170 protein-coding genes (1 of these 170 only partly in view) are annotated in these 190706 nt (G+C 66.3%); 69 read left to right on the top strand and 101 right to left on the bottom strand.

Annotated features, from left to right (window positions below; translation table 11 throughout):
- Window positions 1–96 precede the first annotated feature (96 nt).
- The 11 genes from U858_RS0110950 to U858_RS0110900 all read left to right on the top strand — a co-directional run bounded on the left by U858_RS0110950 (window position 97) and on the right by U858_RS0110900 (window position 10507).
- Window positions 97–525: a CopD family protein gene (locus tag U858_RS0110950; protein ID WP_175191078.1), complete on the top strand. Its 429-nt coding sequence runs from the start codon at window positions 97–99 to the stop codon at window positions 523–525.
- A 467-nt stretch (window positions 526–992) separates the two neighbouring features.
- Window positions 993–2378 (top strand): class I SAM-dependent RNA methyltransferase, encoded by a 1386-nt coding sequence (locus tag U858_RS33650; protein ID WP_369797656.1) that lies wholly within the window; start codon window positions 993–995, stop codon window positions 2376–2378.
- A gap of 251 nt (window positions 2379–2629) precedes the next feature.
- Window positions 2630–2818 (top strand): hypothetical protein, encoded by a 189-nt coding sequence (locus U858_RS0110940; RefSeq protein WP_006393542.1) that lies wholly within the window; start codon window positions 2630–2632, stop codon window positions 2816–2818.
- A gap of 124 nt (window positions 2819–2942) precedes the next feature.
- Window positions 2943–3458, top strand: a complete 516-nt coding sequence (locus U858_RS0110935) for an RDD family protein (RefSeq protein WP_025137197.1) — start codon at window positions 2943–2945, stop codon at window positions 3456–3458.
- Between the two features lie 149 nt (window positions 3459–3607).
- Window positions 3608–4516: a DUF2167 domain-containing protein gene (locus tag U858_RS0110930; RefSeq protein ID WP_025137196.1), complete on the top strand. Its 909-nt coding sequence runs from the start codon at window positions 3608–3610 to the stop codon at window positions 4514–4516.
- Window positions 4517–4536: 20 nt separating this feature from the next.
- Entirely contained in the window at window positions 4537–5262 is a 726-nt protein-coding gene (locus U858_RS0110925; RefSeq protein WP_025137195.1) for a site-2 protease family protein, read from the top strand.
- Window positions 5263–5401: 139 nt separating this feature from the next.
- A complete protein-coding gene (locus U858_RS0110920; RefSeq protein ID WP_025137194.1) occupies window positions 5402–6274 on the top strand; it encodes a UDP-2,3-diacylglucosamine diphosphatase in 873 nt (290 codons plus the stop codon).
- 128 nt (window positions 6275–6402) lie between these two features.
- Complete coding sequence (locus tag U858_RS0110915; protein ID WP_025137193.1) at window positions 6403–8070, top strand: acyl-CoA synthetase; 1668 nt, start codon at window positions 6403–6405, stop codon at window positions 8068–8070.
- 46 nt (window positions 8071–8116) lie between these two features.
- Window positions 8117–8638: a gamma carbonic anhydrase family protein gene (locus U858_RS0110910; protein ID WP_025137192.1), complete on the top strand. Its 522-nt coding sequence runs from the start codon at window positions 8117–8119 to the stop codon at window positions 8636–8638.
- 86 nt (window positions 8639–8724) lie between these two features.
- On the top strand, window positions 8725–9654 hold the full coding sequence (hslO, locus tag U858_RS0110905) for an Hsp33 family molecular chaperone HslO (protein ID WP_025137191.1): 930 nt from the start codon (window positions 8725–8727) through the stop codon (window positions 9652–9654).
- Window positions 9655–9763: 109 nt separating this feature from the next.
- A complete protein-coding gene (locus U858_RS0110900; RefSeq protein ID WP_025137190.1) occupies window positions 9764–10507 on the top strand; it encodes a TadE/TadG family type IV pilus assembly protein in 744 nt (247 codons plus the stop codon).
- Window positions 10508–10568: 61 nt separating this feature from the next.
- Here U858_RS0110900 and ftsB read toward each other — a convergent pair whose 3' ends face one another.
- From ftsB to U858_RS0110880, 4 genes are all read right to left on the bottom strand, one after another.
- A complete protein-coding gene (gene ftsB, locus U858_RS0110895) occupies window positions 10569–11045 on the bottom strand; it encodes a cell division protein FtsB (RefSeq protein WP_025137189.1) in 477 nt (158 codons plus the stop codon).
- Window positions 11046–11109: 64 nt separating this feature from the next.
- A complete protein-coding gene (gene eno / locus U858_RS0110890) occupies window positions 11110–12396 on the bottom strand; it encodes a phosphopyruvate hydratase (protein ID WP_006218107.1) in 1287 nt (428 codons plus the stop codon).
- 4 nt (window positions 12397–12400) lie between these two features.
- Complete coding sequence (locus U858_RS0110885; protein ID WP_025137188.1) at window positions 12401–12685, bottom strand: DUF1330 domain-containing protein; 285 nt, start codon at window positions 12683–12685, stop codon at window positions 12401–12403.
- A gap of 203 nt (window positions 12686–12888) precedes the next feature.
- Window positions 12889–14541 carry a CTP synthase gene (locus tag U858_RS0110880; protein WP_025137187.1) on the bottom strand — a complete coding sequence of 551 codons (1653 nt, stop codon included), beginning with the start codon at window positions 14539–14541 and terminating at the stop codon, window positions 12889–12891.
- A gap of 204 nt (window positions 14542–14745) precedes the next feature.
- Here U858_RS0110880 and U858_RS0110875 point away from each other — a divergent pair, with 204 nt between their 5' ends.
- The gene (locus U858_RS0110875; RefSeq protein ID WP_025137186.1) at window positions 14746–15768 is read left to right on the top strand and encodes a hypothetical protein; all 1023 of its coding nucleotides are present in this window, start codon (window positions 14746–14748) and stop codon (window positions 15766–15768) included.
- Window positions 15769–15858: 90 nt separating this feature from the next.
- Here the strand turns inward: U858_RS0110875 and U858_RS0110870 are convergent, their stop codons facing one another.
- The 9 genes from U858_RS0110870 to U858_RS0110830 form a co-directional block, all read right to left on the bottom strand.
- Complete coding sequence (locus U858_RS0110870; protein WP_025137185.1) at window positions 15859–17649, bottom strand: aminopeptidase P family protein; 1791 nt, start codon at window positions 17647–17649, stop codon at window positions 15859–15861.
- A gap of 8 nt (window positions 17650–17657) precedes the next feature.
- Entirely contained in the window at window positions 17658–18476 is an 819-nt protein-coding gene (locus tag U858_RS0110865; protein ID WP_025137184.1) for a M55 family metallopeptidase, read from the bottom strand.
- A gap of 20 nt (window positions 18477–18496) precedes the next feature.
- Window positions 18497–19591 (bottom strand): P1 family peptidase, encoded by a 1095-nt coding sequence (locus tag U858_RS0110860; protein ID WP_025137183.1) that lies wholly within the window; start codon window positions 19589–19591, stop codon window positions 18497–18499.
- A gap of 183 nt (window positions 19592–19774) precedes the next feature.
- A complete protein-coding gene (gsiD, locus tag U858_RS0110855) occupies window positions 19775–20674 on the bottom strand; it encodes a glutathione ABC transporter permease GsiD (RefSeq protein ID WP_025137182.1) in 900 nt (299 codons plus the stop codon).
- Between the two features lie 7 nt (window positions 20675–20681).
- Window positions 20682–21602: a glutathione ABC transporter permease GsiC gene (gene gsiC, locus U858_RS0110850; protein WP_025137181.1), complete on the bottom strand. Its 921-nt coding sequence runs from the start codon at window positions 21600–21602 to the stop codon at window positions 20682–20684.
- Window positions 21603–21690: 88 nt separating this feature from the next.
- Entirely contained in the window at window positions 21691–23244 is a 1554-nt protein-coding gene (gene gsiB, locus U858_RS0110845; RefSeq protein WP_025137180.1) for a glutathione ABC transporter substrate-binding protein GsiB, read from the bottom strand.
- Between the two features lie 66 nt (window positions 23245–23310).
- Complete coding sequence (locus tag U858_RS0110840; RefSeq protein WP_025137179.1) at window positions 23311–25197, bottom strand: dipeptide ABC transporter ATP-binding protein; 1887 nt, start codon at window positions 25195–25197, stop codon at window positions 23311–23313.
- Window positions 25198–25243: 46 nt separating this feature from the next.
- Entirely contained in the window at window positions 25244–26224 is a 981-nt protein-coding gene (locus tag U858_RS0110835) for an isoaspartyl peptidase/L-asparaginase family protein (RefSeq protein WP_025137178.1), read from the bottom strand.
- Window positions 26221–27096, bottom strand: a complete 876-nt coding sequence (locus U858_RS0110830) for a MurR/RpiR family transcriptional regulator (protein ID WP_025137177.1) — start codon at window positions 27094–27096, stop codon at window positions 26221–26223. Before U858_RS0110830 ends, U858_RS0110835 begins: the two co-directional genes overlap by 4 nt.
- 189 nt (window positions 27097–27285) lie before the next feature.
- Between U858_RS0110830 and U858_RS0110825 the strand changes: the two genes are divergently transcribed.
- A complete protein-coding gene (locus tag U858_RS0110825) occupies window positions 27286–27744 on the top strand; it encodes a GNAT family N-acetyltransferase (RefSeq protein WP_025137176.1) in 459 nt (152 codons plus the stop codon).
- A gap of 82 nt (window positions 27745–27826) precedes the next feature.
- On the opposite strand, the gene U858_RS0110820 is transcribed toward U858_RS0110825, so the two are convergent.
- The 3 genes from U858_RS0110820 to U858_RS0110810 all read right to left on the bottom strand — a co-directional run bounded on the left by U858_RS0110820 (window position 27827) and on the right by U858_RS0110810 (window position 29899).
- On the bottom strand, window positions 27827–28480 hold the full coding sequence (locus U858_RS0110820) for a CoA transferase subunit B (RefSeq protein WP_025137175.1): 654 nt from the start codon (window positions 28478–28480) through the stop codon (window positions 27827–27829).
- A 12-nt stretch (window positions 28481–28492) separates the two neighbouring features.
- Window positions 28493–29191 (bottom strand): CoA transferase subunit A, encoded by a 699-nt coding sequence (locus tag U858_RS0110815; RefSeq protein ID WP_025137174.1) that lies wholly within the window; start codon window positions 29189–29191, stop codon window positions 28493–28495.
- 258 nt (window positions 29192–29449) lie between these two features.
- Entirely contained in the window at window positions 29450–29899 is a 450-nt protein-coding gene (locus tag U858_RS0110810) for a thioesterase family protein (RefSeq protein ID WP_025137173.1), read from the bottom strand.
- Window positions 29900–30011: 112 nt separating this feature from the next.
- Here U858_RS0110810 and U858_RS0110805 point away from each other — a divergent pair, with 112 nt between their 5' ends.
- From U858_RS0110805 to U858_RS0110795, 3 genes are all read left to right on the top strand, one after another.
- Window positions 30012–31658: an electron transfer flavoprotein-ubiquinone oxidoreductase gene (locus U858_RS0110805; RefSeq protein WP_029953725.1), complete on the top strand. Its 1647-nt coding sequence runs from the start codon at window positions 30012–30014 to the stop codon at window positions 31656–31658.
- A 15-nt stretch (window positions 31659–31673) separates the two neighbouring features.
- Window positions 31674–32519, top strand: coding sequence for an NAD(P)H-binding protein (locus U858_RS0110800; RefSeq protein ID WP_025137171.1), 846 nt, complete (start codon window positions 31674–31676; stop codon window positions 32517–32519).
- A 71-nt stretch (window positions 32520–32590) separates the two neighbouring features.
- Window positions 32591–32935: an antibiotic biosynthesis monooxygenase gene (locus tag U858_RS0110795; RefSeq protein ID WP_025137170.1), complete on the top strand. Its 345-nt coding sequence runs from the start codon at window positions 32591–32593 to the stop codon at window positions 32933–32935.
- Between the two features lie 60 nt (window positions 32936–32995).
- Here the strand turns inward: U858_RS0110795 and U858_RS0110790 are convergent, their stop codons facing one another.
- Window positions 32996–33694 (bottom strand): response regulator transcription factor, encoded by a 699-nt coding sequence (locus tag U858_RS0110790; RefSeq protein ID WP_025137169.1) that lies wholly within the window; start codon window positions 33692–33694, stop codon window positions 32996–32998.
- Between the two features lie 66 nt (window positions 33695–33760).
- Between U858_RS0110790 and U858_RS0110785 the strand changes: the two genes are divergently transcribed.
- The 4 genes from U858_RS0110785 (at window position 33761) to U858_RS0110770 (ending at window position 40930) form a co-directional block, all read left to right on the top strand.
- Window positions 33761–35797, top strand: coding sequence for a sensor histidine kinase (locus U858_RS0110785; protein ID WP_029953724.1), 2037 nt, complete (start codon window positions 33761–33763; stop codon window positions 35795–35797).
- 242 nt (window positions 35798–36039) lie between these two features.
- The gene (locus U858_RS0110780) at window positions 36040–38466 is read left to right on the top strand and encodes an autotransporter outer membrane beta-barrel domain-containing protein (protein WP_025137167.1); all 2427 of its coding nucleotides are present in this window, start codon (window positions 36040–36042) and stop codon (window positions 38464–38466) included.
- A gap of 158 nt (window positions 38467–38624) precedes the next feature.
- Window positions 38625–39506 (top strand): GntR family transcriptional regulator, encoded by an 882-nt coding sequence (locus U858_RS0110775; protein WP_025137166.1) that lies wholly within the window; start codon window positions 38625–38627, stop codon window positions 39504–39506.
- 89 nt (window positions 39507–39595) lie between these two features.
- Window positions 39596–40930: an aspartate aminotransferase family protein gene (locus U858_RS0110770; protein ID WP_025137165.1), complete on the top strand. Its 1335-nt coding sequence runs from the start codon at window positions 39596–39598 to the stop codon at window positions 40928–40930.
- Between the two features lie 10 nt (window positions 40931–40940).
- Here U858_RS0110770 and ltaE read toward each other — a convergent pair whose 3' ends face one another.
- From ltaE to U858_RS0110740, 6 genes are all read right to left on the bottom strand, one after another.
- Window positions 40941–41951 carry a low-specificity L-threonine aldolase gene (ltaE, locus tag U858_RS0110765; RefSeq protein ID WP_025137164.1) on the bottom strand — a complete coding sequence of 337 codons (1011 nt, stop codon included), beginning with the start codon at window positions 41949–41951 and terminating at the stop codon, window positions 40941–40943.
- A 46-nt stretch (window positions 41952–41997) separates the two neighbouring features.
- Complete coding sequence (locus U858_RS0110760) at window positions 41998–42885, bottom strand: DMT family transporter (RefSeq protein WP_025137163.1); 888 nt, start codon at window positions 42883–42885, stop codon at window positions 41998–42000.
- Between the two features lie 139 nt (window positions 42886–43024).
- On the bottom strand, window positions 43025–45004 hold the full coding sequence (gene acs, locus U858_RS0110755) for an acetate--CoA ligase (RefSeq protein WP_025137162.1): 1980 nt from the start codon (window positions 45002–45004) through the stop codon (window positions 43025–43027).
- 271 nt (window positions 45005–45275) lie between these two features.
- On the bottom strand, window positions 45276–46499 hold the full coding sequence (locus U858_RS0110750; protein WP_232786526.1) for an MFS transporter: 1224 nt from the start codon (window positions 46497–46499) through the stop codon (window positions 45276–45278).
- Window positions 46500–46627: 128 nt separating this feature from the next.
- Complete coding sequence (locus U858_RS0110745) at window positions 46628–47035, bottom strand: heme-binding protein (RefSeq protein ID WP_025137160.1); 408 nt, start codon at window positions 47033–47035, stop codon at window positions 46628–46630.
- A complete protein-coding gene (locus U858_RS0110740; RefSeq protein WP_025137159.1) occupies window positions 47032–48921 on the bottom strand; it encodes a propionate--CoA ligase in 1890 nt (629 codons plus the stop codon). The genes U858_RS0110745 and U858_RS0110740 overlap by 4 nt, the downstream gene beginning before the upstream one ends.
- Before the next feature lie 312 nt (window positions 48922–49233).
- On the opposite strand from U858_RS0110740, the gene U858_RS0110735 reads away from it, so the two are divergent.
- Window positions 49234–49893 carry a C40 family peptidase gene (locus tag U858_RS0110735; protein ID WP_025137158.1) on the top strand — a complete coding sequence of 220 codons (660 nt, stop codon included), beginning with the start codon at window positions 49234–49236 and terminating at the stop codon, window positions 49891–49893.
- 172 nt (window positions 49894–50065) lie between these two features.
- Here U858_RS0110735 and U858_RS0110730 read toward each other — a convergent pair whose 3' ends face one another.
- The 4 genes from U858_RS0110730 to U858_RS0110715 all read right to left on the bottom strand — a co-directional run bounded on the left by U858_RS0110730 (window position 50066) and on the right by U858_RS0110715 (window position 54465).
- The gene (locus U858_RS0110730) at window positions 50066–50386 is read right to left on the bottom strand and encodes a DUF2325 domain-containing protein (RefSeq protein WP_025137157.1); all 321 of its coding nucleotides are present in this window, start codon (window positions 50384–50386) and stop codon (window positions 50066–50068) included.
- Between the two features lie 220 nt (window positions 50387–50606).
- A complete protein-coding gene (locus U858_RS0110725) occupies window positions 50607–51551 on the bottom strand; it encodes a CysB family HTH-type transcriptional regulator (protein WP_025137156.1) in 945 nt (314 codons plus the stop codon).
- A gap of 94 nt (window positions 51552–51645) precedes the next feature.
- On the bottom strand, window positions 51646–53139 hold the full coding sequence (locus U858_RS0110720; RefSeq protein ID WP_025137155.1) for a CoA-acylating methylmalonate-semialdehyde dehydrogenase: 1494 nt from the start codon (window positions 53137–53139) through the stop codon (window positions 51646–51648).
- 108 nt (window positions 53140–53247) lie between these two features.
- Window positions 53248–54465, bottom strand: coding sequence for an ABC transporter substrate-binding protein (locus U858_RS0110715; protein WP_025137154.1), 1218 nt, complete (start codon window positions 54463–54465; stop codon window positions 53248–53250).
- A 173-nt stretch (window positions 54466–54638) separates the two neighbouring features.
- On the opposite strand from U858_RS0110715, the gene U858_RS0110710 reads away from it, so the two are divergent.
- Window positions 54639–55559: a LysR family transcriptional regulator gene (locus U858_RS0110710; RefSeq protein ID WP_025137153.1), complete on the top strand. Its 921-nt coding sequence runs from the start codon at window positions 54639–54641 to the stop codon at window positions 55557–55559.
- Between the two features lie 74 nt (window positions 55560–55633).
- Here the strand turns inward: U858_RS0110710 and lptF are convergent, their stop codons facing one another.
- Complete coding sequence (gene lptF / locus U858_RS0110705) at window positions 55634–56737, bottom strand: LPS export ABC transporter permease LptF (protein WP_025137152.1); 1104 nt, start codon at window positions 56735–56737, stop codon at window positions 55634–55636.
- Between the two features lie 55 nt (window positions 56738–56792).
- Here lptF and U858_RS0110700 point away from each other — a divergent pair, with 55 nt between their 5' ends.
- From U858_RS0110700 to U858_RS0110660, 9 genes are all read left to right on the top strand, one after another.
- Complete coding sequence (locus U858_RS0110700) at window positions 56793–58301, top strand: leucyl aminopeptidase (RefSeq protein WP_025137151.1); 1509 nt, start codon at window positions 56793–56795, stop codon at window positions 58299–58301.
- A gap of 22 nt (window positions 58302–58323) precedes the next feature.
- A complete protein-coding gene (locus tag U858_RS0110695) occupies window positions 58324–58782 on the top strand; it encodes a DNA polymerase III subunit chi (RefSeq protein WP_025137150.1) in 459 nt (152 codons plus the stop codon).
- Between the two features lie 55 nt (window positions 58783–58837).
- Window positions 58838–59350, top strand: coding sequence for a hypothetical protein (locus U858_RS34215; protein WP_025137149.1), 513 nt, complete (start codon window positions 58838–58840; stop codon window positions 59348–59350).
- A 149-nt stretch (window positions 59351–59499) separates the two neighbouring features.
- A complete protein-coding gene (locus tag U858_RS0110685) occupies window positions 59500–60210 on the top strand; it encodes a Bax inhibitor-1/YccA family protein (protein ID WP_025137148.1) in 711 nt (236 codons plus the stop codon).
- Window positions 60211–60279: 69 nt separating this feature from the next.
- Entirely contained in the window at window positions 60280–61197 is a 918-nt protein-coding gene (locus U858_RS0110680) for an aldo/keto reductase (protein WP_025137147.1), read from the top strand.
- A 4-nt stretch (window positions 61198–61201) separates the two neighbouring features.
- Window positions 61202–62512 carry an NTP/NDP exchange transporter gene (locus tag U858_RS0110675; RefSeq protein WP_025137146.1) on the top strand — a complete coding sequence of 437 codons (1311 nt, stop codon included), beginning with the start codon at window positions 61202–61204 and terminating at the stop codon, window positions 62510–62512.
- A 91-nt stretch (window positions 62513–62603) separates the two neighbouring features.
- Window positions 62604–63566: a tripartite tricarboxylate transporter substrate binding protein gene (locus U858_RS0110670; protein ID WP_025137145.1), complete on the top strand. Its 963-nt coding sequence runs from the start codon at window positions 62604–62606 to the stop codon at window positions 63564–63566.
- A gap of 31 nt (window positions 63567–63597) precedes the next feature.
- A complete protein-coding gene (locus U858_RS0110665) occupies window positions 63598–64575 on the top strand; it encodes a succinylglutamate desuccinylase/aspartoacylase family protein (protein WP_025137144.1) in 978 nt (325 codons plus the stop codon).
- Window positions 64576–64578: 3 nt separating this feature from the next.
- On the top strand, window positions 64579–65679 hold the full coding sequence (locus tag U858_RS0110660; protein WP_025137143.1) for a pyridoxal-phosphate dependent enzyme: 1101 nt from the start codon (window positions 64579–64581) through the stop codon (window positions 65677–65679).
- A 52-nt stretch (window positions 65680–65731) separates the two neighbouring features.
- Here the strand turns inward: U858_RS0110660 and U858_RS0110655 are convergent, their stop codons facing one another.
- The 18 genes from U858_RS0110655 to U858_RS0110565 all read right to left on the bottom strand — a co-directional run bounded on the left by U858_RS0110655 (window position 65732) and on the right by U858_RS0110565 (window position 82640).
- Window positions 65732–66649, bottom strand: a complete 918-nt coding sequence (locus tag U858_RS0110655; RefSeq protein WP_025137142.1) for a LysR family transcriptional regulator — start codon at window positions 66647–66649, stop codon at window positions 65732–65734.
- A 19-nt stretch (window positions 66650–66668) separates the two neighbouring features.
- Complete coding sequence (gene recO, locus U858_RS0110650) at window positions 66669–67256, bottom strand: DNA repair protein RecO (RefSeq protein ID WP_025137141.1); 588 nt, start codon at window positions 67254–67256, stop codon at window positions 66669–66671.
- Window positions 67249–68139 (bottom strand): GTPase Era, encoded by an 891-nt coding sequence (gene era, locus U858_RS0110645; RefSeq protein WP_025137140.1) that lies wholly within the window; start codon window positions 68137–68139, stop codon window positions 67249–67251. Before era ends, recO begins: the two co-directional genes overlap by 8 nt.
- On the bottom strand, window positions 68136–68897 hold the full coding sequence (gene rnc, locus U858_RS0110640) for a ribonuclease III (protein ID WP_029953720.1): 762 nt from the start codon (window positions 68895–68897) through the stop codon (window positions 68136–68138). The genes era and rnc overlap by 4 nt, the downstream gene beginning before the upstream one ends.
- 2 nt (window positions 68898–68899) lie before the next feature.
- Window positions 68900–69787 (bottom strand): signal peptidase I, encoded by an 888-nt coding sequence (lepB, locus tag U858_RS0110635; protein WP_025137138.1) that lies wholly within the window; start codon window positions 69785–69787, stop codon window positions 68900–68902.
- Between the two features lie 22 nt (window positions 69788–69809).
- On the bottom strand, window positions 69810–71603 hold the full coding sequence (gene lepA / locus U858_RS0110630) for a translation elongation factor 4 (protein ID WP_025137137.1): 1794 nt from the start codon (window positions 71601–71603) through the stop codon (window positions 69810–69812).
- Window positions 71604–71814: 211 nt separating this feature from the next.
- Entirely contained in the window at window positions 71815–73308 is a 1494-nt protein-coding gene (locus U858_RS0110625; RefSeq protein ID WP_025137136.1) for a DegQ family serine endoprotease, read from the bottom strand.
- Window positions 73309–73345: 37 nt separating this feature from the next.
- Window positions 73346–74422 carry a MucB/RseB C-terminal domain-containing protein gene (locus U858_RS0110620; protein WP_025137135.1) on the bottom strand — a complete coding sequence of 359 codons (1077 nt, stop codon included), beginning with the start codon at window positions 74420–74422 and terminating at the stop codon, window positions 73346–73348.
- Window positions 74422–74928: a sigma-E factor negative regulatory protein gene (locus U858_RS0110615; RefSeq protein WP_025137134.1), complete on the bottom strand. Its 507-nt coding sequence runs from the start codon at window positions 74926–74928 to the stop codon at window positions 74422–74424. The genes U858_RS0110620 and U858_RS0110615 overlap by 1 nt, the downstream gene beginning before the upstream one ends.
- Before the next feature lie 12 nt (window positions 74929–74940).
- The gene (gene rpoE, locus U858_RS0110610; protein ID WP_006223829.1) at window positions 74941–75540 is read right to left on the bottom strand and encodes an RNA polymerase sigma factor RpoE; all 600 of its coding nucleotides are present in this window, start codon (window positions 75538–75540) and stop codon (window positions 74941–74943) included.
- A gap of 492 nt (window positions 75541–76032) precedes the next feature.
- Window positions 76033–77262, bottom strand: coding sequence for a beta-ketoacyl-ACP synthase II (fabF, locus tag U858_RS0110600; protein ID WP_025137132.1), 1230 nt, complete (start codon window positions 77260–77262; stop codon window positions 76033–76035).
- A gap of 189 nt (window positions 77263–77451) precedes the next feature.
- The gene (acpP, locus tag U858_RS0110595) at window positions 77452–77691 is read right to left on the bottom strand and encodes an acyl carrier protein (protein WP_005012191.1); all 240 of its coding nucleotides are present in this window, start codon (window positions 77689–77691) and stop codon (window positions 77452–77454) included.
- Between the two features lie 213 nt (window positions 77692–77904).
- Window positions 77905–78657: a 3-oxoacyl-ACP reductase FabG gene (fabG, locus tag U858_RS0110590; RefSeq protein WP_025137131.1), complete on the bottom strand. Its 753-nt coding sequence runs from the start codon at window positions 78655–78657 to the stop codon at window positions 77905–77907.
- A gap of 4 nt (window positions 78658–78661) precedes the next feature.
- Window positions 78662–79597: an ACP S-malonyltransferase gene (gene fabD, locus U858_RS0110585; protein ID WP_025137130.1), complete on the bottom strand. Its 936-nt coding sequence runs from the start codon at window positions 79595–79597 to the stop codon at window positions 78662–78664.
- A 92-nt stretch (window positions 79598–79689) separates the two neighbouring features.
- Window positions 79690–80676, bottom strand: a complete 987-nt coding sequence (locus U858_RS0110580; protein WP_025137129.1) for a beta-ketoacyl-ACP synthase III — start codon at window positions 80674–80676, stop codon at window positions 79690–79692.
- Window positions 80676–81743 carry a phosphate acyltransferase PlsX gene (gene plsX, locus U858_RS0110575; protein ID WP_025137128.1) on the bottom strand — a complete coding sequence of 356 codons (1068 nt, stop codon included), beginning with the start codon at window positions 81741–81743 and terminating at the stop codon, window positions 80676–80678. Before plsX ends, U858_RS0110580 begins: the two co-directional genes overlap by 1 nt.
- Before the next feature lie 59 nt (window positions 81744–81802).
- On the bottom strand, window positions 81803–81985 hold the full coding sequence (gene rpmF, locus U858_RS0110570) for a 50S ribosomal protein L32 (RefSeq protein WP_025137127.1): 183 nt from the start codon (window positions 81983–81985) through the stop codon (window positions 81803–81805).
- Between the two features lie 52 nt (window positions 81986–82037).
- Window positions 82038–82640 carry a DUF177 domain-containing protein gene (locus U858_RS0110565; RefSeq protein ID WP_025137126.1) on the bottom strand — a complete coding sequence of 201 codons (603 nt, stop codon included), beginning with the start codon at window positions 82638–82640 and terminating at the stop codon, window positions 82038–82040.
- A 185-nt stretch (window positions 82641–82825) separates the two neighbouring features.
- Between U858_RS0110565 and U858_RS0110560 the strand changes: the two genes are divergently transcribed.
- The 3 genes from U858_RS0110560 to U858_RS0110550 are packed head-to-tail and all read left to right on the top strand — an operon-like array spanning window position 82826 to window position 84922.
- Window positions 82826–83428: a Maf-like protein gene (locus U858_RS0110560; RefSeq protein WP_025137125.1), complete on the top strand. Its 603-nt coding sequence runs from the start codon at window positions 82826–82828 to the stop codon at window positions 83426–83428.
- Window positions 83425–84135 carry an SAM-dependent methyltransferase gene (locus U858_RS0110555; RefSeq protein WP_025137124.1) on the top strand — a complete coding sequence of 237 codons (711 nt, stop codon included), beginning with the start codon at window positions 83425–83427 and terminating at the stop codon, window positions 84133–84135. The genes U858_RS0110560 and U858_RS0110555 overlap by 4 nt, the downstream gene beginning before the upstream one ends.
- 1 nt (window position 84136) lies before the next feature.
- The gene (locus U858_RS0110550; protein WP_025137123.1) at window positions 84137–84922 is read left to right on the top strand and encodes an N-acetylmuramoyl-L-alanine amidase; all 786 of its coding nucleotides are present in this window, start codon (window positions 84137–84139) and stop codon (window positions 84920–84922) included.
- Between the two features lie 64 nt (window positions 84923–84986).
- Here the strand turns inward: U858_RS0110550 and msrQ are convergent, their stop codons facing one another.
- The 4 genes from msrQ to U858_RS0110530 all read right to left on the bottom strand — a co-directional run bounded on the left by msrQ (window position 84987) and on the right by U858_RS0110530 (window position 88430).
- Window positions 84987–85628 (bottom strand): protein-methionine-sulfoxide reductase heme-binding subunit MsrQ, encoded by a 642-nt coding sequence (msrQ, locus tag U858_RS0110545; protein ID WP_025137122.1) that lies wholly within the window; start codon window positions 85626–85628, stop codon window positions 84987–84989.
- A gap of 8 nt (window positions 85629–85636) precedes the next feature.
- Window positions 85637–86599, bottom strand: a complete 963-nt coding sequence (gene msrP, locus U858_RS0110540; RefSeq protein WP_025137121.1) for a protein-methionine-sulfoxide reductase catalytic subunit MsrP — start codon at window positions 86597–86599, stop codon at window positions 85637–85639.
- A gap of 198 nt (window positions 86600–86797) precedes the next feature.
- The gene (locus tag U858_RS0110535) at window positions 86798–87463 is read right to left on the bottom strand and encodes an HAD family hydrolase (RefSeq protein WP_025137120.1); all 666 of its coding nucleotides are present in this window, start codon (window positions 87461–87463) and stop codon (window positions 86798–86800) included.
- Window position 87464: 1 nt separating this feature from the next.
- A complete protein-coding gene (locus U858_RS0110530) occupies window positions 87465–88430 on the bottom strand; it encodes an RluA family pseudouridine synthase (RefSeq protein WP_025137119.1) in 966 nt (321 codons plus the stop codon).
- A gap of 508 nt (window positions 88431–88938) precedes the next feature.
- On the opposite strand from U858_RS0110530, the gene U858_RS0110525 reads away from it, so the two are divergent.
- Complete coding sequence (locus U858_RS0110525) at window positions 88939–92040, top strand: Rne/Rng family ribonuclease (protein ID WP_025137118.1); 3102 nt, start codon at window positions 88939–88941, stop codon at window positions 92038–92040.
- A 199-nt stretch (window positions 92041–92239) separates the two neighbouring features.
- Here the strand turns inward: U858_RS0110525 and U858_RS0110520 are convergent, their stop codons facing one another.
- The 5 genes from U858_RS0110520 to argE form a co-directional block, all read right to left on the bottom strand.
- On the bottom strand, window positions 92240–92788 hold the full coding sequence (locus U858_RS0110520) for an acyloxyacyl hydrolase (RefSeq protein WP_025137117.1): 549 nt from the start codon (window positions 92786–92788) through the stop codon (window positions 92240–92242).
- A 284-nt stretch (window positions 92789–93072) separates the two neighbouring features.
- Window positions 93073–93951, bottom strand: coding sequence for an acetyl-CoA carboxylase, carboxyltransferase subunit beta (accD, locus tag U858_RS0110515; RefSeq protein WP_025137116.1), 879 nt, complete (start codon window positions 93949–93951; stop codon window positions 93073–93075).
- Window positions 93952–93988: 37 nt separating this feature from the next.
- Window positions 93989–94855: a tryptophan synthase subunit alpha gene (gene trpA / locus U858_RS0110510; protein ID WP_025137115.1), complete on the bottom strand. Its 867-nt coding sequence runs from the start codon at window positions 94853–94855 to the stop codon at window positions 93989–93991.
- A 1-nt stretch (window position 94856) separates the two neighbouring features.
- Window positions 94857–96056 carry a tryptophan synthase subunit beta gene (trpB, locus tag U858_RS0110505; RefSeq protein WP_025137114.1) on the bottom strand — a complete coding sequence of 400 codons (1200 nt, stop codon included), beginning with the start codon at window positions 96054–96056 and terminating at the stop codon, window positions 94857–94859.
- Between the two features lie 116 nt (window positions 96057–96172).
- A complete protein-coding gene (gene argE, locus U858_RS0110500) occupies window positions 96173–97324 on the bottom strand; it encodes an acetylornithine deacetylase (RefSeq protein ID WP_025137113.1) in 1152 nt (383 codons plus the stop codon).
- Window positions 97325–97446: 122 nt separating this feature from the next.
- Here argE and U858_RS0110495 point away from each other — a divergent pair, with 122 nt between their 5' ends.
- The gene (locus tag U858_RS0110495) at window positions 97447–98760 is read left to right on the top strand and encodes an MFS transporter (RefSeq protein ID WP_025137112.1); all 1314 of its coding nucleotides are present in this window, start codon (window positions 97447–97449) and stop codon (window positions 98758–98760) included.
- An 82-nt stretch (window positions 98761–98842) separates the two neighbouring features.
- Here U858_RS0110495 and U858_RS0110490 read toward each other — a convergent pair whose 3' ends face one another.
- The gene (locus U858_RS0110490) at window positions 98843–101164 is read right to left on the bottom strand and encodes a bifunctional (p)ppGpp synthetase/guanosine-3',5'-bis(diphosphate) 3'-pyrophosphohydrolase (protein WP_025137111.1); all 2322 of its coding nucleotides are present in this window, start codon (window positions 101162–101164) and stop codon (window positions 98843–98845) included.
- Between the two features lie 107 nt (window positions 101165–101271).
- Here U858_RS0110490 and U858_RS0110485 point away from each other — a divergent pair, with 107 nt between their 5' ends.
- Together U858_RS0110485 and U858_RS0110480 are read left to right on the top strand one after the other, a co-directional pair.
- Window positions 101272–102105 carry a zinc-dependent peptidase gene (locus U858_RS0110485; RefSeq protein ID WP_025137110.1) on the top strand — a complete coding sequence of 278 codons (834 nt, stop codon included), beginning with the start codon at window positions 101272–101274 and terminating at the stop codon, window positions 102103–102105.
- Window positions 102102–102611, top strand: coding sequence for an NAD(P)H-dependent oxidoreductase (locus U858_RS0110480; RefSeq protein WP_025137109.1), 510 nt, complete (start codon window positions 102102–102104; stop codon window positions 102609–102611). The genes U858_RS0110485 and U858_RS0110480 overlap by 4 nt, the downstream gene beginning before the upstream one ends.
- A gap of 123 nt (window positions 102612–102734) precedes the next feature.
- Here the strand turns inward: U858_RS0110480 and U858_RS0110475 are convergent, their stop codons facing one another.
- Window positions 102735–103088, bottom strand: a complete 354-nt coding sequence (locus tag U858_RS0110475; RefSeq protein ID WP_025137108.1) for a RidA family protein — start codon at window positions 103086–103088, stop codon at window positions 102735–102737.
- A 69-nt stretch (window positions 103089–103157) separates the two neighbouring features.
- Window positions 103158–104333 (bottom strand): nicotinate phosphoribosyltransferase, encoded by a 1176-nt coding sequence (gene pncB, locus U858_RS0110470; protein WP_025137107.1) that lies wholly within the window; start codon window positions 104331–104333, stop codon window positions 103158–103160.
- A 155-nt stretch (window positions 104334–104488) separates the two neighbouring features.
- On the opposite strand from pncB, the gene fdxA reads away from it, so the two are divergent.
- From fdxA to U858_RS0110400, 14 genes are all read left to right on the top strand, one after another.
- Window positions 104489–104812 (top strand): ferredoxin FdxA, encoded by a 324-nt coding sequence (gene fdxA / locus U858_RS0110465; RefSeq protein ID WP_006218015.1) that lies wholly within the window; start codon window positions 104489–104491, stop codon window positions 104810–104812.
- A gap of 46 nt (window positions 104813–104858) precedes the next feature.
- Window positions 104859–105659, top strand: coding sequence for a ferredoxin--NADP reductase (locus U858_RS0110460; protein ID WP_025137106.1), 801 nt, complete (start codon window positions 104859–104861; stop codon window positions 105657–105659).
- A 224-nt stretch (window positions 105660–105883) separates the two neighbouring features.
- Window positions 105884–107110, top strand: coding sequence for a polyhydroxyalkanoate depolymerase (locus U858_RS0110455; protein ID WP_025137105.1), 1227 nt, complete (start codon window positions 105884–105886; stop codon window positions 107108–107110).
- 91 nt (window positions 107111–107201) lie between these two features.
- Window positions 107202–107843, top strand: a complete 642-nt coding sequence (rsxB, locus tag U858_RS0110450; protein ID WP_025137104.1) for an electron transport complex subunit RsxB — start codon at window positions 107202–107204, stop codon at window positions 107841–107843.
- The gene (gene nth, locus U858_RS0110445) at window positions 107840–108475 is read left to right on the top strand and encodes an endonuclease III (RefSeq protein WP_025137103.1); all 636 of its coding nucleotides are present in this window, start codon (window positions 107840–107842) and stop codon (window positions 108473–108475) included. Before rsxB ends, nth begins: the two co-directional genes overlap by 4 nt.
- A gap of 365 nt (window positions 108476–108840) precedes the next feature.
- A complete protein-coding gene (locus U858_RS0110440; RefSeq protein WP_025137102.1) occupies window positions 108841–109614 on the top strand; it encodes an ABC transporter ATP-binding protein in 774 nt (257 codons plus the stop codon).
- Window positions 109611–110321 carry an ABC transporter ATP-binding protein gene (locus U858_RS0110435; protein WP_025137101.1) on the top strand — a complete coding sequence of 237 codons (711 nt, stop codon included), beginning with the start codon at window positions 109611–109613 and terminating at the stop codon, window positions 110319–110321. The genes U858_RS0110440 and U858_RS0110435 overlap by 4 nt, the downstream gene beginning before the upstream one ends.
- A gap of 76 nt (window positions 110322–110397) precedes the next feature.
- A complete protein-coding gene (locus U858_RS0110430) occupies window positions 110398–111612 on the top strand; it encodes an ABC transporter substrate-binding protein (protein WP_025137100.1) in 1215 nt (404 codons plus the stop codon).
- A 98-nt stretch (window positions 111613–111710) separates the two neighbouring features.
- Window positions 111711–112598 carry a branched-chain amino acid ABC transporter permease gene (locus tag U858_RS0110425; protein WP_025137099.1) on the top strand — a complete coding sequence of 296 codons (888 nt, stop codon included), beginning with the start codon at window positions 111711–111713 and terminating at the stop codon, window positions 112596–112598.
- Entirely contained in the window at window positions 112595–113578 is a 984-nt protein-coding gene (locus U858_RS0110420; RefSeq protein ID WP_025137098.1) for a branched-chain amino acid ABC transporter permease, read from the top strand. Before U858_RS0110425 ends, U858_RS0110420 begins: the two co-directional genes overlap by 4 nt.
- A 109-nt stretch (window positions 113579–113687) precedes the next feature.
- Complete coding sequence (locus tag U858_RS0110415) at window positions 113688–114707, top strand: ABC transporter substrate-binding protein (protein WP_025137097.1); 1020 nt, start codon at window positions 113688–113690, stop codon at window positions 114705–114707.
- Between the two features lie 74 nt (window positions 114708–114781).
- Window positions 114782–115627, top strand: a complete 846-nt coding sequence (locus U858_RS0110410; RefSeq protein ID WP_025137096.1) for a branched-chain amino acid aminotransferase — start codon at window positions 114782–114784, stop codon at window positions 115625–115627.
- A 92-nt stretch (window positions 115628–115719) separates the two neighbouring features.
- On the top strand, window positions 115720–117870 hold the full coding sequence (locus U858_RS0110405; protein ID WP_025137095.1) for a phosphocholine-specific phospholipase C: 2151 nt from the start codon (window positions 115720–115722) through the stop codon (window positions 117868–117870).
- Window positions 117867–118274, top strand: a complete 408-nt coding sequence (locus U858_RS0110400; protein WP_025137094.1) for an ASCH domain-containing protein — start codon at window positions 117867–117869, stop codon at window positions 118272–118274. Before U858_RS0110405 ends, U858_RS0110400 begins: the two co-directional genes overlap by 4 nt.
- Before the next feature lie 46 nt (window positions 118275–118320).
- Here the strand turns inward: U858_RS0110400 and U858_RS0110395 are convergent, their stop codons facing one another.
- From U858_RS0110395 to U858_RS0110365, 7 genes are all read right to left on the bottom strand, one after another.
- Window positions 118321–119085: an ABC transporter ATP-binding protein gene (locus U858_RS0110395; protein WP_025137093.1), complete on the bottom strand. Its 765-nt coding sequence runs from the start codon at window positions 119083–119085 to the stop codon at window positions 118321–118323.
- Window positions 119082–120920 carry an ATP-binding cassette domain-containing protein gene (locus tag U858_RS0110390; RefSeq protein WP_025137092.1) on the bottom strand — a complete coding sequence of 613 codons (1839 nt, stop codon included), beginning with the start codon at window positions 120918–120920 and terminating at the stop codon, window positions 119082–119084. Before U858_RS0110390 ends, U858_RS0110395 begins: the two co-directional genes overlap by 4 nt.
- Window positions 120921–120925: 5 nt before the next feature.
- The gene (locus U858_RS0110385) at window positions 120926–121963 is read right to left on the bottom strand and encodes a branched-chain amino acid ABC transporter permease (protein WP_025137091.1); all 1038 of its coding nucleotides are present in this window, start codon (window positions 121961–121963) and stop codon (window positions 120926–120928) included.
- A gap of 133 nt (window positions 121964–122096) precedes the next feature.
- Window positions 122097–123260, bottom strand: coding sequence for an ABC transporter substrate-binding protein (locus tag U858_RS0110380; RefSeq protein ID WP_025137090.1), 1164 nt, complete (start codon window positions 123258–123260; stop codon window positions 122097–122099).
- Window positions 123261–123508: 248 nt separating this feature from the next.
- On the bottom strand, window positions 123509–124066 hold the full coding sequence (locus U858_RS0110375) for a biotin transporter BioY (protein ID WP_025137089.1): 558 nt from the start codon (window positions 124064–124066) through the stop codon (window positions 123509–123511).
- Window positions 124067–124095: 29 nt separating this feature from the next.
- Window positions 124096–124692 (bottom strand): energy-coupling factor transporter transmembrane component T, encoded by a 597-nt coding sequence (locus U858_RS0110370; protein WP_025137088.1) that lies wholly within the window; start codon window positions 124690–124692, stop codon window positions 124096–124098.
- Complete coding sequence (locus U858_RS0110365) at window positions 124689–125366, bottom strand: energy-coupling factor ABC transporter ATP-binding protein (RefSeq protein WP_025137087.1); 678 nt, start codon at window positions 125364–125366, stop codon at window positions 124689–124691. Before U858_RS0110365 ends, U858_RS0110370 begins: the two co-directional genes overlap by 4 nt.
- Window positions 125367–125418: 52 nt before the next feature.
- On the opposite strand from U858_RS0110365, the gene msrB reads away from it, so the two are divergent.
- From msrB to U858_RS0110345, 4 genes are all read left to right on the top strand, one after another.
- Complete coding sequence (gene msrB, locus U858_RS0110360) at window positions 125419–125817, top strand: peptide-methionine (R)-S-oxide reductase MsrB (protein WP_025137086.1); 399 nt, start codon at window positions 125419–125421, stop codon at window positions 125815–125817.
- Entirely contained in the window at window positions 125814–126392 is a 579-nt protein-coding gene (locus tag U858_RS0110355) for a septation protein A (RefSeq protein WP_025137085.1), read from the top strand. The genes msrB and U858_RS0110355 overlap by 4 nt, the downstream gene beginning before the upstream one ends.
- 84 nt (window positions 126393–126476) lie before the next feature.
- Window positions 126477–126746: a BolA family transcriptional regulator gene (locus U858_RS34765; RefSeq protein WP_081821588.1), complete on the top strand. Its 270-nt coding sequence runs from the start codon at window positions 126477–126479 to the stop codon at window positions 126744–126746.
- Between the two features lie 17 nt (window positions 126747–126763).
- Window positions 126764–127540: a peptidylprolyl isomerase gene (locus U858_RS0110345; RefSeq protein ID WP_025137083.1), complete on the top strand. Its 777-nt coding sequence runs from the start codon at window positions 126764–126766 to the stop codon at window positions 127538–127540.
- A 96-nt stretch (window positions 127541–127636) separates the two neighbouring features.
- On the opposite strand, the gene ligA is transcribed toward U858_RS0110345, so the two are convergent.
- From ligA to smc, 3 genes are read right to left on the bottom strand one after another with little or no spacing between them, the layout of a single operon-like run.
- Window positions 127637–129736 carry an NAD-dependent DNA ligase LigA gene (ligA, locus tag U858_RS0110340; protein ID WP_025137082.1) on the bottom strand — a complete coding sequence of 700 codons (2100 nt, stop codon included), beginning with the start codon at window positions 129734–129736 and terminating at the stop codon, window positions 127637–127639.
- Window positions 129736–130815, bottom strand: coding sequence for a cell division protein ZipA C-terminal FtsZ-binding domain-containing protein (locus U858_RS0110335; protein WP_025137081.1), 1080 nt, complete (start codon window positions 130813–130815; stop codon window positions 129736–129738). Before U858_RS0110335 ends, ligA begins: the two co-directional genes overlap by 1 nt.
- A 45-nt stretch (window positions 130816–130860) precedes the next feature.
- On the bottom strand, window positions 130861–134394 hold the full coding sequence (smc, locus tag U858_RS0110330; RefSeq protein ID WP_025137080.1) for a chromosome segregation protein SMC: 3534 nt from the start codon (window positions 134392–134394) through the stop codon (window positions 130861–130863).
- 313 nt (window positions 134395–134707) lie between these two features.
- Between smc and lplT the strand changes: the two genes are divergently transcribed.
- Window positions 134708–136027: a lysophospholipid transporter LplT gene (gene lplT, locus U858_RS0110325; RefSeq protein ID WP_025137079.1), complete on the top strand. Its 1320-nt coding sequence runs from the start codon at window positions 134708–134710 to the stop codon at window positions 136025–136027.
- A gap of 100 nt (window positions 136028–136127) precedes the next feature.
- Here lplT and U858_RS0110320 read toward each other — a convergent pair whose 3' ends face one another.
- Both U858_RS0110320 and U858_RS0110315 read right to left on the bottom strand, forming a co-directional pair.
- Window positions 136128–137138, bottom strand: a complete 1011-nt coding sequence (locus tag U858_RS0110320) for a uracil-DNA glycosylase (RefSeq protein WP_025137078.1) — start codon at window positions 137136–137138, stop codon at window positions 136128–136130.
- On the bottom strand, window positions 137135–138400 hold the full coding sequence (locus U858_RS0110315; protein ID WP_025137077.1) for a bifunctional tRNA (adenosine(37)-N6)-threonylcarbamoyltransferase complex dimerization subunit type 1 TsaB/ribosomal protein alanine acetyltransferase RimI: 1266 nt from the start codon (window positions 138398–138400) through the stop codon (window positions 137135–137137). The genes U858_RS0110320 and U858_RS0110315 overlap by 4 nt, the downstream gene beginning before the upstream one ends.
- 130 nt (window positions 138401–138530) lie before the next feature.
- Here U858_RS0110315 and ompR point away from each other — a divergent pair, with 130 nt between their 5' ends.
- From ompR to U858_RS0110295, 4 genes are all read left to right on the top strand, one after another.
- Window positions 138531–139265, top strand: coding sequence for a two-component system response regulator OmpR (gene ompR / locus U858_RS0110310; RefSeq protein ID WP_003813882.1), 735 nt, complete (start codon window positions 138531–138533; stop codon window positions 139263–139265).
- Between the two features lie 34 nt (window positions 139266–139299).
- Window positions 139300–140694, top strand: coding sequence for an ATP-binding protein (locus U858_RS0110305; RefSeq protein ID WP_025137076.1), 1395 nt, complete (start codon window positions 139300–139302; stop codon window positions 140692–140694).
- Window positions 140695–140753: 59 nt separating this feature from the next.
- Window positions 140754–141302, top strand: coding sequence for a peroxiredoxin (locus tag U858_RS0110300; RefSeq protein WP_006389231.1), 549 nt, complete (start codon window positions 140754–140756; stop codon window positions 141300–141302).
- A 74-nt stretch (window positions 141303–141376) separates the two neighbouring features.
- Complete coding sequence (locus U858_RS0110295) at window positions 141377–141895, top strand: carboxymuconolactone decarboxylase family protein (protein WP_025137075.1); 519 nt, start codon at window positions 141377–141379, stop codon at window positions 141893–141895.
- Between the two features lie 104 nt (window positions 141896–141999).
- On the opposite strand, the gene U858_RS0110290 is transcribed toward U858_RS0110295, so the two are convergent.
- From U858_RS0110290 to ispD, 3 genes are all read right to left on the bottom strand, one after another.
- Window positions 142000–144012: a DUF4344 domain-containing metallopeptidase gene (locus tag U858_RS0110290; protein WP_232786524.1), complete on the bottom strand. Its 2013-nt coding sequence runs from the start codon at window positions 144010–144012 to the stop codon at window positions 142000–142002.
- Between the two features lie 318 nt (window positions 144013–144330).
- On the bottom strand, window positions 144331–144816 hold the full coding sequence (gene ispF, locus U858_RS0110285) for a 2-C-methyl-D-erythritol 2,4-cyclodiphosphate synthase (RefSeq protein WP_025137073.1): 486 nt from the start codon (window positions 144814–144816) through the stop codon (window positions 144331–144333).
- On the bottom strand, window positions 144813–145496 hold the full coding sequence (ispD, locus tag U858_RS0110280; protein ID WP_025137072.1) for a 2-C-methyl-D-erythritol 4-phosphate cytidylyltransferase: 684 nt from the start codon (window positions 145494–145496) through the stop codon (window positions 144813–144815). Before ispD ends, ispF begins: the two co-directional genes overlap by 4 nt.
- 29 nt (window positions 145497–145525) lie before the next feature.
- Between ispD and mfd the strand changes: the two genes are divergently transcribed.
- Window positions 145526–149008 carry a transcription-repair coupling factor gene (gene mfd, locus U858_RS0110275; RefSeq protein ID WP_042884746.1) on the top strand — a complete coding sequence of 1161 codons (3483 nt, stop codon included), beginning with the start codon at window positions 145526–145528 and terminating at the stop codon, window positions 149006–149008.
- A 23-nt stretch (window positions 149009–149031) separates the two neighbouring features.
- The gene (gene serB / locus U858_RS0110270; RefSeq protein ID WP_025137070.1) at window positions 149032–149889 is read left to right on the top strand and encodes a phosphoserine phosphatase SerB; all 858 of its coding nucleotides are present in this window, start codon (window positions 149032–149034) and stop codon (window positions 149887–149889) included.
- A gap of 74 nt (window positions 149890–149963) precedes the next feature.
- On the opposite strand, the gene U858_RS0110265 is transcribed toward serB, so the two are convergent.
- From U858_RS0110265 to U858_RS0110185, 17 genes are all read right to left on the bottom strand, one after another.
- Entirely contained in the window at window positions 149964–152234 is a 2271-nt protein-coding gene (locus U858_RS0110265) for a TonB-dependent siderophore receptor (protein ID WP_025137069.1), read from the bottom strand.
- Window positions 152235–152564: 330 nt separating this feature from the next.
- Window positions 152565–152894 (bottom strand): DUF2818 family protein, encoded by a 330-nt coding sequence (locus U858_RS0110260; protein ID WP_024068076.1) that lies wholly within the window; start codon window positions 152892–152894, stop codon window positions 152565–152567.
- A gap of 12 nt (window positions 152895–152906) precedes the next feature.
- Window positions 152907–154391, bottom strand: coding sequence for an NADH-quinone oxidoreductase subunit NuoN (gene nuoN, locus U858_RS0110255; RefSeq protein WP_025137068.1), 1485 nt, complete (start codon window positions 154389–154391; stop codon window positions 152907–152909).
- 9 nt (window positions 154392–154400) lie between these two features.
- On the bottom strand, window positions 154401–155903 hold the full coding sequence (locus U858_RS0110250; RefSeq protein WP_025137067.1) for an NADH-quinone oxidoreductase subunit M: 1503 nt from the start codon (window positions 155901–155903) through the stop codon (window positions 154401–154403).
- Window positions 155900–157936: an NADH-quinone oxidoreductase subunit L gene (gene nuoL, locus U858_RS0110245; RefSeq protein ID WP_025137066.1), complete on the bottom strand. Its 2037-nt coding sequence runs from the start codon at window positions 157934–157936 to the stop codon at window positions 155900–155902. Before nuoL ends, U858_RS0110250 begins: the two co-directional genes overlap by 4 nt.
- 17 nt (window positions 157937–157953) lie before the next feature.
- Window positions 157954–158262 (bottom strand): NADH-quinone oxidoreductase subunit NuoK, encoded by a 309-nt coding sequence (gene nuoK, locus U858_RS0110240; protein WP_025137065.1) that lies wholly within the window; start codon window positions 158260–158262, stop codon window positions 157954–157956.
- A complete protein-coding gene (locus U858_RS0110235) occupies window positions 158259–158915 on the bottom strand; it encodes an NADH-quinone oxidoreductase subunit J (RefSeq protein WP_025137064.1) in 657 nt (218 codons plus the stop codon). The genes nuoK and U858_RS0110235 overlap by 4 nt, the downstream gene beginning before the upstream one ends.
- A 17-nt stretch (window positions 158916–158932) precedes the next feature.
- The gene (nuoI, locus tag U858_RS0110230; protein WP_025137063.1) at window positions 158933–159421 is read right to left on the bottom strand and encodes an NADH-quinone oxidoreductase subunit NuoI; all 489 of its coding nucleotides are present in this window, start codon (window positions 159419–159421) and stop codon (window positions 158933–158935) included.
- A 21-nt stretch (window positions 159422–159442) separates the two neighbouring features.
- On the bottom strand, window positions 159443–160516 hold the full coding sequence (gene nuoH, locus U858_RS0110225) for an NADH-quinone oxidoreductase subunit NuoH (RefSeq protein ID WP_025137062.1): 1074 nt from the start codon (window positions 160514–160516) through the stop codon (window positions 159443–159445).
- Window positions 160516–162843 carry an NADH-quinone oxidoreductase subunit NuoG gene (nuoG, locus tag U858_RS0110220; protein ID WP_025137061.1) on the bottom strand — a complete coding sequence of 776 codons (2328 nt, stop codon included), beginning with the start codon at window positions 162841–162843 and terminating at the stop codon, window positions 160516–160518. Before nuoG ends, nuoH begins: the two co-directional genes overlap by 1 nt.
- 15 nt (window positions 162844–162858) lie before the next feature.
- Window positions 162859–164226, bottom strand: coding sequence for an NADH-quinone oxidoreductase subunit NuoF (nuoF, locus tag U858_RS0110215; protein WP_025137060.1), 1368 nt, complete (start codon window positions 164224–164226; stop codon window positions 162859–162861).
- Window positions 164223–164717, bottom strand: coding sequence for an NADH-quinone oxidoreductase subunit NuoE (nuoE, locus tag U858_RS0110210; RefSeq protein ID WP_025137059.1), 495 nt, complete (start codon window positions 164715–164717; stop codon window positions 164223–164225). The genes nuoF and nuoE overlap by 4 nt, the downstream gene beginning before the upstream one ends.
- Before the next feature lie 47 nt (window positions 164718–164764).
- Complete coding sequence (locus tag U858_RS0110205) at window positions 164765–166021, bottom strand: NADH-quinone oxidoreductase subunit D (protein WP_025137058.1); 1257 nt, start codon at window positions 166019–166021, stop codon at window positions 164765–164767.
- A gap of 3 nt (window positions 166022–166024) precedes the next feature.
- On the bottom strand, window positions 166025–166651 hold the full coding sequence (locus U858_RS0110200) for an NADH-quinone oxidoreductase subunit C (RefSeq protein WP_025137057.1): 627 nt from the start codon (window positions 166649–166651) through the stop codon (window positions 166025–166027).
- Window positions 166652–166732: 81 nt separating this feature from the next.
- Window positions 166733–167209, bottom strand: coding sequence for an NADH-quinone oxidoreductase subunit B family protein (locus U858_RS0110195; RefSeq protein WP_006217960.1), 477 nt, complete (start codon window positions 167207–167209; stop codon window positions 166733–166735).
- 51 nt (window positions 167210–167260) lie between these two features.
- Window positions 167261–167620: an NADH-quinone oxidoreductase subunit A gene (locus tag U858_RS0110190; RefSeq protein WP_006217959.1), complete on the bottom strand. Its 360-nt coding sequence runs from the start codon at window positions 167618–167620 to the stop codon at window positions 167261–167263.
- Between the two features lie 313 nt (window positions 167621–167933).
- Window positions 167934–169046, bottom strand: coding sequence for a porin (locus U858_RS0110185; protein WP_025137056.1), 1113 nt, complete (start codon window positions 169044–169046; stop codon window positions 167934–167936).
- A gap of 455 nt (window positions 169047–169501) precedes the next feature.
- Here U858_RS0110185 and U858_RS0110180 point away from each other — a divergent pair, with 455 nt between their 5' ends.
- From U858_RS0110180 to U858_RS0110170, 3 genes are read left to right on the top strand one after another with little or no spacing between them, the layout of a single operon-like run.
- Window positions 169502–170116: a TetR/AcrR family transcriptional regulator gene (locus tag U858_RS0110180; RefSeq protein WP_025137055.1), complete on the top strand. Its 615-nt coding sequence runs from the start codon at window positions 169502–169504 to the stop codon at window positions 170114–170116.
- On the top strand, window positions 170113–170559 hold the full coding sequence (locus U858_RS0110175) for a PaaI family thioesterase (RefSeq protein WP_029953715.1): 447 nt from the start codon (window positions 170113–170115) through the stop codon (window positions 170557–170559). Before U858_RS0110180 ends, U858_RS0110175 begins: the two co-directional genes overlap by 4 nt.
- On the top strand, window positions 170556–170990 hold the full coding sequence (locus tag U858_RS0110170) for an NAD(P)-binding domain-containing protein (protein ID WP_025137053.1): 435 nt from the start codon (window positions 170556–170558) through the stop codon (window positions 170988–170990). The genes U858_RS0110175 and U858_RS0110170 overlap by 4 nt, the downstream gene beginning before the upstream one ends.
- Here the strand turns inward: U858_RS0110170 and U858_RS0110165 are convergent.
- The 7 genes from U858_RS0110165 to axyZ form a co-directional block, all read right to left on the bottom strand.
- Complete coding sequence (locus U858_RS0110165) at window positions 170961–171728, bottom strand: phosphatase PAP2 family protein (protein WP_025137052.1); 768 nt, start codon at window positions 171726–171728, stop codon at window positions 170961–170963. The genes U858_RS0110170 and U858_RS0110165 overlap by 30 nt on opposite strands.
- Before the next feature lie 10 nt (window positions 171729–171738).
- Window positions 171739–172533, bottom strand: coding sequence for a metallophosphoesterase (locus tag U858_RS0110160; RefSeq protein ID WP_025137051.1), 795 nt, complete (start codon window positions 172531–172533; stop codon window positions 171739–171741).
- On the bottom strand, window positions 172530–173522 hold the full coding sequence (locus U858_RS0110155; RefSeq protein WP_025137050.1) for a diacylglycerol kinase family protein: 993 nt from the start codon (window positions 173520–173522) through the stop codon (window positions 172530–172532). The genes U858_RS0110160 and U858_RS0110155 overlap by 4 nt, the downstream gene beginning before the upstream one ends.
- 73 nt (window positions 173523–173595) lie before the next feature.
- Entirely contained in the window at window positions 173596–175395 is a 1800-nt protein-coding gene (locus U858_RS0110150; protein WP_025137049.1) for a gamma-glutamyltransferase family protein, read from the bottom strand.
- Between the two features lie 88 nt (window positions 175396–175483).
- A complete protein-coding gene (locus U858_RS0110145; RefSeq protein ID WP_025137048.1) occupies window positions 175484–176986 on the bottom strand; it encodes an ABC transporter substrate-binding protein in 1503 nt (500 codons plus the stop codon).
- A 255-nt stretch (window positions 176987–177241) separates the two neighbouring features.
- Entirely contained in the window at window positions 177242–178138 is an 897-nt protein-coding gene (locus U858_RS0110140; protein WP_025137047.1) for a LysR family transcriptional regulator, read from the bottom strand.
- Window positions 178139–178202: 64 nt separating this feature from the next.
- The gene (axyZ, locus tag U858_RS0110135; protein WP_025137046.1) at window positions 178203–178841 is read right to left on the bottom strand and encodes a multidrug efflux transcriptional repressor AxyZ; all 639 of its coding nucleotides are present in this window, start codon (window positions 178839–178841) and stop codon (window positions 178203–178205) included.
- 231 nt (window positions 178842–179072) lie between these two features.
- Here axyZ and U858_RS0110130 point away from each other — a divergent pair, with 231 nt between their 5' ends.
- Genes U858_RS0110130 through oprZ form a run of 3 tightly spaced genes read left to right on the top strand, consistent with a single transcriptional unit; the run spans window position 179073 to window position 184779 of the window.
- Window positions 179073–180248: a MexX/AxyX family multidrug efflux RND transporter periplasmic adaptor subunit gene (locus tag U858_RS0110130; protein WP_025137045.1), complete on the top strand. Its 1176-nt coding sequence runs from the start codon at window positions 179073–179075 to the stop codon at window positions 180246–180248.
- 5 nt (window positions 180249–180253) lie between these two features.
- Window positions 180254–183391, top strand: a complete 3138-nt coding sequence (gene axyY, locus U858_RS0110125) for a multidrug efflux RND transporter permease subunit AxyY (protein WP_025137044.1) — start codon at window positions 180254–180256, stop codon at window positions 183389–183391.
- Window positions 183388–184779 carry a multidrug efflux RND transporter outer membrane subunit OprZ gene (gene oprZ, locus U858_RS0110120; protein WP_025137043.1) on the top strand — a complete coding sequence of 464 codons (1392 nt, stop codon included), beginning with the start codon at window positions 183388–183390 and terminating at the stop codon, window positions 184777–184779. The genes axyY and oprZ overlap by 4 nt, the downstream gene beginning before the upstream one ends.
- A gap of 12 nt (window positions 184780–184791) precedes the next feature.
- Here oprZ and U858_RS0110115 read toward each other — a convergent pair whose 3' ends face one another.
- The 4 genes in view from U858_RS0110115 to U858_RS0110100 are tightly spaced (at most 54 nt apart) and all read right to left on the bottom strand, a layout consistent with a single transcriptional unit that may run on beyond the window.
- On the bottom strand, window positions 184792–185451 hold the full coding sequence (locus U858_RS0110115; RefSeq protein ID WP_025137042.1) for a metalloregulator ArsR/SmtB family transcription factor: 660 nt from the start codon (window positions 185449–185451) through the stop codon (window positions 184792–184794).
- Window positions 185452–185505: 54 nt separating this feature from the next.
- Window positions 185506–186975 carry an efflux transporter outer membrane subunit gene (locus U858_RS0110110; protein WP_025137041.1) on the bottom strand — a complete coding sequence of 490 codons (1470 nt, stop codon included), beginning with the start codon at window positions 186973–186975 and terminating at the stop codon, window positions 185506–185508.
- Window positions 186976–186993: 18 nt separating this feature from the next.
- A complete protein-coding gene (locus U858_RS0110105; protein ID WP_025137040.1) occupies window positions 186994–190095 on the bottom strand; it encodes a MexW/MexI family multidrug efflux RND transporter permease subunit in 3102 nt (1033 codons plus the stop codon).
- Window positions 190096–190111: 16 nt separating this feature from the next.
- Window positions 190112–190706, bottom strand: partial view of an efflux RND transporter periplasmic adaptor subunit gene (locus tag U858_RS0110100; protein ID WP_025137039.1) — the 3' portion only. It continues 536 nt past the right edge of the window; the window shows 595 of its 1131 coding nt (coding positions 537–1131); its start codon lies beyond the right edge, outside the window; it ends in the stop codon at window positions 190112–190114.

Genomic DNA, 190706 nt, shown 5'->3' with positions numbered 1-190706 from the left:
AGGGGCGACCTACGAAGAAGAACAACGCCCCAAAAGAATGCCCTCCCCCCAGCATTACAATGCCAGCTCCCCCAAAACAACCACCGGACCCCAACCATGGCAATGCTCTGGGTAAAGACCTTCCACATCGTCTTCATCGCCTCCTGGTTCGCCGGCCTGTTCTACCTGCCCAGAATCTTCGTCAACCTCGCCCAGCAATCCGACTCTGCCGTCCAGGTCACCCTGCTGGGCATGGCCCGCCGCCTGTACCGCTTCACCACCATCCTGGCCGTCATCGCCGTCATCCTCGGCATGTGGCTCTACCTGGGCTACGGCATCGGTGTCGGCCCCGGCAATGGCTGGATGCACGCCAAGCTCTTTTTCGTCCTGCTCGTCATCGGCTACCATCACGCCTGTGGCGTCATGCTGCGAAAATTCGAACAGGGCAAGAACACCCGTTCGCACAAGTTCTATCGCTGGTTCAACGAAGTTCCCGTCTTGCTGCTCTTGGTGGTGGTGGCGCTGGTCGTCGTCAAACCCTTCTGATTCCCCCTACCCTTTGCACATTCGCCAGGATTCGTATGTCCGCTGATGACCAGGACCGCCCGCGCAAGACGCTGACGATCAAGAAAACCGCGCGCGACGCGCACGCCGAAGAGGCGCCCAAGCGCGTGCGCACCGGCGCCCGCGCCCGCCTGGTCGCCCAGAACGAGCGCACCAAGGAAAGCATCGAACGCCAGAAGGACCCGGAAGGCTATCAACGCCGCCAGCAAGAAGAAGCCGCGCGAGAAGCCGCACGCTACGCCCGCAAGCCCGCTGCCGGCGGCCGCGGTTCCGCGGACCGCGGCGCTTCCGACCGTAGCCCGTCCGGTCGCGGCCCGGCCTCGCGCGGCCAGGAGGCTCGAGGCCCCGGCAGCCGTGGCCCGTCGTCCGACCGCAACCGCGACGACAACCCGCGCCGCGACGCCGCGCCCAGCCCCCGTTCCGGCCGCCCGCAGCAGCGTGCGCCCCGCCTGGACGACCAGTACATCGCGCCTGCCACCCCGGCCGGCCGCTTCTACGACCCGTTTGAAGACGACGGCCCCGCCCCCGAATTCGCGCCCGAACCCGACTACGATGACGCCGCCGACGCGAGCCACGCCTCGGCCGGCCGCCACGACGACGCACACGACCACGGCCACGATCACGATCATCGCGACCGCGAGTCCGTCGCCGACGTGCGCAGCCGCCGTCCGCGCGAAACCCGCCAGGCCGAAATCTTCAAAGTGTTCGCGCCCTGCCCGCAGGGCCTCGAAGAAGCCCTGACCGCCGAAATGCAGGCGCTGGGCTACGAAGACGCCCAGGCCGGCCGCGCCGGCTGCTCGTTCACCGCCGACTGGTCCGGCGTGCAGCGCGCCAACCTGTATTCGCGCCTGGCGACCCGCATCCTGGTGCAGGTCGCCCACGCCGAGATCTCGCACGAAGACGACATCCTCGACCTGGCCCGCGACACCCCCTGGGAACGCTGGTTCGGCGCCGAACAGACCCTGCGCGTCGACACCTCCGCCATCAAGAGCCCCGTGCAGAGCCTGCAGTACTGCAACCTGCGCGCCAAGGACGGCATCTGCGACCGGTTGCGCGAACTGGAAGGCGAACGCCCCAGCATCGACACCGTGCGCCCCGATGCCCGCGTGCACCTGTTCCTGACCGGCCACACCGCCACCCTGTACCTGGACACCTCAGGCGAATCGCTGTTCAAGCGCGGCTGGCGCCTGGACAAGGGCGAAGCGCCCCTGCGCGAAAACCTGGCCGCCGGCATGCTGGCGCTGGCGGGCTGGGATCCGGCCGCGCCGCTCCTGGACCCCTTCTGCGGGTCCGGCACCATCCTGATCGAAGCGGCCTGGATCGCCCTGGGCGTGCCCCCCGGCATTTCGCGCCCGTTCGGCTTCGAGCGCCTGCGTGACCACGACGCCTACCGCTGGCGCGACCTCAAGGACGACGCCCGCTCGCGCATCCTGCCGCAGCTGGACGCGCCCCTGGTCGGCTACGACCTGGACCCCCAGGCCGTGGAATTCGCCCGCAACAACGCCGAGCGCGCCTGGCTGACGGCCGATTCCATCCGTTTCGAAGTGGGTGACGCCCGCCAGATCGAGGCCCCCGCCGACCACGGCTGGATCGTCACCAACCCGCCCTACGGCGAGCGCATGCTGACCGAGCCGGACGCCGACCTGTGGCGCGACTGGGCCACCTGCCTGAAGCGCAACTTCGCCGGCTGGCAATTGCACGTCATCACCAGCGACATGACCCTGCCCAACCAGATGCGCCTGAAACCCAAGCGCCGCGTGCCCCTGCACAACGGCGCCCTGGACTGCCGCCTGTTCGGCTTCGAGCTGGTCGCCGCCGGCTACCGCGACGCCTGACCTTTCCCTACCCCGCCCGGGGGCTTGCCCCTGGGCGGCGGCCTGCCTGACCCCGCTCCCTGCTCGTTGTAAAAGCGCCGCAACATGGCGCCCGTATCTTTGCTTATGGTGCCCCGCAGCGCCGATTTGGGGCATCATCAGCACCATGGTGTTGCCGAAATGCACCGGACGCTTGCACAGTTTCAGGGTTAACCCTATAATTCGGGTAATCCCTAGTAGCTAAACAACTGAGCAAGCCCGTGGAGGCTATTGTGATCAACCCGAACAACACCATCCGCCTGACCGACGAACTCGAGCGTCAACTGATGCTCCAGGCCATCGAAGAACAATTCCGCCCGCATCCGATGCGTGCGTTGGCCGCAGGCCTGCGTAAGCTGGCCCACGGCGTCCGTGCCCTGGCTGGCAAGACGAGCGCCAAGAACGCGCACTCCGCCGCCTGAGCATGGCCCCAGGCCCTCGGGCCTGACCGTTTTCCCCTTGGGGGCTGCATAGCCCCTTTTATAGACCCGCCCTTACCGGCGGGTTTTTTTTATGGTCGGCCGCTTTGTCGGATAATACCGGCCCATGACCGACACCCTCCTTGACCAGACTCCCAACCGGCTGCGCCGGTTTGCCTGCATGATGTACGAAGCCGTGCTGCTGTTTGGCGTGGTGTTCCTGGCAGGCTACTTGATGGACACGCTGACCCAGAGCAAGAATGCGCTGGAACTGCGATCGGCCCGCCAGGCCTGGCTGTTCGTGGCCATCGGCGCCTATTTCGTGCTGTGCTGGCGCCGCCGTGGGCAGACCTTGCCCATGAAGACCTGGAACATCCGGCTGGTCGACCGCGACGGCAACACGCCGTCCACCCCGCGCCTGGTGTTGCGCTACGTGCTGGCCTGGCCGCTGGTGCTGGCGGGCGCCGCGCTGGTCAAGCTGGCCGCCATGGCCACGGGCTGGGCGTCGGTGGACATGTTCATCGTCGCGGCCCCCTTCGCGATCTTCGTCTGGTCCTGGTTCGACCCCGACGGCCAGTTCCTGCACGACCGCATCCTGGGCACCCGCCTGCGCAATGCGCCGCAACGCAAGAAAGCGCGCTGATATCGCACCAACGCGGGCGCTGACCGCCCGCTGAACATACCTGCTTACAAATAGCAAAATCGTGCGCCGAATTCGACGCATGCTTTCAGAAAGTTGAAAGTCAGTCGCAAAGACAATGAGGCCCCTTTCACAGACGCCTCAAAAAAATCATGCGCGCTTTCCTTTCCCGCCTGTCGCTGGCCGCCGCCAGCGTGCTGTTGTTCCTGCCGCTGGGCGCCTCCGCCCAGAACGCCGCCGCGCAGCAGGAAATCGAAGCGGCCATGAAAGCCGCCTTCGCCGCCGCCCAGGAAGGCCCGGCCGACGTCAAGCTGGGCGACCAGGCCGTGGTGCACCTGCCTGAATCCATGTTCTTCGTACCGCGCGCCCAGGCCGACCGCCTGATGGCCGCCTACGGCAACGGCAAGGATCCCTCGCTGCTGGGCGTGGTCATGCCCAAGAGCGACGATGACGACTGGGTCATCACCGTGAACTTCGACAAGGCCGGCTATATCAAGGACGACGACGCCAAGAACTGGAACGTCAACGAGCTGCTGGACAGCCTGCGTGAAGGCACCGACCAGTCCAACGAAGAACGCAAGAAACGCGGCTTTCCCGAACTGGTGATGGACGGCTGGGTCGAATCGCCCAAGTACGACAGCAACTCGCAGCGCCTGGTCTGGTCGGTGGCCGTCAAGCACAAGGGCGACACCGCCAACGACAACCCCACGGTCAACTACAACACCTATGCGCTGGGCCGTGACGGCTACATCACGCTGGACCTGATCACCCAGAAGAGCCTGGTGCCCAAGGACAAGACCGCCGTGCTGACGCTGCTGGACAACCTGAAGTACGTCGAAGGCAAGCGCTACGCCGATTTCAATTCGTCGACCGACAAGGTGGCCGAATACGGCCTGGCCGCGCTGGTGGCCGGCGTGGCCGCCAAGAAGCTGGGCCTGTTCGCGGTCATCGCCGCCTTCCTGGCCAAGTTCGCCAAGGTCGGCATCCTGGCGGCCGCGGCCCTGGGTGGCGGTCTGTGGAAGCGCATGCGCGGCAAGAAGGCCGATCAGGCCCAACCCTGAGCCGGCTGGCGTCCTGAACGATGAAGCTGATCCTGTTGTTGCTGTCTGGCTTCAAGTACCTGAAGTTCGGCAAGCTGCTGGCCACCGGCGGCACCATGCTGCTGTCGGTGGCCGCGTATGCCCTGGTGTTCGGCTGGCGCTACGCGGCGGGCTTTGTCCTCTTGCTGTTGCTGCACGAAATGGGGCACTACATTGCGGCGCGCCAGCGTGGCCTGGATGTGGGCGCGCCGGTATTCATTCCCTTCGTGGGCGCCTGGATCCAGCTCAAGGACATGCCGCATGACGCGGCCACCGAGGCCTATGTGGGCCTGGGTGGCCCGCTGGCGGGCACCGTGGCGTCGCTGGCCTGCTATTTTGCCGCGCGCAGCACCGGCAGTGACCTGCTGCTGGCGCTGTCGTATGCGGGCTTCTTCATCAATCTGTTCAACCTGATCCCGCTGTCACCCTTTGACGGCGGCCGCATCACCGCGGTGCTGTCGCCGCGCATCTGGCTGGTGGGCGTGCCGGTGCTGGTGGCGCTGTTCTTCTGGCGTCCCAGCCCCATCCTGATCCTGGTGGCCGTGCTGGCCTTTCCCAATGTGCTGCGGGCCTTCAAGTACGATCCCACGCTGCCCGAGAACCAGGCCTATTACGGCACCACGCTGGAAAGCAAGCTGACCTACACCTGCGCCTACCTGGGCCTGGTGTGCGTGCTGGCCATCATGGCCCACGACGTGCACGAGATGCTGGGGCATCTGCGCGGCTGATTGGCGCATGGCGCCTGCCTGACGCCCCCCCCACGCACCCATTGAACGACACTTCGGCGCGCATAAATGGCGCCGCGGTCACAACAGCGTCACGGATTCTTCATGTCCCCGTCATCGCGGGATGGTCTCATTCCCAGGCATGACGACAGCCCACATGGATACGACCGTGAACGAAATCCGCCCCACGCACTGGCGCGCTCTCTGGATTTCCGACATTCACCTGGGTACCGCCGGGTGCAAGGCAGAATTCCTGCTGGATTTCCTTGAGCACAACGACTCCGACACCCTCTACCTGGTGGGCGACATCGTCGACGGCTGGCAGTTGCGCAAGCACTGGCACTGGCCGCGCGCCCACAACGACGTGATCCAGCGCATCCTGCGCAAGGCGCGCAACGGCACCCGGGTAGTGTTCATCCCCGGCAACCACGACGAATTCGCCCGCGAATTCGCGGGCTTCGCCTTCGGCGACATCGAGATTCTGGACGAAGACGTGCACGTGACCGCCAAGGGCCTGCGCCTGCTGGTGCTGCACGGCGACCAGTTCGACGGCGTGATCCAGCACAGCCGCTGGCTGGCGCACCTGGGCGACGGCCTCTACCAATTGGCGTTGTGGATCAATCACCACTTCAACCGCCTGCGCCACCGCATGGGCCTGCACTACTGGTCGCTGTCGCAGTACCTGAAGCACAAGGTCAAGAATGCGGTGTCGTTCATCACCGACTTCGAGGAAGCGCTGGCTGGCGAAGCCCGCCGCCGCGGCCTGGACGGGGTGGTCTGCGGCCACATCCACAAGGCCGAACTGCGCGACGTGGGCGGCATCCTCTACTGCAACGACGGCGACTGGGTGGAAAGCCTGTCGGCGCTGGCCGAGACCCACGACGGCCAGTTGCAGCTGCTGGACTGGGCCGCCATCCAGGCCGAACGGCAGGCCGACCCGACCCAGCGCAAGCCGCGTTCCCTGTCGCTGCCCGCGCTGCCCTCCGCCCTGCGCCGTCAGGGCAAACACCCGTGATAACCCTTATACGTCCCCGTTACGCAACGGGGATATTGCAGTTCACGGCCCTCTAGGTCATGCTTGCAGTTGGGGCAACGGGCAAAAACTGACCCGTTCACGCTGCAACATGCTTACAACATAGGGCCATGAACGACCAATATCAGGCGCTCTACCAATCATTCCGCTGGCTGGTTCCCACCCAGTTCAACATTGCGGAAGCGTGCTGCCACCGCTGGGCATCCAGTAGTCCGGATGCGCGGCGCATCGCCATCTACTACGAAGATGAAGCCGGCAACCGCGAGGTCTGGACCTATGCGCGGCTGGCCGAGGCCGCCAATCAACTGGCCAACGGCCTGGTGAAGATGGGCGTAGGCCGTGGCGACCGGGTCGGTGTGGTTTTGGGACAACGTCCGGAAACCGTCGTTGCCCACATGGCCATCTACAGCGTGGGCGGCGTGGTGCTGCCGTTGTCCACCCTGTTCGGCCCCGAAGCCCTGCAAAGCCGCCTGTGCGACTCGGACACCCGCGTCGCCATCGTCGACCACGCCTCCAGCGCCAACCTGCTGGCCGTCAGCGATCATTGCCCCGCCCTGCAGCAGATCATCGGCATCGGTTTCGCCGACGAGCGCGTGCTGCCCTGGCGCAGCCTGCTGGCGCGCCAACCCAGTGAATTCAAGCCGGTGCCCACCCGCTCGTCGGACCCGGCCATCCTGCTCTATACGTCCGGCACCACCGGCGCGCCCAAGGGTGCCCTGCTGCCCCACAGCGTGCTGATCGGCAACCTGCCGGGCTTCGTGGCCTCGCAAGACTGGTTCCCGCGGCCCGCCGACGTGTTCTGGTCGCCCGCCGACTGGGCCTGGACCGGCGGCATGATGGACGCGCTGCTGCCCACACTGTATTTCGGCCACCCCATCGTCGGCACCCGCGGACGCTTCTCGGTCGAACGCGCCTTCGAACTGATGGAGCGCTACCAGGTCACCAACACCTTCCTCTTCCCCACCGCGCTGAAGATGATGATGAAAACGGTGCCGGAACCCCGCAATCATTACCAACTGGCCTTGCGTTCCATCATGAGCGCGGGCGAGAGCGTGGGCGAGACCGTCTTCGAGTGGTGCCAGTCCGCGCTGGGCGTCACGCCCAACGAGATGTTCGGCCAGACCGAAATGAACTATGTGGTGGGCAACAGCCAGAAGCGCTGGCCGGCCAAGCCGGGCAGCATGGGCCGCCCTTACCCGGGCCACCGCGTCGCCGTGCTGGACGATGCGGGCCAGCCCGTGGCGGCCGGCGAAACCGGCGAAATCGCGGTCAACCGCAACGACATCCACGGCTACCCCGACCCGATCCTGTTCCTGGGCTACTGGCGCAACGACGCCGCCACCCAGGCCAAGTTCAAGGGCGACTGGTGCCTGACGGGCGATCTGGCCCGGGTGGATGCCGACGGCTACCTCTGGTACGCGGGCAGGGCCGACGACGTCTTCAAGTCATCGGGCTACCGTATCGGCCCCGGTGAAATCGAAAGCTGCCTGATCGGCCATCCGGCCGTGGCGAACGCCGCCGTGGTGCCCAAGCCGGACGCCGAGCGTGGCGCGGTGGTCAAGGCCTATGTGGTACTGACCCCGGAATTCGCGCAACGCGATCGCAGCGACATCATCGAAAACCTGCAGGAACACGTGCGCGAGCGCCTGGCGCCGTACGAATACCCCAAGGAAATCGAATTCGTCGAAGAATTGCCCATGACCACCACCGGTAAAATCCAGCGTCGCATCCTGCGCCTGCGCGAAGAAGAACGCGCGCAGGCCGCCAAGCCACACTGACGGCAGGCAGGGCCGCCTGGTCCGCCGCCGCATCCGGAGACACGGCATGCCCATTTACCAGCTCGACGACCTCATTCCCCGCATCGATCCCGCCGCCTACGTGGCCGACAGCGCCGACATCATCGGCAACGTCACCCTGGAGGCCGGCGTCAGCATCTGGTCGCACGTGTCCATTCGCGGCGACAACGACGCGATCCTGATCCGCCAGGGCACCAACATCCAGGAAGGCAGCGTGCTGCACGTGGATACCGGCTGTCCCATGACCATCGGCCCCAACGTCACCGTGGGCCACCAGGCCATGCTGCACGGCTGTACCATCCATGAAGGCGCGCTGGTGGGCATGCAGGCCATCGTGCTGAACAACGCCGTGATCGGGCGCAACTGCCTGATCGGCGCCGGCGCCATCATCCCCGAAGACCGGGTCATTCCCGACAATTCCCTGGTCATCGGCATCGGCAAGATCGTGCGCGAGCTGTCGCCCGACGAGATCGCCAATCTGCACAAGAACACGGCCCATTACGTGGCGCGCGGCCAACACTACAAGACGGCGCTCAAGCGGCTGGCCTGAAGCCCCCTGGGGCAAGCGTGCGCCGGCCCCAACGCCCCTGCTGCCGGCAGGGGAAATCGGGGCGCCTGATCGGCTAACATTCCCCTATGACCGATCAGCTTAAAAAATACCTCCTCGAAGACCGTAGCGTCCGCGTTCAAGCGGTGCGCCTGACGGATACGTGGAAGGCCGTCCAGGCCAACCACGACTACCCGCCCGCCATCACCCACCTGCTGGGTGAACTGGTCGCGGCATCGACCCTGCTCGCCGCCAACATCAAGTTCGACGGCTCGCTGGTGCTGCAGATCCAGGGCGACGGCCCGATCGCCTTGCTGGTGGTCGAATGCCGTTCCGACCTGAGCCTGCGGGCCACCGTCAAGGTGCGCGAAGGCCATGAAGTCCCGGCCGACGGCACCATGCAAAGCCTGCTGAACCCCGGTGGCAACGGCCGTTTCATCGTGGTGCTGGACCCGCAGCGCAAGGTGCCAGGCCAGCAGACCTACCAGGGCATCGTGCCGCTGGAAGGCGACACCGTGGCCGAGGCGCTGCAGCACTACATGAAGGCGTCCGAACAGCTGGACACCCGCCTGTGGCTGGGTGCCGACGCCGAGCACGCGGCCGGCATGCTGATCCAGCGCCTGCCGTACCATGGCGGCTCGGATGCCCCCATCCTGAGCGAACAGGCCGCGGCCGAGACCTGGGACCGCGCCGTGGCGCTGGCCAGCACGCTCAAGCGCGACGAACTGCTCGCCACCGACATCGACACGCTGATCCACCGCCTGTACTGGGAAGAGACCCTGGTGGCCTTCGACCCGCAGCCGGTGCGCTGGCACTGTCCCTGCACCCGCGAGCGCGTCGCCAGCATGCTGCGTTCGCTGGGGGAAGACGAAGTGAACGACATCCTGGCCGAACGCGGCCAGGTCGACGTGTCCTGCGACTTCTGCGGCAAGCCCTACGCCTTTGACGCAGTCGACTGCGCAGCCCTCTTCTCGCCCAACACGTCTCCCACGGGCGACGCCCCGCCGACGGTGCATTGATCCGGCTGTCGCCCTCAGGCGACAGCTCGCTATCGCGCCGCGTGCAGGGCCGGTGCCCTCGGTATTCACGGATCGACAGGCGGTCATGCCCGCGCCACACTGGCCGGCCATGACCGCCTTTTTTCTTGCCCACCCGGGCGCCGCGCGCCCGCGTCAATGCGGGGCCGCCGCCATCGAATTCGCCGTCGCCGCAATGGCCGTGCTGCTGGCGGGCCTATTGACGGTCGAGGCGGCCCGCTGGCAGGGCGTGCGCCAGATCGCCCACCTGGCCCTGATGGAAGGCGCACGCGCCGGGGCGACATCGCATGGCGATCCCGCCCGCATCCGCAGCGCCTTCCTGCAAGCGCTGCTGCCGCTGCACGCCGACGCCCGGGGCCAGACTGGCGCCCGCCAGCAGCAGTCGCGGCAACTGGACCGGCTTGCCGCCCTGATGGGCAGCGCCCCCTGGCGCATCGAAATCCTGCAGCCCGACGCCCAGGCCTTTCGCGACCACGCCCGTCCGGGGCTGGACACGACCGCCCCGCGCGGACTGCGCGCCATCGACCACAACTACCAGGATCTGCAGCAGGCGCGCCGTCCGCTGCCAGAACAGCGCGACATCTTTCGCGCCAACACGCTCAAGCTGCGGCTGACCTACCTGTACCAGCCCATGCTGCCGCCGCTGCGTGCGCTGCTGGCAGCCCTTTCCGAGGCCGACGGCAGCTATGCGTCGGCCGCGCGGGCGCGGGGGCTGGCGCCCATCGGCATGGAACTTGAAATGGAAATGCAGTCGCACCCGGTGGATTGGGCGGCTGGCAAGGCCTATCCGGCGGGCATGGTGGCGGGGGCATGCCGCAGCTTGCGCTGCCCTTGACGCACGCAACAATGCGGCCGCGACGGTCGGCGCAGACCCGCGGGCTACCGCTGACGCGGCCTTATTGCTGGCGTGCTGGGGACGTGTTGGCCGGCTTGGCATTGCCCGGGCGGGCAGCGGCCGGTTGCGCCGTGGCGGGCTTGGGCGTGGCCGGCTTGGCAGCCGCCGGCCTGGCGCCCCCCGCCGGTGCGCTGGCGCGCGTGGCGGTGGCAGGTTTGGTCGCAGCGTCGGTCGCCAACGTGGCGCCGCCAGCGGGCGGCTGGGTGTTCTGCGGCAGGATGTGCACGAAAACTTCGCCGTCGCGCATCATGCCCAATTCGCCGCGGGCGCGTTCTTCGATGGCGCCCGAACCGTTTTCCAGATCGCGCACCTCGGCCTCGAGCGCCGCATTGCGCGCGCGCAGGCCATCGTTGGTTTCGCGCTGGGCCGACACCTGGCGTTGCAGGTCCCAGACCTTGAACCACCCACCCTTACCCAGCCAAAGCGGGTATTGGATCAGGCCTAGCAGCACGAACAGCACCAGGAACAACAGGCGCATACGCGGGAACCCTCAGCAGTCGTGGCGTGAAAGAGGCTGCGGCGCCTGCCGCAGCCTGCTTACATTAACGCAGGTTGTAGAAGGCTTCCAGGCCCGGGTACGAGGCAACTTCAGCCAGTTCTTCTTCGATGCGCAGCAGTTGGTTGTACTTGGCCATGCGGTCCGAACGCGACAGCGAACCGGTCTTGATCTGCATGGCGTTGGTGGCCACGGCGATGTCGGCAATGGTCGAATCTTCGGTTTCGCCCGAACGGTGCGACACGACGGCGGTGTAGCCGGCGCGCTTGGCCATTTCGATGGCGGCGAAGGTTTCGGTCAGGGTGCCGATCTGGTTGATCTTGATCAGGATCGAGTTGGCGACGCCCTTCTGGATGCCTTCGCGCAGGATCTTGGTGTTGGTGACGAACAGGTCATCGCCCACCAGTTGCACCTTCTTGCCGAGCTGGTCGGTCAGCAGCTTCCAGCCGTCCCAGTCGTTTTCGGCCATGCCGTCTTCGATCGAGATGATCGGGTACTTGTCGCACCAGGTGGCCAGCAGGTTGGTGAATTCCTGCGAGGACAGCGAGATGCCGCCTTCACCGGCCAGGGTGTACTTGCCGTCGCGGTAGAACTCAGAGCTGGCGCAATCCAGGCCCAGGGCGATCTGCGTGCCCGGCTCGTAGCCGGCTTCGGTGATGGCCTTGAGGATCAGCTGGATGGCCGCTTCGTGGCTGGGCACGTTGGGCGCGAAACCGCCCTCGTCGCCCACTGCCGTGGACATGCCCTGGCCGTGAATCAGCTTCTTGAGCATGTGGAACACTTCGGCGCCCCAGCGCAGGGCTTCGCGGAAGCTGCCCGCGCCCACCGGCAGAATCATCAATTCCTGCAGGTCGAGCGTGTTGTTGGCGTGCGCGCCGCCGTTGATGACGTTCATCATCGGCACGGGCATGCTCATGGGGCCGCTGCCGCCGAAGTAGCGGTACAGCGACAGGCCGGATTCGTCGGCGGCGGCGCGGGCTACGGCCATGCTGGCGGCCAGGATGGCGTTGGCGCCCAGGCGTTCCTTGGACTCGGTGCCGTCCAGTTCGATCAGGGTACGGTCGACGAAGGTCTGTTCCTGGGCGTCCAGGCCCATCAGCGCTTCGGAGATTTCGGTGTTGAGGTTTTCAACGGCGCGCAGCACGCCCTTGCCCAGATAACGGCTCTTGTCGCCGTCGCGCAGCTCGATAGCTTCGCGGGCGCCGGTGGACGCGCCCGACGGCACGGCCGCACGGCCCATGGCGCCGGATTCCAGCAGCACATCGCATTCCACGGTGGGGTTGCCGCGCGAATCCAGAATCTCGCGGCCGATGATGTCGACGATTGCACTCATGACTTTACATTCCCTGAACGATAAACATATTCATGACGGCCGCGCCTTCGCGGGCATTGCGGGCACGGCGGTACTGCCAGGAGTCGTAGAAGGCCTGGGCGGCGGCCATGGACGGAAACTCCATGACGACGGTGCGGCCAGGTTCACGGCCCTCAAGGTGCTTGGATTGTCCGCCTCGCACCAGGATCTTGGCATCGTACGCACGCATGGCGAGCGTGGACAGACGCTTGTAGTCCTCGTACTGCGCGGGCTTGGTCACCGTGACATCGGCGATCAGGTAAGCACTCATGGGGTTCCTTCAGGGCAGTGGGGTTGACGGGTATCAGCGGGCGGATACGGTAAAGCAGCCAGTGTCGCTCAAGGCGGCCCGGCGACGCATATCCGATGCTAATTGGTTGTATCCGAAAGCAGCGCCGCCGTACAGGGCGGCGCCAGGTCGACGGCCTGCGGCCGCGAGCATCCGCATGCGGAACTCGCGGCCGCAGGCGCGCATCAGGCCTCCTGGCCGCGGCGAGCCTTTTGCTCGATGGCGGCGCGGATGTAGCTGGAGAACAGCGGGTGGCCATCGCGCGGAGTCGACGTGAATTCCGGGTGGAACTGGACGCCGACGAACCAGGGGTGGTCGGGCAGTTCCATCATTTCCGGCAGATTCTCGGTCGGGGTGCGCGCGCTGATCACCATGCCGGCCTCTTCCAGGCGCGGCACGTAGACGTTGTTGACCTCGTAGCGGTGACGATGGCGTTCGTTGACTTCGTCGCCGTAGATGGTCTGGGCGCGGGTGCCCGGCTTGATCGGCACGCGTTGCGCGCCCTTGCGCATGGTGCCGCCCAGGTCGGACGAATTGTCACGCTTTTCGACCTTGCCTTCGCGGTCCATCCATTCGGTGATCAGGGCCACCACGGGGTGCGGCGCCGACGGATCGAATTCGGTGCTGTTGGCGCCGCCCAGGCCGGCCACGTGGCGCGCGAATTCGATCACGGCCAGCTGCATGCCCAGGCAGATGCCCAGGTAAGGCACGCCGTTTTCACGGGCGTAGCGGATGGCGGCGATCTTGCCCTCGGTGCCGCGCTTGCCGAAGCCGCCCGGCACCAGAATGGCGTCCAGGTGCTTGAGCTGGTCGGTGCCGCGGGTTTCGATGTCTTCCGAGTCGATGTACTCGATGTTGATCTTCGAGCGCGTATGGATGCCGGCGTGAACCAGGGCTTCGGTCAGCGACTTGTACGACTCGGTCAGGTCGACGTACTTGCCGACCATGCCGATGGTGAGCTGATGCTGCGGATGCTCGAGCGCGTCGACCAGGTTGTCCCACATGGACAGGTCGGCCGGCGGCGGGGTCAGGCCCAGGGCTTCGCAGACGATGTTGTCCACGCCTTGCTTGTGCAGCATGGCCGGGATCTTGTAGATCGAGTCGGCGTCCCAGACGGAAATGACCGCGTCCAGGGGCACGTTCGAGAACATCGAGATCTTGGCGCGCTCGTCGTCCGGGATGGGACGGTCGGCGCGGCACAGCAGCGCGTTCGGGTAGATGCCGATTTCGCGCAGCTTCTGCACCGAGTGCTGGGTCGGCTTGGTCTTGAGTTCGCCGGCGGACGCGATGAACGGCACCAGCGTCAGGTGCACGAAGGCAGCGTTGTTGCGGCCCATGCGCAGGCTCATCTGGCGCGCGGCTTCCAGGAACGGCAGCGATTCGATATCGCCCACGGTGCCGCCGATTTCCACGATGGCGACATCGGTATTGCCGTTCCAGGCGGCATCGGCGCCACGGGCGATGAAGTCCTGGATTTCGTTGGTGATGTGCGGGATGACCTGGACAGTCTTGCCCAGGTAGTCGCCGCGGCGCTCTTTGCGCAGCACCGATTCGTAGATCTGGCCGGTGGTGAAGTTGTTCACCTTGTGCATGCGGGCGGAAACGAAACGCTCGTAGTGGCCAAGGTCCAGATCGGTTTCGGCGCCGTCTTCCGTGACGAACACTTCACCGTGCTGGAACGGGCTCATGGTGCCCGGATCGACGTTGATGTAGGGGTCGAGCTTGAGCATGGTGACCTGCAGACCACGCGACTCGAGGATGGCGGCAAGCGACGCAGCGGCGATGCCCTTGCCCAGGGAAGACACCACTCCGCCGGTGACAAATACGTATTTGGTCATCGTAATAAGCGCCCGGGACGAGCGGGCGCGTGCGGGAAATTTGGATTATAGCCGGGAGGCGAAACTTGTCTGGGTTTTCCCCTAGCGACGAGGAGTAACATTTGCCGGCCCCGGCCCGGACCCGCCCGCGCCGGGGGCGGTCGCGCGCTTCGTGCTATGTTCGTCCCCGATTTTCTCCCCCTGACCGGAAACCCGCCCGACCCGATGACCGCCCTGCCCGACCGTTCCCCCTCCCTGCCCTGGCGCCTGGCCATTGCCGCGGCCTGCCTGAACCTTGTCTACGCCATCCTGCTGCAAGCCTACATCGTGCTGGCGTCGCCATTTGCCGAGCGGATGCGCGAGATCTATGAACGCCCCGGGATGCTGGCGCCGACCGTGGCGCAGATGTTCGCCGGCGCCGTCCTGGGCGGCCTGGTGGCCTGGTGCACCGCGCAGCGCTGGCTGGCCCGCCAGGGCGCGGGCGGCGTGGACCGCCCGGGCAAGATGGTGGCCGTGCTGCTGGCGGTATTGCTGGCCTACAACGTGCTCCATTCCGCCGCCCTGACGCTGCTGCAGCAAGGCATGTTCTGGCTGATCACGACATACCGGGAATGGCTGGACGAGAACCTGGGCTTTTACCGCGATATCACGCGTGCGCTGGTGATGGGCGTGCCGCTCAAGCTGGTCGGCATCCTGCTGGGGGGCCTGGGCAGCTGGCTGGCCGTGCGCGTGGCCGCCTGGAGCGTGACGCCCGCCGTCGGCGCCGGGGCGCGGCCCTACCTGGCGCGCCATGCCGCCTGGATCGCCGGGGCCACGCTCTTGCTGTGGCAAGTGCACGTGTCCCTGGCGCTGGGCGCTTTCCTGCAGATGCAGACGCTGTCGGCCGACCTGATCCAGTATGCATTCGGCTACTGGGTGCTGCCGGTGGTGGTGATGGCCGCGGCGGTGCTGGCCTGCCGCAAGGCGGTGCCCCAGGCGCTGGGCGCGGCGGGCGTCGGCCGCGCCGTCGCGCACGGCAGTTTTGCTTTCTGGATGGCCCAGGTGCTGGGCGTCGGCCTGGCGATCCTGGCCCTGCGGGCCATGAGCTGGAGCCAATTGGCCCGCGCGTCGTCCTCGAACAGTGCCGCCGTGTTCTCGCTGGCGGTGTACATCGCGCTGCTGGTGCTGGGCTGCGTCATTGGCGCGCGGCTGTTCTACCGTCGCCGCAATGCCGAGCGCGACACCCTGATCGACGCCGGACGCGTGTGAACGGCTGATGCGCCGCCGGGCGATCTGCCCGGCCACGACCAATAAAAAAGGCGCCTGACGGCGCCTTTTTTTAATCGCGCGACGGCAAGGTCAGATCGCCGCGGTACGGCGTTCCAGCCAGGCCAGGGCCTCGCCCTGCACCAGCGGCGACAGGCGCTCGAACACGGTCTTGTGGTACTCGTTGAGCCAGGCGATCTCGTCGGCGCGCAACAGCGTCGGCTCGATGCAGCGGGTGTCGATCGGGCACAGCGTCAGGGTCTCGAAGCACAGGAACTCGCCCAGTTCCGAGGTCAGCCAGCTGCGGTTGGCCACCAGGTTCTCGATGCGCACGCCCCAGCGGCCAGGACGGTAGATGCCCGGTTCGTTCGAGGTGATCATGCCGGGTTCCATGGCGGTGTGCGGGCCCGGGGCCGCACGGTACGAGATGACTTGCGGGCCTTCGTGCACGTTCAGGAAGTAGCCCACGCCGTGGCCGGTGCCGTGGCCGTATTCGGCGCCGCCTTCCCAGATCGGGGCGCGGGCGATGGCGTCCAGCATCGGCGACGGCGTGCCGCGGGGGAACGCAGCGCGCGACAGCGCGATCATGCCCTTGAGCACCAGCGTGAAATCGACCTTCTGGTCGGCGTTGGGCGTGCCCACGGCGACGACCCGGGTGATGTCGGTGGTGCCGCCCAGGTACTGGCCGCCCGAATCGATCAGCAGCAGGCCGTCGCCTTCGATCACCGAATGCGATTCGCGCGTGGCGCGGTAATGCGGCATGGCGCCATTGGCGTTGAAGCCGGCGATGGTGGCAAAGCTGGGGCAGACGTAATCGGGCCGGCGCGCGCGGGCGGCGGTGATCTGTTCGTCGATGGTCAGTTCGGTGATCGGGTCGCGGCCCAGCGCGCCTTCGAACCAGGCGAAGAACTCACAGAGCGCCGCGCCGTCCTGCGCCATGGCCTGGCGCACGTTGGCCAGTTCGGCGTCGGTCTTGCGCGACTTGAGCAGCGTGGACGGGTTGATGGCTTCGACGCGGGGCACGGCCGGGTCCATCGCGTGGAACACGCCGCAGGTGACGCGGGCCGGGTCGATCAGGAGCTTCTGGTCCCGTTCCAGCGAGGCCAGCGCGTCGACAGCCTGGGCGTAGCCCGCGACCTCGACGCCATCGGCGGCCAGGACGGCGCGCAAGGCGTCATCGACCTTGCCGTCGGCGACAAACAGTGTGGCGTGATCGAGGCCGATCAGGGCATGGCCGACGAATACGGGGTTGTAGTCGACGTCGGCGCCGCGCAGGTTGAACAGCCAGGCAATGTCGTCCAGCGTGCTGACGAAGTGCACGTCGGCGCCATGGCCGCGCATGGCATGGCGCACCTGGGCCAGCTTGTCGGCGCGCGACACGCACGCCTGCGGCGCCACGTGTTCGTAGATGGCGGCCGTGGGCAGGCCGGCCCGATCGGACCAGACGTCGTCCAGCAGGTCAGCGCGGATTTCCAGCGTGGCGCCCGACGTGGCAGCGGCCACCGACAAGGCGCGGAACGCCGCCAGGCCCAGCACCTGGCCGTCGACGCCGATGACGTCACCCGCGCGGGTGTTGGCGGCCAGCCAGTCCACATGCCCCGGCGTGGTGGCCACGGCGATCTTCATCAGCTGCACGCCCGTGCCGGCCAGTTGCGCCTCGGCCTGCACCCAGTAGCGGCTGTCGACCCACAAGCCGGCGAAATCGGCCGTGACGACCAGCGTGCCCACCGACCCCGTGAAGCCCGACAGCCAGCGCCGGCCCTGCCAGCGCGCGGGCAGGTATTCGGACAGGTGCGGATCCGAAGACGGAACGATATAGGCGGACAGACCGCGGCGGCTCATGGCCTGCCGCAGTTGGGCGATACGGGCGTCGGTGCTAGACATGGGTTTCCTTAGCGCAACATGAAAGACATGGCGGCCAGACTGTTCAGCGTGCGGATGGCGGCCTGCATGCTGTCCGTGGTGAACCGCAGCGTCACGCCGTCCACGCGCTCGAGCGTGGGCCACATGCAGAACAGGTCGGCCAGCGCCGAGGTCTGCGTCTGCAACCGGCATTCTATAGGGGCGGGGATGCGGAAAGGAACGGCCTTCTTGATGTTTCTGACGGCGGTTTCGGCGGCGGCGGTGATGGCGCGGCGCGAGGCGGCCGGCGACAAGGTCACGCCGCTGCCCTGGCCGTGGGCCACCTTGGTCTGCACCCATTGGGCGCCGGGGAACAGGTCGGTGGTTTCCGAGATGAAGACATCATCGCCCGTCGCCAGGATGACCGGCACGCCCATCTCGCCGGCCAGGGCGCCGTACAGGCCGGCCTCGCCCAGCTCCATGCCGTTGATGAAGACGCGGGCAAAGGCAAAGCTGTTGATCGTGTGCGCCAGGACGCCGCGGCCTTGCGAACGCGAGTGGTAGCCGATCATGAAGACGGCGTCGCAGCCCTCTTCCAGGCCGCCCATCATGCCCAGGTAGCGCGGCTTGCCCAGTACCAGGCGGGCGCGCTCGTCCAGACCGTCCGGCAGCAGGTTGCGAAAGCCGCCGTGCGAATCGTTGACCAGGATCTCTTCGGCGCCGCCCGCGATGGCGCCTTGCACCGCGGCGTTGGCCTCGGCGGTCATCCAGGCGCGGGCGCGCTCGTATTCGCCGTTGCCGGCGCGGATCTGTTCAGCATGAAAGACGCCGGCGACGCCTTCGATATCGGTGGAAATGAGGATCTTCATGGGAGTGCCTTGGTGAGATTCTAGAATTCGGTGTCGGCCAGCCACTGCCGCCAGTCGGGCGCAGCGTCGCGGATGGCAGTGCGGACATGGCCGTCGCGGCCCAGCACGCTGTCGGCGCGCCACAGCGCGGCAATGATGGCCTGCTCGCAGGCCTCGGCCGCGGCTTCGAACAGCGGATCGATACGGGCTTCGTGCAGCATGGCGATGGCCGGCATCGGGCGTTCGGCTTCCTGCGGCACCGTGTAGGCCGTGGAAAACGCCAGCGCGATGTCGCCGCTGCCGTGGCCGAACACCGAGCCGGTGCGCGCCAGGCCCGCGCCCGCGCGCAGTGACAGGCGCCGCAATTGGCGTGCATCCAGCGGCGCATCGGTCGCTACCAACAAGATGATGGAACCCTTTTCCGGCACGATGGCGGCGTTTTCGCCTGCCTGCGCCAGGTTGCCTTCGAGTTGGCCCGCCAGCCGGCGGCCGAACGGCCGGCCTGCCACGATCAGGTTGGGCAGGCGGCCAAAGTTGGACAACACCAGCGCGCCGACCGTGTAGCGCTGATCCGGCTGAATCGTCGCCACTCGCGAGGCCGAACCAATACCGCCCTTGAACGAAAAGCAGGACATGCCGCGGCCCGCGCCCACCGCGCCTTGCGCCGGGAGCTTGTCCGAGGCGGCCAGCGCGTCGGCGTAGTGCGATTCCTGCACCGCCAGCGCCTGGATGTCGTTCAGGTAGCCGTCGTTGCATTCGAAGACCAGCGGATTGACCGTCGCCATGCCGCGGCCGATGCCGGGGTTGGCCGCCACCGCGGCGCGGATCTGGGCATTGGCCACCGTGCCCACGCCAAAGGTGTTGGTCAGCGCGATGGGCGTTTCCAGCACGCCCAGTTCCTGCACCTGGACCAGCCCGGTGCTCTTGCCGAAACCGTTCAGCACGGTGGCGGCCGCCGGCACCTTGTCCAGGTAGGGGTCGCCGGCATGCGGCTTGACCACCGTCACGCCGGTCTGCCGCGCGCCGTCCGCCAGCGTGCTGTGGCCGACGGTGATGTCACCCACGTCACAGATCGAATCCAGCGGGCCCGACGGCAAGGTGCCGATGCGAGGAAGGTCCTGCGTTTGTTTGTCCATGAATCAATGCCTGTCGAGAGGTCCTGAAAAAGCGGGCCCCAGAATGCGAAACGCCGCCGTCCTGCGTGGCCGGTGCGCCTGCCGGATGGCGGGCGCCCGAACGCGGGCGGCGGCGAGATGGGCGACCGCCGCGCCAGGCCCGGAACCGATGGGGCGAGGCGAGCGGGCAGCCATTGCGTGTGCCTACTTGCGGTCGATCTTGGGATCGAGCGCGTCGCGCAGGCCGTCGCCCAGCAGGTTGAACGCCAGCACGGTCAGGAAGATCGCCAGCGCCGGGAAGATCGCCACATGCGGCGCGATCACCATATCGGCGCGCGCTTCGTTCAGCATCGCGCCCCACTCCGGCGTGGGGGGCGATGCGCCCATGCCCAGGAACGACAGGCTGGCCGCGGTGATGATCGAGGTGCCGATACGCATCGTGCCGTACACCACGATCGGCGAGATCGTGCCGGGCAGGATGTGGCGCATGATGATCGTCCAGTCGGACGCGCCCACGCTCTTGACGGCTTCGACGTAGGTCATCTGCTTGATCGACAGCGTGTTGCCGCGCACCAGGCGGGCAAACGCCGGCACGCTGAACACGGCCACGGCCACGATCACGTTGACCATGCTGGAACCCAGGATGGCCACCACGCCGATGGCCAGCAGCATGCCGGGGAACGCCAGCAGCACGTCGGAAATACGCATCGTGATGCGTTCCCACCAGCCTTCGTAGTAACCGGCCATCAGGCCCATGAAGGTGCCGACGATGGCGCCCATGGCGACAGACAGGAAGCCCGCGGCCAGCGAAATGCGCGCGCCCATGATGATGCGGCTGAAGATATCGCGGCCCAGCGAATCCACACCCAGCCAGTGGGTCAGCGACGGACCGGCGTTGAGCGCGTCGTAGTCGAAGAAGTTCTCGGCGTCGAACGGCACGATCCAGGGGGCGAAGATCGCCACCACGACCAGCAGCAGGACGAAGAGGCCGGCGCCCAGCGCCAGCTTCTGCTTCTTGAATTTGCGCCAGAACTCGGTGGCGGGCGTGCGCACGTCGTTCTTGGGAACGGCGGCGATGGTCGCGGCGGGGGTCGTATTGCTCATGGCCGCCTCACTTGTAACGGATGCTGGGATTGATGACGCCGTAGAGCACGTCGACAATCAGGTTGATCAGGATGAATTCGAACGAGAACAGCAGCACCAGGCCCTGGATCACCGGGTAGTCGCGCTGGGTCACGGCATCGACCAGCAAGCGGCCCAGGCCGGGCCAGTTGAACACCGTCTCGACCACGATCGAGCCGCCCAGCAGGAAGCCGAACTGCAGGCCCATCATGGTGACGACCGGGATCAACGCATTGCGCAGCGCATGCTTGATGACCACGCGGCGCTCGGTCAGGCCCTTGGCGCGGGCCGTCCGCACGAAGTCTTCCTGGATGACTTCCACGAACGAAGCGCGGGTAAAGCGCGCCATCACCGCGGCCACCGCCGCGCCCAATGTGATGGACGGAAGGATGTAGTGTTGCCAGGTCGAGGCGCCCACGGTCGGCAGCCAGCCCAGGTTCACGGAAAACACCTGCATCAGCATCATCCCCAGCGCGAAGGCAGGAAACGAGATGCCGGACACCGCGAGCGTCATGCCCAGGCGGTCGGGCCAGCGGTTGCGCCACACGGCGGACACGATCCCGATGATCATGCCGAACGTGACGGACCAGGCCATACTGGCGATCGTCAGCCACAGTGTGGGCATGAAGCGATCGGAGATTTCGGTCAAGACGGGACGCTTGGTACGCAGCGAGGTACCCAGGTCACCTTGCAGCATGTGGCTGAAGTAGCGCACGAATTGCTGCGGCAGGGGCAGATCCAGCCCCAGTTCCTTGCGCACCAGTTCAACGGTTTGCTGGTCGGCCTCCTGGCCCGCGGCCAGTCGCGCCGGGTCGCCCGGAAGCATGTGCACGAACAGGAACACGACCACGGCTACCAGCAGCAGCGTGGGGATCATGCCCAAAAGACGTTTGACGATGTAGGTCAGCATTGAAATTCCTGCAACATCGGCGGGGACACCGCGTCCCCGCCGTATGTGGCCTTACAAGGGCCTTGCGGCCCCGAGAGTTACTGCCGGATTACTGCTTCAGGTCGATGTCGCCGAACCAGAACGAGGTGTCCGGTTCCACGTACACGCCCGACAGGTTCTTCGACTTGACGTACAGGTTGTTCTGGGTCACAAGGAAGGCCCACGGGGCATCCTTCCAGATGGTTTCCTGAACGTTCTTGTAGATCTCGGTCTTCTTGGCGCGGTCCGTCGTGGCCAGGGCCAGCTGGATGCCGTCGTCAACCGACTTGTTCGAGTAGTACGACACGTTGTTGAGCACCGGCGGGAAAGCGGCGGTGGTCAGCAAGGGACGCAGGCCCCAGTCGGCTTCGCCGGTCGAGGACGACCAGCCGGCGTAGTACATGCGGACCTTGGCGTCTTCAGGCTTTTGCACCTGTTGCACGCGCTGCACGCGTTGGCCCGATTCCAGCACTTCGACCGAGACCTTGATGCCGACTTGCGCCAGCTGCTGCTGCAGGAACTGAACCACCTTCACCGAGGTGCCGTCGTTGTAGGCGGACCAGAGCTGGCTTTCGAAGCCGTTGGGGTAGCCGGCTTCGGCCAGCAGGGCCTTGGCCTTCTTGATGTCGTACGGCCACGGGCCGGTCTTGTGGGCGAAGTCCACGCCGGTCGGCACGACGCCGTCGACGATGGTGGCGTAGCCCGAGAAAGCGACCTTGGCCAGGGCTTCCTTGTTGATGGCGTAGTTGATGGCCTCACGCACCTTGACGTTGTCGAACGGCTTTTGCTGCACGTTCATCGACAGGTAGCGGGCCATGATCGAGTTCTTGTGATCGACCACGTCCAGCTTGTCGTTCTTTTGCAGCACGGCGGCCTGCTCGAACGGCACCGGGAAGGCGAATTGCGCTTCGCCCGTCTGCACCACGGCGGCGCGGGTGTTGTTGTCGGTGACGGTGCGGAACGTCAGGGTGTCGACCTTGGGGTAGCCCTTCTTCCAGTAGCCGTCGAACTTCTTGACCTTCAGGTATTCAGCCGGCTTCCATTCGACGAATTCGAACGGGCCCGTGCCCACCGGGTGGAAACCGATTTCCTTGCCGTACTTGGTCAGCGCGGCCGGCGAGATCATCATGGCGGCCGGGTGGGCCAGCGCGTTGATGAAGGCCGAGAACGGCTTTTTCAGGGTGATCTTGACGGTCAGCGGGTCGATCACGTCGATCTTTTCGATGACGCTGAACTGGATGTAGCGCGACAGGCGATTGTCCGGATTGGCCGGGCGGTCGAAGTTGATCTTGACGGCTTCGGCGTTGAACGGGGTGCCGTCATGGAACTTGACGCCATCGCGCAGCTTGAAGGTGTACACCAGGCCGTCTTCGCTGACGGTGTAGTCGGTGGCCAGGACCTTCTGGACCTTCAGGTCCTTGTCGAATTCGAACAGGCCTTCGTAGTAGGCCTTGCCGGCCGCCTGGTTCAGCGTGCTGTTGGTGTTGTACGGGTCGAGCGTTTCCAGAGCGATGGAGACGGCAAACGTCACGTCCTTGGCAGCATGCGCCAGCGGCGAAGTGAGCACGCCGAAGGCCACCGCAGCGGCGGCCATCAGTTTGGTGGGGCGCAGAACTTTCATCATTGCAACTCCTGGTTCCTGTAAGGAATTAGGGGGTTTGGTGGAAGAAAAACAAGTACAACAACTGACTCAATACGCTCCGCCGACCGCATGGCGGGCAACGAAGTGATCGGTTCCTACCTGCACCAGCGGCTGCACCACCGGCTCGTCGTCGAGCCTGCGGATCGGGCTGGGAATCTCGTCGGACAGCAAGGTGCGCTTGAGATGGCGGCGCGCCGGATCGGCGATCGGCACGGCCGACATCAGCTTCTTGGTGTACGGGTGCTGCGGGTTCTCGAAGATCGCGCGGCGCGGGCCGATCTCGACGATCTGACCCAGGTACATGACGGCCACGCGATGGCTGACGCGTTCGACCACGGCCATGTCGTGCGAAATGAACAGGAACGAAATGCCCATGTCGCGCTGCAGGTCGATCAGGAGGTTCACGATCTGCGCCTGGATCGACACGTCCAGCGCCGATACCGATTCGTCGGCGATCACGACCTTGGGGTTCAGGGCCAGGGCGCGCGCGATGCAGATGCGCTGGCGCTGGCCGCCCGAGAACTCATGCGGATAGCGCTGCGCCATTTCGGGCGGCATGCCGACGCGCTCGAGCAGCTCGGACACGCGGCGCTCGGCCTCGCGGCCCTTGGCCACGCCGTGCACCAGCAGCGGTTCCATGATCGAGAAGCCGACGGTCACGCGCGGGTCCAGCGAGGCAAACGGGTCCTGGAACACGAACTGGATGTCGCGGCGCAGGGATTGCAGTTCGCTGTTCTTCAGGCGCACGATGTCGCGGCCGCCGAAGCGGATTTCGCCGCCCTGGCTTTCCACCAGGCGCAGCAGCGAGCGGCCGGTGGTGGACTTGCCGCAACCGGACTCGCCCACCAGCGACAGCGTTTCGCCGGGGTACAGGTCGAAGCTGACCTTTTCCACGGCGTGCACGCGGCGCTGCACGCGGCTGAGGATGCCGCCGCGCAGGTCGAAACGGGTCACCAGGTTGCGCACGCTCAGGATCGGCTCGCGGCGCTCAGCCGGCACTTCCTGGGTGCTGGTCGCGCCGGGCTCGGCCACGGGCTGGGCCTTTCCGTCCACTTGCAGCAGGGGGAAACGGGCCGGCAGGTCGGTGCCCTGCATCGCGCCCAGCTTCGGCACGGCCGACAGCAGCGCCTTGGTATAGGCATGCTGGGGCGCGGCGAAGACCGATTCCGACGGGCCTTCCTCGACCTTGTCGCCGCGGTACATGACCAGCACGCGGTCGGCCACTTCGGCCACCACGCCCATGTCGTGGGTGATGAACACCACGCCCATGTGCATTTCTTCCTGAAGCTGACGGATCAGTTGCAGGATCTGGGCCTGGATGGTGACGTCCAGCGCGGTGGTGGGTTCGTCGGCAATCAGCAGCGCCGGCTTGCAGGCCAGCGCCATCGCGATCATGACGCGCTGGCGCATGCCGCCCGACAGCTGGTGCGGGTAGCGGTCCAGCACCGACTTGGCTTCCGGAATGCGCACCTGTTCCAGCATGCGCAGCGCTTCGGCGCGCGCGGCCGCGGCGTCCTTGCCCTGGTGCTGGCGGATGGACTCGGCGATCTGGTCGCCGGCCGTGAACACCGGGTTCAAGGAGGTCATCGGCTCCTGGAAAATCATGGCCATGTCGGCGCCGCGCACATTGCGCATGACGCGTTGGCTGGAGCCGGCCAGGTCGATCACCGAGCCGTTGCGCCGGCGCAGGGCCATCTGGCCCTGGGCGATGCGTCCGCCGCCGTGTTCCACCAGGCGCATGAGCGCCAGCGAGGTCACCGACTTGCCCGAACCCGATTCGCCCACGATGGCCAGGGTCTCGCCCCGGTCCACATGGAACGACAGGTTGCGCACGGCTTCGACCGTGCGCTCCGAACCCACGAAGCGCACCGTCAGGTCGTTGACCTGGACCACGCGGTTATCCGGCAGCGCCAGGCTGTTTGCGCGATCAACCATATCTTTAGTAATCCCCAAAACTGACAAAAACGAAACGCGGCGCCGCTCAGCGATAGATCGCGGCGACCGGCTTCTCGCCAACGCGGGCGTAACCGCGGTACATGCCTTCCGTGTTGAACGGCAAGGCCACATTGCCCTGGGCGTCGACGGCCACCAGGCCGCCCTTGCCGCCGATGGTGGGCAGTTTTTCCATGACAACGCGGTCCGCCGCCGTTTCCATCGAAGCGCCGCAATATTCCATCTGGGCCGCCACGTCATAGGCGGCGACCATGCGGATGAACATCTCGCCGGTGCCCGTGGTGGACACGGCGCAGGTCTTGTTGCTGGCGTAGGTGCCAGCGCCGATCAACGGCGCATCGCCGACGCGGCCGACCTGCTTGTTGGTGATGCCGCCGGTGGACGTGGCCGCGGCCAGGTTGCCCTGGGCGTCCAGCGCCACCGCGCCGACCGTGCCGAACTTCTTGTCCGAATCCAGCGGATCGGCCGGGGCCGGCTGGCCGCGCGCGACCATGGCCTGGCCGTCGTGGTCCAGCACCGCGGCTTCGGGCGTTTCGCGCTGCACGCGCAGCAGTTGCTCGCGGCGCGCTTCGGTCGAGAAATACGACGGATCGACCAGTTCCAGGCCCGCGTCCTTGGCGAAGGCTTCGGCGCCCTCGCCCACGAAGAACACGTGCTTGCTGGTTTCCATGACGGCACGCGCGGCGAACACCGGGTTGCGCACGCAATTGACGTTGGCGATGGCGCCCGAACGCAGCGTGGCGCCGTCCATGATGGCGGCGTCCAGTTCGTGGGTGCCGGCGCTGGTGAACACGGCGCCATGGCCGGCGTTGAACAGCGGGCAGTCTTCCAGCAGGCGCACGGCTTCGGTGACGGCGTCCAGGGCGCTGCCGCCACGGGCTAGCACGGCCTGGCCGGCGGCCAGGATGGATTCGAGGGCGCTCAGGTATTCCTGTTCTTTCTCGGGCGACATGGCCGCGCGGGACATTGCGCCGGCGCCACCGTGAATGGCAATCACGGGTTGAATCATCGTTTACCTACTCCATGGATGAGCCACGGCATGACGGACTGGGTCACCCCAGCGGCGGCCGCGACGGAATTCTTGGCCCGATAGGCCACCGCGGCCGACAGGGCTTCGATCAGCCCCAGCGCGGCGGTTTCGGAATTGGGGATCAGCTGGCGCGCGGAAAACGCGTACAGGACGACGGATGCCGTGGGCGCCAGCGGAGATGTGGGTTTGTCGGTCAGCACCAGCACCGGCACGCCGGCTTGCTGCGCGGCGCCCGCCAGGGTCACGGTGTCGGCCAGATAACGCGGGAAGCCGATGGCGATCACCAGGTCTTTGCTGGTCATGCGCGACATCTGGCGTGCGGCGTGCGACACGCCGCCGGGGCCGGCCAGCGATTCGACCGAGTGCAAGTGCATGCACAGGCCCCGCTGCAGCAGCCCGGCCAGAAAACCGCTGGCGCCGAAGCCGATGATGAAGACGCGCTCGGCGGCCAGAATCGCTTCCACCGCCTGATCACAGGCGGCCGAGTCCAGCGATTGCAGATTGCGCTGGGCGTTGCGGATGTCTTCTTCGAGCGTAGCGGCAAAGATCTGCACGGCGCTGGCCGAATGCGCCAATTCCGTGCGCAGCTTTTCAACGGGTTCCAGCGCGGCTTCGAAACCGCGTGCCAATTCGGCGCGAAATTGCGGGTAGCCCGGCAGGTCCAGGGCGCGCGCGAAACGGTTGGCCGTGGCCACCGAGACGCCCACCGCCACCGCGAATTCGTCGATGGTCATCGTGGCGACGCGAAACTGGTGCGCCAGGACGTATTCGGCCATCTTGTGCTGCGTGCGGCTCAGCGCGGGCTGGGCCCGGGCGATCCGATCAGCGATCGTGAGTACGGCCTTGTTCATCGGGGTGGGGAGCGGGAGAGTAGCGGGCGATTGTGTAAATCTGTTTACACATAAATTTTAGATAAGAAAATTCATTTTCATACTAAGGGTATACCCGTGAATTTATGTAACAGTGCACCAAAAGAAACGGGGCCGGTTTGAGGTACGCTATTTGCCCCGCCTTCACTCCCGATTTCCGGAACCTTCCGCATGCCCGCCTGGATCTGCAAACCCCACGCCGAACTCACCCCCGCCGAGCTTTACGCCATCCTGCGCCTGCGCTCGGAAGTCTTCGTGGTGGAACAGAATTGCGTCTTCCTGGACATGGACGGCAAGGACCTGCTGGGGCAGACCGAGCACCTGATGGCCTGGCAGGACGGCGCCCTGCTGGCCTACAGCCGCCTGCTGGAACCCGCACTGAACGACGGCCAGGCCGTCATCGGCCGCGTGATCACCGCCCCGGCGGCCCGCGGCACCGGGCTGGGCCACGAGCTGATGCGCCGGGCCAAGGCCGAAGTGGCGCGCCTGTGGCCCGGCCAGCCGGTGTACCTGGGCGCGCAGGCGCGGCTCAAGGGCTACTACGGTGGCCACGGCTTCGTGCCGGTCACCGAGGAATACATCGAAGACGGCATCCCGCACGTGGGCATGCTGCTGCAAGAGGCCGCCTGACACGGCACACCGCCTTTTTTTTGCGCAGGCCCCAATGAAAAACGCCCCTTGCGGGGCGTTTTCGTTTTCGGGGCAGCGGCGTTTACTTGACCGCCGACACGTCCAGCTTGGCCTGCGTCTTGGACTGGATTTCGTCCACCGTCACGCCCGGCGCCGTTTCCAGCAGCTTCAGGCCGTTTTCGGTGACTTCCATCACGCCCAGGTCGGTGATGATCAGATCGACCACCCCCACGCCGGTCAGCGGCAGGTTGCATTCGGGCAGCAGCTTGATGTCTTCGGTGCCGTCTTTCTTCTTGGCCACGTGTTCCATCAGGACCACGACGCGGCCGACGCCGGCCACCAGGTCCATTGCGCCGCCCATGCCCTTGACCATCTTGCCCGGGATCATCCAGTTGGCCAGGTCGCCCTTTTCGGACACCTGCATCGCACCCAGGATGGCCAGGTTGATCTTGCCGCCGCGGATCATCGCGAACGAGTCGGCCGACGAGAAGATCGACGAGCCAGGCAGCGTCGTGACCGTCTGCTTGCCGGCGTTGATCAGGTCGGCGTCGACTTCGGCGTCGGTCGGGAACGGACCGATGCCGAGCAGGCCGTTTTCGGATTGCAGCCACACTTCCACGCCCTTGGGCACGTGGTTGGCAACCAGGGTCGGCAGGCCGATACCCAGGTTCACGTAAAAACCGTCTTGCAGCTCGCGCGCGGCGCGCGCCGCCATTTCATCGCGGGACCATGCCATGTCGTGTTCTCCTTAGGCCGGGCGAGTGGTGCGTTGTTCGATGCGCTTTTCCGGCGTGGCGTTCAGCACGATCCGGTGCACATAGATGCCGGGCAGGTGGATCTGGTCGGGGTCCAGGCTGCCGGTGTCGACGATTTCTTCGACCTCGACCACCGTGAACTTGCCGGCCATGGCCACGTTCGGATTGAAGTTGCGCGCCGTCTTGCGGAACACCAGATTGCCGCTGCGGTCGGCGATGTGCGCCTTGACCAGCGACACGTCCGGCACCAGCGAACGTTCCATCACGTATTGCTGGCCGTCGAATTCGCGGATTTCCTTGCCGTCGGCGACGATGGTGCCCACGCCGGTGCGGGTGAAGAAGGCCGGGATGCCGGCGCCGCCCGCGCGCAGCTTTTCAGCCAGCGTGCCCTGCGGCGTGAATTCAAGTTCGAGTTCGCCCGACAGGTACTGCCGTTCGAATTCCTTGTTTTCGCCCACGTACGACGCGATCATCTTGCGGACCTGGCGCGTATTGAGCAGCTGGCCCAGGCCGAAGCCGTCGACGCCTGCGTTATTGCTGATGCAAGTGAGATCCTTCACGCCCGAATCGCGCAGCGCGGCGATCAGGGCTTCGGGAATGCCGCAAAGGCCGAAACCGCCCACGGCGATCATCTGGCCGTCTTTGACGATGCCTGCCAGCGCCTCTTGGGCGCTTGCAAAAACCTTGTCCATCGCTCCAACTCCTAATTAAGGTCGAACTGAAGAGAGTCTCGCACGGCGGCGAGCCCTGTTTTTCCTTAAGGCGCGGCTGCCGGTGGCGCTTGCCGGCAGCATCGCAGCGGGGCCCGATGCCTGCCGGGTCGCGTCGCCGAGGGTGGCGCGCCCTTTTATTTCTATTATGGTTTGCGCTTGATTTTAACGGCATGCCCGGCAAATGCGTGCGCTGTTTCAAACACCGCCACAAAGCCGGACCGACCGCCAGGCGCGGCGCTACGCCGCCGGCTGGAACTGCGTGGCCATCTTGGCCAGCACTTCGGGCGGCCACGGTGCGGACGTATTGGCCACGTAATCCATCCAGACCAGCACGTTGCGGCCGCGCGCGTAGGGGCCGGCATCGTCGCCGACCTTCTCGAGCAGCAGTTCGAATTCGGCGCTGGAGCGGCCGATGCGGGTGACCTTGTGCGTGACCCGCACGGTCGCCGGATAGGTCAAGGGGCGCAGGAAATCGCAGGACGCATGCGCCAGGATGGCGCCGTCATTGGCCGGCAATTCGAAGCCCGCGTCGTACAGGATCTGCATGCGGGCCTCTTCCATGAGGCGAAAGTACAGCGTGTTGTTGAGATGGTTCAAGGCGTCGGAGTCGCCCCAACGCAAGGGCAAATCCACATGATGGGTATCGCCCACCGCCAGAATCCGCGCAGACTGAGTGTCCGGGTTCACCAATTACTCCTGATGGCTGAAAGAAATGCGAAGACGTGCAAGGCCTCCGCCTGCAATACAATCGCCGATAATACTTCCAGCCATATATGGAATACATACGGGGAGCTTTGCAATGTCTGAACGCGAGTCGATGGAATATGACGTGGTCGTGGTTGGCGGGGGACCCGCCGGCCTGGCCACTGCCATCCGTCTGAAGCAGCTGGCCGCTGAGAAAAACCAGGAGATCGGCGTCTGCGTCCTTGAAAAGGGCGCCGAGCTGGGCGCGCACATCCTGTCCGGCGCCGTCATGGACCCGCTGGCGCTGACCGAACTGATCCCCGACTGGAAAGAAAAAGGCGCGCCGCTGAACGTGCCCGTGACGCAGGACAAGTTCCTGTTCCTGTCGCAAAACGGCGCGCGCGCCACGCCGAACTGGCTCTTGCCGCCCTGTTTCCACAATGACGGCAACTACATCGTCCGCCTGGGCGACGTCGTCAAGTGGCTGGGCGAACAGGCCGAAGCGCTGGGCGTGGAGATCTTCCCGGGCTTTGCTGCGGTCGAAGTGCTGTACGACGAAAACGGCGCCGTGCGCGGCGTGGCCACCGGCGACATGGGCGTAGCCCGCGACGGCAGCCATACCGACCACTACCAGCCCGGCATGGAACTGCATGCGCGCTACACGGTGTTCGCCGAAGGCGCGCGCGGCCAGCTCGGCCGCCAGCTGATCGACCGCTACAAGCTGGACGACGGCCGCGACCCGCAGGCCTACGGCATCGGCATCAAGGAAATGTGGGAAGTCGACCCGGCCCAGTCCAAGCCCGGCCTGGTGATCCACACCGCCGGCTGGCCGCTGGACGCCGACACCTACGGCGGCTCGTTCCTCTACCACCTGGACAACAACCTGGTGGCCGTGGGCATGATCGTCGGCCTGGATTACGCCAACCCGTGGCTCTCGCCGTTCGACGAATTCCAGCGCTACAAGACCCACCCGGCCATCCGCGGCACCTTCGAAGGCGGCAAGCGCATTGCCTACGGCGCCCGCGCCATCACGGCTGGCGGCCTGCTGTCGCTGCCCAAGCTGACCTTCCCGGGCGGCGTGCTGGTGGGCTGTGAAGCCGGCTTCCTGAACGCCTCGCGCATCAAGGGCAGCCATGCCGCCATCAAGTCGGGCAAGCTGGCTGCCGAAGCCGCGTTCGACGCGCTGGTCGCCGACCGCCGCCAGGACGAACTGGCCGCCTACCCCGACGCCTTCAAGGCCTCGTGGCTGCACGACGAATTGAACAAGGCGCGCAACTTCAAGCAGTGGTTCAAGAAGGGCCGCACCGTGGCCACGCTGATGACCGGCATCGAGCAACTGGTGTTCAAGGGCAAGATGCCGTGGACCCTGCGCCACAGCAAGCCCGACCACGCCTGCCTGCAGCCGGCGTCGCAATGCGCCCGCATCGACTACCCCAAGCCCGATGGCAAGCTGACCTTCGACAAGCTCAGCTCGGTGTTCATCTCGAACACCAATCACGATGAAAACGAGCCTGTCCACCTGACGCTGAAAGACCCGTCGGTGCCGGTGCAGGTCAACCTGGCCAAGTACGGCGGCCCGGAATCGCGCTACTGTCCGGCCGGCGTGTACGAATTCGTCAAGGACGACCACGGCGACGACCGCTTGCAGATCAACGCGCAGAACTGCGTGCACTGCAAGACCTGCGACATCAAGGACCCAACCCAGAACATCGTCTGGGTGGCCCCGCAAGGCGGCGAAGGGCCCGTCTACAGCGGCATGTGACCGGCGCCGCGCGACATGGCTGAACGCGTGCTCTTCATCGGCTGCGGCGACCTCGGCCAACGCGCGGCCCGCCTGTTGCTGGCGCGCGGCGACCAGGTCTATGCGCTGCGCCGCCATCCGCCCGCGGACGACGCCAGCGGCATTCACTGGCTGCAAGGCGACATCACGCGGGCGGACGGCTTGCCCGCCCTGCCGGCCGGCATCACCCGCGTCATCCACGTTGCCACCGCCGGGGCACGCGATCCCGCCGCCTACCGCGGCGTGTTCGTCGATGGCCTGAACCGCGTGCTGGACGCGCTGGATACGTCCCGGGTCGAACGCGTGGTGTTCGTGTCGTCCAGCGCAGTCTATGGCGAGCACCACGGTGACTGGGTCACCGAAGACACACCGCCTGCGCCGCAGGGCTTCAATGGCCGCATCCTGCTCGAAGCCGAAGCGCTGCTTGCCGCACAGCCGCTGCCCCACACCACGATCCGCTTTGCCGGCCTGTACGGCCCCGGCCGCCTGCAACTGATCGAACGCCTGCGCACAGGCGCTGCCGGCGCGCCGACCCAGCCGCCGCATTGGGCCAACCGCATCCACATCGACGACGCCGCGGCCGCCATCGCCCATCTGGCGCTGCTGCCCGACGCACAATCGGTCTACATCGGCTGCGACGACACGCCGCTGCCGCTGCATGTGCTGTACGCGGACCTGGCCTGCCTGATCGGCGCCCCCGCGCCCGCCGAAGCGCCCGCGCCCGCCAACATCGGCAGCAAGAAACTCAGCAATGCCCGCCTGCGGGCCAGCGGCCTGACCTTGCAATGGCCGGATTCGCGCGCCGGCTACGCCGCGTTGCTGGCCGACGCCGCGCAGGCATAGTTCGGCCTCTGGCGAATCGTTGCCGCGCGAACGCGGGGATACTGGGGCATTCCTCTTGCCGAGTGCGCCCCATGATCGCCGTGATATTCGAAGTCGAGCCCGCCGAGGGCAACCCCGATCCCTATCTGCGCATTGCCGCCCGCCTGATCGATGAGCTCAAAGCCATCGACGGCTTCATTTCGGTCGAGCGCTTCCAGAGCCTGACCACGCCAGGCAAGCTGCTGTCGCTGTCGTTCTGGCGCGATGAAGAAGCGGTCAAGCGCTGGCGTTCGCTGGAATCGCATCGCCAGGCCCAGGAGGCCGGGCGCGGCGGGGTGTTCGCCCATTACCGCTTGCGGGTGGCGCAGGTGCTGCGCGATTACGGCATGCACGAACGCGACGAAGCGCCGGGCGACAGCCGCTTGCGGCATGGCTGAGGCCGGCTGGCCGCTCGCGGTACGGCTGCGGGGGCCCACCCGCTCGCAGCGCGGGGCGGATCAGGCCTGGACGCGCGCCGCCTGGTAGAAGCAATAGCCGCTGTTGCGCAAGGTCTTGACCGGCAGCGCCTGCCCGCAGGCCGCTTCGACGCGGCGGCGCAGTCGCCGCATCTGCGTATCCAGGCGGCGCTGGTCGTAATCGAGGTAGTCGGCCCCCAGCGCTTCGACGATCTGCCGGCGGCTGATGTTTTCGCCGGGCTGATCCATCAGGCAGCGCAGCACCGTCAGGTCTTGCTGGGACAGCGGCACGGCGGGTGCGCCAGGAATGAGCAGCCGGCGCGGGCCGACATCCAGCACCCACGGGTCAGCCGTCTGCCTGGCCGGCGCGCGCGGCAGGCCCAGGCGGCGCACCAGCGCCGCCAGCGTGGCCGCCAGTTCATCCAGATCGCAGCCCTTGCCCAAGTAGTGGTCGGCGCCCATGCCCAGCCCCATGATCCTGTCCGGGCTGGTCTGGCGTGCACTGAACACCACGATGCCCACTTGCTGGCCATCGCGGCGCAGGCGCTGGATCAAGTCCAGGCCGCAACCATCCGGCAAGCCGATGTCGATGACGGCAAGGTGGTGGCGGCTGGCGTCAAAGCCCTGGTCGAATTCCTGCAGGCTGGACACGCACAGCGGCGCGTAGCCCAACGCTTCGAGAAACTCGCCAAGCTCTTGACGCAGCACGGGTTCGTCTTCGAGAAGAATGACTTCAAGCATGTAGTGCGGCTGCGGATTCCCCCGGCCCTGATGTAATCTTGCCGGCTGCACGGGAATCATGACTTGATGAGACGGAATCATTATCCCACGGCACATGCGTGGCTGTGGCTGCTGGCATTGTTGTTGGCGGGCATGGCGGCCACAACCCCGGCTCGCGGCGACACGCTGCACCTGGATGGCCAGGTCCGCATGCTGTATGCGGGCGGTCACCTCGAACGGCTGGACGACGCCAGCGGCAAGCTCGGCGCCGCGGATGTCGCCCAGGCCAGCGGCTGGACGACGCTGCCCGACAGCCTGAGCGCCGGCTTCACGCCCGCGGCGGTGTGGCTGCGCCTGCCGGTGCAGGTGGATCGCATCCCGCAGGGCGGATGGATGCTGCGCCTGAGCAACGCGCTGCTCGATGACGTGCGGGTCTATATGGGCCAGGACGGCTATTGGACGTTGCTGGGACGCAGCGGCGAAGACCTGCCGCGCCAGGATTGGCCGGTGGACTATCGCAGCCCCGTGATCTCGTTCGAACCGCCCGCCCCCGGCAACTACGTGATCCTGGTGCGGCTGCAAAGCAAGAACGCGCTGGCGACCCGGCTGGAAATCTGGCAACGCCTGGCCTACGACAACCAGTCGCGCCGCGAAGGCCTGATGTTCGGCCTGTACTTCGGTTTCTACCTGCTGCTGATCTGCGCGCACGGTGCTTTCTGGCTCGTGACGCGCGCCTCGATGAGCGGCCTGTTCCTGGCCTACATCGGCAACTGCGTCTTCAACGAAGTGCTGTCGCTGGGCCTCGTGCAGCAATTGACGGGCCTGCCGGTGGGTTGGAGCGACCGCCTGCTGGGCGTGGGTATCGCCATCAGCCTGCCGGTAGCGCTGCGCGTCGCCTTCCGCCAGTTGAACCTGGCTGCGCTGTATCCGCGCGCGGTGCGGTGGCTGGATCGGATCTTCTGGGCCATCGCGCTGGTCTGCTCGGCGCTGGTCGTGTCCGGCCACTACGCCTGGGGCGTGCAGCCCATCCAGACGCTGGCGCTGCTGGTGATCGTCGGCTTCTCGACCCTGACCGCCTACCTGCTCAAGCGCGGCTGGCAGCCGGCGCGCTTTTTCGCGCTGGCCTTCGGCGTGTTCTACATCAGTGTGCTGATCGCCTTCCTGCGCAACCTGGGCGTGCTGCCGGTGAATACGTTCACCGAATACGTCTCGACACTGGGCACGATGCTGCACATGCTGCTGCTCAGCCTGTACATCGTGGGCCGCCATGAGCGCCAGCGGCGCATGCGCGAACGGCAGCAGGCCAACCTGGCCGCCGACCTGGCGCGCCAGCACAGCCAGCGCCTGGAAAAGGAAGTCGCGCTGCGCACGATCGAGATGCAGAACGAGATCGAGCGCCGCGTCGAACTGGAAGGCGAGCTGCGCACCTCGCTGGACAAAGAGCGGCAGGTGTTCGCGGAACAGCGCGACTTCGTGGCCATGGTGTCGCACGAATTCCGCACGCCGCTGGCGATCATCACCACATCGGCCCAGCAACTGGGCCGCAACCTGGCTGCCCCGGCCGAGAAAACCCTGGCGCGCTGCGGCAACATCCGCGATGCCGCCGTGCGCCTGCTGGCGCTGGTGGATGAATACCTGACCCACGACCGCATGCGCGAACCGCGGGCCGACCTGCGGGTGGCCCGCTGCGACGTGCCAGCCATGCTGGCCGACCTGGAACGGGACTTCGCCCCCGGCCGCATCCAGAACGAGTATGGCGCAGGCGACCATGTGCTGGATTGCGATGCCAGCATGCTGCACATCGCCCTGCGCAACCTGCTGGCGAATGCCGACCGGCATTGTGCCGAAGGAGGCAGGGTGACCGTCTCGGTATGCGCCCGGGACGACAGGCTGCACATCGAGGTCGCCAACCCCGGCCAACGCATCCCAGCCGACGACCAGGAACGCCTGTTCCAGAAATACTATCGAGGCCAGAACGCGTTGCGCCATCCGGGCGCCGGACTGGGCCTGTATCTAGTGAAGGCCATTGCCGAACGGCTGGGCGGCACGGTCGTCCTGGCTGGCGCCGGCGGCGACGAACCGGTGTGCTTTCGGCTAAGCCTGCCGCATCACGCCGCGGGGTGAGTCACCGCTTTGGCTACCCCGCCGATGTCGGCTGTCGACAATATGTTGCGCGAAAGCATCTATTTGTATCTTTACCGGGATTTCCAGGAAAGAGTAATTTCAGCCTTTGTCGTTCATTTCATCAACATTTATCATTCATTTTCTCGTTTTATTCACTGCCTTACAAAGCGCTCAGATTTGCTCAGATTTGACGATGCAATGATCGGTATATTTCAGACACGAAATTTACATGGTCGATCCACATGCATCCCCGCTTCCAACTCACCCCCCTGGCGCTCGTCCTGGCCGTCAGCTTCTCGCCCCTGGCGACGACGTCTGTTTTCGCGGTTGACCTCAACGGCACGACGCAAAGCGGCAACCTCACGAATACCGGCACCGACGTCTCCATCAACATCATCAACGGCGCCACCCTGCGGGGCAACGTCATCAACAATGGCACCGTGTGGAACTCGGCCACCGGCGGCTCGGGCATCAAGGTCGACGCGTCGACCGTGGACGGCTCGATCCGCAATGAAGACACCCGGCAGGTGACCGGCGATTCCGCCATCAGCATTCGCAATGCCAGTTCGATCACGGGTGACCTCATCAACATTGGCCGCATCTCCGGCAGCTTCGGCACGGGCGTGGGCATCGAGGTGACCGGCGGCAGCACGATCAGCGGACGCATCGGCAACAGCGGCACCATCGACGCGAGTATCGTGGTGTCGGGCGCGACAGTTCGACGCGGCATCACCAACACCGGCACCATCAACAGCAAGATCGATGGCGTCGCGGTGGATGTGTCCGGCGCCAGCACGCCCATCAGCATTGCCAACACGGGCACGATCAACGGCATCGTACGGCTGGGCTCGGGAACGCTGGACATCAACGGCGGCAGCATCACGGGCGCCGTCGAAGGCAGCGCCGGCACTGTCAACATCAACACCGACTACACCCCGCTGGCCATCATCCGCGGCCGCGACGTCACCGTGGCCAGCTACGCCACCTTGACGATGGGCGCCTTCGAAGTGAAGGGCCTGCTGTCGGTCGCCGGCACGCTGGCCGGCTCGGGCGAAGTCGGCCCCACCACGCTGTTGGCCGGCGCGACCCTGTCGCCCGGCACCGCCAGCGCGCCGGTCGGGACGCTGCAGATCAACGGCGACCTGACCTTCGACGCAAATTCGACCTACCGCGTCGACGCCACCGCCGACGGCAGAAGCGACAAAGTCCATGCGCTGGGCGTGGCCAACCTGGCCGGTTCCGTACTGCACGTGGGGTCCGGCGGTACTTACGCCGCCTCCACCGCCTACACCATCCTGACGGCGGACGGCGGCCTGAACGGCAGCAAGTTCACTGGCGTCTCCAGCAACCTGGCGTTCCTGGACCCCAAGCTTGCCTATAGCGGCAACGACGTCGTGCTGAAAGTCGATCTGAAGACCGTGCCGGTCGATCCGGGCACGCCCCCTGTCGATCCGGTCACGCCGCCGGTCGACACCGCCACGCCGCCCGCCACGCCCGGCAATTCGGGCGGCGCCACGCGCCCCATCGAGTTCGCCGACCTGGCCGTGACCGGCAACCAGCGCTCGACCGCCCGCGCCCTGCAAAGCCTGCCGACCACCAATGCCCTGTACAGCCGCGTGCTGAACCTGCCGGAAGGCGCACCGGCCGGCGTGTTTGCCGACCTGGCGGGCGAATCGCACGTCAGCACCGTTTCGGCGATGCAGAACGTGACCAACAACGTGGTGAACCTGCCGCTGGCCCACCTGCATGCCAACATGAACGCCGGCTGGGTGCCTGGTCCGGCCACGGCCCAGGTCGGCCGTGGCGACGCGTCCGCGCTGCCGCGCTCGGCGGCGCAACCCATGTGGGCCCAGGTGTTCGGCAACTGGCGCACCATGGACGGCAACGGCAACGCGGCCAAGGCACGCGAAACCGACGCCGGCCTGTTCGTCGGCGGCGACCATGGCATCGGCAACGGCTGGCGCCTGGGCGGCGCGCTGGGCTACACCAGCAGCCGCATCACCGTGAGCGACCGCTCGGCCAAGACCGACGTCGACAGCTACAGCGCCATCATCTACGGCGGCAAGGCCTTCGAAGCCGGCGCGGGCAAGCTCAATGTGAGCGGCGGCGTGGCCTACACCTGGCACGACGTCAGCAGCAAGCGCAACATCAACGCCGCAGGCCAGTTGCAAGCCCTGAAGTCGGACTACAGCGCCAGCACCGGTCAGGTCTTCACCGAGGTGGGCTACGCCATCCCCCTGAACGACCGCGTCACGCTCGAGCCGTTCGTCGGCGCCGATTTCAGCGACCTGCGCACCCGCGGCTTCTCGGAATCGGGCGGCGACGCCGCGCTCAGCGGCCGCAGCAACAGCAACAAGGTGGCCACCACCACGCTGGGCCTGCATGCGCAGACCACGTTCGACATGGGCCAGAACGCCGCCCGCCTGCGCGGCACGCTGGGTTGGCGCCATGCTTACGGCGACGTCAATCCGGAAACCACGATGTCGTTCGACGGCAGCCAGCCCTTCACCGTGGCCGGCACGCCGCTGTCGCGTGACGCGGCCGTGGTGGCGCTGGGCGTGGACATGGCCATGAGCAAGAACGCCACGCTGGGCCTGGCCTACTCCGGCCAGTTCGGCAACGGCAACCAGCAGAACACGGGCACCGTGAACGTCAGCTGGCGCTTCTAAAGGCAAGTTCGCTGGATATCCGCGCGCAAGCGCGGATATCGCTGGAGAGGCCTGGTGGGCCACCGGGTCTCTTAGGGCGTACCCACGCAAAGGGGTACGCCCTTTTTTTTCTGCGCCCGTCCGTTACCATTGCCCCACCGTCGCCCCTGCGTTCGTCCATGTCCACCGCCGCCCCTGCCCGCCCCACCCCGCTGCAAGTCGATCTGGCCCGCCTGATCGCCCAGGACATCCTGGCCCGGCGCTACACGCCCGGCACCCACCTGTCCGAAGAAGCGCTGGCCGCCGGCTATGAGGTGTCGCGGACCCCAGTGCGCGGCGCGCTCAAGCTGCTGGCCACGCAGGGCCTGATCACGCATCGGCCCAACAGCGGCTACACCGTCGCCGACACGGCCGCGCTGCCCCCACTGGCCATCACCGGCGCCGGCCCGACCCAACAAGAGCTGTACCGCCGGCTGATCGATGATCGCGCCACCCGCGTGCTGCCCGATCAATTCACCGAGAGCGACCTTTTGCAGCGCTATCCCGCGCCGCGCAGCGTGCTGGTGAAGGCCCTGCTGCAATTGTCGGCAGATGGCCTGATCGAAAAGCGCAAAGGCCACGGCTGGCAATTCGCGCCGTCGCTGGAAGGCCGCGAGGCCCTGGATGAAAGCTACCGTTTCCGCATGGCGATCGAATGCGCCGGCCTTCTGGAACCGACCTTCAAGCTGGACCGCGACGCGCTGGCCCGCATGCGCGCCGCCCACGAGGCCCTGGCGCAGCGCCAGGACGCCGACATTTCCGCCACCGAATTCTTCGCGCTGAACGCGTCGTTCCATGAAATGCTGGCGCGCTTCTCGGGCAATCGGTACATCCTGCAGGCCGTGCAGCAGCAGAACCAGCTGCGCCGGCTGGAAGAGCACGCCGCATTCCATCGCGACGCGCGCTACGTGGGGTCCACGCAGGAGCACCTGCAGATCATCGACGCCCTGCAAGCAGGCGACCAGGAACGAGCGGCGCAGTTGATGCGGCGCCATCTGCAGGCTTCGTTGCAGGCATCCTGACAAGGGGGCCAGGGTTGGCCCTGAATTGTATTTTTCATTGTATTAATACAAAATAGCCGGGCCCTGAACTTCCCGAAAACAGGATCCCCATGTCGTCGCCCGCTCCCCACTCCCCCACCGCCCTGAACGCCGAAGCCTATTGGATGCCCTTCACCGCCAACCGGCGGTACAAGCGCGATCCGGTGCTGTTCAGCGCCGCCGAAGGCATGCACTACATCCGTCCGGACGGACGCCGGGTGCTGGACGGCATCGCGGGCCTGTGGTGCGTGAACGCCGGCCACCGCCGCCCCGAGATCGTCGAGGCGATCGCGCGCACCGCCTATGAACTGGATTACGCGCCGTCGTTCCAGATGAGCCATCCGCTGGCGTTCGAGCTGGCCGAAAACCTGTGCCAGGAAGCCCCGGCCGGCTTTTCCAATGTGTTCTTTTCGAATTCCGGCTCCGAAGCCGTCGATACCGCGCTGAAGATCGCGCTGGGCTATCACCGCGCCCGCGGCCAAGGCCAGCGCGTCCGCCTGATCGGCCGCGAACGCGGGTATCACGGCGTGGGGTTCGGCGGCCTGTCGGTGTCAGGCATCGGCGGCCATCGCAAGCCCTTCGGCAACCTGCTGCCCTACGTCGATCACCTGCCGCATACGTACGACCGCGAACACATGGCCTACACCCGCGGCCAGCCCGATTGGGGCGCGCACCTGGCCGACACGCTCGAGCGCATCGTGGCGCTGCACGACGCGTCCACCATCGCCGCGGTGATCGTCGAGCCGGTGGCCGGTTCCACCGGCCTGCTGGTGCCGCCCAAGGGCTACCTGCAAAAGTTGCGGCAGATCTGCGATGCGCACGGCATCCTGCTGATCTTCGACGAAGTGATCTGTGCGTTCGGCCGCATCGACGGCGCCTTCGCATCCGCCCATTTCGGCGTCACGCCCGACATCATCACCAGCGCCAAGGGGCTGACCAACGGGGCGATCCCGATGGGCGCCACGCTGGTGCGCCAGCATGTCTACGACGCCTTCATGCAAGGCCCGGACAGCGCCATCGAACTGGCGCACGGCTACACCTATTCGGGCCACCCGGTAGCCTGCGCGGCCGGGCTGGCCACGCTGGACATCTGCCGGCGCGAAGGCCTGTTCCAGCGCAGCCGCGAATTGTGGCGCTATTGGGAAGACGCCGCGCACAGCCTGAAAGGCCTGCCCCACGTGGTGGACATCCGCAACATCGGCCTGCTGGCCGCCATCGAACTGGCGCCGCAGGACGGCAAGCCCGGGCAACGCGGCTTCGCGGTGCACCAGGCCTGCCTGGAACGCGGCTGCCTGATCCGATCGGCCGGCGACACCATGCTGCTGTCGCCGCCGCTCATCATCGAACGGGCGCAGATCGACGAATTGTTCTCGGTGCTGTCGGACGTGCTGCGCGCAGCGGCATGATTGCAGCGGCTCAGCCCAGGTGGCGCGCCACGGCCTCGACCACCCGGCGCACGTCCGCGGCGGACACGTCCAGGTGGGTCACCAGCCGCGTCGGGCCGCCATAGACGGCACGCATCAGAATGCCGTCGGCGGCCAGCGCGGCCGTCAGCTCCTCGCAGCGCGCGGGTTCGAATTGCGCGAACACCATGTTGGTGTCCTGGCTCAGCACCCGCACCCCCGCGATGCCGCGCAGGCCCTCGGCCAGTTGGCGCGCGTTGTCGTGGTCGTCGGCCAGGCGGTCGACGTTGTGCTCCAGCGCGTACAGGCAGGCCGCGGCCAGCACGCCGGACTGGCGCAGGCCGCCGCCCAGCATCTTGCGCCAGCGGCGCGCGCGGGCGATCAACTCGGCGCTGCCCACCAGCACCGACCCGACCGGCGCGCCCAATCCCTTCGAAAAGCAGATCGAGACCGAGTCGAACGACTCGCACATGTCAGCCAGCGGCTTGCCGCTGGCGACGGCAGCGTTGAAGACGCGCGCGCCATCCAGGTGCGTGCCCAGGCCGTGGCTGCGCGCCCAATCGGTGGCCGCGCGGATGTAATCGGCCGGAACCAGCTTGCCGTGGAAGGTGTTCTCCAGCGCCAGCAGACGGGTGCGGGCAAAGTGCGGATCGCCTTCCGGCTTCAAGGCCGCCGCCAGTTTTTCCAGCGGCAGCGAGCCGTCTTCGGCGTGTTCGATGGGTTGGGGCTGGATGCTGGCCAGCACGGCGGCGCCGCCGCCTTCGTACTTGTAGGTGTGCGCCAGCTGGCCCACCAGGTATTCGTCGCCACGCTCGCAATGCGCCATCAGCCCGGCCAGGTTGCTCTGGGTGCCGGACGGGAAGAACAAGCCGGCCGCCTTGCCGGCGCGCTCGGCCACGGCCTGCTGCAGGCGGTTCACGGTGGGGTCGTCGCCCATCACGTCATCGCCCAGCGGCGCGCGGGTCATGGCTTGCAACATGGCCGGGGTCGGCCGGGTAACGGTATCGCTGCGCAAATCGATCATGAGGAATCCTCGGACAGGAAACGGAATTCGTAGAAGACGGGCCGGTTCAACGGGTGCGCGCGGCCGGCGCCGCGCGGCTCACCACGAAAATGCCGGCAAGAATCAAGGCCATGCCGCCCAGTTCGGCCAGCGATGGGCGTTCGGACAGTACCGCCCACGCCATCAGCATCGCCACCACGGGTACGCCCAGGCTGGACAGGCCGGCAATCGAGGCCGGCACGCGCCGCACCACCTGGAGCCACAGCAGCCAGCCCGCCGCCGTGGCGATCAGCACGATATAGGTCATGCCGGTCCACAGCTGCCAGCCCCACTGCGCGGGAATCTGCGGCACCAGCAACGCCACCGGCGTCACCACCAGCCCGCCGAACAGCATCTGCCACGCCGTGAACGTCATCACATCGGGCGCGTGGCGGTCGAACATGCGCTTGGACAGCACCGTGCCCACGCCCCAGCACAGCCCGCTGCCCAGCCCCAGCAGCACCGGCTTCATGTCGCCCAGGCCATGCCACGGTTCGATGAACAGCACCAGGCCGAGCGCGGCAAGACCAATGCCCGCGCCGTGCCGTGCCGACGGCCGCTCGCCCAGCAGTCCCCAGGCAAACAGCACCACCCAGAACGGCATCGTGTAGGCCATCAGCGAGACCTTGCCTACACCGCCCGACACGAGCGCGGTCTGCACGAAGCCCTGGAACCCGGCCGTCTGGGTCAGGCCGATCAAGAGCGTCAGCTTCCAGGGCGGCATGGCCAGGGGCCGGCGCGTGGCGATCACCAGCGCAAACAGCACCAGAGCGCCCACCACGTAGCGCAGCGCCACGAAGTCGAAGGGGCCGATGTACGGCACGATCAGTTTCATCGCGATCCAGCTGCCTGCCCATACGAGGATGGTGCTGAACATCAGGGCAAGCCCTGCGCGATCGAAACTGCTGCGGCTCACGGCGGCGTCTCCGGTAAATGATTTATTGGGGAAAAAACGACGATGCCCATACCGGCAAACCGGTATGGGCATCTCGCATTATGCTCCCGCCGCGCGGGATCGGACCACGCCGTCCGCCGCGCGGACGGCATGCGCCGGCTTACAGCGGCTTGGACAGCTGTTCCAGGATGGCCGGGTTTTCCAGCGTCGACACGTCCTGGGTCACTTCCTCGCCCTTGGCCACCACGCGCAGCAAGCGACGCATGATCTTGCCCGAGCGGGTCTTGGGCAGGTTGTCGCCAAAGCGGATGTCCTTGGGCTTGGCGATCGGGCCAATTTCCTTGGCCACCCAGTCGCGCAGCGTCTTGGCGATGGCTTGCGCGTCGGCGCCTTCGGGGCGGGAGCCCTTGAGCACCACGAAGGCCACCACGGCCTCGCCCGTCGTGTCGTCGGGACGGCCGACCACGGCAGCTTCGGCCACCAGCTCGTGCGCCACCAGCGCCGATTCGACTTCCATGGTGCCCAGGCGGTGGCCCGACACGTTCAGCACGTCGTCGATGCGGCCCATGATCCAGAAGTAGCCGTCCGCATCACGCTGCGCGCCGTCGCCAGCCAGGTAATAACCGCGCAGTTCGGGCGGGAAGTAGCTCTTCTTGAAGCGTTCGGGGTCGCCCCAGATGTTGCGGATCATGGCCGGCCACGGACGCTTGATAACAAGGAAGCCCCCATTGCCCTGGTCGACGTCGCCGCCGGTCTCGTCCACGATGGCCGCGGCGATGCCCGGCAGCGGCAGCGTGCACGAACCCGGCTTGGTGGGCGTGGCGCCCGGCAGCGGCGTGATCATGTGGCCGCCGGTTTCGGTCTGCCACCAGGTATCGACGATGGGGCAGCGCTCGCGGCCGATGTTCTTGTGATACCAGATCCAGGCTTCGGGGTTGATGGGCTCGCCCACCGTGCCGATGATGCGCAGGCTGTCCAGGTCGTACTTGGACGGATGGGTGTCGGGCGCGGCCTCGGCGGCCTTGATCAGCGAACGGATCGCGGTGGGCGCGGTGTAGAAGGTGGTGACCTTGTGGCGCGCGATCATGTCCCAGAAGCGGCCGGCGTTGGGGAACGTGGGCACGCCTTCGAACACCACCTGCGTCAGGCCCGCGGCCAGCGGGCCATAGGAGATGTAGGTGTGGCCGGTGACCCAGCCCACGTCGGCCGTGCACCAGTAGACGTCGTCCTTGCGGGCGTCAAAGGTCCACTTCACGGTCAACAGCGCCCACAGCAGGTAACCGGCGGACGAATGCTGCACGCCCTTGGGCTTGCCGGTGGAACCGGACGTGTACAGGATGAACAGCGGATGCTCGGCGTTGACCGGCACCGGTTCGCAGGTGTCGGGCTGGCCGGCTTCGACGTCATGCATCCAGAGGTCGCGCGTGTCGTTCCATTGCACCTTGCCGCCGGTGCGGCGGTAGACGATCACCTGGCGCACGGCTTCGCAGCCGCCCATGGCGATGGCCTCTTCCACCGCCGGCTTGAGCGGAATGGTCTTGCCGCCGCGGACCTGCTCGTCGGCGGTGATGACCAGCGACGCGCCGACGTCGACGATGCGCTCCTGCAGGCTCTTGGCCGAGAAGCCGCCGAACACGACCGAGTGCGTCACGCCCAGGCGGGCGCAGGCCTGCATGGCCACCACGGCTTCGATCGACATGGGCATGTAGATGATGGCGCGGTCGCCCTTCTTGTAGCCCAGCGCGGCGATGCCGTTGGCGAAGCGGCACACGCGCGCCAGCAGTTCGCGGTAGCTGACCTTGTTGACCTTGCCGTCATCGGTTTCGAAGATGATGGCGGTCTTGTCGGCGTTGCCGTTGGTCAGGTGCACGTCCAGGCAGTTGGCCGAGACGTTCAGTTCGCCGTCGCCGAACCAGCGGTAGAACGGCGCGTTCGATTCGTCCAGCACCTCGGTGAACGGCTTGGTCCACTGCAGGTTGTCGCGGGCCTGGCCGGCCCAGAAGCCGTCGAAGTCCTTTTCGACCTGCGCACACAGCGCGTTGTAGGCATCCATGCTGGGAATCGCGGCGCCCTGCGCCGCGCGCTCGGGCGGCGGGAAGACCCGGGTTTCTACCAGTACGGACTCAATAGCATTCGACATGATCTTTGTCTCCAATCTGTGATTCTGTTGTTGATGCCGTTTTCTTTTATTGCCCACTCGCAACCGTATCGCCGCGCTCTTACGGGCACCTTACGCAAAATGCGGGCCAGAGCCCGCATCACCGCAAGCGTGCAACCGCCGGCCATGGCGGCAACGGCATCGACAACCTGACTGCGCAAACGCAAACCCACCGGACGCCGCGTGCCGCAAAGCGCGCGGGGCAACGTCCGGGACTTCATAAGAATATCAGTTGCGGCGAACGGCTGCGGCGCTAGGCGGCGCGCCGCGCCAGGCCACGCGCCATGTCCACGCGCGACAGCAGGATGAGGCCACCCACGAAGAACAGCCCGGTCACCAGGATGGCCAGGCGATGGTTGCCGTGCGTGAGCCAGGTGACCAGGCCGTAGGTCAGCGGGCCGATGACCGCAGCCAGTTGCACCGCGAAGGTCCAGAGCGAGAAGAATTCGGCCAGGCGCCCGGCCGGGGCCAGCGCGCCGGTCATCGCGCGGCCCGCGCTTTGCGTCGTGCCCATGCACAGGCCCGCGAGCGTGGCGGCCACCCAGAACACCGGCGCCGTGACGGCGGCATAGGCCACCAGCACCATCACGATCCAGCCGCACAAGGTGATGGCCAGCGCCGGCTTGTGGCCGATGCGGTCCTGCACGTAGCCGAACGAGAACGCCCCCGCGGCCGCCCCGATGTTGACGGTGAACACCAGCAGCATGATTTGCGGCGTCGTGAAGCCCATGACCTCGGACGCGTACACCGCGGCCAGGGTGATGACCACCGAGATGCCGGCCTGATAGCACGCGATGCACATCAGCAGGCGACGGAATTCGGGAAAGTGCTGGCCGGTTTCGCGCCATGCAAACGCCAGGCGCTTGAAGACGTCCAGCGCCTCTTTGGGTTCAGCCTGCGGCCTGGCGCGTTCGCGCAGCATGAAGAACGACGGCAGCGCCGCCAGCGCAAACACGGCGCAGGTCACCAGGATGACGCGCGGCACGAAATGCTGGGCGTCCAGGCCGTTGGCTTCGGACAGCGTCACTACCCACAGCGACAGGCCCAGCGTGAGCATGCCGCCGCAGTAGCCGAAGCTCCAGCCCCAGCCCGACACCCGGCCCAGCGCCGACGGCTTGGCCAGCTCGGGCAGAAAGGCCGCCACCACGGATTCACCGATGCAATAGCAGTAGTTGGATACGACAATGGCCGCCAGGGCCAGCCAGACGTCCCCTGGCCCCGCCTGGGTCAGCACCAGCGTGGCCGCCACGCAGCCGGTCGTGCTGGTGTAGAGCAGGCGCCGCTTGGCGGCGCGGGCATCGGCCCGCGCGCCCAGCGTGGGCATGGTCAGCATGATGAGCAGATAGGACAGCGACAGCGCCGCCGTCCAGGCCAGCGTGGCCCACGGCGCACGGGCGGCCACCACGCCAACGAAATAGGTGCTGAACACCGCCGTGAGAATCACGGTGGTGTAGCCGGAATTGGCGAAGTCGTACATGGCCCAGGCCCAGACTTCGCGCTTGGCCACGCCGGGGTTCAGCGGACCGGTGTCCGCTGCCCCGCCGGCCGGCGCGGCAAGGCCGGCGGGCGCCTGGCCCGCCGACGGCTGCCGCGATTCTTCCTGGCTCACAGGCCCAGCGCGGCGATGCCAGCCTGGGCGATCTGGGCGTCTTCGGTGGACTTCACGCCCGACACGCCGACTGCGCCGACCACCTGGCCGTTGGCGATCACCGGCACGCCGCCTTCCAGCATGCCTTCGATCAGCGGCGCCGACAGGAAGGAGTAGCGGCCGTTGTTGATGATCTCTTCGTAGACGCGCGATTCGCGGCGGCCCAGGGCCGCGGTCTTGGCCTTGGCCGGCGCGATGTGCGAAGAGATGGGGGCGGCGTCGTCCAGCCGCAGCATGCCCAGCAGATGGCCGCCATCGTCCGACACGGCGATGGTGACCGCCCACTTGTTCTGCAGGGCGTGTGCTTCGGCCGCGGCCAGGATTTTCTTGACGTCTTCGGCGGTCAGCACGGGTTTGGTATTCATTGCAGCGACTCCTTGATCTGTTCCAGGGCGGTGGGGTCTTCGATGGTGGTGAGGTCTCCGGGGTCGCGGCCTTCGCAGACGGCGACGATCGCGCGGCGCAACACCTTGCCGGAACGGGTCTTGGGCAAGGCGCCCACGAACCGGATCCGGGCAGGTCGCGCCACCGCGCCCAGCTGATCTTCCACCAGCCGCATGATATCCGCTTCCAGCTGCTTTGCACTCTCGGATGCGTCCGCCATCGCGGGATTCTTCAGCACGGCGAAGGCCATCGCCACCTGGCCCTTGAGCGCGTCGGCCACGCCGACCACCGCGCATTCGGCGATGCCGCTGTGGCTGTTGACCGATTCCTCGATCTCGCGCGTGCCCAGGCGGTGGCCCGCCACGTTGATCACATCGTCGGTGCGGCCCAGAATGAACCAATAGCCGTCCGGGTCGACCAGGCCCCAGTCGAAGGTGGAATAGACCTGGCGGCCGGGAATCGACGTGAAATAGGTCTGGACGAAGCGCTCGTCGTCGCCCCAGATGGTGGACATGGCGCCCGGCGGCAGCGGCGGCACGATCGCCACCACGCCCTTCTGGTTGGCGCCCAGGTCTTCGCCATTCGCCTCGCTGACGATGCGCGCATCGAAGCCATATACCGGGAACGACGGACTGCCGTAGCGGGTGGCCACCTTTTCCACGCCCGGCTGCGCCGACAGGATCGGCCAGCCGGACTCGGTCTGCCAATAGTTGTCGATGATGGGCTTGCCCAGGCCTTCCGAGATCCATTGCGCCGTCGGTTCGTCCAGCGGCTCACCCGCCAGGTACACCGCCCGCAGGCTGGACAGGTCGTGTTTCCTGAGCAGCGCCGGGTCCTGGCGCTTGAGCACCCGCACCGCCGTAGGCGCCGAAAACAGCGTGTTGACGCCGAACTGCTCGACCAGCTTCCACAGGATGGCGCCGTCCGGACGCACCGGCGTGCCCTCGTACAGCACGGTCGCCTGCCCGCCGATCAGCGGCCCATACACAATATAGGAGTGCCCCACCACCCAGCCGATATCGCTGGTGCAGAAGAACGTATCGCCCGCGCGGCCATTGAACAGGTATTCCATCGAGGAGGCCAGCGCCACGGCATAGCCGCCGGTGTCGCGCTGCACGCCCTTGGGCTTGCCGGTGGTGCCGGACGTGTACAGGATATAGCTGGGCTCGGACGATTCCAGCCAGGTCACCGGCACCTGCACCCCATGCTGGGCCGCGCGCAAGGTCGCGTAGTCCAGGTCGCGGCCCGCCACGGGCTCGAAAGGCGCCAGGCCACGGTCGAACACCACCACGGACGCCGGCGGCGTCTTGCACAGCGCCAGCGCGCGATCCAGCAGCGGCTTGTAGGGCACCACCTTGCCGCCGCGCGATCCGCCGTCGGTGCACACCACCACCTTGGGCGCGGCGTCATCGATGCGCTGCGCCAGGTTGACCGAGGCAAAGCCCCCGAACACCACCGAATGCACCGCACCGATGCGGGCGCAGGCCAGCATGGTGAACACGGCTTCGGGCACCATCGGCATATACAGCAGCACCCGGTCGCCCCGGCCCACCCCCAGGTCCCGCAGCATGGCGGCGGCGGCGTTGACCTCGTCATAGACGTCCTGGCGCGTATAGACGCGTTCGCGGTCGACTTCGGTCGACACCCAGATCAGGGCAGGCTGGTCGGCCTGGGTGGGCAGCCAGCGGTCCACCGCGTTGTAGCAGAGGTTGGTCTTGCCGCCCACGAACCACTTGGCGAACGGCGGCCGGGAAAAGTCCAGAACCGACTCGAATGGCGTCTCCCAGTGCACCCGGGTGGCCTCTTCGCGCCAGAAGGCATCGCGGTCGTGTACCGACCGGTAATGGAAATCCCTGGTTTTTTGCATTTTTGTCTCCTGTTATTGTGCATACGCCTTAAGGCTGATTGCTTTCTTTTTGAATTCTTCAGTCATTTTGGTGGGCAAACCTTGCACCAGGCTTGCCCCAGGTCAAAAAATTCTGCCACGCGTCTACGCCTCACGGGCGCCAGGCTGGTTACAGTAACGAACCAGTCTTAAAAGTTTGGTAGAATCCCCGCGAAGTTGTGACAACATATCTGTTGGTTCGCTGCTTTATTCCAGCTATTCAGGTGTTTTTTAGCGTTTTTGACGCGTTATTGCTTCTGATCTGCGAAAAAAGTGGCTGCCATCCCCAGGCGAATGCATCGACACTCCAAAAGCGCGCGACTGAATTCATCCTCTGGCCAAGCACACCGCGGTCTGCGTTTGCTGGCGCTGGTGGCGTGCGTCGCGGGTCTGGCGGGTTGTGCAGGCACCAATCAAAAATCCACCGCCTATTCGTCCGAGATCGATCCGTACGAAACGGAATGGGTCGCCACCGCCGATGACCCCATCGGCATGCTGGTGGTGCAGAAATTCAAGCGTGACCGCCAGCGCACCCAATCGGGTGTCAGCAGCGACAACGCCATGGTCAGCGAAGCCCTGAACTACCTGGGCATCCGCTACCGCTTCGGCGGCAGTTCCCCCGATACCGGTTTCGATTGCAGCGGCCTGGTGGCCTATTCCGCCGAACGTTCGCTGGGCCTGAAGCTGCCCCGCAACGCCGCCGAAATCGCCCAGCAAGGCACGTCCGTCAGCAAGAACGAGCTCAAGGCCGGCGACCTGGTCTTCTTCAACACCATGGGCCGCCGCTACTCCCACGTGGGCATCTACCTGGGCGATGACCGCTTCGTGCACTCGCCCAGCGCCGGCGGCGTGGTGCGCGTCGAAAACATGACCATGGCCTACTGGACCAAGCGCTACAACGGCGCCCGCCGCCTGGACAACAGCCTGATGGCCTCGGCCCGCGCGGCCAACTGATACGCTTTGGGGCAGCGTCGCACGGCGCCCTGCCCCGCGCCATCCCCCAAACGGCAAAACGCCGCCGGACTTTCCAGTCCGGCGGCGTTTTTCATTTCTCTTCGCGGCCTTGGGGCCGCAGGCCGTTTCGGCCTCCCCAGTTTTTCTGTATCCGCGGCAGCGCGGCAAGCCGTCAGTGGACTGCGGCTCCCGAGCACAGGCCGCACTGCTGCAGCGCCTGCTGCATGCTGCACACCGAACGGCGACAAGCCACGACACGGATGCCGCCACGCTGCGCGGCATTGCGGAACGTCTTCATGACGTTGTGGCCCAGGAAGTCGGTCAGCAAAATGACCAGCTGGGTGCCCGAGGGCAGCTGCAACGTCTTCTTCTGATGCGAAGGGTCACGGCCACTGATGTGGTGCGTGATCGAAATATTGTGTCCTTTAAGTAGATCCGGAATGTTGCCGAGCCTGTCGGCGCCCACTACCACTGCACTCAATCCTGCCGTCATGTTGATCCTCACTGGGTCGTTGAGACTGGATGTAATGATAATGATTCCTATTTTTTAGTCAACTTAAATGAGATCAGTTCTTATTTAATTATTTTTATGAGCTTATGGGAACGGATAGCGAGAGACCCGTCCCTCCTTCCTTTGACCGTGCGTGAAGTCCAAAAAACGCGGCTCCCGCAAGGGGCCGCGCTTTGTCCGATGGCATGCATGCCGTCCGTGCCTACTTGGGCGCGCCCTGCACGGCCTCGGTCACGACCGCGCGGGTCAAAGACGGGGCCAGCATTTCCAGGAAGGTGTAGACATAGTCACGCAGGAACACGCCGGCCTTCACGCCCACCCGGGTGGTGTGCGTGCCGAACAGGTGGCCCACGGGCAGGCCCACCAGGTTCGAATCGCGCCGCGGGTCGTAGGCCACGCCGGCGATGATGCCGATGCCCAGGCCCACGTCCACGTAGGTCTTGATCACGTCGGCGTCGATGGCTTCCAGCACGATGTCCGGGTGGATGCCCTGGTTGGCGAAGACTTCGTCGATTGTGCTGCGGCCGGTAAAGGCGCGGTCATAGGTCACGATGGGGAATTCGGCCAGTTGCGCCAGCGACAGGCGCTTGGCGGCGCTGGAGGTCAACTCGGCCAGGGGATGGTCCGGGCGCACCACCACGGTGTGTTCCCAGGCGTAGACGGGCAGCGTCGCCAGGCCCGGGGTCAGCGCCAGGGACTCGGTCGCCAGCGCCAGGTCGGCCTGCTCGTGCAGCACCATTTCTGCCAGTTGCGCCGGGCTGCCTTCGGCCAGCGACAGGTGCACCTTGGGGAACTGCTTGCGAAACGCCGGAATCACGCGCGGCAGCAGATAGCGGGCCTGGGTGTGCGTGCAAGCAATCACCAGGCCGCCTTCGTCGCGGCGGGCGAATTCATCGCTGACTTTCTTGAGATTGTCGACTTCGCGCATGATGCGGTCGATCACCTGCGAAACCGCCAGGCCGGGCTTGGTCAGCCCCTTGATGCGTTTGCCATGGCGTTCGAAGATCTTGATGCCGAGTTCGTCCTCGAACTCGATGATCGCCTTGGACACGCCCGGTTGGGAGGTATAGAGCATCCGGGCGGCTTCGGTCAGGTTGAAGTCGCGCCGGATGGTTTCGCGCACAAAACGAAATTGCTGCAGGTTCATGAATTGGCCCCTGATAGACGGACCAATTATAAGTAATAAGGACGCCTTGTTATATGACTTATTAATATAAGCTTAGGCGCAAGGCGTCCCTCTTTCAGCGCATCGAGATCGTCGTGTTCACGGTCTTGGCGTGGGCCGACCAGCGTGCGGTGACGGTCTTGGTCTGGGTCCAGAACTGCACCGCCTGCTTGCCGTTGGGGCCCAGGTCGCCCAGCTTCGAGCCGCGCGAACCGGTGAAGCTGAACCAGGCCACCGGCACCGGGATCGGCACGTTGATACCCACCTGGCCGACGTCGATGTTGTTCTGGAAGTAGCGTGCCGCGCCGCCGTCCTGGGTGAACAGGGCCACGCCGTTGCCGTTGGGATTGCGGTTGACGAATTCCACCGCCTCTTCCAGCGTTTCCACGCCCACCACGCACAGCACCGGGCCGAAGATTTCCTCGGTGTAGATGGTCATTTCCTCGGTCACGCCGTCAAATACCGTGGGGCCGACGAAGTTGCCCTGCTCGAAGCCGGACACCTTCAGATTGCGGCCGTCCAGCAGCAGCTTGGCGCCTTCGTCCACGCCCTTCTGGATCAGGCTTTCGACGCGCTTCTTGGCGTTGGGCGACACCAGCGGGCCCAGGTCGGCGGCACGGTCCATGCCGGAATTGACCTTGAGCTTCTTGGCGCGCTCGACGAAGTCGGGCAACCAGTTGCGGGCATCGCCCACCAGCACGGCCACGGACGAGGCCATGCAGCGCTGGCCGGCCGCGCCAAAGGCGGCGCCCACCAGCTGGTTCAGCGCCACGTCGGGATCGGCGTCCGGCAGGATCACGCAGTGGTTCTTGGCGCCCATCATCGACTGGCAGCGCTTGCCCGCGGCGGACGCGCGGTTGTAGATCTCGGTGCCCACGCGGGTCGAACCGATGAACGACACCGCCTTGATGTCGGGATGCTCGCACAGGCCGTTGGCCGTATCCGGGCCGCCATGGACCACGTTCAAGACGCCCGGGGGCAGGCCGGCTTCCAGGGCCAGCTGGGCCAGGAACAGCGAGGCGGTGGGGTCCTGCTCGGACGGCTTGAGCACGAACGTGTTGCCGCAAGCCACCGCGATCGGGAACATGAAGCAAGGCAGCATCACCGGGAAATTGAACGCCGTGATGCCGGCGCACACGCCCAGCGGCTGGATCAGGGTGTAGACGTCGATGCCGGACGCGGCGTTCTCGGCGTATTCGCCCAGTTGCAGGTTGGCGATCGAGCAGGCGTGCTCCACCACTTCCAGGCCGCGGCCCACCTCACCCTCGGCGTCCGGCAGGGTCTTGCCGTGTTCGCGGGTGATCATCTCGGCCAGCTTGCCGGTGTTGGCGCGCAGCAGTTCCTGGAATTTCAGCATGACGCGCATGCGCGCCCCCTGGCCGCTGTTGCGCCAGGTCTTGAAGGCTTCCTTGGCATTGGAGACCGCCAGGTCCAGCTCTTCGCGCGTAGCAAAGGGCACCTTGGCGACGACCTCCTGCGTGGCGGGGTTGATCACGTCACGCCATTCGGTGGTCTTGGACTGCACGAGCTTGCCGCCGATCAATAGCGGAACGCGGGGGACTTCACTCATTTGATGCTCCTCACACTGCTTTATCGATGCGGATGGAATCCGCGTTCAGGGTTCATTGCGGGCGGCGAGCCGGCACCCGGCCGGCGCCGCCAAGCCCGGCTTTCACTTCTACTTCTGCACCAGCGGGCACGTCGAATCGGCCAGCGGCTGGAAGGCCTCGGCAGCCGGAATGGTGGCGACCAGCTTGGAATAGTCCCAACCGCCCTTGGACTCGGACGGCTTTTTCACTTCGTACAGATACATGTCGTGGATCACACGGCCATCAGGGCGGATCGACGCGTTGCGCATGATCGGATCCTTGATCGGCAGCTCGCGCATCTTGTCGGCCACCACCTTGCCGTCGGTGCTGCCCGAGGCGGCCACCGACCGCAGGTAGTGCAGCACGCTGGAATACACGCCGGCCTGCGTCATGGTGGGCTTGAGGCCGCGGAAGGCCTTCTCGAAGCGCGTGGCCCACTGGCGCGAGGCATCGTCGTAATCCCAATAGAAGCCGTCCACGTATGACAGCCCCTGGGCGCTTTCCAGCCCCAGCGCGCGCAGGTCAGACAGGAAGATCAGCAGCGACACCAGGCGCTGGCCGCCCGCCACGATGCCGAACTCGCGGGCCTGCTTGACCGCGTTGACCGTATCCTGGCCGCCATTGGCCAGCGCCACGACCTGCGCCTTCGAGCTTTGCGCCTGCAGCAGATAGGACGCGAAGTCGGGCGCGTTCAGCGGATGGCGCACGCTGCCGGCGACCGTGCCGCCCAGCGCCTTGACCGCCTTGGCCGTGTCGGCTTCCAGCGAATGGCCGAAGGCGTAGTCGACCGTGATGAAATACCAGGACTTGCCGCCCGCCTTGACGGTGGCCTTGGCGCCCCCGGCGGACTGCGAATAGGTGTCGAACATCCAGTGAAAGCCGACTGGCGAGCATTCCTTGTTGGTCAGCGCCGTGGTGGCCGGGCCGGAGAACATCACGACCTTGTTCTTTTCTCGCGCGATGCCCTGCACGGCCAGCGCCACCGCAGAATTGGTCAGGTCGGCGATGGCCGTGACGCCATCGCGGTCGAACCATTCGCGCGCCTTGGCCGCGCCCACGTCCGCCTTGTTCTGATTGTCGGCCGAGACCAGTTCGATCTTCATGCCCTTGCACTCGGCGGCCAGGCAATCGTCGATCGCCAATTGCGCCGCCGCCACGGAACCTGCCCCGCCCATGCCGGCATAGGTGCCGGACATGTCCGTCAGAATGCCGATCTTCACCGGCGGCTTGTCCGCCGCCTGTACCTGACTTACCAGCGCAGCGCCCAGACACAAGCCTGCGGCCAGCCCGCGTACGTGCAATTCCATGGATTTGTCTCCTGAGTTTTATACGTTATGGCGCCGTCTTTGCGGCCTGCGGTCCCCAGGAGCATTGCCCTAGGGCCTGCCGACCCAGTGTAGATGTGTGAAAATCAACAAGCAACACTAGAAATGCACATTCCTTGTGCATCAATGCACAACGATGGCGGGGAGCTAAAAACGTGCTTGATTGGGACAGCCTGCGGTATTTCCTGGAAGTGGCGCGCACCCAGCGGGTCAGCGCCGCGGCGCGCAAACTGGGGGTCGAACACACCACGGTGTCACGGCGCATCCGCGCGCTGGAAACCGAGCTGGACACCCTGCTGTTCGAAAAATCTCGCAGCGCCGGCTTCGTGCTGACCGAAGACGGCCAGCGCCTGTTCGTCCATGCCGAGCAGATGGAAAGCACGGTACATACCGCCCGCGAGAACCTGTCCGGCATCGGCCAGGCCCTGTCGGGCCATCTGCGCATCGGCGCCACCGAAGGCTTCGGCAGCTATGTGCTGACGCCGCTGGCCGCCGACTTCCAGCGGCGCTATCCGCACATCACCCTGGACATCCTGCCGGTGCCGCGCTTTGTCAGCCTGTCCAAGCGCGAGGCGGACCTGGCCATCACCATCGAACGCCCCCAGCGCGGCCCGTACGTCTGCAGCAAGCTGTGCGACTACACCCTGCGCCTGTATGGCACGCCGGGTTACCTGGCGCGCCACCCGCCCATCCAGAGCCGCGCCGACCTGGCCGGCCACAGCTTCATCGGCTATGTCGACGAACTGCTGTTCAGCGAACGCCTGCGCTACCTGGAAGACCTGCTGCCCGCCAGCCGGGTGGTGCTGCGCAGCACCAGCGTGGTGGCGCAATACCACGCCGCCTTGCAGGGGCAGTCGCTGGCCATCCTGCCGTGCTTCATCGCCGCGCAGGACCCGCGGCTCAAGCCGGTGCTGGAAAACGAAGTGGAGATCACGCGGTCGTTCTGGATGTATTGCCACGAAGACCTGCGCAAGCTCAAGCGCGTGACGGTGTTGTGGGAATTCATCCGCAAGTCGGTGCTGAAGAATGCCGACCTGCTGGCCGGCAAGCGCGGCACGATGAAGTATCTGCCGTGACGCGGGCCGGCAACGGCCGCATCACCAGGCAAGGCTGCCCGCGGGCGCGGGCAGCGGGCGGCAAGACGCCAGCCTTAGCGGGTCGTCTTGGGCGCCTTGACCCGCAGGCGGCGCATCAGCAGGAACGCCGTCAACATGGCCACGACGACGTGGATCGCCACGGTGCCCACGCCGAAGCTGAGCTTGCCGTTGGAAATCCAGGCGCGCGACAGGTTGATCAGGTTCATGTACAGCAGGCCCACCAGGCCGGCGATAAGCAGGTCGCCCGAACGGCCCAGGCGCGGGTTCACCGCACCCAGCGGAATGGCCAGCAGCGCCAGGTTCAGCGCGGCCAGCGGCAGCGAGATGCGCCACATCACCTGCGACCAGCTGCTGGTGGTGTTGTCGGCCATCAGTTGCGGCGTGGTGCGGGCCTTGGACGAGCGCTCGGCGGCGGCGCGGGCCGAGGCGACCGGATCGTCGCCGCCCTTGCTTTCCAGGCGCAGCCCGTATTTGTCGAAGTGCACCAGGCGAATCTCGGGCGTGCCCGGCTTCAGGTCGTAGCGATGGCCTTCACCCAGCACCAGGAAGCGGTCGCCGTTGGGCAGGGTTTCGCTGTGGGCGCTGGCGGCGGTCAGCACGCTCAGCCACTCGGGGCCGTTTTCGCGGGCGAACACGTTGCCCAGCTCGTCGGTGGGCTTGGCCGGGTCTTCGGCGAAGAACACGCGGTTGCCGCCGGCCGATTCCGCGAACTGGCCCGCCGTGACCTTGGACAGGTCCGAGCGCTGTTCGAAGCGTTCGTGGTATTCACCGATCTGGCGGTAGGCCCAGGGCGCGGCCACCAGGGTCAGGCCCGCCACGGCAATGGCCACCGGCACGGCGACCCGCAGCACCGGCTTGAGCCAGTCGGCCAGCGACAGGCCGCTGGCGAACCAGACGACCATTTCGGATTCGCGGTAGTTGCGCGTGACGGTGGTGAGCACCGCGATGAAGATCGACACCGCCAGGATGGTCGGCAGCGCTGTGATGGTGGACAGCGCGGCCAGCACGAGGACGACGTCCGCCCCGATGTTGCCGCCCGCTGCTTCACCGAGCAGGCGCACGAGCAGCACGCTGAGCCATACGATGAGCAACGTGGAAAAGACAACGCCAGCGTGACTGGTGATCTCGCTGACGACAGAGCGTTTGAATAGAGACATGGGAGAATATGCGGGATAATCGACCGCATCATACAGACGCACACGGGAAACCCTCATGGAATTTAGCACACAGACCACCGCTTCCCTGCACCAGATCAAAACCGCCGCGCTGGCGGTCGGGGTCTTTGCCGACGGCGTGTTGAGCCCCGCCGCCGACCTGATCGACCGGGCCTCCAACGGCGCCGTGCGCGCCGTCGCCAAAACCGAATTCCGCGGCCGCGCCGGCGCCACCCTGGTGCTGCGCTCGCTGCCGGGCGTGACCGCCCAGCGCGTGGTCCTGGTGGGCCTGGGCAAGCAGGACGAATATTCGGCCCGCGCCCACGCCTCGGCCGAACAGGCTTTTGCCGCCACCTGCGTGTCCGCCCAACTGACCGAGGGCGTCTCGACCCTGGCCGCCAACCCGATCCCGGACGTGGCCGTCATCGCCCGCGCCCGCAGCGCCGCCATCGCGGCCGGCAGCGCCACCTATCACTACGACGCCAGCTTCGGCAAACCCGACCGCGACGCCCGCCCCAAGCTCAAGAAGATCGTCCAGATCGTCGAACGCGCCGACGCCAGCCAGGCCCAGAAGGGCCTGCGCGAAGGCGCCGCCATCGCCAACGGCATGGAACTGACCCGCACGCTAGGTAACCTGCCCGGCAACATCTGCACCCCCACCTACCTGGGCGAAACCGCCAAGAAGCTGGCCCGCGAGTTCAAGTCCATCAAGGTCGAAGTGCTGGACAAGAAGCAGGTCGAGGCCCTGGGCATGGGTTCGTTCCTGTCGGTGGCCCGCGGTTCCGAAGAAGCCCTGCGCTTCATCGTCCTGCGCCATGCCGGCAAGCCCGCCGCCAAGAAGGGCGCCAAGGCCGCGCAAGGCCCGATCGTGCTGGTCGGCAAGGGCATCACCTTCGATGCCGGCGGCATCTCGCTCAAGCCCGCCGCCACGATGGACGAAATGAAGTACGACATGTGCGGCGCCGCCAGCGTGCTCGGTTCGTTCCGCGCCCTGGCCGAACTGGAACTGCCGCTGGACGTGATCGGCCTGATCCCGGCCTGCGAAAACCTGCCCAGCGGCACGGCCAACAAGCCGGGCGACGTGGTCACCAGCATGGCCGGCCTGACCATCGAAATCCTGAACACCGACGCCGAAGGCCGCCTGGTGCTGTGCGATGCCCTGACCTACGCCGAACGCTTCAAGCCGTCCACCGTCATCGACATCGCCACCCTCACTGGCGCCTGCGTCGTGGCCCTGGGCCACGTCAACACGGGCCTGTTCACCAAGGACGACGCCCTGTCCGACGCCCTGACGGCCGCCGGCCGCCAGTCGCTGGACACCGCATGGCGCATGCCCATGGACGACGCCTACCAGGAACAGCTGAAGTCCAACTTCGCCGACCTGGCCAACATCGGCGGCCCCCCGGCCGGCGCCGTCACGGCCGCCTGCTTCCTGTCGCGCTTCACCAAGTCGTACCGCTGGGCCCACCTGGACATCGCCGGCACCGCCTGGAAAAGTGGCAAGGACAAGGGCGCCACGGGCCGTCCCGTGCCGCTTTTGATGCAGTTCCTGCTGGACCAGGCTTGATCGGCCTGCGACGGAACCCGGCATGACGCGCATCGACTTCGCCTTCGGCGCACCGGATCGCTTGCGCATGGCCTGCCAGGTCGTGCGCAAGCGCTACCTGGCAGGCCAGCGGCTGGTGGTGTACTGTAAGGAAGGCTCGCGGCTGACCGCCTTCGATCGCATGCTGTGGGCGTTCGACGACACGTCATTCGTGCCGCACGTGCTGGCCAACGATCCCCTGGCGCCCGACACGCCGGTCGTGCTGACCGCCGGTGATCCTGGCCAGGCCATGCAGCCCTCGGCTGAAGGCCAGGCCCCGCCTTGGCTGCTGAACCTGGACGACGACTGCCCGCCCGGCTTTGACGCTTTCGAGCGCCTGCTTGAAATCGTCTCGGACGACCCCGACGACAAGCAAGCCGCCCGGCAGCGCTGGCGCACCTACGTCGGGGCCGGCCACACGCCGCAAAGCCACGACCTGAGCCGGCAACAGGCCGGCAACTGACCGTCCGTACACCCGCGCCGCCTCGCCAGGCGGCACCTCTCCCTCGGGAGCCCTCATGCCCCACCCTTCCGACCCCGGCATTCCTACCCTGACCCAGCGGGCCGAACCCACCCTGTCGCCGTCTGCTGGCGCCCCCGACGCCCCCGTATTGACCGAGGTGGCGCAGGGCGGCGCGCGGGCTTATGCTGACGATGCGTTTCCGGTGTTGACCGACGTGGCCGAATCGGCCGACTCGAACGACTGGCCCGCGGACGACTTCCCGGTATTGACCGACACCGCCGAATCAGACGATTTCCCGCTGCTGACCGAAGCAGCCGACCTGCCCGCGGCGCCGGAGGCTGCCCCGGCCTTGCCCGCGGCAAGCCAGCCCGCAGCACAGGTCGCACCCACCCCGTCCGAGGCAGGCGTGCCGCCGCAGGCCGCCGTGCTGGCCGCCCGCCTGCAGGCGGAAGTCGAACAGGCCATGCGCCTGGCCCTGGCCGACGCCATCGAACAGATCCAGGCACGCATGGACGAAGAACTGCCTCGCATCGTGGCCCGGGTCCTGCAAGACGTACGCCCCGGTTGAAATTTGGCCTTCCGCCCCCATTACGGGTCTACACTGCCCTCCACCTGTCCTAATTCCTCCAAAAACTGGATTCTTCAGGGAACTGTAAGGTATCCTTGGCATCTAAGCCTTCTAGGCAAATCAATTTCTGCCGTACACAGGAGTCCTCCATGAACGAATATCGTCCGTCCCCTTTTAACCGTTCCGGCACCATCGCCGGCGCGCCGGGCGAGGTCGCGCGCAACCAGGTGCTGCGCAACACCTATTGGCTCCTGGCGCTGTCGCTGATCCCGACCGTGCTCGGCGCGGCCGTCGGCCTGTACACGGGCATCAACCGGGTCATGGGCGCCAGCCCCGGCCTGTCCGCCATCGTGTTCCTGGTGGGCGCGTTCGGCATGATGTTCGCCATCGAGAAAAACAAGAACAACTCGCTGGGCGTGGTCCTGCTGCTGGCCTTCACGTTCTTCATGGGCGTGATGCTGTCGCGCCTGCTCGGCTTCGTGATGGGCTTCAGCAACGGCTCGCAGCTGGTCATGACGGCCTTCGGCGGCACCGCGATCGTGTTCGGCACCATGGCCACCCTGGCCACCACCATCAAGCGCGATCTGTCCGGCCTGCAGAAATTCCTGTTCATCGGCGCGGTCGTCATCCTGGTTGCCGCCCTGGCCAACATCTTCCTGCAGTTGCCTGCGCTGATGCTGACCATCTCGGTGCTGGCCATCGTGATCTTCTCGGCGTTCATGCTGGTTGACCTGCAGCGCGTCGTGAACGGCGGCGAAACGAACTACGTTTCCGCCACGCTGGCCATCTACCTGGACGTCTACAACGTCTTCTCGAACCTGCTGATGCTGCTGGGCATCTTCGGCGGCAACCGCGAGTAATCGCGTACCGCCTGTCGGCAAACAAGGGCCTGCATGAAACGTGCAGGCCCTTTTTCATTGGAGCTTGCCATGTCCGACCGCCGTCGCTTCCTGCAGGCCGCCGCCTGCGCTCCCTTGCTGGCCCAGCCGTGGGCGGCCCACGCCCTGAGCACCAAGCGCCCCATGCGGGTTCGCGAGATCTGGTCGTCCGGCGAAATGCTGCCGGCCATAGGGCTGGGCACGGCCGATACCTTCAATGTGCCACCGTCGGATGCGGCCGCCCTGGCGCCGTTGGCCCAGGTGCTGGACACGCTGCTCGAGGCGGGCGGCAGGCTGATCGACACCGCTCCCAGCTACGGCCAGGCCGAGGCCGTCACCGGCGAGCTGGTGACGCGCAAGCCGGACATGCGCCGCCAGGTCTTCCTGGCCACCAAGATCAGCACCCAGGGGCATGAGGCGGCCCGGCGCCAGATCGAACATTCGCAGCGCGCCCTCAAGACCGACAAGCTGGACTTGATCCAGGTGCACAACCTGATCGACACCCGCAACCAGCTGGCGCTGCTGCGCGACCTGAAACAACAGGGCGTGACGCGCTACCTCGGCATCACGCATTACACCGACTACGCCCACGACGAACTCACCGACCTGGTCGAGCGAGAAAAACCCGACTTCCTGCAGATCAACCTGTCGGTCGGCGCGCGCAACGCCGAAAAGCGCCTGCTGCCGGCCTGCCTGGCGAATGGCGTGGCCGTGCTGATCAACCGCCCGTTCCAGGACGGCGCCCTGTTTCGCCAGGTCAAGGGCCGGCCCTTGCCTGAATGGGCCGCGGAAATCGGTTGCGGCTCCTGGGCCCAGTTGTTCCTGAAGTTCGTCATCAGCCACCCCGCCGTCACCGCCGTCATCCCCGCCACCTCCAAGCCGGCCAATATGGCCGACAACGTGCTGGCCGGCTTCGGCCCGCTGGCGAACGAGGCGCAGCGCGAACGCATCGCCGCCCTGCTGGCCTGACGCCATGACCGCCCAGGCCGGCCCCTTGCGCCACCGGGCGGCGCAAGCGCTCGGCATCCGCGCCGACGAGCTGGCCGCGGCCGCCTGCGGTTTCGCGTTCTTCTTTTTTCTCTTCTGCGGCTATTTCATGCTGCGGCCGATCCGCGAAACCCTGGGTATCCAGGCGGGCGTGGACCAGCTGCAATGGCTGTTCACTGCCACCTTTCTTGCCATGCTGGCGGTGGTGCCGCTGTTCGGCTGGCTGTCGGCCCGGGTGCCGCGGGCCACGCTGGTGACCTGGGTCTATGCCGCCTTCGCCGCCACCATGGCGGGCTACGCCGCCCTGTTCCACTGGCGCCCCGACAGCGTCTGGGCGGCGCGCAGCTTCTACGTCTGGCTGTCGGTCTTCAACCTGTTCGTGGTGTCGCTGGCCTGGAGCCTGATGGCCGACGTGTTCCGCATGGACTCGGCCAAGCGCCTGTTCGCGCTGATCGCCGCAGGCGCCAGCGCGGGCGGACTGTGCGGTCCTTTGCTGGGCGGGCTGCTGGCCGGCGCGCTGGGTCCGGCGGGCCTGTTGCTGCTGTCGGCCCTGCTGTTGGCCGCGACGCTGCCGCTCAAGCGCTGGCTGCTGCGCTGGCGCGCCGCCACGCATTCCGACGCCGACACAGCCGACATGGCGCGGCCCATTCCGGGCGCGGTGCTCGCCGGCCTGTCGCGCGTGTTCCAGTCGCGCTACCTGCTGGGCATCGCCGGGCTGGTCGTGCTGCTGGCCACCCTCAATACCTTTCTCTACATGGAGCAGGCCCGGCTGGTGGCCGGCGCGTTCACCGACACCGCCCAGCGCATCCGCGTGTTCTCGGCCCTGGACTTCACGGTGCAGGCGCTGGCGCTGCTGTCGCAGCTGTTCATCACTGGCCGGGTGGCCGCCCGGCTGGGCGTGCGGTTCCTGATGACTGCCGTCCCGTTGACCATGGTGCTGGCGTTTCTGGCCCTGGCGGCCTACCCCGTGTTCGCCGTCTTGGCGGGGGCCATGATCCTGCGCCGCGTGGGCGAATATGCCTTGATCCGTCCGGGGCGGGAAATGCTGTTCACCGCGGTCTCGCCTGAAGACAAGTACAAGACCAAGAACGTCATCGATACCGTCGTGTACCGGGCGGGCGATGCCGCCAGCGGCTGGGTCAAGGCCGGCGTGGATGCCCTGGGCCACGGCGTGGCGTTGATCGCCCTGCTGGGCGCCGCCTGCGCGTTGGCTGCGGCGGCGCTCGGCTATGGACTGGGGCGCCGCGCCGACCGGCCTGCCGAGCCGTTAGATTCAACCAAACATCCATCTCAATAAACCGAACAAATTCCCGGCGCGGCCGCCGCACAATGGCGCAGCCTGATCGCACCCTCCGATCTCGCATGCCCCTAACGTCCCGGGAATCGTCATGACACGCACCGCCAGCCTTGCCGCCCTGTTGCTTTGCCTGACCGCGCCGCCCGCGCTGGCCGATTACCCCACCCGCCCGATCACCCTGATCGTGCCCGCCGCAGCCGGCGGCAACGCCGACATCACCGCCCGCCTGGTCGGTCAGGAAATGAGCCGCACGCTGGGGCAGCCGGTGGTGGTGGAAAACCGCGTGGGCGCGGGAGGCCGCATCGGCACCCAGGCCTTGGTGCGCGCCGCGCCCGACGGCTACACCATCGGCTATGCACACGTCGGCACGCTGGTGCTGCATCGCTATCTGTTCAAGCAGCAGCTCTATGACCTGGATCGCGACATCACGCCCATCGGACTGGTCGCCGAAACGCCCAACGTCATCGTCGTCAACGCCGCCTCGCCGTACCGTGACCTGAAAAGCTTCATCGCCGCCAGCCGCGCCCAGCCCGACCGCCTGACCATGACCTCGGCCGACCCCGGCACCACCAGCGAGGTCGGCGTCAAACTTTTCATCGCCCAGACCGGTGCGGCCGTGCGCCAGATTCCCTACAAGGCCACCGCCGCCCAGTTGTCGGACCTGCTGGGCGGGCATGTGGATTCGATGATGGAGAACCTGCCGCCCTTGATCGGCAACCTGAAGGACGGCCGCCTGCGCGCGCTGGCCGTCACCACCAAGGGCCGTGCCGCCTCCAATCCGGACGTACCGACGGTGGCCGAACAAGGCTACCCCGACTATGAGCAATCCGCCTGGAGCGCCCTGGTGGCGCCCGCCGGCACGCCCCCCGCGGTGATTGCCAAGCTGAACGCGGCGATGAACACCGCCCTGCGTTCGGACGCGGTCAGCAAGGAACTGCGCAGCCGATCGCAAGAACCGCTGGGCGGCTCGCCCGCAGACGTGAAGACCCAGATTCAGAAGGAACTGCCCAAATGGGAAAGCATCATCAAGGCGGCCGGCACCACGCTGGATTGACGCCTCGCGCGCTGCCGACGGGAGCCTCGCCATGGCCAAGGTAAGCCGGGAAGACTTCACCTGCGCCGCCGCCACCAACACGTCGGCGTACCGGCGCATCACCGTGCCCGTGCTGAAGATCGAGGCCGGGCCCGGCCCCGCCGTGGCCCTGATGGCCGGCGTGCATGGCGACGAATGGGAAGGCCAGGCCGCCATCCTGCAACTGTGGCACCTGCTGCCGGGCGTCCTGCAACGCGGCACGGTCTACCTGCTGCCCGCCGCCAATGCCGAAGCCTCTCTGGCCGGCACCCGCCTGTCGCCCTCGGACGCCGGCAACCTCAATCGCGCCTTCCTGGGCGCGCCGGCGCGCGGCTACACGGAAAGCGTGGCCGCCGCATTGGAAACCCGGCTGTTGCCTCACATCCAGGCGCTGGTCGACGTGCATAGCGGCGGCGCATCGCTGCGTTACCTGCCGTCATCGGTCATCACCCGCTACGGCGACGATGCGTACGACGAACGCCTGCCGGCGCTGGCGCGCGCCTTCGGCCTGCCCCATTGCGTGTTCTTTCGCGGCACCGAGGGCGGCTCCCTGCCCGCGGCCGCCAGCCGCCTGGGCGTGCTGCGGCTCAGCGCGGAAATCGGCGGCGGCCGTGAAACCACCCGCACACTGGTCGAAGATTGCCGCGACGGCCTGTTGGGCTGCCTGGCCGAGCTGGGCCTCCTGGCCAGCGCGGCGCCGCGCCAACCCGACCCGTCGCTCTACGACCTGGATGCACCGGCCGCCACCTTGCGTACGCGCGACAGCGGCGTCTTCGTGCCCGGCGTCGCCCTCGGCCAGACCGTGACGGCCGGCCAGACCATCGGCCAGCTCATCGAACCGGCCCGGCCCGACCAGGCGTCGCGCAACCTGCCCAGCCCGCAGGCGGGCACCGTCGTCTGCCTGCGCGCCATCGCCCGCAGCGACGATGGCGACTGCCTGCTGCAAGTCGCGCCCGCCCTCCCCCTGGATTCCCTTGCCTCGTTGTACTGACCCATGCTGATGAACCCCCGCTTGTCCGGCCTGCGCTGCATCCGCTGCGAAAGCCTGCTGCCGCCCACCGATTACCCGGAAGGCTGCCCCCATTGCCTGCAGGCCGGCCACCCCGCCTCGCTGGAATGCCGCTATGACGCGATGGCAGGCGATGACGCAATGGCCCTGCCGGTGCTGGATCCCGTGACATTGGGCGAAGGCGCTACGCCTTGCCTGGACGCCTCGCCGTTGGCGCAAGCCGAAGGCGTCGGCCAGCTGTGGTTGAAATGCGAAAGCGCCAATCCCACCGGCAGCCACAAAGACCGCATGGCCGCGCAGCTCGTGTCGCGCGCCCGTCTGGCGGGGGCGTCCCGCGTGGCCGCCGCGTCCAGCGGCAATGCCGGCGTCTCGCTGGCCGCCTACTGCGCCGCCGCCGGGCTGCAAGCGGACATCGCCATCACCCGCAACTGTCCACCCTTGCAGCGCGACGCCATGCAGCGCTTCGGCGCCCGCCTGACGGCGTTTGACGACAGCCTGGCGCGCTGGCCGTTTGTGGCGGACCTGTGCCGCAATCAAGGCGCCTTCGCCGGCACCAACTATCTCAATCCGCCTGTCGGCACCCACGCTTATGGGGTCGAAGGCTACAAGCCCATCGCCCGCGAGATCTTCGACGCCAGCGGTCTGCCGACGGACATCATCGTGCCGACCGCCCGGGGCGACCTGCTGTGGGGCATCCTGCTGGGCTGGCAGCACTTGCTGCATGCCGGCCTGATCGCGCAACTGCCGCGCCTGCACGCCGTGGAACCCTACGCTCGCCTATCGCGGGCTCGGGCCACGGGCGATGCGCGCAGCCTGTGGGAAGGCGCCACGGACCAGTACTCGATCGCGGGCGGCACGACCACCCTGCAATCGCTGCAAGCCCTGTCGCGCTCGGGCGGTTCACCGGTCGAGGTCTCGGATGCCGCGGCCGCGCAGGCCCAACAACGGCTGGAACGCATGGGCCTGGCCACCGAACTGTCGTCGGCCGCGGCGCTGGCGGCGGTGACGCGGTTGCGGCGCGCGGGCCAACTGGATGCAGAATCGTCGGTGGTATTGATCCTGACGTCGGACGGACGCCGAGGTTGATGCAGGAAGGAGGACGTGGCTGGCGCAACGCTTGACGCGTTGCGCCGCGCGTCTAGCCGCGGGCGACCCCATAGCGTTCCACCAGCGGCGCCAGGGCGGCCCGCAAACAGGTCGCCCAGAACTTGCCGGCTTCGGACAGAGGCCGACTGCCGTGGACGATCATGTGGCATTCGAAATGCACCGGCGCGGCCAACGGCCGGTGGCGCAACCCCGCCGCTTCCAGGCTCACCGCCGTGGCGGGGTTGGCAATGCCGACGCCATGGCCGTCCAGGGCCAACTGGCAGACGGTCGCGGAATACGGCGTCTCGATGGCGATCTTCAGGCTCGCGCCGGCCTGCAGCACCAGCGCATCCAGCCGCTGGCGCGAAGCATCCTCGGTGTTCAACGCAATGATGTCGGCGTCGGCCAACTGGGCAAATCCGACCTGCGCGAGGCGCGCCAGCGAATGGGTTTCAGGAAACACCACCACGGCCCGCAAGCTGGCCAGCCGGTGACCGCGCAGACCTTCCAGTTCCGACTCGTCCGCCACCGTCGCCAGGTCCAGTTCGCCGGACACGACCATGTCGCGCAGCGTATTCGAATCGCGGATCTGCAAGTACAGCGGCGTATCGGGATAGCGCTGGCGAAAACGCGTGATGGCATCGCTGACCACCGCGCCGCTGTAGGCATGGATGCAGCCGATGCGTAGCCGCGGCTGGGCCGCTCCGCGAATGGCCCGGATCTTCCTGCCCAGGCTTTCCAGACCAACGTTCAGGCGTCGGATTTCTTCGTACAGCAACGTGGCTTCGGGGGTGCGCAGCATGCGCTGGCGTACGCGCTCGAACAGGCGCAGTTCGATGCTGGCTTCCAGAGCGGCCAGGGTGGCGCTGACGGTGGCGGGCGACACGTCCAGGCGCCGGGCGGCGGCGGTCACGCTTTCGGTTTCGTAGACCGTACGAAAGGTCTCGACCTGTTTGAGCGTGAAGGTCATGGCCGGACGCGCCGCAGGCTCAGATGCGCTGCAGGTCCATCAGCACCCGGCGCGTGGCCAGGGGCCGGCCGGCCAGGTTCTCGGCCAGGCGCTCGCGCAGGTCGCGGCGCAAGGCCGGCTCGATGACCGGGTCGTCGAAATCGGGCTCGGCTTCGTCCACGCCATAACCGGTTTCGCGCAGCAGCGTCCATTCGAAGCGGCGCAAGGCGCCGGCGGCGCGGGTGCCGCCAGAGAGCTGCTGCAATGCCATGTCGTAGGCATCGAACAGCAAGGGATGGGCGTCTTCGCGGGGCAACAGCCGCAGCAGCAGCTCGTTCATGTACCAGGCCGACATCAGCGCGGTGCCACTCAGGGCGCGCACGCCCATGATCTCGGCACGCGTCAGCGTCTTGACTTCGCCATTGCCGGTCCAGGACAGCAGCAAGGGCTGAAAGGCCGACAACACGGGGCGCAGGACGGAATACGGGCGCTTGGCGCCCTTGGCGACCATGGCCACACAGCCGTGGTCGCGCGAGAAGGTCTGAACAATGAGGGAAGTCTCACGCCACGCAGTGGCGTGCAGCATGTATCCCGGGCGATCCTGGACGCGTGGCGCCCGTTTACTCATAGCCCAGATCGCGCAGCGCACTCTCGCGGTCGGACCAGCCCTTGCGCACCTTGATGTAGATCTCAAGGTGCACCGGCTTGTCCAGCAGCTTGGCGATGTCCTGCCGCGCCTCGGAAGCGATGCGTTTCATGTGCATGCCGCCGGTGCCCAACAGAATGGGCTTGTGGCTGTCACGCTCCACGACGACGCAGGCGGCAATGCGCGCGCCCTTGTCGGTTTCTTCCCATTGCTCGATGACGACCGTACAGCCATAGGGCAGTTCGTCGCCCACCAGGCGGAAGATCTTCTCGCGCACCAGCTCGGCCGCGATGAAGCGCATCGGGCGGTCGGTCAGGGTGTCTTCTTCGAACATCGCCTCGCCTTCCGGCAGGCGCGCCGCGATTTCCTGCAGCAGCTGGTCCAGCTGCTGGTTCTTGGTGGCGCTGACCGGCACCACGGCGCCGAACGGGTGCAGCGCCATGATCTTGGAGACAAAGGCGAACAGCTCGTCGCGGTTCTTCAGGGCGTCGATCTTGCTGACGACCAGGATGGTGCGCTCGGGCGACGGCAACAGCGGCAGCAGCTTGGCGTCGCCCTCGGACCATTTACCGGCCTCGACCACGTGCACCACCACGTCGACGTCGGCCAGGGCCTGCGTCACGACGCGGTTCATCATGCGGTTCATCGCGCCGCCATGGCGCGTCTGGAACCCCGGCGTATCGACGAACACGAATTGCTCGTGCTCGCGCGTCAGCACGCCATGAATGCGGTGACGCGTCGTCTGCGCCTTGCGCGACACGATGGAAATCTTGGAACCGATCAGGGCATTCGTCAGCGTGGACTTGCCCACATTGGGGCGGCCGACGATGGCCACGAAGCCGGTACGAAAAGGGGTATCGCTCATTTAGTCTCTTGGGACACTGCCACGGGCAGCGACAATTGCGCGGTTTTGCGCGCCTTGCCCGACTTGCGGGCAGCCTTGGTCGCCGGGCTGACGGCCAGCGCGGCTTCCAGGGCCAGCTTGGCCGCCGATTGCTCGGCGGCGCGGCGACTGGCGCCAGGTGCCGTCACTTTGATCTCGAGCGCGGGAATGGCGCACTCGACTTCAAACTGCTGGCTGTGGGCCGCGCCATGCGTGGCCACCACGGTATACACGGGCAGGGCCAGCTTGCGGCCCTGCAGAAATTCCTGCAGCAAGGTCTTGGCGTCCTTGCCCAGGGTCTTGGGGTCGACCGAGGCCAGCACCGGCTGGTACTGGCGCACGATCACACGGCGGGCGGCGTCAAAGCCGGCATCCAGGAACACGGCGCCGAACAGGGCCTCGACCGTGTCCGCCAGGATCGACGGACGGCGGAAACCGCCGCTCTTCAATTCACCTTCGCCCAGGCGCAGGTATTGCGACAGTTCCAGGCGCTGGGCGATATCGGCCAGCGAGGCCTGCTTGACCAGGTTGGCCCGCAGGCGCGACAGGTCGCCCTCGTCGATTTTCGAATAACGCTCGAACAGCATCGCCGCGACGACGAAGTTCAGCACGGAATCCCCAAGGAATTCCAGCCGCTCGTTGTGGCGCGCACCATGGCTACGATGCGTCAGTGCCTGTTCAAGCAATGCTGGATCACCGAAGTGGTGATCCAGCCGGTTTTCTAGCGTGGCTAGCGACATAATCAGTTGAACCGGCCGATCCGGCTGAGATCGCTGAAATTCATCCAGATGAAGAAGGCCTTCCCGACGATATTGGCTTCAGGTACGAAACCCCAGTATCGACTGTCGGCGCTGTTATCCCGATTATCGCCCATGGCGAAGTATTGCCCCTCGGGTACTTTGCAGCGTACCCCATCGCGGGAATATTGGCAGTTCCCCAGGGACGGAAATTGGTACTGCGGACGATATTCCTGCGGCCGGCTCTCATCGAGCAGGATATTGTGACTAACTTCGCCCAACTTCTCTTTATATTGTGCGATATACGAGACACGATCGGGTTCGAAGTAGTCGCCGTCGCGCACATGCGTCACCAATTGGCCGTTCACGTACAGCTTTTTGTCCAGGTAGGCCACTTCGTCGCCCGGCAGGCCGACCACGCGCTTGATGTAGTCGACGTCCGGATCCACGGGGTAGCGGAACACGAACACGTCGCCGCGCTGCGGCTTGCCGATGTCGACGACCTTCTTGTCGATGACGGGCAGGCGCAGGCCATAACTGAACTTGTTCACCAGGATCAGATCGCCCGATTGCAGCGTGGGCAGCATCGAACCCGACGGGATGCGAAACGGCTCGACCACGAACGAACGCAGCACGAACACGAACAGGATCACCGGGAAAAAGCTGACCGCGTATTCGATCCACCACGGCACGCGGCGGGCCTTGTCGCCGGCTTCGCGCCGCTGGCGCTCGGCCTCTTGCGCGTCGCCGCCGGCCAGGGCCGCGTCGTACTGCGCCATGGCTTCCTGGGCCCGGCGTTCGCGGCCGCGCCGCAATACGGCCAGATCGAGTCCCCAGATGATGCCGGTCAGCACCAGCAGAACAAACAGGATCAGGGCAAAGTTCCAACTCATCAGCTAACCGCCTTCTTGGGTTCTATTTGTCGTCCACTTGCAAGATGGCCAGGAATGCTTCCTGGGGAATTTCCACCGTGCCGACCTGCTTCATGCGCTTCTTGCCGGCCTTCTGCTTTTCCAGCAGCTTCTTCTTGCGCGAGATGTCGCCGCCGTAGCACTTGGCCAGCACGTTCTTGCGCAGCGCCTTGACGTTTTCGCGGGCAATGATTTCGGCGCCGATGGCGGCCTGGATCACGACGTCGAACATCTGGCGCGGAATCAAGCCGCGCATGCGCGTCACGACATCGCGGGCGCGATGGCGGGCGTTGCTGCGGTGAACGATCACGGCCAGCGCGTCGACGCGGTCGTTGTTGATCAGCAGATCCACGCGCACCACGTCGGCCGAGCGATATTCCAGGAACTCGTAGTCCATCGAGGCATAGCCGCGCGACACCGACTTGAGCTTGTCGAAGAAGTCCAGCACGATTTCGGCCAGCGGGATCTCGTACACCAGGTGCACCTGACGCCCGTGGTAGCTCATGTTGATCTGCGAGCCGCGCTTGTTGTTGCACAACGTCATGACCGGGCCGACGTAGTCTTGCGGCATGAACAGCGTGACCTTCACGATCGGTTCGCGAATGTCCTGGATCTTGCCCACTTCCGGCATGCGCGACGGGCTTTCGACCGTGATCACAGTGCCATCGCGCTGCTCGACTTCGTACACCACCGACGGCGCGGTGGTGATGATGTCCATGTCGAATTCGCGCTCCAGGCGTTCCTGCACGATTTCCATGTGCAGAAGGCCCAGGAAGCCGCAGCGAAAGCCGAAGCCCAGCGCCTGCGACACTTCGGGTTCGAACATCAGCGCGGCATCGTTCAGCTTGAGCTTGTCGAGCGAATCGCGCAGTTGGTCGTATTCGGAGCTTTCCACCGGGTACAGGCCGGCGAACACCTGCGGCTTCACTTCCTTGAAACCGGGCAAGGCCGCGGCGGCCGGCTTGTTGGCCAGCGTAACAGTATCGCCGACCTTGGCGTCTTCGAGCTGCTTGATGCCGGCGATGATGAAGCCCACCTCGCCCGCCGACAGATGCGGGCGCTGCTGCGACTTCGGCGTGAACACGCCGGTCTGCTCGCACAGGTGGGTGGCGCCGGAGGCCATCAGCAGGATCTTGTCCTTGGGCTTGAGCACGCCGTTGACGATGCGCACCAGCATGACCACGCCCACGTAGTTGTCGAACCACGAGTCGATGATCAGGGCCTGCAGCGGCGCGTCGGGGTCGCCCTTGGGCTGCGGCACGCGCGCCACGATCGATTCCAGGATTTCGTCGATGCCCATGCCGGTCTTGGCGCTGGCCAGCACGGCTTGCGAGGCGTCGATGCCGATCACGTCCTCGACTTCCTGGCGGGCGCCTTCGGGGTCGGCCTGCGGCAGGTCCATCTTGTTCAGCACCGGCAGCACTTCCACGCCCAGCTCGATGGCGGTGTAGCAGTTGGCCACGGTCTGGGCTTCGACGCCCTGCGAGGCATCCACCACCAGCAGCGCGCCTTCGCAGGCCGACAGCGAGCGGCTGACTTCATACGAGAAGTCGACGTGCCCCGGGGTGTCGATCAGGTTCAGGTTGTAGATCTTGCCGTCCTGCGCCTTGTAGTGCAGGGCCGCAGTCTGGGCCTTGATGGTAATGCCGCGCTCGCGTTCGATCTCCATGGAGTCGAGCACCTGCGCCGACATTTCGCGATCCGCCAATCCGCCGCAGCGCTGGATCAGGCGATCGGCCAGGGTCGATTTGCCGTGATCGATGTGGGCAATGATGGAGAAGTTGCGAATATGCTGCATGCTTGAATTTAAAAGGGACGGAACACTCGGCAAACTGCCGGAAGACGCCGCCACCAGGGTAGGCACGGCTGACGGGGGTTATAGGCAAACGCCTCGGGCACCAGGCCCGGCCGCCCTGCCGGGCCGCGATCCGCGGCGTTTCCGGGCAAAAACGAGGGGGCGCCAGGCGCCCCCTCTTGCGGCAACCAGCCATTTTAGCCGGTCTTGGGCCTTATTTGCTTGCGGGTACCGCCACCCACTGCGTCTGCTCGCCGCGGCGCACCAGCAAGCCCGCCGCGCGGCCCTTGTCCAGCTTGCCCACCAGCTCGGCAAACTGCTTGGCGCCAGTGACGTCGGTGTCGTTCAGGGCCAACACAATGTCGCCTTCCTGCAGGCCCGCCTTGGCGGCCGCGCCTTCGGCGACCTTGACCTGCACGCCGCCCTTGATGCGCAGCTTTTTCTGCACATCGACGGGCACGTCCACCACGCCCAGGCCCAGCGCATTGGTGATTTCCGGCGCAGGCGCCGCAGGCTTCTTGCCAGCAGCGGCCTTCTCGGCGGGAATCTCGCCCACCTTGACCGACAGCGTCATCTTCTTGCCCTTGCGCCACACTTCCATGTCGGCACGCGTGCCAGGCTTGGTTTCGCCGACGATGCGCGGCAGATCGGACCAACGCTTGATCGGTTCCTTGTTGAACGACAGGATCACGTCGCCCGGCTGCACGCCCGCCTGTTCGGCCGGACCGTCGACCTCGACGCTGCTGACCAGGGCGCCTTCGGCCTTGGGCAGGCCGATGGCTTCGGCCACGTCCTTGCCGACTTCGCCGATCTGCACGCCCACGCGGCCGCGCGTGACCTTGCCGGTGGCGCGCAACTGATCCACCACCCGCATGGCTTCGTCGATGGGAATGGCCAGCGAAATGCCCATGAAGCCGCCACTGCGCGAGATGATCTGGGAATTGATGCCCACGACCTCGCCCGCCAGGTTGATCAGCGGACCGCCCGAGTTGCCAGGGTTCACTGCCACGTCCGTCTGGATGAACGGCAGGTATTCGCCGGTATCGCGGCCGATGGCGCTGACGATGCCCGAGGTGACCGTGGAATCCAGGCCGAACGGCGAACCGATGGCCAGCACCCATTGGCCCTTCTTGAGCTTCTTGGGGTCGCCGATGACCAGCGGGGTCATGTCCTTGGCTTCGATCTTGATCAGCGCGACGTCGGTGCGCTCGTCGGTGCCGATGACCTTGGCCTTGAACTCGCGGCCGTCGGTCAGGGTGACGTAGATGTCGGTTGCATCGCTGACCACGTGGTTGTTGGTCATGATGTAGCCGTCATCGGAAATGAAGAAGCCCGAGCCCACGCCGCGCGGCACGGTGCGTTCTTCGGGTTGCGGCTGCTGCGGACGTTGACGCTGGCCGGGGGCCTGCTGGCCCGGCGGCTGGAAGTCGGGGCCGAAGAACCAGCGGAACAGTTCGGCCGGATCGTTGCCGCCGGGGCCCACGCCGCGGATCGGCACGGTGGCGGTGGTGCGGATGTTCACGACCGCCGGGTCGGCCTTTTCGATGATGCTGGTGAAGTCAGGCAGCACCACCGTCGGGGTGGGCGTATCGGCCGCGGGGGTCTGCGCCTGCGAGACGGGCGCGAAAGCGGCCGACATCATGAGCCCCGCCGTCGCGGCCGCCAGAAAGCGCCGCAGGCTGGGGTTCGACACCATCAATGCTTTCATAGATTGCTCCGAATTTACTTCTTGCCGCAGAGGCCGCTCACTTGGAGCCGGCCGCCGGAGCGTTCGCCACGGGTACGTATTCAGTCGCTTCCGCCAGCTGTTCCAGCGTCGCCACCGGCACCTCGCCCACGGCGGTGAGCCAGTAATCGGCGATGCGGGTGCCGTACACGGTAATGGAACCACGCTGGGCGGCGCCAGGGGGCGGATGATGGCCGCGCTGGCTGTCATAGGGTTCGATGAACACCGAAATCGCTGCCAGGCCATCGGACAGCACCATCTGGTTGACCGTAGCCCCGCGCCCCATCGAGCGCGATACCTGCATCACCACGCTGAAGCCCTTGGGCGCCGGAATGCGCCATCCCAGCGCGCCCAGGTCGACCGGCTTCATGGCGGGTTCCAGCACCTTCCAGTCGCGCGTGTTCCAGCGTGACGTCAGCGACTGCGGATCGACCTCGGCGCCCAGGCGCAGCGACGTGAACGACACCTGCTCGACCACGCCGCGGGCGGCGTTGAGCGTCTGGGCCTTCAGCAGCAGGTTGGTCTCGACGTCGGCGCACAGGCGATAGCCATAGCGCAACTTGTCCAGCGGTTCAATAGTGATCAGGCGGCATTCGCGCCCGGCGACCCGGTGCAGGGCCGATTCGGTGCGGATCTTGTAGTGCTCGGTCAGGTTGGCCGGATCGCCCAGCAGCAGGCCGGGAAAGCGGTCGCCGCGGCGACGCTCGATCAGGACCGTCTTGCGCTCGGGGATCAGGCACTGCACGTCTTCGTTATGGCGCAGGTACTCGCGCGGCTGGCCGTCCAGGATCTCGAGCCGTTCGCGTTCGCCGGTACCGTCCAGTACGTGCACCAGGCGCGACGACTGGATCATCTCGCCCTGCTGATACATGAACACGCCCGCGTAGTCCTGCTTGCGCGCCGCCTGCTGGATGCGCGACAGCAGCTGGACCACATCATCGCCCTGCTGGGCGGGTGCGGTATCGGCGGCGCGCGCGGGTTCGTGCGCGGCCAGGAATGCGGTCAGGAGCGTAGCGGCAAACCAGCCGGCGCGGTGGGCCTGCCACGAGGCGGCCCGGCCCAGCACCGGCCAGCGATTCGGAAGCACCAAGGCCATCAGCGTCCCGCTCCGACATCGAACGACACCTGGCGGACCGCGCTGGGGCCGGCCATCTGGCGATGGGCCTCCAGGTAGTCGCTCAGGCCCGAAGTGTCGGTGCCGCTCAGGCTGGCGTCGGCCAGCACGCGCGTCTCGGTGCCGGGGGAGCCGCCCGCCAGGTACGGCTGGGCCACCCAGGCGACGGTCGCGACCGCGGCCGCCACGGCCAGGCCGGACAGGCCCATGCGCAGCGGCGAACGGCGCCGGGGCGCCGCCACGATCGGCAGCTCGGCGTCCAGCGCGCGCGACAGACGGGCGTGAAAGCCCGCGCTGGGCGTCAGCGCCAGGTCGGTGTTGCGCAGGGCATCACCAATAAGATGATAGGTGTCCCAGGTCTGCCGCCCTTCACGGGTCAGCAGGCCGGGGAGAATATCGTCGGTTTCCTCTCCGTCCATCCAGGCGGAAAGTGATTCCTCCCAGGCGGCCTCGGAAGAAACGACGGACTTGGCTGCTGTTGTCTGCATGACTGCCACTCCTTACCAGCGACGCTCGGCATCGGTGCCAAGCAATGGGCGCAACTTGGTCGCGATGGCTTCACGCGCACGAAAAATGCGGGAACGCACCGTACCAATGGGGCAGTCCATGCTCTGGGCGATGTCTTCGTAACTCATACCTTCGATTTCACGCAGGACGATCGCGGTGCGCAATTCCTCGGGCAATTCCTCGATGGCCGCGTTCACCGTCTCGGCGATCTCGCGGCTGGCCACCATGGATTCCGGCGTGCTTATATCGGTTAGGTTGTCGGTTTCGTTAAAAGTTTCACCGTCTTCCGTTTCTATCGCATTGGGCGCGCTCGGCCGCCGGCCCTGCGAGGCGAGCCAATTGCGGGCCGTATTGATGGCAATGCGATACAACCAGGTGTAGAACGCGCTTTCGCCCCGAAACTGAGGCAGGGCCCGATAGGCCTTGATGAACGCTTCCTGGGCCACGTCCTCGATTTCGGACGGGTCCCGGATCATCCGGGCCAGCAGGCGAAGAATCTTTCGCTGGTACTTCAGCACCAGCAGATCGAAGGCCTTCTTGTCGCCCCGCTGGACGCGGGCGACAAGCTCGGCGTCGACTTCGCGCTCGCTCATGAGGCCTCCCGCAGGCGGACCGCCGGGGACAAGCGCCGCGCCGCACCCGCCAGGACGCACAAACGCCGCCAGGCCTGGGGTCGCAACGTCTGCTGCCAGACGGTGAAAGTTACATTGTTGTTGTTAAAGGCCATACTCCCGGAGGGCAAGGGCTGCAGGGTGAGCGTAAGCCATGCCGGCCCGCGATGCTGGTACACCAGCGCCGCGTCCTGCCAGCCGCCCGGCAGGCGCACCTGCCAACGGCCGGATCCGGCCGCCGTACGCAACGCCGATACCGGGGACAGGCCACTACCGTCCGAGTGTAACAGCCCCGCCGCCAGCGCCAGTGTCACCAGGGCGGCGACGGCCAGCCAGGCGGGGCCAAGCCAGGCGCCGGCAGTCAGGAGGCTGGCCGCGGCCGCGGCCAGCCCCAAGGCCGGAAGCGCCGCAACGCCGCGCGGCCGCAAGACAGGCACGCGAAACGTCCAGCGCCCCTGGCCTGGGTCTTCCAAATCAGACCCGGCGAACGGCCATCGAGCCGTTGGTGCCGCCGAAGCCGAACGAGTTGGACAGACCCACGTCGATCTTCATCTGCCGCGCCTCGTTGGCGCAGTAATCCAGATCGCATTCCGGATCTTGATTGAAGATGTTGATCGTCGGGGGCGAGACCTGGTTGTAGACCGCCAGGGTCGTGAACACGGCCTCGATACCGCCTGCCGCGCCCAGCAGGTGGCCGGTCATGGACTTGGTCGAGTTCACCACCAGCTTCTTGGCGTGGTCGCCGAAAGCCAGCTTCAGCGCGTCGGTCTCGTTCTTGTCGCCCAGGGGCGTGGACGTGCCGTGCGCGTTGACGTACTGGATGTCGTCCACGTTAAGGCCGCCGTTGCGCAGCGCGTTGATGACGCCGCGACGCGGGCCGTCCTTGTCGGGGGCCGTGATGTGGTGGGCGTCGGAACTCATGCCGTAGCCGGCGAGCTCACCATAGATGCGCGCGCCGCGCTTCTTGGCGTGTTCGTATTCTTCCAGCACCAGCACGCCGGCGCCTTCGCCCAGCACGAAGCCGTCGCGGTCGCGGTCCCAGGGACGCGAAGCCGTTTGAGGGTCATCGTTGCGGGTCGACAGCGCGCGCATGGCGGCAAAACCGCCGATACCCAGCGGCGACACGGTCGACTCGGCGCCGCCTGCCACCATGACGTCGGCATCGCCGTACTCGATCAGGCGGGCCGCATCGCCGATGCAATGCAGGCCCGTGGTGCAGGCCGACACGACGGCGTAGCTGGGGCCCTTCATGCCATAGGCGATGGACAGGTGACCGGAGATCAGGTTGATCAGCGAACCCGGCACGAAGAACGGCGAAATGCGCCGCGGACCCTTGGCCATGTACTCGACCTGGGTTTCTTCGATGCGCGGCAGGCCGCCGATGCCCGAACCGACGATCACGCCGATGCGCTCGGCATTGGCTTCGGTGACTTCCAGGCCGCTGTCGCGCCACGCCTGCATCCCGGCAGCCAGGCCGTAATGGATGAAGGTATCCATCTGGCGGGCTTCTTTGGCCGAGATATAGGTGCTGATGTCGAAGTCTTTGACTTCGCCAGCGATGTGCGTGGTGATGGCCGAGGGATCGAAACGGGTGATGCGGCTGATGCCAGAACGTCCGTTGACGATATTGTCCCAAGCGGTGGTCAGGTCGTTGCCAACGGGCGAAACGATACCAAGGCCAGTGATGACGACTCGTCGCTTCACGGATGACTCCTCAAACAGACAAAAGAAAGGCGGTTTTCGGGATGCGCTGCACGTGCGGCACACGCAAAAGCGGGTCGGGCTTTAACCCCCGTCCCGCGCGTGGACCACACGGCAAATTCCTGAAACCGCCCCGATTCCCGGTTGACTCCGAAATCGAATTTCGGGCAACCAGAAGGATATAGGCTGAGCTTACTGCTTACCGTTCGAATTGATGTAATCAATCGCTTGTTGCACGGTCGTGATCTTTTCGGCCTCTTCGTCGGGGATCTCGGTCTCGAATTCGTCTTCGAGCGCCATGACCAGTTCGACCATGTCGAGCGAATCGGCACCGAGGTCGTCAAGGAAGGAGGATTCGTTCTTGATCTCGGCTTCGTTCACGCCAAGTTGTTCAGCGACGATCTTCTTGACGCGCTGTTCGATGCTTTCCATGCAGATCTCCAAATGGGAAAAATCCCGCGAATTATAGCCAAGCGCAGAGTACTGCAAACGCCAGGCCGTGACAAAAATAACACCGCGCACGTCGAACTGTCGCCCCGAGGGCGCAGCAATACCGGTGTGCGGCGTTTCCGGTTGAACCGCGCGTTGCCCCGCCAGTTGCCCGACGATGGCGCGGCGGCCTGGGCCGCCCGCGCGCTTCGTGACTTATTGCATGTACATCCCGCCGTTGACGTGCAGGGTGGTGCCGGTAATGTAACCCGCCTGCGGCCCGGACAAAAAGGCCACCGCATGGGCGATGTCCGTGGGCGAACCCAGACGGCCCAGCGGAATCTGCTGCAGCAGCGCGGCGGTCTGGCTTTCGCCCAGGGCGCGCGTCATGTCGGTATCGATGAAACCCGGCGCCACGCAATTGACGGTGATGTTGCGGCTGCCCAGTTCGCGCGCCAGGGCGCGCGACATGCCGGCCACACCGGCCTTGGCGGCCGCGTAGTTGGCCTGGCCAGCGTTGCCGCTGGAGCCCACCACCGACGTGACGTTGATGATGCGTCCCCAACGGGCCTTCATCATGTTGCGCAGCACGGCGCGCGACAGGCGGAACACCGAGGCCAGATTGGTATCGATGACGGCCGACCAGTCGTCGTCTTTCATGCGCATTGCCAGCGTATCGCGGGTGATGCCTGCATTATTGACGAGGATGTGGGGGCCACCGCCTTCTTTGCCCAAGGCGTCGATCAGGGCGTCGCACGCTTCGGCGTTGGTCACGTCCAGCACCACGCCACGGCCGCCGAACGGCGCCAGGGCTTCGGTGATGGCGGCCGCGCCGGACTCGGACGTGGCCGTGCCGACGACGGTTGCGCCGCGCGCAGCCAGTTCCTGGGCGATGGCGCGGCCAATGCCGCGCGTCGCGCCCGTGACCAGGGCGATCTTGCCCTGCAGTTCGATCGAGGTGTTTTCCATGCTCTTAATTTCCGTTAACCGCGGCCAACGCGGCTTCCAGCGAAGCCGGATCCGTGATGGCCAAACCGGTAAGCTCGGGATCGATGCGCTTGGTCAGGCCGGCCAGCACCTTGCCGGGACCGCATTCGATGATGTGGGTCACGCCCTGGGCCTTCATGGCGCGCAGCGTTTCCACCCAGCGCACAGGATGCCATGCCTGGCGTACCAGCGCATCCCGGATTGCCCCGGGCTCGACCGGCGATGCGACATCGACGTTATTGATGACAGGCACCTGGGGCGCAGACACCGCCACGCCGGCCAATGCGCCGGCCAGCACATCGGCGGCGGGCTTGAGCAGGCTGGAGTGGAACGGCGCGGACACCGGCAAGAGCAGCGCACGCTTGGCGCCCGCTGCCTTGGCCAGTTCGCAGGCGCGTTCGACGGCGGCCTTGTGGCCCGCGATCACGACTTGCGCCGGGGCGTTGAAATTGACGGCTTCGACCACTTCGCCCTGCGCGGCGGAGCCACAAGCGGCGCGCACGGCATCGTCGTCCAGGCCCAGGATGGCAGCCATGGCGCCGGTGCCGACCGGCACGGCGGCCTGCATCGCATCGGCGCGCACGCGCACCAGGCGCACGGCATCTTCAAGGGCCAGCGAACCGGCGGCCGTCAGCGCGGCGTATTCGCCCAGGCTGTGGCCGGCCACGACGTCGGGCATGCGGCCGCCCGCTGCGCGCCAGGCCGCGAAGAACGCGACGCTGGCCGTCAGCATGGCCGGCTGGGTATTGGTGGTCAGGTTGAGCTGCTCGGCGGGACCCTGCGCGATCAACGCGCCCAGGTCCTGGCCAAGCGCCTGCGAGGCGCGCGCCACGACGTCGGTCGCCGCGGCAACATCGGACCAGGCGTCCAGCATGCCGACCGACTGGGAACCCTGGCCAGGAAAGACAAAAGCGATTTTCATGTTCGACCGTATGGATTGATTCAGAGTCTGTGGGAATGTCGGGCGCGTCATCCAGGCGGGCGCGGCTGACCGCGCCCGGACCGGACTCGCCCTTACATGCGGGCCAGTACGGAACCCCAGGTGAATCCGCCGCCTACGCCTTGCATCAGGATGAGCTGGCCCGGCTTGACGCGGCCATCGCGGCGCGCGGCGTCCAGGGCCAACGGCACGCTGGCCGCGGAAGTATTGGCGTGGCTGTCGACGGTGATGACAACCTTTTCGACCGGCACCGCAAGCTTGCGTGCCAGGAAATTCAGGATGCGGACGTTGGCCTGGTGCGGGATCAGCCAATCGACGTCGGCCACTTCGATACCGGCTTCGGCGCAGGTGTCGCGCGCCGAACGGTCCAGCACCGTGACGGCCTGCTTGAACACGGCCTGGCCATCCATGCGCAGGAACGGGTCGCCCGTGACATCGCCATAGGCGACGTTGCCGGCGGCGCTGAGGATCTTCATCTGGCTGCCGTCGGCATGCAACTGCGCGGCCAGGATGCCGGGCGTGTCGGAGGCCTTGAGCACGACAGCGCCCGCGCCATCGCCGAACAGCACGCAGGTGCTGCGGTCGTTCCAGTCAAGAATGCGCGAGAACACTTCAGCGCCGATCACCAGCGCGCAGCGCGCGCGGCCGGCGCGGATGAAGCTGTCGGCGGTGGTCAGGGCGTAGACGAACCCGCTGCACACGGCCTGCACGTCGAAGGCCGCGGACCCCTTGGCGCCCAGGTTGGCCTGCACCAGGCAGGCCGTGCTGGGAAACACGAAATCGGGCGTGGACGTGGCCAGCACGATCAGGTCGACCTCGGAGGCATCGACGCCGGCATCGGCCAGCGCGCGGCGCGAGGCCTCGGTGGCCAGCTGGCTGGTGGTGACGCCGCGTTCGGCCAAATGGCGCTGGCGGATGCCCGTACGCTCGACGATCCACTCGTCGGACGTGGCGATGTCACGCGTCGCCAGTTCCGCTGCCAGGGCGTCATTCGAAACCACGCGTTCCGGCAGGAAGCTGCCGGTGCCCGCGATCACGGAATATTTCATTGCGGTATCCATCAAGCGGTGTCCCCAGCCACGCCCGGCTCAAGCGCGGAAGCGCCCGAACCCGACTGCACGCGCTGGTTGATCTGTGCGACCGTCTGAGCGGTGCGCTCAAGCAGTTTACTCACCACGGCTTCGCGCGCCCGTTGCAGCGCAAAACCGAAAGCGTAGGCGTCAGCCGAACCGTGGCTCTTGATGACCACGCCGCGCAGGCCCAGCAGCGCCGCGCCGTTGTAGCGGCGGTTGTCGACGCGGTTGCGCAGGCGGTTGAGCACCGGCTTGGCCAGCGCGCCGACCAGCAGCGTGATCAGATTGCGTTTGAACTCTTCGCGAATGACGCTGGACAACATCTTGGCCAGGCCTTCGACGGACTTGAGCACGACGTTGCCGACGAAACCGTCGCAGACGACGACGTCGACCGTGCCCTTGAAAATGTCATTGCCTTCCACATTGCCGTAGAAGTTCAGGGGACTGGCGCGCAGAAGCTCGGCGGCTTCCTTGACGACCTCGTTGCCCTTGATGACTTCTTCGCCGATGTTGAGCAAGCCCACGGTGGGGTTCTCGCGATGGTCGACCGCCTGCGACAGCGCGGCGCCCATGATGGCGAATTGGAGTAGGTGCTCGGCCGAGCAGTCCACATTCGCACCCAGGTCCAGCACCGTAGTGGCGCGGCCCGTCTGGTTCGGAATGGACGTGGCGATCGCGGGGCGGTCGATACCGTCCAGCGTCTTGAGCACGTAGCGTGAAATGGCCATCCAGGCGCCGGTATTGCCCGCGGAAACGCAGGCGTCGGCCCGCCCGTCCTTGACGGACTGGGCAGCCAGGCGCATGGAGGAGTCTTTTTTGCGGCGCAGGGCGACCTCGACCGGGTCGTCCATGGTGACGACTTCGGAAGCCGCCACGATTTCAAGGCGATCGCGCGCCACGCCGCGGTGCTCGGAGAGCGCCGCTTCGATAGCGTCGGGAAGCCCGACCAGCAATAGCCGGGTATCCGGAAATTGCCGGGCGAACTCGATCGCAGCCGGAATCGTGACGGGCAGACCGAAGTCTCCGCCCATACAGTCTATGGCGATGCGTATCACGGGTGCCAGGTATCAGCGCTCAGCCGAAATGGTCCGGGTACGAGTTCGGCCCGGGGGCCTTATTCGTCGGCCTTGGTCTTCAGGACCTTGCGGCCACGGTAGAAGCCGTTGGGGCTGATGTGGTGACGCAGATGGGTCTCGCCCGTGTTGGGTTCGATAGCCGTCGACGGATTCACCAGAAAATCGTGCGAGCGGTGCATACCGCGCTTGGACGGGGACTTCTTGTTTTGTTGAACAGCCATGATGACTCCTAGAAACGGGGCGCATTGTACGCGATGCGGCCCGATGTTGATCTCAATCTTTGTGCTTCAGTTGTTCCAGCACCGCAAACGGCGACGGACGCTTGACAACGGGCTCTTGGGGAGCTTCGTTGTCTTTGGCCTGCGCGCCCGGGCATACATCATGCTTGGGCACATACGGAACGCTCAGAATGAGCTCATCTTCGATCTGGGCCAGCAGATCGAAATGATGCGAACCCACCACCTTTTCAGGCTGGTTGGACACAAAACCTTTACCTTCCACTTCATCGTCTTCGTCGTCCTCGTCGTCGAGGCCGGCGGCGTGATCGCCCCCGGCAATGCCGTCGTCGAGATCGTCTTCAGACTTGACCAGCTGCAGCAGGACTTCGCTGTCGACCGGGTAGGCGAACGGTGCATTGCACCGCTGGCACACCACGACCGGATTCGCCTGCACACGGATGCGCAAGAGCGGCTGGCCTAACACCAGCCCCGTCTTGCCCATCTCGCCGCGCGCGGACCACGTCACCAGCCCGGCATCGCCCAGCGGTTGTTCGGGTAGTCCGTCAACCGCGCGCGTCAACCGCACAAGAGGTATGGTGCCTTGCGCTTCCCTGCCCTGATGGGCGAATGCGAATGCGTCGATGGGCTTGATGATCAGTCCTTTCGCACAGTGTCCTGTGCATTCGCGGGCATGCTCGCAGGCAAAGCGTACTTTTCAGCACCCGAGGGTTTTTCACCCCGAGGTTTTCACCATCCAGTACTTTTCAGCTCTGCTATTGCACTGCAAAAATGCCGCAAAACGTTAGATAATACTGTGACTTACGTATCAGCGTCAAATACCGCATGCCCCAACAACCTAGCCTGATCCTCGCTTCCAGCTCGCGCTATCGCAAAGAGCTGCTTACCCGCCTGCGGCTGCCGTTTACCGCCATTTCGCCCGATGTGGACGAAACGCCACACCCGGGCGAAACGCCCGAGGCGCTGGCCCTGCGCCTGTCGGTCGCCAAGGCCATGGCGGTGGCGGCCACACATCCGGGCAGCATCGTGATCGGGTCGGATCAGGTGGCCACGGTGGACGGCCAGCCGATCGGCAAGCCGGGGGATTTTCCGCGCGCCCAAGCCCAATTACGCGCACTTTCGGGGCAAATCGTGGAATTTCACAGCGCCTTGGCCGTCACCGACGGCCAGCGGGTGGAAAAAGCCGACATTGTGACGCGGTGCCGTTTCCGGCAGCTGTCCGATCGCGCCATCGATGCCTACCTGCGCGCCGAGGAACCCTACGATACCGCAGGCAGCGCCAAGGCGGAAAGCCTGGGCATCGCCCTGATGGAAAGCATCCAGAGCGATGACCCCACGGCCATCATCGGCCTGCCCCTGATCGCCCTGACCCGCATGCTGGCCCCGTTCGGCCTGGACCCGCTGGACGCACCGGGAGCGCCCGCATGAGCGGTTCGCTGCACCTGATTCCCGTCGGCCTGGGCGAGGCCGCCCCTGAAAGCTGGCTGCCCGCCGACGCGCGCGCCCTGGCGGGCCAGCTGGATACCTACATCGCCGAGAATGCCAAGACGGCGCGCGCTTTCCTCAAGCAGATCGGGACTACCCGGCCGCTGCAGGAAATCACCATCCACACCCTGACGGACAAGACCGACGCAGCCCAGATCAAGGCCTGGCTGGAACCCGTGCACCAGGGCGCCGATATCGGCCTCGTGTCCGAAGCCGGCTGCCCCGCCGTGGCAGACCCAGGCGCCAAGGTGGTCGATGCCGCTCACCGGCTGGGCGTGACCGTCAAGCCCTGGGTCGGCCCGTCGTCCATCCTGCTGGGCCTGATGGCCAGCGGACTGGATGGCCAGCGCTTCGCGTTCCATGGCTACGCCCCGGTGGACGCCGCCGAGCGTGCCAAGCAGCTCAAGGCCTGGGAACAGCATTCCGCCAGGCACAACCAGACCCAACTGCTGATCGAAACGCCCTACCGCAACGCCGCCATGTTCGCGACGCTCCTGGCCAGCCTGAAGGGCGACACCAGACTGTGCGTCGCCCGCGCCCTGACCACCGCCGACGAATGGATTGCCACCCACACGATCGCCGATTGGAAAAAGCAGCCCGCCCCGCAACTGGACAAGATGCCCACCCTGTTCCTGTATCTGGCGCGCTGACATGATCCGCTTCATTGCCATTTTCCTGGCCGCCGCGGCCCTGGCGGGCTGTGCCCATCGCGGCCCCGCCGGCCTGGACCTGGACACCTCCGTCACCTCGGTCAGCCAGAGCAGCCGGGTGCGCTTCGTGGTGCTGCACTACACCTCGGCCGACGACGCCCTGTCCATGCGGCTGCTGTCGCAAGGACAGGTCAGCGCCCATTACCTGATCAACACGTCCGGGCGCACCTACCGGCTGGTCGACGAGACCCGCGCCGCCTGGCATGCCGGCGAAAGCGCGTGGTATGGCCTGAACGCCATGAACAGCACGTCCGTCGGCATCGAAATCGTCAACCCGGGCTGGACCGACGGCAACGATGGCAAGCCGCAATGGCATGCGTACGGCGACAAGCAGATCCGCGCCCTGACGCTCCTGCTACGCGACGTGATCCAGCGTAACGGCATCCTGCCCCAGAACGTGGTGGGCCATAGCGACATCGCGCCGCAACGCAAGGTCGACCCCGGCCCGCTGTTCCCCTGGAAGCAACTGGCGGCGGCCGGCATTGGCCGCTGGTACGACGAAGCCGGCGCCGCCTCGCATCTGGCACGGCTGCAAGCCCAAGGCACGCCCGACGTCGCCTGGTTCCAGCAGCAATTGCAACGGCTGGGCTACACCTGCCCGCAGAACGGCACGCTGGACCGCCCCACGATCAACGTGCTGGCCGCTTTCCAGATGCACTACCGCCCCGCCCTGCACGACGGCCAGCCAGATGCCGAAACCGCGGCGATCATGCTGGCGATGCTGTAACCCCGCCGACCATCACAGGGGGCCGTGGCCGGCACCCACAACAGCACCCAAGGCTGGGCCGGGCCTAGACCCGGCGGCGACGCCACCACGCCGCCAGCCGCCAACCCAGCAGCAGCGCCAGCACGCCGGCGTACAGCGCGGGCTGGGCCAGGTCGTTCTTGCCGGCCTTGTGCCACCAGTAGTGCAGCACCGCCAGGCAGCCGATGAGATAGACGGCGCGGTGCAGTTGCTGCCAGCGCTTGCCCAGCCTCCGCATGGCCCACTGGGTCGAGGTGGCCGCCAGCGCCGTCAACAGCACGAAGGCGGCGAAACCCACGGTGATGAACGGCCGCTCGCCGATGTCCTGCAGCATGGCGGCCGGATCAAAGCCGCGATCCCACCAGACCCAGGCCATGAAGTGCATGGCCCCGTAGAAAAACGCGAACAATCCGCACATGCGGCGCAGGCGCACCAGGGCCGGCTGGCCGGCCAACCGGCGCAAGGGCGTAATCGCCAGCGTGACGAGCAGGCAGACCAGCGTCCAGGTGCCCGACGAGCGGGTCAGGAACTCCACCGGATTGGCAGTCAGGCCATTGTTCAATCCCAGCCAGATCCAGCGGGCGAACGGCGTCAGCCCCAGCAGGAACAGAAACGGCTTGAACCGCCCGACGGCCCGGGCCGACCACTGCGGCTTGCGCATGGCTGCCGCGCTGCTTACTTCGGTCATGGGCAGGATCAGTAGTTGGCCTTCAGGTCCATGCCCTGATAGAGCGAGGCCACCTGCTCGGCATAGCCGTTGAACATCAAGGTCTTGCGCTTGGGCGAGAACAGGCCGTCTTCGCCGATGCGACGTTCAGTCGCCTGGCTCCAGCGGGGATGCGGCACGGTCGGGTTCACATTGGCGTAGAAACCGTATTCCTGCGGCGCGGCCTTGATCCAGGACGACACCGGCTGCTTTTCCACCAGGCGGATCTTGACCAGGGACTTGCCCGACTTGAAGCCGTATTTCCAGGGCACCGCCAGACGCACCGGCGCGCCGTTCTGGTTGGGCAGCAACTTGCCATAGACGCCGAACACCAGCATCGCCAGCGGGTTCATGGCCTCGTCGATGCGCAGCCCTTCGACATAGGGCCAATCCAGGATCGCGGCGCGCACGCCCGGCATGTTCTCGCGCTGCACGGCCGTCACGAATTCCACGTACTTGGCGTTGCCCGTGGGTTCGACCTGCTTGAGCAGCGCCGACAGCGAATAGCCGACCCAGGGGATCACCATGGACCAGCCCTCGACGCAGCGCAGGCGATACACACGCTCTTCCATGGGCGCCAGCTTGAGCAGATCTTCGATGCCGAAGGTGCGCGGCTTGCCGACTTCGCCCTCGACGCTGACGGTCCAGGGCCGGGTCTGCAGCCTGCCCGCATTGGCCGCGGGCTCGCCCTTGTCGACGCCGAATTCGTAGTAGTTGTTGTACGACGTCACATCCGCCAGGGACGTCTGCTTGTCCATGACGCTGAAGGCGGCATTGGGCTGGCCGGGCAGCGCGCCGGCATCCTGCGCGAACGCGCTGCGGGTCGCCCACCCGGGCAGGCCCAGCCCCGCCGCGGCCACGCCTGCGCGCAGGATCAGCTCGCGGCGCGAGCGCCACACCGTCTCGGGGGTGATGTCGGACGGAAGGATGTCATCGGGCTTGCGTATCAGCATCGGGGTCTCCTGGGGGCCAGCGCGGGCCGCTGCCGTCCCGCGCGCAAACCATGGACGTTGCGCGGCCCCATGATATTCCGCCGGCACTGCCGGCGGGCATCACGAATAGACCCTGACCCGGCACGGGCGTTCCCGTGCCGCCGGCAATCCCCCGCCCTGCGGTATGCCGCCAGACGGCGGCTCAGCGGCAATACCGCGTCAGGCGGCCGCCGCCAGTGTCCGGCTGAGCAGCCATTCGCGCACCCGGGGCACGCTGTCCAGTACGGCCTGGGGCGAACAACCCTCAAGTTCTTTCAGGGTGTGGGCGCCATAAGTCACCCCCAGTCCGTGCACCCCGGCGTTGATCGCCATCTGCAGGTCGTGCGAGGTGTCGCCCACCATCACGACTCGGGCCGGATCGACGTCCAGTTCCTGCATCAGCTCATGCAGCATGCCCGGATGCGGCTTGCTGAAGGTTTCATCGGCGGTACGGGTGGCATCGAACATCGGGCCCAGGCCGGTTGCGGCCAGGGCCCGGGTCAGGCCGACGCGGCTCTTGCCCGTGGCCACGGCCAGGCGCACGTTCTGCCCGGCCAGTTCAGCCAGCAGCTCGGGGATGCCGTCGAACAGGCGTAGTTCGGGGTCGCGCAACAGGTAGTGGGTGCGGTAGCGCTCGAGAAAGCGCGGCAGCATCGCCTGGGTCAGCTCGGGCACGGCGCGGCGCAGCGCGCTTTCCAGGGACAGACCAATGACCCAGCTGGCATCCGACGCCGACGGCACGGGCAGTTCCAGGTCGCGGCAGGCGCCCTGGATGGCGGCCACGATGCTGTGCGTGGAATCCATCAGGGTTCCGTCCCAGTCAAAAACGACCAGCGAATACGACATATCAGACCGACTCCAGTTGTTTCAGTATTTTCCGGCACGCGGGCGGCAATTCGGCCGTCAGCGTCATCGGTTCGCCCGTCAGGGGATGGGCCAGGGTCAATTGGTGGGCGTGCAGGAACATCCGGCCAAAGCCCATGCGCGAGAATTCGGCGCGCACCTCGTCATGGCCGTATTTGTCGTCGCCCACAATGGGGAAGCCGCTGGCGGCCAGGTGCACCCGGATCTGGTGGGTACGGCCGGTGCGCAGCTCGGCGTCGACCAGGCTGTAGCGGCCAAAACGCTGTTTGAGGGTGATGATGGTGTGGGCCGTCTGGCCGTCGGGGTCGACCTTGACCCGGCGCTCGCCCGACTGCGTGGTCCATTTGGACAGGCCCAGCTTGATGTGCTGGCGGTCATTGACCCAATCGCCCTCGACCAGCGCAAAGTAGTGCTTGTCGCTGCGCCCTTCGCGCAGCATGGCGTGCAGGGCCAGCAGCGCGCTGCGCTTCTTGGCCACCATGAGCAGGCCGGACGTCTCGCGGTCAAGGCGGTGCACCAATTCCAGGAACTTGGCCTCGGGGCGGGCGGCGCGCAACTGCTCGATGACGCCGAACGACACGCCGCTGCCACCATGGACGGCCACGCCGGCGGGCTTGTCCACCACCAGCATCGCGTCGTCTTCGAACACGATGGGGAATTCCGCGGCGGGCACCGGCTTGGGCGTGCCCGGATCCGGCAGCCGCAGCGGCGGAATGCGGACCATGTCGCCCTCCACTACGCGGTAGTCGGCCGAGATGCGTCCCTTGTTTACCCGCACCTCGCCGCCTCGGATGGCCTTGTAGATATGGGTTTTGGGGACGCCCTTGCACAGGCGCATCAGGTAATTGTCCAGGCGCTGGCCGGCATGCTCGGCGCCGACCTCCACCATGCGGACGGAAGGGGGTGCCATAGGGGAGGAAGTTTCTTTGCGCATTGCGGAAAGCGACATATAATCGGGACAGCCTTAAGGGGCTGAATCAGCCGCTGGCGTAGAGATGCAACTCAAGTACGCAACTCCGTCGAGCGCGTGGGCCGCCATTGTACTGCCTGCTCATTCAACCCCTGGGTCATTTGGTCGCCGGCGCAACCGCGCCCTGCCGGATAGTGGTGTGGCATTCATTTTGCCCGCTGTCCCAGCAGGTCCGTTGCATGCCGCAAGCGGCTTGAAGCACTGCAAGAATCGTCGCATATTTAAAGCACCAGCTGCGTGTAGGCAACCAATCCGACCGCAACTGCCGTTCACAGCACATTTCCGTCAAACCACATTCAGTGAAGCTGACCCTCCTGCTGAAAGAACCCCGTGCCCCACGGCACGACGTGCCCGCCTGACCCGCGGCGGATACGCCTGGGCGCCGCCCAGGTACGGTCCGCATCTTCTTGCCCGCTTCAGCCGCAGCCCGAGTGGCCCGAGGTCACGCGCCGATATCGGCGCGTCATGACAACGGAGAAACCCTCTCATGAAGCGCATGCTGTTCAATGCGACGCACCAGGAAGAATTACGCGTCGCTATCGTCGATGGGCAAAAACTCATCGACCTCGACATCGAGACTGCCGGCCGCGAACAACGCAAAGGCAACATCTACAAAGGTGTCATCACCCGGATCGAACCCGGCCTTGAAGCGTGCTTCGTCAACTACGGCGAAGACCGCCACGGCTTTCTTCCTTTCAAGGAAGTGGCCCGCAGCTTCTTCAAGGAAGGCGTCGACGTCCGCACCGCCCGCATCCAGGACGCCCTGCGCGAAGGCCAGGAACTGATCGTCCAGGTCGAAAAAGAAGAACGCGGCAACAAGGGCGCTGCCCTGACCACGTTCATCTCGCTGGCCGGCCGTTACCTGGTCCTGATGCCCAACAACCCCCGTGGCGGTGGCGTTTCGCGCCGCGTCGAGGGCGAAGATCGCCAGGAACTGCGCGACACGATGGAGCAGCTCGATCTGCCCCAGGGCATGAGCATCATCGCCCGCACCGCCGGTATCGGCCGCAACGTCGAAGAGCTCCAGTGGGACTTGTCCTACCTGTTGCAACTCTGGACGGCCATCGACGGCGCCGCGCGCGACAATTCCGCGCCCATCCTGATCTACCTGGAATCCAGCCTGGTCATCCGGGCCATCCGCGACTACTTCTCGCCTGAAATCGGCGAAATCCTGATCGACACGGACGAAATCGCCGACCAGGCGACCGCGTTCATGAGCGTCGTGATGCCGGACAACGTCCAGCGCGTGAAGCGCTACCGCGACGATATCCCGCTGTTCTCGCGCTTCCAGATCGAACACCAGATCGAAACGGCCTATTCGCGCACGGTCACGCTGCCCTCGGGCGGCGCCATCGTCATCGACCACACCGAAGCCCTGGTTTCCGTGGACGTCAACTCGGCCCGTTCGACCCGTGGCGCCGACATCGAGGAAACCGCCCTGCGGACCAACTCGGAAGCCGCCGACGAAGTGGCCCGCCAGCTGCGCTTGCGCGACCTGGGCGGCCTGATCGTCATCGACTTCATCGACATGGAAGACAGCAAGAACCAGCGCGCCGTCGAACAGCGCCTGCGTGATGCTCTCCATTTCGACCGCGCCCGCGTCCAGATGGGCAAGATCTCGCGCTTCGGCCTGATGGAACTGTCGCGCCAGCGCCTGCGTCCGGCCCTGAACGAAGGCTCGCATATCACCTGCCCGCGCTGCAACGGCACCGGCGTGATCCGCGACGCCGAGTCCAGCGCGCTGCACGTCCTGCGCCTGCTGCAGGAAGAAGCCATGAAGGAAAACACCGCGGCGGTCCACGCCCAGGTGCCGGTCGACGTGGCAACCTACCTGCTGAACGAAAAGCGCGCCGACATCACCAAGATGGAAGCCCGCCTGAAGGTCAACCTGATGCTGATCCCCAACAAGCATCTCGAGACCCCGCACCACCACATCGAGCGCCTGCGCCACGACGATCCGCGCCTGGAAGAGCTGAAGACCAGCTTCGAGCTGGTCGAAGCCCCGGCCACCGACGCTCCCTGGCAGCCGCGCGAAAGCGAAGTCAAGGCCCGTCCCGAAGCGCTGGTCAAGGGCATCACGCCCTCGCAGCCCGCCCCCGTGTCGACGCCCGCTCCGGCGCCCGCCCCCGTGGCGGCCCAAGCCCAGTCGGGCGGCCTTGGCGGCCTGTTCAAGCGCCTGGTCGGCTGGCTGACCGGCAACGCCGAACCCGCCAAGACGGCACCCGCCGCCCAGGAAGACACGAGCGCCAAGCGCGCCTCGTCGTCGCGCGGCGGCAAGGGCCGTAGCGGCCACGACGGCCAGGAACGCCGTGGCGAACGCCATGGTTCCGACCGTAACCGCAACCGCCGCGGCGAAGCCCGCACCGAAGGCGCCGAGGGCAGCGAAGGCGGCCGCCACCACATCCGTGGCAACCGCCGCCCCGAAGGCGAACGCGGCGAGCGCCAGGAACGTGGCGAACGCAACAACCGCAACGAGCGTGGCGATCGCGCCGAACGCGACCAGGCCGTACAGACCGCGCAAGCGTCGAACCGCCCGGACGTCGCCGTGGACGCCAACGGCGATGACGCCGGCGCCGGCCGCAACCGCCGCCGCGGCCGTGGCCGCAACCGCCGCGAAGAAGGCCAGTCCGATGCGCCGATGAGCGAACAGGAAAGCATGGTCGCCGCGCTGGCCCAGACGGTTGCCACTGCCCTGCCTGAAACCAAGCAGCCCGCCGACGTGACGGCCGAGCAAGCCGAAGCCGCCGAGCAGTCCGCCGATGGCGTGCCGGTTTCCGCCGAAGGCGCCGAAGCCGGCGCCGATCCGGAACGCAAGCGCCGCCGCCGCCGCAGCCGTCGTGGCCGCCGCAGCCAGGAAGAATCCGGCGTGGCAGGCAGCGACGAGCAACTGGACGACGGTTCGGACGACGACACCGGCGAGTCGGCCGAGGCCGAGGCCGTGACCACGGCCCCCGCAGCCGCCCCGGCCCAAGCGCCCCAGGCCGACACCCAGCACGCCCCGGCGCAAGCCCAGGCCACGCAAGTCGAAGCCCCCCCGGTTGAGGCTTCGGCCCCAGCCCTGGCTGAACAAGCCCCCGCTCCGGTGGCTGCTCCGGCAGCGCCGGTCGCCGAGCCCGTGGTTCAACAGCCCGCGCAGACCGCGGCGCCCGTTACCACCCAGCCGGTGGCCGTCGAGCCCGCCAGCCAGGTTTCCGAGCCGGCCGCGCCTGTCGCGGCGCCGGTGGAAGCTGCTGCCGCCGAACCGGTCGTGCCCCCCGTCGTGACGGCGCCGGCCGAACCCGTGACCACGTCGGCCCCGGCCGTCGAGACGCCCGCGCCGGTCGCAGCGCCCGTGGCTGCCGCCCCGGCAGCCCCGGCCAGCGCCCAGCCCATCGTGGTGCCGGCAACGGCGCCCTCGGCCAAGGCTCAAGCCCTGCACGACGTGGTGAACGCCGCCGGCCTGCAATGGGTGGAAACCGACCCCGAGCGCCACGCTCAGACGCAGGTACGCATCGCTGCCGCGCACACGCCGGTCCGCCTGGGCCGCGAGCGCAAGCCGGTGGCCACGGTGTCGAACGAACCCCTGGTTCAGGTCGAAACCCGCCACTAAGCCGCAACGCGCAAGCAAAAACCCCCATCACTCGATGGGGGTTTTTTTTGTGCTGGCGGTTCATGGCCGGCGCCCTGCCCTGTTGCCATCGTGGCGGCGCCTCTGCCCAGGCCCCGCCACGGCGATAGCCGCCGTGAAAGTGCGGGCCAAAAAAAAACCCTCGTCGCCGAGGGTTTTGATCCAGCCGATCCGTGTGGGATCAGAACTGGTACGTGTACGTCAGCTGGACCATGTCCAGGCCCGGGTTCGGGCGCTTGATGCTGGCGTTGGAGAAGTGCGAGTAGCGCACGCCGATACGGTTGTTCGGCGTCAGCAGGAAACCCGCGCCGATGTGGTCGCCGAACTGGAAGGCCGTGCTGATGTTTTCGTTGGCGAAACGGGTGCTGGAGAAGACCGTGGCGCCGATACCGGCTTCGAGGTAGAAGCGCTCGCCCGTCCACCAGCGGAACATCGGGATGGCATTCAGTTGCCAGACGTGGCCCGGCGTACGGCCGCCGTCAGCCCACCAGTACGACGCGCCGAGTTCGGGCGTGAGGTCGAGCCGGCCCCAGTTGCCGCCGAATTGGTACGTCCAGACCGATGCGGTTTCGTAGTTGAGCGTGAAGCGCTGGTAGTGGTCGCCAACACCATAGTGCATGCTCACCCCACCCTGGGTGCCTTCGGACGACTGCGCGCTGGCAAAAGTGGCGACGCCGGCCAGGGCCAAACCGACAAGGCGAGTAAGCATTTTCTTCTTCGTCGACTGCATTGGGTGTTGCTCCGTATTTTGTTGGGAATAAGTGTCTCGGTAATATTCACGAGCTTTTTTCCGGTACTGCACAACATAGCAAAAACCGGGCCAGAAGGCTCGCAATGTGTCGCAATATGGCAACAAACAACATGGAAAACACTGTTCCGCCGAACAAGCGAAATCAGCGTGTCATGGCCTGGCTGACAAGCTCATGAAAACGCCGCCTGCACACGGGTGTGGGGGCGGCGTTTTGTCGCTACGTCATCCAGGCCGGCAAGGCGTGGATGACCAAGGCGGGACGATCAGGCGGCGGTGACGACGTCGGCCGGCTGGTTGTTCAGCAGCGCCAGCAGGCGAGCAATTTCCTCGCGCAGCTGACGACGGTCGACCACCATGTCGATGGCGCCCTTTTGCAGCAGGAACTCGGCGCGCTGGAAGCCTTCGGGCAGCTTTTCGCGCACGGTCTGTTCGATCACGCGCGGGCCGGCAAAACCGATCAGCGCCTTGGGTTCAGCGATGACCACGTCGCCCATGAAGGCGAAGCTGGCCGATACGCCGCCCATGGTCGGGTCGGTCAGCACGCTGATGAACGGCAGGCCGGCGGCCGACAGGCGCGTCAGCATGGCGTTGGTCTTGGCCATCTGCATGAGCGACAGCAGGCTTTCCTGCATGCGCGCGCCACCCGAGGCGGCCACGCAGATGAAGGGCGTCTTGTTGTCCAGCGCCGCCTGGGCGCCGCGCGCGAAGCGCTCGCCCACCACAGAACCCATGGATCCGCCCATGAATTCGAATTCAAAGCAGGCCAGCGTGGCCGGCACGCCACGGATGGAGCCGCTGACGACCACCAGCGCATCGGTTTCACCGGTTTGCTTGACGGCTTCCTGCAGGCGCTCGGGGTACTTGCGGGTGTCTTTGAACTTCAGCGTGTCGACCGAACGCGTGGTCTGGCCGATTTCGACCCGGCCTTCGAGATCGAGCAGCGAATCGACACGGGCACGGGCCCCGATGCGCATGTGGTGATCGCACTTGGGGCAGACGTGCAGGTTGGCCGCCAGGTCTTCGCTGTACAGCACCGTTTCGCACGACGGGCATTTCACCCACAGGCCTTCGGGCACGCGGCGGGCGCCGCTGTCGCTGGTCTTGTTGATGCGAGGAGGCAGGAGTTTTTCGATCCAGCTCATTGATTTTTCATCCCGTTAGGAGGTCGCGCCAAGCCGCTCAGGCTGACGCGTTTTGTCGTTTTACTTGATCCAGCGCTTGCCGGATGGTGCGCAGCCAGCCGCCGGCGGCGGCGACTGCGGCGTCGGTTTGTTGGGCCGCGGGGACGTTCGCCACCGCCTGCTCCATGGTTTCAATCAGTTTGCTTCCGATGACGACAGCGTCGGCCACGCCGGCCACGCGTTGCGCGCTTTCGGCATCGCGGATGCCGAAGCCCACGCCCACCGGAATGTCGCGCACGTGGCGGCGGATGACGGCCACGCGTTCAGCCACATCGTCGGTGTTGAGCGAGCCGGCGCCCGTCACGCCCTTGAGCGAGACGTAGTAGACGTAGCCGCGGGCCACCTTGGCGACGGCCTGGATGCGGCTGTCGGTGGAGGTGGGGGCCAGCAGGAAGATCGGGGCAATGCCGTGGCGGCCGAGGGTTTCGGCGAATTCGACGATTTCCTCGGGCGGATAGTCGACCACCAGGACGCCGTCGACACCGGCCGCTTCGGCGCGGCGGGCGAATTCGGCCTGGCCCATGCGTTCGATGGGATTGGCGTAGCCCATCAGCACCACGGGCGTGTCGGCATCTTGCTGGCGGAAGTCGGCGACCAGTTCAAGCACGCGGCCCAGGCCTACGCCGTGGGCGATGGCGCGATCGGCGGCGCGCTGGATCACGGGGCCATCGGCCATGGGATCGGAGAACGGCACGCCCAGTTCGAGGATGTCGGCGCCGGCCTGGACCAGCGCGTGCATCAGCGGCACGGTGGCAGCCGGCGACGGATCGCCTGCCGCGATGTAGGGAATCAGCGCCGCGGCGCGGCCGGATTCGGCGGTGCGCGCAAAGGCGGCGGCGATGCGATCAGAGCGAGTTGTCGTCATGTTAGAGCTCGATACCGGCACGTTCGGCGACGGTATGCATGTCTTTGTCGCCACGGCCCGACAGGTTGACCAGGATGACGGCGTCGCGCGGCAGCGTGGCGGCCATTTTCACGGCCTGGGCGATGGCGTGCGAAGATTCCAGCGCCGGCATGATGCCTTCGATGCGGCAGCAGTCGTGGAAAGCCTGCAGGGCTTCGTCGTCGGTGATGCCGACGTATTCGGCGCGGCCGGAATCCTTCAGCCAGGCATGCTCGGGGCCGACGCCGGGGTAATCCAGCCCGGCCGAGACCGAGTGGGTTTCCTGGACCTGGCCGTCGGCATCCTGCATGACGTAGGTACGGTTGCCGTGCAGCACGCCGACCTGGCCGGCCGCCAACGACGCGGCGTGCTTGCCGCTGTCCATGCCCTCGCCCGCCGCTTCGACACCGATCAGGCGCACGTTTTCGTAGGGAATGTAGGGGTGGAAGATGCCCATGGCGTTGGAGCCGCCGCCCACCGCCGCCACGACGTAGTCGGGCTGGCGGCCGATGGCTTCGGGCATCTGCGTCAGGCATTCGTTGCCGATGACGGTCTGGAAGTCGCGCACCATGCGGGGATAGGGGTCGGGACCCGCCACCGTGCCGATGATGTAGAACGTATTTTCGATGTTGGTGACCCAGTCGCGCATCGCTTCGTTGAGCGCGTCTTTCAGGGTGCGCGAGCCGGACGTGACCGGAACGACCTTGGCGCCCAACAGCTTCATGCGGTAGACGTTCGAGGCCTGGCGGCGGATGTCTTCGCTGCCCATGTAGACCACGCATTCCATGCCGTAGCGGGCGGCCACGGTGGCCGAGGCCACGCCGTGCTGGCCGGCGCCGGTTTCGGCGATGACGCGGGGCTTGCCCATGCGCTTGGCCAGCAGGGCCTGGCCGATGCAGTTGTTGACCTTGTGCGCGCCGGTGTGGTTCAGGTCTTCGCGCTTGAACCAGATCTGTGCGCCGCCGACCAGGTCCGACCAACGGCGGGCATGGTAGACGGGGCTGGGACGGCCCACGAAATGCTTGAGTTCGTAGTTGAACTCTTCCAGGAAGGCGGGATCGACACGGTAATGGTCATAGGCCGCGCGCAGCTCGTCGAGCGCGTGCATCAGCGTTTCCGCCACGAAAACACCGCCATAAGGGCCGAAATGGCCCTGGGCATCCGGAAAGTCGTAAGGTTTCACCAAGCATCTCCCCCGGTATCGCGGCAGACCACTGCCAGCCGCAAATCCGGTTTGCAACCCGTCATTTTACCTGACGCGGGCGGCGGCGGGGGTGCGCCCCGCCGCCCCCAGGCGCGTCAGAGCGACTGCCCCAGGCGGCGCAGGAAGGTTTCGCACGACGCCAGCTGATCCAGCGCGACGAACTCGTTGGGCTTGTGGGCCTGTTCGATGTGGCCGGGGCCGCAGACCACCGTGGGGATGCCGATGCCCTGGAACAGGCCGGCCTCGGTGCCATAGGCCACCTTGCGGGTGGCGCGGTCTTCGGTCAGGGCGCGCACCAGCTGGGTGATGGCGGCTTCTTCCGAGGCTTCCAGGGCGGGAGCAGCGGCGCCCGTCTCGATCTCGATGCTGGCGCCGTCGAATTCGGCCTTCATGCGCGGCAGGAGCTCATCGCGCACGTATTTTTCGACTTCTGCCTGGATCTCATCTGGCTGCATGCCCGGCAGGTTGCGGAATTCGTAGGTGAATTCGCACAGCTCGGGAATGGTGTTGACCGCGATGCCGCCACGGATCTGGTTGGTCGTCATGGTGGAAAACGGCACGTCGTAGAACTGGTCGTACGGGCCGTTGGCCTTGAAGCTGTCGGCCAGGTCGCGGATGCGGCAGATCAGGCGGGCGGCGTATTCGATGGCATTGCAGCCGCGCGGGGTCAGCGACGAGTGCGCCGCCTTGCCGTGCACCTTGCAGCGGAACAGGTTAATGCCCTTGTGCGCCACCACCACCTGCATGCCGGTGGGTTCGCCCACCACGCAGCCTTCGGGGCGGATGCCGCGCTCGTGCAGGTCGGCCAGCATGTAGGGCGCGCCGGCGCAGCCGACTTCTTCGTCGTACGAGAACGCCAGGTGGATCGGTTTCTTGCGCGGCATGGCCAGGAATTCCGGCACCAGGGCCAGCGAACCCGCGATGAAGCCCTTCATGTCGCAACTGCCGCGGCCATAGAGCAGGCCGTCTTTCTCGACCAGCTTGAAGGGATCGGTGGCCCACTCCTGGCCATCCACGGGCACCACGTCGGTGTGGCCCGACAGGACGATGCCGCCTTGCAGGCCGCCGTCTTGCGCCGGCAGGGTGGCGAACAGATTGGCCTTGGTACGCTCGGGATTGTGCGCCAGCCACGCATCGACGCCGTGGCCCTTGAGCCAATCGCGGACGGTTTCGATGAGGGCAAGATTGGAATTGCGGCTGGTGGTGTCAAAGCCGACCAGCGTCTCCAGCCAGGTGCGCGCGTTCATGTAGCAACTCTCTTGGGGAAAAAGAGGAGTGTAAAGCCAGGACGCGCCGGCGTCGCGGCGCCAGGCCCGGGCCTGGGCATAGAATGTCGCCCTTCAAAGCAAAAGCCCCCCAAGGAGAACCCGTGCAGCACAAAGCAGTTCCCACGCGCAATATCGTGGCGGCAGTCATCGGCAACGCCCTCGAATGGTATGACTTCCTGGTGTTCGCGTTCATGACGCCGATCATCTCGAAGCTGTTCTTCCCGACGGATCCCAGCGTGCCCGGCAGCGAGCTGAACGCGATCCTGATGACCACGGCGATCTTCGGCGTCGGCTTCTTCATGCGCCCGGTCGGCGGCATCATCCTGGGCATGTACGGCGACAAGAAGGGCCGCAAGGCGGCCATGGTGCTGGTGACCTCGCTGATGGCGGTGTCCATTGCGCTGATCACCGTGGCACCCACTTACCACGCCGCAGGCATCCTGGCGCCGATCTTCATCCTGATCGCGCGGCTGCTGCAGGGTTTTTCGGCCGGCGGTGAATTCGGCACCTCGACCGCCCTGCTGATCGAGATGGCGCCCAACGGCAAGCGCGGCTTCTATGGGTCGTGGCAGATGGCTGGCCAGATGCTGGCGCTGCTGATCGGCGCAGCCTGCGGCACGCTGATCACCGAGTTCTTCACCCAGGAACAGATCGCCGCGTGGGCCTGGCGCCTGCCGTTCGCCTTCGGCCTGGTGATTGTGCCGATCGCCATCTATATCCGCCGCAACATCGACGAAACCGACGCCTTCAAGCAGATGAAGGAAGAAGAGCGCCAGGCCGCCGCACGCGGCGAGGTGCAGCGCCTGAGCCTGGTGGACATGGTGCGCACGCACACCCGCGAAACGCTGATCGGCGTGGGGCTGGTGGTGACGGCAACGGTGTCGATCTACATCACCTTCACGTACCTGGTGACCTATTCGACCCAGATCCTGAAGCTGCCGCTGAACCAGACCTTCCTGGTGCAGATGGCCGGCGCCGCGTTGATGGTGCTGCTGACGCCGTTCATGGGCGCCTGGTCCGACCGCGTCGGCCGCCGCCCGATCGTGATCGGTTCGCTGATCGGCTACCTGGTGGTGCTGTATCCGCTGTACTACTGGCTGTCGGACGCCCCGTCGATCGCCCGCCTGCTGACGGTGCAGATCGTGGTGTGCTTCTTCGTGTCGGCCTTCTTCGGCGTGTTCAGTACGGTGATGGCCGAGCTGTTCCCGGCGCGGGTGCGTTCGGTGGGCCTGTCGCTGGCCTATAACGTGGCCGTGATGATCTTCGGCGGCTTCGCACAGTTCATCGTGACCTGGCTGATCAAGACCACCGGTTCGCCGATGGCCCCGGCCTACTACGTGATGTTCGGCGTGGCATTGGGCCTGGTGGCGTCGTTCTACATGCGCGACCGCGCGCACGAGCGGCTGGACCACTGATACGGCGGCGGGCGCTTCGCAACCCGCGAGTTGCGGGGCGCTGCGACCGGCCCGGGCGACCGGCCCGGCCGGTTCCGCCCCGCTAGCGGCGCACTGCCGACGACACGCCCGGCACCTCGGCCAGCGCATCGAGCGCACGGGCCAGCGATTCGCCGCCGCGCACTTCCACCGTGAACACCATGTGGGCCAGCGACTGCCGGCTTTGCGTGTTCACACCCACCACGTTCAGCCGCAAGCGCGCAAAGACTTCGGACAGGTCCCGCAAGAGGCCCGAGCGGTCGTGCGCGCGCACGCTGATGTCGACAGGATAGTAAGTATCCGCCGGGGTCTCGCCCCAGGCCACTTCGATGACCCGTTCGGGTTCGCGGGCGGCCAGCGCCAGGTAGCTGTGGCAATCGCTGCGGTGGATCGACACGCCGCGGCCGCGGGTGACGAAGCCGGCAATGGCATCGGGCGGCGCGGGGCGGCAGCAACGTGCCAGCTGGGTGAGCAACGAGCCCACGCCCACCACCAGCACGCCGCTCTTGCCGCTTTTCTCGGCGCTGCCCGCGCTGGCGTGGCGCAGGGCGGCCGGCTGCGGCTCGACGGCCGGCGCCGGCGCCTGGAACACGGCGTCGATCTGGCGCAGGCTGAACTCTTCCTTGGCGGCGGCGACGTACAGGTCGTCCGCCCGGGCGAAACCCAGGTTCTGCGCCAGCTGTTCCAGGTTGACGGCGGTCTTGCCCAGCCGCTGCAATTCCTTTTCGACCAGCGCCTGGCCCTGGGTGATGCGTTGCTGCAGTTCGATGGCGTTGAACCACATGCGCACCTTGGCGCGAGCCCGCGGACTGGCCAGGAAACCCAATTGTGGATTGAGCCAGTCACGCGACGGGCCGCCGGACTTGGCCGAGATGATCTCGACCGTCTGGCCGGTGGCCAGGCGCGTCTGCAGCGGCACCATCTGGCCGTCGACGCGGGCGCCGCGGCAGCGATGACCCAGGTCGGTATGCAAGTGATAGGCGAAGTCGACCGGCGTGGCGCCGGCCGGCAGTTCGATCACGCGGGCCTGCGGCGTCAGCACGTAGATGCGTTCGTCCGAAGGCGCGGGCTCGGCGGCCACGTGACGGCCCTTGCCGCCTGCGCTCCGGCCCGATGCCGGCTTGCCCGCTTCCGGTTTGGCGGCATCCGCCTTGGCCGCGTCGGCGCCGTCAGCGGCCGGCGCGTCGCCGGATTCGACATCGCTGTTCCAGGCCAGCAGCTGACGCATCCAGGCCAGTTGCCGGTCGTATTCGCTGGACGCGGCCACCTGGCCGCCCTTGGCGCCGGCCTCTTTGTAGCGCCAGTGCGCGGCCATGCCGTATTCGGCGAACTGGTGCATCTCGCGCGTGCGGATCTGCACTTCGAACGGGCGGCCGTCATCGTCGGCCACCACGGTATGCAGCGATCGGTAGCCGTTGGGCTTGGGCCGCGAGATGTAGTCATCGAACTCGTTGGACAAGGGCGTCCACATCTCGTGCACCATGCCCAGCGCCGTGTAGCAGGCACGCACGTCTTCCACGATGATGCGCAGGGCGCGCAGGTCGTACATCTGCGCGAAGTCCAGCCGCTTGACCCGCATCTTGTTCCAGATGCTGTAGATGTGCTTGGGCCGGCCACTGACCTCGGCCTCGATGCCATGCCTGGCCAGCGCCGCCTGCACCCGTTCGATGGCGCCGGCAATGAAGGCCTCGCGCTCGACCCGTTTTTCTTCGAGCAGGCGTGCGATCTGCTTGTACTTGTCCGGTTCGAGAAAGCGGAAGGCCAGGTCTTCCATTTCCCATTTGATCTGCCAGATGCCCAGCCGGTTGGCCAGGGGCGCGTACAGGTCCAGGGTTTCGCGGGCGAACGCGATCGAGCACGGCGTCTTGCTTTCAGCGTGCCAGCGCAAGGTCTGCAGCCGGGAGGCCAGGCGCATCAGCACGATGCGCAGGTCGGCCGCCATGGCCAGCAGCATCTTGCGCTGCATTTCCTTCTGGCTGCCGCTTTCGGCTTCGGCGTCGCTGGCCTGGCGCGCCACCACACCCAGGCGCAACAGGGCCCGCGTGCCCTGCACCAGCCGGGCCACTTCGGCACCGAAGGCGGCCGCGACCGGATCGTTGCGCAAGGCGGGCGCCGGCACGGTCAGGTCCGTGGGCAAGGCGGCCAGCAAGGCGGCGGCGCGGGTGGCCGAATCGGTATGCAGGCCCGCCAGGATCCGCACGACGCCGGCGCCATGCGAGGCCAGCGGCTCGCCGGTCAGCGCCTGTTGGCCCTCGAAGCGGGGAACCGACCAGGCCACTGCCTGGTCGATAAGCGCAAGGCCGTCGGCGTCGAGGCCCGAACCCGCCTCCTGTCGCCAGGAAGCGTCGAAAGGCAAAGGCGCGTCGAGTACAGGCGGGGCGGACATCGCGGACGTATTGCGGGGTGGGAATGGAAGATTCCGACACTCTACACTAGGAAACAAGTACGGAAACCCCGGCAACGCCCGGACATATATAGAAGGAACCCAAGCTTATGTTGCGCTGGCTCAAGGGCCGGGGAGCAAACCCGTCGGAGGTGGCGGAAATGCAGGCCCGGATCGATCCCGACCTCTGGCGGCAGGTGCTGCAGACCCATCCGTTCCTGGCGGCGCTGGACGCTGACGAGACCGCCCAGTTGCTGGCGCGGTCGGCCTGGCTGCTGGCCAGCAAGACGATCAACGGCGCGCAGGGGCTGGAAGTGACCGACTTCATGCGCCTGTCGATCGCCGCCCAGGCCAGCCTGCCGATCCTGAACCTGACGCCCAAGCTGTACGAAGGCTGGGACGAGATCATCGTCTACCCCGCCGGGTTCCGCATCCCGCGCAAGCGCCTGGACGAAGACGGCGTGATGCACGAGTACGTCGAGGACGCGGCCGGCGAAGCCTGGGAAGGCGGTCCGCTGGTGCTGTCCTGGGAAGACGCGCTGCTGTCCGAAGGCGGCTTCAATGTGGTGATCCACGAATTCGCGCACAAGCTGGACCTGCAATCGGGCTTTGCCGACGGCATGCCGTCGCTGGCGGCGCACGGCGACCTGAAGCCGCGCGACTGGCGCCGCATCCTGGACGACAGCCTGGACCGTTTCATCGCCGCCGTGGACGCCGTGGAAGCGGCCATTCCGCACGACGTGGATCCCGAAAGCGAGGCGGCCGACGCCTGGTACGGCCAACTGCCGCTGGACCCGTATGCGGCGACCGATGAAGCCGAATTCTTTGCGGTCAGCTCCGAGCACTTCTTCGTTGACCCCTACCCCATGTCCGAAGCCCTGCCCGAATGGTTCGGCCTGCTGCAGGCCTACTACCGCCAGGACACCCTGAGGCGCTATCCGTGAAGCAACTGCTGATCGTCTGGCACTCGCGCACCGGCGCGGCCCGGCAGATGGCCGAGGCCGCCGCCCGTGGCGCCGCCGCAGCCGCCACGCTGCTTGAGCAGCCGGACGAGCTGGCCGTGGTCCTGCGCCCCGCGCGGGACGCCGGGGTGGACGAGATACTGGCCAGCGACGGATTCCTCTTCTGCGCCCCCGAAAACCTGGCCAGCCTGAGCGGCGAGATGAAGGAATGCTTCGACCGCTGCTACTACGGCGTGCTCGATCGCATCGCGGGCCGGCCGTACGCCTGCCTGATCAGCGCCGGCAGCGACGGCTCGGGCGCCGCCCGCCAGGTCGAGCGCATCTGCACCGGCTGGCGCTTGCGCGCGGCGGCGCCGCCGCTGATCGTCAACCTGGGCGCGCAGACGCCGCAGCAGATCGCGGCCCCCAAGACCGTGGCGCCCGTCGACCTGGCGCGCTGCGAGGAAGCCGGCGGCCTGCTGGCCGGCCTGCTGCTGACCGCCGGCTAGCCCATGCCGGCGCGCCCGTTGCGTCGTTGAACGGCAGCGACATGGCCCGCGCTGCATCCGGCGCAGAAACGAAAAAGCCCTCCGGCGCGCCGGAGGGCTTTCGACATGAGGCGCGCGCAGTCTTTAAGCGACGGCGGCGGTCACGACGATCTCGACCTTGAAGTCGGGATTGGCGAGGCGGGCCTCGACCGTGGCGCGCGGGGGCGAGTTGCCGTCGGCAACCCAGGCGTCCCAGGCCTTGTTCATGCCATCGAATTCCTTCATGTTGGCCACGTAGATCTGGGCCATCAGGATCTTGGTCTTGTCGGTGCCGGCTTCGGCCAGCAGGCGGTCGATGGTCGCGAGCACTTGCTCGGTCTGGCCGGTGATGTCCAGCTTGGCATCGTCCGGCACCTGGCCTGCCAGGTACGCGACGCCGTTGTAAACGGCCATGTCCGACAGGCGCTTGGCGACGTGGAAGCGCTTGATGCTGCTCATGAATATTCCCCTAGTGACGAGTTGACGGGTTGGAACAATGCGAATGCTGAACTTTACCCTGCCGCGGCCTCAGGCGGGCGGCAGCTGGAAGACCTGGCGCAGATAGGCCAGGTAGGCCGGATCGTCGCACATGGTCTTTTCGGGCGCATCGGACACCTTGGCCACGGGCTGGCCGTTGCAGCGGACCATCTTCATGACGATCTGCAAGGGTTCGTGGCCCAGGTCGTTGGTGAGGTTGGTGCCGATGCCGAACGACACCTTGCAGCGGCCGGCGAACTGGCGCGCCAGTTCGATGGCGCGCGGGAACGTCAGAGAATCGGAGAACACCAGCGTCTTGGCGCGCGGGTCGACGCGGTTCTTGCGGTAGTGTTCGAGCAGCCTTTCGCCCCAGACGAAGGGATCGCCGGAATCGTGGCGCGCGCCGTCGAACAGCTTGCAGAAATACATGTCGAAATCGCGCAGGAAGGCATCCATGCCGTAGACGTCCGACAGCGCAATGCCGAGGTCGCCGCGGTATTCCTTGGCCCACACTTCCAGGGCGAAGACCTGCGAATCACGCAGCCGCGGACCCAGCGCCTGGCAGGCCTGCAGGTATTCGTGGCCCATGGTGCCCAGCGGCAGCACTTCATGCTGCTTGGCCAGGAGAACGTTGCTGGTGCCGGCGAAGTGCGGCCCCATCTGGGCCTTCATGGTGGACACGATTTCCTCGTGCCAGACCTTGGAGAAGCGCCGGCGGGTGCCGTATTCGGCTACGCGGAAATCGGCCAGCGCGGGATCGTCCAGCACCAGGTGCATCTTGGACTGCAGGCGCTTGCGGCCTTCTTCCCAGTCCGGATGCTTGCGGGTGTTGCGGAAATAGACTTCGTTGACGATCGCCAGCACGGGGATCTCGAACAGGATCGTGTGCAGCCACGGGCCCTTGACCTCGATGCTGATCTCGCCGGGCGCGTCGCCTTCGGTGATGTGGATGCAGCGCTCGGGCAGGTGGAAGAGCTCGAGGAAATCGACGAAGTCGCTTTTGATAAAGCGCAAGCCGCCCAGATATTTAAGTTCGTCGGCAGTGAAGCGCAGCTGGCACAGCTGGTGCACTTCTTCGCGGATTTCGTCCAGGTAGGGGCGCAGGTTGGCGCCCTTCGTGCGGCATTTGTAACGGTACTCGACCTGAGCAGCGGGGAACTGATGCAGCACCACTTGCATCATGCTGAATTTGTACAGATCGGTGTCGAGCAGCGAAGTGATTATCATGATTGCGCGTATCGTTTCGCGACACCATAGCACGAAGGGATGGCCTGTTCCCCCAATGTGCCACGATGTCAACACGGGTATTCACGGCGGTTTGGCGCTGCATTGGGTAAAATCGGCCCAACAAAACACAAATGCCGCCTGCCCGGAGTCCCTGAATGACCCACGTCGTCACCGAAAACTGTATCAAGTGCAAGTACACCGATTGCGTAGATGTGTGCCCGGTGGACTGTTTTCGTGAGGGTCCGAACTTCCTGGTGATCGACCCCGACGAATGCATCGATTGCGCCGTCTGCATCCCGGAATGCCCGGCCAACGCGATCTACGCCGAAGAAGACGTGCCGCAGGACCAGCTGAACTTCATCGCCCTGAACGCCGAGCTCTCGCCCGAGTTCGCCAGCATCAGCCGCGCCAAGAAGCCGCTGCCCGATGCCGACGACTGGAACGGCAAGCAGGACAAGCTGCAATACCTGGAAAAATAATCCGCGAGCGCGTGGCCGCCCCCGGCACGCGACGCGTGATGCCCCGATGACCGACGACTCCAAATACACGCGCCAGACCGTCACCCAAGTCCACCCCTGGGTGCCCGACAAGCTGTTCTCCCTGCGCGTCACGCGCGACGAGGCGTATACGTTCCAGCCGGGCCAGTTCGCCCGGGTCGGTCTGCCCGGCGCTGACGATCCCGACGGCCCGCCCACCCTGTGGCGCGCCTACTCGATGGTGTCGGCGCCGCAGCAGCCGTGGCTGGAGTTCTATTCCATCGTGGTGCCCGACGGCCTGTTCAGCCCGCGCATGGCGCGGCTGCAGCCAGGCGACGCGCTGTACGTCGAGAAAACCCCCTACGGCTTTTTGACGCTGGAACGCTTCGCGCCGGACGGCGACCTCTGGCTGCTGGCCTCTGGCACCGGCCTGTCGGCCTACCTGTCGATCCTGCGCGATCCGGCCGTCTGGCGCGCCTATCGCCGCATCATCCTGGTGCACGGCGTGCGCACCGCGGCAGAGCTGGCGTATCGCGACGAAATCGAAGGCTGGCGCCGCGATCCGGCCCTGGCCGAGCGGTTCGCCGCCGACCCGCAAAAGCTGATCTACCTGCCGATCGCCACCCGCGAAGCCCTGCCCGGCATGCCGCAGGCACGCCTGACCACCCTGATCGCCGACGGCGGCCTGGAACAGCTGGCGGGCGTGCCGCTGGACCCGGAGCAGGCCAAGATCATGCTGTGCGGCAACCCCGACATGCTGACCGACGCCCGCAAGCTGCTGGGCGAACGCGGCTTCAAGCCGGGCCGTCGCGGCATCCCCGGCAACCTGGCGGTGGAAAACTACTGGTGATCCCTTGCCCGGTCCGGATGCGCGTCCGGCCTAGGCCGGATTTCCCCCTTTTGGGGCAATTGCCGCCACCGGGTTCCGCCCTAAACTGGTGCGCAAGGGATGACGGGTCGCATTTTTGCAACACAAAAGCCGATTTTCGGACGCTTTCGTCAGATTAATTGGAAATACCGTTACTCCCCGGCGCAATAATCGGGGCACACGCACGACCCAGAAGGACTTCCCCAATGCTGTACCAATTGCACGAAATGCAGCGCGCTTTCCTGACTCCGTTCGCTGCTTTCACGGATGCCGGTTCCCAGCTGTTCTCCAGTCCCTACAGTCCCCTCGCCTACACCCCGATCTCGCGCCAGATGGCCGCGGGTTACGAGCTGATGACGCGCATCGGCAAGGAATACCAGAAGCCTGCCTGGAACCTGCCCGCCACCGAGATCAACGGCAAGTCCGTCCGGGTGACCGAATCGGTCGTGCTCGACAAGCCTTTCTGCCGGCTGGTGCACTTTCACCGCGATGTGCGCCAGACGCCCCAGGGCGACCCCAAGGTGCTGCTGGTGGCGCCCATGTCGGGCCACCACGCCACCCTGCTGCGCGACACCGTGCGCGCCCTGCTGCCCAATCACGACATCTACGTGACCGACTGGATCGACGCCCGCATGGTGCCGCTGTCGGCCGGTCCGTTCCACCTGAACGACTACGTCCGCTACGTGCAGGATTTCATCCGGCACCTGGGCCCCGACGTCCACGTGATCTCGGTCTGCCAGCCCACCGTGCCGGTGCTGGCCGCCGTGTCGCTGATGGCGTCCGCCAACGACCCCTGCCAACCGCGCAGCATGGTCATGATGGGCGGCCCCATCGACCCGCGCCAGTCGCCCACGCAAGTGAACCGCCTGGCCACCACCAAACCCTATTCGTGGTTCGAGAACCAGGTCATCCACCCGGTGCCGCCGCGCTACCCGGGGTCGGGCCGCAAGGTCTACCCGGGCTTCCTGCAGCACGCCGGGTTCATGGCCATGAATCCCGACCGCCACATGAAGTCGCACTACGAGTTCTACCTGGACCTGCTGCGCGGCGACGACAACGACGCCGAGGCGCATCGCCGCTTCTACGACGAATACAACGCGGTGCTGGACATGCCGGCCGAGTTCTACCTGGACACGATCCGCATGGTGTTCCAGGAATTCGCGCTGCCCGGCGGCACCTGGGAAGTCGACGGCCAGCTGGTGCGTCCGGCCGACATCAAGCAGGTCGCGCTGTTCACCATCGAAGGCGAACTGGACGACATTTCCGGCCAGGGCCAGACCCGCGCGGCCATCAAGCTGTGCAAGAACATCCCGGCCGAGCGCAAGTCGCACTACACCGCCCCCAACTGCGGCCACTACGGCATCTTCTCGGGCCGCCGGTGGCGCGAAATGATCTGTCCTAAAATCGCGGAATTCATCCGGCAGTCGGCCTGACCGCCTCTGCGCGCCGCTTTCCCCCGGGGGCCCGAGCGGCCCCTTTTCTTTTCATTGCCCGAGCGGCCCTCTCTTCTTTTCATCGCCCGCCATGTCCTGTCGCTCACTAGCCGACCGCATCGATGCCTTGCTGCCCCAGACGCAATGCACCAAGTGCGGGTATGACGGCTGCCGGCCCTATGCCGATGCCATCGCCGAGGGCGCAGCCCCCATCAACCGCTGCCCGCCGGGCGGCGACGAAGGCATTGCCGCGTTGGCCAGCCTGCTGGATACGCCGCTGCTGCCGCTGGACCTGACCCGCGGCGAGCCGGGGCCGCTGCTCGTCGCCCGCATCGACGAAGCGCATTGCATCGGCTGTACGCTGTGCATCCAGGCCTGTCCGGTCGATGCCATCGTCGGCGCCAACAAGCACATGCATACCGTGCTGGCGGACTGGTGCACCGGCTGCGATCTGTGCGTGGCGCCCTGTCCGGTCGATTGCATCCAGATGGTGCCCGCGGGCCGTGCCTGGACGGCCGAAGACGCCGCGGCCGGCCGTCAGCGCCATCGCCATCACCAGGCGCGCATCGAGCGCCTGGCCGCCGACAACGCGCGCCTGATGGCCCCGGAACCCGCCAGCGCGCCGGCCCCTGCCGCGGCGGCCGACGCCGCCCAGGATGACGACCGCAAGCGCGCCGCCATTGAATCCGCCCTGGCCCGCGCCCGGGCCCGCCGCAACACCCCGCGCCCATGAACGCCGCCAAACGCCGAGAGATTTTCGCCCGCCTGCAGGCGGCCAATCCGCATCCGACCACCGAACTGGAATACGAAACACCGTTCCAGCTGCTGATCGCGGTGCTGCTGTCGGCCCAGGCCACCGACAAGTCGGTGAACATCGCCACGCGCAAGTTCTTCCCGCGCTACGGCACGCCGCAAGCCTTGCTGGCGCTGGGCGAGGAAGGCCTGTCGGACTACATCAAGACGATCGGCCTGTTCCGCACCAAGGCCAAGAACGCAATCGCGACGTGCCGTCTCCTGATCGAGCTGCACGGCGGTGAAGTGCCGCAGACGCGCGAGGCGCTCGAGGCCCTGCCGGGCGTGGGCCGCAAGACAGCCAACGTGGTGCTCAACACCGCGTTCGGCCAACCCACCATGGCGGTGGATACGCACATTTTCCGGGTGTCGAACCGCACCGGCATCGCCCCCGGCAAGAACGTGCTGGAAGTCGAACTGAAGCTCGAGAAATTCGTGCCCCGCGAATATATGCAGGACGCCCATCACTGGCTGATCCTGCAAGGCCGCTACGTGTGCGTGGCGCGCAAACCGAAATGCCCGCAATGCGGTATTTCCGACCTGTGCGAATTCAAAGATAAAACACCGGCCTGATCCGGTATTCATCAAACGCCGGGCAATATGGACCGGCGCCGCGCACCGTGCAAAACCGGGTTTTCCCCGATGCGCGTGGTGATGACGGATTGATGACGATCAATGCGAATTTGCTGCAATGCATTGCGTCCGCATATAGGGTTTTCGCCCAATGGATTCGGCAATTGTCCGCCACCCGACAATTCACCTTTCCGCACTGCAAAACCTATGACAAACCCTCATGGAATTTTGATCCGGAGGTGCGCATACTCGCCGGCAACTCTTGTAGAAAACTGCGTGAATACACGGTTTTCATAACCCCGCGGGGGCCCTGCGCATAACGCCGGGCAGAGTCCACATATAAATACAACGCCGGTGCAGCGGACATGGACGACACGATCCTGGAGACAAAAGGCCTCACCAAGGAATTCCGCGGTTTTGTCGCGGTCAATGGGGTCGATTTGCGTATCAAGCGAGGCGAGATTCATGCCTTGATCGGGCCGAACGGCGCGGGCAAGACCACATGCTTCAACCTGCTGACCAAATTCCTTGCCCCCACCTCGGGGACCATCAAGTTCAACGGCATCGACATCACCGGCGAGCGCCCCGCGCAGATCGCACGGCGCGGGGTGATCCGTTCGTTCCAGATTTCCGCGGTGTTCCCGCACCTGACCGTGCTTGAGAACGTGCGCATCGGGTTGCAGCGCAAGACCGGCGTGTCGTTTCACTTCTGGCGCAGCGACAAGCGGCTGGCCGACCTGAACGAGCCGGCGCGCGAACTGCTCGAGCAAGTCGACCTGGGGGCGTTTGCCAACGAGACCACCGTGAACCTGCCGTATGGCCGCAAGCGCGCGCTCGAAATCGCCACCACGCTGGCGATGGAACCCGAGCTGATGCTGCTGGACGAACCCACGCAGGGCATGGGCCACGAAGACGTCGACCGCGTCACGCAGCTGATCAAGCGCGTCAGCGCCGGCCGCACCATCCTGATGGTCGAACACAACATGAATGTCGTGTCGTCCATCGCCAATACCATTACCGTGCTGGCGCGCGGCGCCGTGCTGGCCGAAGGTTCCTATGCCGAAGTCTCGCGCCATCCGGCCGTGATGCAGGCCTACATGGGCACCACCGACGGTGAACTCCAAGGAGCGCATGCATGAGCACCCCGGCACTGGAAATCTCGGGCCTGCAGGCCTGGTACGGGGAATCGCATATCCTGCACGGCGTGGATATGCGAGTGGCGCAGGGCGAGGTCGTGACGCTGCTGGGCCGCAACGGCGCCGGCCGCACCACCACGCTGCGCGCCATCCTGGGCCTGACCGGCTCCCGCAAGGGCTCGGTGCGCATCCACGGCACCGAAGCCATCGACCTGCCCACCTACAAGATCGCCCACCTGGGCGTGGGCTATTGCCCTGAAGAACGCGGCATCTTCGCCAGCCTGTCCTGCGAAGAAAACCTGCTGCTGCCCCCTGTCGTGGGGTCGCTGGGCGGCGGCATGTCGCTGGCCGAAATCTACGACATGTTCCCCAACCTGCAGGAACGCCGGCACTCGCCCGGCACGCGCCTGTCGGGCGGCGAACAACAGATGCTGGCGGTGGCGCGCATCCTGCGCACCGGCGCCAACCTCTTGCTGCTGGACGAGATCTCGGAGGGCCTGGCCCCCGTCATCGTCCAGGCGCTGGCCCGCATGATCACCGCGCTCAAGCAGCGCGGCTACACCATCGTCATGGTCGAGCAGAATTTCCGCTTCGCGGCGCCGCTGGCCGATCGCTTCTATGTCATGGAGCATGGCCAGATCGTCGAGCATTTCGAGGCGTCGGAACTTTCAGAAAAACAGGACACGCTCAACGAACTGTTGGGCGTCTGAAGGGCATTGCCCTAAATAACCTGTGTCACCCGCCGGGCATCCCGGCACACACACCGAAGGGAAGAGGAGTCATCCCATGAAGCTGCACACCATCACTGCTGCACTGGCCATGGCGGGCCTGGGATTTGCCGCGGCACCCGCCGCGGCGCAAGGCATCTCCGACGATGTCATCCGCATCGGCTTCATCACCGACATGTCGGGCGTGTATTCCGACATCGACGGCAAGGCCGGCCTGGACGCCATCCGCATGGCCATCGAGGATTTCGGCGGCTCGGTCAACGGCAAGAAGATCGAAGTGCTGTCGGCAGACCACCAGAACAAGGCCGACGTGGCCTCGGCCCGTGCGCGCGAATGGTTCGACCAGCAGAAGGTCGACGTGATCATCGCCGGCACGAACTCCGCGACCAGCCTGGCGATGGCTGCCGTGGCGGCCGAGAAGAAAAAGCCCTTCATCGCCATCGGCGCGGGCGCGTCCGACCTGACCAACGCCCAGTGTTCGCCCTACACCGTGCACTACGCCTACGACACCGTGGCGCTGGCGCGCGGCACCGGTTCGGCAGTGGTGAAGGACGGCGGCAAGAGCTGGTTCTTCCTGACGGCCGACTACGCCTTCGGCCACGCGCTGGAACGCGACACGATGGCCGTGGTGAAAGCCGCCGGCGGCGAGGTCAAGGGCCAGGTGCGCGCACCGCTGGGCGCCTCCGACTTCTCGTCGTTCCTGTTGCAGGCGCAAGCGTCCAAGGCGCAGATCCTGGGCCTGGCCAACGCGGGCGGCGACACCATCAATGCCATCAAGGCCGCCAATGAATTCGGCGTGACCAAGACGATGAAGATGGCCGGCCTGCTGGTGTTCATCAACGACATCCACTCGCTGGGCCTGGAAGCCACGAAGGGCATGTACCTGACCGACGGCTGGTACTGGGACCAATCCGACGCCTCGCGCGCCTGGGCCAAGAAGTTCGAAGCCAAGGTCGGCCGCAAGCCGTCCATGCTGCAGGCAGGCGACTACTCGTCGGTCACGTTCTACCTGAACGGTGTGAAGGCCACCGGCACCGATGACGCCGACACCCTGATGAAGTGGATGAAGTCCAACAAGATCAACGACTTCTTCACCCAGGGCGGCTACGTGCGCGAAGACGGCCGCATGATTCACGACATGTACCTGATGCAGGTCAAGACGCCGGCCGAATCGAAGGGCCCGTGGGACTACTACAAGGTGGTCGCCACGCTGCCGGGCGACGAGGTCTACACCAAGCTGTCCGAGTCGACCTGCAAGCTGGTCAAGAAGTAAATCCCACCCACGTGACCCCATGATGCGATCCGACCCACCCGGCCGGATCGCATCTTGAATTTGCCCGCTTACCCCCGTACGCGCAGGATTTTCACAAGATGACTGATATTTTCGGCATCCCCATACAGGCCTTGTTCGGACAGCTGCTGCTGGGCCTGGTCAATGGTTCCTTCTATGCCATGCTGTCGCTCGGCCTGGCCGTTATCTTCGGACTGCTGAACGTCATCAACTTCGCGCACGGTGCGCTCTATATGCTGGGCGCCTTCCTGGCCTGGATGGGGCTGTCGTACCTGGGGTTGAACTACTGGGTCATGCTGATCCTGGCGCCGCTGGTCGTCGGGCTGTTCGGCATCCTGATAGAAAAGTTGCTGCTCAAGCACCTGTACAAGCTGGATCACCTGTACGGCCTGCTGCTGACCTTCGGACTGACGCTGCTGATCGAGGGACTGTTCCGCAGTTTCTACGGCGTATCGGGCCAGCCCTACCCCACGCCTGACGCGCTGCGCGGCGCCACCAACCTGGGCTTCATGGTGTTGCCCAACTACCGCGGCTGGGTCGTGGTGGCGTCGGTGGTGGTCTGCCTGGCGACCTGGTTCGTGATCGAACGCACCCGCCTGGGCGCCCTGTTGCGCGCCGGCACCGAGAATCCGCGGCTGGTCGAGGCCTTCGGCGTGAACGTGCCGCGCATGATCACGCTGACCTACGGCTTCGGCGTGGCGCTGGCGGGCTTTGCGGGCGTGCTGGCTGCGCCGGTGCTGCAGATTTCCCCGTTGATGGGGTCGAACCTCATCATTGTCGTATTCGCAGTGGTCGTGATCGGCGGCATGGGGTCCATCATGGGCGCCATCGTCACCGGGCTGGGCCTGGGCGTGGTCGAAGGCCTGACCAAAGTGTTCTGGCCTGAAGCATCCAGCACGGTCGTGTTCATCATCATGGCCATTGTTCTGTTGATCCGCCCGGCCGGGCTGTTCGGAAAAGAGAAATGAACCGTCAATTCCTGGGCTATGCGGTCCTGGCCGTCGTGGTGGCCATTCTTCCTTTCGTCGGGGTGTATCCGATCTTCGCCATGAAGATCATGTGCTATGCCCTGTTCGCCTGCGCCTTCAACCTGCTGCTGGGCTTCACGGGGCTGCTGTCTTTCGGCCACGCCGCCTTCCTGGGCAGCGCCGCCTATGCCGCCGGCCACGCGCTCAAGGTCTGGGGCGTGCCCACCGAGATCGGCCTGCTGTTCGGCGTGGCGGTGGCCGCGTTGCTGGGCCTGGCGATGGGCGCCCTGGCCATCCGCCGCAGCGGGATCTACTTCGCGATGATCACGCTGGCGCTGGCGCAGATGGTGTTCTTCTTCTTCCTGCAGGCCAAGTTCACGGGCGGCGAAGACGGCCTGCAGAGCGTGCCGCGCGGCACCCTGCTGGGGATCATCGACCTGTCCAAGGACCTGAACCTGTACTACCTGGTGATGGGCGTGTTCATCATCGGCTACTTCATCATCTGGCGCACGGTGCACTCGCCGTTCGGCCAGGTGCTGCAGGCGCTGCGCGAGAACGAGCCGCGTGCGGTTTCGCTGGGCTATGACGTGGACCGCTTCAAGCTGCTGGCCTTCGTGCTGTCGGCCGCCATCGCGGGCCTGGCCGGCGCCACCAAGACGCTGGTGTTCGTGTCCGCCACTCTGTCGGATGCGACGTGGCAGATGTCCGGCCTGGTCATCCTGATGACCCTGATCGGCGGCCTGGGCACGCTGACCGGGCCGATCCTGGGCGCCTTCATCGTGGTGCTGCTGGAAAACAAGGTGGGCGACTTCGGCCAGTTCATGGCCAATCTGACCGGCGTGGACTGGTTCCTGCGCCTGGGCGAATCCGTCACCATCGTGATCGGCCTGATCTTCGTCATCTGCGTGCTGGCGTTCCGCCGCGGCATCGTCGGCGAGATCGGCGCCTTCATCGAAAAGCGGCGCGCCGCCCGCGCCTGACGCGCCACACAGCCAGACCCACGGGGCCGCTTGATGCGGCCCCGTTGCCATGGAGCCTGCGCCGCGCGTGTTTACAATGGCCGGCACGCAACCCGAAAGGTGCTCCACCATGCGCACGAAGCCTTTGCTTGCCGCCGTCCATGGCGCCCTGGCGCTGACCGCCGCCCTGTTGATGTCCGCGCCGGCCCAGGCCGCTAGCCCCACCTGCGAAGTGAACCGCCCGGTGCGGTTCAGCGGCCTGAACTGGGAATCCAACCTGGTGCTGGCCAACATCGAACGCTATGTGATGGAACACGGCTACGGCTGCAAGACATCGGTCGAGATCGGCGAAACGCTGCCGATGCTGGCGGCGCTGCAACGCGGCGACGTGGACGTCACCCCTGAAGTCTGGCCCGGCCAGATCGAAGGCGCCTGGAAAAAAGCGCTGGCCAGCGGCCGCGTGCTGGGCCTGGGCCATGTCTATGACGCAGGCGAAGGCTGGTACGTGCCGCGCTACACCGTACAGCGCCATCCCGACCTGAAATCGGCCGCCGACCTGGCCCGCTTCAAAGCGGTGTTCTCCGACCCCGAAGACCCCGGCCGTGGCCGCATCTACGGCTGCCCCGCCGGCTGGGCCTGCGGCACGCTGAACGACAACCTGCTGCGCGCGCTGGATCTGGACCGCGACTACAGCCTGTTCGCGCCCGGCTCGGGCGCCGCGCAGAAGGCAGCCATCATGTCCGCCTACAAGCGCAAGCGCGACATCGTCTTCTATTACTGGACCCCCACCGCGCTGGTCGGCGCGCTGGACCTGGTCAAGCTGGAACTGCCCGCCTTCGACCAGACGGCCTATACCTGCCTGACGGACCCCAAGTGCGCCAAGCCGGTCGCCACCGAATTCAAGCCCAACCCCGTGGTGACCGGCGTCAATGCCGCCTTCGCCAAGGAAGCGCCGCAACTGGCCGCGTTCCTGGCCAAACTGACGGTGCCCAGCGACGCCATCGACGCCACCCTGGGCTGGCTGGAAACCGAAGGCAAGGAACCCGAGGAAGCCGCGCGCTATTTTCTCAAGCAGTACGGTCCGGTCTGGCGGCAATGGATGCCCGACGACGCGGCGCAGCGGGTGCAGGCCGCGCTCGACAAGGAATGAGTCAGCGCGCTCATGTATCCTGACGTTTCGGCGCGTCAACAGCGCCACGACGAGACAAGCAAAGGAAGCACACCATGGACGCCTTGTTCTGGCACAACGGTCACTGGACCCCCGAAAACCCCAAACTGCTCGGCCCCGCCGACCACGCCTTCTGGATGGCCAGCATGGTCTTCGACGGCGCGCGCGCATTCCGCGGCCTGACGCCCGACCTGGACCTGCACTGCCAGCGCGTGATCCGCTCGGCCGAAAAAATGCTGATGAAGCCGCAGCTCGGCTGGCAGGAAATCCAGGCGCTGTGCCTGCAGGCCGTGGCCAAGTTCCCCGAAGGCACCGAGCTCTACATCAAGCCCATGTTCTTCTGCGCCGACGGCTTCCTGCTGCCCGACGCGGACAAGACCCAGTTCGTGCTGCACGTGTTCAAGGTGCCGATGCCGGGCGAGCAAGGGTTCGCCGCCTGCTTCTCCAGCTTTGCGCGGTCCTGGCCCAACATGGCGCCCACCGACGCCAAGGCCTCGTGCCTGTACCCCAATGGCCAGCGCGCCATCCGCGAAGCGATGGACAAGGGCTTTGACAACGCCATCATGCTGGACGGCGACGGCAACGTGGCCGAGTTCGCGTCCAGCAACCTCTGGATCGCCAAGGACGGCGTGGTGTCCACGCCCGTGGACAACGGCACCTTCCTGAACGGCATCACCCGCCGCCGCGTGCTGGCCCTGCTCAAGGCCGATGGCGTGGACGTGCAGGAACGCAGCCTGACGCGCGCCGACATCGAAGCGGCCGACGAAGTGTTCTCGTCCGGCAACTACGGCAAGGTGGTGCACGTGAACCGCGTCGAAGACCGCAAGCTGGAATACGGCCCCATGGCCCGCCGCGCACACAAGCTGTACATGGACTACGCGGAAAGCACCCGCGGCAAGTAAGCCGCGACGCATTCCCGTAACCGCCCCTGCTGCCCGCCCCGTGCGGGCAGCGCCGCATGGAACGCAAACCGCAGCATCAAGGACTATTCCGCATGCAATCCCGACGCGAGTTCCTGCGCGGCAGCGCCGCGGTCGCCGGCGCCGGCAGCGCCCTGGCGCTGCTGCCCGCCTCCATCCGCCTCGCACTGGCCATCCCTGCGAACCGCCGCAAGGGCACGATCGAAGACGTCGAGCACATCGTCATCTTCATGCAGGAAAACCGGTCGTTCGACCATTATTTCGGCGGCCTGGCGGGGGTGCGCGGCTTTGGCGACCGCTTTCCCATCCCGGTGCCGGACAGCCCGGATTTCACGCATCGCACCGTCTGGGCCCAATACAACGGCCGCCCCGACGAAGGCGCGCCGCGCAGCGTGCTGCCGTTTCACCTGGACACCCGCGAGGCCTACGAGACCATGCGGGTCGCCAGCACCCCGCACACCTGGTCCAACGCGCAGGATGCGTGGGACGCCGGCCGCATGGGCCAATGGCCGGCCGCCAAGAAGAATCATTCGATGGCGTACTTCACGGAAAGCGACATGCCTTTCCAGTACGCCATGGCGCGGGCCTTCACGGTGTGCGACGCCTATCACTGTTCGTTCACCGGCGGCACCAACACCAACCGGCTGTTCGTCTGGAGCGGCACCAACGACGGCCTGGGCCGCGGCAACGGCCCGGCGCTGGGCAATCTGTACAACAAGCTGGGCGGCGGCGACCCGGCGGGCGCCTACACCTGGACGACCTACCCCGAACGCCTGGAGCGCGCCGGCATCAGTTGGCGCATCTACCAGAACATGGCGGACAACTATTCGCTCAATCCCACCGCCGGCTTCAAGGCCTATCGCGATGCCCATCAAGGCCTGCCTGGCTCGCTGGCGGCCCTGAAAGACAAGGCGCTGACCACCCGCGACCTGGACCTGCTGCGCCAGGATGTGCTGGACGACAAGCTGCCCCAGGTGTCGTGGATCTGCGCCACCAAGGCCGGCTCGGAACACCCCAGCCCGTCAAGCCCGGCCCAAGGGGCGGACTACACCGCGCACGTGCTGGACGCGCTGACCGCCAATCCCGACGTCTGGAGCAAGACCGTCCTGTTGCTGATGTTCGACGAGAACGACGGCTTCTTCGATCACATGCCGCCGCCGGCGCCGCCCACCCGCCGCGCCGATGGCACGCTGGCGGGCGCGTCCACGGTGGACACGGTGGGTGAATACCACGAGATCGTGACGGGGGCCGAGAAAGACGACACCGCCGCTCACCTGCACGGCACCTATGGCCTGGGTCCGCGCGTGCCGATGTACGTGCTGTCGCCCTGGACCAAGGGCGGCTGGGTCAATTCGGAAGTGTTCGACCACACTTCGGTGCTGCGCTTCGTCGAGCGCCGCTTCGGCGTGGCTGAAACCAATATCTCGCCGTGGCGCCGGGCGGTCTGCGGCGACCTGACGTCGATCTTCGACTTTGCCACGCCCGACGACGCCGACCGGCTGCGCGGCCTGCCGGCCACCGCCGACCGCGCGGCCCAGGCCGCGGCGCTGCCCGGCACCATCACGCCGCCCGCGCCCGACAAGCCCGGGCTGGCACGCCAGCAGGCCGGCACGCGGCCGTCGCGCGCCCTGCCCTATGCGCTGTCGATGCAGGCGCGCGCCGACGGCGATGGCATTGCGCTGCGTTTCGACAACACCGGCACGGCCGGCGCGGTGCTGCACGTCTACGATCGGCTGCATCTGGAAGCCGGGCCACGCCGCTATACCGTCGAAGCCGGCAAGCAGCTGGAAGGCGTCTGGCCCACCACCGCCGATCAGGGCCGCTATGACCTGTGGGTGCTGGGCCCCAACGGCTTTCACCGCCACGTCGCGGGCCGTCTGCAAGCCGGCGCCGCGCCCTTGACGGTCCAAGCCCTCTACGAGGCGGCCGGCCCGCGGCTGCGCCTGACGCTGCGCAATCCCGGCGGCCAGGCCCGCGTGGTGCGCATCCAGGCCAATGCCTACGGCTACCCCGGCCGCGCCGACGCCGCATTGCCCGCGGGCGCCGAGACCCTCGTGGACTGGGACCTGGCGCGCAGCGGCGGTTGGTACGATTTCAGCGTGCATGCCGATGACGAACCCGGTTTCGTGCGCCGCGTGGCCGGACGCATCGAGACCGGCGCCCCCTCAATCTCGGACCCCGCAATGGGACAGGAGCTGATACTGCAATGGACACCGCCCGCATGAAACCGCCCGCCCCTTACGAAAACGCCGTGACCTTCCAGTTCGGCGATTCGCCCGAACTGGCCGACGAACTGCTGGCGCTGGTGCTGTCGGGCGCCAAGACGGCGACCTGCGGCGCGCTGCGTGACTTCACCGAGAAAGAGCCGGTACCGGAAGCGGGCCGACGCGACGTGGTGCTGGACGGCCGCGGCCGCCCGGCCTGCGTCATCGAAACCACCAGCGTGCTGATGCAGCGCTTTGACCAGGTGGACGAAGCGTTTGCGCTGGCAGAAGGCGAAGGCCCGTACGAGGTCTGGCGGTCCGAGCACATTGCGTACTTCGACCGCAATGGCGGCTATGCGCCGGACATGATGCTGGTGTGCGAACGCTTTCGCGTGGTCGAGGTGTTCGAGCGCGGGACGGACTGAGCGCCCGTCCCGCCGAATCGCTGCGGCGCCGTCGGGCGCCGCCCCCTCAAGCCGCTTCTTGCTCGGCGGCCTTGCCCAGGCCCAGGTAGCTTTCGATGACCTTGGGGTCCCCGGCCAGCTCGCGCGCCGGGCCGTGCAGGATGACCTCGCCGGTTTCCAGCACGTAGCCGTAGTCGGCCACCTGCAAGGCCGCGCGGGCATTCTGTTCGACCAGCAAAATCGCCACGCCGGTTTCACGCAGCCGCGCGATGATGTGGAAGATCTCGCGCACGATGCGCGGCGCGAGACCCAGGCTGGGCTCGTCCAGCATCAGCAAGGTGGGCTTGGCCATCAGCGCGCGCCCCACCGCCAGCATCTGGCGCTCACCGCCCGACAGCGTGCCGGCCTGCTGGGCGCGGCGTTCGCGCAGCCGCGGGAACAGGTCGAAGACCTCGTTCAGCGTGTCGCGCCAGCCGCTTTCGCGCGCCCGGTAACGGCGAAAACCACCCAGCAGCAGGTTGTCTTCGACCGACATGGTGCCGAACAGCTCGCGCCGCTCGGGCACCAGCGACATACCCGCGGCGACGCGGCGTTCAACCTGCCAGCCGGACACGTCGGTGCCCGCGTACTGCACGGTACCGGCCGCATGGCCGGTCTGGGGCAAAGACCCCATCACGGCGTTCAGCATGGTGGACTTGCCGGCGCCGTTGGCGCCGATCACGGTGACGATGCTGCCTGCCGGCACGGTCAGGGTAGCGCCGGCCAGGGCGCCGACCTTGCCGTAGCGGGCCGACAGGTTGCTGACTTCAAGTACGGGTTTGGACGCGGTCATTGCACGCCTCCTGCGGTGACGGGCTTGGCCTGGTCGGCTTCGGGCAGATCGTCGTCGATGCCGCCCAGGTACGCTTCCAGCACCGCCGGGTTCTGTTGCACCTCGGCCGGCACGCCTTCGGCCAGCTTCGTGCCGAAATCCATCACCACCAGGTGGTTGGTCAGGCGCATCACAAAATCCATGTCGTGTTCCACCAGCAGAATGCTCATGCCCTCGGCGCGCAGCTGTTCCAGCACGCGGGCCAGGTCTTGCTTTTCCTTGTAGCGCAAGCCGGCGGCCGGCTCGTCCAGCAACAGCAGCACCGGGTCGCTGGCCAGGGCCCGCGCGATTTCCAGGATGCGTTGCTGGCCCAGCGCCAGGTTGCCCGCCTGTTCATACAGGTATTCGCCCAGGCCGACGCGCTTGATCTGCTCGGCGGCTTCATGCAGCAGTTGCGCCTCGCGAGCGCGGTCGGCATGCAGCGCACCGGCCCACACGCCCACGTCGGAACGCAGGTGCGCGCCCAGCGCCACGTTTTCCAGCACCGTCATGCCCGGCAGCAGTTGCACGTGCTGGAAGGTGCGGCCCACGCCCAGCTTGGCGATCTCGCGGGCCGAGCGGTTGTCGATGCGCTCGCCCATGAACGTGACCTTGCCGCGCGTCACCGGCAGCACGCCGCTGATCAGGTTGAAGGTCGTGCTCTTGCCGGCGCCGTTGGGACCGATCAACCCCATGATCTCGCCCGAGCGAACCTTGAAGGTGATGTCGTTGACGGCGACCAGGCCGCCGAATTCCTTGCGGATGGCATCCACTTCCAGCACCACCTGCCCCGCCTGCGGCCGCGGACGCAGCGGCAGGGCCGGCGCCGGCGCGGGTGGCGCCAGGTTGCGGCGCGAGCCGTCGGTGCCGGTCAGGCTGCCCCACCAGCCCGCCAGGATCGGCCACAGGCCGTTGCGGGCGTATTGCAGCATCAGGATCAGCAGCACGCCAAAGACGATCATCTCGAAGTTGGCATTGGTGTCCAGCAGCTTGGGCAACAGGTTCTGCAGCTGGTCTTTGAGTACCAGGATGACGCTGGAACCGAGCAAGGCGCCCCAGACGTAGCCCGCGCCACCGACCACCGCCATGAACAGGTATTCGATGCCGTAGTTGATGCCGAACGGGCTGGGGCTGACCGCGCGCTGCATGTGCGCATAGAGCCAACCCGACACGCACGCCAGCAAGGCGGCCCAGACGAAGATCACGACCTTGTACGCGGCGGTGTTCACGCCCATCGACTCGGCCATGCCTGCGCCGCTCTTGAGCGCGCGGATGGCCCGGCCCGGACGCGAGTTCAGCAGGTTGCGCGTCGCCCACAGCGCCAGCAGCACGAACACCCAGATCAGGTAATAGATGTGGCGGCCGCTGGCCAGCGACATGCCAAAGAGGCTGATGGGCTCGATGCCGGCGATGCCGTCATGCTTGCCCAGCGCGTCCAGGTTGCCGAACAGGAAGAACAGCGACAGCCCCCAGGCGATGGTGCCCAGCGGCAGGTAGTGGCCGGACAGGCGCAGCGTGATGGCGCCCAGCAGATAAGCCACCACGGCGGTCAGGATCAGGCCGGCGGGCAGCGCCAGCCAGGGCGACACGTCGTGTTGTGTGGTCAGGTAGGCCGTGGTGTAGGCGCCCAGGCCCACGAACGCGGCCTGGCCGAACGACGTCAGCCCGCCCACGCCGGTCAGCAGCACCAGGCCCAGCACGACCAGGCTGGCCAGGCCGATGTAGTTCAGCTGCGTCACCCAGAATTCGGGCGTGGCCGACACCAGCGGCAGCGCCGCCAGGACCACGATGAAAACGGCAAGCAAAATGCGGTTCATGACGTTTATTCCTCTTCGTCCACGTGATGGGTGCTGAACGAACGCCAGACCAGAACCGGGATAATCAAGGTGAAGACGATCACTTCCTTGTAGGCGCTGGCCCAGAAGGACGAGAACGATTCCAGCACGCCCACCAGCAGCGAGCCGGCGGCCGCCACGGGGTAGCTGGCCAGGCCGCCGATGATGGCGCCGACAAAGCCCTTCAGGCCGATCAGGAAGCCCGTGTCGTAGTAGACGGTGGTGATGGGCGCGATCAGCATGCCGGACATGGCGCCGATGGCCACCGCCAGCGTGAACGTCAGGCTGCCGGACATGGTGGTGCTGATGCCCACCAGGCGGGCGCCGCGGCGGTTGACCGCCGTGGCGCGCAGCGCGCGGCCGTACAGCGTCTTGCCGAAGAACAGCCACAGCGCAATGATCAAGAGCGCGCAGGTCGCGACCACGAACAGGCTTTGCGCCGACCACGTCATGAAGCCCAGGTCGACCTGGCCGCTCACGAACGCCGGCGTGCGCCAGCCTTCGGCGCCGAAGAACACCAGCGCCAGGCCGGTCAGCGCGAAGTGCACCGCGACGGACACGATCAGCAGCACCAGCACCGTGGCTTCGGCCAGCGGCTGGTAGACGATGCGGTAGACCATCGGGCCCATCGGAATGACGAGCAGCAGCGTCAGCAGCATGTTCAGCCACAGCGAATTGCCGGGGGCGGTATAGGTGACGGTCAGCCACAGCAGCGCAAGCGGCAGGACGACACAGGTCAGCACCGCGCGGACCAATCCGGCCGCGTTGCGGGTGCGCAGCGCGCGCAGCAGTTCAAGCACCAGGCAGACCACGCCCAGCAGCGGCAGCAGATAGGCGGTGCCGGGCACCTTGCCGTCCACCAGCATCGCCAGGGTCAGGGCGCCGAACGCCACGAACTCGCCCTGGGGAATGAAAATGACGCGCGTAACGGCGAATACCAGCACCAGAGCCATGCCCAGGAGGGCATAGATGGCGCCGTTGACGACACCGTCTTGCAGCAGGATCAGCGCAATTGAGGAATCCATCTAACAACCTATTTAGTTCTTGGTGCTCCGGCCGCGCCCGGAACACTTGATACGACGCACCGGCCGGAGAGGCCGGTGCGAAGCATTGCTCGGGCGCCCAGGCGGGCGCCCGTGGATCGGCAATCCGCGGGGATTACAGGCCGGGTTGGTAGACCCACTTGCCGCCTTCGACCTTGACGATGACGCGCGAACGCTCGTCAAAGCCGGCGTGGTCGGTGGGCGACATGTTGAACACGCCTTGCGAGGCGGCCAGGTCCTTGACGTTTTCCAGGGCGTCGCGCATGGCGGCGCGGAACTCCGGTGTGCCCGGCTTGGCGCCGGTCTTCAGGGCGACGGGCAAGGCCGCCACGACCAGTTGGCCGGCATCCCACATATGGCCGCCGAAGGTGTTGGTCGAACCGGCGCCGTTGGCCTTTTCGTACGTTTCGACGTAGGCCAGGGCAGACTTCTTGACCGGGTTGCTGTCGGGCAGCTGGGCCGCGACCAGCAGCGGGCCGGCCGGCAGGTACATGCCGTCGCAATCCTTGCCGCAGACGCGCAGCACGTCGTTGTTGGCGGCGCCGTGGGTCTGGTAGATGGTGCCGCCGTAGTTGCGGGCCTTCAGTTCCTTTTGCGGCAGGGCCGACGGGGTGCCGGCGCCGGCGATCAGGATGGCGTCGGGCTTGGCACCGACCAGCTTGAGCACCTGGCCCGTCACGCTGGTGTCGGTGCGGCTGTATTTTTCGATGGCGACGATTTCAATGCCCTTGGCCTTGGCGGCCTTTTGCATCACGTCCAGCCAGCCGTCGCCGTAGGCGTCGGCAAAGCCGATGAAGCCCAGCGTCTTGACCTTGGACTTGGACATCGCGTCAGCCAGCGCGCCGGCCATCAGGGCGTCGTTCTGCGGGGTCTTGAAGACCCAGCGGCGCTTGTCGTCCACGGGTTCGACGATCTTGGCGCTGGCGGCCACGCTGATCATCGGCACCTTGGCTTCGGCGGCCACGTCCACCATGGCCAGCGAGCCCGGCGTGACCGAGGTGCCGATCAGCACGTCGACCTTGTCGTCGGAAGCCAGTTTGCGCGAGTTCTTGACGGCTTGCGTCGTGTCGGTCGCGTCGTCCAGAACGATCCATTCGATCTTCTGACCGGCCACTTCCTTGGGCAGCAGCGCCACGGTGTTGCGCTCGGGGATACCCAGCGAGGCGGCGGGGCCGGTGCTGGACACCGTGACACCCACCTTGACCTGGGCGCTGGCCAGCAGCGGCAGGGTCAGGGCAACGGCGGCGGCGGCCGCGGACAAGCCGAAGTGCTTGCGCATGTTTTGTCTCCTGTGGTGGCTCTTTTGTTGCCCCGGTCGAGGCGGAAGCGAGCCTAGTTAAAGTTATACAGAAAAAAATATTATAGGGTTAAAAGAGTATCAAATGACTTCGCGCAACTACGGTAAATCCCTGATGTGCTACGGAAACCCCATTCAGCAAACGCATTCGTTAATGGCGAACTTGTACTTGAAAGCCCTGCGGACGTCAGTTGGGGGATTCCCTTGTGCGGCGCACCCCGACGCGGCGTTCATCGCCCCAGCATCGGCCACACCCGCTCGACCCTTGCCGCGACCCACGCGGCCAGCGCTGCCTTGATCAGGTCGCCGGGCACGAACACCGACACGGCCATCGCGGCCTTGGCCAGCCCCATCTTGGTGACCGTCGCCAGCCACGGCACCCCGAATGCATAGACCACCACGATGCCGCCGATGACGCAGGCCACGGCATAGCCGGCCAAGGCCGGCCAGAAGCGTTCGGCCCGACCCGCCAGGTGGCGCGCCAGCAAGCCGGTGACCCAGGCGCCTGCCACCAGGCCGACCAGGAAACCGCCAGTAGGCCCGAAGAACGCGCCCATGCCGCCCCGCCCGCCCGGCAGCACCGGCAGCCCGATGGCCGCCAGCACCAGGTACAGGAGGCAGGCCAGGGCGCCGCGGCCCGGCCCCAGCATCGCGCCAGCCAGCATGGCCCCCAGCGTCTGCAAGGTGATCGGCACCGGAATGCCCGGCAGCGGCACCGGCGGGATCAGGCTCATCACGACGATCAGCGCGGCGAACAGGGCCACCAGCACGGTATTGTTGGATTTCATGGCAGTGCCTTTTCTATCAGGACGGAAGTTCAGAGACTGCGGGCGTCGATGGCTTCGGCCACTTCCTGGGCCCGCTTCAGGGTCAGCACCACCAGGGGCACGATCAGCGCGACCGGGTTGGCACCCAGTCCGCGCGCCGCCTGCGCCTCGCGGATTTCATGGAAATTGCGCCATATCTCGGGCACGAAGCGCAAGGCCAGGGCCAGCGCCAACGCGACCTTGCCGGCATCGACCAGCCCGATGCGCTGCAGCGGCATCAGCACACGCTCGCACACGGCGATCAGGTCCGACGTACGGGTGGACAGCGTGACGGCCAGGGCCAGGCCCACCATCGCTGCAATGCGCAGCACCACCGCCAGCGCCTCTTGCCAGCCCTGGAAAAAGCCCGTGAACAAGGCCACGGCCAGCAGCACCCAGACCAGCCCGCGCACCTGGCGCCAGACGCTCGCCACGGTAGCCCCGGCCAGGCGCAACAGCAACGCCGCCACCAGGCAGGCCAGCGCCAGCCCGCGCGGATCGCGCAGCAAGAACAGGCCCGCCCCCGCCGCGGCCAGCGCCAGCAGCTTGAGCCATGCGGGCAGCCGGTGCAGCGGCGAGTCGCCGGGTATATATAAAGGTTCGATCACGCGCAGTGGTTCCGGTACCAGCGCAGCGCCGCCGCGGGGGTGTCGTCGGCGGCAATGGCGCCGTCCTGCACCACCACCACGCGTTCGAAGTCTTCCAGCAGGTCCAGGTCGTGGCTGACCACGATGGCGTCCTGCGGCAAGGCCGCTATGGCGTCGCGCACCCGGTTGCGGTTGCGCAGGTCCAGCTGGGTGGTGGGCTCGTCGAACACCACCAGCGCCGGCCGCATGACCAGCACGGCCGCCAGGGCCACCAGTTGGCGCTCGCCGCCCGACAGGGTGTGGCTGGTGCGGTCCGCCAGGTGCGCCACGCCCAGCGCGGCCAATTGGGTCACGATGCGGGCTTCGCGCTGGCCGCGGTCGGGTTCCAGGTGTTTCAAGCCGAACGCCAGGTCTTCGCGCACGATGGGAAAGACAATCTGGTTTTCGGGGTTCTGGAACACGAAACCGACCTGCCGGCGCACGGCCTTCAGGTCCTGCCGGGTATCCAGCCCGCCCACCCGCACGCTGCCCGAAGTGGGCAGCACCAGGCCGTTGACCAGCCGCGCCAGCGTGCTCTTGCCAGCGCCGTTCGGACCGACGATGCCGACCCGGCGGCCGGCAAGCCGAAGGCTCACCCCGCGCAACACGTCCGCCTGGGGCGTCGATACAATCGCCTGGTCAAACTCGATTAACATGGGGCGGGATTATGCCCGAACCATTTCGGGCATCGGGACTCCAAGAGCTGATATGGACAAAGTACGCAAAACCGACGCCGAATGGCGGGCCCAGCTGTCCCCGGAAGAATACGTCGTCACCCGTGAAAAGGGTACCGAACGCGCATTCACCGGGCGCTACTGGAATACCTTCACCCCGGGCATCTACCGCTGCGTGGGCTGTGGCACCGCGCTGTTCGCGTCCGACACCAAATTCGACGCGGGCTGTGGCTGGCCCAGCTATTTCCAGGCGCTGGATCCGGAACTGGTGCGCGAAGAACGCGACACCACCCACGGCATGGTGCGCACCGAAGTGCTGTGCAACGTCTGTGACGCGCACCTGGGCCACGTCTTTCCCGACGGCCCCGAGCCCACCGGCCTGCGCTACTGCATCAATTCCCTGTCGATGACGTTCGAACCCATAGAAGAATGAAGAAGTTCCTGTTCGACCTCTTTCCGCTGTTCCTGTTCTTCCTGGCCTACCGGTTCACGGACATCTTCATCGCGACCGGCGTGGCCATGGCGGCGGCGGTGCTGCAGATCGTCTGGCTCAAGGCCACCGGCCGCGCCACCGAGGCCATGCACTGGATCAACCTCACGGTCATCCTGGTATTTGGCGGCGCCACCATCTGGCTGCACAGCGACGTCTTCATCAAATGGAAGCCCACGGTGCTGTATTGGCTGTTCGGCGGCGCCTTGGTCTTTGCCCGCCTGCTGTTCGGCCGCAACCTGATCCGTCGCCTGATGGAAAAGCAGATCCAGCTGCCGGATGCCGCCTGGGAAAAGCTCAACCTGGTGTGGGCCGGCTTTTTCCTGGTGGCGGGCGCCATCAACCTGTATGTGGCGTTTTCGGGGCACTTCACCGAATCGCAGTGGGTCAGCTTCAAGGCCTTCGGCCTGATGGGCCTGATGATCGTCTTCGTCATCGGCCAGTCGCTCTGGCTGGGCAAGCACATCCAGACCGACGACAACGCCGCGCCGGGCTCCAGCACCCCGCCCAAGCCCTGAGGCCGTCCGGCCGGGCCCGGGTGCCCGGCCCGCCGCCCTTCCCCCATGGCGCGCCCGGCGCGCCGGAACTTTACGATTGACGCCATGTCAGAAACCACCGATCGCATGACCCTGATCCGGGAGCGCCTGGCCGTCCTGGAACCGCTTTCCCTGGACATCCAGGACGAATCCCATTTGCATGCCGGCCACGAAGGCAGTAAAAACGGCGCCGGCCATTACCGTGTGCACATCGTAGCGTCCTGTTTTGCGGGGCTCTCCGCCGTGGCGCGGCATCGGCTGGTGTATCATCATTTGCAAGATTTGATCCCCTATCCGATTCATGCGCTTGCGCTAGACGCCCAGGCTCCCAAATAGTTAGTAAAAGGATATTCATGAAACGCATCGTCATGCTGGCAGCCGCCTGCGTCATCGCTGTGCCTGCTTTTGCTCAGAACGTGGCTACCGTCAATGGCAAGGCCATTCCGCAAAAGAGCCTGGATCAATTCGTCAAGCTGCTGGTCAGCCAAGGCGCGACCGATTCGCCCCAGCTGCGCGAACAGGTCAAGCAGGAAATGATCAATCGCCAGGTCTTCGTGCAAGCCGCTGAATCCACCGGCATCGCCAAGCAGGCCGACGTCCAGACCGAAATCGAACTGGCCCGCCAAGGCATCCTGGTTCGCGCCCTGATGGCCGACTACCTGGCCAAGCACCCGGTGTCGGATGCCAAGGTCACGGCCGAATACGACAAGATCAAGAAAGAACAGGCCGGCAAGATGGAATACAAGGTCCGTCACATCCTGGTCGAAGACGAAAAGACCGCCAACGACCTGCTGGCCCAGTTGAAGAGCAACAAGGGCAAGTTCGACGACCTGGCCAAGAAGAACTCGAAAGACCCCGGCAGCGCCGAAAAGGGTGGCGATCTGGGTTGGGCTCCCCCGACCAACTACGTCCAGCCGTTCGCGCAAGCCGTGACCCAGCTCAAGAAGGGCCAACTGGTCGACAAGCCGGTCCAGACCCAATTCGGCTGGCACATCATCATGGTCGACGACACCCGTCCGGTCGAATTCCCGCCGCTGGATCAGGTCCGTCCGCAACTGGAAGAAATGCTGCGCCAGCAAACCCTGGCCGACTACCAGAAGGAACTGCGCGAAAAGGCCAAGATTCAGTAAGCCTGCCGCTTTCCCCAAAAAACTGCCCGCATCTGCGGGCAGTTTTTTTTGTGCGGGCTATTGGCTATTGATTCCCGGCGGTACGTCGTATGACGCCTAGGAGACGCCCAGCAGCGCCTTCAGTTCGTCTTCGTCCAGCACCGTCACGCCGAGTTCCTGGGCCTTGGTGAGCTTGCTGCCGGCGTCTTCGCCGGCCACCAGGTAGGCGGTCTTCTTGGAGACTGACCCGCTGACCTTGCCGCCAGCCGCCTGGATGCGCATCGAGGCTTCTTCGCGGGTCCAGTTGGGCAACGTGCCCGTCAGGACGAAGGTCTTGCCGGCCAGGGTGGTGTCTTCGGGCACGGCCTCGGCCACCGGCTGCACGCCTTGCGCCTTCAGTTGGTCGATGACGTCGCGGTTGTGCTGCTCGGCGAAGAAGCGGCGGATGGAACCCGCCACGACCGGCCCCACGTCGGGCACGGACGACAGCGCGTCTTCGTCCGCGTCCATGATGGCCTCGATGCTGCCGAAATGGCGGGCCACGTCGCGCGCGGTGGTCTCTCCCACGTGGCGGATGCCCAGGGCAAACAGCAGCCGCCCCAGCGCCGGGGCCCGCGCCTTGTCGATGGCCTCGACCAGGTTGTCGGCCGACTTCTGGCCCATGCGGTCCAGGCCCACCAGTTCAAGCGGGCGCAGGCTGAACAGGTCGGCCAGGGATTTGACCCGGCCACTGTCCACCAGCTGCTCGACCAGCTTTTCGCCCAGGCCTTCGATGTCCAGCGCCTTGCGGCTGGCCGCGTGCCACAGCGTCTGCTTGCGCTGGGCGGCGCAGAACAGGCCGCCCGTGCAGCGGGCGATGGTTTCGTCTTCCAGGCGTTCGATTGCGGAACCGCAGACCGGGCATGCCTTGGGCATGACGAATTCGCGCGCGTCATCGGGCCGCTTGTCGAGCACGGCGCCCACGACCTCGGGAATCACGTCGCCCGCACGCCGCACGATGACCGTGTCGCCGATGCGCACGTCCTTGCGGCGGATTTCGTCTTCGTTGTGCAGGGTGGCATTGGTGACCGTCACGCCGCCCACGAACACCGGCTTGAGCCGGGCGACGGGGGTGATGGCGCCCGTGCGGCCCACCTGCACTTCAATGTCCAGCAGCGTCGTGGTGGCTTCTTCGGCGGGAAACTTGTGCGCCAGGGCGAAGCGCGGCGCGCGCGCCACAAAGCCCAGCAGTTTCTGCGCCGGCAGCGAATCGACCTTGTAGACCACGCCGTCGATGTCGTAGGGCAACGCAGCGCGCAGCGCGCCGACCTTGGCGTAGAACGCCATCAGCCCTTCGGCGCCGGTGGCGCGCAGGTTGTGCTTGACGTTGACGGGCAGGCCCAGCGAAGCCAGCCAGTCCAGCATGGCGCCGTGCGACTTCTCGGGCAGCGGCGAGGCTTCGGCGGCGCCCGCCGGGGCCTCGTCGAACAGGCCGTTCTGCCCGCCGGGCAGGCCCTGGACTTCGCCCCAGCCATACGCAAAAAAACGCAGCGGCCGCTTGGCGGTGATGCGCGGATCCAGCTGCCGTAGGCTGCCGGCGGCCGCGTTGCGCGGATTGACGAAGACTTTTTCGTCGCGCTTGGCCTGGGCCGCGTTGAGTTTTTCGAAGTCGGCGCGGTTCATCAGGACTTCGCCGCGCACTTCCAGCACCCGGGGTGCGGGGCCGGTCAGTTGCAGCGGAATCGCCTTGATGGTGCGGATGTTGGAGGTGACGTCTTCGCCCGTCTGGCCGTCGCCGCGGGTGGCGGCCTGCACCAGGCGGCCGTCCTCGTAGCGCAGGCTGATCGCCAGGCCGTCGAGTTTGAGCTCACAGAAGTATTCGGTCTGCGCTGCCGGGCCCAGCAGGCCGGCGCCGCGCAGAGTGTCGGTGACCCGGCGGTCGAATGCCGTCACGTCTTCTTCGTCGAAAGCGTTTCCCAGCGACAGCATGGGCACGGCATGGCGCACGCTGCCGAAGGCCGACACCGGCGCCGCCCCCACGCGCTGCGTAGGGGATTCCGGCGAAACCAATTCGGGATGCGCGGCTTCCAGGTCCTGCAGCTCGCGCATCAGGCGGTCGTAGTCGGCATCCGAGATCGACGGATCGTCGTAGACGTAATAGCGGACGTTGTGCTGTTCGATTTCCGCGCGCAGGCGCGCCGCGGTTTCCGCCGCAGGGGTACTTCCGGCCTTGCTCATTACGCAAACACCCGTTGAGCGCGCTCGCTGCCGGCCGGCAAGCCGGCTTGTTCGAGCTGGCCGAACAGCACTTGCAGGCGTTCGTCGATGACCGTTTCAGAGCCGTCGGCCAGGGGCTTGCCCTGGTCGTCGACCAGGTCCGCGCGAAGCCGGGCAGCCAATTCGCGGCCCACGTCGACCATGCGGCCGAAGGCGCGGCTGTCCGCCGGGCTGCACGGCACGTCCAGCAGCAGGTACAGGCGTTCGATGCCGCCCATGCCGGCGTCGAAGGCGGCGCCATCGGCGCGTGCCAGCGTGAAGCGGGCCACGCCGTTCTCGGCCGGCCAGGCCAGGCGGTTGCCGTCGGCCACGAAACCGGCGTCGCGAGCGACGCTCAGGACTTCGGCGGCCGGTTGGGCGGCGCCCAGCAGCAGCGTCAGGCCAACCTGGGTGTCCAGCGCGGCGCAGGTGTCGTCCAGGCGGGCGGCCTGTTCCAGCACGGCTTGCTGGTCGGGGCCTTCGATCAGGGCATCAAAGCGTTCGGCCATGTCCTGGGCGCGGGCCCAGGCCTGCGACCATTCGATGGCGGTCAGGGGGCCGCTGCGGTTGGCCAGCAGCACGGCCAGTTGCATGGACGCATACGATTCGCCGGCATGCACGCGCGCGCGGTGGCGGCGCTGGTCGGTTTCGGCGAACACGCGCATGGGTTTGCGGCCCACGTGGCGCAGGCTTTGCATGTAGGGCAGCAGGTCGGCGCCGCGCACCGGCTCGGCGAAGTTGATCTCGATGACCACTTCGCAGGCGGGATCGGGCTCTTCGGCATCGTCGGCATCGCTGCCCGGGTCGACCGGCTTGGGCTGCTCGGGGTGTGCCTTGGGGGCATCGCCCATGCCGGGCTCGCGCCGCGTAGATGCGCCGCCCGCGGCAGCAGCGCCCGCGGCCGTACCGGCTCCCGCGCCCAGCAGGGGATCCTGCTCGGAGGTGGGGAAATGGCTTTGCATCTTGCGGCGGACGCGGCGGTCTTGCCACCAATTGAAGCCCAGCACCAGCAGTATCAGCAAGACGCCCAGGGCAATCAGCCCGATCTGCAAATCACTCATGTGTAAATCCCGCGCCATGAAGCCGGCGCCATTCTGAATATTGGTTTATGCCGCTTCGGAGGCCATCATCTGGACGGCCGAATCTATATCTACCGCAACGATACGCGAAACCCCCTGCTCTTGCATGGTGACGCCGATCAGTTGCTTGGCCATCTGCATCGCGATCTTGTTGTGCGAGATGAACAGGAACTGGGTCTGTTCGCTCATGTTGGCGACCAGGTTGGCGTAGCGTTCGGTGTTGGCGTCGTCCAGCGGCGCGTCCACTTCGTCCAGCAGGCAGAACGGGGCGGGGTTCAGCTTGAACAGCGCGAACACCAGTGCGGTCGCGGTCAGAGCCTTTTCACCGCCGGACAACAGGTGGATGGTGCTGTTGCGCTTGCCCGGGGGCTGCGCCATCACCTGCACGCCGGCATCGAGGATTTCCTCGCCGGTCATGGTGAGCTTGGCCTCGCCTCCGCCGAACAGCTTGGGGAAGAGTTCGCCAAAGTGGCCGTTGACCACGTTGAAGGTCTCTTGCAGCAGTTCGCGGGTTTCGCGGTCGATCTTGCGGATGGCGTCTTCGAGGGTCTCGATGGCGGTCATCAGGTCCTGGTGCTGGGCATCCAGGAACCCCTTGCGCTCGCGCGAGGTGTTCAGTTCGTCCAGCGCGGCCAGGTTGACCGAGCCCAGGGATTCGATCTGGCGCGAGATGCGCGTGACTTCCGATTGCAGCCAGTTGGCGCGGCGCCATTCGTCGGGCTGGTTGGCCAGATCCTGGGCCAGGGCCTCGCGGTCGACTTCGCGCGCGTTCAGCTGCTCGGTGAATTGTTCTTCGGCCAGACGGGCGGCCTGCTCCTGCAACTGCAATTCGGTGATGCGGGCGCGGCGCGGTTCGAGCGTGCGCTCTTGCTGCATGCGGTCTTCGTCGGCGCCACGCAACAGGGCCGACAGGTTTTCCATTTCCTGGCGGGCGCGCGACAGCGCGTCTTCGCGCTCGGCGCGCAGTTCCAGGGCGTCCTGCAGGCCGGCCTGCGAGGCCGACGCGTCCAGGTCGACCAGATCCGCCTGCAATTGCTCGAGTTCGACGCTGGCGCGCTGGCTCTGGTCGGCCGCCAATTGCTGGTTGCGCTGCAGGTCGGTGATGCGGACCTGGATGCCGCGTTCGGCGAATTCGGCTTCCTGAGCGGCGCGTTCCAGTTCGCGCAGGCGGGTGCGGGCGGCCTCGGCCTGGGCGGCCAGGGTCTCGCCGTCCATTTCGGCGTCGGCGAACTTGGACTGGTGTTCGGCCAGTTCCTCGTCCAGGGTCTCGAAACGGGCTTCGGCCTCTTCGCGGGTGGCCCGCAGGTCTTCTTCGTGGACCGAGATTTCTTCCAGGTCCTGGCGCAGGCGCGAGGCGCGTTCGCCGGACTGCTCGGCCTGCTGTTGCAGGCGCGAGTGTTCCAGCTGGATGTCATGCACTCGGCGGGTGACTTCGGCCACGCGCTGGCGCGCCGGCGCGATGGCCTGGCTGACCTGCTGCCAGGCGACCTCGGCGCGGGCCACGGCGGCGCGCGCCTGGTCGGTGATCAGCTGCTGAGCCTTGATCTCGCGTTGCAGGTTTTCGATTTCCTGCTGGCGGGCCAACAGGCCGGCCTGTTCGGAGTCCGGGGCATAGAAGCGCACGCTGTGCGCATCGACCAGATGGCCGGCCTTGACCACGCAGGCCGAACCCGCCGGCAGCGTGGCGCGCAGCGCCAGGGCCTGGGTCAGGTCGGTGGCGGTATAGATGCCGCCCAGCCACTCGTTGAGCAGCGTGCGCAGATCGGGATCGGTAATGCGCAGCAGGCTGGCCAGCGACGTCATGCCGGCCGGTGCGGCCGGAGCAGGTGCCGCAGGTGGCAATTGGTAAAAGGCCAGGCGCGCGGGCGGCGCATCGTCGGAGAACGCACGGGCCCAGTCCAGGTTGCGCACTTCCAGCGAGGCCATGCGCTCGCGCAGCGCGGCTTCCAGGGCGGTTTCCCAGCCCGGTTCCACGTGCAGCTTCTGCCACAGGCGCGCCAGGCCGGCCAGCTCGTGCTTGGCCAGCCAGGGTTCCAGTGCGCCCTGCTTCTGCACGTCTTCCTGCAGCTTGACCAGCGCGGACAGGCGGGCTTCCAGGCGGGCGAGGTTCTGCGCGTCGGTCTGGGCGGCGGCCTGGGCGCGGCTGCGCTCGGCGTCGGCTTCGGGCACGCGGCCTTCCAGGGTGGCCAGTTCTTCCTGGGCTTCTTCAAGCTGGTCTTCACCCGCCACGCGGTCGCCGGCCAGTTGTTCCAGGCGCACCGGGTCGGGGCTGTGCAATTCGCGCAGTTCCTGTTGCAGGCGCTCGCGGCGCTGCTCCAGGGTCTGCATCTGGCGGTCGGCGTCGCGCTGGGTCTGCGCCACCAGGGCCAGGTTCTGTTCCACCCGGGCCAGGGCGGCACGCATCTCGTCGCGGCCCGAGGCCGCTTCGCGCACCCGCTGCTCGACCGCCGGCAAGGCGGCCTGGGCGTCTTCGGCGGTGGCGCGGGCCTCTTCCGTACGGGCGGCGCCGGCCGCCAGGTCTTCTTCGGCCTGCGCGATCTGCTCGGTGCAGTGTTCGCGCTGGGTGGTCCATTCGGCGATCTGCTGCTGCAACTGGTCGCGGCGCGCCTGCAGGCGATTGCGGGAATCCACCACGTGGCGGATCTCGGCCTCGAGGCGGCTCACCTGGGCGTTGGCTTCGTACAGCGCCCCCTGGGCCGCATGGACGGCGTCGCTGGCCGCGTAGTGGGCCTGACGGCGGGATTCCAGCGCGGCTTCACCGGCCCGCAGGCCGGCAATGGCGGCCTCGAGCTCGTTCTGGGCCTGCGCCATTTCCTGGGTTTTTTTGGCGCGCTCTTCGCGGGCGCCGGTTTCCTTCAGGAACCACAGGGCATGCTGTTTCTTTTCGCCGTCGGCCTGCAGCTCGCGGTAGCGGGTGGCGACCTCGGCCTGGGCTTCCAGCTTTTCCAGCTGGCTGTTCAGTTCGCGCAGGATATCTTCGACGCGTGTCAGGTTCTCGCGCGTGTCGGACAGGCGGTTTTCGGTTTCGCGGCGGCGCTCTTTGTAGCGCGACACGCCCGCGGCCTCTTCCAGGAACACCCGCAATTCCTCGGGGCGCGCCTCGATCAGGCGGTTGATCATGCCCTGGCCGATGATGGCGTAACCACGCGCGCCCAGGCCGGTGCCCAGGAAGATGTCGTGGATGTCGCGGCGGCGGACCTGCTGGTTATTGACGAAATAGCTGCTGGCGCCATCGCGGGTCAGCACACGGCGCACGGCGATTTCGGCGTAGGTGCTCCATTGCCCGGCGGCGCGGCCTTCGCTGTTGTCGAACACCATTTCGACCGACGCCCGGGCCGCCGGCTTGCGGTTGCCCGAGCCGTTGAAAATGACGTCCTGCATGGACTCGCCGCGCAGCTCCGAGGCCTTGGCCTCGCCGAGCACCCAGCGCACCGCGTCGATGATGTTCGATTTGCCGCAGCCATTGGGACCCACCACGCCGACCAGTTGGCTGGGCACGGGAATCACGGTGGGATCGACGAAAGACTTGAAGCCGGCGAGTTTTAGCTGAGTAAGACGCACAGTACGATGACGACGGGGTGGGTTGAACGAAAGGCGTTAACGGACCTGCCGCACACATTGCAAACCGGCCCCAGGGGGGCCGGCTTACGTATGGGTCGTATGATACCGCAGGCAGTCTGTCCCCAAACGTGAACAACGGTCAAGCCGGGGGCTGCCCGCATCCTGGCCACCCCAAGGCTGACCTGCCGCAACCCGCGGGCAAACGCTCAATAGCCCTACCCGCGCCACGGGCTATACTCGCTGACACTTTTTCGCAAGACACATAAATTTTCACGCAGACTGACCGGGCTCAGGTCAAAGAACGGGGACATTCTTGAAACGAGGTTTCTATCTGGTCATGGCCGCGCAGGCCTTCTCGTCATTGGCGGACAACGCGCTGTTCATCGCAGCGATCGCCTTGATACAGGAACTGCACGGCCCGGACTGGTTAGCGCCCTTGATGAAGTGGTCGTTCGCGCTGGCCTACGTGGTCCTGGCGGCCTTTGTCGGCGCCCTGGCGGATTCCTTCCCCAAGGGCCGCGTCATGTTCTCGACCAACGCCCTGAAGGTCGCCGGCTGCCTGCTGATGTTCTCGTACGCCAGCGTCGGCGTCGCCCCTGAATACCAGACCTATCTCGTCTGCGCCGCCTACGCGGTCGTGGGCATCGGCGCCGCCGCCTACTCCCCCGCCAAGTACGGCATCGTCACCGAGATGTTGCCCCCGACCATGCTGGTCAAGGGCAACAGCTGGATCGAAGGCCTGACCGTCTTCTCCATCATCCTGGGCACGGTGCTGGGCGGGCTGCTGATCTCGACCACGGTGTCGACCGCGCTGCTGAACCACTCGTTCATCGGCAAGCTGGTGCACACGCCGGCCGAGGCCGCCATCCTGGTCATCGCCTTCGTCTACCTGCTGGCGGCGCTGTGCAACCTGCTGATTCCGCGCACCCACGTGCGCTATCCGCCCCAGCAGAAAAGCCCGGTCAAGCTCATCCGCACGTTCTGGGGCTATGTCTGCGTGCTCTGGCGCGACAAGCTGGGCCAGATCTCGCTGGCCGTCACCACGCTGTTCTGGGGCGCGGGCGCTACTTTGCAACTGATTGTCATCGAATGGGGCCGCAGCCACCTGGGCTACCAGCTCGACAAGGCTTCGATGCTGATGGGCGTGGCAGCCCTGGGCACGGTGGTCGGTTCCATCCTGGCTGGCCGCATCCCGCTGCGCCGCGCGCTGGCGGTGCTGCCCGTGGGCGCCGCGATGGGCCTGGTCGTGCTGCTGATGCCGCTGGTGTATTCGCCCTGGAGCGTCTACCTGCTGCTGCTGCTCACCGGCGGCCTGGCCGGCTTCTTCGTGGTGCCCATGAACGCCCTGCTGCAGCATCGCGGCCACGTGCTGCTGTCCGCCGGCCACTCGATCGCCGTGCAGAACTTCAACGAGCAGCTCAACATCCTGCTGATGGTGGCCATGTACACCCTGCTGCTGTGGCTGCAACTGCCCATCAACGTCATCATCGTGATCTTCGGCACCGTGGTCGCCGTGCTGATGGTGGTGTTCATGCGCTGGAGCAAGCGCAACCTGGCCGCCAACCCCGACCTGCACGACCAGATCGGCCAGGAAGGCCACGGCCACGCGCTGGACTCGACCAAGAGCCACTGACGCGCTGCCAGCATGAGAAAGGCCGGCGGTCCGTCACGGACCACCGGCCTTTTTTCTTGCCCCGGCCCCGAGCCCAGTGCCCCGGGACCGCCAGGCCCGCCTACATGCGGGCCGCCAGCTTCAGGTCCTGCCAGGCGCGCGCCTTCTCGACGGGGCTGCGCAGCAGATAGGCCGGGTGGTAGCTCACGATCACCGGAATCTCGCGCCCTTCGTCCGTCTTCATCTGGTGGATGCGGCCGCGCAGGCTGCCGATGGTGGCATCGGTGCCCAACAGCGCCTGGGCGGCGAACCGGCCCAGCACCAGGATGCGCTCGGGCTTGAGCAACGCGATCTGGCGCATCAGGTAAGGGCTGCAGGCGGCGATTTCCTCGGGCTTGGGGTTGCGGTTGCCCGGCGGCCGGCACTTGATGACGTTGGCAATGAAGACATCACGCTCGCGGCTCATGCCCACCGCCGACAGCATCGCGTCCAGCAATTGACCGGAACGGCCCACGAAAGGCTGGCCCTGGCGGTCTTCCTGTTCGCCCGGGGCCTCGCCCACCACCAGCCAGCGCGTGGGCTGGCCGCCGTGGCCGAACACCGCATGGCGGCGCCCTTCGCACAGGCCGCAGGCGGTGCAGGCCACCACTTGCTCGCGCAGTTCATCCAGGGTGGCGTTCTTGACGGCCTCGCCCACCGGCACCCGCACCGGCGCGGTGTCGGAGGCGGGATCCGCCTTCGGCGCCGGGCGTGGCGGCGGACCGCTGCGCACGGCGACGGCAGGGGCGCCGGCACGGGGCGCCACCGCGGGCGGCGTCGCCGCTTGGGGCATACCCGTTTGGGGCGTACCCGCTTGGGGCATACCCGCTTGGGGCGTACCGGCCTGGCTCCCTTCCGCAGACACGGCTGGCGCAGCGGCAACGATCTGCGCCGCCTGGCTGGCCGTCACTGGCGGCGGCGAGGACGTTTGTCCAACCGCAGCAGAATCTGTTTTTGAAACAACGACTTGCGGCGTCGGCGTGGCGGCCGGGCGCAGCCACAGGCGCTCCATGCCCAGCTCGCGCAGCCACAGGCGCTGCAGCGGGTTGACGCGAGGTGCGGACGAGGCCGGCGCGGCGTTCGGGGCCGTCATGCCGCGACTCCCTGGGGCGCGGCCAGCGCATCGAAGCGCTTCTGCATCACCAGGGCGTCTTCGCGCCCGCCCTTTTCGGCCGGGTAGTAGCCCCGCCGCAATCCGATCTGCAGATAGCCGCGAGCCTTGTAGAACGCGACCGCCGACACATTGGACGGCCGCACTTCCAGCAGCACGCCTTCCAGGCCGCGCTCGCGCGCCTGCTGCTCGCACCAGTCCAGCAGCACGCTGCCCAGCCCCTGGCGGTGCAGGCTGCGGGCCACGGCAATCACCAGCACGTGGGCCACGTCGGGCGCGAACATCACGATACAGAAGCCCGCCACCCGGCCTTCGCGGCGCAGCGTCCAGGCACCGTAGCCGGCCGCCAACGCGTCGGCGAAGTTGCCGCGGGTCCAGGGAAAGGACTGCACATTGGCCTCGATCGCAACGACCTCGTCCAGGTCCGCGTCGGTCAGCAGTTGCGGACACACGGGCGCCAGGGTCGACGGGGCCTTCGGGTTACCGCCCTCGCCGCGCTGGCGCTCGGCGGTGGTGAAGGCCACCTTGTCGCGCACGTACAGCGGCGCGGCCTGTTCCGGCGGCACGGCGTCGCCACGCAGCCAGCCCTGGCGCGCCAGGCGCGCCACGCTGGCCGCCTCGGGCCGCAGGGCCTCGCTGGCGCGGCGCCAGGCATCGGGCGCGGTCATCTCGGCGGCGTAGGCATCCCAGGCGTCGCCGGCCAGCGCCACGGTCAGCGGCCTGCCGGCGGTACGCGACCAGCCGGGCAGATGGTGCGCCGTCCAGGGCACGACTTCGGCGGCGGCGATCAGCAGCGGCGCCTGCAGGGTTTCCCAGACGGGCTCACCGTCCGCGGGGCCGGCCTGGCGGTACACCGCCAGGTAGACCTCATTCATGCGGGCGTCCAGCGCCACCACGATGGCCTCGTCCGTCCCGCCAGCGGCCTGGGCGGCGACGGCCTGGTGCGACACAATGGGCAACACCGGGATGCCCAACCCCATGCCCATGCCCTGGGCCACGCCGCAGGCCACCCGCAGGCCGGTAAAGCCGCCCGGCCCCTGGCCAAACGCCACCGCGTGCAGGGCGCCCGGGGGCAATCCGGCCTGGGCCAACAGCTCGTTGGCCATGGGCAAGAGCCGTTCCGCGTGCTCCTGGGACCCCTCGTGTTCGCGCACGCTGACCTCCAGCCGGTCGCCCGACGCGCGCAAAAGGGCCACGCCGCAACGCGACGAAGAGGTTTCCAGAGCCAGCAGGTTTAGTTCCATAGGAGCAGATTGTACGAAATACCGGGCCGTTCCCCCGTATGTAAGGGGGATTTCAACCATGGTTCGCAATGTGTAATATCTTGTGAACGCCTACTAGCCGCTGGTTCTTGTCACTGTTACATTTCCGGCCATGAATACGCAAAACACCACCCCCACCCGAAAAATCCTCGTCGTTGACGATGATCCGCGCTTGCGCGATTTGCTGCGTCGGTATTTGTCCGAACAGGGATTCAACGTTTTCGTTGCCGAAGACGCCAAAGAGATGGGCAAACTCTGGCAACGCGAGCACTTCGACCTGCTCGTGCTGGATCTGATGCTGCCCGGCGAAGATGGTCTGTCCATTTGCCGCCGGCTGCGCGGTGGCCACGACAACACGCCCATCATCATGCTGACGGCCAAAGCGGAAGAAATCGACCGCATCGTCGGCCTGGAGATGGGCGCGGACGACTATCTGTCCAAACCCTTCAACCCTCGGGAATTGCTGGCTCGGATCAACGCGATCCTGCGCCGCCGCGGTACCGAGGAACATCCCGGCGCCCCCAGCCAGGAAAACGAATCCATCGCCTTCGGTCCCTACGTGCTGAACCTGTCGACCCGTACGCTCACGCGCAACGGCGAACAGGTGCCGATCACGACGGGTGAATTCTCGGTGCTCAAGGTCTTTGCGCGCCACCCGAAGATCCCCCTGTCCCGCGACAAGCTCATGGAACTGGCGCGTGGCCGCGAGTACGAAGCCTTCGACCGCAGCCTCGACGTTCAGATCTCGCGCCTGCGCAAGCTGATCGAACCGAATCCGTCCAAGCCCGTATTCATCCAGACCGTCTGGGGTCTCGGATACGTGTTTGTGCCGGACGGTGGTAGCTGATCGACACGCCCGCCCCGGGCAGGAGCGCAGCCTCGTGCCCCGCTTGCGCAGAACCTTCAGGAACCTGACTTCACGTTTGCGGCTCGGCTTGTTCGGCCGCACGTTCCTGCTGCTGGCCGCGCTGATGCTGGTCAGCCTGGGGGCGTGGCTACAAGTCTTCTTCAGCATGGAGCTGGGACCGCGCGCCAATCAAATGGCGCAGCGGGTGATCACGGCCGTCAATATCACGCGCACCGCGCTGATCTACTCCCATAACGGCGAACGCAGCAAGCTCCTGCTCGACCTGGCCACCAACGAAGGCATCCAGGTCTATCCGCGCGAGGTCACCGACTTCGCCGAAGCCCTGCCCGATGACGACTACTGGCAGCGCGTTGCCCAGCACATCCGCACCCGCTTCGGCCCCGAGACGCAGATCGCGTGGGGGGTGAACCAGGTACCCGGCTTCTGGGTCAGCTTCCAGATCGAAAAAGACCTGTACTGGCTGGTGTTCGAACGCGAGCAGATCGGCCTGACCGGCGGCATCGAATGGCTGGGCTGGGGCGCCACGGCGCTGCTGTTGTCCCTGGTGGGTGCGGCGGTCAGCGTGGGCTTCGTCAACCGACCGCTGTCGCGCCTGGCGCGCGCGGCCCAGGTGCTGTCGCGCGGGGAAACGCCTGCGCCGCTGCCCGAGCAGGGGCCGCTGGAAATCCGCGACCTCAATGCCTCGTTCAACCGCATGGCGAAAGACTTGCGGCAGGCCGAGGCCGACCGGGAACTGATGCTGGCGGGCATATCACACGACCTGCGCACGCCGCTGGCGCGCATGCGCCTGGAAATCGAGCTGAGCGGCGTGTCCGAAGACGCTCGCCAGGCCATCGACGAAGACCTGGGCCAGATCGACCACAGTATCGGCCAGCTGATGGAATACGCCCGGCCTGCCGGCACCCTGCCCCAGTTGGCCACCGACATCTCGGCGGTGCTGGCCGAGCTGTACGAGCGCGAGCGCAGCCATACCTCGTCGCTGGGCGGCGACCTGGAAGCCACGCTCGAACCCGGCCTGCGCGCCCGCATCACGGCGCTGGATCTCAAGCGCATCGTCAGCAACCTGATCGAAAACGCGCGCCGCTACGGCCGTTCCAGCGACGGGCAGGCCCATTTGGTCATGACACTGCAAGCTGAGGGCGGCATGATCGTCATCGAGGTGTCGGACCGCGGGCCCGGCATCGCCCCCGAAGACGTTGACCGCCTGCTGCGGCCGTTCTCGCGCGGCGAGGCTGCCCGCACCGGCGTCAGTGGCGCAGGCCTGGGCCTGGCGATCGTCGAGCGCCTGCTCAAGCACGTGGGCGGCGCCCTGCGCATGCTGCCCCGCGAGGGTGGCGGCCTGGTTGCCCGGATAGAGTTGCCCAAAGCCAAATTTAGGAATTATCAATTAGACAACGATAATCCATAGCGTAGAATTTATGGTTTGAGGCACAGCCTTAATTCCACCAACAACTACTGGGAGTAAACATGAAAACTGTTGGCGACAAACTCGAGCCCTTCAAGGTTACCGGCGTCAAGCCCGGCTTCAACCAGCACGAAGAAAACGGCGTGTCCGCATTCGAAGACATCACCGAAAGCTCGTTCCCCGGCAAGTGGAAGGTGATCTACTTCTACCCGAAAGACTTCACGTTTGTTTGCCCGACCGAAATCGTCGGCTTCAACAAGCTGGCCAAGGATTTCGAAGACCGCGACGCCGTCCTGCTGGGCGGCTCGAGCGACAACGAATTCGTCAAGCTGGCCTGGCGCCGTGAGCACCCGGACCTGAACAAGCTGGGTCACTATCAGTTCGGCGACACCACCGGCGCCCTGATCGACCAGCTGGGCGTGCGCGAAAAGGGTGCTGGCGTTGCCCTGCGCGCCACCTTCATCGTTGACCCGGACAACACGATCCAGCACGTTTCGGTGAACAACCTGAACGTCGGCCGTAACCCGGAAGAAGTTCTGCGTCTGCTCGACGGTCTGCAAACCGACGAGCTGTGCCCGTGCAACCGTACGGTTGGCGGCGCCACGCTGTAATTTCCAGCCCGGCCGAGGACCTGCTTGCGGGTCCTTCGCTGGGCTTTAACTGCTCTAGATTATAGGTAAAAACTATGGAATTTCTTACGACCATTAAGGAACAGCTGCCGGATTGGGCCAAGGACATCCGCCTGAATCTGGACGCCGTGATCGCCCGCTCGACGCTGGCCCCGGAAGACGCTGTCGGCGCCGCCCTGTCGGCCGCCTATGCCGCGCGCAGCCCGGTGCTGGTCGAGGCCTTCAAGAGCGGCCTGTCCGAAGCCGACGCCAATGCCGCGCTGACTGCTTCCGCGCTCATGGGCATGAACAACACCTGGTATCCGTACGTCGAAATGACCGGCGATGCCCAACTGAAGAGCCTGCCGGCCCAGTTGCGCATGAACGCCTACGCCACCCATGGCGGCGTCGACAAGAAGCGCTTCGAGCTGTTCGCCCTGGTGGCCTCCATCATCGGCAAGTGCCACTTCTGCGTGGCTTCGCACTACGAGAACCTGAAGAAGGACGGCCTGTCGACGGAACAGCTGCGCGACGCCGGCCGCATCGCCTCTGTGGTCAATGCCGCCGCCCTGGCGCTGGCTGCCCAAGGCAAGTAAACCCGCGTTTCGCGGCGATAAAAAAGCCCGCCTGTGCGAACAGGCGGGCTTTTTGCCGGGTGGCGATCGCGTCAACCATCATGCTGACGGCGGCGCGCTCATGCTCAGTTGCCCTGGGCAGCCTTGACCTGCACGGTCGGCAGGCCGTTGGCGACCCAGGCCTCGATGCCGCCACGGTACCAGTAGGCCGGCCAACCCAGCGTCCCGGCGCGCAGCGCGGCGTTATAGGACGAGCGGTCGTTCATGCTGGCGCCGATGAAGACCAGGGGCACGTTGTGCTCTTGCTCGGTGCCGGTCTTTTTGTGCAGCCAGCCGTCGAACGCGTTCTGCATCTGGTCCGCGACGCTGCCATCCTGGCCCGCATCGATCAGCGGATACGCATCCGGCACGGTTTCACGCAGGCCGCTGGTATCGATCATCAAGAGGTTTTTCTCGTTCTTGAGCAGATAGACCAGGTCCTTGGTGGTGATCACCTTGGCGCGAGGGTGGCTGATGGGCGTCGGACCTTTGTACGGCGCCGAGAACAGCAGGTTCGTCGGCGGCACGCCCATGTCCTTCAGCTCATCGAAGCCACCTGACGGCGCGCGCTGGGGCTGGCCGCCAGCGGGTTGCTGCTGGGGCTGCTGCTGCGGCTGCTGTTGCGGTTGCCGGGGCTGCTGCCCAGGTGCGCCACCTTGCTTGATCTCGCCGCCGACCGTGCCCATTTCGATGTCGGAAATCATCACCGCGATGTTCTCGATCAGCTCATAGCACATCGTGATGGTGCCTTCACGCGGGCTGTACCAGGCGTTGAGCTTGCCGCAATCCTTGAAGGTCACGTTCACCGGCCGCGGCAGCACGTAGGTCTTGCCCAGCAGCTTGATGTTGTCGCCAATGGCTTGCGACAGGTTGTTGGCGAACAGGTTGCCGATGCGGCGCGAAGACGGCTCGAAGGTCACGTTGACCGGCGCGCCGGGCGCGTTGGCCGGCTGCTGGCCGTCCGGCGTCCAGGCGCCGACACGGGTGTACGGGGCCAGGATCCGGCGCCAGGCACGGTTCTGCTTGGTGAACTCGTCGCCGCAGCGGGCCTTGGTGCGGTCTTCGAAGCCGACCTGCTCGACCAGCGATTCGAACACGCCCGGGTTACCGCCGTACATGATGCACAGCATGTTGCGAAAGCGCTTGAGGTCGCCCGTGTGCTCATCCTGCCAGGGCGAGTTGCCCGCGCCCTTGGCTTCGGCCAGCTTGCCGCTGTAGTACCACTGCAGCGCCGCGTACTTGGCCGCGCCCTGCACCATGGTGTTGGTGTCCTTGTCGTCGGACGGGTACATGGTCGGTTCGACGATGTGCAGCGCCGAATAGATGTCGACCGCGTCTTCCTCGGCGCCCGTCGACGGCAGTTCGAGTTCGCCGATCAGCGCGTGGCCGAACTCATGCAGGAAAATGCTGCGCATGATGCCGACGTAGACCGCCACGATACGGGTGGAGTCGCCGCCGAAACGGGGATAGGGGCCCGAGCCCGGCAAGCCGCTGTTGTTGCCCGAGGCCGGGGCCTGCTGGGGCGCGGTCTGCTGGGGCGCGCCCTGCTGCCCGCCGCCGCCGCTGCGTGCCGGCAAGCCGCCGGTCTGGGCGTTGCCGCCGCCGGACTTGGCGGGCGCCAGGTTGGAATTGACCGTGAAGTCGGCGATGCCGAACGTGCCGACGTCGTACGCCATGATGCCGACCTCGGAACCCAGCGCGGCGGCGTCCTCGACGTCGCCGACCTTCTGGCCGTTCACGATGAAGCGCGCGGCGCCCGGAACTTCCACCACTTTGATGCGGTCGGAACCATCGAGCTTGACCAGGTTGGGCACCGATGCGATGTCACGGCGGTTCTGCCCGTCCAGGCAGAACAGCTGCGTGTTCTTGTCAGCGGTGATTTCGATCAGGCACAGGCCCTTGCGTGCGCGGTTGGTCAGCGCGACGCCGATGGAGGCCTTGGGCTTCTGCGAATTCAGGACGACGTTGACGTCGATGATGCGGCCCGTTTCCGGCGCCGGGCCGAGATTCAGGTACAGCGTCTGTTCGCTGCCGCTGGTCTCTTTGTTGCGAAGGGTGAACCAGCCATCCTGGACCCCTGCGGTCCAGCCTTGCAGCATTTGCTGCCGTACCGCGCCGGCCAGCGGGCCGAGTTGCTGCTCGAATTCAGCATGTGCTGGCGAACCAAATGCGACGAGGGCCAAAAACAGGGCAACGCCACGTACATGCATCCTAGTGTCCCTAATATTCAGGCGAGAATAGCGGAGAATATTCCAGTTCAAACCGGGTCGCAAGACGAAAACAGGCCGTGATTTCGGCCGTCAGGCCCAAACAGCGCGGCATCTGGGCCAAGCCGCAATAAGGACGCCACTCGCGCCCATATTTTCCGTTTGTTAATTAGTTATATACATGTATCTGCGTATATAAAAAAACAACGGTCAGGCGCGGGCGAGCAGCGCCACCACGGTGGCCGAGATGCCTTCCTTGCGGCCCAGATACCCCAGCCCTTCGTTGGTCTTGGCCTTGATGTTGACCTCGGTTTCGGACAGGCCGGTATCCGCGGCGATGTGCTTGACCATGGCGGGTGCGTGGGGGCCGATCTTGGGCGCCTGCGCATGCACGGTGGCGTCGATGTTGACGGGCACCCAGCCGGCGGCGCGCACGCGTGCCATGGCCTCGCGCAGCAGCACCCGGCTGTCCGCGCCCTTGAAGGCGGGATCGGTGTCCGGGAAGTGGCGGCCGATGTCGCCCAGGCCGGCCGCGCCCAGCAGGGCATCCGTGATGGCGTGCAGCAGCACATCCGCATCGGAATGGCCCAACAGGCCGTGCGTGTGGGGGATGGTCACGCCGCCGATGATCAGCGGGCGGCCCTCGACCAGCGCGTGTACGTCAAAACCTTGTCCGACGCGGAAGGGAATACTCATAGCCATTTTTCCATCAGTTCGAAATCGTCCGGCCAGGTCACTTTGAAATTGCGCATCGCGCCCGGCACCAGCAGGGGCGCATAGCCCGCGGCCTCCAGGGCCGAGGCCTCGTCGGTGACCGCCACGCCGTTCACGGCGGCGGCCGTCAGGGCGTCGCGCAGCGCGCCGGCCCGGAACATCTGCGGGGTCTGTGCCAGCCACAGGCCGTTGCGGTCCAGCGTGCGCTCGACCCGCTCGTGGCCGCCCTTGACCGTGTCGGCCACCGGCAGCGCCAGCAGGCCGCCCACGGGGTCTTGCAGGCAGGCGTCGATCAGGCGGGCCAGCGCGGCGGCGGGCAACCCGGGACGGGCGGCATCGTGCACCAGCACCCAGGTATCGTCTGGTACGCCGCTATCGGCCAAGGCCCCGGCCACGGTATCGGCGCGGGTCGCGCCGCCGCAAGCCCGCCACACGGTGCGCGGCAAGCCGGCCAAGGCCTGGTCGACCCAGCCGTCGCCAGGCGTCACGGCCACCCGCACCTGCGACACGCGGTCGTCGGCCAGCAACGCCAGGACCGCGTGGCGCAGCATGGGCTGTCCAGCCAGCGGACGATACTGTTTGGGCACGGCCTCGGCGCCGGGCCGGCTGGCGCGGGCGCCGACGCCGGCGGCAGGAACGATCGCAATGATTGAGTCAGACATGGTTCGGTGATTTTATAATCTTCCGCTTGATGCCTGCTCCCAGCCTGATGCCCGCCCCCTCCTCCTCCGCCACGGCAGCGCCGCCCGTCCCCGCGACCGCCCCCACTCTTGCCTCGCTGAAAGCCGGCGCGCGCTACGCCCAGCCTCGTCCGCCGGGGTCCGGCGACGCCTGGCTGCTGGCCGATCTGGCCCGGCAGGCGGCCGCGCCGCTGGTGATCCTGACCGCCGAGCCGCTTGAAGCGCAGCGCCTGGCCGAGGAAATCGCTCTGTTCGCCCCCGGGTTGCGGGTGCGCCAGCTGCCCGACTGGGAAACGCTGCCCTACGATGCCTTTTCCCCGCACCAGGACCTGATCTCCGAGCGCCTGCACACCCTGCATTCGCTGATGACGAAGTCGGTGGACGTGCTGACGGTGCCGGTGACCACGGCGCTGTACCGGCTAGCGCCGCCCTCGTTCCTGGCGGCCTACACGTTCTCCTTCAAGCAGAAGGACAAGCTGAATGAAGCCGCATTGCGGGCGCAACTGACGCTGGCCAACTACAACCACGTCACTCAGGTCACCGCGCCCGGCGAATTCTGCCTGCGCGGCGGGCTGATCGACCTGTTCCCGATGGGCTCGGCGCTGCCCTACCGGCTGGACCTGTTCGACGACGAAATCGAGACCATCCGCAGCTTCGACGTGGACACCCAGCGCAGCCTGTACCCCGTGCGCGAGGTGCAATTGCTGCCCGGGCGCGAATTCCCCATGGACGAGGATTCGCGCAACCGCTTTCGCGCGCGTTTCCGCGAGGTCTTCGAAGGCGACCCGTCGCGCGCCCTGCCCTACAAGGACATCGGCAACGGCATCCCGTTCGCCGGGGTCGAGTACTACCTGCCGCTGTTCTTCGAAGAAACCGCCACGCTGTTCGACTACCTGACCGAGGGCACCATCACCATCACCGTCGGCGATATCGACGACGCGATGATGCGCTTCAGCCAGGACACCGGCAGCCGCTACACCTTCCTCAAGAGCGACCGCGAACGCCCGGTGCTGCCGCCATCGTCCCTGTTCCTGGACGAACAGGCGCTGTACGCCCATCTGAAGGCCTTCCGCCGCCTGTCGCTGGCCGCCGGCCAGCCGCACCCCGATTTCCGCCCCGCGCCCGACGTCAGCGTGGCGCGCCGCTCCGACGATCCGATCGCCAAGCTGCGCACCCTGGTCGGCAAGCACCAGGGCCGCGTGCTGCTGTGCGCCGATTCGGCCGGCCGGCGCGAGACGCTGGTGCAGATGCTGAACGAGTTCGGCGTCACGCCGGATGCCCAGCCGGACACGGTCGAGGCCTTCCTGGCGTCCGACGCGCACTTCGGCATCGTCGCCGCGCCGCTGGCCACCGGCTTCGAGCTGCCGCAGGCCAACCTGGCCTTCCTGACCGAGAACGACCTGTATCCGGGGTTGGCCACTACCGGCCGGCGCGGCAAGCGCGACCAGGAACGCGCCAGCAACGTCGAAGCGATGGTGCGCGACCTGTCCGAGCTGCGCGCCGGCGACCCCGTGGTCCATGCGCAGCACGGCATCGGCCGCTACCACGGCCTGGTCAACATGGACATGGGCGAAGGCGAAATGGAATTCCTGCATCTCGAATACGCCAACGGCAGCACGCTGTACGTACCGGTGTCGCAGTTGCATGTGATTGCCCGCTACAGCGGCGCCGATCCCGAAGCCGCACCGCTGCACCAGTTGGGCTCGGGCCAGTGGGACAAGGCCCGCCGCAAGGCGGCCAAGCAGGTGCGCGACACCGCCGCCGAACTGCTGGCGCTGTATGCCCAGCGCGCCGCGCGCGAGGGCTTCGCCTTCAATCTGCCGCTGAACGATTACCAGGCCTTCGCCGAAGGCTTCGGCTTCGAGGAAACCGCCGACCAGGCCGCCGCCATCGAGGCCGTGCTGGCTGACATGACCTCGGGCCGGCCGATGGACCGCCTGGTCTGCGGCGACGTCGGCTTCGGCAAGACCGAAGTCGCGCTGCGTGCAGCGTTCCTGGCGGTGGCCAATGGCAAGCAGGTCGCCCTGCTCTGTCCCACCACCCTGCTGGCCGAACAGCACGCGCAGACTTTTTCCGACCGCTTCGCCGACTGGCCCGTGCGCGTGGTGGAACTGTCGCGCTTCCGGTCGCAGAAGGAAGTGGCGGCCGCCATCGAAGGCATCAACGACGGCCGGGTCGACATCGTCATCGGCACCCACAAGATCCTGTCCAAGGACGTGAAGTTCAAGCGCCTGGGCCTGGTCATCATCGACGAAGAGCACCGTTTCGGCGTGCGCCAGAAAGAAGCGCTGAAGGCGCTGCGCGCCGAGGTCGACGTGCTGACCCTGACCGCCACGCCGATTCCGCGCACGCTGGGCATGTCGCTGGAAGGCATACGCGACTTCTCGGTCATCGCCACCGCGCCGCAAAAGCGCCTGGCCATCAAGACCTTCGTGCGCCGCGAAGACGGCAGCACGCTGCGCGAAGCCCTGCTGCGCGAACTCAAGCGCGGCGGCCAGTGCTACTTCCTGCACAACGAAGTCGAAACCATCCATAACCGCCGCGCCCGCCTGGAAGAGCTGGTGCCCGAGGCCCGCATCGCGGTGGCCCATGGTCAGATGCCCGAGCGCGAACTGGAACAGGTGATGAAGGGCTTCTACCAGCAGCGCTACAACGTGCTGCTGTGCACCACCATCATCGAAACCGGCATCGACGTGCCCAGCGCCAACACCATCGTGATCCACCGCGCCGACCGCTTCGGCCTGGCGCAGCTGCATCAGTTGCGCGGACGCGTCGGCCGTTCGCATCACCAGGCCTACGCCTACCTGCTGACCCCGGGCGAAGACGCCATCACCAGCAATGCCAAGAAGCGGCTGGAAGCCATCCAGGCGATGGAAGAACTGGGCTCGGGTTTCTACCTGGCCATGCACGACCTGGAGATCCGCGGCACCGGTGAAGTACTGGGCGACTCGCAGTCCGGCAACATTCAGGAAGTGGGTTTCTCGATGTACAACGAGATGCTCAACGAGGCCGTGCGCGCCCTGCGGGCCGGCGAAGAGCCCGATCTGGATGCGCCCTTCAACCTGGCTTGCGAGGTCAACCTGCATGCGCCCGCGCTGCTGCCGTCCGACTATTGCGCCGATGTGCATGCGCGCCTGGGCGTCTACAAGCGCCTGGCCCATGCCGCCGACGAAGACGACCTGATCCACATCCAGGAAGAGCTGATCGACCGCTTCGGCAAACTGCCCGAAGCCGCCCAGACGCTCCTCACCACGCACCGCCTGCGCCTGGCCGCACAACCGCTGGGCATCGTCAAGATCGATGCCAGCGAAACCCAGGCGCTGCTGCAGTTCGGCCCCAAGACGAGCGTCGATCCCGCCAAAATCATCGAACTGGTGCAGCGCCAACGCCACATCAAACTCGCCGGACAGGATAAATTGCGGGTTGAGATCAAGGCTGCGCAAATCCCCGCCCGCGCCGACGCGGTGCGCGCCGTGCTGCGCGCCTTGAAGTAACCCGCCCCGACATTCGCATCTTTATGACTATCCACCACCTTGTCGTTCAATCTCCTGGCCTGACGGTCGAACACGCCGAGCAGATCGCCGCGCTGGCCCAGGCCCAGGGCGTGGCGCGCATCAGCGCCACGGCCGCCCGGCTACTGGACGTGCAATACGACGACGCCACCCGTGCGGACGTCACCGGTTGGGCCGAACGCCACGGCATCGACATCGCCTTCCTGCCCGCGGGCCTGAAGCTGTCGCACTGCAAGGTGCTGGCGATGGACATGGATTCGACGCTGATCAACATCGAGTGCATCGACGAGATCGCGGGCGTGGCCGGCGTGAAGGACAAGGTGTCCGAGATCACCGAAGCCGCAATGCGTGGCGAAATCAAGGACTTCTCCGAAAGCCTGCGCCGCCGCGTCGCCCTGCTCAAGGACGTGCCGGCCGAGGCGCTGGAACAGGTCTACACCGAGAAGTTGCGCCTGAACCCCGGCGCCGAACGCCTGATCACCACGGCGCAGGCCGCGGGCATCAAGGTGCTGCTGGTGTCGGGCGGCTTCACCTTCTTCACCGATCGTCTGCGCGAACGCCTGAAACTGGACAGCGCGCATGCCAACACGCTGGAAATCGACAACGGCGTACTGACCGGCCGCGTGCTGGGCGACATCCTGGACGCCGACGCCAAGGCCGTCTACCTGCGCGAATTCGCCCGCACCCATGGCGCCACCAAAGAGCAGATCATCGCCATGGGCGACGGCGCCAACGACCTGAAGATGCTGGGCGCGGCCGGCTTTCCGGTGGCCTATCACGCCAAGCCGCTGGTGCGCCAGCAGACGCGCTACGCGCTGAACGTGTCGGGCCTGGATGGCGTGCTGAACTGGTTCGAAAGCTGATTCCCGCCCGCCGCCAGGCATGAAAAAAAGCCACCTTTCCAGGTGGCTTTCTTTCATGTCTTGCGGCATGCGGATCAGTAGCGCATGTTCACGCTCAGGATGGCCGAGCGTCCCGGTGCGATGTTGGCGTAGTGGGCCGGATAGGCCTTGTCGTAGTACGTCTTGTCGAACAGGTTGAAGACGTTCAGCTGCACGTTCCAGTTCTTGTTGAAACGGTAGCCGGCCATGGCATCGAAGCGCCAGTACGACGGAATGTACGTGGTGTTGGTCGTGTTGCCGTACTGCTTGCCCACGTAGTACGCGCCGCCGCCCACCGTGAAGTCCTGCGTCACGGCGTAGGTCGACCACAGGCTGAAGCTGTTCTCCGGCGTGTTGGGGAAGTCGTTGCCTTCGTCCGCACCCGCACCGTCCTTCAGCTTGCTCTTCATGAAGGTGTAGCCGCCGAAGACCTGCCAGGCCGGCGTGATGGCGCCCGAGAAGCCCAGTTCCAGGCCGTTCACTTCCTTCTTGCCGGCCATGGCGTAGTCGCCCGTCGGCAGCGTGACGCGTGCATTGGTGGTTTCGGTACGGAACAAGGCGGCCGTCAGGGTCATGCGGCGGTCCAGCACGTCCCACTTGGTGCCGACTTCATAGGTCTTGTTCTTTTCCGGCGCCAGGTCGGCGGCGTTCAGCCCCACGCCGCCACGGCCCGGCGTCAATGCCAGGCTTTCGCTGCCTTCGCCCAGCGTGGCGTTGGACGGCGTGGACGACGTGGCGTAGGACACGTAGATGCTGCCATTGTCCGTAGGCTTGAACACCAGGCCCAATTGGTAGTTCAGCAGCGTGTCGTCACGCTTGATGACCTGGAAGTTGTTGGCAGGCGTATTGGTGAACTTGGTTTCGTAGCGATCCAGACGCAGGCCGCCGTTGATCAGCCACTGGGGCGTCAGCTCGACGGTGTCGAAGGCGTAGATCGACTTGGTGATCGTGCGCGACTTGGTCGGCTGGCCGACACGGTCGCCGTCCAGCGTATTGACCCAGGGGTCGTGCGGGTTCGGGTCGTACAGGCTGGTGCAGTTGTAGCCCGAGGCCGCGCCCAGGAAGTTGCACGCGTTGGTCTTGCCGGCCGTGCCTGAACCGCGGTTGACCGCCAGCGAGTCCTTCTTGCCTTCTTCCTTGGACAGTTCGATGCCCACGTTGAAGCTGTGCTTGAGCGAGCCGGTGTCGAACTTGCCCACCAGCTCGGTCTGGTTGGCCAGGCTGTCGACACTGCTGCTGCGGGTGTTGGCACGGCGCCAGACGCGGCCATTGAGCACGTTGCCCTGGCTGTCGTCGGGCTGGGTCCAGACGTAGTCCTGGGTGGAATAGGTGTAGCGCGTCATGTTGCGCAGCGTCAGGCGATCGGAGAAGTCATGCTCGATGCCGATCGTGCCCATGTCGGACGTGGTCTTGCGGTAGTCGCTGGCCAGGCCGTAGAAATTGTTGCGGTTGACGTTGGCGGGACCGGTTTCGGTAACGCCCATGTAGCTGCCGTTGCGCTGCACCTTGGTGCTCGGGTAGGCGTACGGAATGCCGCTGTCCGGCAGGTCATCCGTCTGCATGTGGTAGTAGCTCAGCGTCACGCGGGTCGGCGAATTGACGCCGAAGGTGATGGTGGGCGCCACGCCCCAGCGGCTGTTGTTGACCATGTCGCGGCCGGCCACGTCGGCGTCGTGATACATGGCGTTCAGGCGGAAGGCCGTCTTTTCGCCCAGCAGCCAGTTGCTGTCGATCGTGCCGCGGTAGTAGTTGTCGGTGCCGATGCCCAGGCTGGCCGCGGTGAAGTTCTCGGCCTTGGCCGTCTTGCTGATCAGGTTGATGCTGCCGCCCGCGCCGCCGCGGCCGCCATAGGCGCCATCGGAACCCTTGATGACTTCGATCTGTTCCAGGTTGAAGACTTCACGCGAGGTCGCGCCGATGTCGCGCATGCCGTCGACGTAGGTGCTGGCCTGGGCGTCGTAGCCGCGGATGATCGGGCGGTCGCCCAGCGGGTTGCCGCCTTCACCGGCGCCGAACGTAATGCCCGGCGAATTGCGCAGCGCCTCGGTCAGCGTGGACGCGGCCTGGTTCTGCATCACTTCCTGGGGAATCACCTGCACCGACTTGGGCGTATCCAGCAACGGGGCGGTGAACTTCTTGGAAGCGGAATCCTTGACGTCGTACGGCGTGTACGAATCGCCCTGCACTTGCACGGGCGACAACTGCGTTACGCCCTGGCCGCTCGACTGCGCGTGCGCGGTCGGGGCCAGGAACAGCGCCGGGGTAGCCAGCACCGCGGCCAGCGATCCGCTGAGCGAGGTGACGGCAAAGGAGTCTTCGGATTTCAATGCTTTCTCCAGAATATGAATGACAACGATTCTTGTTTTTTGACAGGTTGCGATTCTGGACCGTGAAGCTGAAAGATTCCTGAAAGACGAATGAAATCAGGCTAAAAGATGAAAAAACAACACGCGTTAAGGAAATTTCCTCAATAAAGTCGAGTTAATAACGCGGGTTTATACCAATTCTTCGTGGGTCATTCGCGCACCGGCTCGCGGGGCATCACCGGGCTCACGCAGCGACCGCCGACCGGCCCCCCTCCCACACCCTGGCACCCCAATGAAAAACGCCCCTGACGGGGCGTTTGGTGCTTCCTGGGCCGATCGAAGACCGGAAGGTCAGGTACGCAGGCGCGGATGGCGCTTGAACAAGTAGCGATACACGAACCCCGGATAAGCCAGCACCAGGTACAGGCTCAGGGTGATGGCGTAGAACTCCCAGGTCTGGGCGAAACGATTGCCCAGCACGGATTCGAAGGTGAAGCCCAACGCGCCCACGATCAGGTAGAACACCAGCACTTCGACCAGGCGCATCCAGAACGGCTTGACGGCTTCGGCGCCGCCCTGCTTCCAGGGCAGCACGGCGAAGACGCGCTCGGTCAGGAAAGGCAGGTTCGCGCTGACGAGCGCCAGCGCGATCAGGAGCCATACCGCCAAAGTCTGGTTCATGGCTCCGTCCGCTTACAGGCTGAGCGAGCTGCGGATGGCCTGCACGCACAGGGCCATCAGGCCGCCGGGCAACAGGCCCAGCACCAGGATCAGCAGGCCGTTGACCGACAGCACGCCGCGCTGGCCGCAGGTGGCCGCCATCGGGGCGGCATCGGCCGCGGGTTCGTCGAAGTACACGACCTTGACCACGCGCAGGTAGTAGAACGCACCGATCAGCGAGAACATAACCGCGATCACGGCCAGCGTGACGTGGCCGGCGCTGATCAGCGCTTGCAGCACGGCCAGCTTGGCGTAGAAGCCCACCAGCGGCGGAATGCCGGCCAGCGAGAACATCAGCAGCAGCACGATGGCGGCATGCCACGGGCTGCGGCGGTTCAGGCCCTTCAGGTCGTCGATGTGCTCGCACTCGAAACCCTGGCGCGACAGCAGCAGCACGATGCCGAAGCTGGCCAGCGTGGTCAGCACGTAGGTCAGCATGTAGAACAGCGACGCGCCGTAGGCGGACGAAGCCAGTTCCGGCTTGCCCACCACCGAGCCCGACATCAGGCCCAGCAGCACGAAGCCCATGTGCGAGATGGTCGAGTAGGCCAGCATGCGCTTGAAGTTGGTCTGCGCGATGGCGGTCAGGTTGCCGATGGCCAGCGACAGCACCGCCAGGATCATCAGCATCGGCTGCCAGTCGGCGGCCAGGCCATGCAGGCCGTCCACGAGCAGGCGCAGCGTGATGGCGAAGGCCGCCAGTTTGGGCGCGCCGCCCAGGATCAGGGTGACCGCGGTGGGCGAACCCTGGTAGACGTCCGGCACCCACATGTGGAACGGCACGGCGCCCAGCTTGAACGCCAGGCCCGACACCAGGAACACGATGCCGAACACCAGGGCCAGCTTCTCGGCCTTGCCGGCGGCGATGACCTTGGAAACTTCAGCCAGGTCCAGGTGACCGGTGGCGCCGTAGACCATCGACATGCCGTACAGCAGGAAGCCCGAGGCCAGCGCGCCCAGCACGAAGTACTTCATGGCGGCTTCGGTGGCCACGACGTTGTCGCGGCGCAGGGCGATCAGCGCGTACAGCGCCAGGGACATCAGTTCCAGGCCCAGGTAGATCGAGATCAGGTTCCCGGAGGAGATCATGACCATCTGTCCCAACAGGGCAAACAGCGTCAGGACGTAGAGTTCACCGCCCTTGAGCATGTCGCGCAACTGGGCATAGACCCGGCCGTAGACCAGCGTGACGGCCACGGCGATGTACGAGGCGATCTTCAGCAGATGCGACAGTTCGTCGGTGACATACAGGCCATTGAAGGTCGAACCGGCAACGCCGTTCTTCCATTGGACGACCGACACGACGGTCAGCACGCCCAAGGCGAGCATGGTCAGCAGGAACGTCGGCTTGCGCTCGGGGTGATTGCTGACCGCGTCGACGAGCAGGATAGCCAGGCCGAAAATCAGCAGAAGGATTTCCGGCGTCGCCAGGGCGAAATCGATTTGGGATTGCATCATTGTCTTGTCTTACAGTTTCGAGACGGCAACGTGTTGCAGCAGGGCCTCGACCGACACGTGCATGACGTCGGTGAAGGGCTTGGGATAGATCCCCATGTACAGCACGGCGATCGCCATCACGCCAAGAATCACGAATTCGCGGCGGTTGATATCGGTCAGCTCACGCACGTGGTCATTGGCGATGTCGCCCAGCACCACGCGCTTGACCATCCACAGCGAATACGAAGCGCCCAGGATCAGCGCGGTGGCCGCCAGGAGGCCGATCCAGAAGTTGTGCTCGACCGCGCCCATGATCACCATGAACTCGCCGACGAAACCGCTGGTGGCCGGCAGGCCGCTGTTGGCCATCGAGAACAGGATGAAGAACGTGGCGAAACGCGGCATCACGTTGACCACGCCGCCGTAGTCGGCGATGCGGCGCGAGTGCATGCGGTCGTAGAGCACGCCGATACACATGAACATGGCGCCCGACACGAAACCGTGCGAGATCATCTGCACGATGGCGCCTTCGACGCCGGCCGTGTTGAAGATGAAGAAGCCGAGCGTCACGAAGCCCATGTGGGCAACGGACGAATAGGCCACCAGTTTCTTCATGTCGTCCTGGACGATCGCGACCAGGCCGATGTAGATGACGGCGATCAGCGACAGCGTGATCATCATGCCGGCCAGGCTGTGCGAAGCGTCAGGAGCGATCGGCAGCGAGAAGCGCAGGAAACCGTAGGCGCCCAGCTTCAGCATGATCGCGGCCAGCACGATGGAGCCGCCCGTGGGGGCCTCGACGTGGGCGTCAGGCAACCACGTGTGCACCGGCCACATCGGCACCTTGACCGCAAAGGCCGCCAGCAGCGCCACGAAGATCAGGATCTGCGGGGTGTAGCCCAGCTTGGTCTGCTGCCAGGTCAGGATGTCGAACGAACCGCCCGAGGCGTGCCACAGGTAGACGAACGCAACCAGGGTCAGCAGCGAGCCCATCAGGGTGTACAGGAAGAACTTGAATGCCGCGTACACACGGTTCGGTCCGCCCCAGACGCCGATGATGATGTACATCGGGATCAGCGTGGCTTCGAAGAACACGTAGAACAGCATGCCGTCCAGCGCGGCAAACACGCCCACCATCAGACCCGACAGGATCAGGAAGGCGGCCATGTATTGCGCCACGCGGCTGGTGATGACTTCCCAGCCGGCCAGCACCACGATGATGGTGATGAAGGCGGTCAGGAGCACGAACCACAGCGAAATGCCGTCGATGCCCAGGTGGTAATTGACGTTGAAGGCTTCGATCCAGGAGGTCTTTTCGACGAACTGCATGGCAGCCGTCTTGGAGTCGAACCCGGTGTACAGCGGAATCGTGACGAGGAAGCCGGCGATCGAGCCGACCAGCGACAGGCCGCGCGTCAGACCGGGACGGTCGTCTCGGCCCACCGCCAGCACCAGCAGGCCGAATACGATCGGGACAAAGATCGCAAGCGTGAGCCAGGGGAAAGTGTTGGATGCCATCTCGCTTGCCATCATTGGGGAATCAGCACAAAGAAAGTCACCAGCGCCATGATGCCGATGATCATTGCGAACGCGTAGTGATAGATGAAGCCGGACTGCAGGTGACGGCTGATCGCAGCCACCCAGCCCACCACGCGGGCGCTACCGTTGATCAGGAAGCCATCGATGATGCCGCGGTCGCCGGTCTGCCACAGGCCACGGCCCAGGCAGCGCAGGCCGCGCGCGATGATCTGCTCGTTGACCCAGTCGACGTAGTACTTGTTTTCAAGCACCTTGTTCACGCCCGACAGGCTCGACTTGATCGCGGCCGGAACCTTCGGGTTGATCAGGTAGCAGTACCAGGCGATGACCGCGCCGGCCACGACCAGCCAGAACGGCAGGGTCTGGAAGGCGTGCAGGCCGAAGGCCACCCAGCCGTGCCATTCTTCGTGCAGCTCGTGCATGGCCGGATGCTGCGGCAGCACCGTGATCACGCCGTTGAAGAACTTGCCGAACAGCATGGGATCGACCGCCCAGGCGCCCACCAGCACCGACGGGATCGCCAGCAGGATGAGCGGCAGGGTCACGACCCAGGGCGACTCATGCGGCTTGCCGCCGTGGTGGCCGTGGTCGTCATGACCGTGGTCGTCGTGGCCGTGGGCATCATGACCGTGGCCATGGCCGTGGTCGCTGGTGTCGAAGCGTTCCTTGCCGTGGAAGACCAGGAAGTACACGCGGAACGAGTACAGCGAGGTCACGAACACGCCGATCAGCGTGGCGTAGTAGGCAAAGCTTGCACCCCACACATGGGCGGCGCCGGCGGCCTCGATGATGTGTTCCTTCGAGTAGAAACCCGAGAAGAACGGCGTGCCGACCAGGGCCAGCGTGCCCAGGAGGAACGTGATCCAGGTGATGGGCATGTACTTGCGCAGGCCGCCCATGTTGCGGATGTCCTGGTCGTGGTGCATGCCGATGATGACCGAACCGGCGCCCAGGAACAGCAGCGCCTTGAAGAACGCGTGCGTCATCAGGTGGAAGATCGCCACCGAGTAGGCCGAAGCGCCCAGCGCGACGGTCATGTAGCCCAGCTGCGACAGCGTGGAATACGCGACCACGCGCTTGATGTCGGTCTGGATGATGCCCAGGATGCCCAGGAACAGCGCGCCGATGGCGCCGATCACGATGATGAACGACAGCGCCACGTCCGACAGTTCGAACAGCGGCGAGAAACGCGCGACCATGAAGATGCCGGCCGTCACCATGGTGGCGGCGTGGATCAGTGCGGAGATCGGGGTCGGGCCTTCCATCGAGTCAGGCAGCCAGGCATGCAGGGGCACCTGCGCCGACTTGCCCATGGCGCCGATGAAGAGGCAAATACACGCCACGGTCAGCAGCATCCAGTCCGAGCCGGGCAGCGTCAGCGTGGCCAGCTTGTCGGCCTGGGCGAAGACTTCGCCGTAGTGCATGGTGCCGGCATAGGCGAACAACAGGCCGATGCCCAGCACGAAGCCGAAGTCGCCGACGCGGTTGATCAGGAATGCCTTCATGTTGGCGAAGATTGCCGTGGGGCGGGTGTACCAGAAGCCGATCAGCAGGTACGAGACCAGGCCCACCGCTTCCCAGCCGAAGAACAGCTGCACCATGTTGTTCGACATCACCAGCATCAGCATGGAGAACGTGAACAGCGAGATGTACGAAAAGAAGCGCTGGTAGCCGGGATCGTCGGCCATGTAGCCGATGGTGTAGATGTGCACCATCAGCGACACCGAGGTCACCACGACCATCATCATGGCCGACAGCGGATCGATCAGGAAGCCGATTTCCAGCTTGGTCTGGCCGATCAGGCTCCAGGTGTAGACCGCGCCGTCAAAGCGCAGGCCGTTGAGCACGTCGCCCAGCACCACCACCGAACCGATGGCGGAGATGAGCACGCCCAGGATGGTGATGACGTGCGAGGCGCGCCGACCGATGGGACGGCCCAGGAAGCCGGTGCCGAAAAGGCCCGCGAGAATTGCTCCGGCCAGCGGCGCCAGCGCGATGAGCAGGTAGAGATTGGGTGAGCTAGACATTTTCTTCCAATACCCCGTCAGCCCTTCAGGCGATCGAGATCGTCAACGTTGATCGTGTTCAGGTTGCGGAATAGCAGCACCAGGATGGCCAGGCCGATCGCCGCTTCAGCGGCGGCCACGGTCAGGATGAAGAACACGAACACCTGGCCGGCGGTGTCGCCGAACCAGCTGGAGAACGCCACGAAGTTCATGTTGACGGCCAGGAGCACCAGCTCGATGGACATCAAGAGAATGATCAGGTTGCGGCGGTTCAGGAAGATACCGAAGATCCCGATGGCGAACAGGATCGCCCCCAGGATCAGATAGTGGGCCAGCGTCAGCGTCATTGTTTTTCTCCTTGGGGCGCGGCGGCGGCAGGCGCCGAGGCGCCATTCTTGGCCTGAGCGCGCTCGCTCTGGGCGGGCATGCTCACCATGCGGAAGCGATCCTTCGAGCGCACGCGGACGGCGGCAACCGGGTCGTTGTACTTGACGTCGCGGCGGCGGCGCAGGGTCAGGGCAATGGCGGCGACCATGCCGACCAGCAGCAGCGCGGCGCCGACTTCGATGGCGTAGATGTACTGCGTGTACATCACTTCACCGAGGGCACGGGCGTTGTTGTAGTCGCCGGCAACCGGGGCTTGCGGGCCCGAGCCGTACCAGGTCGACCCCAGCACGAAGGCCATTTCCACCACCATGACCAGGCCGATGATCAGGCCCAGCGGCAGGTAGGTCTTCATGCCTTGGCGCAGGGCATCCATGCGGATGTCCAGCATCATGACGACGAACAGGAAGAGCACCATCACGGCGCCCACGTACACCAGCACCAGCAGCAGCGCGAGGAACTCGGCGCCCAGCAGCATCCAGAGCATGGCCGCGTTGGTGAAGGCCAGGATCAGGTGCAGGACGGCGGTGACCGGGCTGCGCGCGGTGATCACGCGGAACGCCGCGATCACCAGCACGGCGGCCAGTATGTAAAACAGGACAGTGGTAAAAGTCATGGATCAGGACCCTGGGCTCAACGGTAGGGAGCGTCTTCGGCCCGGCGGCGGGCGATGTCGGCTTCGTAGCGGTCGCCCACGGCGAGCAGCATGTCTTTGGTGAAATACAGGTCGCCGCGCTTTTCACCGTGGTATTCGTGGATATGGGTTTCCACGATCGAGTCCACGGGGCAGCTTTCCTCACAGAAGCCGCAGAAAATGCACTTGGTCAGGTCGATGTCGTAACGCGTGGTGCGGCGGGTGCCGTCATCGCGCTGGTCCGATTCGATGGTGATGGCCAGTGCGGGGCACACGGCTTCACACAGTTTGCACGCGATGCAGCGCTCTTCCCCGTTGGGGTAGCGGCGCAATGCGTGCAGCCCGCGGAAACGCGCCGACGTCGGCGTCTTTTCCTGCGGGTAGCGCAAGGTGACCTTGCGCTTGAAGAAATACTTGCCCGTCAGGCGCATGCCCTTGAGCAGTTCGGCCAGCATCAAGCTGCCGAAGAAATCTTTGATCGCTTCCATATCCTGCCTCTGCCTGGCGGCTTAGCGCCAAATGTTCCAGGGCGTCTGCATCCAGATCGCCACCACGACCAGCCAAACGCCGGTCAGCGGGATGAAGATTTTCCAACCCAAACGCATGATCTGGTCGTAGCGATAGCGCGGGAAAGAAGCGCGGAACCACACGAACAACGAGACCACGAAGAACGTCTTGAGACCCAGCCAGATCCAACCCGGAATCCAGGTCAGCGGCACGATATCGATCGGGGAAGCCCAGCCGCCCAGGAACATGATCGATGCCATGCACGACAGCAGGATCATGTTGGCGTATTCACCCAGGAAGAACAGGGCGAAGGCCATACCCGAGTACTCGACCATGTGACCGGCCACGATTTCGGATTCGCCTTCCACCACGTCGAACGGGTGGCGGTTGGTTTCGGCCACGGCCGAGATCACGTAGATCACGAACAGCGGCAACAGCGGCAGCCAGTTCCAGGACAGGAACGTCAGGCCCTTGTCGGCGAACCAGCCGCGGTTCTGCACATGCACGATTTCCGACATGTTCAGGCTGCCGGACACCAGCAGCACCGTCACCAGCACGAAGCCGATGGCCAGTTCATAGGACAGCATCTGGGCCGAGGCGCGCAGCGCGCCCAGGAACGCGTACTTGGAGTTCGAGGCCCAGCCGGCGACGATCACGCCGTACACGCCGATGGACGTGATGGCCATGATGTACAGCAGGCCGGCGTTGACGTTGGCCAGCACGACGTCGGGGCCGAAAGGCACCACGGCCCAGGCCGCCAGCGCCGGCATCAGCGTGACCACGGGGGCCACGATGAACAGGACCTTGTTGGCCTGGCTGGGGACCACGACTTCCTTGGTCAGCAGCTTGAAGACGTCGGCGAAAGGCTGCAGCAGCCCCTTGAAACCGACGCGGTTCGGACCCATGCGCACGTGCATGGCGCCGATCATCTTGCGTTCCCAGTACGTCAGGTAGGCGACGCACAGGATGATCGGCACGGCGATGATGACAATCTTGATGAGGGTCCAGAGCACCATCCAGACCGTCGGGCCCAGCAGTGCCGTACCCTGGCTTTCAAGAACATTGAGCCATTCCATCAGGCACGCTCCACGCTGAGTTGACCAAATGCGCCACCCAGGGCTGCGGTATTTTCAAAGGCTGCGGAAATGCGCACGGCGCGATCGGCCACGGCATCGTCCTGCACGGTTTCGAGCTCGACAGCGCCCTGCCCGTCCGTCACGCGCACCTTGACGCCGGCGGTCAGGCCGAGGCTGGTGAGCGTGCGGCCGTTCATGCGCGCGGCGGGCTTCTTCGAAGCCGGCGCGGCCTGCAGCGGTTCCGAGCGGCGCACCATGGCGTCGCTGCGGTAGATCGGCACGTCGGCCACGCGTTCCAGGCCGGCCACGGCCTGGCCCAGGCCCAGCGGCGCCTTGATGTCGTTGGACAGGCGGCCTTCGATGCCACCGGCCAACGCGGCGTCGCGAACCGATTCGGAGGTTTCGTCGTCGAAGCCGGCCAGGTGCAGGACGTTGCCCAGCACGCGCAGGACCTTCCAGGCCGGACGGGTCTGGCCGAACGGCGCGACCGTGCCCTTGAAGCTCTGGGCCAGGCCCTGGGCGTTGACGAACGTACCCGAGGTTTCGGTGAACGGCGCCACCGGCAGCATGACGTCAGCCCACTCGGCGGCGGCCGAACGGTAAGGCGTCAGGGCCACGGCGAACTGCGCACCGCGCAGCGCGGCGATTGCCTGCTGGCCGTTATCGGCATCCAGCAGCGGCTCGGCGTGCAGCACGACGTAGGCCTTGAGCGGCTCGGCCAGCATGGCGGCGGCGTTCTTGCCGCCCTTGCCCGGCACGGCACCGGCCAGGTAACCGCCGACGGTGTTGCCGCCGGAGGTCAGGAAGCCGAACTTGCCGCCGGCCAGGTCAGCCACGGCGCGGCCGTTGGCGGCCAGGGTCGAGGCCTGGGCGCTGGCCACGGCCAGGTTGCCCAGCAGCACGGCGGTGTTGGCGCCGGAAGCCAGGCTGGCGGCGATGATCTTGGCGTTTTCGCCCGGCGTGACCGAGGCGAATTCGGCCGGCACCGCGGCGTCCTTGGCTTGGGCCAGGGCGACGGCGACTTCGGCCAGCGCGCGCGGCAGCTCGGACGGGGCCACGGTGAGGCGGCCGGCGACGGGCATCAAGGGATCGTCGGCAGCGCTGTCGACCATCAGGATCTGCGTGCCGCGCTTGGCGGCCTGGCGCAGGCGCTGGGCCATCAGCGGGTGATCCTTGCGCAGGAACGAGCCGACCACCAGGACGCGGTCCAGGTTGTCGAGTTCGGCGATGGGCATGCCCAGCCACGGCGCGCCGGTCAGGGCAGCGTCGAAGGCGGCGTCGGTCTGGCGCAGGCGGAAGTCGATGTTTTCCGAACCCAGCGCGCGCACCAGGCGGCCCAGCAGTGCGTATTCTTCAGTGGTGGCGTATTCGGACGCCAGCGCGCCGATCTGGCCGGCGCCGAAGCTGTCGCGAACCCGCGACAGGCCTTGGGCCACGGCAGCCAGGGCGTCGGCCCACGAGGCTTCCTGCCACTTGCCGTCGGTGCCCTTGATCATCGGAGCGGACAGGCGGTCTTCGCTGTTCAGGCCTTCGTACGAGAAACGGTCGCGGTCGCTGATCCAGCATTCGTTGACGGCGTCGTCTTCGAACGGAACCACGCGCATCACGCGGTCGCCCTTGACCTGGACGACCAGGTTGGCGCCCAGGCTGTCGTGCGGGCTGACCGAACGGCGGCGTGCCAGTTCCCAGGTACGGGCGCTGTAGCGGAAGGGCTTGGAGGTCAGCGCGCCCACCGGACAGATGTCGATCATGTTGCCCGAGAGCTCGGACTCGATCGAGCGGCCCACGAACGACGTGATTTCGGAGTGTTCACCACGGCCCAGCATGCCCAGTTCCATGACGCCGGCGATTTCCTGGCCGAAGCGCACGCAGCGGGTGCAGTGGATGCAGCGGCTCATTTCCTCGGCGGAAACCAGCGGACCGAGGTCCTTGTGGAACACCACGCGCTTTTCTTCCTGGTAGCGCGAGGCGGAGCCGCCATAACCCACGGCCAGATCCTGCAACTGGCATTCGCCGCCCTGATCGCAGATCGGGCAGTCGAGCGGGTGATTGATGAGCAAGAATTCCATCACCGACTTCTGAGCGGCGCGAGCCTTCTCGGAGCAGGTGTGCACGACCATGCCGTTCGTCACGGGGGTGGCGCAGGCGGGCAGCGCCTTGGGCGCTTTTTCCACTTCGACCAGGCACATGCGGCAGTTCGCCGCGATGGACAGTTTCTTGTGGTAGCAGAAATGCGGCACGTAAAGCCCGACTTTCTGGGCCGCATGCATCACCATGCTGCCCTCGGGCACTTCTACCGTATTGCCGTCGACGGTTAGTTCAACCATTGCTGTTCCTGAGACCTACAGATATTGCGGAACCACACAAGACTTGTGCTCGATGTGGTGCGCGAATTCGTCGCGAAAATGCTTGAGGAAGCCACGGACGGGCATGGCGGCGGCGTCACCCAGGGCGCAGATGGTGCGGCCCATGATGTTGCCTGCCACGTTGTCCAGCATGTCCAGATCTTCCGGACGGCCGTGACCGTTTTCGATGCGGTGCACCATGCGGTAGAGCCAGCCGGTGCCTTCGCGGCACGGCGTGCACTGGCCGCAGCTTTCCTCGAAATAGAAATACGACAGGCGCAGCAGCGACTTCACCATGCAGCGCGTTTCGTCCATGACGATGACGGCGCCCGAACCCAGCATGGAACCCGCCTTGGCGATGGCGTCGTAGTCCATCGTGGTTTCCATCATGATGTCGGCCGGCAGCACCGGGGCGCTGGAGCCGCCGGGGATGACCGCCTTGAGCTTCTTGCCGCCGCGCATGCCGCCTGCCAGTTCCAGCAGGGTCGAGAACGGGGTGCCCAGCGGAATCTCGTAGTTGCCGGGACGTTCGACGTCGCCGGTGATCGAGAACAGCTTGGTGCCGCCGTTGTTGGGCTTGCCGACTTCGAGGTAGGCCTGGCCGCTGTTGCGGATGATCCAGGGCACCGCCGCGAAGGTTTCGGTGTTGTTGATGGTGGTGGGCTTGCCGTACAGGCCGAAGCTGGCGGGGAAAGGCGGCTTGAAGCGCGGCTGGCCTTTCTTGCCTTCCAGCGATTCGAGCAGCGCGGTTTCTTCGCCGCAGATGTAGGCGCCGTAGCCGTGGAAGGCGTGCAGCTGGAAGTTGAATTCCGAACCCAGGATCTTGTCGCCCAGGAAGCCGGCGGCGCGCGCCTCTTCGAGGGCCTCTTCGAAGCGCTCGTAGACTTCGAAGATTTCACCGTGGATGTAGTTGTAGCCGACGCTGATACCCATGGCGTAGGCGGCAATGGCCATGCCTTCGATCACGATGTGCGGGTTGAAGCGCAGGATGTCGCGATCCTTGAACGTGCCCGGTTCGCCTTCGTCGGAGTTGCAGACGAGGTACTTCTGGCCCGGGAAGGCGCGCGGCATGAAGCTCCACTTCAGGCCGGTCGGGAAGCCCGCGCCGCCGCGGCCGCGCAGGCCCGAGGCCTTGACTTCGGCGATCACGTCTTCCGGCTTCATGCCGGTGGTGAGGATCTTGCGCAGGGCTTCGTAGCCGCCGCGCTTGACGTAGTCGGCCAGGCGCCAGTTGGCGCCGTCGACGTCGGCCATGATCTGCGGCTTGATGTGCCGGCCGTGCAGGCACATCGAATTGGCCAGGTCGTTCAGCGGGTTGGGCTCGAGCCCTTGCGCGAACTGCTTGTAGATGTCGGGCGCGTTCATGCCGACTCTCCTTGCGCCTTGAGGGTCGCGACCAGCGCGTCCAGCTTCTCTTCGGTCATGCGCACGCACATATGCTTGTTGTTCACGATCAGCACGGGGGAATCGCCGCAAGCGCCCATGCATTCCCCCTCGACCAGGGTGAACTGGCCGTCGGCGGTGGTTTCGCGATAGTCCACGCCCAGCTTGCGCTTGAGGTAGTCGCCGGCGCGTTCGCCGTCGCGCAAGGCACAGGGCAAGTTCGTGCAGACGGCGATCTTGTTCTTGCCGACGGGCTTGACGTCGAACATGTTGTAGAAGGTGGCGACTTCCTGGACCGCGATGGGCGGGACGCCGATGTAGTTGGCCACATCTTCAATAATGTCGGTAGCCAACCAGCCCTTCTCTTCTTGCGCGATCGCAAGAGAGGCCATGATGGCGGACTGCCGCTGGTCGGCCGGGAACTTCGCGAGTTCTCGGTCGATTTTCTGGTAGGCCTGTTCGGAAAGCAGCATAGTTTGAATCCGGGTTATGCGGGCGTGCTCGTGACTGTCTGGGCGGATCAGCGATCGATCTCGCCGAAAACGATGTCTTGCGTACCAATGATGGTGACGGCGTCGGCGATCATGTGACCGCGCGACATTTCATCCAGCGCTTGCAGGTGGACGAAGCCGGGGGCCCGAATCTTCAGGCGGTACGGCTTGTTGGCGCCGTCCGACACCAGATAGATGCCGAACTCGCCCTTCGGGTGTTCCACCGAGGCAAACGCTTCACCGGGGGGCACGTGGAAACCTTCGGTGAAGAGCTTGAAGTGATGGATCAGCTCTTCCATGTTGGTCTTCATGGCGGTGCGCTTGGGCGGGGCGATCTTGTGATTCTCGATCATGACCGGACCCGGGTTGTTGCGCAGCCACTCCACGCACTGGCGGATGATGCGGTTGCTTTCACGCATTTCGGCGATACGGACCAGGTAGCGGTCGTAGCAGTCGCCGTTGACACCCACGGGGATGTCGAAATCGAGCAGGTCGTAGACTTCGTAGGGCTGCATCTTGCGCAGGTCCCAGGCCACGCCGGAACCGCGCAGCATCGGGCCGGTGAAGCCCAGCGCCTTGGCGCGTTCGGGATCGACCACGCCGATGCCCACCAGGCGCTGCTTCCAGATGCGGTTGTCGGTGAGCAGGGTTTCGTACTCGTCGACGCAGGCGGGGAAGCGGTTGGTGAAGTCTTCGATGAAGTCCAGCAGCGAACCGGAACGGGCGTCGTTCATGACGCGCATTTCCTTTTCGCCGCGGTATTTGCTGGTGTCGCCGTATTGCGGCATCGTGTCCGGCAGGTCGCGGTAGACGCCGCCCGGACGGTAGTACGCCGCGTGCATGCGCGCGCCCGAGACCGCTTCGTAGCAGTCCATCAGGTCTTCGCGTTCACGGAAGGCGTACAGGAACACGGCCATGGCGCCCACGTCCAGCGCGTGCGAGCCCAGCGACATCAGGTGGTTCAGGAGACGGGTGATCTCGTCGAACATCACGCGGATGTACTGCGCGCGCAGCGGGGCTTCGACACCCAGCAGCTTTTCGATGGCCATGACATAGGCGTGCTCGTTGCACATCATGGACACGTAGTCCAGGCGGTCCATGTAGGGCAGCGCCTGGATGTAGGTCTTGTGCTCGGCCAGCTTTTCGGTGGCGCGATGCAGCAGGCCGATGTGCGGGTCGGCGCGCTGGATGACTTCGCCGTCCAGCTCGAGCACCAGGCGCAGCACACCGTGCGCAGCCGGGTGCTGCGGGCCGAAGTTAAGCGTGTAGTTCTTGATTTCTGCCATGATTTAACGCCCCAAGCCGTAGGTGTCTTCGCGGACCACGCGCGGCGTGATCTCGCGCGGGTCGATCGTGACGGGCTGGTAAATGACGCGCCGTTGTTCCGGGTCGTAGCGCATTTCGACGGTGCCGGACAGCGGGAAGTCCTTGCGGAACGGGTGGCCGATGAAGCCGTAGTCGGTGAGGATGCGGCGCAGGTCGGGGTGGCCTTCGAAGACGATGCCGTACAGGTCGAAGGCTTCGCGCTCGAACCAGCCCACAGTGGGCCAGCAATCCATCAGCGAGGCAACGATGGGGAATTCGTCGTCGGCGGCCCAGGTACGCACGCGCAGGCGCCAGTTGTTCTCGATGGACAAGAGGTGCACGACGACCGCGAAACGGGCGCGGTGGACCTTGGCGTTGGCTTCCTCGGGCAGCTCGCGCGTGCCGTTGCCCCAGGTCAGGTAGTCGACGCCACAGAGGTCGATACAGGTTTCAAAGCGCAGGCCGGCTTCGGTGCGCAGCTTGTTGCAGACGGAGAACCACTGTTCCGCGGGCACTTCGAGCGTCAGCTCGCCCAACGCCTCGGTCAGCGCGATATCCGCGCCGAGGGTGGTCTGCAAATTGTTTTTCAGGGTTTCGAGCCTGGTCATCATCTTGTACGCTTAGGTGAACCGATACGCTGTTTCGAAGAGGCCTGCGGCGGCGTTGTGGCAGCCGCGGACCGGTACGAAGAATCAGCGCGCAATCGTGTTGGTCAGACGGATCTTGTTCTGCATCTGCAGCAAGCCGTAGACCAGCGCCTCGGCCGTGGGCGGGCAGCCCGGCACGTAGACGTCTACCGGTACGATGCGATCGCAGCCGCGCACCACGGAATACGAGTAGTGGTAGTAACCACCGCCATTGGCACAGGAGCCCATGGACACCACCCAGCGCGGCTCGGGCATCTGGTCATAGACCTTGCGCAGCGCCGGCGCCATCTTGTTGCACAGCGTGCCGGCGACGATCATCAGATCGGACTGGCGGGGGCTGGGACGGAAGATGATGCCGAACTGGTCCAGGTCGTAGCGGGCCGCGCCCGCGTGCATCATCTCGACCGCGCAACAGGCCAGGCCGAAGGTCATGGGCCACATCGAGCCCGTCTTCGCCCAGTTGAGGAACTTGTCGGCGCTGGTAGTGATGAACCCTTGCTTGAGAATGCCGTCTATAGCCATATTCGTCTCTGATAGCGTGCAGTGAAATGCAGTGAACAACCCGGCAGCGGGTTATTCCCAGTCCAGCGCGCCCTTTTTCCATTCGTAGATGAAGCCGACGGTCAACACGGCGAGGAAAACCATGACCGTCCAGAAGCCGACGAGCCCGACCGTACCTTGGGCGATGGCCCAGGGGAACAGGAACGCGATTTCCAGGTCGAAAAGAATGAACAGAATCGCCACGAGGTAGTAGCGCACGTCAAACTTCATGCGAGCGTCTTCGAAGGCTTCGAAGCCGCACTCATAGGGTGATAGCTTCTCGGCGTAAGGACGCCGCGGGCCAAGGAGGGAGCCGGCCGTCAGAAGCGCGAACCCGATAAGGGTGGCCACTACGATAAACAGCAGGACGGGGAAATACTGTTGCAGGTTCATTCAGGCGTCCGTCAAATGCGCAAACCTTAGGATTGTAGCATTCGCGCGGTTACTTCTGGCTGAACTCTGTAGCGGGAACAGCGGGTGAAAGACTGCATTCCTCTGATGGAACAATGGCAGTTTTCGGCGGAGGAAAACAAGCTTAACGCAAGCCACGCCCATACTGTCCGCACGCGCCGCAAAACGCCCGCACAGTGGCCGCAAAATCCCATTTGAAAATAAAAAAAGCCACCTCGAAAGGTGGCTTCATATGAGCGGGCCGAAGCCCGCTCATGCACTGCGAATCGAGGCAGGACTTGCGCCCTGCTTTCGATTAGAAGCGGTGACGGATGCCGACGCCGACAGCGGTCGACTTCAGGCCGTCGATGAAGGCGTAGTTCTTGGCATACGAACCGTACGTGTACAGGTTGGTACGCTTGGACAGGTCGTACGTGTAGCCCAGGTTGAACACGTTCATCGTAGCGTCGTCGCCGGTCAGCTGCGTGCCGCTGGCCGAAACGCGCTGCCACGAACCGAACAGGCTCGAAGCGCCGCCGATCGGGGCCGACAGGCCGACCAGGTACGAGTTGGCCTTGAAGCCATCAGCGAAGGCGTTGGTGCCGAAGCCGACGGTGCCGGCCGAGGTCTTGACGTCTTGGCTACCGAACCAGCCGTCGGTCGTGCGAGCGTAGGCCAGAGCCAGCTTCACAACTTCGAAGTCGTACGAACCGCCGATGGTGTATTGACGCGGGGTGGCGTCAACTTGACCTTGGGTCAGCTTGTTCGAGGCGTTCAGTTGGTCGAACGACAGAGCGACGTTCAGCGGGCCGTTGACGTAACGCAGGCCGGTCGTGATGGCGCGGGTGTTGTCGGCGGTCTTGAAGCCGGTTTGAGCGGTGTTGGTGTCGTTGGCGTTGAACGAGTAACCGATACCGAACTGGAAGCCGCTGAACGACGGGGTTTGGTACAGGACCATGTTGTCGTAGCGGACGGTGTTCGTGGCGCTCAGGCCCATACCGATGTTAGCTTGGCCGAAACCAGCGCCGAACGGGTCGATCGAGCCGAAGTACTTCGACGCGATGTTGGTTTGGCGACCGAAGTCCAGTTGACCCCAGCTGTCGCTGGCCAGACCGACGGTGGCTTGACGACCGAACAGACGGCCGCTTTGGGCCGACGTGCCGTTACCCGAATCAAAGCCCGATTCCAGTTGGAAAACAGCGCGCAGGCCGTCACCCAGATCTTCCGAACCACGCAGACCCCAGCGCGAACCGTTCTGGACGCCGTTGATCATGCCGAACTTGCTACCGTTCTGAGCGTCGGTACCACCGCTGATCTTGTTGTAGCCGAGGCCCGTGTCGATGATGCCGTACAGGGTGACAGACGTTTCTGCCTGGGCGACACCGGCGAAACCGGCGAGCAGGGCGGCAGCGAGCAGAGTCTTTTTCATTTAAGAAATCTCCGTTGATTTGAGTGACAAGAGCAGCAATCCAGCAAACCAGCCTGCCGCCCCCCTAACTCCGCGAAGGGAAGTTGACGCTATTGCATCAAAAATCAGGGGGGCTGGCTATGGTCCGGGTCAGAAAAGTGCAGGTTTGCGACAGCCCTGTTGGGATATTGCAACATCGCGCCAATGGCACTAGGGCTAACCCGGCGTTTTGCAAACGACCACGTATCCATGCGACTTTCAGCCCTGGCCCTAATAAATGAGCCGCATCGAGGGCGTTTCTTTCAGGCGCCTTTCCCATCCCGCAAGACCCGTCGACCTGCGTTTGCCCGAGCCGCCCTCGAGGATTGGGTCCGATCTTTCGCGTCAGTTTCAATAACGTTGTTATATAAATAAATCATCGATATTATTTGAGAACACCGAGATACCCCAATGGCCCACCGCGGCTCCCTGGAAACATGCCCACCCCGACTCAACGCGCCGACCGCAATGAACGCCTGAGCGCCCTGCGCCGCCAGATGATCCTGGACGCCGCGCAACGCGTGTTCGAGCGCGACGGCCTGGAAAAGACCACGCTGCGCGCGATCGCCAAGGAGGCGGGGTGCACCACAGGCGCGATCTACCCCTGGTTCGGCGGCAAGGAGATCCTGTACGGCGCCCTGCTCGACGAATCCCTGCAGCGGCTGCACGCGCACCTGGCGGCGGCGACTGCGGGCGGCGAGGCGGCCATGGCCGCGCGCCGGGCGATCCAGGCCTTCTTTGGCTACTACGCCGAACGCCGCACCGATTTCTCCCTGGGCCTGTACCTGTTCCAGGGACTGGGGCCGCGCGGCCTGGGCCGCGACATGGACGAACAGCTCAACGGCCGGTTGCGCCAATGCGTGGACCTGGTGGGTGTCGCCCTGGGGCGGACCAAGGCCTGGCCCCCGGAAACCGTGCTGGCCGAGCAGATGAATGTCTTCACCTATCTCATCGGCCTGTTGCTGCTGCTGCACACCCATCGCCTGAAATCCCTGGGCCAGCGGGCCGACGTCCTCCTGGATCACTACTGCAACGCGCTGGAACAACGATGACCGCCACCACCCTGCCCTGCGCCGATGCCGAGGCGCCGCTGATCAGCCTGGCCGACTTTCGCCTGCTGCTGGCCGAACAACACCCTTTTTCACTGCTGCTGGGCATCGAGGTGCAGCAGATCGGCCGCGGCACCGCGCTGGCGGTGCTGCCTGCCCGCGACAGCCACCAGCGGCTGGGCGGCATCGTGGCCGGGCCCATGCTGATGGGGCTGGCGGACCTGGCCATGTACGCGGCGGTGGTCGGCGCCACCGGGCAGGCCCACGCCGTGACGGCTAGCCTGACAATCAATTTCCTGCGCAAGAGCCCGGCCGGGGCGATTCATGCCGATGCGCGGCTGCTGAAGGTGGGCCGGTTGTCGGCGGGCGAGGTCATCCTGACCGCCGCCGGGTCGGACGAGCCGCTGGCGCATATCGTCAGCACCTGGTCGGTGCCCAAGCCATGAGCCCGCGGATCAGCATCGTGGGCATGGGCCGCACCGGCACGCTGGCGGCACGGCGGCTGCTGGCGGCCGAGCCCGACATCGCCCTGACGGTCTATGACATCGATCCGGACCGCTGCGAAGACTTTCGGGGCAGCGCCACCTTGGCGACCTCGGCGCGCGAGGCGCTGGCCGAATCGGACACCATCGTGCTGGCGCTGCCGCGCGAACGCGAGATCGACCGCACGCTGGAACGCTTCAGCGACGGCGAGGTGACGGCGCAGGTGGCGGGCAAGCTGATCGTGGACCTGGAACCGCCGCCCCCGGAGCGGGCGCGCCGGCTGGACCAGGCGATTGCCACGGCCGGCGGGCGCTATGCCTGCGCACCGCTGCGCCCGGCCTCTGCCGGCGAGCCGCAGGCGCGGTTACTGAATGCCCTGATCCTGCCGCGATGAGCGGCCCAGGCGCTCGGCCGCGGCCGCGCAGAGCGCCAGCCAGGCGAAACTGATGGCAAAGCCGGCGGCGACGTCGCTGGCGAAATGCACCTGCAGCAGGATGCGGCTGAGCCCGATCGCCATGACCAGCGCGGCGGCCAGGGCCACCCCGGGCAGGCGCCACGGCCGGGGCGCCAGGCGCCAGGCCAGATAGCAGGCCGCGCCGTACACCGCCATGGCGGCCGAGGCGTGGCCGCTGGGAAAGCTCCACCCCACCGCGGTGGCGAACCCGTGGTCGTGCTCGGGCCGGACGCGTTCAAAGCCATGCTTGAGCAACCAGTTGAGCGCGCCGCCCCCGCCGGTGGCGGCCGCGCAGAAGGCGGCCAGCAGCCATTGCCGCCGCAGCAGCAGCGTGGCGGTCATGGCCGCGGCGATGACGGTCAGGAAATCGCGATCGCCCAGGGTGGTGAACCACGACAGCAGCCACAACAGCGAATCGGACAGCGACATGCTGAGCGCAGACGCCAGGGCGCTGTCGAACTCGACCACGCCGCCCGGCCGGGTGACCGCGGCGGCCAGGGACAGGAAGGCTGCACAAGCCAGCCCCACGACACCGGCAAAGCCGGCCAGGCGGGCGGATGGACTGGCCAGCACATAAGCGCGGGCCAGCGCCACTGCCAAGGCCGCCGACACCAGCGGCAACAGGATCAAGAGGAGCAGCGCGTGAGAGGCGACCCACTCGGCATAGGCGGCGGTCATCGTACCCCCGCTATCCCGACACCAGGGTCTTGTCGACCGCGGCGAAGGCGTGGGTGGCGGCGGCGTAGTCCCAGCGCTCGACGTGGCAGACCTGCCCCTCGCCAGAGGGTTCGCGCGTGATGAGGTTGACCGAATTGGGGATGCTGCCGCGCACCCGGCGCGAGCAGGTGGTGCCGGCCTGCACCACCCAGCCGGCCGCGAGCGCCGGGTCTGCACTGGCCGGCAGCACGTAAGGCAGGTGGATGTGGCCGCCCAGGATCAGGTCGATGCCGGCCTGGGCCCAGGCCGCGAGCGCGCGTTCGCGGCCGAACAGCAGATTGTGGCGGTCGGACTCGACCTTGGCGCGCACCGGGTGGTGCGCCACCACGACCCGCAACTGGCCCGGCCTGGCCTGGCGCAGGCGCTGCGCCACCCGGGCGATCTGCGTATCGGAGATCTCGCCATCCTTGTGGCGCCGCGGCCGGGTCGTGTTGACGCCGATGGCCAGCAAGCCGGCGTTCTCGAAGACGGGTTCGAGCACGGCGCCCAGCGCCCGCTTGTAGTTGCCGTAGGGATTGAGCGCCCGGGCAAAGACGTTGTAGAGCGGAATGTCGTGGTTGCCCGGCACGGCCAGCACCGGCAGCGACAGGCGCTCGATGAACTTGCGGGCGGCGGCGAACTGGCCGCGGCGGGCGCGCTGGGTGATGTCGCCGCTGATGACGACCAGGTCCGGGGCCAGCGACCGGGCCAGGTCCAGCGCGGCCTCGACCACCGGTTTGCGCTCGGTGCCGAAGTGGGTGTCGGAGAACTGCAGGATGCGCGTCATGAGCGCGCTCCGGCGTCCGCGTCCGCCGGCACCACCAGCGGCAAGGGATGCTCGGACACCTTGAATTCGAGCGGGGTGTCCATCCAGGAAATCTCACCGTCCATCGCGACCTTGACCCGATGGCGTCCGCGGATGGCCACGGTGAGACGGTCGAAGGCGAAGCTGATGACGTGTTCGGCGTCACCCAGGCGGCTGAAGAGGCCACGCAGCAGCAGGCCGTACAGCGCCAGCGTGCCCACCGGCCGCGCAGCCATGGCGACCAGGCGGTTGCGGTCGAGCTCGGAGGGGTCGATGCCGATGTGTTCGAGTTGCAGGCGGTTGTTGCCCACCACCAGCGTCGGCGAGCGCAGGTCGCGCGCGCGGCCTTCGTATTCGAGCCGCAGGCTGAGCTGGCGCGGGGCGCGCAGCAGGGTCACCAGGCCGGACCACAGGGCCACCAGGCGGCTGCGGCCAAAGCGCTGCTTGTAGGCCTCGCGGTCTTCGAGCAATTGCGGATACAGGCCCAGGCTGGCGTTGACCAGGAAGAGGCGGCCATTGAGCATGCCCACCTGCACTGGCCGCAGCTCGCCGGCCAAGAGACTGCGCAGCGCGGGCTCAGTGTCTTGCGAGATGCCGTAGCGGCGGCCGAAGTAGTTGAAGGTGCCCTGCGGCAGGATGCCGAACGGCACGCCCTGCCCCACCACCCGGCTGGCGACCGCATTGAGCGTGCCGTCGCCGCCGGCGGCCACCACGATGCCTTGCGACTCGCGGGCGTTGGCCACGGCCGCCTGCGCGGTCTCGGTCAGCCGCGACGGGTCGTCGACGGGCATCAGCTGGTAGGGGCGGCCGGCCTCGTCGAGCACGCGGCGGATGGTGTCCTGCAACACTTGCGCGTCGCCGCGCCCGGAGCCGGTATTCAGGACGATGAAGAGAGGTTCTTGTCCCGTCAGGGGACGAGCCCCTGTCACCGGGTTCTGCTGGTTTGGCGTCATGGGCAAAAGATAGCCCATGGCGGCAAATCGCCGCAACCGCGGCGGCTCGCGCGGCAGCGCAAGCCGCCGCGCGGCACGATAGCCTGAAGGCCTAGCGGCCGACGGCGTAGGCCTGCATCAGGCGCGGCGTGGCCGCGGCGTGCAGCAGGCCGTCGGCGTCGCGCGAGGCGGCGGTCAGGCGGCCGACCGACCATTGCGGCACTTCCTCGATCTGGTGCCCGCGCGCACGCAGGGCCTCGATGGTGTCGACGCCGAAACCGCTTTCGACGGCCAGGTGGCCCGGCTTGCGGTCGCGCGGATAGAACGACGACGGGAAGTGCATGGTGTGCGACATGGGCAGGTCGATGGCTTCCTGCAGGTTCAAGCCATGGTGCACGTGGCGCAGGAAGAACAGCAGTTGCCATTGTTCCTGCTGGTCGCCGCCCGGGGTGCCGAAGGCCAGGTAGGGCCGGCCGTCGCGCAAGGCCAGGGACGGGGTGAGCGTGGTGCGCGGGCGCTTGCCGGGCGCCAGCGTGCCGGGCAGGCCTTCTTCCAGCCAGAACATCTGGGCGCGGGTGTTCAGGCCGAAGCCCAGTTCCGGAATGACCGGCGAAGACTGGAACCAGCCGCCCGACGGCGTGGCCGAGATCATGTTGCCCCAGCGGTCGATGACGTCCACGTGGGTGGTGTCGCCGCGCTTGACCGAGGCGCGCATGTCGGCCAGGGTCGGCTCGTTGGTGACGCTGCCGGGCGCCGAGACCTTGGACAGGCGTTGCAGGGTGTCCATGACGCGGGCGACCTGGGCCTCGAAGCCGGGAATCAGGCCGGGCTGCAGTTCGTGCGAGGCCTGCTCGCCGATCAGGGCGCGGCGCGCGGCGTTGTAGTCGTCGGACAGCAACTGGTCCAGCGGCACGTCGACGAAGGCGGGATCGCCGTAGTAGGCCTCGCGGTCGGCGAAGGCCAGCTTCATGGCCTCGGTGACCCGGTGCACGAATTCGGCGCTGTTCGGCCCGACGCCGGCCAGGTCCATTTCTTTGAGCAGCGCCAGCGTTTGCAGGAACACCGGCCCCTGGCTCCAGGCGCCGGCCTTGGCGACGGTGTAGCCGTGGTAATCGTAGGTGGCGGGCTTGTCGTAGCTGGCCGACCAGCCGGCCAGGTCGTCGGCGGTGATGACGCCGCGATGGCGTTCGCCGCTTTCGTCCATGACCTCGTTGCCGCGGGCGAACCGGTCGATGGCCTCGGCCACGAAGCCGCGGTAGAACGCGTCGCGGGCAGCCTCGATCTGGCGCTCGCGGTCGCCGCCGGCCTGTTCGGCGGCGTGCAGCACGCGGGTCCAGGTGCGGGCCAGCGCAGGGTTGCGGAACAGCTTGCGGGCCTCGGGCACGTTGCCGCCGGGCACGTAGATCTCGGCGGTGGTGGGCCAGTGGGTCTGGAAGAAGTCCTTCAGGCCGGCGATGGTGTTGGAGATGCGCGGCATCAGCGCATGGCCGTGCTCGGCGTAATAGATGGCGGGTTCGAGCACGTCGCGCACCCGCATGGTGCCGTGGTCGCGCAACAGCTGCATCCAGGCGTCGAACGCGCCGGGAATGACGGTGGCCAGGAGGCCGTTGCCGGGGATGAGTTTCAGACCTTCGGCGCGGTAGCGGTCCAGCGTGGCGCCGGCCGGCGTGGTGCCCTGGCCGCACAGCACTTCCAGCTTCTGCGTGCGGGCGGAATAGAACACCGCGGGCACTTCGCCGGCCGGGCCGACCAGGTGGGGTTCCACCACTTGCAGCACGAAGGCCGAGGCGACACAGGCATCGAAGGCGTTGCCGCCGCGTTCCAGCAGCGACATGCCGGCCGAGCTGGCCAGCCAGTGGGTAGAGGTCACGACACCGAAGGTGCCGAGGATTTCCGGGCGAGTCGTAAACATGGTGCGATCCTGTTGCGGACGGCGGGAAGCCGGTGGCCGCAGCAATAAGTAAAAACGGGACCCGTTTGCCGGGTCCCGCGATCAGGGCTTATTTCTTGGCGAGGCTGACGCCCTTCAGGCGGATCAGGCCATCGGGGTACGGCACGAAGCCGTCCAGCTTCTTCTGCGCGCCGAAGGTCCAGGGCAGGTAGAACAGGTAGACGATCGGACGCTGGTCCTGCATGACCGACAGCACCTTGTCGTACATGGCGCGGCGCTTGGCCGTGTCGGGTTCGGCGCGGGCATCATTGAGCAGCTTGTCGGTTTCCGCGTCGCAGAACTTGCCGTCGTTCAGGTTGCCCTTGCAGCTGAGGTACTGGTGGATGTTGCCGCTGGGGTCGACCCGGCCGGACCAGCCGCTCTGGCCCACTTCGAAGTCGCCGCGGGCCAGCGACGATTGCAGCGAAGCGAATTCGACCGGACGCAGGGTGATGTCGAAGCCGGCTTCGGCGCCCATGGCCTGCACCAGTTCGAACACCTGCTGCATGGTGGTGTTGTTGCCGAAGGTGATCTCGAACTTGACGCGGTCAAAGCCCGCTTCCTTCAAGAGCGCCTGGGCCTTCTTGGGATCGCGGCCGCTGTGCTCGAACGACTTGTTGTAGGCAAAGCTGGCCGGCGGGAACGGCTGGTAGGCCGGCTGGTACTGGCCTTCGCCGATGACCTGGTTGAGCACGTCGCGGTCGATGGCCAGGTCCAGCGCCTGGCGCACGCGCTTGTCTTTGGCCAGCGGGTTGTTGGCGCGCGCGCCGTTGCCCAGGTTGACGGAAATCGACTGGAAGCCCAGGCCCGTGACCGGCGCCAGGCGCAGGTTGGGGTCGTCCTTGACGGCCTTGGCGTCGCTGGGGGCCACGCGCTCGATGATGTCCAGGTCGCCGGCGCGCAGGTTGTTCAGGCGCACGGTGTTGTCGGGAATCGGCGTGAAGACGACGCGGTCAAAGTGATAGTTGCCGGCGTCCCAGTACTTGGGGAATTTCTCGAGCACGATGCGGTCGTTCTGGACCCGTTCCTTGAACTGGTAGGGGCCCGAGCACACCGGCTTGCCGCCGGGGTCTTTGTCGAACGAGGCCGGCGAGATCATCATGCCGGCGCGGTCCGACAGCTGCGACAGCAGCGAGGCGTCGGGTTCGGCCAGGTGCAGCACCACGGTCTCGGCGTCCGGTGCATCGACGCTGGCCACGGTGGCCAGTTCGCTCTTGCGGTTGCTGTCGGGCAGCGTGCGGGCGCGATCCAGGTTGGCCTTGACCGCGGCGGCGTTGACCGGGGTGCCGTCATGGAACACGGCGTCGGTGCGCAGCTTGAAGGTCAGCGTCTTGTTGTCGGGGCTGGTGGACCAGGACTGCGCCAGCTGCGGCACGAACTTCAGGTCCGGGGTGATGTCGACCAGCTTGTCGCACAGCGAGGCGAACACGATACGGCCCACGAAAGTGCGGGCGCGCACCGGGTCGAGCACGTCCGGATCGTCTTGCAGGCCGATACGCAGGGTGGACTGGGCGTGCGCCAATCCGCTGGCCAGCATTCCCGCCATGGCCATGGCGAGGCAAAGTTTACGCATGAATGATCTCCGTCGATTCAGGGGGTCGGCTTCCCTGCCCGCCAGCGGCGCGCCGCCCGGCAATGAGGGAACAGACCCTGAGCCGTGCTGCATCGCCGGGCCCATCCCCCCGTTGCGCACGTTCTTGTTGGATTCTGCGCCAGGCGCGCGGCGATTGTATAGAGCGGCGGCTGTCGAAGGCCTAAATGGCCTGCCCGGCGACCGCCTTGCGGACGCCCCCGCCTGCGAAACGCCCCGCTCCGAAGGCGGGCGCCGTCACGGCAGCCGGCAAGGCGCCGAGAAATCCACGGCCGCCAGCACCGATTCCCGCAGCCGGGCGACCAGCGGGCGGGTATCGTCGCGCCGGTTCTGGAAGGAATACGGCAGCGCGGCCGGTTCCGGGTCGCCTTGCAGCACGGTGAGGCTGCCTTCGGCCTGCAGCGCCTGGGCCCAATGACTGGGCAGCAGCCCGACGCCGGTGCCCTCGATCAAGAGACCCGCGATGGCGCCCCAGTTGTTGCACGAGAGCCGCTGGCCGGCGATGTCGCGCCCGGCCAGCCAGTCGTCGATGATGCGGGTGGTGCCCGCGCCTTCGGGCAGGGTCACCAGCGGCAGGCGTGCCAGCAGCGCGGGCGACATGCAGGTTTCGCCGTCCAGCACCGCCGGGGCGGCGGCCCACGAGAACGCGGCCTGGCCGATGGGCGACGAGGCGATGTTGGCCCGCGACGAGCGCCCGGCGATGACCGCGAAATCCAGTTCGCCGTCGGCGACCCGCTGCTCCAGCACCTGGCCGATGTCCACGTAGGGTTCCAGCACCAGGTCGGGGTAGGCGGCGCGCACCACGCCGATCAGGCGCGGCAGCCAGGTCAGCGCGGTCAATTCGCCGACGCCGAAGCGGCAACGGCCGCGCAGGCCGGGCGTTTCGGCCAGGGATGCGCGGATCTGGTCGGCCGCGGCCAGCAGTTCGCGCGCCTGCGGCACCAGCCGCTGGCCCGCATCGGTGAGCACGGCCTTGTGGCCGCTGCGGTCGAACAGCGGTTGACCCAGCGCTTCTTCAAGCTCGGTGATGCGCTTGGACAGCGACGACACCGACAGGTGCAGGCGCTCGGCCGCCACGGCGAAACTGGCGCAGGTGGCGGCCCAATAGAAGGCTTCGAGTTGCTTGAGGGTCATGCCCGGATTGTAGGGGCGCGGCCCGGCGCCGGGCGATCCCGACGCGGCCGGTGGCCTGGGGCGCTCAGGCGCCTTGCGGCAGCCGCAGTTGCGGCGACAGGCGCAGGGTGTCGATGGCGGCGCGGAGCATGCGCTCGACGCGCGGCCAGATATCGCCCTTGAGACGGTCGGACCAACAGATGGTGCCGAACACGCCTTCGATCAGGGAGTGCAGATAGACATTGGACAGGCGCACGTCCAGGGCGCGCGGCAGGTCGTCGCGGCTGACGGCGGCGCGCAGCAGTTTTTCGGACGTGCGCAGGGCGTGGCGTTCCCACAGGTCGCGCCGGCGCAGGAGCGGCGCGTTCTCGTCGCTGCGTTCGCACTTGAGGTACAGGATTTCCAGCACGCGCTGCACCGAGCCTTCCTCGGCGTAGATCTGCACGTACTGGCGCATGGAGGTATAGAGCGATTCGAGCGCCTCGCCCTCGGTCGACACCCGGGTCATGGGTGCGGCTTCGCCCAGCGCGCGGTCGCACATGGCGATGCAGACATCGATCTTGTTCTTGTAATGGCCGTAGACGGCGCCCCGGGACACGCCCGCGAAATCAGCGATATCGCTCATGGTGGTGCTGGCCACCCCCTTGGACAGGAACACGTGTTCGGCAGCGTCCAGGATGCGGTCACGGGTGCGTTGGGATTCTTCTTTCGTCTTGCGGGCCATACAAAGATCTCCTTGAAAAGGGTTGACGGGAACGGGACAAGAAAACGGCGGCCCGACTTGCGACGGCCGCCGATGGCGCACTGTAAATATGTGTGCAGGCGCCAGCATACTTTTGAACAAAACAATTAATCAAGCATGACGGATTAAATGATAGACTGCGTGCCCCACAGGGAAAACCCGCGCACTTCCCTCTCTCGCCCTCCCCGGGCGCACCACAATAATTTTTAGAAAATGACGCACCCAGTCCCCCTGAGAGCGCTCGCTCTCGCAACCGTAGTGGTTCTTGTTTCTGCCTGCTCGCCCAAGGACGCTTCTGAAGCCGCCAAGGCGCCCGCCGACGTCGGCGTCATCGTGGCCCGGCCCACGCCCACGGCCGTGGCCAGCGAACTGCCCGGCCGCCTGGAACCCTATCGCGAGGCCGAGGTCCGCGCTCGGGTGGCCGGCATCGTGATCCGCCGCCTGTATGAAGAAGGCCAGGAAGTCACGCGCGGCGCGCCGCTGTTCCAGATCGACCCGGCGCCGCTGCAGGCCGCCTACGATTCCGAGGCCGCGTCGCTGGCGCGCGCCCAGGCCAATCTGTCGGCCGCGGCCGACAAGCTGCGCCGCTACGCCGACCTGGTGTCGGACCGCGCCATCAGCGAACGCGACCACGCCGAAAGCGTGGCCCAGGAACGCCAGGCCCGCGCCGAAGTGGCGCTGGCCCGCGCCAACCTGCAAAGCGCCAAGCTGAAACTGGACTACGCCCGCGTGACCTCGCCGATCGACGGCCGCGCCCGCCGGGCGCTGGTGACCGAGGGCGCGCTGGTGGGCGAAGGCCAGGCCACGCCGCTGACGGTCGTGCAGCAGCTAGACCCGATCTACGTCAACTTCTCGCAACCGGCGGCCGAGGTCATGCAGTTGCAGAAGCAGATTCGCGCGGGCGCCGTGCAGGGCGTCGCGCCCGACCAGGTGCGGGTGCGGCTGGTGCTGCCCGACGGGTCGGAATACGGGCGCGGCGGCACGCTGTCGTTCTCGGACCTGGCGGTCGACCCCGGCACCGACAACATCACCCTGCGCGCCGTGTTCGACAACCCCGAACGCGAACTGCTGCCCGGCATGTACGTGCGGGTGCGGCTGGCGCAGGCCGTCAACCGCGACACCTACCTGGTGCCGCGCAACGCGCTGCTGCGCGGCGCCGATGGCGCGCACCTGCTGGTAGCGGGCGACGACGGCGCGTTGCGCAGCATTGCCGTGACGGCGCATCGCCTGCTGGGGCCGAACTGGGTCATCACGCAGGGGCTGTCGGGCGGTGAACGCGTGGTCGTCGAGAACGTCACGCAGCTGGCCCCCGGCCAGACGATCAAACCGGTCGAGCGCGCTGCGCCCACGGCGCCCGCCCCGGCCGCAGGAAACCAGGAAAAAAGGTAACCGCCATGGCGCGTTTCTTTATCGATCGCCCCGTTTTCGCGTGGGTGATCTCGCTGCTGATCGCGTTGGTCGGCCTGTTGTCGATCCGCGCGCTGCCGGTGGCGCAGTATCCGGACATCGCTCCGCCCGTCGTGAACATCGGCGCCAGCTACCCGGGCGCCTCGGCCAAAGTGGTCGAAGAGGCCGTCACCGCCATCATCGAACGCGAGATGAACGGCGCCCCGGGCCTGATGTACACCTCGTCCAGCAGCGATTCGACCGGCTGGGCCAGCATCAACCTGACCTTCAAGCAGGGCACCAACCCGGACATCGCGGCCGTGGAAGTGCAGAACCGGCTGAAGGCGGTCGAGCCGCGCCTGCCCGAATCCGTGCGCCGCGACGGCGTGCGGGTGGAAAAGGCCGCCGACAACATCCAGCTGGTGGTGTCGCTGAAGTCGGACGGCAGCCTGGACGACATGCAGCTGGGCGAACTGGCGGCGTCCAACGTTCTGCAGGCGCTGCGGCGCGTGGAAGGCGTGGGCAAGGTGCAGTCGTTCGGCGCCGAAGCGGCGATGCGCATCTGGCCCGACCCGGCCAAGCTGACCGCGCTGTCGCTGACGCCCGGCGACATCGTGACGGCGCTGCGCAGCCAAAACGCACGCGTCACCATCGGCGAACTGGGTAACCAGGCCGTGCCGAAAGACGCGCCGCTGAACGCCAGCATCGTGGCCGGCGAATCGCTGCACACACCCGAACAGTTCGGCAACATCCCGCTGCGCGCGCAGCCGGGCGGCGCCACCCTGCGCCTGAAGGACGTGGCGCGGGTGGAACTGGGCGGCACTGACTATATGTATCTGTCGCGGGTGAACGGCCTGACCGGCACCGGCCTGGGCATCAAGCTGGCGCCGGGGTCGAACGCGGTCGAGACCACCCGCCGCATCCGCGACACGATGCGCGAGCTGGCGCAGTACTTCCCGCCCGGCGTCACCTGGGACATTCCGTACGAGACCTCGACCTTCGTCGAGATCTCGATCCAGAAGGTGCTGATGACGCTGCTTGAGGCCGTGGCGCTGGTGTTCTGCGTGATGTACCTGTTCATGCAGAACCTGCGCGCCACGCTGATTCCGACGCTGGTGGTGCCGGTGGCGCTGCTGGGCACGCTGGGGGTGATGCTGGCGCTGGGCTATTCGATCAACGTGCTGACCATGTTCGGCATGGTGCTGGCCATCGGCATCCTGGTGGACGACGCCATCGTGGTGGTCGAGAACGTCGAGCGCATCATGGCCGAGGAAGGCCTGTCGCCGCATGACGCCACGGTCAAGGCCATGGGCCAGATCAGCGGCGCCATCGTCGGCATCACGGTGGTGCTGGTGTCGGTGTTCGTGCCGATGGCGTTCTTTGACGGCGCCGTGGGCAACATCTACCGCCAGTTCGCCGTGACGCTCGCCGTGTCGATCGCCTTTTCGGCCTTCCTGGCGCTGTCGCTGACGCCGGCGCTGTGCGCCAGCCTGCTCAAGCCGATTCCCGCCGGCCACCACGAAAAGCGCGGCTTCTTCGGCTGGTTCAACCGCGCCTTCGCGCGCCTGACGGTGCGCTACACGGCGCGCGTGTCGGGCGTACTGGCACGGCCGGTGCGCTTCGGCCTGGCCTACCTGCTGGTGATCGGCGTGGCCGCGCTGCTGTTCGCGCGGCTGCCGTCGTCGTTCCTGCCGGACGAGGACCAGGGCAGCTTCATGGCCATGGTGATCCTGCCGCAGGGCTCGCCCCAGGCCGAGACCATGGCCGTGGTGAAGGACGTGGAACGCTACATGATGGAGCACGAGCCGGTGCAGTACGTGTATTCGGTCAACGGTTTCAGCCAGTACGGCAGCGGCCCGAATTCGGCCATGTTCTTCGTGACGCTGAAAGACTGGAAAGAACGCCGCGCGGCGTCGCTGCACGTGGACGCGGTGGTCAAGCGCATCAACGCCGCCTTCGCCGACCGCAAGAACCTGATGGTGTTCGCGCTGAACTCGCCGCCGCTGCCGGACCTGGGCTCGACGTCGGGCTTTGACTTCCGGCTGCAGGACCGCGGCGGCCTGGGCTACCAGGCCCTGACCGAGGCGCGCCAGAAATTGCTGGCGGCCGCTGCCAAGCATCCGGCGCTGACCGAAGTGGTGTTCGCCGGCCAGGAAGAAGCGCCGCAGCTGCAATTGCGCGTGGACCGCGACAAGGCGCAGGCCATGGGCGTGCCGATCGACGAGATCAACACCGCGCTGGCGGTGATGTATGGGTCGGACTATATCGGCGACTTCATGCTGAACGGCCAGGTGCGGCGCGTGATGGTGCAGGCCGATGGCAAGCGCCGCATCGACGTCGACGACATTTCGCGGCTGCACGTGCGCAACCTGCAAGGCCAGATGGTGCCGCTGTCGGCCTTCGCCACGCTGAAGTGGGACATGGGCCCGCCGCAGCTGAACCGCTACAACGGCTTTCCGTCGTTCACGCTGAACGGATCGGCCGCGCCGGGGCACAGCAGCGGCGAGGCCATGCGTGCGATGGAATCGCTGGCGGCCGAACTGCCGCGCGGCATCGGCTTTGACTGGTCGGGGCAGTCGTACGAAGAACGGCTGTCCGGCAACCAGGCGCCGGTGCTGTTCGCGCTGTCGGTGCTGATCGTGTTCCTGGCCCTGGCCGCGCTGTACGAAAGCTGGTCCATCCCGCTGGCCGTGATTCTGGTGGTGCCGCTGGGCGTCATCGGCGCGCTCTTGGGCGTGACGGTGCGCGGCATGCCCAACGACATCTATTTCAAGGTCGGGCTGATCGCCACCATCGGCCTGTCGGCCAAGAACGCGATTCTGATCGTGGAAGTGGCCAAGGACCTGGTGCGCGATGGCCAGGGCATTCTGTCGGCCACGCTGGAAGCGGCGCGGTTGCGGCTGCGCCCCATCGTAATGACCTCGCTGGCATTCGGCGTGGGCGTGCTGCCGCTGGCGCTGGCCACCGGCGCCGCGTCTGGCGCGCAGGCGGCCATCGGCACCGGCGTGCTGGGCGGGATCATCACGGCCACCGTGCTGGCGGTGTTCCTGGTGCCGCTGTTCTTTCTTATCGTGGGGCGCATGGTTGGCATGCGCGCCCGCCCCGCGCGGCCCCCGGCCCGCGAATCGCTGGAGACCACGCCATGAAGTCCATGGCCATGACCCTGCTGGCGCTGGCCTTGTCCGGCTGCTCGCTGGCGCCGACTTATGAGCGCCCCGCGGCGCCCGTGCCGGCGCAGTACGACACGCCGGCCCAGGCCGGCCAAGCCGCGCCGCCGCAAGACTGGCGCGCCTATTTCAACGACCCTGCGCTGCAAGCCTGGATCGAAGCCGCGCTGGCCAACAACCGCGACCTGCGCGTGGCAGCGCTGCGCATCGAAGAGGCGCGCGCGCTGTACGGCGTGCAGCAGTCGGAACGCCTGCCCGCTATCGACGGCAGCGGCGAATTCAGCCGCGGCCGCGCCGTGGAACCCGGCCAGCCGCGCATGCCGGTCGCCAACCGCTATCGCGCCGCCGTCGGCATCACCGCGTTCGAGCTGGATTTCTTTGGCCGCGTGAAAAGCCTGTCCGACGCGGCGCTGTCGCGCTACCTGGCCAGCGCCGAGGCGCACCGCGCCGCCACGCTGGCGCTGGTGGCCGAAACCGCCACGGCCTACTTCAACCAGCGCTCGCTGGCCGAGCAACTGCGCCTGACGGACCGCACGCTGGCGCTGCGCGAGACGACGCTGCAACTGACCCGGCGCCGCTTCGATGCCGGGCTGGAAACCGCCATCGGCCTGCGCACCGCCGAGATGCTGGTGGAAACCTCGCGCGCCACCCGCGCCGACCTGATCCGCGAGGCCAGCCTGGCGCGGCATGCGCTGGGCCTGTTGGCGGGGGATTTCTCGCTGGCGGCGGGCATCGACCCGGCGCCGCTGGAAAGCCAGAGCCTGACGCCGCTGGCCGCCGGCCTGCCGTCGGACCTGCTGATGCGCCGCCCCGACCTGCGCCAGGCCGAGAATGTGCTGCGGGCCGCCAACGCCGACATCGGCGCGGCGCGCGCGGCCTTCTTCCCGTCGGTGCAACTGACCACCGATATCGGCACCACCGCCGGCAGCTTTTCGGACCTGTTCAGCGCCGGCACCGGCAACTGGACCTTCGCGCCGCGGCTGACGCTGCCGATCTTCAACGCCGGCCGCAACCGCGCCAACCTGTCGCTGGCCGAAACCCGCCGCCACATCGCGGTGGCGCAGTACGAAGGCAGCGTGCAGGCCGCGTTCCGCGACGTGGCCGACGCCCTGTCGGCGCGCGATGCGCTGCGTGACCAGATCGAGGCGCAGCGCTTGGTGCGCGACGCCGACCGCGAACGCCAGCGGCTGGCCGAGCGCCGCTATGCGCGCGGCGTGGCCGACTACCTGGAGATGCTGGAAGCCCAGCGCAGCCTGTTCGAATCCGAACAGCAATACATCCGGCTGCAGCAGCGCCGGCTGGTGAATGCGGTGGACTTGTACAAGGCCCTGGGCGGCTGGGACGACGGCCGCGATCCGGCCTCGTAGCGCCCCCGGCCGTCAGGGGCGCGCGCTGACGCGGTAGGCACAGCGGCGCGCGCCCAGCAGGATGTGTTCTTCGCGCTCGATGCGCACGCCCTCGCCCAGCGCCTGGCGGAACAGTTCCAGTTCGCTGCGGCAAAAACCCATACAGGCCTGGGCCGCCGCACAGATGGGACAGTGGTTTTCGATGAACAGGAAATCGTCGCCGTCGCGGCGCATTTCGGCCATGTAGCCTTCGGCCGAGCGCTGCTGCACCAACCGCTGCAACTGTTCTTCGAGCGTGGCGGCGCCCGCCAGCGCCTGCCGGTAGCCGGTCAGCATGGCGGTTTCACGCACCGAAATCAGCTTGTCCACGCCGTCTTCGCCGAACACCTGGCGCACGGCGTTGATCATCTGCACCGTCATGTCGGCATGAGTATCCGGAAAGCGGCGGTGGCCGGCGTCGGTCAGGAACCAGATCTGGGTGGGCCGCCCGCGCCCGGCGCTGCGGCTTTCCGAGTCGACCAGGCTTTCAGCGTGCAGCCGCGTCATCTGCTGGCGTACCGCTTCAGCCGTGACCTCCAGCTGGCGTGCGATGGCCGCCACGGACTGCGGGCCGCGCGTCTTCAGGGTCATGAGCACGCGGTCCGCAGGCTGGTGCGGCTGCCAGGTAACGGGTTTGGACAGGTTGTCGGACATGGAATCAGGGTTGGGCGCCAAGCCCCTATGGTGCCACGAACCGCGCCCCCAGGGTCAGCCGGCGGGGGCCGGCGCGGCAGCCGCCGACGGGGCATTGCCGGCCTCGACGGGCGCCTCCCAGCCGCCGCCCAGCGCCTTGTACAGCGCCACAAGACTGGTGTAGGACTCGGTTTCGGCCACCGCCACGGCGTCCTGGGCGCGCAGCAAGGTGCGCTGCGCGTCCAGCACCGTCAGGTAGGGCGTGCTGCCTTCGCGGTAGCGCAGCCTTGCCAGGTCGGCCGCGCGGCGGCTGTGCGCGGCGGCCTCGGCCAGGTTGCCCAGGCGCTGCTGGGTCTGGCCGTATTGCGTCAGCGCCCCTTCCATTTCCTCGACCGCCTGCAACACCGTCTGCTCGTAGCGCGCCGCCTCGCCCTGCGAACGCGCCTGCGCCGCGCGCTTGCGCGCCAGGGCCGTGGGCAGGTTGAACGCCGGCCAGTTCACGCCCGGCGTCACGCTGAAGGCGCGGCTGGCCGCCGAGCCGAAATCGCCACCGCGCAAGGCCACGAAGCCCAGGAAGCCGCCCAGGTCGATGCGTGGATACAGCTCGGCGGTGGCCACGCCCACGTCGGCATTGGCCGCGGCGCGGTTGCGCTCGGCGGCGGCCACGTCGGGCCGGCGAGCCAGCAAGGCGCCGACATCGCCAATGGGCAGGCGCGCGGCCAGCGGCGCCTGCGGCGTGGCCGTGTCCAGCTCGCCCAGTTCCACCGGCCGCAGGCCCGCCAGCACCGCCAGGCGGTAACGCGCCAGGCGCCGGGCGGTTTCCTGCAAGGGCACGCTGGCCTGCACGGTTTCCAGTTCGGCGCGAGCGCTGGCCAGATCCCCTTCGTCGCCCCGGCCGGCCGACACCATCGCCTGGATCACGCGCAGGCTGTCGCGCTGGCTGTCCAGATTGGCGCGCGCCACTGCCAGGCGCTGTTCGGCGCCGCGCAGCTCGAAGTAATTGCGCGCCACTTCGGCCGCCACCACGATGCGCGCCTGCGCCAGGTCGGCGGCCTGCGCTTCGCTGCGCGCCGCGGCGCCTTCGGCCGCCCGCCGCAGGCGGCCGAACAGGTCGATTTCCCAGGTGGCATCGAAGCCGGCGCGGTAGCTCTCGGCCAGGCTGCGCTGGCCCGGCACGCCCGAATTCAGCTGCGACAGGCTGCGTTCGAAATTTCCGCCCAGCGTCACCGTGGGCAACTGGTCCAGTTGCTTCTCGTCGAGCACGGCGCGCGATTCGGCCAGACGGGCCTGGGCGATACGGATGTCGTGATTGCGTTGCAGCGCCAGGGCGATCAGGCGGTCCAGTTGCGGGTCTTGCAACTGCTTCCACCAGTCCGCCTGCACGCGGTCGGTGGAAAACAGCGCCTGTTCCGGGCTGGCCAAGGTCACTGGTGCGTCTTGCGGCTTCTGGTACTCGGGGCCGACGGCGCAGCCGGCGGCGGCCAGCGCGGCCAGCAGCGTCACGACGCCGCGGCGCAAGCGCAGGATTAAATCGGGATGTTTCATGGTCGTTTCCTCTATGCCTCAGTGCGACGGCGCCGGTTGCGCGTCTTCGGCCTGCGCCTGGGCCAGTTCACGGGCGCGCGGCGTATCGTTGGCGGCGCGGTGGTCGCGGGCCAGCACGGTGTAGACGGTGGGCAGCACGAACAGCGTGAACAACGTGCCCACCAGCATGCCCACCACGATGACCAGGCCCAGGCTGTAGCGGCTGTGGGCGCCGGCGCCGCTGGCGAACAGCAGCGGGATCAGGCCCACCACCATGGCAGCGGTGGTCATCAGGATGGGGCGCAGGCGGATGCGGGCGGCCTGCTCCATGGCGCTGCGGCGGTCCAGCCCGTGGCTGACCTGCATCTCGTTGGCGAACTCCACCATCAGGATGCCGTGCTTGCTGATCAGCCCGATCAGCGTCACCAGCCCGATCTGCGTGTAGATGTTGATGGTGGCCATGCCCAGCGCCAGCGGAATCAGCGCGCCGCAGATCGACAGCGGCACGCTCACCAGGATGATGAACGGGTCGCGCAGGCTTTCGTACTGCGCCGCCAGCACCAGGTAGATGACGATGATGGCGAACATGAAGGTGATCATCAGCGCCGAGCCTTCCTGGCTGAACTGGCGCGCGTCCGACTGCCAGTCGTAGCTGAAGCCGGCCGGCAGCGCCTGGGCCTGGCGCGTCAGGAACTGCACCGCGTCGCCCATGGTCACGCCCGGCATCGGGATGGCCTGGAAGGTGGCGGCGTTGAGCTGGTTGAACTGGGTCAGCTTGTTGGGTTCGACCCCCATCGACACCGACACGATATTGGACAGCGGCACCTGCGCGCCGCTGGCGCTCTTGACGTAGTACTGAGCCAGCGATTCCGGCGAGATGCGCTGCTGGCGCAGGCTTTGCGGAATCACGTCGTACGAGCGGCCGTCCATGCCGAAGCGGTTGACGTAGTTTTCGCCCACCAGTATGGCCAGCGTATCGCCCACGGCCTTCATGGTGACGCCCAGGCTGTTGGCCTTGGCGCGGTCCACCTTCAGCTGCACCACGGGGTTGTTGTAGTCCAGGTCGCTGTCGACCACCATGAACAGGCCGCTTTCACGGGCCGCCTTCTTCAGGGTTTCCATGGCTTCATAGACGACGGGGTAGTCGGCCGCGCTCATGATGACCATCTGCACGGGCAGCCCCCCGGTGGAACCCGGCAGCGGCGGCAGCTGGAAGGCGAAGATGTTGCTGCCTTCGATCTGGTTCACCCTGGACTGCATGTCGGCCTGGATCTGGTCGGCCGAGCGCTTGCGGTCCTGCCAGTCGACGAAGTCGACGCCGCCGATGCTGTTGGCCACGCCGTCCGAGCCATTGATCAGCCAGCGGCCCTTCTGTTCGGGCAACGTAGCCATGACGTCGTCCCACTTCTTGCCGAATTTCTCGACGTAGTCGATGTTGGCCTGCTGCGGCGACTTGATGGCCGTGAGCACGGTGGACTGGTCTTCGACCGGCGCCAGTTCGCGCTGGGCGGCGTTGTACAGGAACGGCAGGCTGGCCAACACCGCCGCGGCCACCAGGCCGGTCACCCAGCGGTGGTGCAGCGACACGTCCAGCAGGCGGCCGTAGGCATCGCCCAGCCGGTTGAAGAAGCGCTCGGCGCGGCGCGCCATCCAGCCTTCGGACACGTGGCTGTTGAGCATGAACGAACTCATCACGGGCGACAGCGTCAGCGCAATGACGCCCGACACCACCACCGCCCCCGCCAGCGTGAAGGCGAATTCCTTGAACAGCGACCCCGTCAGCCCGCCCATCAGGCCGATGGGCGCGTACACCGCCGCCAGCGTGATGGTCATGGCGATCACCGGGCCGGCCACTTCGCGCGCCCCGATCAGGGCGGCGCGCACCGGCGACTTGCCTTCTTCGATGTGGCGGTGCACGTTCTCGACCACCACGATGGCGTCGTCCACCACCAGGCCGATGGCCAGCACCATGGCCAGCAGCGTCAACAGGTTCACGCTGAAGCCGAACAGCGCCATGATGGCGGCGCCGCCCAGCATCGACAGCGGAATCGTCACCACCGGGATCAACACCGCGCGCAGCGACCCCAGGCACAGGAAGATCACCGCCACCACGATGATGATGGCTTCCATCAGCGTATGCACCACGCCGTCGATCGATGCGCTGATGAAGCGCGCCAGCTCGAACGGCACCTGCACGCTGGTGCCCGGCGGCAGGTTCTGCTTGATGTTGGGCAGCAGCTCGTTGAGCCGCTTGACGATCACCAGCGGGTTGCCCACCGGCGTGGCATTCAGGCCGAAGTACACCGCGGGTTCGCCGTCCATCAGGCCGCTGGAATCGGTCGAGGCCGCGCCCAGTTCCACGGTCGCCACATCGCCCAGGCGCACAATGGCGTCGCCGTCGCGCTTGATGACCATGTCGCGGAATTCCGCCACGTTCACCAGGTCGGTGTTGACCTTGATGTTGGACGCCACGTACAGGCCCTTGACCTGGCCGGGCGCGGCCTGCACGTTGTTCTGGCGCAGGGCATCGTCCAGCTCGCTGGCCGAGATGCCGCGGGCCGCCAGGCGGTTGGGGTCCAGCCATATCCGCATCGCCAGCTTCTGGCCGCCGTAGAGTTCCACGCTGGCCACCCCTTCGATGGACGACAGCTGCGGCTGCACCACCCGCGACAGATAGTCGGTCAGGGCCGGCAGCGCCATCGTGGTGCTGGAAAAGCCCACGTAGGCCACCGCCGTGGCCTCGCCGGCCGACTTCACCAGCACGGGGTCGTAGGCGTCCTGCGGCAAGCGGTATTTGACTTCGTTGACCTTGGCCATGACCTCGGTCATGGCCTTGTTGGAATCGGCATTGAGCTTCATGCGCACGGTGATCACGCTGCGCCCCTGGGTCGATGACGACGACAGGTAGTCGATGCCTTCGACCGTGGCGACAGACTGCGCGATGGGCTGCGTGACGAAGCCCTGCATCAGGTCGGGCGAGGCGCCCGGGTATTGCGTGGTGATGGTGATGGTGGTGCTTTCGGTCAGCGGGTACTGGCGGATGGGCAGGCCGCTCAGGGCGCGCAACCCCATCAGCAGGAGCAGCGTGCTGACCACCAGCGCCAGCACGGGCCGGCGTACGAACAGATCGGTGAATTTCATGTCAGGCTCCGCGCGCTCACCGGGCTTGCGCCACGGATTGGGTGCCGGCATCCAGCGCCACGGTGTCCTGGGCGCTGATCTCGACGGACGCGCCGTTGTGCAGGCGCAGTTGGCCCGAGGTCACGACCCGGTCGCCCGGCTTCAGACCCTTGGTCACCACGACCCGGCCGAGGGTGCGTTCGGCCGTCTGCACATAGGCCTGGGCCACGGTCGGCGGGGCCGAGGCGTCGCCCGCCTTGGGCGGCACCACCACATAGACCGAATCGCCGTAAGCGCTGTAGCTGACGGCGGTTTCCGGTACGGTGATCACGCCCTGGCGCGGCGGCAGCACGACCTTGCCGTGGGCGAACATGCCAGCGGCCAGCGCGCCGTCGGCATTGGTCAGCGTGGCCTGCACCCGCACCGTGCGCGTGCCGGGATCGACCTGCGGCTCGATGGTGGTGACGGTCCCCTCGAATACCCGGTCGGCATGGGCGTCGACCGTCACGGCCACCGGCTGGCCGGCCCGCAGCGCGCCCAGGGCCTGCTCGGGCAAGGTGATGTTGGCGTAGACGCTGGCCGCGTCGGTCAGCGATACCAGCGGGTCGCCGGCGCGGGCGAACTGGCCCAGG

It is taken from the genome of Achromobacter sp. DH1f (genome assembly GCF_000633435.1).
In the GTDB taxonomy this organism is placed as follows: domain Bacteria; phylum Pseudomonadota; class Gammaproteobacteria; order Burkholderiales; family Burkholderiaceae_B; genus Achromobacter; species Achromobacter deleyi.
The sequence above is the reverse complement of the archived record's forward strand: the minus strand, read 5'-3'. Positions and strand labels throughout refer to the sequence as shown.

Coding starts and splice junctions, on each gene's coding strand:
- nuoE (WP_025137059.1), bottom strand. CDS start 164,717: ATGCTGCTTTCCGAACAGGCCTACCAGAAAATCGACCGAGAACTCGCG.
- lptF (WP_025137152.1), bottom strand. CDS start 56,737: ATGTCTCTATTCAAACGCTCTGTCGTCAGCGAGATCACCAGTCACGCT.
- eno (WP_006218107.1), bottom strand. CDS start 12,396: ATGAGTGCAATCGTCGACATCATCGGCCGCGAGATTCTGGATTCGCGC.
- U858_RS0110840 (WP_025137179.1), bottom strand. CDS start 25,197: ATGGTTGATCGCGCAAACAGCCTGGCGCTGCCGGATAACCGCGTGGTC.
- U858_RS0110300 (WP_006389231.1), top strand. CDS start 140,754: ATGAAAACTGTTGGCGACAAACTCGAGCCCTTCAAGGTTACCGGCGTC.
- U858_RS0110815 (WP_025137174.1), bottom strand. CDS start 29,191: ATGGACAAGGTTTTTGCAAGCGCCCAAGAGGCGCTGGCAGGCATCGTC.
- msrP (WP_025137121.1), bottom strand. CDS start 86,599: ATGCTGATACGCAAGCCCGATGACATCCTTCCGTCCGACATCACCCCC.
- fabG (WP_025137131.1), bottom strand. CDS start 78,657: ATGGAAAACACCTCGATCGAACTGCAGGGCAAGATCGCCCTGGTCACG.
- U858_RS0110355 (WP_025137085.1), top strand. CDS start 125,814: ATGAAGAAGTTCCTGTTCGACCTCTTTCCGCTGTTCCTGTTCTTCCTG.
- era (WP_025137140.1), bottom strand. CDS start 68,139: ATGAGCGATACCCCTTTTCGTACCGGCTTCGTGGCCATCGTCGGCCGC.
- U858_RS0110860 (WP_025137183.1), bottom strand. CDS start 19,591: ATGGACAAACAAACGCAGGACCTTCCTCGCATCGGCACCTTGCCGTCG.
- U858_RS0110375 (WP_025137089.1), bottom strand. CDS start 124,066: ATGAAATCCAACAATACCGTGCTGGTGGCCCTGTTCGCCGCGCTGATC.
- mfd (WP_042884746.1), top strand. CDS start 145,526: ATGCCTGCTCCCAGCCTGATGCCCGCCCCCTCCTCCTCCGCCACGGCA.
- nuoL (WP_025137066.1), bottom strand. CDS start 157,936: ATGTCTAGCTCACCCAATCTCTACCTGCTCATCGCGCTGGCGCCGCTG.
- acs (WP_025137162.1), bottom strand. CDS start 45,004: ATGTCGAATGCTATTGAGTCCGTACTGGTAGAAACCCGGGTCTTCCCG.
- U858_RS0110400 (WP_025137094.1), top strand. CDS start 117,867: ATGAAACCGCCCGCCCCTTACGAAAACGCCGTGACCTTCCAGTTCGGC.
- U858_RS0110485 (WP_025137110.1), top strand. CDS start 101,272: ATGTTGCGCTGGCTCAAGGGCCGGGGAGCAAACCCGTCGGAGGTGGCG.
- U858_RS0110795 (WP_025137170.1), top strand. CDS start 32,591: ATGATCGCCGTGATATTCGAAGTCGAGCCCGCCGAGGGCAACCCCGAT.
- msrQ (WP_025137122.1), bottom strand. CDS start 85,628: ATGACCGAAGTAAGCAGCGCGGCAGCCATGCGCAAGCCGCAGTGGTCG.
- U858_RS0110155 (WP_025137050.1), bottom strand. CDS start 173,522: ATGGGCTATCTTTTGCCCATGACGCCAAACCAGCAGAACCCGGTGACA.
- U858_RS0110915 (WP_025137193.1), top strand. CDS start 6,403: ATGAACGACCAATATCAGGCGCTCTACCAATCATTCCGCTGGCTGGTT.
- U858_RS0110435 (WP_025137101.1), top strand. CDS start 109,611: ATGAGCACCCCGGCACTGGAAATCTCGGGCCTGCAGGCCTGGTACGGG.
- U858_RS0110750 (WP_232786526.1), bottom strand. CDS start 46,499: ATGTACGACTTCGCCAATTCCGGCTACACCACCGTGATTCTCACGGCG.
- U858_RS0110105 (WP_025137040.1), bottom strand. CDS start 190,095: ATGAAATTCACCGATCTGTTCGTACGCCGGCCCGTGCTGGCGCTGGTG.
- U858_RS0110685 (WP_025137148.1), top strand. CDS start 59,500: ATGAACGAATATCGTCCGTCCCCTTTTAACCGTTCCGGCACCATCGCC.
- U858_RS0110825 (WP_025137176.1), top strand. CDS start 27,286: ATGCCCGCCTGGATCTGCAAACCCCACGCCGAACTCACCCCCGCCGAG.
- U858_RS0110785 (WP_029953724.1), top strand. CDS start 33,761: ATGAGACGGAATCATTATCCCACGGCACATGCGTGGCTGTGGCTGCTG.
- U858_RS0110460 (WP_025137106.1), top strand. CDS start 104,859: ATGACCGACGACTCCAAATACACGCGCCAGACCGTCACCCAAGTCCAC.
- U858_RS0110195 (WP_006217960.1), bottom strand. CDS start 167,209: ATGGCTATAGACGGCATTCTCAAGCAAGGGTTCATCACTACCAGCGCC.
- U858_RS0110745 (WP_025137160.1), bottom strand. CDS start 47,035: ATGAATACCAAACCCGTGCTGACCGCCGAAGACGTCAAGAAAATCCTG.
- U858_RS0110250 (WP_025137067.1), bottom strand. CDS start 155,903: ATGATGGCAAGCGAGATGGCATCCAACACTTTCCCCTGGCTCACGCTT.
- axyZ (WP_025137046.1), bottom strand. CDS start 178,841: ATGGCCCGCAAGACGAAAGAAGAATCCCAACGCACCCGTGACCGCATC.
- U858_RS0110935 (WP_025137197.1), top strand. CDS start 2,943: ATGACCGACACCCTCCTTGACCAGACTCCCAACCGGCTGCGCCGGTTT.
- U858_RS34765 (WP_081821588.1), top strand. CDS start 126,477: ATGTCAGAAACCACCGATCGCATGACCCTGATCCGGGAGCGCCTGGCC.
- U858_RS0110525 (WP_025137118.1), top strand. CDS start 88,939: ATGAAGCGCATGCTGTTCAATGCGACGCACCAGGAAGAATTACGCGTC.
- U858_RS0110235 (WP_025137064.1), bottom strand. CDS start 158,915: ATGACTTTTACCACTGTCCTGTTTTACATACTGGCCGCCGTGCTGGTG.
- U858_RS0110190 (WP_006217959.1), bottom strand. CDS start 167,620: ATGAACCTGCAACAGTATTTCCCCGTCCTGCTGTTTATCGTAGTGGCC.
- ligA (WP_025137082.1), bottom strand. CDS start 129,736: ATGAGCAAGGCCGGAAGTACCCCTGCGGCGGAAACCGCGGCGCGCCTG.
- ispD (WP_025137072.1), bottom strand. CDS start 145,496: ATGTCTGACTCAATCATTGCGATCGTTCCTGCCGCCGGCGTCGGCGCC.
- nuoN (WP_025137068.1), bottom strand. CDS start 154,391: ATGATGCAATCCCAAATCGATTTCGCCCTGGCGACGCCGGAAATCCTT.
- U858_RS0110130 (WP_025137045.1), top strand. CDS start 179,073: ATGACGCACCCAGTCCCCCTGAGAGCGCTCGCTCTCGCAACCGTAGTG.
- rnc (WP_029953720.1), bottom strand. CDS start 68,897: ATGTCGCTAGCCACGCTAGAAAACCGGCTGGATCACCACTTCGGTGAT.
- U858_RS0110415 (WP_025137097.1), top strand. CDS start 113,688: ATGCGCACGAAGCCTTTGCTTGCCGCCGTCCATGGCGCCCTGGCGCTG.
- ispF (WP_025137073.1), bottom strand. CDS start 144,816: ATGAGTATTCCCTTCCGCGTCGGACAAGGTTTTGACGTACACGCGCTG.
- gsiD (WP_025137182.1), bottom strand. CDS start 20,674: ATGAGCAATACGACCCCCGCCGCGACCATCGCCGCCGTTCCCAAGAAC.
- U858_RS0110420 (WP_025137098.1), top strand. CDS start 112,595: ATGAACCGTCAATTCCTGGGCTATGCGGTCCTGGCCGTCGTGGTGGCC.
- rpmF (WP_025137127.1), bottom strand. CDS start 81,985: ATGGCTGTTCAACAAAACAAGAAGTCCCCGTCCAAGCGCGGTATGCAC.
- U858_RS0110165 (WP_025137052.1), bottom strand. CDS start 171,728: ATGACCGCCGCCTATGCCGAGTGGGTCGCCTCTCACGCGCTGCTCCTC.
- nuoH (WP_025137062.1), bottom strand. CDS start 160,516: ATGGAATGGCTCAATGTTCTTGAAAGCCAGGGTACGGCACTGCTGGGC.
- U858_RS0110900 (WP_025137190.1), top strand. CDS start 9,764: ATGACCGCCTTTTTTCTTGCCCACCCGGGCGCCGCGCGCCCGCGTCAA.
- U858_RS0110665 (WP_025137144.1), top strand. CDS start 63,598: ATGGCCAAGGTAAGCCGGGAAGACTTCACCTGCGCCGCCGCCACCAAC.
- U858_RS0110790 (WP_025137169.1), bottom strand. CDS start 33,694: ATGCTTGAAGTCATTCTTCTCGAAGACGAACCCGTGCTGCGTCAAGAG.
- U858_RS0110315 (WP_025137077.1), bottom strand. CDS start 138,400: ATGGAACTAAACCTGCTGGCTCTGGAAACCTCTTCGTCGCGTTGCGGC.
- U858_RS0110405 (WP_025137095.1), top strand. CDS start 115,720: ATGCAATCCCGACGCGAGTTCCTGCGCGGCAGCGCCGCGGTCGCCGGC.
- U858_RS0110160 (WP_025137051.1), bottom strand. CDS start 172,533: ATGACGCGCATCCTGCAGTTCTCCGACACCCACTTCGGCACCGAGCGC.
- ompR (WP_003813882.1), top strand. CDS start 138,531: ATGAATACGCAAAACACCACCCCCACCCGAAAAATCCTCGTCGTTGAC.
- rsxB (WP_025137104.1), top strand. CDS start 107,202: ATGTCCTGTCGCTCACTAGCCGACCGCATCGATGCCTTGCTGCCCCAG.
- ftsB (WP_025137189.1), bottom strand. CDS start 11,045: ATGCGCCTGTTGTTCCTGGTGCTGTTCGTGCTGCTAGGCCTGATCCAA.
- nuoF (WP_025137060.1), bottom strand. CDS start 164,226: ATGAACGCGCCCGACATCTACAAGCAGTTCGCGCAAGGGCTCGAGCCC.
- U858_RS0110530 (WP_025137119.1), bottom strand. CDS start 88,430: ATGTCGCTTTCCGCAATGCGCAAAGAAACTTCCTCCCCTATGGCACCC.
- U858_RS0110875 (WP_025137186.1), top strand. CDS start 14,746: ATGACCGCCCTGCCCGACCGTTCCCCCTCCCTGCCCTGGCGCCTGGCC.
- U858_RS0110700 (WP_025137151.1), top strand. CDS start 56,793: ATGGAATTTAGCACACAGACCACCGCTTCCCTGCACCAGATCAAAACC.
- U858_RS0110725 (WP_025137156.1), bottom strand. CDS start 51,551: ATGAACCTGCAGCAATTTCGTTTTGTGCGCGAAACCATCCGGCGCGAC.
- U858_RS0110820 (WP_025137175.1), bottom strand. CDS start 28,480: ATGGCATGGTCCCGCGATGAAATGGCGGCGCGCGCCGCGCGCGAGCTG.
- U858_RS0110205 (WP_025137058.1), bottom strand. CDS start 166,021: ATGGCAGAAATCAAGAACTACACGCTTAACTTCGGCCCGCAGCACCCG.
- U858_RS0110550 (WP_025137123.1), top strand. CDS start 84,137: ATGATCCGCTTCATTGCCATTTTCCTGGCCGCCGCGGCCCTGGCGGGC.
- U858_RS0110830 (WP_025137177.1), bottom strand. CDS start 27,096: ATGAACAAGGCCGTACTCACGATCGCTGATCGGATCGCCCGGGCCCAG.
- gsiB (WP_025137180.1), bottom strand. CDS start 23,244: ATGATGAAAGTTCTGCGCCCCACCAAACTGATGGCCGCCGCTGCGGTG.
- nuoI (WP_025137063.1), bottom strand. CDS start 159,421: ATGGAAGCGATCAAAGATTTCTTCGGCAGCTTGATGCTGGCCGAACTG.
- recO (WP_025137141.1), bottom strand. CDS start 67,256: ATGAGTAAACGGGCGCCACGCGTCCAGGATCGCCCGGGATACATGCTG.
- U858_RS0110395 (WP_025137093.1), bottom strand. CDS start 119,085: ATGACCGCGTCCAAACCCGTACTTGAAGTCAGCAACCTGTCGGCCCGC.
- U858_RS0110490 (WP_025137111.1), bottom strand. CDS start 101,164: ATGTCCGCCCCGCCTGTACTCGACGCGCCTTTGCCTTTCGACGCTTCC.
- U858_RS0110775 (WP_025137166.1), top strand. CDS start 38,625: ATGTCCACCGCCGCCCCTGCCCGCCCCACCCCGCTGCAAGTCGATCTG.
- U858_RS0110880 (WP_025137187.1), bottom strand. CDS start 14,541: ATGACCAAATACGTATTTGTCACCGGCGGAGTGGTGTCTTCCCTGGGC.
- gsiC (WP_025137181.1), bottom strand. CDS start 21,602: ATGCTGACCTACATCGTCAAACGTCTTTTGGGCATGATCCCCACGCTG.
- U858_RS0110385 (WP_025137091.1), bottom strand. CDS start 121,963: ATGGATTCCTCAATTGCGCTGATCCTGCTGCAAGACGGTGTCGTCAAC.
- U858_RS0110670 (WP_025137145.1), top strand. CDS start 62,604: ATGACACGCACCGCCAGCCTTGCCGCCCTGTTGCTTTGCCTGACCGCG.
- U858_RS0110110 (WP_025137041.1), bottom strand. CDS start 186,975: ATGAAACATCCCGATTTAATCCTGCGCTTGCGCCGCGGCGTCGTGACG.
- U858_RS0110910 (WP_025137192.1), top strand. CDS start 8,117: ATGCCCATTTACCAGCTCGACGACCTCATTCCCCGCATCGATCCCGCC.
- hslO (WP_025137191.1), top strand. CDS start 8,725: ATGACCGATCAGCTTAAAAAATACCTCCTCGAAGACCGTAGCGTCCGC.
- U858_RS0110115 (WP_025137042.1), bottom strand. CDS start 185,451: ATGTCCGACAACCTGTCCAAACCCGTTACCTGGCAGCCGCACCAGCCT.
- argE (WP_025137113.1), bottom strand. CDS start 97,324: ATGAACGCGCGCACCTGGCTGGAGACGCTGGTCGGCTTTGACACCACC.
- oprZ (WP_025137043.1), top strand. CDS start 183,388: ATGAAGTCCATGGCCATGACCCTGCTGGCGCTGGCCTTGTCCGGCTGC.
- pncB (WP_025137107.1), bottom strand. CDS start 104,333: ATGATAATCACTTCGCTGCTCGACACCGATCTGTACAAATTCAGCATG.
- U858_RS0110290 (WP_232786524.1), bottom strand. CDS start 144,012: ATGCTGCAAGGCTGGACCGCAGGGGTCCAGGATGGCTGGTTCACCCTT.
- U858_RS0110440 (WP_025137102.1), top strand. CDS start 108,841: ATGGACGACACGATCCTGGAGACAAAAGGCCTCACCAAGGAATTCCGC.
- U858_RS0110580 (WP_025137129.1), bottom strand. CDS start 80,676: ATGGATACCGCAATGAAATATTCCGTGATCGCGGGCACCGGCAGCTTC.
- U858_RS0110655 (WP_025137142.1), bottom strand. CDS start 66,649: ATGACCTTCACGCTCAAACAGGTCGAGACCTTTCGTACGGTCTACGAA.
- U858_RS0110835 (WP_025137178.1), bottom strand. CDS start 26,224: ATGATTCAACCCGTGATTGCCATTCACGGTGGCGCCGGCGCAATGTCC.
- U858_RS0110555 (WP_025137124.1), top strand. CDS start 83,425: ATGAGCGGTTCGCTGCACCTGATTCCCGTCGGCCTGGGCGAGGCCGCC.
- U858_RS0110410 (WP_025137096.1), top strand. CDS start 114,782: ATGGACGCCTTGTTCTGGCACAACGGTCACTGGACCCCCGAAAACCCC.
- U858_RS0110200 (WP_025137057.1), bottom strand. CDS start 166,651: ATGATGACCAGGCTCGAAACCCTGAAAAACAATTTGCAGACCACCCTC.
- U858_RS0110740 (WP_025137159.1), bottom strand. CDS start 48,921: ATGCAAAAAACCAGGGATTTCCATTACCGGTCGGTACACGACCGCGAT.
- nth (WP_025137103.1), top strand. CDS start 107,840: ATGAACGCCGCCAAACGCCGAGAGATTTTCGCCCGCCTGCAGGCGGCC.
- nuoG (WP_025137061.1), bottom strand. CDS start 162,843: ATGGTTGAACTAACCGTCGACGGCAATACGGTAGAAGTGCCCGAGGGC.
- ltaE (WP_025137164.1), bottom strand. CDS start 41,951: ATGATCGATTTGCGCAGCGATACCGTTACCCGGCCGACCCCGGCCATG.
- U858_RS0110365 (WP_025137087.1), bottom strand. CDS start 125,366: ATGTTAATCGAGTTTGACCAGGCGATTGTATCGACGCCCCAGGCGGAC.
- U858_RS0110920 (WP_025137194.1), top strand. CDS start 5,402: ATGACGACAGCCCACATGGATACGACCGTGAACGAAATCCGCCCCACG.
- U858_RS0110780 (WP_025137167.1), top strand. CDS start 36,040: ATGCATCCCCGCTTCCAACTCACCCCCCTGGCGCTCGTCCTGGCCGTC.
- U858_RS0110930 (WP_025137196.1), top strand. CDS start 3,608: ATGCGCGCTTTCCTTTCCCGCCTGTCGCTGGCCGCCGCCAGCGTGCTG.
- U858_RS0110390 (WP_025137092.1), bottom strand. CDS start 120,920: ATGAACCGCATTTTGCTTGCCGTTTTCATCGTGGTCCTGGCGGCGCTG.
- U858_RS0110345 (WP_025137083.1), top strand. CDS start 126,764: ATGAAACGCATCGTCATGCTGGCAGCCGCCTGCGTCATCGCTGTGCCT.
- U858_RS0110805 (WP_029953725.1), top strand. CDS start 30,012: ATGTCTGAACGCGAGTCGATGGAATATGACGTGGTCGTGGTTGGCGGG.
- U858_RS0110520 (WP_025137117.1), bottom strand. CDS start 92,788: ATGCAGTCGACGAAGAAGAAAATGCTTACTCGCCTTGTCGGTTTGGCC.
- U858_RS0110870 (WP_025137185.1), bottom strand. CDS start 17,649: ATGTCTAGCACCGACGCCCGTATCGCCCAACTGCGGCAGGCCATGAGC.
- U858_RS0110695 (WP_025137150.1), top strand. CDS start 58,324: ATGACGCGCATCGACTTCGCCTTCGGCGCACCGGATCGCTTGCGCATG.
- U858_RS0110680 (WP_025137147.1), top strand. CDS start 60,280: ATGTCCGACCGCCGTCGCTTCCTGCAGGCCGCCGCCTGCGCTCCCTTG.
- U858_RS0110925 (WP_025137195.1), top strand. CDS start 4,537: ATGAAGCTGATCCTGTTGTTGCTGTCTGGCTTCAAGTACCTGAAGTTC.
- axyY (WP_025137044.1), top strand. CDS start 180,254: ATGGCGCGTTTCTTTATCGATCGCCCCGTTTTCGCGTGGGTGATCTCG.
- U858_RS0110455 (WP_025137105.1), top strand. CDS start 105,884: ATGCTGTACCAATTGCACGAAATGCAGCGCGCTTTCCTGACTCCGTTC.
- serB (WP_025137070.1), top strand. CDS start 149,032: ATGACTATCCACCACCTTGTCGTTCAATCTCCTGGCCTGACGGTCGAA.
- U858_RS0110620 (WP_025137135.1), bottom strand. CDS start 74,422: ATGGCCTTGGTGCTTCCGAATCGCTGGCCGGTGCTGGGCCGGGCCGCC.
- U858_RS0110720 (WP_025137155.1), bottom strand. CDS start 53,139: ATGAGTGAAGTCCCCCGCGTTCCGCTATTGATCGGCGGCAAGCTCGTG.
- U858_RS0110735 (WP_025137158.1), top strand. CDS start 49,234: ATGCATCGACACTCCAAAAGCGCGCGACTGAATTCATCCTCTGGCCAA.
- U858_RS0110560 (WP_025137125.1), top strand. CDS start 82,826: ATGCCCCAACAACCTAGCCTGATCCTCGCTTCCAGCTCGCGCTATCGC.
- U858_RS0110475 (WP_025137108.1), bottom strand. CDS start 103,088: ATGAGCAGCATCAAGCGCTTCCACGTCGCCAAGCGCCTGTCGGACATG.
- U858_RS0110425 (WP_025137099.1), top strand. CDS start 111,711: ATGACTGATATTTTCGGCATCCCCATACAGGCCTTGTTCGGACAGCTG.
- msrB (WP_025137086.1), top strand. CDS start 125,419: ATGGACAAAGTACGCAAAACCGACGCCGAATGGCGGGCCCAGCTGTCC.
- U858_RS0110335 (WP_025137081.1), bottom strand. CDS start 130,815: ATGAGTGATTTGCAGATCGGGCTGATTGCCCTGGGCGTCTTGCTGATA.
- trpA (WP_025137115.1), bottom strand. CDS start 94,855: ATGACGACAACTCGCTCTGATCGCATCGCCGCCGCCTTTGCGCGCACC.
- U858_RS0110615 (WP_025137134.1), bottom strand. CDS start 74,928: ATGCAGACAACAGCAGCCAAGTCCGTCGTTTCTTCCGAGGCCGCCTGG.
- U858_RS0110320 (WP_025137078.1), bottom strand. CDS start 137,138: ATGACGGCCCCGAACGCCGCGCCGGCCTCGTCCGCACCTCGCGTCAAC.
- U858_RS0110430 (WP_025137100.1), top strand. CDS start 110,398: ATGAAGCTGCACACCATCACTGCTGCACTGGCCATGGCGGGCCTGGGA.
- U858_RS0110260 (WP_024068076.1), bottom strand. CDS start 152,894: ATGAACCAGACTTTGGCGGTATGGCTCCTGATCGCGCTGGCGCTCGTC.
- U858_RS0110140 (WP_025137047.1), bottom strand. CDS start 178,138: ATGACCCTCAAGCAACTCGAAGCCTTCTATTGGGCCGCCACCTGCGCC.
- U858_RS0110770 (WP_025137165.1), top strand. CDS start 39,596: ATGTCGTCGCCCGCTCCCCACTCCCCCACCGCCCTGAACGCCGAAGCC.
- U858_RS0110380 (WP_025137090.1), bottom strand. CDS start 123,260: ATGCGCAAGCACTTCGGCTTGTCCGCGGCCGCCGCCGCCGTTGCCCTG.
- U858_RS0110295 (WP_025137075.1), top strand. CDS start 141,377: ATGGAATTTCTTACGACCATTAAGGAACAGCTGCCGGATTGGGCCAAG.
- U858_RS34215 (WP_025137149.1), top strand. CDS start 58,838: ATGCCCCACCCTTCCGACCCCGGCATTCCTACCCTGACCCAGCGGGCC.
- U858_RS0110675 (WP_025137146.1), top strand. CDS start 61,202: ATGACCGCCCAGGCCGGCCCCTTGCGCCACCGGGCGGCGCAAGCGCTC.
- fabD (WP_025137130.1), bottom strand. CDS start 79,597: ATGAAAATCGCTTTTGTCTTTCCTGGCCAGGGTTCCCAGTCGGTCGGC.
- U858_RS0110885 (WP_025137188.1), bottom strand. CDS start 12,685: ATGAGTGCTTACCTGATCGCCGATGTCACGGTGACCAAGCCCGCGCAG.
- rpoE (WP_006223829.1), bottom strand. CDS start 75,540: ATGAGCGAGCGCGAAGTCGACGCCGAGCTTGTCGCCCGCGTCCAGCGG.
- U858_RS0110950 (WP_175191078.1), top strand. CDS start 97: ATGGCAATGCTCTGGGTAAAGACCTTCCACATCGTCTTCATCGCCTCC.
- lepA (WP_025137137.1), bottom strand. CDS start 71,603: ATGCAGCATATTCGCAACTTCTCCATCATTGCCCACATCGATCACGGC.
- U858_RS0110180 (WP_025137055.1), top strand. CDS start 169,502: ATGCCCACCCCGACTCAACGCGCCGACCGCAATGAACGCCTGAGCGCC.
- accD (WP_025137116.1), bottom strand. CDS start 93,951: ATGAGCTGGATCGAAAAACTCCTGCCTCCTCGCATCAACAAGACCAGC.
- U858_RS0110715 (WP_025137154.1), bottom strand. CDS start 54,465: ATGGAATTGCACGTACGCGGGCTGGCCGCAGGCTTGTGTCTGGGCGCT.
- U858_RS0110150 (WP_025137049.1), bottom strand. CDS start 175,395: ATGTTTACGACTCGCCCGGAAATCCTCGGCACCTTCGGTGTCGTGACC.
- U858_RS0110535 (WP_025137120.1), bottom strand. CDS start 87,463: ATGTCGTATTCGCTGGTCGTTTTTGACTGGGACGGAACCCTGATGGAT.
- nuoK (WP_025137065.1), bottom strand. CDS start 158,262: ATGACGCTGACGCTGGCCCACTATCTGATCCTGGGGGCGATCCTGTTC.
- U858_RS0110865 (WP_025137184.1), bottom strand. CDS start 18,476: ATGAAGATCCTCATTTCCACCGATATCGAAGGCGTCGCCGGCGTCTTT.
- U858_RS0110145 (WP_025137048.1), bottom strand. CDS start 176,986: ATGCGTAAACTTTGCCTCGCCATGGCCATGGCGGGAATGCTGGCCAGC.
- U858_RS0110185 (WP_025137056.1), bottom strand. CDS start 169,046: ATGAAAAAGACTCTGCTCGCTGCCGCCCTGCTCGCCGGTTTCGCCGGT.
- U858_RS0110625 (WP_025137136.1), bottom strand. CDS start 73,308: ATGAAAGCATTGATGGTGTCGAACCCCAGCCTGCGGCGCTTTCTGGCG.
- fdxA (WP_006218015.1), top strand. CDS start 104,489: ATGACCCACGTCGTCACCGAAAACTGTATCAAGTGCAAGTACACCGAT.
- acpP (WP_005012191.1), bottom strand. CDS start 77,691: ATGGAAAGCATCGAACAGCGCGTCAAGAAGATCGTCGCTGAACAACTT.
- lepB (WP_025137138.1), bottom strand. CDS start 69,787: ATGAGTTGGAACTTTGCCCTGATCCTGTTTGTTCTGCTGGTGCTGACC.
- U858_RS0110660 (WP_025137143.1), top strand. CDS start 64,579: ATGCTGATGAACCCCCGCTTGTCCGGCCTGCGCTGCATCCGCTGCGAA.
- U858_RS0110175 (WP_029953715.1), top strand. CDS start 170,113: ATGACCGCCACCACCCTGCCCTGCGCCGATGCCGAGGCGCCGCTGATC.
- U858_RS0110170 (WP_025137053.1), top strand. CDS start 170,556: ATGAGCCCGCGGATCAGCATCGTGGGCATGGGCCGCACCGGCACGCTG.
- U858_RS0110730 (WP_025137157.1), bottom strand. CDS start 50,386: ATGACGGCAGGATTGAGTGCAGTGGTAGTGGGCGCCGACAGGCTCGGC.
- U858_RS0110800 (WP_025137171.1), top strand. CDS start 31,674: ATGGCTGAACGCGTGCTCTTCATCGGCTGCGGCGACCTCGGCCAACGC.